This is a genomic window from Corynebacterium glaucum, assembly GCF_030408855.1.
In the GTDB taxonomy this organism is placed as follows: Bacteria; Actinomycetota; Actinomycetes; order Mycobacteriales; family Mycobacteriaceae; genus Corynebacterium; species Corynebacterium glaucum.
Genome location: NZ_CP047358.1, coordinates 1,195,687 through 1,424,885, shown reverse-complemented (window position 1 = coordinate 1,424,885; position 229,199 = coordinate 1,195,687). Strand labels below are relative to the sequence as shown.

The 229,199-nt window shown below is 63.3% G+C and carries 213 protein-coding genes, 9 tRNA genes, 3 rRNA genes and 3 pseudogenes (2 of these 228 only partly in view); 135 read left to right on the top strand and 93 right to left on the bottom strand.

Going from position 1 to position 229,199, the window contains the following annotated elements; genetic code table 11:
- From CGLAUT_RS06955 to CGLAUT_RS06920, 8 genes are all read right to left on the bottom strand, one after another.
- Positions 1-927: the 5' portion of a glycosyltransferase family 87 protein gene (locus CGLAUT_RS06955; protein WP_290184276.1), read on the bottom strand. 357 nt of this gene lie to the left of the window's left edge; the window shows 927 of its 1,284 coding nt (coding positions 1-927); its start codon is at positions 925-927; its stop codon lies off the left edge, out of view.
- Between the two features lie 19 nt (positions 928-946).
- Entirely contained in the window at positions 947-1,630 is a 684-nt protein-coding gene (locus tag CGLAUT_RS06950; RefSeq protein WP_290184274.1) for a dihydrofolate reductase family protein, read from the bottom strand.
- A gap of 15 nt (positions 1,631-1,645) precedes the next feature.
- Positions 1,646-1,721 (bottom strand) — tRNA-Gly (locus CGLAUT_RS06945).
- Between the two features lies 1 nt (position 1,722).
- Positions 1,723-1,794 (bottom strand) — tRNA-Val (locus CGLAUT_RS06940).
- A 22-nt stretch (positions 1,795-1,816) separates the two neighbouring features.
- Positions 1,817-1,890, bottom strand: a tRNA-Cys gene (locus tag CGLAUT_RS06935).
- A gap of 43 nt (positions 1,891-1,933) precedes the next feature.
- A tRNA-Gly gene (locus tag CGLAUT_RS06930) sits at positions 1,934-2,006 on the bottom strand.
- A gap of 47 nt (positions 2,007-2,053) precedes the next feature.
- Positions 2,054-2,125: transfer RNA gene (locus CGLAUT_RS06925), tRNA-Val, on the bottom strand.
- 23 nt (positions 2,126-2,148) lie between these two features.
- Positions 2,149-2,224 (bottom strand) — tRNA-Gly (locus tag CGLAUT_RS06920).
- Between the two features lie 232 nt (positions 2,225-2,456).
- Here CGLAUT_RS06920 and CGLAUT_RS06915 point away from each other — a divergent pair.
- From CGLAUT_RS06915 to CGLAUT_RS06805, 23 genes are all read left to right on the top strand, one after another.
- Positions 2,457-2,528 (top strand) — tRNA-Val (locus CGLAUT_RS06915).
- Between the two features lie 77 nt (positions 2,529-2,605).
- Positions 2,606-4,981 carry an excinuclease ABC subunit UvrA gene (locus tag CGLAUT_RS06910; RefSeq protein WP_290184272.1) on the top strand — a complete coding sequence of 792 codons (2,376 nt, stop codon included), beginning with the start codon at positions 2,606-2,608 and terminating at the stop codon, positions 4,979-4,981.
- Positions 4,982-5,038: 57 nt separating this feature from the next.
- On the top strand, positions 5,039-5,662 hold the full coding sequence (locus tag CGLAUT_RS06905) for a copper chaperone PCu(A)C (RefSeq protein ID WP_290184270.1): 624 nt from the start codon (positions 5,039-5,041) through the stop codon (positions 5,660-5,662).
- 89 nt (positions 5,663-5,751) lie between these two features.
- The gene (locus CGLAUT_RS06900) at positions 5,752-6,357 is read left to right on the top strand and encodes a copper resistance CopC family protein (RefSeq protein WP_290184268.1); all 606 of its coding nucleotides are present in this window, start codon (positions 5,752-5,754) and stop codon (positions 6,355-6,357) included.
- 67 nt (positions 6,358-6,424) lie between these two features.
- The gene (locus tag CGLAUT_RS06895; protein ID WP_290184266.1) at positions 6,425-7,600 is read left to right on the top strand and encodes a Dyp-type peroxidase; all 1,176 of its coding nucleotides are present in this window, start codon (positions 6,425-6,427) and stop codon (positions 7,598-7,600) included.
- A gap of 105 nt (positions 7,601-7,705) precedes the next feature.
- On the top strand, positions 7,706-9,772 hold the full coding sequence (gene thrS, locus CGLAUT_RS06890; protein ID WP_290184264.1) for a threonine--tRNA ligase: 2,067 nt from the start codon (positions 7,706-7,708) through the stop codon (positions 9,770-9,772).
- Positions 9,729-10,352, top strand: a complete 624-nt coding sequence (locus CGLAUT_RS06885; RefSeq protein ID WP_290184262.1) for an ATP adenylyltransferase — start codon at positions 9,729-9,731, stop codon at positions 10,350-10,352. Before thrS ends, CGLAUT_RS06885 begins: the two co-directional genes overlap by 44 nt.
- A complete protein-coding gene (gene pgsA, locus CGLAUT_RS06880) occupies positions 10,345-10,980 on the top strand; it encodes a phosphatidylinositol phosphate synthase (protein WP_290184260.1) in 636 nt (211 codons plus the stop codon). The genes CGLAUT_RS06885 and pgsA overlap by 8 nt, the downstream gene beginning before the upstream one ends.
- Positions 10,981-10,984: 4 nt before the next feature.
- Entirely contained in the window at positions 10,985-11,923 is a 939-nt protein-coding gene (locus CGLAUT_RS06875) for a phosphatidylinositol mannoside acyltransferase (RefSeq protein WP_290184258.1), read from the top strand.
- A gap of 11 nt (positions 11,924-11,934) precedes the next feature.
- Positions 11,935-13,029 (top strand): glycosyltransferase family 4 protein, encoded by a 1,095-nt coding sequence (locus CGLAUT_RS06870; RefSeq protein WP_290184256.1) that lies wholly within the window; start codon positions 11,935-11,937, stop codon positions 13,027-13,029.
- A 2-nt stretch (positions 13,030-13,031) separates the two neighbouring features.
- Complete coding sequence (locus CGLAUT_RS06865; RefSeq protein WP_290187077.1) at positions 13,032-13,523, top strand: hypothetical protein; 492 nt, start codon at positions 13,032-13,034, stop codon at positions 13,521-13,523.
- Positions 13,524-13,562: 39 nt separating this feature from the next.
- Entirely contained in the window at positions 13,563-14,423 is an 861-nt protein-coding gene (locus tag CGLAUT_RS06860; protein WP_290184254.1) for an acyl-CoA thioesterase, read from the top strand.
- A 78-nt stretch (positions 14,424-14,501) separates the two neighbouring features.
- Positions 14,502-15,254: a YebC/PmpR family DNA-binding transcriptional regulator gene (locus tag CGLAUT_RS06855; protein WP_290184252.1), complete on the top strand. Its 753-nt coding sequence runs from the start codon at positions 14,502-14,504 to the stop codon at positions 15,252-15,254.
- A 66-nt stretch (positions 15,255-15,320) separates the two neighbouring features.
- On the top strand, positions 15,321-15,863 hold the full coding sequence (ruvC, locus tag CGLAUT_RS06850; protein WP_290184250.1) for a crossover junction endodeoxyribonuclease RuvC: 543 nt from the start codon (positions 15,321-15,323) through the stop codon (positions 15,861-15,863).
- A complete protein-coding gene (ruvA, locus tag CGLAUT_RS06845) occupies positions 15,860-16,471 on the top strand; it encodes a Holliday junction branch migration protein RuvA (protein ID WP_290184248.1) in 612 nt (203 codons plus the stop codon). Before ruvC ends, ruvA begins: the two co-directional genes overlap by 4 nt.
- Before the next feature lie 10 nt (positions 16,472-16,481).
- Positions 16,482-17,564 (top strand): Holliday junction branch migration DNA helicase RuvB, encoded by a 1,083-nt coding sequence (ruvB, locus tag CGLAUT_RS06840; protein WP_290184246.1) that lies wholly within the window; start codon positions 16,482-16,484, stop codon positions 17,562-17,564.
- An 11-nt stretch (positions 17,565-17,575) separates the two neighbouring features.
- A complete protein-coding gene (yajC, locus tag CGLAUT_RS06835) occupies positions 17,576-17,833 on the top strand; it encodes a preprotein translocase subunit YajC (RefSeq protein ID WP_290184243.1) in 258 nt (85 codons plus the stop codon).
- Between the two features lie 190 nt (positions 17,834-18,023).
- Positions 18,024-20,033, top strand: a complete 2,010-nt coding sequence (gene secD / locus CGLAUT_RS06830) for a protein translocase subunit SecD (RefSeq protein WP_290184242.1) — start codon at positions 18,024-18,026, stop codon at positions 20,031-20,033.
- A 4-nt stretch (positions 20,034-20,037) separates the two neighbouring features.
- Positions 20,038-21,252: a protein translocase subunit SecF gene (gene secF, locus CGLAUT_RS06825; RefSeq protein ID WP_290184240.1), complete on the top strand. Its 1,215-nt coding sequence runs from the start codon at positions 20,038-20,040 to the stop codon at positions 21,250-21,252.
- 13 nt (positions 21,253-21,265) lie between these two features.
- Entirely contained in the window at positions 21,266-22,918 is a 1,653-nt protein-coding gene (locus CGLAUT_RS06820) for an ABC transporter substrate-binding protein (RefSeq protein ID WP_290184238.1), read from the top strand.
- 31 nt (positions 22,919-22,949) lie between these two features.
- Entirely contained in the window at positions 22,950-23,498 is a 549-nt protein-coding gene (locus CGLAUT_RS06815) for an adenine phosphoribosyltransferase (protein ID WP_290184236.1), read from the top strand.
- 67 nt (positions 23,499-23,565) lie between these two features.
- Complete coding sequence (locus CGLAUT_RS06810; RefSeq protein WP_290184234.1) at positions 23,566-25,845, top strand: RelA/SpoT family protein; 2,280 nt, start codon at positions 23,566-23,568, stop codon at positions 25,843-25,845.
- A 182-nt stretch (positions 25,846-26,027) separates the two neighbouring features.
- Positions 26,028-28,097, top strand: a complete 2,070-nt coding sequence (locus CGLAUT_RS06805) for a bifunctional metallophosphatase/5'-nucleotidase (RefSeq protein WP_290184233.1) — start codon at positions 26,028-26,030, stop codon at positions 28,095-28,097.
- A 172-nt stretch (positions 28,098-28,269) separates the two neighbouring features.
- Here the strand turns inward: CGLAUT_RS06805 and CGLAUT_RS06800 are convergent, their stop codons facing one another.
- Complete coding sequence (locus CGLAUT_RS06800) at positions 28,270-28,590, bottom strand: hypothetical protein (protein WP_290184231.1); 321 nt, start codon at positions 28,588-28,590, stop codon at positions 28,270-28,272.
- A 114-nt stretch (positions 28,591-28,704) separates the two neighbouring features.
- Positions 28,705-29,646: a peptidylprolyl isomerase gene (locus CGLAUT_RS06795; protein ID WP_290184229.1), complete on the bottom strand. Its 942-nt coding sequence runs from the start codon at positions 29,644-29,646 to the stop codon at positions 28,705-28,707.
- Positions 29,647-29,791: 145 nt separating this feature from the next.
- Between CGLAUT_RS06795 and CGLAUT_RS06790 the strand changes: the two genes are divergently transcribed.
- Positions 29,792-30,448 carry an MBL fold metallo-hydrolase gene (locus CGLAUT_RS06790; RefSeq protein ID WP_290184228.1) on the top strand — a complete coding sequence of 219 codons (657 nt, stop codon included), beginning with the start codon at positions 29,792-29,794 and terminating at the stop codon, positions 30,446-30,448.
- A 20-nt stretch (positions 30,449-30,468) separates the two neighbouring features.
- Positions 30,469-31,788, top strand: coding sequence for a histidine--tRNA ligase (gene hisS, locus CGLAUT_RS06785; RefSeq protein ID WP_425551691.1), 1,320 nt, complete (start codon positions 30,469-30,471; stop codon positions 31,786-31,788).
- A gap of 6 nt (positions 31,789-31,794) precedes the next feature.
- Here the strand turns inward: hisS and CGLAUT_RS06780 are convergent, their stop codons facing one another.
- Genes CGLAUT_RS06780 through ypfJ form a run of 3 tightly spaced genes read right to left on the bottom strand, consistent with a single transcriptional unit; the run spans position 31,795 to position 34,846 of the window.
- Entirely contained in the window at positions 31,795-33,186 is a 1,392-nt protein-coding gene (locus CGLAUT_RS06780; protein WP_290184224.1) for an L-serine ammonia-lyase, read from the bottom strand.
- On the bottom strand, positions 33,183-33,926 hold the full coding sequence (locus CGLAUT_RS06775) for a CBS domain-containing protein (RefSeq protein ID WP_290184223.1): 744 nt from the start codon (positions 33,924-33,926) through the stop codon (positions 33,183-33,185). The genes CGLAUT_RS06780 and CGLAUT_RS06775 overlap by 4 nt, the downstream gene beginning before the upstream one ends.
- Positions 33,926-34,846 carry a KPN_02809 family neutral zinc metallopeptidase gene (gene ypfJ / locus CGLAUT_RS06770; protein ID WP_290184221.1) on the bottom strand — a complete coding sequence of 307 codons (921 nt, stop codon included), beginning with the start codon at positions 34,844-34,846 and terminating at the stop codon, positions 33,926-33,928. The genes CGLAUT_RS06775 and ypfJ overlap by 1 nt, the downstream gene beginning before the upstream one ends.
- Before the next feature lie 149 nt (positions 34,847-34,995).
- Here ypfJ and aspS point away from each other — a divergent pair, with 149 nt between their 5' ends.
- From aspS to CGLAUT_RS06685, 17 genes are all read left to right on the top strand, one after another.
- Positions 34,996-36,873: an aspartate--tRNA ligase gene (gene aspS, locus CGLAUT_RS06765; RefSeq protein WP_290187075.1), complete on the top strand. Its 1,878-nt coding sequence runs from the start codon at positions 34,996-34,998 to the stop codon at positions 36,871-36,873.
- 134 nt (positions 36,874-37,007) lie between these two features.
- Positions 37,008-38,243 carry a phosphotransferase family protein gene (locus CGLAUT_RS06760; RefSeq protein WP_290184220.1) on the top strand — a complete coding sequence of 412 codons (1,236 nt, stop codon included), beginning with the start codon at positions 37,008-37,010 and terminating at the stop codon, positions 38,241-38,243.
- Positions 38,244-38,305: 62 nt separating this feature from the next.
- A complete protein-coding gene (locus CGLAUT_RS06755) occupies positions 38,306-39,625 on the top strand; it encodes a replication-associated recombination protein A (RefSeq protein WP_290187073.1) in 1,320 nt (439 codons plus the stop codon).
- Between the two features lie 86 nt (positions 39,626-39,711).
- Positions 39,712-42,375 (top strand): alanine--tRNA ligase, encoded by a 2,664-nt coding sequence (alaS, locus tag CGLAUT_RS06750; RefSeq protein WP_290184219.1) that lies wholly within the window; start codon positions 39,712-39,714, stop codon positions 42,373-42,375.
- 115 nt (positions 42,376-42,490) lie between these two features.
- Positions 42,491-42,985, top strand: a complete 495-nt coding sequence (gene ruvX / locus CGLAUT_RS06745; protein ID WP_290187072.1) for a Holliday junction resolvase RuvX — start codon at positions 42,491-42,493, stop codon at positions 42,983-42,985.
- The gene (gene mltG, locus CGLAUT_RS06740) at positions 42,982-44,133 is read left to right on the top strand and encodes an endolytic transglycosylase MltG (RefSeq protein WP_290184218.1); all 1,152 of its coding nucleotides are present in this window, start codon (positions 42,982-42,984) and stop codon (positions 44,131-44,133) included. Before ruvX ends, mltG begins: the two co-directional genes overlap by 4 nt.
- Positions 44,134-44,140: 7 nt before the next feature.
- Entirely contained in the window at positions 44,141-45,007 is an 867-nt protein-coding gene (locus tag CGLAUT_RS06735) for a shikimate dehydrogenase (RefSeq protein WP_290184216.1), read from the top strand.
- Between the two features lie 67 nt (positions 45,008-45,074).
- On the top strand, positions 45,075-45,500 hold the full coding sequence (locus CGLAUT_RS06730; protein ID WP_290184214.1) for a prepilin peptidase: 426 nt from the start codon (positions 45,075-45,077) through the stop codon (positions 45,498-45,500).
- Positions 45,501-45,538: 38 nt separating this feature from the next.
- A complete protein-coding gene (aroC, locus tag CGLAUT_RS06725; protein WP_290184212.1) occupies positions 45,539-46,747 on the top strand; it encodes a chorismate synthase in 1,209 nt (402 codons plus the stop codon).
- Between the two features lie 130 nt (positions 46,748-46,877).
- Positions 46,878-47,393, top strand: a complete 516-nt coding sequence (locus tag CGLAUT_RS06720; protein WP_290187070.1) for a shikimate kinase — start codon at positions 46,878-46,880, stop codon at positions 47,391-47,393.
- A gap of 18 nt (positions 47,394-47,411) precedes the next feature.
- Positions 47,412-48,464, top strand: coding sequence for a 3-dehydroquinate synthase (gene aroB / locus CGLAUT_RS06715; protein WP_290184210.1), 1,053 nt, complete (start codon positions 47,412-47,414; stop codon positions 48,462-48,464).
- 10 nt (positions 48,465-48,474) lie between these two features.
- Positions 48,475-48,933: a type II 3-dehydroquinate dehydratase gene (aroQ, locus tag CGLAUT_RS06710; protein ID WP_290184208.1), complete on the top strand. Its 459-nt coding sequence runs from the start codon at positions 48,475-48,477 to the stop codon at positions 48,931-48,933.
- A 5-nt stretch (positions 48,934-48,938) separates the two neighbouring features.
- The gene (locus CGLAUT_RS06705; protein ID WP_290184206.1) at positions 48,939-50,030 is read left to right on the top strand and encodes an aminopeptidase P family protein; all 1,092 of its coding nucleotides are present in this window, start codon (positions 48,939-48,941) and stop codon (positions 50,028-50,030) included.
- A gap of 72 nt (positions 50,031-50,102) precedes the next feature.
- Positions 50,103-50,666 (top strand): elongation factor P, encoded by a 564-nt coding sequence (gene efp / locus CGLAUT_RS06700; RefSeq protein ID WP_290184204.1) that lies wholly within the window; start codon positions 50,103-50,105, stop codon positions 50,664-50,666.
- The gene (nusB, locus tag CGLAUT_RS06695; RefSeq protein ID WP_290184202.1) at positions 50,666-51,235 is read left to right on the top strand and encodes a transcription antitermination factor NusB; all 570 of its coding nucleotides are present in this window, start codon (positions 50,666-50,668) and stop codon (positions 51,233-51,235) included. Before efp ends, nusB begins: the two co-directional genes overlap by 1 nt.
- Positions 51,236-52,087, top strand: coding sequence for a PPK2 family polyphosphate kinase (locus CGLAUT_RS06690; RefSeq protein ID WP_290184200.1), 852 nt, complete (start codon positions 51,236-51,238; stop codon positions 52,085-52,087). It begins immediately after the preceding gene.
- A gap of 15 nt (positions 52,088-52,102) precedes the next feature.
- The gene (locus CGLAUT_RS06685; protein WP_290184198.1) at positions 52,103-52,540 is read left to right on the top strand and encodes a hypothetical protein; all 438 of its coding nucleotides are present in this window, start codon (positions 52,103-52,105) and stop codon (positions 52,538-52,540) included.
- A gap of 10 nt (positions 52,541-52,550) precedes the next feature.
- Here CGLAUT_RS06685 and CGLAUT_RS06680 read toward each other — a convergent pair whose 3' ends face one another.
- The 3 genes from CGLAUT_RS06680 to CGLAUT_RS06670 all read right to left on the bottom strand — a co-directional run bounded on the left by CGLAUT_RS06680 (position 52,551) and on the right by CGLAUT_RS06670 (position 55,056).
- On the bottom strand, positions 52,551-52,988 hold the full coding sequence (locus tag CGLAUT_RS06680; RefSeq protein WP_290184196.1) for a YbjN domain-containing protein: 438 nt from the start codon (positions 52,986-52,988) through the stop codon (positions 52,551-52,553).
- Positions 52,978-53,451 (bottom strand): YbjN domain-containing protein, encoded by a 474-nt coding sequence (locus CGLAUT_RS06675; RefSeq protein WP_290184194.1) that lies wholly within the window; start codon positions 53,449-53,451, stop codon positions 52,978-52,980. The genes CGLAUT_RS06680 and CGLAUT_RS06675 overlap by 11 nt, the downstream gene beginning before the upstream one ends.
- A 264-nt stretch (positions 53,452-53,715) precedes the next feature.
- A complete protein-coding gene (locus CGLAUT_RS06670; RefSeq protein ID WP_290184192.1) occupies positions 53,716-55,056 on the bottom strand; it encodes a TIGR01777 family oxidoreductase in 1,341 nt (446 codons plus the stop codon).
- A 115-nt stretch (positions 55,057-55,171) separates the two neighbouring features.
- Here CGLAUT_RS06670 and pyrR point away from each other — a divergent pair, with 115 nt between their 5' ends.
- The 9 genes from pyrR (at position 55,172) to rpoZ (ending at position 64,169) form a co-directional block, all read left to right on the top strand.
- Complete coding sequence (gene pyrR / locus CGLAUT_RS06665; protein ID WP_290184190.1) at positions 55,172-55,744, top strand: bifunctional pyr operon transcriptional regulator/uracil phosphoribosyltransferase PyrR; 573 nt, start codon at positions 55,172-55,174, stop codon at positions 55,742-55,744.
- Entirely contained in the window at positions 55,745-56,704 is a 960-nt protein-coding gene (locus CGLAUT_RS06660) for an aspartate carbamoyltransferase catalytic subunit (RefSeq protein ID WP_290184189.1), read from the top strand.
- Positions 56,701-57,990 carry a dihydroorotase gene (locus tag CGLAUT_RS06655; protein ID WP_095660036.1) on the top strand — a complete coding sequence of 430 codons (1,290 nt, stop codon included), beginning with the start codon at positions 56,701-56,703 and terminating at the stop codon, positions 57,988-57,990. Before CGLAUT_RS06660 ends, CGLAUT_RS06655 begins: the two co-directional genes overlap by 4 nt.
- A gap of 7 nt (positions 57,991-57,997) precedes the next feature.
- A complete protein-coding gene (locus CGLAUT_RS06650; protein ID WP_095660035.1) occupies positions 57,998-58,450 on the top strand; it encodes a carbamoyl-phosphate synthase domain-containing protein in 453 nt (150 codons plus the stop codon).
- The gene (gene carB, locus CGLAUT_RS06645) at positions 58,451-61,804 is read left to right on the top strand and encodes a carbamoyl-phosphate synthase large subunit (protein ID WP_290184184.1); all 3,354 of its coding nucleotides are present in this window, start codon (positions 58,451-58,453) and stop codon (positions 61,802-61,804) included. It begins immediately after the preceding gene.
- On the top strand, positions 61,804-62,652 hold the full coding sequence (gene pyrF, locus CGLAUT_RS06640) for an orotidine-5'-phosphate decarboxylase (RefSeq protein ID WP_290184182.1): 849 nt from the start codon (positions 61,804-61,806) through the stop codon (positions 62,650-62,652). The genes carB and pyrF overlap by 1 nt, the downstream gene beginning before the upstream one ends.
- A gap of 239 nt (positions 62,653-62,891) precedes the next feature.
- On the top strand, positions 62,892-63,212 hold the full coding sequence (gene mihF / locus CGLAUT_RS06635; RefSeq protein WP_095660032.1) for an integration host factor, actinobacterial type: 321 nt from the start codon (positions 62,892-62,894) through the stop codon (positions 63,210-63,212).
- Between the two features lie 5 nt (positions 63,213-63,217).
- A complete protein-coding gene (gene gmk / locus CGLAUT_RS06630; RefSeq protein WP_095660031.1) occupies positions 63,218-63,838 on the top strand; it encodes a guanylate kinase in 621 nt (206 codons plus the stop codon).
- A gap of 13 nt (positions 63,839-63,851) precedes the next feature.
- Entirely contained in the window at positions 63,852-64,169 is a 318-nt protein-coding gene (rpoZ, locus tag CGLAUT_RS06625) for a DNA-directed RNA polymerase subunit omega (protein WP_415877118.1), read from the top strand.
- A 116-nt stretch (positions 64,170-64,285) separates the two neighbouring features.
- Here rpoZ and CGLAUT_RS06620 read toward each other — a convergent pair whose 3' ends face one another.
- Positions 64,286-64,939 (bottom strand): LysE family translocator, encoded by a 654-nt coding sequence (locus CGLAUT_RS06620; RefSeq protein ID WP_290184179.1) that lies wholly within the window; start codon positions 64,937-64,939, stop codon positions 64,286-64,288.
- Between the two features lie 147 nt (positions 64,940-65,086).
- On the opposite strand from CGLAUT_RS06620, the gene coaBC reads away from it, so the two are divergent.
- Positions 65,087-66,355, top strand: coding sequence for a bifunctional phosphopantothenoylcysteine decarboxylase/phosphopantothenate--cysteine ligase CoaBC (coaBC, locus tag CGLAUT_RS06615; protein ID WP_290187068.1), 1,269 nt, complete (start codon positions 65,087-65,089; stop codon positions 66,353-66,355).
- Between the two features lie 93 nt (positions 66,356-66,448).
- Positions 66,449-67,687, top strand: coding sequence for a methionine adenosyltransferase (gene metK, locus CGLAUT_RS06610; RefSeq protein WP_290184178.1), 1,239 nt, complete (start codon positions 66,449-66,451; stop codon positions 67,685-67,687).
- Between the two features lie 12 nt (positions 67,688-67,699).
- On the opposite strand, the gene CGLAUT_RS06605 is transcribed toward metK, so the two are convergent.
- From CGLAUT_RS06605 to CGLAUT_RS06590, 4 genes are all read right to left on the bottom strand, one after another.
- Entirely contained in the window at positions 67,700-68,629 is a 930-nt protein-coding gene (locus CGLAUT_RS06605; RefSeq protein WP_290184176.1) for a hypothetical protein, read from the bottom strand.
- A 5-nt stretch (positions 68,630-68,634) separates the two neighbouring features.
- A complete protein-coding gene (locus CGLAUT_RS06600; RefSeq protein ID WP_290184174.1) occupies positions 68,635-69,012 on the bottom strand; it encodes a hypothetical protein in 378 nt (125 codons plus the stop codon).
- A gap of 11 nt (positions 69,013-69,023) precedes the next feature.
- Positions 69,024-69,413 (bottom strand): polysaccharide deacetylase family protein, encoded by a 390-nt coding sequence (locus CGLAUT_RS06595; RefSeq protein ID WP_290184172.1) that lies wholly within the window; start codon positions 69,411-69,413, stop codon positions 69,024-69,026.
- Between the two features lie 155 nt (positions 69,414-69,568).
- Complete coding sequence (locus CGLAUT_RS06590) at positions 69,569-70,423, bottom strand: polysaccharide deacetylase family protein (RefSeq protein ID WP_290184171.1); 855 nt, start codon at positions 70,421-70,423, stop codon at positions 69,569-69,571.
- 167 nt (positions 70,424-70,590) lie between these two features.
- Between CGLAUT_RS06590 and CGLAUT_RS06585 the strand changes: the two genes are divergently transcribed.
- The 18 genes from CGLAUT_RS06585 to secG all read left to right on the top strand — a co-directional run bounded on the left by CGLAUT_RS06585 (position 70,591) and on the right by secG (position 89,279).
- Entirely contained in the window at positions 70,591-72,615 is a 2,025-nt protein-coding gene (locus CGLAUT_RS06585; RefSeq protein ID WP_290184169.1) for a primosomal protein N', read from the top strand.
- Positions 72,616-72,651: 36 nt separating this feature from the next.
- On the top strand, positions 72,652-73,149 hold the full coding sequence (gene def / locus CGLAUT_RS06580) for a peptide deformylase (protein WP_290184167.1): 498 nt from the start codon (positions 72,652-72,654) through the stop codon (positions 73,147-73,149).
- Between the two features lie 15 nt (positions 73,150-73,164).
- Positions 73,165-74,094, top strand: a complete 930-nt coding sequence (fmt, locus tag CGLAUT_RS06575) for a methionyl-tRNA formyltransferase (RefSeq protein WP_290184165.1) — start codon at positions 73,165-73,167, stop codon at positions 74,092-74,094.
- Complete coding sequence (locus CGLAUT_RS06570; RefSeq protein ID WP_290184164.1) at positions 74,091-75,530, top strand: RsmB/NOP family class I SAM-dependent RNA methyltransferase; 1,440 nt, start codon at positions 74,091-74,093, stop codon at positions 75,528-75,530. The genes fmt and CGLAUT_RS06570 overlap by 4 nt, the downstream gene beginning before the upstream one ends.
- A complete protein-coding gene (rpe, locus tag CGLAUT_RS06565) occupies positions 75,527-76,189 on the top strand; it encodes a ribulose-phosphate 3-epimerase (protein ID WP_095660023.1) in 663 nt (220 codons plus the stop codon). The genes CGLAUT_RS06570 and rpe overlap by 4 nt, the downstream gene beginning before the upstream one ends.
- Complete coding sequence (gene ribD, locus CGLAUT_RS06560) at positions 76,186-77,223, top strand: bifunctional diaminohydroxyphosphoribosylaminopyrimidine deaminase/5-amino-6-(5-phosphoribosylamino)uracil reductase RibD (protein ID WP_425551692.1); 1,038 nt, start codon at positions 76,186-76,188, stop codon at positions 77,221-77,223. Before rpe ends, ribD begins: the two co-directional genes overlap by 4 nt.
- The gene (locus tag CGLAUT_RS06555; protein WP_290184161.1) at positions 77,204-77,854 is read left to right on the top strand and encodes a riboflavin synthase; all 651 of its coding nucleotides are present in this window, start codon (positions 77,204-77,206) and stop codon (positions 77,852-77,854) included. Before ribD ends, CGLAUT_RS06555 begins: the two co-directional genes overlap by 20 nt.
- A gap of 11 nt (positions 77,855-77,865) precedes the next feature.
- Positions 77,866-79,197, top strand: coding sequence for a bifunctional 3,4-dihydroxy-2-butanone-4-phosphate synthase/GTP cyclohydrolase II (locus tag CGLAUT_RS06550; RefSeq protein WP_290184159.1), 1,332 nt, complete (start codon positions 77,866-77,868; stop codon positions 79,195-79,197).
- A gap of 2 nt (positions 79,198-79,199) precedes the next feature.
- Positions 79,200-79,685: a 6,7-dimethyl-8-ribityllumazine synthase gene (ribH, locus tag CGLAUT_RS06545; protein WP_290184157.1), complete on the top strand. Its 486-nt coding sequence runs from the start codon at positions 79,200-79,202 to the stop codon at positions 79,683-79,685.
- A 63-nt stretch (positions 79,686-79,748) separates the two neighbouring features.
- A complete protein-coding gene (locus CGLAUT_RS06540) occupies positions 79,749-80,282 on the top strand; it encodes a PH domain-containing protein (RefSeq protein ID WP_415877116.1) in 534 nt (177 codons plus the stop codon).
- A gap of 17 nt (positions 80,283-80,299) precedes the next feature.
- The gene (gene uvrC, locus CGLAUT_RS06535) at positions 80,300-82,375 is read left to right on the top strand and encodes an excinuclease ABC subunit UvrC (protein WP_290184155.1); all 2,076 of its coding nucleotides are present in this window, start codon (positions 80,300-80,302) and stop codon (positions 82,373-82,375) included.
- 53 nt (positions 82,376-82,428) lie between these two features.
- Positions 82,429-83,334: an RNase adapter RapZ gene (gene rapZ, locus CGLAUT_RS06530; protein ID WP_290187065.1), complete on the top strand. Its 906-nt coding sequence runs from the start codon at positions 82,429-82,431 to the stop codon at positions 83,332-83,334.
- A gap of 90 nt (positions 83,335-83,424) precedes the next feature.
- Complete coding sequence (locus tag CGLAUT_RS06525; protein WP_290184153.1) at positions 83,425-84,405, top strand: gluconeogenesis factor YvcK family protein; 981 nt, start codon at positions 83,425-83,427, stop codon at positions 84,403-84,405.
- A gap of 59 nt (positions 84,406-84,464) precedes the next feature.
- The gene (whiA, locus tag CGLAUT_RS06520) at positions 84,465-85,454 is read left to right on the top strand and encodes a DNA-binding protein WhiA (protein ID WP_290184151.1); all 990 of its coding nucleotides are present in this window, start codon (positions 84,465-84,467) and stop codon (positions 85,452-85,454) included.
- A 266-nt stretch (positions 85,455-85,720) separates the two neighbouring features.
- Positions 85,721-86,731 carry a type I glyceraldehyde-3-phosphate dehydrogenase gene (gap, locus tag CGLAUT_RS06515; protein WP_290184149.1) on the top strand — a complete coding sequence of 337 codons (1,011 nt, stop codon included), beginning with the start codon at positions 85,721-85,723 and terminating at the stop codon, positions 86,729-86,731.
- A 107-nt stretch (positions 86,732-86,838) separates the two neighbouring features.
- On the top strand, positions 86,839-88,056 hold the full coding sequence (locus CGLAUT_RS06510; RefSeq protein ID WP_290184147.1) for a phosphoglycerate kinase: 1,218 nt from the start codon (positions 86,839-86,841) through the stop codon (positions 88,054-88,056).
- Between the two features lie 31 nt (positions 88,057-88,087).
- On the top strand, positions 88,088-88,861 hold the full coding sequence (tpiA, locus tag CGLAUT_RS06505; protein ID WP_290184145.1) for a triose-phosphate isomerase: 774 nt from the start codon (positions 88,088-88,090) through the stop codon (positions 88,859-88,861).
- Positions 88,862-89,021: 160 nt separating this feature from the next.
- A complete protein-coding gene (gene secG / locus CGLAUT_RS06500) occupies positions 89,022-89,279 on the top strand; it encodes a preprotein translocase subunit SecG (RefSeq protein ID WP_290184143.1) in 258 nt (85 codons plus the stop codon).
- Between the two features lie 98 nt (positions 89,280-89,377).
- On the opposite strand, the gene pgl is transcribed toward secG, so the two are convergent.
- Genes pgl through tkt form a run of 5 tightly spaced genes read right to left on the bottom strand, consistent with a single transcriptional unit; the run spans position 89,378 to position 95,806 of the window.
- Entirely contained in the window at positions 89,378-90,094 is a 717-nt protein-coding gene (gene pgl, locus CGLAUT_RS06495; protein ID WP_290184141.1) for a 6-phosphogluconolactonase, read from the bottom strand.
- A gap of 1 nt (position 90,095) precedes the next feature.
- Positions 90,096-91,022 (bottom strand): glucose-6-phosphate dehydrogenase assembly protein OpcA, encoded by a 927-nt coding sequence (locus CGLAUT_RS06490; RefSeq protein WP_290184139.1) that lies wholly within the window; start codon positions 91,020-91,022, stop codon positions 90,096-90,098.
- Positions 91,022-92,590 (bottom strand): glucose-6-phosphate dehydrogenase, encoded by a 1,569-nt coding sequence (zwf, locus tag CGLAUT_RS06485; protein ID WP_290184138.1) that lies wholly within the window; start codon positions 92,588-92,590, stop codon positions 91,022-91,024. Before zwf ends, CGLAUT_RS06490 begins: the two co-directional genes overlap by 1 nt.
- Positions 92,548-93,633, bottom strand: a complete 1,086-nt coding sequence (gene tal / locus CGLAUT_RS06480; protein WP_290184136.1) for a transaldolase — start codon at positions 93,631-93,633, stop codon at positions 92,548-92,550. The genes zwf and tal overlap by 43 nt, the downstream gene beginning before the upstream one ends.
- A 28-nt stretch (positions 93,634-93,661) precedes the next feature.
- On the bottom strand, positions 93,662-95,806 hold the full coding sequence (gene tkt / locus CGLAUT_RS06475) for a transketolase (RefSeq protein ID WP_290184134.1): 2,145 nt from the start codon (positions 95,804-95,806) through the stop codon (positions 93,662-93,664).
- Positions 95,807-96,076: 270 nt separating this feature from the next.
- Between tkt and CGLAUT_RS06470 the strand changes: the two genes are divergently transcribed.
- On the top strand, positions 96,077-96,985 hold the full coding sequence (locus CGLAUT_RS06470) for a heme o synthase (RefSeq protein ID WP_290187063.1): 909 nt from the start codon (positions 96,077-96,079) through the stop codon (positions 96,983-96,985).
- A gap of 24 nt (positions 96,986-97,009) precedes the next feature.
- Here the strand turns inward: CGLAUT_RS06470 and CGLAUT_RS06465 are convergent, their stop codons facing one another.
- The 5 genes from CGLAUT_RS06465 to mptB all read right to left on the bottom strand — a co-directional run bounded on the left by CGLAUT_RS06465 (position 97,010) and on the right by mptB (position 102,583).
- Positions 97,010-97,975, bottom strand: coding sequence for a quinone oxidoreductase family protein (locus CGLAUT_RS06465; protein ID WP_290184132.1), 966 nt, complete (start codon positions 97,973-97,975; stop codon positions 97,010-97,012).
- A 15-nt stretch (positions 97,976-97,990) separates the two neighbouring features.
- Positions 97,991-98,971: a COX15/CtaA family protein gene (locus CGLAUT_RS06460; RefSeq protein WP_425551693.1), complete on the bottom strand. Its 981-nt coding sequence runs from the start codon at positions 98,969-98,971 to the stop codon at positions 97,991-97,993.
- 106 nt (positions 98,972-99,077) lie between these two features.
- Entirely contained in the window at positions 99,078-99,875 is a 798-nt protein-coding gene (locus CGLAUT_RS06455) for an ABC-2 transporter permease (RefSeq protein WP_290184130.1), read from the bottom strand.
- A gap of 56 nt (positions 99,876-99,931) precedes the next feature.
- Positions 99,932-100,867 (bottom strand): ABC transporter ATP-binding protein, encoded by a 936-nt coding sequence (locus tag CGLAUT_RS06450; protein WP_290184129.1) that lies wholly within the window; start codon positions 100,865-100,867, stop codon positions 99,932-99,934.
- A gap of 6 nt (positions 100,868-100,873) precedes the next feature.
- On the bottom strand, positions 100,874-102,583 hold the full coding sequence (gene mptB, locus CGLAUT_RS06445; protein WP_343898658.1) for a polyprenol phosphomannose-dependent alpha 1,6 mannosyltransferase MptB: 1,710 nt from the start codon (positions 102,581-102,583) through the stop codon (positions 100,874-100,876).
- Positions 102,584-102,757: 174 nt separating this feature from the next.
- Between mptB and CGLAUT_RS06440 the strand changes: the two genes are divergently transcribed.
- Genes CGLAUT_RS06440 through CGLAUT_RS06405 form a run of 8 tightly spaced genes read left to right on the top strand, consistent with a single transcriptional unit; the run spans position 102,758 to position 110,709 of the window.
- The gene (locus CGLAUT_RS06440) at positions 102,758-103,504 is read left to right on the top strand and encodes a helix-turn-helix transcriptional regulator (protein WP_290184128.1); all 747 of its coding nucleotides are present in this window, start codon (positions 102,758-102,760) and stop codon (positions 103,502-103,504) included.
- A complete protein-coding gene (gene sufB, locus CGLAUT_RS06435; protein WP_290184126.1) occupies positions 103,491-104,936 on the top strand; it encodes a Fe-S cluster assembly protein SufB in 1,446 nt (481 codons plus the stop codon). The genes CGLAUT_RS06440 and sufB overlap by 14 nt, the downstream gene beginning before the upstream one ends.
- Before the next feature lies 1 nt (position 104,937).
- The gene (gene sufD, locus CGLAUT_RS06430; protein WP_290184124.1) at positions 104,938-106,110 is read left to right on the top strand and encodes a Fe-S cluster assembly protein SufD; all 1,173 of its coding nucleotides are present in this window, start codon (positions 104,938-104,940) and stop codon (positions 106,108-106,110) included.
- Between the two features lie 25 nt (positions 106,111-106,135).
- Entirely contained in the window at positions 106,136-106,891 is a 756-nt protein-coding gene (sufC, locus tag CGLAUT_RS06425) for a Fe-S cluster assembly ATPase SufC (RefSeq protein WP_095660000.1), read from the top strand.
- On the top strand, positions 106,891-108,123 hold the full coding sequence (locus tag CGLAUT_RS06420) for a cysteine desulfurase (protein WP_290184122.1): 1,233 nt from the start codon (positions 106,891-106,893) through the stop codon (positions 108,121-108,123). The genes sufC and CGLAUT_RS06420 overlap by 1 nt, the downstream gene beginning before the upstream one ends.
- Positions 108,120-108,602 carry a Fe-S cluster assembly sulfur transfer protein SufU gene (gene sufU, locus CGLAUT_RS06415; protein ID WP_095659998.1) on the top strand — a complete coding sequence of 161 codons (483 nt, stop codon included), beginning with the start codon at positions 108,120-108,122 and terminating at the stop codon, positions 108,600-108,602. The genes CGLAUT_RS06420 and sufU overlap by 4 nt, the downstream gene beginning before the upstream one ends.
- A gap of 4 nt (positions 108,603-108,606) precedes the next feature.
- On the top strand, positions 108,607-109,023 hold the full coding sequence (locus CGLAUT_RS06410) for a metal-sulfur cluster assembly factor (protein WP_290184118.1): 417 nt from the start codon (positions 108,607-108,609) through the stop codon (positions 109,021-109,023).
- Positions 109,024-109,080: 57 nt separating this feature from the next.
- On the top strand, positions 109,081-110,709 hold the full coding sequence (locus CGLAUT_RS06405) for an ABC-F family ATP-binding cassette domain-containing protein (protein WP_290184117.1): 1,629 nt from the start codon (positions 109,081-109,083) through the stop codon (positions 110,707-110,709).
- Between the two features lie 55 nt (positions 110,710-110,764).
- On the opposite strand, the gene CGLAUT_RS06400 is transcribed toward CGLAUT_RS06405, so the two are convergent.
- Together CGLAUT_RS06400 and CGLAUT_RS06395 are read right to left on the bottom strand one after the other, a co-directional pair.
- Entirely contained in the window at positions 110,765-111,778 is a 1,014-nt protein-coding gene (locus CGLAUT_RS06400; protein WP_290184115.1) for a hypothetical protein, read from the bottom strand.
- Positions 111,779-111,933: 155 nt separating this feature from the next.
- Positions 111,934-112,671: a glutamine amidotransferase gene (locus CGLAUT_RS06395; RefSeq protein ID WP_290184113.1), complete on the bottom strand. Its 738-nt coding sequence runs from the start codon at positions 112,669-112,671 to the stop codon at positions 111,934-111,936.
- Between the two features lie 43 nt (positions 112,672-112,714).
- Between CGLAUT_RS06395 and CGLAUT_RS06390 the strand changes: the two genes are divergently transcribed.
- Positions 112,715-112,978: a PLDc N-terminal domain-containing protein gene (locus tag CGLAUT_RS06390; protein ID WP_290184111.1), complete on the top strand. Its 264-nt coding sequence runs from the start codon at positions 112,715-112,717 to the stop codon at positions 112,976-112,978.
- A 27-nt stretch (positions 112,979-113,005) separates the two neighbouring features.
- Here the strand turns inward: CGLAUT_RS06390 and CGLAUT_RS06385 are convergent, their stop codons facing one another.
- From CGLAUT_RS06385 to CGLAUT_RS06365, 5 genes are all read right to left on the bottom strand, one after another.
- On the bottom strand, positions 113,006-114,577 hold the full coding sequence (locus CGLAUT_RS06385) for an HNH endonuclease signature motif containing protein (protein ID WP_290184110.1): 1,572 nt from the start codon (positions 114,575-114,577) through the stop codon (positions 113,006-113,008).
- An 88-nt stretch (positions 114,578-114,665) separates the two neighbouring features.
- Positions 114,666-115,232, bottom strand: coding sequence for a hypothetical protein (locus tag CGLAUT_RS06380; RefSeq protein WP_290184108.1), 567 nt, complete (start codon positions 115,230-115,232; stop codon positions 114,666-114,668).
- Positions 115,233-115,284: 52 nt separating this feature from the next.
- A complete protein-coding gene (locus tag CGLAUT_RS06375; protein WP_290184106.1) occupies positions 115,285-115,974 on the bottom strand; it encodes a MerR family transcriptional regulator in 690 nt (229 codons plus the stop codon).
- A gap of 78 nt (positions 115,975-116,052) precedes the next feature.
- Positions 116,053-117,423 carry a PFL family protein gene (locus CGLAUT_RS06370; RefSeq protein ID WP_290184105.1) on the bottom strand — a complete coding sequence of 457 codons (1,371 nt, stop codon included), beginning with the start codon at positions 117,421-117,423 and terminating at the stop codon, positions 116,053-116,055.
- Between the two features lie 2 nt (positions 117,424-117,425).
- Positions 117,426-117,692 carry an ACT domain-containing protein gene (locus tag CGLAUT_RS06365; protein WP_290184103.1) on the bottom strand — a complete coding sequence of 89 codons (267 nt, stop codon included), beginning with the start codon at positions 117,690-117,692 and terminating at the stop codon, positions 117,426-117,428.
- A gap of 81 nt (positions 117,693-117,773) precedes the next feature.
- On the opposite strand from CGLAUT_RS06365, the gene CGLAUT_RS06360 reads away from it, so the two are divergent.
- Positions 117,774-118,460: an NAD(P)H-binding protein gene (locus tag CGLAUT_RS06360; RefSeq protein WP_290184102.1), complete on the top strand. Its 687-nt coding sequence runs from the start codon at positions 117,774-117,776 to the stop codon at positions 118,458-118,460.
- Between the two features lie 9 nt (positions 118,461-118,469).
- On the opposite strand, the gene CGLAUT_RS06355 is transcribed toward CGLAUT_RS06360, so the two are convergent.
- From CGLAUT_RS06355 to acnA, 3 genes are all read right to left on the bottom strand, one after another.
- On the bottom strand, positions 118,470-119,213 hold the full coding sequence (locus tag CGLAUT_RS06355) for a glutamine amidotransferase-related protein (RefSeq protein ID WP_290184100.1): 744 nt from the start codon (positions 119,211-119,213) through the stop codon (positions 118,470-118,472).
- A gap of 48 nt (positions 119,214-119,261) precedes the next feature.
- Positions 119,262-119,813, bottom strand: a complete 552-nt coding sequence (locus CGLAUT_RS06350; protein ID WP_290184098.1) for a TetR/AcrR family transcriptional regulator — start codon at positions 119,811-119,813, stop codon at positions 119,262-119,264.
- 73 nt (positions 119,814-119,886) lie between these two features.
- Positions 119,887-122,667 carry an aconitate hydratase AcnA gene (acnA, locus tag CGLAUT_RS06345; protein WP_290184096.1) on the bottom strand — a complete coding sequence of 927 codons (2,781 nt, stop codon included), beginning with the start codon at positions 122,665-122,667 and terminating at the stop codon, positions 119,887-119,889.
- Between the two features lie 238 nt (positions 122,668-122,905).
- Here acnA and CGLAUT_RS06340 point away from each other — a divergent pair, with 238 nt between their 5' ends.
- The 3 genes from CGLAUT_RS06340 (at position 122,906) to CGLAUT_RS06330 (ending at position 126,835) form a co-directional block, all read left to right on the top strand.
- A complete protein-coding gene (locus CGLAUT_RS06340; RefSeq protein ID WP_290184094.1) occupies positions 122,906-123,421 on the top strand; it encodes an Rv1476 family membrane protein in 516 nt (171 codons plus the stop codon).
- A gap of 505 nt (positions 123,422-123,926) precedes the next feature.
- Positions 123,927-125,747 carry a DIP1281 family NlpC/P60 protein gene (locus CGLAUT_RS06335; RefSeq protein WP_290184092.1) on the top strand — a complete coding sequence of 607 codons (1,821 nt, stop codon included), beginning with the start codon at positions 123,927-123,929 and terminating at the stop codon, positions 125,745-125,747.
- A 53-nt stretch (positions 125,748-125,800) separates the two neighbouring features.
- Positions 125,801-126,835, top strand: coding sequence for a ferrochelatase (locus CGLAUT_RS06330; RefSeq protein WP_290184090.1), 1,035 nt, complete (start codon positions 125,801-125,803; stop codon positions 126,833-126,835).
- Positions 126,836-126,847: 12 nt separating this feature from the next.
- On the opposite strand, the gene CGLAUT_RS06325 is transcribed toward CGLAUT_RS06330, so the two are convergent.
- Positions 126,848-127,615: an Rv1486c family protein gene (locus CGLAUT_RS06325; RefSeq protein WP_290184088.1), complete on the bottom strand. Its 768-nt coding sequence runs from the start codon at positions 127,613-127,615 to the stop codon at positions 126,848-126,850.
- 34 nt (positions 127,616-127,649) lie between these two features.
- On the opposite strand from CGLAUT_RS06325, the gene CGLAUT_RS06320 reads away from it, so the two are divergent.
- Genes CGLAUT_RS06320 through CGLAUT_RS06310 form a run of 3 tightly spaced genes read left to right on the top strand, consistent with a single transcriptional unit; the run spans position 127,650 to position 130,308 of the window.
- Entirely contained in the window at positions 127,650-128,504 is an 855-nt protein-coding gene (locus CGLAUT_RS06320) for a DUF3097 domain-containing protein (RefSeq protein ID WP_290184087.1), read from the top strand.
- A gap of 27 nt (positions 128,505-128,531) precedes the next feature.
- On the top strand, positions 128,532-128,957 hold the full coding sequence (locus tag CGLAUT_RS06315) for an NfeD family protein (protein ID WP_290184085.1): 426 nt from the start codon (positions 128,532-128,534) through the stop codon (positions 128,955-128,957).
- A 7-nt stretch (positions 128,958-128,964) separates the two neighbouring features.
- The gene (locus CGLAUT_RS06310) at positions 128,965-130,308 is read left to right on the top strand and encodes an SPFH domain-containing protein (protein ID WP_290184083.1); all 1,344 of its coding nucleotides are present in this window, start codon (positions 128,965-128,967) and stop codon (positions 130,306-130,308) included.
- Here CGLAUT_RS06310 and CGLAUT_RS06305 read toward each other — a convergent pair.
- The 3 genes from CGLAUT_RS06305 to CGLAUT_RS06295 form a co-directional block, all read right to left on the bottom strand.
- The gene (locus CGLAUT_RS06305) at positions 130,283-130,879 is read right to left on the bottom strand and encodes a MarR family transcriptional regulator (RefSeq protein ID WP_290184082.1); all 597 of its coding nucleotides are present in this window, start codon (positions 130,877-130,879) and stop codon (positions 130,283-130,285) included. The genes CGLAUT_RS06310 and CGLAUT_RS06305 overlap by 26 nt on opposite strands.
- A gap of 19 nt (positions 130,880-130,898) precedes the next feature.
- A complete protein-coding gene (locus tag CGLAUT_RS06300) occupies positions 130,899-131,585 on the bottom strand; it encodes a TVP38/TMEM64 family protein (protein ID WP_290184080.1) in 687 nt (228 codons plus the stop codon).
- A 75-nt stretch (positions 131,586-131,660) separates the two neighbouring features.
- Positions 131,661-131,746, bottom strand: a tRNA-Leu gene (locus CGLAUT_RS06295).
- Between the two features lie 177 nt (positions 131,747-131,923).
- Here CGLAUT_RS06295 and CGLAUT_RS06290 point away from each other — a divergent pair.
- Positions 131,924-132,457 (top strand): YbhB/YbcL family Raf kinase inhibitor-like protein, encoded by a 534-nt coding sequence (locus CGLAUT_RS06290; protein ID WP_290184078.1) that lies wholly within the window; start codon positions 131,924-131,926, stop codon positions 132,455-132,457.
- 23 nt (positions 132,458-132,480) lie between these two features.
- Complete coding sequence (locus CGLAUT_RS06285; RefSeq protein WP_290184076.1) at positions 132,481-132,828, top strand: hypothetical protein; 348 nt, start codon at positions 132,481-132,483, stop codon at positions 132,826-132,828.
- Here the strand turns inward: CGLAUT_RS06285 and CGLAUT_RS06280 are convergent.
- Both CGLAUT_RS06280 and CGLAUT_RS06275 read right to left on the bottom strand, forming a co-directional pair.
- On the bottom strand, positions 132,803-133,888 hold the full coding sequence (locus CGLAUT_RS06280) for a quinone-dependent dihydroorotate dehydrogenase (RefSeq protein ID WP_290184074.1): 1,086 nt from the start codon (positions 133,886-133,888) through the stop codon (positions 132,803-132,805). The genes CGLAUT_RS06285 and CGLAUT_RS06280 overlap by 26 nt on opposite strands.
- A gap of 23 nt (positions 133,889-133,911) precedes the next feature.
- Positions 133,912-134,970: a YncE family protein gene (locus CGLAUT_RS06275; protein ID WP_290184072.1), complete on the bottom strand. Its 1,059-nt coding sequence runs from the start codon at positions 134,968-134,970 to the stop codon at positions 133,912-133,914.
- 88 nt (positions 134,971-135,058) lie between these two features.
- On the opposite strand from CGLAUT_RS06275, the gene CGLAUT_RS06270 reads away from it, so the two are divergent.
- The 9 genes from CGLAUT_RS06270 to CGLAUT_RS06230 all read left to right on the top strand — a co-directional run bounded on the left by CGLAUT_RS06270 (position 135,059) and on the right by CGLAUT_RS06230 (position 144,012).
- Positions 135,059-135,898: an undecaprenyl-diphosphate phosphatase gene (locus CGLAUT_RS06270; RefSeq protein WP_290187059.1), complete on the top strand. Its 840-nt coding sequence runs from the start codon at positions 135,059-135,061 to the stop codon at positions 135,896-135,898.
- 52 nt (positions 135,899-135,950) lie between these two features.
- Positions 135,951-137,186 carry a cysteine--1-D-myo-inosityl 2-amino-2-deoxy-alpha-D-glucopyranoside ligase gene (mshC, locus tag CGLAUT_RS06265; RefSeq protein ID WP_290184070.1) on the top strand — a complete coding sequence of 412 codons (1,236 nt, stop codon included), beginning with the start codon at positions 135,951-135,953 and terminating at the stop codon, positions 137,184-137,186.
- Between the two features lie 9 nt (positions 137,187-137,195).
- Positions 137,196-137,600 (top strand): hypothetical protein, encoded by a 405-nt coding sequence (locus CGLAUT_RS06260; RefSeq protein WP_290184068.1) that lies wholly within the window; start codon positions 137,196-137,198, stop codon positions 137,598-137,600.
- Positions 137,593-138,264: an HAD family hydrolase gene (locus CGLAUT_RS06255; protein WP_343898659.1), complete on the top strand. Its 672-nt coding sequence runs from the start codon at positions 137,593-137,595 to the stop codon at positions 138,262-138,264. Before CGLAUT_RS06260 ends, CGLAUT_RS06255 begins: the two co-directional genes overlap by 8 nt.
- Before the next feature lie 24 nt (positions 138,265-138,288).
- Complete coding sequence (locus CGLAUT_RS06250) at positions 138,289-138,552, top strand: phosphoribosyl-ATP diphosphatase (protein WP_290184066.1); 264 nt, start codon at positions 138,289-138,291, stop codon at positions 138,550-138,552.
- Positions 138,553-138,588: 36 nt separating this feature from the next.
- On the top strand, positions 138,589-139,437 hold the full coding sequence (gene hisG, locus CGLAUT_RS06245; protein ID WP_290184064.1) for an ATP phosphoribosyltransferase: 849 nt from the start codon (positions 138,589-138,591) through the stop codon (positions 139,435-139,437).
- An 8-nt stretch (positions 139,438-139,445) separates the two neighbouring features.
- On the top strand, positions 139,446-140,870 hold the full coding sequence (gene aspA / locus CGLAUT_RS06240) for an aspartate ammonia-lyase (RefSeq protein ID WP_290184062.1): 1,425 nt from the start codon (positions 139,446-139,448) through the stop codon (positions 140,868-140,870).
- A 140-nt stretch (positions 140,871-141,010) separates the two neighbouring features.
- The gene (locus tag CGLAUT_RS06235; RefSeq protein ID WP_290184060.1) at positions 141,011-142,321 is read left to right on the top strand and encodes an anaerobic C4-dicarboxylate transporter; all 1,311 of its coding nucleotides are present in this window, start codon (positions 141,011-141,013) and stop codon (positions 142,319-142,321) included.
- A 5-nt stretch (positions 142,322-142,326) separates the two neighbouring features.
- Positions 142,327-144,012: a formate--tetrahydrofolate ligase gene (locus CGLAUT_RS06230; RefSeq protein WP_290184058.1), complete on the top strand. Its 1,686-nt coding sequence runs from the start codon at positions 142,327-142,329 to the stop codon at positions 144,010-144,012.
- On the opposite strand, the gene CGLAUT_RS06225 is transcribed toward CGLAUT_RS06230, so the two are convergent.
- Positions 144,009-144,845: a RecB family exonuclease gene (locus CGLAUT_RS06225; RefSeq protein WP_290184056.1), complete on the bottom strand. Its 837-nt coding sequence runs from the start codon at positions 144,843-144,845 to the stop codon at positions 144,009-144,011. The genes CGLAUT_RS06230 and CGLAUT_RS06225 overlap by 4 nt on opposite strands.
- 32 nt (positions 144,846-144,877) lie before the next feature.
- Here CGLAUT_RS06225 and CGLAUT_RS06220 point away from each other — a divergent pair, with 32 nt between their 5' ends.
- From CGLAUT_RS06220 to CGLAUT_RS06205, 4 genes are all read left to right on the top strand, one after another.
- Positions 144,878-146,086 (top strand): M18 family aminopeptidase, encoded by a 1,209-nt coding sequence (locus CGLAUT_RS06220; RefSeq protein ID WP_290184054.1) that lies wholly within the window; start codon positions 144,878-144,880, stop codon positions 146,084-146,086.
- A 32-nt stretch (positions 146,087-146,118) separates the two neighbouring features.
- Entirely contained in the window at positions 146,119-146,952 is an 834-nt protein-coding gene (locus CGLAUT_RS06215) for a tRNA (adenine-N1)-methyltransferase (protein ID WP_290184052.1), read from the top strand.
- 23 nt (positions 146,953-146,975) lie between these two features.
- Positions 146,976-148,514, top strand: coding sequence for a proteasome ATPase (arc, locus tag CGLAUT_RS06210; protein WP_290184050.1), 1,539 nt, complete (start codon positions 146,976-146,978; stop codon positions 148,512-148,514).
- A 104-nt stretch (positions 148,515-148,618) separates the two neighbouring features.
- Positions 148,619-149,590 carry a bile acid:sodium symporter family protein gene (locus tag CGLAUT_RS06205; RefSeq protein ID WP_290184048.1) on the top strand — a complete coding sequence of 324 codons (972 nt, stop codon included), beginning with the start codon at positions 148,619-148,621 and terminating at the stop codon, positions 149,588-149,590.
- On the opposite strand, the gene CGLAUT_RS06200 is transcribed toward CGLAUT_RS06205, so the two are convergent.
- On the bottom strand, positions 149,587-150,507 hold the full coding sequence (locus CGLAUT_RS06200; RefSeq protein WP_290184046.1) for an NAD(P)/FAD-dependent oxidoreductase: 921 nt from the start codon (positions 150,505-150,507) through the stop codon (positions 149,587-149,589). The genes CGLAUT_RS06205 and CGLAUT_RS06200 overlap by 4 nt on opposite strands.
- 19 nt (positions 150,508-150,526) lie before the next feature.
- Positions 150,527-151,897 (bottom strand): MocR-like pyridoxine biosynthesis transcription factor PdxR, encoded by a 1,371-nt coding sequence (gene pdxR / locus CGLAUT_RS06195; protein ID WP_290184044.1) that lies wholly within the window; start codon positions 151,895-151,897, stop codon positions 150,527-150,529.
- Between the two features lie 70 nt (positions 151,898-151,967).
- Between pdxR and pdxS the strand changes: the two are divergent.
- The 9 genes and pseudogenes from pdxS (at position 151,968) to CGLAUT_RS06150 (ending at position 162,131) form a co-directional block, all read left to right on the top strand.
- A pseudogene (gene pdxS, locus CGLAUT_RS06190) lies at positions 151,968-152,838 on the top strand (pyridoxal 5'-phosphate synthase lyase subunit PdxS).
- Positions 152,839-152,871: 33 nt separating this feature from the next.
- On the top strand, positions 152,872-154,383 hold the full coding sequence (dop, locus tag CGLAUT_RS06185; protein WP_290184042.1) for a depupylase/deamidase Dop: 1,512 nt from the start codon (positions 152,872-152,874) through the stop codon (positions 154,381-154,383).
- Positions 154,376-154,567, top strand: a complete 192-nt coding sequence (locus tag CGLAUT_RS06180) for a ubiquitin-like protein Pup (RefSeq protein WP_290184041.1) — start codon at positions 154,376-154,378, stop codon at positions 154,565-154,567. The genes dop and CGLAUT_RS06180 overlap by 8 nt, the downstream gene beginning before the upstream one ends.
- Before the next feature lie 5 nt (positions 154,568-154,572).
- Positions 154,573-156,018, top strand: a complete 1,446-nt coding sequence (gene pafA / locus CGLAUT_RS06175) for a Pup--protein ligase (RefSeq protein WP_290184040.1) — start codon at positions 154,573-154,575, stop codon at positions 156,016-156,018.
- Entirely contained in the window at positions 156,011-156,934 is a 924-nt protein-coding gene (locus CGLAUT_RS06170) for a helix-turn-helix transcriptional regulator (protein ID WP_290184039.1), read from the top strand. Before pafA ends, CGLAUT_RS06170 begins: the two co-directional genes overlap by 8 nt.
- On the top strand, positions 156,931-157,887 hold the full coding sequence (locus CGLAUT_RS06165; RefSeq protein ID WP_290184038.1) for a helix-turn-helix transcriptional regulator: 957 nt from the start codon (positions 156,931-156,933) through the stop codon (positions 157,885-157,887). The genes CGLAUT_RS06170 and CGLAUT_RS06165 overlap by 4 nt, the downstream gene beginning before the upstream one ends.
- 36 nt (positions 157,888-157,923) lie before the next feature.
- Entirely contained in the window at positions 157,924-158,244 is a 321-nt protein-coding gene (gene tatA / locus CGLAUT_RS06160; protein ID WP_290184037.1) for a Sec-independent protein translocase subunit TatA, read from the top strand.
- A 3-nt stretch (positions 158,245-158,247) separates the two neighbouring features.
- Positions 158,248-159,360 (top strand): twin-arginine translocase subunit TatC, encoded by a 1,113-nt coding sequence (gene tatC, locus CGLAUT_RS06155; RefSeq protein ID WP_290184036.1) that lies wholly within the window; start codon positions 158,248-158,250, stop codon positions 159,358-159,360.
- A 5-nt stretch (positions 159,361-159,365) separates the two neighbouring features.
- Complete coding sequence (locus CGLAUT_RS06150; RefSeq protein WP_290186967.1) at positions 159,366-162,131, top strand: DEAD/DEAH box helicase; 2,766 nt, start codon at positions 159,366-159,368, stop codon at positions 162,129-162,131.
- Positions 162,132-162,144: 13 nt separating this feature from the next.
- Here the strand turns inward: CGLAUT_RS06150 and CGLAUT_RS06145 are convergent, their stop codons facing one another.
- The gene (locus tag CGLAUT_RS06145) at positions 162,145-162,723 is read right to left on the bottom strand and encodes a trypsin-like serine peptidase (protein WP_290186965.1); all 579 of its coding nucleotides are present in this window, start codon (positions 162,721-162,723) and stop codon (positions 162,145-162,147) included.
- 31 nt (positions 162,724-162,754) lie between these two features.
- Here CGLAUT_RS06145 and CGLAUT_RS06140 point away from each other — a divergent pair, with 31 nt between their 5' ends.
- From CGLAUT_RS06140 to CGLAUT_RS06115, 6 genes are read left to right on the top strand one after another with little or no spacing between them, the layout of a single operon-like run.
- The gene (locus CGLAUT_RS06140; protein WP_290186963.1) at positions 162,755-163,882 is read left to right on the top strand and encodes a M24 family metallopeptidase; all 1,128 of its coding nucleotides are present in this window, start codon (positions 162,755-162,757) and stop codon (positions 163,880-163,882) included.
- The gene (locus CGLAUT_RS06135) at positions 163,875-164,630 is read left to right on the top strand and encodes an SDR family NAD(P)-dependent oxidoreductase (RefSeq protein WP_290186961.1); all 756 of its coding nucleotides are present in this window, start codon (positions 163,875-163,877) and stop codon (positions 164,628-164,630) included. The genes CGLAUT_RS06140 and CGLAUT_RS06135 overlap by 8 nt, the downstream gene beginning before the upstream one ends.
- 5 nt (positions 164,631-164,635) lie before the next feature.
- Entirely contained in the window at positions 164,636-165,838 is a 1,203-nt protein-coding gene (locus CGLAUT_RS06130; protein ID WP_290186959.1) for a lipase family protein, read from the top strand.
- A 10-nt stretch (positions 165,839-165,848) separates the two neighbouring features.
- Positions 165,849-166,424, top strand: coding sequence for an FxsA family protein (locus CGLAUT_RS06125; protein WP_290186957.1), 576 nt, complete (start codon positions 165,849-165,851; stop codon positions 166,422-166,424).
- A gap of 3 nt (positions 166,425-166,427) precedes the next feature.
- Entirely contained in the window at positions 166,428-167,969 is a 1,542-nt protein-coding gene (lnt, locus tag CGLAUT_RS06120) for an apolipoprotein N-acyltransferase (protein WP_290186955.1), read from the top strand.
- Positions 167,970-168,003: 34 nt separating this feature from the next.
- Entirely contained in the window at positions 168,004-168,900 is an 897-nt protein-coding gene (locus CGLAUT_RS06115) for a polyprenol monophosphomannose synthase (RefSeq protein ID WP_290186953.1), read from the top strand.
- Between the two features lie 69 nt (positions 168,901-168,969).
- Here CGLAUT_RS06115 and CGLAUT_RS06110 read toward each other — a convergent pair whose 3' ends face one another.
- Entirely contained in the window at positions 168,970-169,362 is a 393-nt protein-coding gene (locus CGLAUT_RS06110; RefSeq protein WP_095659944.1) for an RNA polymerase-binding protein RbpA, read from the bottom strand.
- Positions 169,363-169,484: 122 nt separating this feature from the next.
- Between CGLAUT_RS06110 and CGLAUT_RS06105 the strand changes: the two genes are divergently transcribed.
- On the top strand, positions 169,485-169,832 hold the full coding sequence (locus CGLAUT_RS06105; protein ID WP_290186951.1) for a hypothetical protein: 348 nt from the start codon (positions 169,485-169,487) through the stop codon (positions 169,830-169,832).
- Positions 169,833-169,839: 7 nt separating this feature from the next.
- Positions 169,840-170,550, top strand: coding sequence for a YceI family protein (locus CGLAUT_RS06100; RefSeq protein ID WP_095659942.1), 711 nt, complete (start codon positions 169,840-169,842; stop codon positions 170,548-170,550).
- 193 nt (positions 170,551-170,743) lie between these two features.
- On the opposite strand, the gene CGLAUT_RS06095 is transcribed toward CGLAUT_RS06100, so the two are convergent.
- Positions 170,744-172,057: a class I SAM-dependent methyltransferase gene (locus CGLAUT_RS06095; protein ID WP_095659941.1), complete on the bottom strand. Its 1,314-nt coding sequence runs from the start codon at positions 172,055-172,057 to the stop codon at positions 170,744-170,746.
- Between the two features lie 122 nt (positions 172,058-172,179).
- Between CGLAUT_RS06095 and CGLAUT_RS06090 the strand changes: the two genes are divergently transcribed.
- The 5 genes from CGLAUT_RS06090 to CGLAUT_RS06070 all read left to right on the top strand — a co-directional run bounded on the left by CGLAUT_RS06090 (position 172,180) and on the right by CGLAUT_RS06070 (position 178,242).
- Entirely contained in the window at positions 172,180-173,532 is a 1,353-nt protein-coding gene (locus CGLAUT_RS06090) for an NAD(P)/FAD-dependent oxidoreductase (RefSeq protein ID WP_290186948.1), read from the top strand.
- 211 nt (positions 173,533-173,743) lie between these two features.
- Positions 173,744-175,861: a pyruvate formate lyase family protein gene (locus CGLAUT_RS06085; RefSeq protein ID WP_343898660.1), complete on the top strand. Its 2,118-nt coding sequence runs from the start codon at positions 173,744-173,746 to the stop codon at positions 175,859-175,861.
- A gap of 48 nt (positions 175,862-175,909) precedes the next feature.
- Positions 175,910-176,161: an autonomous glycyl radical cofactor GrcA2 gene (gene grcA2, locus CGLAUT_RS06080; RefSeq protein ID WP_095659938.1), complete on the top strand. Its 252-nt coding sequence runs from the start codon at positions 175,910-175,912 to the stop codon at positions 176,159-176,161.
- A 4-nt stretch (positions 176,162-176,165) separates the two neighbouring features.
- Complete coding sequence (gene pflA / locus CGLAUT_RS06075; protein ID WP_290186946.1) at positions 176,166-177,041, top strand: pyruvate formate-lyase-activating protein; 876 nt, start codon at positions 176,166-176,168, stop codon at positions 177,039-177,041.
- 127 nt (positions 177,042-177,168) lie between these two features.
- Positions 177,169-178,242, top strand: a complete 1,074-nt coding sequence (locus CGLAUT_RS06070; protein WP_290186944.1) for a magnesium and cobalt transport protein CorA — start codon at positions 177,169-177,171, stop codon at positions 178,240-178,242.
- A gap of 9 nt (positions 178,243-178,251) precedes the next feature.
- Here the strand turns inward: CGLAUT_RS06070 and CGLAUT_RS06065 are convergent, their stop codons facing one another.
- Positions 178,252-178,686, bottom strand: coding sequence for a PaaI family thioesterase (locus tag CGLAUT_RS06065; RefSeq protein ID WP_290186943.1), 435 nt, complete (start codon positions 178,684-178,686; stop codon positions 178,252-178,254).
- A 53-nt stretch (positions 178,687-178,739) separates the two neighbouring features.
- Here CGLAUT_RS06065 and gnd point away from each other — a divergent pair, with 53 nt between their 5' ends.
- Genes gnd through CGLAUT_RS06035 form a run of 6 tightly spaced genes read left to right on the top strand, consistent with a single transcriptional unit; the run spans position 178,740 to position 186,362 of the window.
- Positions 178,740-180,236: an NADP-dependent phosphogluconate dehydrogenase gene (gnd, locus tag CGLAUT_RS06060; protein ID WP_290186941.1), complete on the top strand. Its 1,497-nt coding sequence runs from the start codon at positions 178,740-178,742 to the stop codon at positions 180,234-180,236.
- 10 nt (positions 180,237-180,246) lie between these two features.
- Positions 180,247-181,527 (top strand): DEAD/DEAH box helicase, encoded by a 1,281-nt coding sequence (locus tag CGLAUT_RS06055; protein WP_290186940.1) that lies wholly within the window; start codon positions 180,247-180,249, stop codon positions 181,525-181,527.
- A 12-nt stretch (positions 181,528-181,539) separates the two neighbouring features.
- On the top strand, positions 181,540-182,964 hold the full coding sequence (locus tag CGLAUT_RS06050) for a hemolysin family protein (RefSeq protein WP_290186939.1): 1,425 nt from the start codon (positions 181,540-181,542) through the stop codon (positions 182,962-182,964).
- Positions 182,961-184,013, top strand: coding sequence for a hemolysin family protein (locus CGLAUT_RS06045; RefSeq protein WP_095659931.1), 1,053 nt, complete (start codon positions 182,961-182,963; stop codon positions 184,011-184,013). The genes CGLAUT_RS06050 and CGLAUT_RS06045 overlap by 4 nt, the downstream gene beginning before the upstream one ends.
- Positions 184,000-184,875: a 3-methyladenine DNA glycosylase gene (locus CGLAUT_RS06040; protein WP_095659930.1), complete on the top strand. Its 876-nt coding sequence runs from the start codon at positions 184,000-184,002 to the stop codon at positions 184,873-184,875. The genes CGLAUT_RS06045 and CGLAUT_RS06040 overlap by 14 nt, the downstream gene beginning before the upstream one ends.
- Before the next feature lie 11 nt (positions 184,876-184,886).
- Positions 184,887-186,362, top strand: coding sequence for a vWA domain-containing protein (locus CGLAUT_RS06035; RefSeq protein WP_095659929.1), 1,476 nt, complete (start codon positions 184,887-184,889; stop codon positions 186,360-186,362).
- Positions 186,363-186,419: 57 nt separating this feature from the next.
- On the opposite strand, the gene CGLAUT_RS06030 is transcribed toward CGLAUT_RS06035, so the two are convergent.
- From CGLAUT_RS06030 to secA2, 5 genes are all read right to left on the bottom strand, one after another.
- Entirely contained in the window at positions 186,420-186,995 is a 576-nt protein-coding gene (locus CGLAUT_RS06030) for a MerR family transcriptional regulator (RefSeq protein WP_095659928.1), read from the bottom strand.
- A gap of 103 nt (positions 186,996-187,098) precedes the next feature.
- Positions 187,099-187,689: a bifunctional nuclease family protein gene (locus tag CGLAUT_RS06025; RefSeq protein ID WP_095659927.1), complete on the bottom strand. Its 591-nt coding sequence runs from the start codon at positions 187,687-187,689 to the stop codon at positions 187,099-187,101.
- Between the two features lie 21 nt (positions 187,690-187,710).
- Positions 187,711-188,457 carry a transcriptional regulator FtsR gene (ftsR, locus tag CGLAUT_RS06020; protein ID WP_415877154.1) on the bottom strand — a complete coding sequence of 249 codons (747 nt, stop codon included), beginning with the start codon at positions 188,455-188,457 and terminating at the stop codon, positions 187,711-187,713.
- A 76-nt stretch (positions 188,458-188,533) separates the two neighbouring features.
- Positions 188,534-188,965 (bottom strand): oxoglutarate dehydrogenase inhibitor Odhl, encoded by a 432-nt coding sequence (gene odhI, locus CGLAUT_RS06015; protein ID WP_290186937.1) that lies wholly within the window; start codon positions 188,963-188,965, stop codon positions 188,534-188,536.
- Between the two features lie 98 nt (positions 188,966-189,063).
- Positions 189,064-191,355 (bottom strand): accessory Sec system translocase SecA2, encoded by a 2,292-nt coding sequence (gene secA2 / locus CGLAUT_RS06010; RefSeq protein WP_290186936.1) that lies wholly within the window; start codon positions 191,353-191,355, stop codon positions 189,064-189,066.
- Between the two features lie 193 nt (positions 191,356-191,548).
- On the opposite strand from secA2, the gene CGLAUT_RS06005 reads away from it, so the two are divergent.
- From CGLAUT_RS06005 to CGLAUT_RS05995, 3 genes are all read left to right on the top strand, one after another.
- On the top strand, positions 191,549-192,787 hold the full coding sequence (locus CGLAUT_RS06005) for a bifunctional alpha/beta hydrolase/OsmC family protein (RefSeq protein WP_290186935.1): 1,239 nt from the start codon (positions 191,549-191,551) through the stop codon (positions 192,785-192,787).
- The gene (locus tag CGLAUT_RS06000) at positions 192,787-193,146 is read left to right on the top strand and encodes a YchJ family protein (RefSeq protein WP_301924535.1); all 360 of its coding nucleotides are present in this window, start codon (positions 192,787-192,789) and stop codon (positions 193,144-193,146) included. Before CGLAUT_RS06005 ends, CGLAUT_RS06000 begins: the two co-directional genes overlap by 1 nt.
- Positions 193,147-193,227: 81 nt before the next feature.
- A tRNA-Pro gene (locus tag CGLAUT_RS05995) sits at positions 193,228-193,304 on the top strand.
- A 25-nt stretch (positions 193,305-193,329) separates the two neighbouring features.
- Here CGLAUT_RS05995 and CGLAUT_RS05990 read toward each other — a convergent pair.
- From CGLAUT_RS05990 to CGLAUT_RS05985, 3 genes and pseudogenes are all read right to left on the bottom strand, one after another.
- A pseudogene (locus CGLAUT_RS05990) lies at positions 193,330-193,443 on the bottom strand (glutathione-dependent formaldehyde dehydrogenase); the annotation flags it as partial.
- Positions 193,442-193,516, bottom strand: a pseudogene (locus CGLAUT_RS12225) (alcohol dehydrogenase catalytic domain-containing protein); the annotation flags it as partial. The pseudogenes CGLAUT_RS12225 and CGLAUT_RS05990, both read right to left, overlap by 2 nt.
- Before the next feature lie 53 nt (positions 193,517-193,569).
- Positions 193,570-194,526, bottom strand: a complete 957-nt coding sequence (locus CGLAUT_RS05985) for a CE1 family esterase (protein ID WP_290186933.1) — start codon at positions 194,524-194,526, stop codon at positions 193,570-193,572.
- Positions 194,527-194,599: 73 nt separating this feature from the next.
- Between CGLAUT_RS05985 and CGLAUT_RS05980 the strand changes: the two genes are divergently transcribed.
- Positions 194,600-195,400, top strand: coding sequence for a class I SAM-dependent methyltransferase (locus tag CGLAUT_RS05980; protein ID WP_290186931.1), 801 nt, complete (start codon positions 194,600-194,602; stop codon positions 195,398-195,400).
- Here the strand turns inward: CGLAUT_RS05980 and CGLAUT_RS05975 are convergent.
- From CGLAUT_RS05975 to argB, 31 genes are all read right to left on the bottom strand, one after another.
- Positions 195,388-196,062, bottom strand: coding sequence for a CE1 family esterase (locus tag CGLAUT_RS05975; RefSeq protein ID WP_095659920.1), 675 nt, complete (start codon positions 196,060-196,062; stop codon positions 195,388-195,390). The two genes, CGLAUT_RS05980 and CGLAUT_RS05975, sit on opposite strands and share 13 nt — an antisense overlap.
- Positions 196,063-196,077: 15 nt before the next feature.
- A complete protein-coding gene (gene der, locus CGLAUT_RS05970; RefSeq protein ID WP_290187052.1) occupies positions 196,078-197,565 on the bottom strand; it encodes a ribosome biogenesis GTPase Der in 1,488 nt (495 codons plus the stop codon).
- Positions 197,566-197,618: 53 nt separating this feature from the next.
- On the bottom strand, positions 197,619-198,326 hold the full coding sequence (cmk, locus tag CGLAUT_RS05965) for a (d)CMP kinase (RefSeq protein WP_095659918.1): 708 nt from the start codon (positions 198,324-198,326) through the stop codon (positions 197,619-197,621).
- Positions 198,327-199,256, bottom strand: a complete 930-nt coding sequence (locus tag CGLAUT_RS05960; protein ID WP_095659917.1) for a pseudouridine synthase — start codon at positions 199,254-199,256, stop codon at positions 198,327-198,329.
- 80 nt (positions 199,257-199,336) lie between these two features.
- Positions 199,337-199,903 carry an SMC-Scp complex subunit ScpB gene (gene scpB, locus CGLAUT_RS05955; RefSeq protein ID WP_232507227.1) on the bottom strand — a complete coding sequence of 189 codons (567 nt, stop codon included), beginning with the start codon at positions 199,901-199,903 and terminating at the stop codon, positions 199,337-199,339.
- Positions 199,904-199,924: 21 nt separating this feature from the next.
- Positions 199,925-200,722 carry a segregation and condensation protein A gene (locus tag CGLAUT_RS05950; protein WP_095659916.1) on the bottom strand — a complete coding sequence of 266 codons (798 nt, stop codon included), beginning with the start codon at positions 200,720-200,722 and terminating at the stop codon, positions 199,925-199,927.
- A 1-nt stretch (position 200,723) separates the two neighbouring features.
- Positions 200,724-201,617, bottom strand: a complete 894-nt coding sequence (locus CGLAUT_RS05945; RefSeq protein ID WP_290186924.1) for a ParA family protein — start codon at positions 201,615-201,617, stop codon at positions 200,724-200,726.
- Between the two features lie 144 nt (positions 201,618-201,761).
- On the bottom strand, positions 201,762-202,763 hold the full coding sequence (locus CGLAUT_RS05940) for a hypothetical protein (RefSeq protein WP_198305047.1): 1,002 nt from the start codon (positions 202,761-202,763) through the stop codon (positions 201,762-201,764).
- Positions 202,764-202,789: 26 nt separating this feature from the next.
- On the bottom strand, positions 202,790-203,704 hold the full coding sequence (gene xerD, locus CGLAUT_RS05935; RefSeq protein WP_095659915.1) for a site-specific tyrosine recombinase XerD: 915 nt from the start codon (positions 203,702-203,704) through the stop codon (positions 202,790-202,792).
- A gap of 8 nt (positions 203,705-203,712) precedes the next feature.
- A complete protein-coding gene (locus CGLAUT_RS05930) occupies positions 203,713-204,360 on the bottom strand; it encodes an NUDIX domain-containing protein (protein WP_095661077.1) in 648 nt (215 codons plus the stop codon).
- 10 nt (positions 204,361-204,370) lie between these two features.
- On the bottom strand, positions 204,371-205,276 hold the full coding sequence (locus CGLAUT_RS05925) for a copper transporter (protein ID WP_290186920.1): 906 nt from the start codon (positions 205,274-205,276) through the stop codon (positions 204,371-204,373).
- A 31-nt stretch (positions 205,277-205,307) separates the two neighbouring features.
- The gene (gene steA, locus CGLAUT_RS05920; RefSeq protein ID WP_290186918.1) at positions 205,308-206,501 is read right to left on the bottom strand and encodes a putative cytokinetic ring protein SteA; all 1,194 of its coding nucleotides are present in this window, start codon (positions 206,499-206,501) and stop codon (positions 205,308-205,310) included.
- A gap of 65 nt (positions 206,502-206,566) precedes the next feature.
- Positions 206,567-208,297, bottom strand: coding sequence for a DNA repair protein RecN (gene recN / locus CGLAUT_RS05915; RefSeq protein WP_095659912.1), 1,731 nt, complete (start codon positions 208,295-208,297; stop codon positions 206,567-206,569).
- Positions 208,298-209,230 (bottom strand): NAD kinase, encoded by a 933-nt coding sequence (locus CGLAUT_RS05910; RefSeq protein ID WP_232507226.1) that lies wholly within the window; start codon positions 209,228-209,230, stop codon positions 208,298-208,300.
- Positions 209,231-210,055 carry a TlyA family RNA methyltransferase gene (locus tag CGLAUT_RS05905; protein ID WP_095659911.1) on the bottom strand — a complete coding sequence of 275 codons (825 nt, stop codon included), beginning with the start codon at positions 210,053-210,055 and terminating at the stop codon, positions 209,231-209,233.
- Between the two features lie 215 nt (positions 210,056-210,270).
- On the bottom strand, positions 210,271-211,254 hold the full coding sequence (locus CGLAUT_RS05900; protein ID WP_095659909.1) for an HAD-IIA family hydrolase: 984 nt from the start codon (positions 211,252-211,254) through the stop codon (positions 210,271-210,273).
- A gap of 10 nt (positions 211,255-211,264) precedes the next feature.
- Positions 211,265-211,939 (bottom strand): hypothetical protein, encoded by a 675-nt coding sequence (locus CGLAUT_RS05895; protein ID WP_232507225.1) that lies wholly within the window; start codon positions 211,937-211,939, stop codon positions 211,265-211,267.
- Positions 211,940-212,331: 392 nt separating this feature from the next.
- Positions 212,332-212,449, bottom strand: a 5S ribosomal RNA gene (rrf, locus tag CGLAUT_RS05890).
- Between the two features lie 133 nt (positions 212,450-212,582).
- Positions 212,583-215,660, bottom strand: a 23S ribosomal RNA gene (locus CGLAUT_RS05885).
- 511 nt (positions 215,661-216,171) lie between these two features.
- Positions 216,172-217,684 (bottom strand): 16S ribosomal RNA (locus CGLAUT_RS05880).
- The 16S, 23S and 5S rRNA genes sit together here, the layout of an rRNA operon.
- 610 nt (positions 217,685-218,294) lie before the next feature.
- Positions 218,295-219,575, bottom strand: coding sequence for a tyrosine--tRNA ligase (gene tyrS / locus CGLAUT_RS05875; protein ID WP_290186912.1), 1,281 nt, complete (start codon positions 219,573-219,575; stop codon positions 218,295-218,297).
- Positions 219,576-219,628: 53 nt separating this feature from the next.
- Entirely contained in the window at positions 219,629-219,811 is a 183-nt protein-coding gene (locus tag CGLAUT_RS05870) for a Trm112 family protein (protein ID WP_095659907.1), read from the bottom strand.
- Positions 219,808-220,464 carry a hypothetical protein gene (locus tag CGLAUT_RS05865; protein WP_095659906.1) on the bottom strand — a complete coding sequence of 219 codons (657 nt, stop codon included), beginning with the start codon at positions 220,462-220,464 and terminating at the stop codon, positions 219,808-219,810. Before CGLAUT_RS05865 ends, CGLAUT_RS05870 begins: the two co-directional genes overlap by 4 nt.
- Complete coding sequence (locus CGLAUT_RS05860) at positions 220,451-222,043, bottom strand: VWA domain-containing protein (RefSeq protein WP_290186911.1); 1,593 nt, start codon at positions 222,041-222,043, stop codon at positions 220,451-220,453. Before CGLAUT_RS05860 ends, CGLAUT_RS05865 begins: the two co-directional genes overlap by 14 nt.
- Positions 222,040-223,239, bottom strand: a complete 1,200-nt coding sequence (locus CGLAUT_RS05855; RefSeq protein WP_290186910.1) for a hypothetical protein — start codon at positions 223,237-223,239, stop codon at positions 222,040-222,042. The genes CGLAUT_RS05860 and CGLAUT_RS05855 overlap by 4 nt, the downstream gene beginning before the upstream one ends.
- A 49-nt stretch (positions 223,240-223,288) precedes the next feature.
- The gene (gene argH / locus CGLAUT_RS05850; RefSeq protein ID WP_290186908.1) at positions 223,289-224,734 is read right to left on the bottom strand and encodes an argininosuccinate lyase; all 1,446 of its coding nucleotides are present in this window, start codon (positions 224,732-224,734) and stop codon (positions 223,289-223,291) included.
- A complete protein-coding gene (locus CGLAUT_RS05845; RefSeq protein WP_095659902.1) occupies positions 224,735-225,940 on the bottom strand; it encodes an argininosuccinate synthase in 1,206 nt (401 codons plus the stop codon). It lies immediately after the preceding gene.
- Between the two features lie 74 nt (positions 225,941-226,014).
- Entirely contained in the window at positions 226,015-226,512 is a 498-nt protein-coding gene (locus CGLAUT_RS05840; RefSeq protein ID WP_095659901.1) for an arginine repressor, read from the bottom strand.
- Positions 226,509-227,450, bottom strand: a complete 942-nt coding sequence (gene argF, locus CGLAUT_RS05835; RefSeq protein WP_290186905.1) for an ornithine carbamoyltransferase — start codon at positions 227,448-227,450, stop codon at positions 226,509-226,511. Before argF ends, CGLAUT_RS05840 begins: the two co-directional genes overlap by 4 nt.
- Entirely contained in the window at positions 227,451-228,611 is a 1,161-nt protein-coding gene (locus CGLAUT_RS05830) for an acetylornithine transaminase (protein ID WP_290187051.1), read from the bottom strand.
- 32 nt (positions 228,612-228,643) lie between these two features.
- On the bottom strand, positions 228,644-229,199 hold the 3' portion of the coding sequence (gene argB / locus CGLAUT_RS05825) for an acetylglutamate kinase (protein ID WP_290187049.1). 392 nt of this gene lie beyond the right edge of the window; the window shows 556 of its 948 coding nt (coding positions 393-948); its start codon lies beyond the right edge, outside the window; its stop codon occupies positions 228,644-228,646.

Below are 229,199 nucleotides of genomic sequence, written 5' to 3'. Positions count from 1 at the left end.
GATCAACACCGCAGTCGTCACCGTGAGCCACAGCCACTCATCCGAATGCCGCCAGCGGGCCAACCCCAGCACCGCCACCGCAACTGCAGCGGCGAACAGCATGAACAGCGCCGCATGCAGCCACCCGGGCATGCCGAAGTACACCGCGAATCCGGCAAGCGACGAGTTCGCGTAGTCTCGCGTAATGCCAAGGTAGGGCACCAGCTTGTCCAGGTAATCGCTCGCGCCCGGAGTCAGCGGCCATGCAATCACATTCAGCAGGACCGGCACCGCCACTCCCGCAGCCAGGGTCACCCACCGCAGCTTCATCAAGGGAAGCACCAGCAGAGGAAGGAACATTGGCTTGACGACGATTGCGAGCCCGATCACCACCCCAGCCACCAGCTCGCGATGCGATCGCATGCAAGCGAGGAACGCCACGAGTGCCAGCAGCAGGATGCCGTTGATGTTTGAAAACACCAGGGTGTTGGTCGCCGCCTCGGTCGCAAAGGCGAGCGCAAGCGCGATGGGGAAGAGCGGGTGGGAAAGCGCGTAACCGGAGAGTCTGGTCAGCCACGCGATAGCGGTGATGATCGCTAGTGCGTTCAGCAGTATGAACCACGGCCGCGCGGCCTCCACGCTCGGGATGAGTCCGAGGGGGCTGAGCAGCAGCGTGGCCCCGGGGTTGTAGAGGTAGTGCGGGTTGACGTGGTGGTAGACCTCGTTGTACACCGGCACGCGTTCGACGAAGCGTCGGGTGGCGGACCACACGGTGGTGAAGTCGTCGGTGATCGAGCCGGTGCGCGCAAGCACCACAAGCCGGTGCAGGATGAGCAGCACCGCGAGGGGCCAGGCGATCGCATTGCCGGCGCGGGTGGCGCGCTGGCCGCCCGGGGCGGCGGGGGAGGTCCATGCAGCGTCGAGGCGCTGCCAGCGCGTGGAAGTCACGCGAATTACCGTACCGGGGCTAAGGGCGGTCTTGGGCCGGCACCCGCCGATAGCGGCAGAACATCATTGAATCGTCGTCCACGCCGACGTGCTCGAGCTGGAATCGGCGAACGTCATCTCCCGTGATCTGAAGGCCGTGGGTGTCGTCGCTTGCGCTCGTGGAAGGATCTACGGTCAGGTGCAATACGTCGATGAGGTCGGCTGAGATTGCGGCGGCGTAGACGCTTGGGCCGCCTTCGCACAGGATGCGGTTGAAACCGAGGTCGTGCAGCGCTTCGACAGCCTCAGTGATGGAGCCGCTGCCGGTGCTGATCAGCTCGGCGCCTTTGGCGGTGAGGGTTGATCGATGTGGTTCAAACGAGGCGTCGACAAGCGAATGCTTTGGGGTGAGAATGAGCAAACGGGGACTGTTGAAAATGCCGAGCCCTGTGTCGAGCTTGAGTGAGGTGCTGAGGACAGCCATGGGTGTGGCGGCGGGGCCATAATCCTCGGCGGTGACGGTGCCGGAGCCGACGAGGATGACATCCGACCAGTCGCGCAGGCCCGCGATGAGGGATGCGTCGGTGTCGTTGCCGAGCGGGCCGGAGGTGCCGCCGCGGCCGAAGGCGCCGAAGAGCGCGTTGATGGCTACTGCGCGGACTTCGCGCTCGTTTGGGTCGAGCGTGGGGCCGATGAGGGAGGGGATGTCGGTGGCATGCAGCATGCCGATGACGATACGTGGAGCGGATGACGAGACTCGAACTCGCGACCCTCACCTTGGCAAGGTGATGCGCTACCAACTGCGCTACATCCGCGTGCGCGATACTGGGATTGAACCAGTGACCTCTTCCGTGTCAGGGAAGCGCTCTCCCGCTGAGCTAAACGCGCGAAGGGTGGGATGGTTAAGAAGTGGAGGTGGATACGGGAATCGAACCCGTGTACACGGTTTTGCAGACCGTTGCCTAACCACTCGACCAATCCACCGTGGGTGGGGCGGGATTGCCCCGAAGTACGTGGAAAGTACTTGAGCGGATGACGAGACTCGAACTCGCGACCCTCACCTTGGCAAGGTGATGCGCTACCAACTGCGCTACATCCGCAGGTTGCAGGCTCTGAAGCTTGCAACCGGAGGCCTCTGGGGACTCCGTGCGCGATACTGGGATTGAACCAGTGACCTCTTCCGTGTCAGGGAAGCGCTCTCCCGCTGAGCTAATCGCGCGGGCAAAGCCCCGCTTGGGGGCTTGGAGCGGATGACGAGACTCGAACTCGCGACCCTCACCTTGGCAAGGTGATGCGCTACCAACTGCGCTACATCCGCAAGCTGCAAACTGTGCGCCGGTTGGGGAGCACTGCTTGCTGTTATGCGAGAAAGAACATTATCCGTTTCCCTAGCTGAGTGCCAAATCGCCAGTTAAGAGGGGGTGTGCCCAGTAGCGGCAATGCCGAGTGGCACTGGCGGATGGGTGACACCGATGTGATTCGCCAGCGTCTGCGGAGGTGAGCTGGCGATTCGGCGGAAACGGTGGGCCTGTGTAAAGTATTTCCCGTTCGGTCCTATGGCTCAGTGGAAGAGCGTTCCGTTCACACCGGAAAGGTCGCTGGTTCGATCCCAGCTAGGACCACAACACCAAGACTCCCGAAGCCAAAGCGGCCCCGCGAGTCTCTCGCTTTTCGACTGGGGTGACGTACTGTTCACCGGGTGACTACTAGCCCAGCCATTGCAGCAGATGCTCACGACTTCATCGTGGTGACCGGTGCGAACGAGAACAACCTCAAAGACGTCTCCGTGCGCGTGCCCAAGCGGCGGCTCACCGTCTTCGCTGGACTTTCGGGGTCAGGCAAGTCCTCGCTCGTCTTTGACACCATCGCTGCTGAATCGCAGCGCCTCATCAATGAGTCGTACTCGACTTTCGTGCAGGGCTTCATGCCCACCATGGCGCGCCCCGACGTGGTGGGTTTGGAGGGGATTACGGCTGCGATCGTCGTCGATCAGTCCCCGATGGGAGCGAACCCGAGATCTACAGTCGGCACGGCGACAGACGTCACCGCGCTGCTCCGCGTGCTGTACTCCAGGATCGCTGAACCAAAGGCCGGTGGTCCAGGCGCGTACTCCTTCAACGTGCCCAGCGTCTCCGGGGGTGGGGTGCTTAAAGACACCACGGGGAAGAAGAAGGTGCTGAAGAACTACACCCGCACGGGAGGGATGTGCCCGACCTGTGCCGGAACGGGTCGCGTCAGCGAGTTCGACGAGGCAGAGGTTGTCGATGACGCTTTGTCGCTTGAAGACGGCGCACTTCTCGCCCCCGGCTACAAAGCTGGGTCTTGGCAGTGGCGACAATACGCCGAATCGGGCAAGTACCCCAACGATATGCCCGTAGGAGAGTTCACGAAAGAGCAGCGGCACGAACTTCTCTATGCCGAAGCGGAACAGGTGAAGTTCGCCGGCATCAACACCACCTACCAAGGGCTTATCGTCAAGTTGAAAGCGTCGCTGCTGAGTAAGGAGAAGGAGGGACTGCAGAAGCACGTCAGGGAGTTCGTGGACCGCGCTGTCACCGCTGTGACCTGCTCAGATTGCGGAGGAACGCGTCTAGCCCCTCACGCGCTTGAATCCACCATCAACGGCAAGAACATCGCTGAGCTGTGCGCGATGGAGGTGGCTGACCTCGCCGACTGGTTCGAACAGGTGGAAGAAGTATCCGTTGCGCCGCTGGTGGCGTCGATACGCGAGGCGCTTGCGAACTTTGTCGACATCGGGTTGGGCTACCTCACGCTCAACCGCCCGAGTTCCACCCTGTCCGGTGGCGAGGCGCAGAGAGTCAAAATGATCCGCCACCTCGGATCGGCACTGAGCGATGTCACCTATGTCTTCGACGAGCCGACCGCTGGGTTGCATGCTGCCGACATCGACCGCCTCAACACGTTGCTTCTCGCGCTGCGCGACAAGGGAAACACGGTGCTTGTTGTGGAGCACCGCCCGCAAACTATTGAGATTGCCGACCATGTTGTGGAACTGGGGCCGGGTGCCGGTATCGACGGGGGCGAGGTCGTGTTCCAGGGCACGGTGGGACAGCTGCGGGAGGCGGGCACACGCACCGGAGAAAGTCTCAAGCGTGCCGTCGTGATCAAGGAGGAGCCGCGCGAACCGACCGGGTGGATCCGTGTAGAAGGTGCCACGGAGAATAACTTGAACGGCATTGATGTCGACGTTCCGACCGGTGTCCTCGCGGCAATTACCGGTGTGGCGGGCTCTGGCAAATCCTCCCTACTGCGTGAACTGCAGTACGCGGACGAACTCGCCGATGCAGTCTGGGTTGACCAGGCTGCAATTGCTGGGTCGCGGCGCTCGAACCCGGCAACCTATACAGGCGCGCTCGACTCCATCCGCAAAGCGTTCGCGAAGGCATCAGGCGAACCTGCGTCACTGTTCTCCCCGAACTCAGAAGGTGCCTGCCCCCACTGCAAGGGGGCAGGTGTGGTCTACGTCGACCTCGGTGTGGTTCAAGGTGTCGACGTTCCATGCGAGGTGTGCGAGGGCAGGCGTTTCGACGACGCCGTGCTCGTGCACACCCTCGGAGGGAAAAACATCTCCGAGGTGCTCACCATGCCTGCCAGCGAAGCGCAGCAGTACCTCAAGGACAACAAGGTCACTGCAGCCTCGAAGATCTGCGGCCACCTCGTCGATGTAGGGCTCGGGTACGTGACGCTCGGTCAATCGCTGACCACATTGTCTGGCGGGGAGCGGCAACGTCTCAAGCTTGCCGCGAACCTGAAAAAACTTGCGTCCGCCTACGTATTGGACGAGCCGACGACCGGTCTTCACCTCGCGGACACCGCGCGGCTGGTGACGCTGTTTGAGCAACTTGTGGCCAAGGGGTCGAGCGTGATCGTGGTTGAGCACAACCTGGCTGTTGTCGGCCAGGCGGATTACGTGATTGATGTCGGACCTGGGGCGGGTTCCGCTGGCGGGCGCATTGTTGCCCACGGAACGCCCGCAGACCTGATACGCACGCATGACGCGACCGGTTCCGTCACGGGACGCCACCTCGCAGCGGCGGCAGCGCAAGAGATGTAATTGGCGACGACTAAAATGGCGGGGATTAAAAACCCTAACTGCTGGAAGGAAGTCAGAGTGAAGCGAATCGAGTTGGCCGCAGCCATCGCCTGCGTCGCAGGCCTTACCTTGAATGGGTGCGGGACTGAAGAGACCGCGCCAACGGCTCCTACCTCGCCTACGTCGGTGACCGCGGCCTCGACCTCCTCCGAGTCGGCTCAGGAGAATGCCCAGGAGAACGCTCAAGAGAACGCAGAGGGACAGGTCCACTTTGCCGCTGGCACGGTGCGGGCGAAGGCAGCGGCTGACATGCCTGAGGGTTCCGACATGACTGCGATTTTTGGCACTCTTTACAACACCAGCGACGCTGAGATCACCCTGACTGGGTTCACCACTTCGCTGGGCGATGCTCGCTACGAGATCCACGAAGTGGTTGACGGTGTCATGCAGGAGAAAGAGGGTGGCGTAACCATCCCCGCCGGGCAGGATCATGAGTTCACGCCGGGCAGCGACCACCTCATGGTGATGGATTTCGCACCGGAGATCCCTGCAGGGAGCACCGTTGAGATCACCTTCGAGTTCGCAGACGGAACCACGCTTGTAGTCCCAGATGTTTCGGTGCGCACGATGGGCGCTGGCCACGAGGAGTACGGAAAAGACGGTGATCTGCAAGGCCACCAGCTCGAGCACTCTGGCCACTAGCAGCTGGCGCGCGACCCGGTGGGGTCGATGCACTTAGGGCAGCTACAGTAGATGGCGGTATTGCAAAAAGCTGCTGAGGGGAGCGGGTAGTGAGAAAACCAGTTCGAGTTCGTGCAGGCGGAGTAATCGTCTCCGCCGCATCCATCGCGCTGATGACAGCCCCGTCCGCTCTCGCCCACGACGCGGTCATTTCCGGCTCTCCGGCCAACGGTGAAGTGGTCGAGGAGTTTCCGTCGAAGCTGTCGCTGGAGTTTTCCGGGCAGCCGCAAGAAGGTTTCAGCACTCTCGCGCTGTCCCGGATTTCCGACGGGCAACCGGAGGTGCTCTACTCGGGCGAGCCACAACTTGACGGTCAGTGGGTGTCACTCGATGTGCCTAGCGGGTTGGACACGCAGCCGGGGGATTACCGCATCGGCTTCCAGATTGTCTCCTCCGACGGGCACGCAACCAAGGGCATGACCACCTTTACGTATGCTCCAGCAGGCAGCGAGGTTTCGCCGGTCGCCTCTGAGACTTCGGGGGAGAGCGGGGAGAGCACTATGCAGCCGGAGAATCTCGATGACGAAACCCGGTCCAATATGAACCTCATCCTCGCGGTGCTCGGCGTTGTGGTGGTTGCGGGTGCGGCCTTCGCGGCGCTTGCACGCCGCAAGAAGAGCGAAGACCTCGAAGGCGACATGGGGGAGGAAGAGTAAGAACACGGTGCGGGTTTCCAGGCGGGGGTTTCTTGCGGGGGCGTCCGCCATGGTGGCGTCGACAAGCATGCTTGTCTCCTGCTCGAGCGACCCAGACGCCCCTGCTGGTGTGCCGAGCAACTCCGAACCTGACAACGAGCCGCTTCAGCACTCGGTCGTGCCGTTTGACGGCGAGCACCAGGCGGGGATCGCCACCAAGACGCAGTCCAGCCTGAACCTGATCGGCTTCAACCTCAAAGACGGGGTGGATGCGGACGGGGTCACCCGCCTGATGCGGCTGTGGACCGAGGATGCCCGCGCGCTGACCGCCGGGCAGACGCCGCTGGGCAGCCTCGAGCCGGAGATGAACGAGTGGCCCGCGAACCTCACGATTACTGTCGGCTTCGGCCCGCGCATCTTCGACATCGCCGCGCCGGAGAAGAAGCCGGAGTGGCTGCACGACATCCCCGCGATGATTCGCGATGCGCTGCGCGAAGAGTGGGGCCAAACCGATCTAGCACTGCAGATTTGCGCCGACGATCCGATCATGTGCGCGTGGGCCATGCGGCACATGACGCGCGCGGGCACCGACTACGTGTCCACCGCCTGGGTGCAACAGGGGTTCATGAACGCCTACGGCGCCATCCCGCAGGGGCAAACCCCGCGCAACCTCTTCGGCCAGGTCGACGGGACCGTCAACCCGTACGAAGAGCACGAGTACGCCGAGCAGGTGTGGATCGACGGGCCGGAAGGCTTCGCCGGTTCGACTTCAATGGTGGTGCGGCGCATCGCCATGCACCTCGATGAGTGGGAGATGCTCGATCGAGCCTCGCGGGAGGAATCCGTGGGGCGCACGCTTAACGACGGCGCGCCGTTGAGCGGCGGCGGGGAGTTCACAGACCCTGACATGGAGGCAGTCGACGACTACGGCTTGCCCGTGATCGACCGCAACTCGCACATGGCCCGGGCGATGCCTCCGGTCGACCACCCCGAGCAACGGTTCAAGCGCCGGCCGTACAACTACAACCTGCCGCCTGAGCCTGGTTCGGAAGAGCTTTCCAACGCCGGCCAGATCTTCTTCGCGTACCAAAAGGACCCGGACGTGCAGTTCACCCCGGTGCTCAAGCGGCTGGATGAAGCTGACCGGTTGAACGAGTGGATCACCCACATTGGCTCTGCGGTGTACTGGCTGCCGCCGGGGACGAGCACCGACGGCAATGGCGATGCGTTCTGGGGCGAAGCGGTGCTCTCCGGCTCACGCTGAGTCGGTCTAGGCTGACGCGCCGGGGTAGACTTTGCAAACGCACTGACCCAGGGCCGCGTCCAGGTATGACGCGTGCCCATGACGCGCAAAGGAGCGCAGCTGACCATGGCAGAGACCGAAGCTTCCCAGATCCTCACCTTGGAGCCGTTCGAGGTTCCCGCCGGCACCCCAGTGGGCGCGGCGATGCGGGAACTGGACTTGCCTAACAAGGGCGAGCAGGCGATCGTGGTGGTCCAAGATGGAGAGGGCAACCTCAAAGACCTATCCCACGTGCCGGATCAGACCGCGACGTTCATGCCGATCGCTGCGAACTCGGAGCTGGGGCGCTCCGTCATCCGCCACTCCTGCGCGCACGTGCTCGCCCAGGCGGTCCAGGCGGAGTTCCCGGGCACGAAGCTTGGCATCGGTCCTGCGATTAACGACGGCTTCTACTACGACTTCGATGTCGCCGAGCCGTTCACTCCCGAAGATCTGAAGACGCTTGAAAAGCGGATGAAGAAGATCATCAAACAGGGGCAGAAGTTCTCGCGCGGCGTCTACGCCTCGGTGGAGGAAGCGGCCGAGGACCTCAAGGACGAGCCGTACAAGCTCGAACTGATCAACGACAAGGGCAACGTCGATCCGAACTCGGACGAGGCGACCGAGGTTGGCGCCGGCGAGCTGACCCACTACGACAACGTCAACCCACGCACCGACGAGGTGGAGTGGAGCGACCTGTGCCGCGGCCCGCACGTGCCGACCACCAAGTACATCCCGGCGTTTTCCTTGACCCGCTCGTCCGCCGCGTACTGGCGCGGTGACCAGGCCAACGCCGGACTGCAGCGCATCTACGGCACCGCGTGGGAGTCGAAAGAAAAGCTCGACGAGTACCTCACCATGCTCGAAGAGGCGGAGAAGCGTGACCACCGCCGCTTGGGCAACGAGATGGATCTCTTCTCCTTCCCGGAGGAGGTCGGTTCTGGCCTGCCAGTGTTCCACCCGGACGGCGGCATCGTGCGCATGGTCATGGAGCAGCACTCGCGCGAGCGCCATGTGGCAGCCGGCTACGCCTTTGTGAACACCCCGCACGTGACCAAGGGCGAGCTGTTTCAGAAGTCCGGCCACCTCGACTGGTACGCCGACGGCATGTTCCCGCCGATGAAGCTCGACGGTGAGGTGGACGACAAGGGCAACGTGACCAAGCAGGCGGTGGACTACTACGTCAAGCCGATGAACTGCCCGATGCACAACCTCATCTTCGATTCGCGCGGGCGTTCCTACCGCGAGCTGCCGCTGCGCCTGTTCGAGTTCGGAACCGTTTACCGCTACGAAAAGTCGGGCGTGGTGCACGGCCTGACTCGCGCCCGCGGCTTCACCCAGGACGACGCGCACATCTACTGCACCGAGGACCAGCTCGAAGAAGAGCTGACCAGCGTGCTCGAGTTCATCATTTCGCTGCTCCGGGACTACGGCCTCGACGACTTCTACCTCGAGCTGTCCACGAAGGACCCGGAGAAGTACATCGGCGACGATGAGATCTGGGAGCGCTCCACCAACATCCTGGAATCCGTGGCCACCAAGTCGGGCCTTGAGCTGGTGCCGGACCCGGCCGGCGCCGCGTTCTACGGCCCCAAGATTTCGGTGCAGGCCCGCGACGCTATCGGCCGTACCTGGCAGATGTCCACCGTGCAGCTCGACTTCAACCTGCCGGAGCGCTTCGACCTCCAGTACACCTCCCCGGACGGCACAAAGCAGCGCCCGGTGATGATCCACCGCGCGCTCTTCGGCTCCATCGAGCGCTTCTTCGGCGTGCTGCTCGAGCACTACGCCGGCGCCTTCCCGGCCTGGCTCGCCCCGCACCAGGTGGTGGGCATCCCCGTCGCGGACGCGTTCGCCGACCACCTCGACGGAGTAGTCGATCAGCTCCGCGCCCAGGGCATCCGCGCAGAAGTCGACCACTCCGACGACCGCATGCAGAAAAAGATCCGCACCCACACCACCTCCAAGGTGCCGTTCATGCTGCTCGCTGGCGAACGCGACGTCGAAGCAAACGCGGTAAGCTTCCGCTTCCTCGACGGCTCGCAGGTCAACGGGGTGCCGGTGGACGAGGCGGTCGCACTGATCACCACCTGGGTGGCCGAGAAGAACAATGCGCAGCCGAGCGAGGACTCCATTGCTTCCCGGCGAGCATAAGACCGACTACGTCGACACCGGTGTCGGCGATGAGGACCGTCTTGCGCGTCTCTGGGCACCGTATCGCTCCAACTACATTGCCAAGATGCCGTCGACAAGCAAAGAAAGCTCCGACCCGTTCCTTGCAATTCCTACGATGAGCGATGAGGATGGCTTGGTCATCGCGCGCGGGCAGAGCGTGTACGCGGTGCTGAACCTGTACCCGTACAACGCCGGGCACCTGATGGTGGTGCCGTACCGCAAGGTCGCCGAGCTCGAGGAGCTCACCGACGCCGAAGCCGCGGAGATGGCCGTGTTTGCCAAGCACGCGGTGCGCACGCTCAAGCACGTGTCCAGACCAGAGGCCATCAACGTCGGGTTGAACCTGGGCAAGGCTGCGGGCGGATCGGTGAGCGACCACCTGCACTTGCACGTCGTGCCGCGCTGGGCGGGGGACTCGAACTTTATGACGGTCATCGGCGGCACAAAAGTCTTGCCCCAACTGTTGCGCGAGACTCGCACGTTGCTTGCCGACGGCTGGCGCGAAGTCGACGCGGCCACCCACCAAACCCGCGACGCGAAAGGTGGCGACGATGCTTAGCGTGCACGGGCGCAAACCCGCGAAGCGAGCCGTGGAGCCGGTGGCTAGGGCGCTGCTGCGCGCTGGGCTGACTCCGAACGTGACCACGCTGATCGGCACGGCGGTCTCAATCCTGCTCGCAGTGGTGCTCATTCCGGCGGACTGGCTGGTGGCCGCGGCGATTTTGATCGGCATCTTCTCCGCGTTCGACATGGTGGATGGGACGATGGCACGCCTCCGCGGCGGCGGGACCGCGTACGGGGCGACGCTGGACGCGAGCTGCGACCGGTTGACCGACGGCGCGCTGTTCGGCGCCATCGTGATCTGGATGGTCTACGTCGACCACGCTGCTGGTGTACATGTCGCAGCGTGCCTGGTGGTGCTCGTGCTGTCGCAGGCGATTAGCTACATCAAAGCCCGCGGCGAGGCGGGTGGGCTGAAGATCGTGGGCGGTCTGGTGGAGCGCCCCGAGCGGCTCATCATCGCGCTGGTTGGACTGGGGCTGGAGGGCTTCGGGGTGCCGCACGCGGTGGAGGTGGCCATCTGGTTGCTGCTGGTGGGCTCGGTGATCACGGTGGTTCAGCGCCTGGCTTATGCGGCGCGCGACCCGCGGGCGAACGCGCAGCTCGCTCCGCCGCCGGGGGCGTAGCACAATGAAAGACACGCTTGTCGCGTTCGGCTACATCGCCGGTTGGAAGGTCATTGGGTCGCTGCCGCCCGCCGTCACCGCGCCGCTGTTTCGCCGCGCGGCGGACCGCGTGTCCGGCAATGGGACTGGTATGGAGATGCTGCGCCGCAACCTCACGCGGGTTGTGGGTGCCGAAAACGTCACGCGTGAGCTGGTGCGAGACTCGATGCGTTCCTACGCGCGCTATTGGCTCGAAGCGTTTCGGTTACCGCGTATCGCCCAGGACGAGAAGGCGCTCGCCCGCTTCACCGAAGGGGTCGAGGGCCGGGAGCACCTCGAGGCGGCCTTGGCGAAGGGCAACGGCGTCATTCTCACCCTGCCGCACACCGGAAACTGGGATTTCGCCGGCCTCTGGTTGGTGAAAAACTACGCCAGCTTCGCCACTGTAGCGGAGCGGCTCAAACCGGAGGTACTCTTCGATGCCTTCGTGGATTACCGCGAATCCCTCGGGTTTGAAGTACTGGCGCTCAGCGGAAGCGAGACACCCCCGTACGCCCGTCTCAAAGAGGTGCTGAAAAGCAACGGCATCGTGTGCCTGCTCGGTGAACGAGACTTCGGCGGCCACGGCGTGCCGGTGACGTTCTTCGGCGAAGAAACAACGTTCCCAGCTGGGCCGGCCAAACTCGCCATGGACACCGGCGCAGAACTGTTGGTGGTGCACACCTGGTTCACCGAGGATGTGCGCGGTCCAGGCTGGGGTATCACCGTCAACCCGCCCACCGAGGTGACCGACCTGGAGGAGACAACGCAGCACATTGCGGATCAGTTCGCCGTTAACATCGCGGCGCACCCCGCGGACTGGCACATGCTCCAACCCCTGTGGCCAGCCGACCGCCGGAAACGCAAACGCCGGACCGGTGGCACGGGAAATGCGGGCCCGGCCTCGGGTGACGCCGCGGGATAAGGGGCTCCTACATGCGTATCGGCATGGTGTGCCCGTACTCCTTCGACGCCCCAGGTGGAGTGCAAGCCCACATTCTTGACCTCGCGGCGGTGTTCACCGCGCGCGGCCACTCCGTGGGTGTGCTTGGGCCGGCCGATGCCAACGTGGATCTACCGGATTACGTCACCCGTGGCGGTGCGTCGCTGCCAGTGCCGTTCAACGGGTCGATCGCCCGAATTGCGGCCGGGCCGCATGTCACGCGCTACACCCGCGAATTCATCATGAGCGGCGACTTCGATGTGCTGCACGTGCACGAGCCGAACGCGACCAGCTTCTCGCTCGCTGCGTTGCGCTGCGCCCAGGGTCCGATCGTGGCCACGTACCACACCTCCGCAACCGCGTCGGTGGTGCTGCAACTCGCGCTGCCGGCGCTGCGCGGCAACTTGGAGAAGATCCAGGCCGGTATCGCGGTCTCCGAGCTTGCACGCCGCTGGCAGGTGGAACAGGTGGGCACTGACCCGATCGTGATTCCGAACGGCATCGACACCGCACGCTTCACCGCGGCGCGCGGTCCGCGTAATTACTCGACCGAAGTTGAGATCGTCTTCCTCGGGCGCAGGGATGAGCCGCGAAAAGGGCTGGGCGTGTTGCTCGAAGCCGTCGATAAGCTGTCGCGACCTGCGCGAGTGACTGTGGTTGGCGGTGGGCGGGCGCGCAGTGCGCCTGGTGTGCGTTTTGCGGGGCAGGTGAGCGAGACGGAAAAGGCGCGGATTTTGGGGCGGGCCGACATTTACGTGGCCCCGAACTTGGGCGGGGAGTCCTTCGGCATTGTCCTCGTGGAGGCCATGGCGGCGGGTTGCGCGGTGGTGGCTAGCAATATCGAAGCCTTCGCCGCGGTGTGCGACTCCGAGTCCGAAACCCCGGCGGGTGTGCTCTTTGAAGTGGGAGACAGTGATGCTCTCGCCGCCAGCTTGCAAATGCTTATCGACGACCCAGCCAAACGCAATGCCCTTATTGATGCCGGCACTGCCCGGGCGCGGGAATTCGACTGGTCGCGGGTGGCGGACCAGGTCATGGCGGTCTACGAGGCGGTTGCCACCGGTGAGAAGGTGGGGTTGGGAAGGTGAGCGTGACGACTCTGGTCCTGGTGCTGCTGGCGGTAGCGGTCACGCTGCTGGTTGCGTGGGCGATATCGACTGCAAAGCGCCTTGACCGGCTGCATATCCGCCTCGACCGTTCCCGCGACGCGCTGCAAGCCGCGCTGGATCGTCGCTGCGCGGTCATCGCCGCAACCGTGCCCGAACTTGCCGAGCAAGCTGACGCCACGGAGGAAGTGCGGTTGAGCCCGCGTGATCTGTGGTCCCGGTTGGAAAAGGAGCATCAGCTGAACGAGGCCCTGGTGGGCTGGATGGCTAGCGCGGAAGGGGTGACGGAGGGGGTGCGCCAGGCGCTCAAGGACGCCGACACCCGAGTGATGCTTGCCCTGCGGTTTTACAACGACGCGGTGGCTGATACTCGCGCACTTCGCCTCGTGCCGGCGGTGCGCACGCTGCGCCTCGGCGGCACTGCCGCGCTGCCGGAGTACGCGGCGCTCGGGCAGCTGTCGCTGGCAGGCGAATAGACGCGTGCAGTCGCTTGTCCGTTGGTAGATTGAGCATCTATGCACGAATCACTTGAGCTGCGCCGCGTGCTGGACCTGGAACCGATGGGGGAGGACACGTTTCGCGGCCCCGCCATGGACAGCGACGTGTTCGCGCGCACGTTCGGCGGACACATTGCTGGCCAGGCAATCAGCGCTGCCACCGCCACCGTCGAGGACGACAAGCAGGTGCACTCGCTGCACAGCTATTTCCTGCGCCCAGGCGTGGCGGATGAGGACACCACGTACACGGTGACGCGGCTCAAAGACGGCCGTAGCTTCAGCACGCGTCGGGTAGAGGCGTGGCAGGGAGATACGCTGTGCTATTCCATGATCGCCAGTTTTCACCACACAGGAGACTCCGGCCCGGAGCACGCCAATCCCATGCCAGATGTGCCCGCGCCGGAGACGTTGCAGGTGCCAAGCTCGATTCCGAGCGGAGTTCCCGGAGCGGAGAGGGACTACCGCGAGTGGGATATCCGTATTGCCTCTGATGGCCCGACTCCGAACGACGCGAGCACGGTCAGCGGGCGCTCACTCTGGTTCAAATACAAGTACGACCTGCCTGATCAGGATGCGTTTCACGCCTGCGCGCTTACATACATGTCCGACATGACGCTGTTGTTTTCTGCGCTGGCTGCCCATCCTGGCTACAAGGCACAGCTCGCATCCTTGGACCACGCTGTCTGGTTCTTCCGGCCTGTGCGAGTCAACGAGTGGCTGCTCTACCACCAGTCCTCGCCGTCGGCCGCGTCTGGGCGGGCGCTTGCCCAGGGGCAGATTTTCGACGCCTCGGGCAACCTCCTAGCCTTCGTAGCGCAAGAGGGCTTGACCCGCGAGTTGCAGGCGGGGGAGACCCAGGTGCCGGTTCGGCGCTCGTAGCGCCCCGCGTATACTCGCTACACAGAATTCAGAAGAATCGCACGGCGATATACGTTCAACTGGGAAGAGGGGTGCGAGATGGCTGGCCACTCAAAGTGGGCTACTACCAAGCACAAGAAGGCCGCGAACGACGCGAAGCGTTCCAAACTGTGGGCAAAGCTGATCAAGGATATTGAGGTGGCTGCCCGCACCGGTGGCGGCGATCCGGCTGGTAACCCGACCTTGGACGACATGATCAAGAAGGCCAAGAAGGCCTCGGTGCCGGGCGATAACATCGAGCGCGCCCGCAAGCGCGGCTCCGGTGAAATCGCTGGCGGCTCCAACTGGGAGACCGTGATGTATGAGGGCTACGGCACGAACGGTGTTGCCGTCCTCATCGAGTGCCTGACTGACAACCGCAACCGCGCCGCAACCGAGGTGCGCACCGCCATGACCAAGAACGGCGGCAACCTCGGCGAGTCCGGCTCCGTCGGCTACATGTTCGAGCGCACCGGCGTTGTCACGATCCAAAAGGGCGAGCTGAGCGAGGACGATGTACTGATGGCTGTGCTCGATGCCGGTGCAGAGGAGGTCAACGACCTCGGCGAAGAGTTCGAAATCATCTGCCAGCCGACTGACCTCGCTGCGGTCAAAGAGGCCCTCGCAGCAGAGAACATCGAGGTAGAGGACTCCGAGCAGGAGTTCCGCGCAGACGTAGAAGTTGAGCTCGATGTCGAGGGCGCGAAGAAGATGATGCGCCTTATCGACGCGCTTGAAGAGTCTGACGACGTGCAGAACGTCTACACCAACATGAACATCTCCGACGAGGTCGCCGACCAGCTCGACGACTAGACGCACCGCTCACCGCGCCTCCTGGCTGGCGCGCCGTCCGGGCGTGTGGGACCCCTGTGGTAGAACATGTGTGTGACTACTCTTGAAGGGCTCCGCGTCATGGGCATCGACCCGGGGCTGACTCGCTGCGGCCTGTCCGTGGTGCAGGCGGGCCGCGGCCGTCAGATCCTGCCGGTGGCTGTGGGCGTGGTGCGCACTCCCTCCACCGCGGAGCTGCCCGAGCGTCTCCTGCGGCTCTCGGCCGCCGTCGGGGATTGGATGGATGAGTACCGTCCGGATATGGTCGCCATGGAGCGCATCTTCGAACGCGGCAACGTCTCTACCGTGATGCACACCGCCCACGCCGTCGGCGTAATGGTGCTCGCCGCCGCAGAGCGCGACATCCCGGTGTACCAATACACCCCGTCCGAGGTGAAGAAGGCAATCTCCGGCAACGGGCGCGCGGACAAGAAGCAGATGACCAACATGATCACCCGCATTCTCGGTCTCAGCGAGCCGCCGAAACCGGCCGACGCTGCCGACGCCCTCGCGATTGCGGTGTGCCACTGCTGGCGCGCCCCGCTGATCGCGCGCACCAGCCGCGCTCACGAAAGGACCGCCACAGCATGATTGACTCCCTCAACGGCGAAGTGCTATCCATCGGCCTCGACCACGCGGTAATTGAATGTGCGGGTGTCGGTTATCGCTTCCTTGCCACCCCACCGACCCTGGGGCGCCTCACTCGCGGCGAAACCCGGCGGGTGCTCACTTCCATGGTGGTCAAGGATGACGGCGTGACCCTCTACGGGTTCGCCGATGCTGATGAGCGCACCATGTTCCATAAACTCCAAACCGTCACCGGGCTCGGCCCGAAGCTTGCGCTCGCCGCACTCACCGTGTTCGAGCCGGGTGAGCTCGCCGCGCGGATCTCCGCCTCGGACTCGAAGGCAGTGCAGTCGATCCCGGGTGTGGGCAAGAAGATGGCCGACCGCATCGTCCTCGAGCTCAAAGACAAACTTGAAGGCCTGTACGTAGTCTCCACCGACACAGCCGCGAATGCGCCCTCAGCTCCGTCCGGATCGTCGTACGCGGCCGAGCAGGTTGTCGAGGCGCTGGTTGGGCTCGGATTCGGTGAGAAGGTGGCGCGCCCGGTCGTCGATAAGCTTGCTGCGGAAAACCCCGACGAGGCCACCTCGACGCTGCTTCGCGCGGCGTTGACGCAGCTGGGCAAGAAGTAGGCTCGGGCTCATGTCGGATGTTGAAAAGACCGAGTTTGCGCTCCCTGAGGGCTTTTCCCTTGACGACGACTCCGTGGTCAGCGTCGAAGCGCAACCGGACGAGCGCGACGTGGAGAAGACGCTACGGCCGAAGTCGCTCACCGAGTTCATCGGGCAGCCTAAAGTACGCGAGCAGCTTGGACTGGTGCTCACAGGCGCGAAGCGTCGCGGTGTCACGCCCGATCACATCTTGCTTTCTGGCCCGCCCGGATTAGGTAAGACCACCATGGCGATGATCATTGCTCAAGAGCTTGGCACCTCGCTGCGGATGACCTCGGGTCCCGCGCTGGAGCGCGCGGGTGATCTGGCCGCGATGTTGTCGAACTTGATGGAAGGCGACGTGCTGTTCATCGATGAGATCCACCGTATCGCGCGTCCGGCCGAGGAGATGCTCTACATGGCGATGGAGGATTTCCGCATCGACGTGATTGTGGGTAAAGGCCCCGGCGCCACCTCAATCCCACTGGAGATCCCGCCGTTCACGCTTGTGGGAGCGACAACCCGTGCCGGCATGCTTACGGGCCCACTGCGCGACCGCTTCGGGTTCACCGCGCAGATGGAGTTCTACGACACCGATGACCTGACCAAGGTGGTCATGCGTGCGGCGACGATCCTCGGCGTGAATATTGACGACGACGCAGCGGTGGAGATCGCGTCGCGCTCTCGCGGCACACCGCGAATTGCCAACCGCCTGCTGCGGCGCGTGCGTGACTGGGCCGATGTGAATGGCGACGGGCACGTGGATCTGAACTCGGCCCGCGCAGCGCTTGCCGTATTTGACGTCGATGAACTGGGCCTTGACCGCTTGGACCGGGCGGTGCTGGATTCGCTGATCCGGGGGCACGGGGGCGGCCCCGTGGGCGTGAACACGTTGGCCATTGCGGTCGGGGAGGAGCCCGCCACCGTCGAGGAGGTCTGCGAGCCCTACCTCGTGCGCGCGGGGCTCATGTCGCGCACCGGGCGCGGTCGCGTCGCCACCGCCGCAGCGTGGCACCACCTGGGTATGACCCCGCCGCCGGATGCCCCTGGCCAGATCGAATTGTTCGCGAACTGAAAGGAACTGTGATGGAAGCTCTGCCGCTTCTTGTCATCCTGCTGCTCTTCCTCGTCCCGCCGATGCTGCTCATGCGCAGCCAGCGCAAGCGCGCGCAAGAGGTCAGCCAAATGCAGGCGTCGATACAAGCCGGCGATCGCATTGTTTCCGTCGCGGGGCTGCACGGCACCGTGGTGGCTAACACGGGTGAAGCGCTTGAAGTGGAGATTGCGCCCGGCGTGGTAGTCACGATGGACGCTGGCGGGGTAATGAAGAAGGTCGAGTCTTAAGCAGTAGGGGGTACGGCGCAACCGTCGATAAGCAATGGCCCGAGCTTGCCGGACACGGTGGCCGGGCTTAAGACTTTTCGGACCCATGCCGTAGCATGTTCCGATGTGCATGCCCCGATCGTGCCGCCTGCGTGTGCGGTGGGGTGCAGAGATTCAGTGATTCTGTTCGCAAGTTCAAGGAGAAAGCTCAGTGTCAAGAAGCACTCGGCGATCCAGCGAAGCGTCGCGCCGATGGCCGGTGCGGGCTATGGCGCTTTTCGCGCTCATAGTTATTGGCGTCTATTCGCTCGTATTCTTTACCGGGGACCGCACAGCGTCCCCCAAGCTGGGCATTGACCTGCAAGGTGGTACCCGCGTGACCCTGGTCCCGCAGGGGGCGGAGCCGACTCGGGAGCAGCTCGAAGACGCGCGCAACATCCTGGAGAACCGTGTGAACGGCATGGGTGTCTCCGGCGCTTCCGTGGTGGTCGACGGCAACACGCTGGTGATTACTGCTGCCGGCGACGACACCTCTGAGATCCGCAACATCGGCCAGACTTCGCAGTTGCTGTTCCGCCCCGTGCTGAACCTGCCGACGCCGGACTTCGAAAAGCTGGACGAGGTCATCCTGAACACCGCGAACTCCTGGGTGGAGCACGGCGTTTTGACGCAGGAGCAGGCGCAGACCGCGATTGACCAGGTCTTCGAGATGCAGGCCCAGCAAGAGGAAGCGCAGAAGAACGCTGAGGGTGCTGAAGGTGCCGAGGGCGAGGCTGCTGAGGGCGAGGCTGCTGAGGGAGCCGAGGCTGAAAGCGATGCGGCACCCGAGGTGGACGCGCCGAAGGTAACGGCATCGCCGCTGCCTGAACCGAACGGCCCGGTCGAGGCTTCCGAGCGCCGCAAGGACGCTACCGACATGCTGCGAGAGACCCGCCAGTCGACGGATCCCACCCAGCAATTCGCCTCCTTCGTGCTGCTCGGAGAGCGCTGCCTGGACCAGCCGACCGATCCACTCGCTGGCACCGACAACGAGGCGTTGCCGCTCGTAGCCTGCGATCCCTCCACCGGCCAGACACTGCTTCTCGACGAGGTGCCGTTGCTCGCTGGCGTCGAAGACCCGGAGGGCCCGCGCCTGACCGGCCAGCAGATTGACACGGGCCGGCCGATCACCGGTGGCCCGAACCTGCAAACCAGCCAGATGGAAATCAGCTTCGCGTTCAGCCAGAACGGCGAGCACAACGGTTCCCAGACGTGGGCTGCACTGACCAGCTCGATGATTGGCCAGCAGATCGCGATCACGCTGGACTCGCAGGTCATCTCGGCGCCTGTGATCCAGGGCGCGACCCCGGTTGGTTCGGCAACGTCCATCACCGGCCAGTTCACCCAAGAAGAGGCCGAGGCGTTGGCGAACAACCTGCGCTACGGCGCGCTGCCGCTGTCGTTCGCCGGTGAGAACGGCGAGCCGGGTGGTACCGCGATCACGGTTCCACCGTCACTGGGTCTCGCGTCGCTGCAGGCAGGCATCTATGCCGGCCTGGTCGGCCTGCTGCTCGTGGCAATCTTCGTCTTCGCCTACTACCGGCTCTTTGGCCTGATCTCGCTGTTCACCCTGTTCGCTGCGGGCCTGCTGGTCTACGGCTCCCTGGTGCTGCTCGGTCGCTGGATCGGTTACTCTCTGGATCTGTCCGGCATCGCCGGTCTGGTCATTGGTATTGGTACCACCGCCGACTCCTTCGTTGTCATCTACGAGCGCATCAAGGACGAGGTGCGCAAGGGCAAGACCTTCCGCTCCGCCACCGCATCCGGTTGGGACCGTGCGAAAGACACGATCGTGACCGGCAACATGGTGACGCTTATCGGTGCGGTGATCATTTACTTCCTCGCCGTCGGCGATGTGAAGGGCTTCGCCTTCACCATGGGCCTGACCACCGTCTTCGACCTGCTGGTGACGTTCCTGATCACAGCTCCGCTGCTGGTGCTGGCATCGCGCAACGGCATCTGGTCCAAGCCGTCGGCCAATGGCATGGCAAAGGCATTTGCTGTGGGTGACCGAAACCGACGTTCCACCCGATCTGCGGCGCCGGCGCCTGTCCGCGATGATGTTGCTACCGACTCAGGTGCCGAAGCAGGCTACACCGCCGTTTCCACTTCCGGTTCGACCAAACGCACCGTGACGTCGCCGAGCGTGCCCGCTACTGCGGACACGAAGGAGGAGAAGTAGAACCATGTCGAGCACGAAGATTTCTGCTCCAACTGCCCCGGTGACTTCCGACGACGCCGCGGGTGACGTGCGTGGTTGGGAGCGCATCTACACCCGAGAAGGCGCCATCGACTTCGTCGGACGCCGCAAGCTCTGGTACATGATCACGCTTGCGCTGATCGCAATCTCCATCGTGGCCATGCTGCTACGGGGCTTCAACCTCGGTATCGACTTCGAGGGCGGCACCAAGATGACGATGCCGGCCGGCGACCTCGTCGCCGAAGAAGTCGAAGACACCTTCGTTGACGCAACCGGGGTCACTCCCGAGCTGACCCAGATCGTGGGCGCCGGGGATTCCCGCACCCTGGAGATCAACTCTGAGCACCTCACCCAGGAGCAGATCGATCAGGCACGCCAATCGATCTTTGAAAAGCACCAGCCGCTTGACCAGGATGGCGTACCAAGCCCCGACGCCATCGGCGACTCCACCGTTTCCGAGTCGTGGGGCGACACCATTACGCAGCGCATGCTGCTTGCGATGCTCGCCTTCCTCGTAGCCGCTGCGGTGTATGTGGCCCTGCGCCTGCAGCGTGAGATGGCAGTTGCCGCGATGGTTGCGCTGTTGGTGGATGGTGTCGTAATTATGGGCATCTACGCCCTGTTCGGCCTTGAAGTCACCCCGGCGATGATCATCGGTTTGCTCACGGTGCTGACCTTCTCCATCTACGACACTGTCATTGTGTTCGACAAGGTGAAGGAGAACACGTCGGGAGTCCTAGAATCGCGCCGCTCCACCTACGCCGAGGAAGCGAACCTGGCGTTGAACCAGACGGTGATGCGTTCTATTTCGACCTCGGTGATTTCGGCGCTGCCGATCATCGCGTTGATGATCGTCGCCGTGTGGATGCTCGGTGTCGGTACGTTGCGCGACCTCGCGTTGATTCAGCTCATCGGTGTGATTGAGGGTATTTTCTCCTCGCTGTTTTTGGCGACACCGCTGCTGGTTAGCTTGGTCGAGCGTCAGAAGAAATACCGGGCGCACAATGAGCAAGTTGCCGCTTACCGGGAAGGTGAGGCAAGCGGGCTGAGCGACGCTGACGACACTGACGGCGAATACAACGCTGCGGCAACGAAGCGCACTGTCACCGCCCCGGCGGCGTACCACGTCGTTGATTCCACTGATGAGATTGCACCCCGCGAGGGCACCGGCACCGCTACGTGGAGGCCGAACGCGCGGTAAGGAGCGTGATTGCGTGACCCGTCACACCAGGTCGCTTCGCATGAAGCGAACCACTGCGGCGCTTGCCGCTGCCGCGGTCGCATTCGTGGCGTCATGCGCGCAAACTGAAAACTCGGAGAAGCCGGAAGGAACTCACCTTGCTTTCGGCTATCAGGTCGCGGACGAGCTGCGAACGACGAACGCCGGTTCGCTGGAAGGCGCCTCCACAATGGCGCAAGCCCTCTCCGGCAGCCTTTATCCCGGTGTGTACGTGCCTGGCCCACAGGGGCAGATGATCCCAAACACCGACCTGGTCCGGATGCAAGAAATCCCGGGGCCGGTTCGTCGCGTCAACTACACCTTGTCCGACAGGGCGGTGTTTTCTGACGGAACCCCTGTGACCTGCTCGGACTACCTGCTCGCGTTTACTGCAGGCACCAACCCGGAGATCTTCGGCTCCCACATGCCTCTCTTCGATGACACCGCTAAGCTCACGTGCGCTCCCGGGAGCAAGGAATTCACCCTGATCTTCAAGGAAGGAAAGGGTGCGCGGTGGCGTGGTCTGTTCGAGGCGGGCACTGTGCTACCAGCGCATGCCGTCGCTAAGCAATTGCAAGTTCCCCTTGATGACCTGCACCAAGACCTGCTTTCGGAGAATGTGTCCGACCTCCAGCCCATCGCTGAGGTCTGGAGACAAGGGTTCGACCTGCGAAACTTCAACCCTGAACTCCAGGTGTCGTTCGGACCTTACACGGTTGCGAAGGTGGGGGAGCAGGGCGAAGTTACGCTGCGTGCGAACGACTTCTACTATGGTGACGCGCCACAGGAGCCGGAGCTGGTTGTGTGGCCGGGTTCTGCGGACTCGGCCCGGCTGGCCGAAGGTGGTGGGCTCATCGTGGGCGACCTGCGCGACATCACGCCGGATTGGTACGACCCGAATGCGGAGATCAACCGCCTCACCGTGGAAACCGTCATCGGGGAACTGACGGAGACCCTCACGTTCCCCGAGGTGGGCACGTGGTCGTCTCCGGAGAACCGGGGAGCGCTGTCGAAGTGCGTGGATCCGCGCCGCGTTGCTGAGGCATCGTCGGCCGTTTCTGGCATCGAAGTTCCCGTCACGCCTCTGCACATCGTGCCGCACGGCGATCCGATGGCGAAACGTCTGATGGGTGAGGCTGAGCCGAACCTCAACTTGGACATCTCCCGCGCCAGTGCGCTTACGGGCATGGAAGTGCGCATCGCATACGCGTACCCGAATGAACGCCACGCGGCCATGGTCGAATCCATTCGGCAGTCGTGTGAGCCGGCAGGAATCACCATTATCGACGTCACTGGTGGCGGTAAGACCCTGGCTGATCTGCCCCGAATCGAGTACGGGGAATGGGGCCAGGAAGTCTGGACCGAGGGTGAAGTCGACGTGTTCCTCCACCCGATCAATCCAATGCGTGAATACCCGGCTTCCACGAACCGGAGCCAGGAGATTGGGCTGCTGCGAGAACAGGAGAAAACGCTGTGGCAGGAGCTGCCGTCGCTGCCGCTGTCGGCGCAACCGGCAACGTTCGCGATAGATCGGAACGTGAGTAACGTAGTGCCGTATACGGGCTTGTCTGGCATCGGCTGGAACATGAACCGTTGGTATCTCACCCCAAGCGCGGAAGCGCCCGAAGAATCCGCTGACTCCAAGTAATTCTCAATCTCCTGCAAAGGATGCCACTGCCATGCCACTGAACGAGCCAAAATACTCCTCTGCAAAACAGGCTTTGCAGCAAAAGATTCGGCGAGTGCCGGACTTCCCCGAAGAAGGAGTGCTGTTTGAAGACCTCACCCCGGTGCTTGCAGATCCGGACGCGCTCCACGTCGTAGTCGCCGAGATGGCTCGGGTGAGCGAGGAACTCGGTGCGGATGTGATCGGCGGCCTTGATGCACGCGGGTTCCTTCTGGGCTCCGCTGTCGCTTACGAGATGGGGCTGGGTATCTTGGCCATCCGTAAGCAGGGGAAGTTGCCGCCGCCGGTGATCACGCAGGAGTACACCACCGAATACAGCACCGCGGCGCTAGAGATTCCGGCCAATGGGATGGACCTCGCGGGCAAGCGAGTCGTGCTTGTCGATGACGTGCTTGCCACCGGTGGCACCCTCGTGGCCGCCACTGACTTGATCGAGCGTGCAGGCGGGATCGTCTCGGGTTACGTCGTGGTGCTGGAGGTCGAGGGTCTGGGAGGCCGCGAGAAGCTTGCCGACGGCAAGCTCAGGGTGCTCGACCAGTAACCCGCGGGGGCACAGTAGTATTACTGTTTCTACGCGCTGAATTATCACGCTTGATCGGAGGCCCGCGGTGACGCACGACAAACCAGCCAAACGGTCAGGGCCGAGCGTGCGCAGCGTCTCCGCACGCCTTGCCCGATCCCTGACGGGAGGCGGGCGCGCGAAAACTAATCCGGTGCTCGACCCGCTGCTGTCGATTCACCGCCGATACCACCCGAAAGCCGATGCGGAACAGCTAAACCGCGCCTATGCGACTGCGGAGCGCCTGCATGACGGCGTGTACCGCAAGTCGGGGGACCCATACATCACGCACCCGCTCGCGGTGTCGACCATTTGCGGCGAACTTGGCATGGACACAACGACGTTGGTCGCGGCGCTTTTGCACGACACTGTCGAGGATACCGAGTACAGCCTCGAGCAACTCACCGAAGAGTTCGGACCCGAGGTGGCGCGCCTAGTCGATGGCGTGACCAAGCTGGATAAGGTCGCCCTTGGCGCAGCCGCGGAGGCGGAGACCATTCGCAAGATGATCGTGGCCATGTCGGAAGACCCGCGTGTGCTGGTGATCAAGGTGGCGGACCGTCTGCACAACATGCGCACAATGCGTTTCCTTCCGCCCGAAAAGCAGGCGAAAAAGGCGCGGGAAACGCTCGATGTCATCGCGCCGCTTGCGCACCGCCTCGGCATGGCAAGTGTGAAGTGGGAGTTAGAAGACCTCGCATTCGCGATCCTCTACCCGAAGAAGTACGAGGAGATCGTCCGTCTCGTTGCAGACCGGGCCCCGTCCAGGGATCGGGCGCTCAACGAGATCACCACCCAGCTGCAAGCCGAGCTGCGCGCGAACGGCATCAATGCGGAAGTTATGGGTCGGCCGAAGCACTACTGGTCGATCTACCAGAAGATGGTGGTTCGTGGCCATGACTTCAACGAGATCTTCGACCTGGTTGGCATCCGCGTCCTCGTCGACACTGTGCACGATTGCTATGCCGCTATCGGTGTGGTGCACGCGCTCTACTCTCCGATGCCGGGGCGCTTCAAAGACTACGTGTCCAACCCGCGCTTCGGTGTGTACCAGTCGCTGCACACAACGGTGATGACGGATACCGGCCGACCCCTCGAAGTGCAGGTGCGCACGCACGAGATGCACTACAACGCTGAATACGGCGTTGCTGCCCACTGGCGTTACAAGGAGACTAAGGGTTCCCATAAGGGTGACCAGGCCGAGGTCGATCAGATGGCCTGGATGCGGCAGCTGCTTGATTGGCAAAAGGAGGCTGCGGACCCCAACGAGTTCCTCGACTCGCTGCGCTACGACCTCACGAGCCAGCAGATCTTCGTCTTCACCCCGAAGGGCGATGTTGTGAACCTGCCCGCAGGGTCCACCCCTGTGGACTTCGCCTACACGGTGCATACCGAAGTGGGGCACCGATGCATTGGTGCGAAGGTCAACGGTAGGCTCGTCGCGCTTGAATCTGAGCTCAAGTCCGGCGACCGAGTCGAAATTTTCACCTCGAAAGATCAAAATGCCGGCCCGTCTCGCGATTGGCAGGAATTCGTCGTCTCGCCTCGCGCGAAGTCCAAGATCCGTCAGTGGTTTGCCAAGGAGCGCCGCGAAGAGCATCTTGAGGCTGGTCGCGACGCACTCGCTGCTGAGGTGCAGCGCGGCGGGCTGCCGATGCACCGTCTCTTCACGGCGGAATCGATGCGCCGGGTGGCCACCCAGCTCCACTACCCGGACGTCGATGCGCTCTATACCGCGATCGGCGCCGGCAACGTCTCCGCGCAGCACGTCAGCAAGCTGCTCGTCGAAATGTTCGGCAACGAAGACGACGCGGTGGCGGCACTCGCAGCGCGCACGCCCATCGCGGATCTTGTGCACCAGGCATCGCGTCACGACGGCCCAGGCATCCTCGTCCAGGGAAGCCCCGACGTCATGGCCAAACTTGCCAAGTGCTGCCAGCCAGTGCCGGGTGATGAGATCTTTGGTTTTGTTACCCGAGGCGGGGGAGTGTCGGTGCACCGTGCGGATTGCACCAATGCGACCAAGCTCAAAGAGGAGCCCGAGAGGCTTATCGACGTCGCCTGGGCCAACGCCTCGGGTGCAGGTAGCGCCTCGATCGCAACCTTGGAGGTGGAGGCACTGGATCGAAACGGGTTGCTGGCCGAGATGACCAGCGTTCTCGCCGAACAGAAGCTTCCGATTATCTCGCTTTCGTCGCACGCAAGCGAGGACCGAATCGCCACAGTGCGCGTGACTTTGGAAGTGTCGGACACGAAGCAACTCGGCCAAATCATGAACCAAATTCGTAACGTGGAAGGCGTTTTCGATATCTACCGAGTGATGTCCTAGCTGGTGCCACCCCTTTGAGGTGAATCCCGATCAAACGCTCAGTTACGGTCAAGTGAATTCTTGGTGGATGGCAGGTTAGCGAACCAGCGTAAGCTGTGGATCGCCTAGTAATGGCCTGCGCACTGGCGTGATTGTGGATACAAAGACAGATGAACTTTCTTCCACCTCACTAGGAGCTTCACGTGTTCAACTTCCGTCGTGCGGGCAGCCTCATTGCCGCAACCGCTACCACCGCTCTGGTGCTTTCGGGCACCACTGTCGCAGCCGCCGATGAAAACGGCAATGTCGTCAACATTCGCGTTGCCAACATCACCGACTTCCATGGTCGTCTCGAGGCAAACCTCACCAAGAACAAGGAAACCAAGGCCGTCACCCCGAAGAAGGGTGATGAGATGGGCGCGGCGAACGTCGCGGGCATCATCAACTACATCCGCAAGGAGAACCCGAATACGGTTGTCACCACCTCCGGTGACAACCAGGGTGGCTCCGCATTCGTGTCTGCGATTTCTGAAGACAAGCACACGATGGAGTTCGTGAACGCCATCGGTACCCACGGCACTGCCGTCGGTAATCACGAGTTCGACGAGGGCTACAAGGACCTCATCGAACGCATTAACCCGGGCACCAATGACAAGCAGCTCGGTGCGAACATCTTCCGCAAGGACAACGGCGAGCGCGACGTCAAGCCGTACGAAATCGTTGAGGTTGAGGGAGTAAAAGTCGCGCTGATTGGCACCACCTCGAACCTGACGGTGGCCAAGTCGAACCCGGCGAACGTCGCCGATGTTGACATCAAGGATTCGGCTGAGTGGGTCAACACTGAGGCAAAGAAGCTCAAGGACAACAAGCAAGCGGACGTAGTCATCGCGCTCATCCACGACGACGCTGCAGAGCGCGCGCCGAAGCTGGACAAGCAATACGTTGACTTCCTGTTCGGCGGAGACACTCACGTGCTCGCCCTGGACACTGAAGCAGCTGTTCCTTACGCGCAGTCGTGGGAGTACGGCAAGACCGTAACCGACCTGGATTTCTCCTACAACAAGTCCACCGGCGAGTTCAGCATCAACTCCGTTGCGCAGCATGACGCGACGAGCCTGGTTGCTCTCGACATCAAGCCGGATGAGAAGGTCGCAGCGATCGTCGACGATGCGAAGAAGGAGGCTGACGTCCTCGGTGCCGCGGTGGTCGCCAAGATCGATGCCGACTTCAAGCGCGGCTCCAACCCGGGCGGCGAGCCGGGCTCGAACCGCGGCAGCGAGTCCACTGCGAACAACATGATTGCGCAGTCGGCAGTCGCAGCGCTGTCGAAGTTTCTCAACCAGGACATCGACTTTGGCATCATGAACGCTGGCGGCGTTCGCGCCGACCTGGCCGCCGGCGACGTGACCTACCAGGATGCGTTCACTGTTCAGCCGTTCGGCAACGACATTTCGTTGGCCACCCTGTCTGGTGCGACCGTCAAGGAGATGCTGGAGAACCAGTGGCAGAGCGATGAAGCTGCGGCATCCTCCGGCCGCCCGCGTCTGGATATGGGTCTGTCCGACAACGTGTCGTACACCTACAACCCCCAGGCACCGCGCGGCGAGCGCATTCTCAACATCACCATCAACGGCGAAAACCTTGATCTGGAGAAGGACTACACCGTAGCGGCATCCTCCTTCCTGCTCGAGGGCGGCGATGACTTCATCGACGAAACCAAGGTGAAGAACCGCAACGATGTCGGCTACAACGACCTGCAGGCATTCATCGACTACCTCGGCAGCGGCGAGGCGAAGGTCCGCGAGGGCCAGAAGGACGTCGGCGTGGTGCTGCCGGAGGGCGGCCTGAAACCGGGTGCGAACCAGATCCAGCTGACCTCCCTGAGCTACTCTTCCGAGGGCGAGCCGAAGGCAGAGAAAGTGACCGTGAAGATCGGTGAGGCAACTGCAACCGCGGACGTCGACAACGCCGTCACCGATGCAGACAATGGCCTCGGCGAGCAGGGGCGTGCCACCGTCACCATCGACCTGCCTGCAGGTGTGAACGGTGAGCAGACGCTGCAGATCACCACCGACGCGGGCACCGATGTATCAATGCCGGTCACAGTCGGCGGCGCGAAGCAGGACCCGCAGGGCAGCTCGCAGGGCAGCTCGGTGAACGTAGGTGGGATCCTTGCAGCACTGCTCGGAGTGCTCGGTCTCGGTAGCGTGATCTTCCTGTTCCTCGCGCCGCAGATCGACGCCCTCTTCGGTCCGATCGCGAACTTCCGCTAAACCACTCCTCGGCGAGAACACAAAATCACCGCCCACCCCGATGCATCAGGGAGTGGGCGGTGGCTTGATGTTTTCCGTCTAGTTACGCCGGGAGCAAGGGAATACCCCATGCAACGCAAAACCGCTCAACTCGTTAAGGAGCTGAGCGGCGTACGCGAATTCCGCAGAGAACCTACGGCATCAGGTACTTGTCAGCGAAGGTCGCCATGGTGCCGAACAGGCCGACGACGGCGGTGATCACCGAGATCCACTCCAGGATCTCCTTCGGCTTCACGTTCTTGATGGAGGACGGCTCGTCGTTCTTGGACGGGGTCTCCTTGACCACGGTGACCTCCTTGGTCACGGTCACCTGAGACGGCTCGGACTCGGCAGAGGCGTTCTGCACGGAGGCGTTCTGCACAGTCTGGGAGTTCTGCGCGTTAACGACGGTTGCGCCGGTGGTCATGACAGCGGCGGCAGTAGCTGCGGCGATGAGGCCCTTACGGAACTGCATGGGGTATTTCCAATCTTTAGAGGACGTCAGACGACGGTGGTCAGCATAACGTTTTGATTTCAACTATGCAAGACCAATTGAATACTCAGCTTCACAGGAAATGTCCAAGAGGGACTACCGAACGGAGGCGGATGTAATCTTCACTTCCTCCGCTGGCGCACCATCACCGCCTGCGCCCCCTGCGCTCGGATCCTCTGTCACGCCCTTATCCGCAATGGCGTCGAGAGTGGCCAGGCCTGCTTCGTCGATTTGCCCGAAGTAGGTGTACGCCGGTGGCAGGGTGCCGTCGCCGTAGTTGAGGAAGAACTGCGATCCGTTTGTGTCGATCCCGGCATTGGCCATAGCGATCGTGCCACGCTCGTATTTCGCGGGCTCCAGCATCTGGGACGCGTACATCCGCTTTTCCTCATCACTGATGTCTTCCGGCACGCCGAGTGCGGAGAGGTCCACATTCTCAAGGGCCTCGTCGGTGGGGAATTCGTTAGCGAATTGGAACCCAGGGCCACCAGCGCCGGTGCCGGTTGGGTCGCCACACTGCAGCACCTTTAGGCCCTCAGAGGTGGTCAGTCGGTGGCAGACGGTGTCGTTGTAGTAGCCCTCCGCTGCGAGGTATTCGACCGCGTTCACGGTGCAGGGGGAGACCGAGCGATCCAGCTCCATGCCGATCGGTCCCGCCGTGGTCTCGAGGTCAATGGTGACGTTGCCCTCGGTGGATACGTTGTCTTGCGGAGGCAGGCCTACGAAGTTCGAGTTGTCGCCATCCTCGTTGTAGGCGCAGCTCACAGTCGGCGGTAGCGCGACAGCGCGCTTGGTTGCGATCGGCTCGTAGTTCGCTTCTTCCGCCGTCGTCTCAGCGGCTGTGGTCTCCTCAGCCGCAAGGTCCTCGCCGCCGTCCTGGGTGGCAAAGTAGTAGATGCCGCCACCAAGGATGCCGATTACCGCGACGGACGCCAAGGCAGTGACCCATGGGCGCGTCTTCTGTTTGCGGTCGCGCGCAGCCAGCTCCTTCTCCAAGTTCGACAGGGCTTCCTTGCCGCGCTGCTCGTTGCTTGCCACCGTGACCGGACCTCACTTCTCGCGTCAGCGGTGCGCGCAAGGGCTCGCAAGGGCTTAGGCAGCCGCCTGCTGGCTGCGCACCGCAAGGGGGTGTATGAACGGTCAAAGCCTAGCAGCAGCGCACCCTGGCCCTAATATTTGTGGCATGCAGCTTGCTGGATTTGTCGTCGGGCCCTACCAGACCAACTGCTACGCAGTGATCAACCCGGAAACTCACGAAGGCTTTGTGGTCGATCCCGGCATGGGAGCAGCTCCGCAGGTTCGGGAGCTTTTCGCGCAGCATCAGGCACGCTTGAGCGCGGTGGTGCTCACCCACGGTCACCTCGACCACATTCGCGATGCCGCAGAGCTCGGGGTCGAGGTTTTCATCCACCCGGAGGATGCCTTCATGCTCAATGCAGGTGGGGGCCTTCCGGAGCACTCACGCTTGCTTTTCGACGCCTCGTCCATGGCCGCCCCGGATTCCATCACGCACCTCCGCCACGGCGAATCTATCGAGTTTGCCGGCTACGAGTTCGCTGTGCAGCACGCCCCGGGGCATTCGCCGGGCAGCGTGTTGCTGATCGCGGACGAACTCGTCTTCAGCGGCGATGTCATATTCCGCGGTTCCATCGGGCGCACCGACCTGCCGTTTTCCGACCAGGCAGCCATGACCGAGTCGCTGCGCGGCCCAGTGTGGGACCTCGACGATTCCCTGGCGGTGCTCCCCGGCCACGGGCCGACCACCACCATGCGCGTCGAGCGTGCCACCAACCCGTTCCTCCGAGAGGCAAATACCGACCGGATCCACGGCGGCGCGTAAAACACCGCGGGCTACACTCGATGAACGTGAGTGAGCAGAAGTTTCAGGCCCTGTCCGCCCCGAAAGGTGTGCCCGACTACGTGCCGCCGGCGTCGGCGACGTTCATCGCAGTGCGCGACGAGTTTGCCAACCAAGCGCGCATCGCCGGTTACCAGCACATCGAGTTACCGGTCTTCGAGGACACCACGCTGTTTGCGCGCGGTGTCGGCGAATCCACTGATGTGGTGAGCAAGGAGATGTACACCTTCGCCGACCGCGGCGACCGCTCTGTGACGCTGCGTCCCGAAGGCACCGCCGGCGTGATGCGTGCCGTCATCGAGCACAACCTCGACCGCGGTTACCTGCCGGTGAAACTCAGCTACTACGGCCCGTTCTTCCGCTACGAGCGTCCGCAGGCCGGCCGCTACCGCCAGCTCCAGCAGGTCGGTGTAGAGGCCATCGGCGTCGACGATCCGCTGCTGGATGCGGAGATCATCGCATTGGCGGATCGCTGCTACCGCTCCGTGGGACTGACCGGCTTCCGCCTCGAGCTGACCAGCCTGGGGTGCGGCGAATGCCGCCCGGCCTACCGGGAGAAATTGCAGGCGTTTCTCTTCGACCTGCCGCTGGACGAGGAAACCCGCCACCGCGCCGAGATTAACCCGCTGCGCGTTCTGGACGACAAGCGTGAGAACGTCCGCGCCATGACCGAAGACGCGCCACTGATGCTTGACCACCTCTGTGAGAACTGCCGCACCCACTTCGACACTGTCACCGGCACGCTCGAGGCAATGGGTGTGACGTACGTGATCAACCCGCGCATGGTCCGCGGCTTGGACTACTACACCAAGACCACCTTCGAATTCGTCCACGACGGCCTCGGCGCACAGTCCGGCATCGGCGGCGGCGGGCGTTACGACGGCCTCATGGCCCAGATCGGTGGCCAGGACCTCTCCGGCATCGGTTTCGGTCTCGGCGTCGACCGCACCGTGCTCGCACTCGAGGCGGAAGGCATCACGCTCGACGGTGTCGAGTCGAGGGTAGGAGTCTTCGGTGTCGCCATCGGCGATGCAGCGCAGGCACGCATGGCTTTGCTTATCGACGAACTTCGTGCCAACGGCATTTCCGCCGACATGTCGTACGGCGGCCGCGGGCTCAAGGGCGCGATGAAGGGCGCCGATCGCTCCGGCGCTCACACCGCGCTGGTGCTCGGAGACCGTGAGCTGGAGGCTGGCGAAGTGACGGTGAAGAACCTCGAAACCCAGACTCAGCGCACGGTGCCGTTGGATCTCACCGAAGTAATCGACGCGATCTTCATTCCCGAAGACGACGGTGCCGAGGAAGCTCCCGCCGGCGAGTAGGCGCCGCTAGCACTCCGTGATGTTCACGGGCAGGCCGAGCTGCACCGCGAGGCCGCCCATGGACGTTTCCTTGTATTTGGTCATCATGTCGCGGCCGGTGGACGCCATCGTCTCCACCACGTCGTCGAGCGTGACGATGTTGGTGCCGTCGCCGAACTTCGCCAGGCGCGCCGCGTTGATCGCTTTCACCGCGCCAATCGCATTTCGCTCGATGCAGGGCACCTGCACGAGGCCGCCGACCGGGTCGCAGGTAAGCCCCAGGTTGTGCTCGAGCGCGATCTCGGCGGCATTTTCAACCTGCTGCGGAGTGCCACCGAGAATGGCGCACATGCCGGCAGCGGCCATCGAGGATGCCGACCCAACTTCGCCCTGGCACCCCACCTCGGCGCCGGAGATCGACGCGTTCGTCTTGATGATGGCGCCGATCGCGGCAGCGGTGAGGAGGAACTCGCGCGCCCGCTCTGTGGTGAAGTCATCCGTGAAGTCCAAGCAGTAGTGCATCACAGCCGGGATTATGCCGGCAGCGCCATTCGTCGGAGCGGTGACCACCTGGCCATGAGCCGCATTTTCTTCGTTCACGGCGAGCGCGTAGAGGTTGACCCAGAGCATCGCATCGAGGCCGCGGGACGTCTCCGCCTCCGCTTCCGCCGTGAGCATGCGATACATGCGGTTCGCACGGCGCTTCACGTTCAGCCCGCCCGGTAGTGTGCCTTCGGTCTTCAGCCCGCGGGCAACGCACTCCTGCATGACGTCCCACACGGCGTCGAGGTGGGCGTCGAGAGCCTCGCGCCCGTGCAGCGCTTCTTCGTTTGCGCGGACGAGTTGGGAGATCGTCAGGGAGTGTTCGTCGATAAGCGAAAGGAGCTCCTGTGCAGTGCGAAACGGGAAGGGGACCGTTGTGCCGGAGTCCTCTTCCGTGCCGACGCCCTCGAAGCCGTCGAGGCCGGCGCGGTCGAGGATGAAGCCGCCGCCGACGGAGAAGTATTCGCGGCCGGTGGCGAGTGTGGTGCCGTGTTCATCCCAGGCATCGAAGATGACGCAGTTGGGGTGCTCGGGAACCGGCTGGGGGTTGTATTTGATCTGGTAGTTGACGGTGCCCGATGGACCTTCGATGGTGCCGCGGCCCGGGATGAGCTCGCCGGGCAGTGGTGCGGTGTCTGCGGTTGTTGTGGTGGGGGTGTAGCCCACGAGGCCAAGGAGGACTGCGCGGTCGGTGCCGTGCCCGATGCCGGTGGCGGCGAGGGAACCACGCAGCTCAATGGTGACGGTGTGCGGAACCTGGCCGAGAGATTCGACGAAGAGCGCCGCGGCGCGCATCGGGCCGACGGTGTGTGAAGACGAGGGGCCGATACCGATGGAGAATAGGTCGATAACGCTGACTGGGTGACTGGACGTCATGATGCCTCCGTAAGGTGCGGGATGTCGGTGGAGTTCACCACGGCGATTGGTCGTTGGTCGGCGTTGCCATGCTCGGTGACGATACCGAGACGGGGCAACGCACCGGACGCGAGCGGGGTGGTCAGCGCGTCGACGGCGGCAGCAGCGGTGGCGGTGCGGGGGAGAAAGACCGCGGTGTCGTGTTGGCCGGAGAGCTCGAGTGCATCGGCGACCGTCGTGTTCTCGATGGTGGCGGCGTCGATGCTGTCTGCGGTTTCGAGCTCCTCCGCGACCCAGCGCGCGATGGCGTTGGTGGTCAGAAGGCCAACGCAGGTGCCGTCGTGGTAAATGGGGAACTGGGTGTGGCCCGATTCGCGGATCGCGCGCAATGCGTCGCCGACAGCATCGTCTGGGCTAAGCGTGACAATGCTTTGGTCGTAGCCGACTACGTCGACTGCGAGGGTGGGTTCAAGCAGCGCGTTGCGGATGTGCTTGATCTCGTCGACGGTTTCCTGCAGCGGCTCTGCGATCGGGCGGAAGTCCCGGTACTCCCCGTGGCTGATCGCGTTGCGCAGCTCCGCGAACTCCTTCAGATCATCGGCCTGATCGCGGCTGATCACACCGCGCTTGGCAGCTTGAGTGGCCATCCATTTGAAGGAGTCCGACTTTTTCGCCTCGAGCTCGGAGCGCAGAAACGCCTCGATATCGTTGAACGCTGCGAGGAACTCGACGGCCCGGCTCGGGGCTACTTCGGCAACCATTAGCCGTTGTAGACGCCGCGGTTGAGCGTGTCGCAGGAAGACATTTTGCCGCTTTGATACCCGCTGAGGAATGCCTGGCCGCGCTGCTCGGAGGAACCGTGAGTCCAGGCATCGGGGTCGACCTCGCCGCCGGAGCGACGTTGGATGTTGTCGTCACCGATGGCCTGTGCCGTTTGAATCGCGTCGTTGAGCTGCTGGTCCGTGATCTGTTCGAGCGCACCGTCCTGCTCTGCGTAGTGTGCCCACAGGCCGGCGTAGCAGTCCGCCTGCAGCTCGATGGCCACCGCGGCGGAATCCTCGCCGGGGTTCTTGTAGTCGCTCAGGCCGAGTGTGCCTTCGAGCTGCTGGATGTGGTGGCCCATCTCGTGTGCTGTCGCGTACATCTGCGCAAGCGGACCGGAGCTGCCGCCGAGCTTGTGCAGCTCGTCGAAAAAGGTCACGTCCAAGTACGCGGTCTCATCGCGCGGGCAGTAGAACGGACCCGTCGCGGAGGTGGCGTGGCCGCAGCCGGTGGTGACATCGCCTTGGAAAATGTGCATGCCGGGTTGGCGGTAATCAATGTTGGCCTGCTCGGGTAGCACCTTCGACCACACGTCATCAACGGAAATGACGGTCGCGGCGGCGCGGCAATCAACGTGTTCGTTTGCTGCGCCTTCGGTGTCGCAGTGCTCCAAGTTGTATCCGCCCTGAGACTGGTACTGTCCCTGCGTCTGGCTCTGCTGCCCGCCGCCACCAAGGCCGCCACTGAACAGGAACCACAGCAGCAGGATCACGAGGATCGTGCCGCCGCCACCGCCGCCGAGAAGCAGAGGCAGTGCGAGCAAGCCGCCAGCACCGCCGCCTTGAGGCTGACGGCCGACGCCGGAGCTGGTTTGGACTCGCTGGTTCGCGCCCTGACTGGCGTTTCCTCTGAAGGTCATGGCAAGCATTCTGCCAAAGAACTCAAAAATGTGTTTAACGCCACGGCAGGTATCTGGGTGCGTGGGCGGGCGAAAAGTGCGCGCGGTAAACTCTTGCCCGATAGATTCAGCCCTCACTTCGCCACATAAAGAAGGACGTGGAAGACACCGTGCTGCGCACTCACCTCGCTGGGAACCTCAACAAAGACCTTGACGGTCAGACCGTCACCCTGACCGGTTGGGTGGCCAGGCGCCGCGACCACGGCGGTGTCATCTTCATTGACCTGCGCGACCGCTCTGGTCTGGCCCAGGTCGTCTTCCGCGAGTCGGAGGTGGCGGAGGCCGCCCACGATCTGCGCAGTGAGTACGTTGTCCAGGTCACTGGTGTCGTTGAACCGCGTCCGGAGGGCTCCGCGAACCCGAACCTTGCCTCGGGTGAGATCGAGGTCAACGCCACCGAGCTGACAGTGCTGAACAAGGCGGCCGCACTACCGTTCCAGATCGAGGACGCATCTTCGAGCGAAGTTGGCGAGGAGACCCGCCTGAAGTATCGCTACCTCGATCTGCGCCGCGAGCGCCAGGCCAACGCCATGCGTCTTCGTGCGCAAGCCAACCAAGCTGCCCGCCGGGTGCTGGACAACCATGACTTCGTCGAGATCGAGACTCCGACGCTCACCCGTTCCACCCCGGAGGGTGCGCGCGACTTCCTGGTTCCGGCGCGCTTGAAGCCGGGGTCTTGGTACGCGCTGCCGCAGTCACCGCAGTTGTTCAAGCAGTTGCTCATGGTCGCGGGCATGGAGCGCTACTACCAGATCGCGCGTTGCTACCGCGACGAGGACTTCCGCGCCGACCGCCAGCCGGAGTTCACTCAGCTCGACGTTGAGGCGTCGTTCGTGGACCAGGATGACGTGATCGCGCTCGCCGAAGAGATCCTGGTGGAGCTGTGGAAGCTCATCGGCTATGACATCCAGACACCGATTCCGCGCATGACCTACGCCGAAGCGATGGAGAAGTACGGTTCCGACAAGCCGGATCTGCGCTTCGATATTCCGCTGGTGGAGTGCACTGAGTTTTTTAAGGACACCCCGTTCCGCGTCTTTCAGGCCGAGTACGTCGGTGCAGTGGTCATGGCAGGTGGCGCATCTCAGCCGCGCCGCCAGCTCGACGCATGGCAGGAGTGGGCAAAGCAGCGCGGCGCCAAGGGGTTGGCGTACATCCTGGTGCAGGATGACGGCGAGCTCACCGGTCCGGTAGCCAAGAACATCACGGATGATGAGAAGGCCGGCATCGTTGCCCATGTCGGTGCACAGCCGGGCGACGCAATTTTCTTCGCCGCGGGCGACACGAAGGCATCGCGTGCGCTGCTCGGCGCAGCTCGGGGTGAGATCGCACGCAAGCTTGACCTTATCGACGACGACGCGTGGGCGTTTACCTGGGTTGTTGACGCTCCGATGTTTGAGCCTGCCGCCGACGCCACCGCCTCCGGCGATGTGGCACTGGGTAATTCGAAGTGGACCGCCGTGCACCACGCCTTCACCTCGCCGAAGCCGGAGTTCTTGGACAGCTTCGACGAGGAGCCGGGCGAGGCGCTCGCGTACGCCTACGACATTGTCTGCAACGGCAACGAGATTGGCGGTGGCTCGATCCGTATCCACCAGCGCGACGTGCAGGAGCGCGTCTTCGATGTCATGGGCATCGGTGAAGCCGAGGCGCAGGAGAAGTTCGGCTTCCTCCTCGACGCCTTCGCGTTCGGTGCTCCGCCGCACGGCGGCATTGCGTTCGGCTGGGATCGCATTGTGAGTCTGCTCGGCGGGTTCGACTCGATCCGCGACGTGATTGCGTTCCCGAAGTCCGGTGGGGGCGTCGATCCGCTCACGGATGCGCCCGCGCCGATTCCGGCTGCACAGCGCGCAGAAACCGGCGTCGACTTCAAACCCAAGAAGCAGGACGACAAGGCTGGAGCCGGAGAGCGCCACAACGAGGTCCGCCTGAGCGATGAGGCGGCGGACAACGAGGCGGAAGCCGCAGGCGCTGGGGAAACCAAGTAGGCGCTACGAGTACACGCTCAGCCTTCTCGGAACCCTGACAAATCTGGCAGTTAACGTCCAGGGGTCCGGGATGTGGCGTGTGCGAAGATAGGGCGCGATACGAATCGGCCCGCAACGCCGAGGAGAGGAACACCATGCAGCAGGATTCCATCATCGCCGCAGCCGAAGACATCCTCACCCGCCGCTACGGGGGAACGCAGAAACTAAGCGAGGTCACCCGGCTTTCCGGCTCTGGTCTCGCGGGGGTCTACCGCGTCAAAGTGGCCACCAACCCGTTCCTGCAGCACCGCTCGATAGTGGTCAAACACGCGCCGGAGACGGGTTACGCGCTTGACGACGCCGCGTTTCTCCGCGAGATCGTCTCGTACCAGTTCACCACCTCGCTCTCCAGCGAGATCCGTCCAGGTCCGGTGTTGCTGGCGTACGACACGGACGCGCGGATGCTCATCATCTCGGACGCAGGCGACGGCGACACGCTTGCCGCCATGTTGGAGCGCGCCGACGAAGAACAGCACGTGCAGATCTTGCGCAACCTGGGCAGCGCGCTCGGACGTCTGCACGCGGGTACGGCGGACAAGGAAGATTCCTTCAACGTGCTGTTCAACCGCATGACGCGGTCGCGCACCGGTGCGGAAAAGATCCAGCAGCTGCGCGATCGGCTGCTTGCGCACCGCATCCGACTCGGACTGGAGATGCTAGTCCAAGCCGGCATCGAGGTGCCCAGCGAAGTCACGGTGAGTGCTGCGAACCTGCAGTCGCGGCTGCTGCGCGGCGGCATTCGCGCGTTCACACCCTTCGATCTTTCCCCGGACAACGTCATCTACACCGCCGGCGGCACGCAGTTTCTGGATTACGAATGGGCAGGGTTTCGCGACGCAAGCTTTGACGTTGCTTTCGTCGTTGCCGGCTTCCCCCTTTACCTCTCGCCGCGGCCGTACAACGATGAAGCATCTCAGGCCTTCATCGATGCTTGGCTCCACGAGGTCCGCGGCACCTGGCCGCTGCTCAACCACGAAGACACCCTCCAGGCACGCATCACCGGGGCGATGATCGGCTGGGCGCTCTCTAGCGTCTCTGTGCTTAACCCGGTCGGCGTGGCCGATCTGGCGGCCAACGACGCGGACCTGGCAGACGAATTCGAGCGCGCCGGCATCGACCCCGAGGGCGACGTCGAGGATTTCGACCTCGACACCGGTGAGGATGTGCTGCGCCCTTCCGAGAGCGGCCCATTCGACCCGTCTGAAACCCTCGTGCGCGCGGACCTCCGCGAGACGTTTCTGGCATTGGCCAGCTATGCCGGCACAGGCCGCGACACGGCCTATCTGGTCATCGCCGACTTTGCCAACCGCGTCGCCGACCGGTTCCAGTAAAGGACGAAGCCGTGACGCAGGGAGGTCTGTTTGGGGACGGGGAGGTGGTGAAGGGGGCGTCGATAAGCGAAACTGCCCCGGCCCGCGGGGCGAGCTTTTTTGAAGCTGGCCGCGACGCGCCACTGGCTGCGCGGATGCGCCCGCGCTCGCTGGACGAGATTGCGGGGCAGCAACACCTGCTTTCTGAGGGCAAGCCCCTGCGCCGTCTGGTGGAGGGCTCGGGCGCGGCGAGTGTGATTCTGTATGGTCCGCCGGGGACGGGCAAGACGACGATTGCGTCGCTGATCGCGCAGACGATGGGGCAGAACTTCGTGGGGCTCTCGGCGCTGAGCTCGGGGGTCAAGGAGGTGCGCGCGGTGATCGATGCCGCCCGCCGCGACCTAGTCCGCGGCGGGAAGACGGTGCTGTTCATCGACGAGGTGCACCGGTTTTCCAAAACCCAGCAGGACGCGCTGCTTGCGGCGGTAGAAAACCGTACGGTTCTGCTTGTCGCCGCGACCACGGAAAACCCCAGCTTTTCAGTCGTTGCGCCGCTGCTCAGCCGCTCGTTGCTGCTCAAGCTTGAGTCTCTCTCGGACGACGACGTGCGCGAGGTGCTCACCCGTGCTGTGCACGACGAGCGGGGGCTTGGAGGGAGCATTTCGCTTGACGACGATGCGTGTGACCAGCTCATCCTCCTTGCTGGAGGCGACGCGCGACGTGCGCTGACGTATCTCGAGGCCGCGGCGGAAGCGGTGCCGGAAGGCGGCACGGTGACGCTGGAAGTGGTGCGCGACAACGTTAACCGTGCGGTGGTGCGCTACGACCGCGACGGCGACCAGCACTACGACGTGGTCAGCGCGTTCATCAAATCGATCCGCGGTTCGGACGTGGATGCGGCGCTGCACTACTTGGCGCGGATGATTGAAGCGGGAGAGGACCCGCGGTTCATCGCGCGGCGGCTGGTCATCCACGCCTCCGAGGATGTGGGAATGGCGGACCCGACCGCGCTGCAAACGGCGACGGCCGCGGCGCAGGCGGTGCAGTTCATCGGGATGCCCGAGGGGCGCCTGGCGCTTGCGCAGGCGACGATTCACCTGGCCACCGCGCCGAAGTCGGCTTCGGTGTACCAGGCAATCAGCGCCGCCCAGGCGGACATTCGCGCCGGACATGTGGGCACCGTTCCGCCGCATCTGCGCGACGGGCACTACGAAGGCGCGAAGCAGCTGGGCAACGCCGTGGGCTACATTTACCCGCACGACGATCCGCGCGGCGTGGTCGAGCAGCAATACATTCCCGACGGCCTGGAAGATCGCGAGTACTACCAGCCGACGGACCACGGCGCGGAGAAGCGAATCCGCGACTACTTCGGCCGGCTGCGCGCGATTGTGCGCGGACGGTAGGGTGCGGGGGCCCGTTGGGGCCGGGGTAACATGGTGCGGGATTGACTCAAGGCCTATTCACGCGCCAGCGAAAGGACGTACACCCCGTGCAGACACACGAAATCCGGGAGCGGTTTACCAACCATTTCGTCGAAACCGGGCACACCGAGGTGCCCAGCGCCTCGCTGATTCTCGACGACCCGACCCTGCTGTTCGTCAACGCGGGCATGGTGCCGTTCAAGCCGTACTTCTTGGGCCAGCAGACCCCACCGTTCGAGAACGGCCTCGCGACGTCCATCCAGAAGTGCGTGCGCACCCTGGATATCGAAGAGGTGGGCATTACGACCCGCCACAACACCTTCTTCCAGATGGCCGGCAACTTCTCCTTCGGCCAGTACTTCAAAGAGGGTGCGATTACGCACGCGTGGACGCTTTTGACCGGTCCGGTTGAGGAGGGCGGCCTCGGTCTCGACCCGGAGCGCCTGTGGGTCACGGTCTACACCGAGGACGACGAGGCCGCCGAGATCTGGGAGCACAAGATCGGCGTGCCGGCCGAGCGCATCCAGCGCATGGGCATGGAGGACAACTTCTGGTCCATGGGTATTCCTGGTCCGTGCGGCCCGTGCTCCGAGATTTACTACGACCGCGGATCAGAGTACGGCAAAGAGGGCGGGCCGATCGCGGACGACAACCGCTACATGGAGATCTGGAACCTCGTGTTCATGGAGTCCATTCGCGGCGCCGGCGACAAGAAGGGCGGCTTCGAGATCCTCGGCGAGCTGCCGAATAAGAACATCGATACCGGCCTTGGTGTTGAGCGCGTGGCCTGCATCCTGCAGGGCGTCGACAATGTCTATGAAACTGACCTGCTGCGCCCGGTAATCGATGTGGCGCAGGAGTTGACAGGCACCAAGTACGACGCCGGCAACCCGGCTGATGACGTGCGCTTCCGCGTGATTGCGGACCACTCGCGCACCTCCATGATGATCATCCTGGACGGCGTCACCCCGTCCAACGAGGGCCGCGGCTACATCTTGCGCCGCCTGCTGCGCCGCATCATCCGCTCCGCGCGCCTGCTCGGCGCCACCGGCGAGGTGCTTGAGCCGCTGATGAACACCATCATGGACACGATGACTCCGTCTTTCCCGGAGATCACCGACAACCGCGATCGCATCCTGCGCGTTGCGCTGGCGGAGGAACGGGCCTTCTCCAAGACGCTTGAATCCGGCACGCACCGCTTCGACGAAGCCGCTGAGGCGCTCAAGGCGTCCGGTTCGACGTTGCTCAGCGGCGAGCAGGCCTTCGAGCTGCACGACACTTACGGTTTCCCGATCGACCTGACCATGGAGATGGCGCGGGAGGCGGGCCTCGAGGTTGACATGGATGCATTCAACGCAGCTATGGAGGAGCAGCGCAACCGCGCAAAAGCCGACAACAAGGCCAAGAAGATGGGCAATCGCGACGACTCGCTCTACCGCGAGTGGGTGGATGCGCACCCGACCGAGTTCGTCGGCTACGACCAGCTTACTCACGACGCGAATGTGATCGGCCTGGTCAAAGACGGTGAGAAAGTCACCGAAGTCAACCAGGGCGACGAGGTTGAGGTCATTCTCGACGTCACCCCGATGTACGCCGAGGCCGGTGGCCAGATGGCGGACCGCGGACGCCTGGTAATGGGGGAGACGGTGCTCAACGTCGGCGACGTGCAGCGCATCGGCAAGAAGCTCTGGGTGCACAAGGCAACGGTGCAAAACGGCGGGCTTGATTTGGGCTCTACCGTCACTGCTGAGGTCGACGGCGCCTGGCGCCACGGTGCGCGCCAGGCTCACACCGCGACTCACCTCATCCACGCGGCGCTGCGCCAGGTGCTCGGCCCGACTGCGGTTCAGGCGGGTTCGTTGAATAAGCCTGGCTACCTGCGCTTCGACTTCAACTACACCGAGCAGCTCTCAGACGCGCAGTTGGAGGAGATCGCCACGATCACCAACCAAGCCGTCGACGCGGACTTCGCGGTGAACACCATCGAAACCTCCCTGGAGGAGGCGAAGGCGATGGGCGCGATGGCCCTGTTCGGCGAGAACTACGGCGACCGCGTGCGTGTCGTTGAGATCGGCGGTCCGTTCTCAATCGAGCTCTGCGGTGGCACTCACGTGGAGCACTCGTCGCAGATCGGCCCGGTGGCGGTGCTCGGCGAGTCCTCGGTGGGTTCGGGTGCGCGCCGCATCGAGGCATACTCAGGTTTGGAGTCCTTCCGCTACTTCTCCAAGGAGGCGGCACTGGCCTCCGGGTTGGCAACGGAGCTGAAAACCCCGTCGGAGCAGCTCCCGGAGCGCATCGCCCAGCTGACTGAGCGCCTGCGCGCGGCGGAGAAGGAGATTGAGAACCTTCACCGCCAACAGTTGCTCGCTGGCACGGGCGATCTCGCCGCGAAAGCGGAAACGGTCGGCGCCCACAAGCTCGTCGCCGTTCACTTGCCCGACGGGATCAACACCGGCGATCTGCGCACCATGGTCAGCGACGTGCGCGGCAAGCTCACGGGCGACGACGCGGTCGTGGTCCTGGCATCCGCGGACAACGGCAAGGCGGCTTTCGCTATCGCAGCGACACCCGCGGCAGTTGAATCCGGTGTCAAAGCTGGGGAACTGGTCAAGACGTTCGGCACCTACGTTGACGGCAAGGGCGGCGGAAAGCCGGATCTAGCACAGGGTTCCGGCGCTAACCCAGCCGGCATTGATGCCGGTCTCGCCGCGATCCGTGACGCGCTTGCTTAGGTAACGAATCGATTACGTGACACGCCGGTAGGGCGGCCTGGGAGAATCGTCGATAAGCGATAGCGTCGAACCGACGGCCGTGACTTGCGCGACCTTCGACCGAAAGACGAGCATGATGAAAGTTGAGCCAGACATCCCCGGAGTGGACGACCCGGGCCCGGGGCGGCGCTTAGGCGTTGACGTGGGCACCGTCCGCATCGGCGTCGCGATCTCCGACAGAGACGCGCGGTTGGCAACGCCAGCAGAGACCGTGGGCCGGGTCACCGGATTTAAAGACCGCGATGGAGCAGATATCGATCGGCTGGCCCAACTGGTGAAAGACAATGACGTGGTTGAAGTCGTGGTCGGCTTGCCGCGGGATCTGCAGGGCAACGGTTCTGCAAGCGTAAAGCACGCGAAAGAGATCGCCTTCCGCATCCACCGCCGCACGAACGTGCCGGTGCGGATGGCGGATGAGCGGTTGACTACCGTGGTGGCAACGAACGCGATGCGCGCTGCTGGCACCTCGGAGAAGCAAGGCCGAAAGTTCATCGACCAGGCCGCGGCAGTTGAAATTCTGCAGTCGTGGCTCGATGGCCGGAAGACCAACCTCAAGGAGAACGAATCGTGACCACCCGATCACACGCTCAGGGGCGCACGCGCAGTATTGCCGTGCTCATCGCCTCCCTTCTGCTGATCGTCGGCTTGATCGCCTGGATCGCGGTGGCGCGCAATGGTGCCGCGCCGCGGGACTTTGAGGGGTCCGGCAACGGGGTAGAGGAGATTGTGGAGATCCCGGAGGGCTCCACCATTTCCCAGCTCGGCCCAGAGTTGGAGAAGCGCGACATTGTCGCCTCCGACGGCGCGTTTCAGACTGCGGTGGCGAACCACCCGGACGCCGACAATATTCACCCGGGCTTTTACCGCCTGGAAGGCCAGATGAGCGCAAAGTCTGCAGTGGACGCCCTGCTGAGCGAGGAAAACCGGATTACCCCGGTGAAGGTCTACGGCGGTGCGACCCTGATGGACGTGAACGTGCTCGGCGGGCAGACCCGCTACGGCATTTACTCCATGATCCAAGAGGTCACCTGCCGCGGCTCGAACGAGCAGGACTGCGTGGATGCGAAGCAGCTGCAAGATGTCGCCGCGAACGCGGATCCAAAGCAACTCGGCGTGCCGGAGTGGGCCATTGAGACCGTGTCCGCCCGCGCAGGCGACCCGAAGCGCCTCGAAGGCCTGATCGCGCCTGGTGAGTACGTTATTGACCCGGATGCTTCGGCCGAGGAGATTCTCACCGACCTGGTGTCCCGCTCCGCAAAGCAGTACAACGACACCGGGATTGTGGATCGCGCCCGCGTAATCGGCTTGACCCCTTATGAGCTGCTGGTCGCGGCATCCCTGGTCGAGCGCGAGGCACCAGCGGGTGAGTTCGACAAGGTCGCCCGCGTGATCCTGAACCGTCTCGACGTCCCGATGCGCCTGGAGTTCGACTCCACCGTCAACTACGGCCTCACCGATGTCGAGGTGGCCACCACCGACGAGGATCGCGCGGCGGTCACCCCGTGGAACACCTACGCCATGGACGGCCTCCCACAGACCCCCATTGCATCCCCGTCGATGGAGGCGATTGACGCGATGGAGAACCCGGCCGACGGCGACTGGCTCTTCTTTGTCACCGTGGACCAGGACGGCACCACCGTGTTCAACAGCACCTTCGAGGATCACCTGCGCGACACCCAGCGCGCAGTTGACTCCGGCATCTTGGATTCGCAGCGCTAGGAGCTTCATGCTTAACGACGCCTCCGTCGACCCCGGCCACGCCAACCCGGGGCATCGGGCCGCGGTACTCGGGTCGCCGATTGCGCACTCGCTTTCCCCGGTGCTGCACAATTCCGGATACCTGGCGGCGGGATTGGCCGATTGGAGCTACACCCGCATCGAGTGCACGGGGGAGGATCTGGCGCGCATCGTCGGCGAGGCCGGGCCCGAGTTCCGCGGGTTCTCCGTCACCATGCCGGCGAAGTTCGCCGCGCTGGAGTTCGCCGACGAAGTCACGGAACGTGCTCGGGCGATCGGCTCCGCAAACACGTTGGTGCGCATTGACCCGGAAAAACTGGAAGCCGGTTGGCGGGCCGACAACACCGACTGCGAAGGTTTGCTCGCAGCGCTCGACGAGCTCACCCGAGGCGAGCCGATCCGCAGCGCGGTTGTGGTTGGTGCAGGCGGCACTGCGCGCCCCGCGCTGTGGGCGCTGGCCCAGCTCGGCGTAGAGCGCATCCACGTGCTAAACCGCTCCGACCGCGCCGCGGAGCTCGCTGACCTCACGGAAGGTATCGACGTCACCTTCTCCACTTTCGACACCGACATCGCCGCGGCCACCGTTGCCGCTGACGTCGTGGTGTCCACGGTGCCGTCGCAAGCCATCGAGGCTTACGTCAACGACCTGGCACATGCCCCGGTTCTCGATGTGATCTACGACCCGTGGCCCACCCCGCTCTCGGTGCGCGCCGCGTCCCACGGCTACAACACGGTCGGCGGGCTGGTCATGCTCGCTGCTCAGTCGTACTCCCAGTTCGAGCAGTTCACAGGCGTGCCTGCCCCGCGCGAAGCGATGCGCGAGGCGCTCTTTGCCCACGTCGCCTCGCAGCACTAGGTCAGCACTGGGGCAGCACTAGGGCAGCACTGGGGCAGGACCTCTACGCTCGTTACACTGCATGAGCATGGGGCTTGGGGGAGCTGTACTCGTTGCGGTTTGCGGGGTTTGGAGCATCGCGCTCGTGCTTTTCGACGTCCACCGCAGACGGCTTCCCGACGCACTGACCATCCCCGCGGGTGTGCTTGCGCTTGTGGCGTGCGTCTTTCACCCGCTTGCGTTGTGGGGGTTGGTGTGGCCAGCGGGGTATCTCCTCACGGGGCGGGGGATCGGGGGCGGTGACATTAAGCTCGCTCTCCCGCTTGGGATTGCCGTTGCCTGGGTCGCCGGGCTCGCTGGGGTCATCTGTGCTGTTGCCTTGTCGGGCCTGTTCACCGCACTTTTCGCCACGCTACTGAAGGCTCGGACGCTACCGCACGGCCCGTCAATGCTCGCCGCCGCTTGGGCAGTCGTGATCGTGGGTGTGCTGTGGCCCCACCCGTTCGGCTCCTAACGCAGCCCAGGGCAGATGCGGTGTGAGACAATGCACGCATGCTTCGTTGGACCACCTCTGGGGAATCCCATGGACAAGCGCTTGTCGCGCTCGTTGAGAACATGCCGGCCGGCGTGCCGATCACTCAAGAAGAAATCAGCGACCAGCTCGCCCGCCGCCGTCTCGGATACGGCCGCGGCGCCCGAATGAAGTTCGAGGCCGATGAACTGACTCTGCTCACCGGCATCCTGCACGGGCGCACTATCGGCAGCCCCATTGCCATCATGATCGGCAACACCGAGTGGCCGAAATGGACCACGATTATGTCGCCGGATCCGGTTGACATGGATGACCCGGAGGTAGCCAAGGCGATGGCGTCTGGCCGCGGCGCAACACTCACGCGCCCGCGCCCAGGTCATGCCGATTTCGCCGGAATGATCAAGTACGGCTTTGACTCCGCCCGTCCGGTGCTGGAGCGATCGTCTGCCCGTGAGACCGCCGCACGCGTGGCCGCGGCTTCGGTGGTACGCGCGTTCCTGCGCGAGACGCTCGGTGTGGAGGTATTCTCCCACGTCATTTCGATTGGGGAATCGGCGCCGTACGAGGGGCCGTCGCCAAGCTTTGGCGATCTTGCCGCAATCGATGCTTCCCCGGTGCGTGCCTACGATGCTGAAGCTGAGGCCGACATGGTTGCCTGCATTGAGGCGGCGAAGAAGGCCGGCGACACGCTCGGTGGTGTGGTCGAGGTGATTGTGGACGGGCTACCGATTGGTCTCGGCTCGCACATCTCCGGCGAGCACCGCCTCGATGCGCAGCTGGCCGCGGCGCTAATGGGCATTCAGTCCGTCAAGGGTGTGGAGATTGGCGACGGGTTCGCTGAGGCGCGCCGGCGCGGCTCCGAAGCTCACGACGAGATGGTGCGCGACGAAGCCGGCCTGCACCGCCTAACTAACCGCGCTGGCGGGCTTGAAGGCGGCATGACTAACGGCGAGCAATTGCGGGTGCGCGCAGCGATGAAGCCAATTTCCACTGTGCCTCGCGCGCTGCAGACGGTGGATATGGCAACCGGTGAGGCCGCGACCGGTATCCACCAGCGTTCGGATGTGTGCGCTGTGCCGGCCGGTGGTGTCGTGGCCGAGGCGATGGTCGCGCTCGTGCTGGCGCGCGCTGTGACGGAGAAATTCGGCGGCGACAGCCTCGACGAGGTCAAGCGCAACATCGAGTCCTACAACGATTACGTCCGCGAACGCCTGTCGTTCGATGCCTGAGCAACTACAGGGAAAGGTGAACTTCGTGCACGATGCAACAGATCTCGTCGGGGGCATTGTCAACGACGTGACAGACGACATCTTCGACGAAGCTGACGCTGATGCGGTAGCGCAGCCGTCGGGTTCGCAAATGGTCAACGATGCCCCCCGCGTGGTCCTCGTTGGCCCGCCCGGCGCCGGCAAGTCCACCATCGGCCGGCGCCTATCTCGAGCGCTCAGCTTGCCGATGGTGGATTCGGACAAACTCATTGAAGAAGGCGAGGGCAAGCGGTGCGGCGACCTGTTCGCGGAACTTGGCGAGGAAGAGTTCCGCAAGATTGAGGCGGGTTACGTCGCCCGCGCGCTGGCGACCGGCGGAGTCGTGAGTCTGGGTGGGGGAGCGGTGCTCACCGAATCCACCCGCAGGCTCCTGCAACACCACAACGTGGTGTGGATCGATGTCACAGCCGAGGAGGGTATCCGCCGCACCGCGGGCGATACTTCCCGCCCGGTCTTAGCCGCGGACGACCCGGCGGAGCACTACCGCACCCTGCTTTCCACTCGCGAGCCGTTCTACCGCGAGGTGGCAGACCACCGGGTACGCACCGACTCTCGCCCGCCGCAGCGCGTGGTGGCGGAAGTGCTCAACATCCTCGATTCCGAATAGGCAGGCTGGAGGTTCACCATGGCAACGATTGAGGTCACCGGGCCGTCGCCGTACGAGATCCACATCGGCTACGACATCACCAAAGAGGTCGCCGGGCTGGTCAAGCAGGCCGGCGCACGCCAAGCGGCGATCATCCACCAGCCGGCGCTGGGCGCGGTGGCGCGCGGCATCGCGGCCGACCTCGACGCCTCCGGTGTGAAACCCCTGCTGACATCGGTCCCGGACGCGGAAGACGGCAAGGATCTCGCCGTTGCCGGCCGTTTGTGGGACGAGCTTGGCCGAGCTGGTTTTGCCCGCCAGGACGCGGTGATCGGCCTCGGCGGCGGTGCGGCGACTGACCTCGCAGGCTTCGTCGCCGCGACGTGGATGCGCGGAATCAAGGTCTTCCAGGTACCTACCACGTTGCTCGCGATGGTGGACGCGGCCGTCGGCGGCAAGACCGGCATCAACACTGCGACCGGCAAGAACCTTGTCGGCGCGTTCCACGAGCCGTCCGCCGTGGTCATCGACCTCGAACGCCTCTACACCCTGCCCGGGGACGAACTCGTCTCCGGCTCCGCAGAACTGATCAAGACCGGGTTCATCGCCGATCCGCGCATCTTGGAGCTCTACCAAGACGGCGCCGACAAGCACATCGAGGAACTTGTGCAGCGCTCCGTCGCAGTCAAAGCCAAGGTGGTCAGCCAGGACCTCAAGGAATCCGGTTTGCGCGAAATCCTGAACTACGGGCACACGCTCGGTCACGCGATCGAGCTGCGCGAAGACTACCGCTGGCGCCACGGCAATGCGGTGGCAGTCGGCATGATGTTCGCGGCCCATCTCGCGCACGGGCGCAAGCTTATCGACGACTCCTTGCTAGCGCTCCACCAAGAAATCATCTCGGGAGCCGGCTTGCCGACCCGCTACGAGGCAGGCGCGTTCGATGAGCTCTACGCCGGGATGACGCGCGACAAGAAGAACCGCGACGGCCGCATTCGCTTTGTCGTGCTCGACGGTCTCGGGTCCTGCACCCGCCTCGAGGACGCGACTGTCGACGAGATGCGCGCCGCCTACGAAGCGATCTCGGAGTGAGAGGGTAGCTATGACGAATTCACCGACTTCAATCATGGTTCTCAACGGTCCCAACTTGAACCGGCTCGGCAAACGCCAACCTGAGGTGTATGGGACAACCACGTTGGCAGACGTCGAAAAGCAATTGCTCGAGCGCGCCGGTGAGTTGGGCATTGACCTGTACTTTAGGCAATCAAACCACGAGGGTGAGCTCATCGATTGGGTTCATGAAGCCGCCGACCATGGCTGGCCCGTGATCATCAACCCCGGTGGGTTTACTCACACCTCGGTGGCGCTGCGCGATGCGCTCGCTGAGGTCGCTGACGGTGCCGGCTTTATCGAGGTGCACATCTCCAACGTGCACGCCCGCGAGCCGTTCCGGGCGCACTCGTACCTCTCGCCGATCGCGCGCGGAGTCATCGCCGGGCTGGGCACCTACGGTTACGTGCTGGCGCTGGACTCTATCGTCCACAACTCGCAGGAAGGATAAGGGCCATGGGCATGGCAGACACCAGGTTTGAAACGCGGCGGCGCAAGCTTGCCTCAGAGCTTGCCGCAAAACGAATCGACGACATGCTGGTCACCAACATCCTGCATGTGCGCTACCTTTCCGGCTTCACCGGTTCCAACGGCGCGCTGCTGGTGTCGAAGGACCGCACCGCGAAGATCGCCACCGACGGCCGCTACACCACCCAACTCGCCGCCGAAGTCCCGGACATCCCGGCGACGATCACGCGCCAGCTCACCTCCGAGCTGCTCGGCGGGGTTGTCGAGGGCCGCAGGGTCGGTTTCGAGGCGGACTACGTCTCCGTTGCCCAGCTGGACAAGCTGAAAGAGGCCCTTCCGGATGGGGTCACCTTGGTGCCGGTCACCGGGGTGATCGAAAGCATCCGCCTGACCAAGGACAACCTCGAGCGCACCCGCCTCACCGAGGCCGCGGAGCTGTCGGTGCAGGCACTCACAGAGCTCATCGAAGCCGGCGGAGTGCGCGCGGGCCGTTCCGAGCGCGACATCGCAGCCGACCTCGAGCACCGCATGCGCCTGCTGGGTGCCGAGCGGCCCAGCTTCGACAGCATCGTCGCGTCCGGCCCGAACTCAGCCATGCCGCACCACGGTGCAGGGGAGCGAGTGCTTGTCGACGGCGACCTGGTGACGATCGATTTTGGCATGCACCGCCTCGGCTTCAACTCGGATATGACGCGCACCTTTGCCATCGGCGAGCCCGATGCCTTCCTCCGCGAGATCTACGAGGTCACCCTTGCCGCGCAGCTCGCGGGCGTGAAGGCTGCGACTCCGGGTACGGAGCTGGTGGACGTTGACGCTGCAGCCCGCGAGGTGATTGTTGAAGCCGGCTACGGCGACTACTTCGTGCACTCCACCGGCCACGGCATCGGGCTTGAAGTGCATGAGGCGCCTTCTGCGTCGCAGACCGGGACTGGCAAGTTGGAAGAGCACATGACGCTCACGATCGAGCCGGGCATCTACGTGCCGGGCCGTGGCGGGGTGCGCATCGAGGACACGTTGTTAATTACTTCGAGCGCGCCGCGCGTGATCACCCAGTACCCGAAAGAATTGATCGTGCTGTAGCATGAGCATGTTTGAACGCCTGTAAGCTGCGCACACGCGAGCTTTGAACGAGAGATAAGGGAAGGTATTTCCGTGGCAACTACCGCCGATTTCAAGAACGGCCTGGTGCTGAAGGTTGACGGCAAACTCCAGCAGATCATCGAGTTCCAGCACGTGAAGCCGGGCAAGGGCCCAGCATTCGTCCGCACCAAGCTCAAGGACGTCGTCTCCGGCAAGACCGTGGACAAGACCTGGAACGCTGGCGTGAAGGTGGAGACCGCGACCGTTGACCGCCGCGACATGACCTACCTCTACAACGACGGCACCAACTTCGTCGTGATGGATGACAAGACCTACGAGCAGTACGAGCTGCCCACCGAAGCCTTCGGCGATGCCGGCCGCTTCCTGCTGGAGAACATGCGCGTGCAGGTCTCTTTCCACGAGGGCGAGGCGCTCTTCGGCGAGCTGCCGATCTCCGTGGACCTGAAGGTCGAGCACACCGAGCCGGGCCTGCAGGGCGACCGCTCCACCGGCGGCACCAAGCCGGCAACCCTGGAGACCGGCGCAGAGATCCAGGTTCCACTGTTCTTGGAGACCGGCAACGTGGTCAAGGTGGATACCCGCACGGGTGAGTACCTCTCCCGCGTGAACAACTAATGCCTGACTACAAGCGTCACGGCGCCCGCTACCGTGCCCGGCGCCGTGCAGTTGACATCCTCTTCGAGGCCGAAACTCGCGATATTGACCCGGTAGCGATTCTCGACGACCGCACCGAGCTGGCCAAGGACCCGCAAAACGCGGTGGCTCCGATTGCGGACTACACCCGCGAGATCATCAACGGGGTCGCCGAGAAGCTCGACGATCTCGATGACGCGATCGAACGTTTCCTCGACCGCGATTGGGAGTTGCATCGCCTGCCTGCCGTCGATCGCCAGATTCTGCGCGTGGGCACGTGGGAGATCATGTTCAACGACGAGGTCCCCACTGCGATCGCCATCGCCAACGCGCTTGAGATGGCCACGGAGTACTCCGGCAACCAGGCACCTCCGTACATCCACGCCATGCTCGACGGCATCGCGCAATCTATTTCGCCCTATGCGCCAGCTGTGGCTGAGGGGGTCGTGACCCAGGATGTCGAGGCGGAAGCCGAGGCACCCGCTGCCGCAGAGGTAGAGGCACCCGCTGCCGCAGAACCTCTCACTGGCGAGGAAGAGAAAGAAAGCTAGATGGCGAAACTGACCGTCGAGGAAGCTTACGAGCTCAAGGTTGGCCCGAACTTTCAGCTCGCAAATGTCGACCCTTCATCTACTCCCGGGCTTTCCGGCAAGAGCAGTGTTGACGAGGCTTTCAATGATCTCGATGACGCCCTCGATGAGGAGCAGGAGAAGCTCTACGCCAACGGTCGGGCGGGCAATGAGAACGCCGGTTCGGTGCTCTTGGTGCTGCAGGGCATGGATACGGCTGGCAAGGGCGGCATCATCCGCCACGTCATCGGCAAAACCATGGACCTGCAGGGTGTGCATGTGAAGGCCTTTGGCCGGCCGACGGAAGAGGAAGCTGCGCACGACTTCCTTTGGCGCTTCGGGCCCCACCTGCCGGAGCCTGGCCAGATTTCGGTGTTCGACCGTTCCCACTACGAGGATGTACTGGTGCAGCGGGTCAAGCAGTTGGCACCGCCGGAAGAGATCGAGCGGCGCTACGGCGCGATCGTGGAGTTCGAAAACGAGCTGGCGGCGCGCGGCACGCGCATCATCAAAGTGATGCCGCATATCTCCCGCGAGTACCAAGCCGAAAACCTCAAGGAGCGCATCGAGAACCCGGAGAAGCACTGGAAGTACAACCCGGGTGATATCGATGATCGCATGCTGTGGTCGCAGTACATGGCGGCGTACCAGATCGCGATGACCCGGACATCCACCGATGTTGCACCGTGGTACTGCGTTCCGTCCGACAACAAGAAGTACTGCCGCACGGTGGTGAAGACCCTAATGCTGGAAGCGCTGCAGTCGCTGCAGCTGGAATGGCCCAAGGCAGACTTCGATCCTGAAATGGAACTGGCGCGTCTCGCGCAGTCCTAGAGCAAATTGTGCACTATGAGTAGCTTTCGCCGCAGCTGGTTCTTCTGCACCCTCGTGTCCGCCCGAGTGCTGGCCGGCTGCAACGCGTTTGAGCATGTCGAATCCCTCGATCTATGGCTTGAAGACCAGAGCGGGTCGTCGGCAAGTGTTATGGTTGCAGATTTGCTGCCTGAGTCGAAGCAAACCGCCATTGTGTGCCCGTATAGCGGGAAGTACGCTAACGAGTTCTTCGGTGAAACCGTTTTTACAGGCCATATGACCTCGTCCGACGCGGTGGATTGGCTTGCATGGAAGTCCACCGACGGCGCATTCATCGCCGAGGAACTCAGTCACACCAGGGTCGAAGTGTGCAGAGGCAGCGGTCATTCGTACGGTGTACGTGAGCTCCAACCAAGGGAAACGCTGGTGTTCACCAAAGAAGCCGGAGTTTGGAGGCTCACCGAGATCCGGTAGTCGCTTCGCCTTATTCCTCGGTTGCGGCTTGCAGGGTCTCGCTGAGCGCAACCATGGCGTCTTGCGTCTGGATGATCCCATCGAAGGCGACCTTCAAGGCGTTTTGCAGCTGCGCGTCGTTCAAACCTGCGGCGACGTTGATCTCCGCCTCGGTGCGCACGATGAGCGTCTCGGTGCGGTTGACCACCAACGCGCGGGCGTCGACAAAGGTGGAGTTGACCTGGTTAGCGGCAAAGTACAGCGTCGCGTCGGTGGAATCTGACGGGATATCCGTGGCTGCGTCGGCTCGCACGATTAACACGGTGTCGAGCAAGACGACGAGAACGTCGAACCCGCTTACGTGGGCGTGGGCTGCACGTCCCGACAGGTCGTCGTCAAGCGAAAAGCCCAACTCGGCGGCGGCGGCGATGACCCGGTCGATGGTGACCTGCTCTGGGTTAGTGTTCACTGTGCGGATCCTTCCAGGTCACGAGGGTGGGGAACGAGTTCTCGAGGAAGTTGAATGCCTGCAGGGTGGCCTCGATAGAGCTCACAATGAACGCGCCGAGCTGGTTGAATGACGCGCCGTGCTCGATGTCGAGGGTGCGGATCGCCGACACTGCGAGGCGCTCGCCCTCGCCTTCGAGCATGCGCAGGGTGGGCGCGAAGTGGGTCTGGTTGTGCTCGTTGACCGCGAGGAGCACGTGATTCGCCAACTCTTTGGGTGCCATGCCGCGCCACAGCGTCTCGAAGAGGAGAGTGCTGCCGTCAATGGCGACGACGATCGCCGCGTTGATGAATCCGGAGCGCACGACATCGCCTTCGACGCGGTGCTCGAGGTTTTCTTCGCTGAAGATCGCGGCCACCGACTGCGCCGTCACTGGCTCGACGCGGTTGCGTTCGTCGTTAGTTGGGTCTTGATTCGAACTCACCTGTCTGAGCCTACCGCGCTTCATGGGACGCACGGCCCTGTCGTCAGTCGGCTATTGATACGAGAGCACCGCAACCTCGCTGGTTCCGCCGTCGGAGAACTGGACCTCCTTGCGCTCCACGCCTTGTCGATGTCACCTGCGAGGATGTCGGCGGCCACAAAGTTGTCCGCCTGTAGCGCCGCGTCTTCGATAGGAGAGGCAGAGTGTGAGCCGCAAGCAGTCACGATCGCGGCGCAAGCCAGCAATGCGAGGAGGGCCCTCAGCTTAGCCATTCAGCAGTTCCTCTTTGCCAAGCTCGTGCGCCAGCGCAGCTTGCAGGGTCGGGTAGCGGAAGGTCATTCCAGTTTGCTTTGCGACGGCCGGGTCAACGCGCTGGTCTGCAAGCGCGAGCTCGTGTGCGCCTTCGTGGCCAAGCAGGATCTTCGGTCCGAATTCGGGGATGGGGAAGAAATCGGGGCGGTGCAACATGCGAGCCAGAGTCGCTGACATTTCCGCGTTGGTGACCGGGTTCGGCGCGGTGGCGTTGATCGGTCCGTGCAGTGAATCGTCCACCAGCGCGCGCACGTAGATGTCGGTGAGGTCGTCGAGGGCGACCCAGGACATCCAGAAGTCGCCGTCGCCGAAGCGCGCACCCAGGCCCGCGGAAACGGATGCCTTGAGCACCGGCAGCAGGCCGCCGGCGTCGGAGAGCGCGAGGCCGGTGCGGATGTTCACCGTGCGCACGCCGTCGACCTGCGCCGCATCTTCCCACTCAGCACAGACCTCTGCGAGGAATCCTTTGCCTGGGCCGTCAGCTTCGGTGTGGGGACGATCTCCGGCGTCAGTGCCGTAGTAGCCGACTGCGGACGCGCACACGAAAGTCTCCACTCCGGAATCCGCGGCGAGCTTCGCCAGCTTCCGGGTTGGCCCAATGCGCGAGTCGCGGATTTTACGCTTCTTCTCCTCGGTGAAGCGGCCCATGATCGACTCACCGGCGAGGTGCACCACCGCGTCAACGCCTTCCAACAGGTCTGCCGCCGGGTTATCGGGATCCCACTTGCGCTCGTCCTCACCCGGGTCGCTGCGGGTCAACGAGATCACCGAGTGCCCGGCAGTGGTCAGCTGTGCGCTCAGGTGCGACCCGACCAGACCGGACGCACCGGTGATGGCGACGGTGAGCGGCTTTGTCTCCGGCAGCGAGTCGATGAACTTCAAATCCTCGATCAGCTGGTGCTGCCGGTACGCAAACGCCGGGCGCAGTGCGAACTCTGGGACGTTTGCCTCAACCGTGTCGGTGATGCGGGTGGCGGGCGAGCCGTCATTAGTGGTGGCATCGGCGAACTGGTGGGTGTGGGTCCAGCCGGTGAGCGTCTTGATCGGCTGGTTCACCGCTTGGTCCGCGAACTGTTCGCCAGCGCGGTACTGCTCCACTAGGTGGCGCGCCTCCCACTGGAATCCTGCCGGGAGGGAGAAGACGGTCGTGCCGCTGCGCAGGCTTTCGGCCTGCTTCACCGGTGTCATTGGGAGGAATGGGGGAGTGAGCCTGACGACGGCACCTTTGCGCGTATGCCAGTCCCAGACTCGGTCGCGATCGGCGGGTACGAGGTGGGAAGCAGTAATGCCCATGAGAGCTCCTTGTGCGCTAAAGTTTCGTTGTGTCTCAACGTCATTTCTGACAGTAGAGAAACTTTCCGTTCGACATCCTTTAAATTCCGCACTGTGAGGCGGGGAAGGAGGTCCGATGAGTGAAAACACACGCGAAACGGTTGAGCTGCTATCAGCCCAGGACGTTTCGCGCACGATTGCACGCATCGCGCACCAAATCATTGAAAAGACTGCGCTCGATGACGCAGAGGAGGACGGCCAGCCTGGGGTGATGCTGCTCGGCATCCCATCCGGTGGAGTCCCACTGGCACAGCGCATCGCTGTGGCGGTTGAAGAATTTTCGGGGGTGGAAGTCCCCGTCGGTTCCCTCGACGTGACGCTTTACCGCGACGACTTGCGCGACAAACCGCACCGCGCGCTGCGCCCCACCCACATCCCGGCCGAGGTGGACGGATCGCTGGTCATCCTGGTCGACGACGTTCTGTATTCGGGCCGCACCATCCGCGCCGCCCTGGATTCGCTTCGCGACATCGGTCGCCCGCGAGCCATTCAACTCGCGGTGTTGGTCGATCGCGGTCACCGCGAGCTGCCGATCCGCGCCGATTACGTGGGCAAGAACATCCCTACCGCGAAGACGGAGGATGTCACCGTGAGCTTGACGCCTATCGACGGCACCGACGGCGTGACCCTGACCCGGGAGGCGAACTAGATGAAACACCTCATTGACATCAGAGACCTCACCCGCGACGAAATCATCGGGTTGATGGACGAAGCCGACCGGTTCCGCGAGGCGCTGGACGGCCGCGAGATCAAGAAGCTCCCGACCTTGCGCGGGCGCACCATCTTCACCCTGTTCTACGAGAACTCGACGCGCACCCGTTCCTCTTTCGAGACCGCGGGTAAGTGGATGAGCGCGGACGTGATCAACGTGTCGGCTTCTTCGTCGAGTGTGAAGAAGGGTGAATCGCTCAAAGACACCGCCGCGACGCTGGCGGCGGTGGGTGCCGACGCAATCATCATGCGCCACCCGGCCTCAGGCGCGGCGCAGCTTCTGACCCAGTGGTTGCCGGAGACCTCGATCATCAACGCCGGTGACGGTCAGCACCAGCACCCCACCCAGGCGCTGCTGGACGCGGTGACCATGCGCCAGCACATCGGGGATGTAGCCGGTAAGAAGGTCCTCATCGTCGGCGACATTCTGCACTCGCGCGTGGCCCGCTCCAACGTCGATCTGCTTTCCACGCTCGGCGCCGAGGTCGTGTTGGTTGCGCCACCGACGCTGCTCCCAACCGGGGTAGAGCACTGGCCTGCGACAGTGAGCTACGACTTCGACGCGGAAATCGACGGCGGCGAATCCGGTACTAAGCCAGACGTCGTCATGATGCTGCGTGTCCAGGCCGAGCGTATGCAGGGCGGGTTCTTTCCCTCGCACCGCGAATACGCGACGCTTTATGGTCTGTCGGGGCAGCGGGCGGACCGTCTTCAAGCAAATGCCCTCATCATGCACCCGGGGCCGATGCTGCGGGGCATGGAGATTAACTATGCGGTGGCGGACCGCGACAATGCCGTGGTGCTTGGCCAGGTGTCCAACGGCGTCTACACCCGCATGGCCGTCCTGTTCACCCTGTTGGCGAGTGGCCGCGACGGCCAGGAAGGAGTGCAGCTGTGAGCACGCCGAAAACGCTTGCGCTGAACAACGTCCGCCCCTACGGCGAGGATGCGACGAACCTGCTCATCGACCTTGAGTCCGGGGTTATCGAGGCGATCAACAGCGGCCCGTTCGAGGCCGACGAGGTGGTCGACTGCGAAGGTCACGTACTGCTGCCTGGATTGGTGGACATGCACGTGCACCTGCGCGAGCCGGGCCGCGAGGACACCGAGACCATCGCCACCGGCTCGGACGCCGCGGCGAAGGGCGGATTCACCGCCGTGTTCACCATGGCGAACACCCAGCCGGTGATCGACCAACCCTTCCTGGCCGAGGCGGTGTGGGAAAAGGGGCAGACGTACGGCAAGTGCGACGTCTACCCGGTCGGCTCCATCACCAAGGGGCTCGAGGGCGAGGAGCTCACTGAGATCGGGCTTCTCGCGCGCAACCACGTGCGGATGTTCTCCGACGACGGCAAGTGCGTCAACGATCCGCAGCTCATGCGCCGCGCGATCGAGTACGCGAAAGCGCACAATGTAGTACTTGCCCAGCACGCCGAGGACCACCGCATGACCGCCGGCGCAGTCGCGCACGAGGGCGAAAACGCTGCTCGTCTTGGGCTGCGTGGCTGGCCGCGCGTTGCCGAAGAGTCGATCGTCGCCCGCGACCTGATCATGACGCGCGACTACGGCGGGCGCTACCACCTCTGCCACGCCTCCACCGAGGGCACCGTCCAGCTCCTGCGCTGGGCGAAGGAGCAGGGGATTGCGGCAAGTGCCGAGGTCACCCCTCACCACTTGTTGCTTACCGACGAGAAGTTGGTCACCTACGACGGCAACTTCCGCGTGAATCCGCCGCTGCGCGAGGACCGCGACACGGTTGCGCTGCGCGAGGCGCTTCTCGACGGCACGATCGACGTCGTCGCCACCGACCACGCCCCGCACGGTTCCGAGGACAAGTGCGTGGAGTTCGAGCACGCGAAGCCCGGCATGCTGGGCCTTGAGACGTCGCTTGCGGTCGTGCACCAAGTCTTCGTCGAGCCGGGTCTTGCCGACTGGCGCTTCGTCGCAAAGGTGATGAGCGAGCGACCCGCAGAGATCATGCAGCTGGAAGACCAGGGCCGCCCGATTGCCGTCGGGGAGCCTGCCAACCTCACTCTGGTCGATCCCGAGCACGCCTGGACCGCGAGCGGCGAGGCGATGGCCTCGAAGGCGAGCAACACCCCATACGAAGGCATGGACTTCAACGCCAAAGTCGTGGCCACCTGGCTGCGCGGCACCCAAACGTACGCACTGGATAAGGAGTAACCACACAATGACTCATCGCGTTAACGCGAAGCTGGTGCTTGATGACGGCGCCACCTTCCCCGGTTTTCTCTTCGGTGATGCGCCAGATGCCGCCCAGGCAATCCAGGGCAACTGCACTTTCACCACTGACATGTTCGCCTACCAGCGCGAGCTGACGGATCCCGCCCGCAGCGGGGAGATCCTCGTTTTCGCTACCCCGCAGATCGGCAACGTGGGATGGAACAGCGAGGACGTGGCCGAGTCCGGCGACGGTTCCATCACTGCCGCGGCCGTGGTAGTTCGCGACGTCTCGCGCATCCCGTCGAACTTCCGCTCGGAGCGCTCGCTGGAAGACGAGCTGCAAAACCAGGGCGTGACTGGCATCCGCGGCGTGGACACCCGCAAGCTCGTGCGCCACCTGTCCAAGACCGGCCCGCAGCAGGCCACCATCACCGTCGAAGCCAGCGAGGAGGCCAAGTAAATGAAGCGCGAAGATCTCAACCACGTCATGGTGATCGGCTCCGGGCCGATCGTGATCGGCCAGGCCTGCGAGTTCGACTACTCCGGCACCCAGGCCTGCCGCGTGCTCAAGGACGAGGGCCTGCGCGTCACCCTGGTCAACTCCAACCCGGCAACCATCATGACAGACCCGGAGTTCGCCGACGCCACCTACGTCGAGCCAATCGAGCCCGGCTACATCGACATGATCCTGGCCAAGGAGGCAGAGCTGGGCCGCCCAGTCGACGCGATCCTGCCCACTCTCGGTGGCCAGACCGCGCTGAACGCCGCCATTCAGCTCGACCGCCTCGGCATCCTGGGTAAGCACGACGTTGAGCTCATCGGTGCGGACATCGACGCGATCGAGCGCGGCGAGGACCGCCAGAAGTTCAAGGACATCGTTGAGAAGGTCGGCGGCGAGTCCGCCCGCTCCCGGGTTTGCTACACCATGGAAGAGATCGAGGAGACCGTCGCAGAACTTGGCTTCCCGTGCGTGGTGCGCCCGTCGTTCACCATGGGTGGTCTCGGCTCCGGCCTCGCCTACAACATGGATGATCTGCACCGTATCGCCGGCGACGGCTTGGCCGCCTCGCCCGAGGCCAACGTGTTGATCGAAGAGTCCATTCTCGGCTGGAAGGAAATGGAGCTCGAGCTCATCCGCGACAAGGATGACAACTGCATCACTATCGCCACGATCGAGAACGTCGACGCAATGGGCGTGCACACTGGCGACTCCGTCACGGTCGCGCCGGCGCTCACGATGACTGAGCCAGAAGTGACCAAGATGATCGAGCTGGGCAAGGCGATCATCCGCGAGGTCGGTGTGAAGACCGGCGGCTGCAACCTGCAGTTCGCCCTGCACCCGGACAACGGCCGCATGATCGTCATCGAGATGAACCCGCGCGTCTCGCGCTCCTCGGCGCTGGCCTCCAAGGCCACCGGCTACCCGATCGCGAAGGTGGCGGTCCGCCTGGCCATCGGATACACGCTCGACGAGATTGCCAACGACATCACCGGCGGCGCCCTCACGGCACTGACCGAGCCGACGCTCGATTACGTCATCGTGAAAATGCCGCGCTTCGCCTTCGAGAAATTCCCCGGCTCCGACGAGACCCTCGGCACTTCCATGAAGGCCGTTGGCGAGGCCATGGGCATCGGCCGCAACTACATCCAGGGCCTGAACAAGGTCATGCGCTCGATGGAAGATAAGCCCAACGGCTTCTGGACCAAGCCGGACGAGTACTTCGCCGGCGAGCGCGCCACCGACAAGGCAGCGGTCCTCGAGGACCTCAAGGTGCCCACCGACAAGCGTCTCTACGACGTCGAGCTCGCCCTGCGACTCGGCGCCACCACCGAAGAACTCCACGAGGCCAGTGGCATCGATCCATGGTTCATCGCCGAGCTTGCGGCACTCGTTGAGTTTCGCCAAGTGCTTATCGACGCCCCCGTGCTCGACGCCGATCTGCTCCGAGAGGCAAAGGCGTACGGCCTTTCCGACGCGCAGATCGCCGCGCTTCGCCCGGAGCTGGCGGGCGAGGACGGCGTGCGCGCTCTGCGCTGGTCGCTCGCCATCCACCCCGTCTACAAGACGGTGGATACCTGCGCCGGCGAATACGAGGCGAAGACGCCGTACCTGTACTCCGCGTACGAGCTGGACCCGCAGGCGGAGAGCGAAGAGGGCTTGACCAGCGACGGGTCGAAGGAGAAGGTCATCATCCTCGGCTCCGGCCCGAACCGCATCGGCCAGGGCATCGAGTTCGACTACTCCTGCGTGCACGCAGCGCTCGAGCTCTCGCGCGTGGGCTACGAAACCGTGATGGTCAACTGCAACCCGGAGACGGTTTCCACCGATTACGACACCGCAGACCGCCTCTACTTCGAGCCGCTGACGTTTGAAGACGTCATGGAGATCTACCGCGCGGAGGCTGCGCTCGGCACCGTCGCCGGCGTGATCGTCCAGCTCGGCGGCCAGACCCCGCTGGGCCTGGCACAGCGCCTCGCCGATGCTGGTGTGCCGGTGGTGGGTACCACGCCCGAGGCGATTGACCTGGCCGAGGACCGCGGCGAGTTCGGCAAGGTGCTCGAAGAAGCTGGCCTGCCTGCGCCGGCGTACGGCACCGCGACCACTTTCGAAGAGGCACGCAAGGTGGCTGCCGGCATCGGCTACCCCGTGCTCGTACGCCCCTCCTACGTGCTCGGCGGGCGCGGCATGGAGATCGTCTACGACGAGGCGAGCCTGGAGGACTACATCAACCGGGCCACGGAGCTCTCGCCGGACCACCCGGTGCTGGTGGACCGCTTCCTCGACTCCGCCATCGAGATCGACGTGGACGTGCTTTGCGACGGCACCGACGTCTACCTCGGCGGCGTTATGGAGCACATCGAGGAAGCCGGCATCCACTCCGGCGACTCGGCGTGTGCGCTTCCGCCGATGACGCTCGGCCCGGACGACATCGACACCGTTCGCCGCTCCGCTGAAGCGCTCGCGCACGGCATCGGCGTCAAAGGCCTGATGAATGTGCAGTTCGCGCTCAAGGACGACATCCTCTACGTCATCGAGGCCAACCCGCGCGCCTCACGCACGGTTCCGTTCGTCTCCAAGGCGACCGGCGTGCACCTTGCCAAGGCCGCGAGCCGCATCATGATGGGTGCCTCTATCGCGCAGCTCAAGTCCGAGGGCTTGATTCCGTCGAGCTACGACGGTGGGTCGCTGCCGCTCGAGCACCCCATCGCCGTCAAGGAGGCGGTGCTCCCGTTCAGCCGCTTCCGCCGCCCGGACGGCTCGGTGCTGGACACGATTCTCGGTCCGGAGATGAAGTCCACCGGCGAGGTCATGGGGCTCGCGCCGTCCTTCGGCGTGGCTTTCGCTAAGGCAGAAGCAGCGGCGTTCGGCGAGCTGCCGACCCAGGGCACGGTGTTCGTCTCGGTGGCCAACCGCGATAAGCGCACGCTGATCTTTCCGATCCAGCGCCTGTACACCATGGGCTTCAAGGTGCTTGCCACCGCTGGCACTGCCCAGATGCTGCGCCGCAACGGCATCGAGTGCGAGACCGTGCTCAAGGCCTCCGACGTGCGCGACGGCGCGGACGGCGAGTCGATCGTCGATCGCCTGCTCGATGGTGAGATCGACCTCGTGCTCAACACCCCGGCTGGTTCGGCCGGCGCCCGCCACGACGGCTATGACATCCGCGCGGCTGCGGTGGTCGCAGGTGTGCCGATCATGACGACGGTCCAGGGCGTGACCGCCGCGGTGCAGGGCATCGAGGCGCTGCGCGGCAACGAGATCACCGTCACCAGCCTGCAGGAGCTCGACCACCTCGCCGGTGGTGAGCAGTAGTGGGGTTCGGGCAGAAGCTTGTCGACGCCGGGCGTGAACGGGGCCGACTCTGCGTCGGCATCGACCCACACGCGGCTCTCTTGGAGCAGTGGGGGTTGCCCGACTCGGCGGACGGGCTGCGCACCTTCGCGCTCACTTGCGTGGAAGCGTTTGCGGACGCTGCCGCGCTGGTGAAACCGCAGGTGGCGTTCTTCGAGCGCTTCGGCTCCCGTGGGTTCGCGGTGCTCGAAGAGGCGCTTGCGGGGCTGCGGGAGACTGGGACGTTGGTGATCGCGGACGCGAAGCGCGGCGACATTGGCTCCACGATGGCCGGCTACGCGTCCGCGTGGCTGGAACCCGGCTCGCCACTCGAGGCGGACGCGGTGACGCTCACTCCTTACCTGGGCGTGGGTTCCCTCGCGCCGGCGATCGAGCTGGCGCAGGCGCACGGCAAGGGCGTGTTTGTCATGGCGGCGAACTCCAACCCGGAGGCGGAGGCCTTTCAGGCTGCGTCACTGGGCGTCGGTGACGGCGAGGTCACGGTGGCGCAGTTCATGGTCGACGAGTGCGCGGCCTACAACCACGATGCCAACAACCCCGGCACCGAAGGTGGTGCGGATGGTGTGGGGGATGTCGGTGTTGTGGTGGGCGCAACCGTCGTCAAGCCTCCTGTCCTTGAGTACCTGAATGGGTGTGTGCTGATGCCTGGGGTGGGGGCGCAGGGTGCGACCTACGAGGATGCGGAACGAGTGGCTGGGATTGATCCGGTGCTGGTATTTCCCAGTGTTTCGCGCTCGATTCTGCGGTTTGGTCCAGATGCTGCTGAGCTGCGGAAACACGTGAAGATTGCAGGTCGGCGCGGTGATTAAAGAGGGTCTAATTTTCGTGTGGCAAAAAGCCTGGTAGTTTAGGTGCGTCGACGCGTTGACGTGCCTAAACGCAGGTGGCGGAAACGTGGTTGCACAACCGCAGTGCTACACTTGGCCGAAGCTGGCGAGTTGCAACGGTGCAATTCGGGTCCCACCGAATACAGTGCACCATGGCACTTGGCCGGGTTCGGTTGATGAGACTGGACCACAACATACTGACTACACATTTGGAGGAACCCGTGGCACTTCCACAGTTGACCGATGAGCAGCGCAAGGCAGCCCTGGAGAAGGCAGCGGAAGCTCGCAAGCAGCGCGCTGAGCTGAAGGCATCCCTGAAGCGCGGCGAGACCACGCTCAAGGACGTCCTGGACAAGGCTGACACCGACGAGATCGTGGGTAAGACCAAGGTCTCCGCACTCCTCGAGGCAATGCCGAAGGTGGGCAAGGTCAAGGCCCGCGAGATCATGGAAGAGCTCGAGATCGCTCAAACCCGCCGCCTGCGCGGCCTGGGCGAGCGCCAGCGTCGCGCCCTCCTGGAGCGCTTCGGTTACGAGGCGTAAGACCCGTGGCAGAAGGCACACCGCGTGGCAAGCTGGTCGTTCTGGCCGGCCCGTCCGCTGTTGGAAAATCCACGGTGGTCCACCGGCTGATCACCGATGTGCCGAACCTCTACTTCTCCGTGTCGATGACCACTCGGGCACCCCGCCCAGGTGAAGTCGACGGCCAAGACTACTTCTTTGTCAGCCCGGCACATTTCCAGGAGCGGATTGATTCCGGAGAGATGCTTGAGTGGGCGGACATTCACGGCGGTCTTCAGCGGTCCGGCACCCCAGCTGGTCCGGTTGAAGAGGCGCTGGCGGCGGGACGTCCCGTCCTCGCGGAAGTGGATTTGGCAGGTGCGCGTGAGATCAAGCGCTTGAAGCCGGAAGCTGCCACTGTGTTTCTCGCCCCGCCGTCGTGGGAGGTGCTTGTAGAACGCCTTACTGGCCGCGGTACGGAGACCGAGGACGTGATTCAGCGCCGTCTGCAGACTGCGCGTGAAGAACTTGGCGCCCAAGGCGAGTTCGACTCCGTCGTGGTAAACGACGACGTGGAACGCGCTGTTGCCGCGATTGCGGCAATTTTGACTGACACACACAACATCGCCGATACTGGTGTCTCTGACACCACGGATAGCGAACACTAGCGAGAAGGTTTAAGTGAGCAACGTAACCGACGATCTGTCGCAGACCTCGTCCCAGTCCGCAACCGCGGAGCAGGACCTGGTGTATGACACCCCGGAGGGCATCACCGAGCCCCCGATCGATGAGCTGCTGACTAAGGTTTCGTCCAAGTACGCACTGGTCATCTTCGCGGCCAAGCGTGCTCGCCAGATCAACAGCTTCTACCAGAACTCCGACGAGGGCGTGTTCGAGTTCATCGGCCCCCTGGTCAACCCGGAACCGGGCGAGAAGCCGCTCTCCATCGCGCTGCGTGAGATTGAAGCTGGTCTCCTCGAGCACGAAGAGGGCCAGTAAGCCCCCAGATTTTCCGCGCCGCGGAATGTGATGCGCGTAGAGCCGACCCTTTTGGGGTCGGCTCTTTGACGTTTTGCACCAAGCGGGATAGGAAGAAAGCGGTGAACGGCCAGAAGTCAGCGATTGCTCTTCACGCTCACGGCGCCTTCGGCCATCATCCAAGCGCCCAAACAGACGAAGATGGAACCGGTGACCATGTCGACGACGTGCCCGCACCGGGCGAGTAGACCTGCGAAAAGATCGACTAGCAGCGCGAACCCGACTGACATCACCAGCCCGATCACGAAAAGGGTGATGAGGATGATCGCCATCCATTCCCACCCCATGCCCGGAGTTATGAATTGAGCGAAAACCGCTCCGAAGAAGAGGACCGACTTGGGGTTAGAGAGATTCGTCGCCAAACCCACGCCGAAAGCCGTGCGGGTTACAAGCGTCTGGCTGTGGCCGTTGCCGGGGAGAGTGACCTTGGTTCCATTTCGCCAAGCCGAGTAACCGCTCCTCACCGCACTGATACCCATGTACAGCAGATACGCTCCACCGACCAGCTGCAATCCGGCCAACAGGTGAGGGGCTGCTTGCATAAGAGCGCTCAATCCCAGAAGTGAGGTTGCGATCCAGATTGCGTAGCCAACCATAATCCCAGTTGCGCAAGCGATTCCAGAGGCTCGTGATTTCACGCTGAAGCGAATGATCTGGACAACGTCGGGGCCTGGTACCGCCACCGCAGCGGCAAAGACTCCGATGAGGGCGAGGAAATCAGTGGTCGTCAACGTGTTGCTCCTGAAGCACGAAGTGTGAAGGCAGTTTGGTAGGCGAAGTTTAACGCAGCTAGAGCCGCCGCATACCCGAAATATGGCGAGTGCGTTTCAAACGGGCTGCCGGTGCGCTGCTGCGTAGACTTAGCCAGCATGAGTGAGATGAGCCAGACTAACGAGGTTGGAGATGGCGTGGCTGCCCAGCGACCCATGAACGTGGTGATCGGCGTTGCAGGCGGTATTGCCGCCTACAAGGCGTGCCACCTCGTCCGCGAGTTCACCGAATCGGGCGCGAATGTGCGGGTGGTGCCGACCGAGAACGCATTGGAATTCGTCGGTGCGGCCACATTCGAGGCGTTATCCGGCAACCCGGTCGATACCGGTGTATTCACCCGAGTTGACGAGGTGCAGCATGTGCGCGTGGGGCAAGAGGCGGATCTGATCGTCGTTGCTCCCGCGACCGCGGACTTGATGGCGCGCATCGCGGCCGGACGTGCTGACGATCTGCTCACCTCGACGATTCTGGTGGCAATGTGCCCCGTGGTCATCGCTCCGGCGATGCATACCGAGATGTGGCTCAAGCCCGCGACTCAAATGAACGTGGATACTCTCCGCACGTTCGGCTACACGGTGCTCGACCCGGCACATGGTCGACTCACCGGCAAAGATACTGGCCCGGGACGCATGCTCGAACCGGCCCAAATCGCCGAGCTCGCACGCACCGTGGCAGCCACCGGAAGGATTGCGCGCAGCCTGGCAGGGAAGCGCGTTCTCATCAGCGCCGGTGGCACGCAGGAGAACATCGACCCGGTGCGCTACATCGGCAATCGCTCGTCGGGCAAGCAGGGGTTCGCGCTTGCAGAAGTGGCCGCGCAGCGCGGCGCCGAAGTCACGATCGTCGCTGGCAACACCGCCGAGCTAAACACCCCGGCGGGAGCCGAGATCGTGCGCGTGCGCTCCACCCGCGAGATGGAGGCAGCGATGCAGGAACGCGCGGGCGACGCGGACCTGATCATCATGGCCGCAGCCGTCGCGGACTATCGCCCAGAGCACGAGGCGGATTCGAAGCTGAAGAAGGGGAGCGCTGATGATGCGCTCTCGACGATTCGGTTGGTGGAAAACCCTGACATTCTCAAAGGACTCGTCGATAAGCGAAATGCTTCTGGCGCTGACACCGTGATTGTGGGCTTTGCTGCGGAGACGGACAACCCGCTGGAGTACGGCCGTGCGAAGCTTGAGCGCAAGGGTGCGGACCTGCTGATGGTGAACTCAGTCGCCGGCGGGAAGGTGTTCGGGGAGGAGCGCAACAGTGGTTGGATCCTTGGGGCCGACGGGTCTGAGACGCCGGTCGAGGACGGGTCGAAGCAAGTCGTCGCCGTGCAAATCTTGGACGCGGTGGAGCGCTACTGGGGCCCTGCTTTGCAGAGTTAGACAGCTTGGTCTATCGTGATTGCATTCGGCCGCTTCGAGGCCGGCAACGAAACCTCTTCGTAGACCCCATCTTTGTGAAAGTGTGAGACTGCTTTGTCTGCAACCAGCGCCGCAAGCACCACGGGCGAGTTCTACCGCCTGTTCACCTCCGAATCCGTGACCGAGGGCCACCCGGACAAGATCTGCGACTCCATCTCGGACGCGATCCTCGACGACATGCTCGCCCAGGACCCGAGCTCCCGCGTCGCGGTGGAGACGCTGGTGACCACCGGCCAGGTGCACGTGGTGGGAGAGGTGCGCACTTCCGCGTACTCCAACATCGCTCGCATCGTGCGCGAGCGGCTCGTGGAGATCGGCTTCACCTCCTCCGAGGTGGGCTTCGACGGCCACACCTGCGGCGTGAACGTGGCCATCGGCGACCAGTCCGAGGAAATCGCCGCAGGCGTTACCACCTCCCAGGAGGTTCGCGAGTTCGGCGACGCCGAGGAGCTCGCCCAGTCCGGCGCCGGCGACCAGGGCCTCATGTTCGGCTACGCCACGAACGAGACGCCGGAGTACATGCCGCTGCCGATCGCCACGGCGCACCGCCTCTCGCGCCGCCTGAGCCAGGTGCGCCACGAAGGCGTCGTGAGCGGCTTGCGCCCGGACGGCAAGACTCAGGTCACCTTCGCCTACGACGGCGAGCGCCCAGTGCACCTGGACACCGTGGTCATCTCCACGCAGCACGACCCGGACTTCACCGGTGCAGCCCTTGCCGATGCGATGCGCACCCACGTGCTTGAGTGGGTGATCAAGGATGCCGGTCTCGAGCAGTATTACTCCGATGAGACGAAGCTGCTGGTCAACCCGTCCGGTTCCTTCGTGCTCGGCGGCCCAATGGGCGATGCGGGGCTCACCGGCCGCAAGATCATCGTCGACACCTACGGCGGCATGGCCCGCCACGGCGGCGGCGCGTTCTCGGGCAAGGACCCGTCAAAGGTGGACCGTTCCGCCGCCTACGCCATGCGCTGGGTGGCCAAGAACATCGTCGCCGCAGGTCTCGCGGACCGCGTCGAGGTCCAGGTCGCCTACGCCATCGGCCGCGCGAACCCGGTGGGGCTCTACGTTGAGACCTTCGGCACCGCCGCCGAGGGCCAGACCGACGAGTCCATCCAGCAAGCGGTGGACAAGGTCTTCGACCTGCGCCCGGACGCGATCATCCGCGAGCTCGACCTGCTGCGCCCCATCTACTCCCAGACCGCGACCTACGGCCACTTCGGCCGCACCGATCTGGACCTGCCTTGGGAGCAGCTCAACAAGGTAGAGGAACTCAAGGCAGCAGCAGGGGCTTAAGGGCAGTTCGCTTTACGACGGCCTGTTGACCGTCGTCCCAGGCTCCGCCGCGGCTTCGTCAGTGGCTGCTGCATCGCGTTGCGCTTCATCGCGCTCGGCCTCCCACCGCGCCTTTTCCGCCTCCGACTTGCGGTGATTGCGCAGTGCCAAGATGCCGACCACGATGCCCAGCACCACCGGCACCCAGATCTTCGAATACTCGACGAGCCACTCGACCCACATGGGCATCTCGGGGAGATCCGGTAGGTTAAGTCCCGGCCAATTCGGCGTGGGCAGGTCAAGCTGCGGCAGGTTCGGCACCGGCAGGTCAAGGTGCGGCAGCGTGATGTCCGGCATTTGCCAGTCGGGGAGGTACTGGGCCAGCCAGTCGAAGAACCGTGAGATCACCGGCGCGAGTACCAGCACTATGACCGCCCAGGCGCCCTTGCCCAGCCCCTCTAGCATCGGGATGACGGTGCGTTTAAACGAACTGGACTGCATCGCGTTGCGCCGCTTTTCGCCGCGAGTGCCTTCAGGCGGGTCAAACTCGACGACACGATCGCCCTCGCGAAACTCCACCTGCAGCAGCTCCTTGAAGGGGCTGACGACGAGCTTCAGGTGCGGTTTCGCCCGGTCGATACCAATGTGCATCATCGGCGGCAGGGTCTCACCTGGGCCTGTACCGAACAGCGGAATGCGCCCGGAGTCGAGGTCTGAGTAACGGTTCTGCACCTCACCGTTGACAAGTACCTCGACGCGGGTCGGGGGCTTGTTCTTTAGCGCGCGAACTCGCTGCCACGGTGAGCCGTATGCGGGGACTGGGGTGATCGCGTCGGGGGCCTTGGCAAAGCGCTCGGGCAGCTGCTCCGGCCAAGAGGGGTCTTCGGCCAGGAACTCGTTGTCGAAGCCGGTGCGGATCTCGATGCGGCCGTGCTCTGGGTGTTGGAGGGTCCAAGTTTCCACGTTGGTCAGCCTTTCGTCGACAAGCGATGTGCCGATACGTTCTGGCCCGCAGCTGCCGCGGCTGCCGCAACCACCGTGCACCCGAGGGCGTAGATGAAGGTGCCGTCGTTGAAGTACAACCACTTGGCGATGCCGAACCCGAAGCCCGCGAGGATGGGGAGCGACCAGGTGAAACGGTAGATTAGGCCGTCGACGAAACCCGCGATTGCCGCGGTGGCGAAAATGAGGATGAGCACCGGGACGACGGCGCCCTGCCCGCCGAACGCGGGGATGAGGATGAGGGGGCCGAGCACGTATGCCGCGAACATGACATACGGCGTGGCGTGTTGCCAGCCCCGGCGCTCAGACGGCTTGTCGATGTCAAGTGTCGAATTCTCGCTCATGCCTTGAGAGTTTACGGACGTTGCGCATACACGCGTCCGGGGTCCGCGTCCGGAATCATCTTGTCCAGGCTGACCGAGCGCAGGCCCTTCGCACACAGGCCGTCGATGACACACGGCACGGCGTCGACGGTCGGGGCGTGGATGTCGTGCATGAGGATGATTGAACCGGGGTGCGCTTGATCGACCGCGCGGCGGCAGGTCTCCTCCGGGTTGCGGTGCTTCCAATCGAGGGTGTCGTCGTCCCACATCGCGATGGCCATGCCGCGTTGCTTGGAGGCCTCGACCACGCGCGCGTCGTACTCGCCGTAGGGCGGGCGCATCCAGTGAGGGGTCTCACCGATTGTGCGCTCGATGGCGTGGTTGGTGGTGGCGAGCTGGTACGCGATGCCGGCGTTGCTCACGACTAGGCAGCAGGTTCGCCGGCTGCGCGGCGGCGGGAGAGGTAGTTATCGGGGCAGCGACGGCGAAAACCGCCGCGGCGGAGAGCGCCACGGCGGTTATTCGGTGAAGAAGATTCCGCATTCTTAGCTGGTGGAAGTCTTAGTTGCTGAAGGTGTTAGTTACCAAAAGCGTCGAAGTCCGTGCGGGTGCGGTAGACGTTGCCCGGGGTCGGGTTCGGAACCAGCTGGTCCAGGGTGACCGGCACGAGGCCCTTCTCCAGAAGGCCGTCGATGATGCACTCGGTCGACGCCACGGTTTCCTTGTGCACGTCGTGCATGACCACGATGGAGCCGCCCTTGGCCTGGTCAAGCACGGTCTGGCAGGTGCGCTCCGGGTTCTTGTGCTCCCAGTCGGCGGTGTCCACATCCCATGCGGTCACGGACAGGCCTGCGTCGCGAGACGCCTCGGTGACGCGGCCGTCGTAGTCGGTGTACGGCGGGCGCATCCACTTCGCTTCAACGCCGGTCTGCTCCTGGATCTCCCAGTTGGTGGCGAAGAGCTCGTTCCAGATCTTCTTGTCCGGGTGCTCCGGAAGGCGCAGGTGGTTGTAGCTGTGGTTGCCCACGGTGTGGCCTTCGTCCTTCACTCGGCGAGCCAGCTCCGGGTGCTCAGCCACGTTCTGGCCAATCATGAAGAAGCTTGCCTTGACACCGCGGCTGGCGTAGATGTCCAGGATTGCATCGGTGGTGCCGGGCATCGGGCCGTCGTCGTAGGTCAGGGCGACGCAGTTGCTGCAGTCGGCGGCCGGGGTGGGTGCTGGGGCTGCGGGCTCGGTCGACGGCTCCGAAGATGGCTCTGAAGACGGCTCCGTAGATGGTGCCGAGGACGGCTCCGTGGATGGCGCCGAGGTAGCAGTGGGCGTTGGCGCCGGAGCCGGTCGAGACGACGAAGACGACGAGCTTTGGCCTGGAACGCCCAGCAATAGGGCAAGGGCTGCCAGAGTGGCAAACACCGGCTGCAAGAAATTCATAGTTGTCCTTATAAATGTAGAAACTAGTCGCCGCGCGTGACGGCCAACATACAGTGCATAGGCAGCTTATCTTAAGGTCTAGTTATTCCTGCACTCAACCCAGCATTTTCTAGAGTACTCAACGCGGCACCAGGCCCAGTGTCGCCGCTGCACTAGGATCAACCACCATGTCAAATGCTCAGGCCGCTTCGTTACCCGTGGTGCGGGTACTGCCGCTGCTTGGGCTCGCGCACCTCGACCGTCACTTCGACTACCTCGTCACCGAAGCCGACTCCAGCGCGGCTCAGCCCGGGGTGAAGGTTCGCATCCGCTTCGCCGGTCGCCTCGTCGACGCGCTCGTGCTCGAACGCGCCTCAGCGACCACCCACCAGGGCAAGCTCAGGTTCATCGAGAGGGTCATCTCCCCGGAAGTCGTCGCGCCGGAGCAGCTCCGCATGCTTATCGACGACTTGGCCAACCGCTACGCCGGCACCCGATCCGACATCTACCGGGCAGCGATTCCCGCGCGCCACGCCAAGGCAGAGGAAACCGACACCAACACGCCGTGGAGCGACCTTAGCGAAACCCAAGAGCCTGATCTCTCCGCGTGGAGTGCGTACTCCTATGGGGAGTCCTTCGTGGACGCGGTGCTCGCCGGCAAGGTCGCCCGCGCCGCCTGGCAGGTCGCGCCTGGCGACGACTGGGCGGCGGCGCTATCGGCGCTGGCCGCGAAGGTAGCCATCGAGGGCGGAAGCGCCCTGATCGTTGTGCCAGACCAACGCGACGTGGATCGCGTTGCAGCAGCACTGCGAGACAGTGTCGGCGCGAAACAGATAACCACGCTCACCGCCTCCCAAGGCCCCCAAGCGCGCTACTCGCGCTACCTGTCCGTGCTGCACGGCCAAGCGCGCATCGTGGTCGGCACCCGCTCGGCCGCGTTTGCACCGCTCGTCGATCTCCGCCTCATTGCGGTGATGTTCGACGGCGACGACAACCTCGTCGACCCGCGCGAGCCCTATTTCCACGCCCGCGAGGTGGCTACTACCCGCGCCGCGCTCGAGCAGACTTCGCTGATCATTGGCGGCCACACCCGCACCGCCGAGGCGCAGCTGCTTGTCGAGTCGGGGTGGATGCACAGCCTGACCGCCCCTCGCGAGACGCTGCGTACCCGCGCGCCCCACATCCACGCCGCCGGTGACTCCGACTTCGAGCTGGAGCGCGACCCCCGCGCCCGCCAGGCCCGCCTGCCGTCGGTGGCGTTCCGGGCGGCGACGAAGGCGCTCGAGCGCGGCAAGCCCGTCCTATTTCAGGTTCCGCGCACCGGCTACATCCAAACGCTGGCCTGCGGGAACTGCCGTGCCCCGTCGCGGTGTCGCTGGTGCAATGGCCCGCTCGGCCTCCCGGAGGGCGGCGAGGCCGCCGCGCCAACCTGCCGCTGGTGTGGCCGCATGGACGCGCAGCACGTGTGCCCGGTCTGCGGCTCCCGCAAAGTCCGCGCCGTGGTGCTGGGTACCGAGCGCACCGCGGAGGAACTCGGCCGCGCGTTCCCGAAACACCGCGTGATCACGTCCTGGGGTGAAAAGGTCCGCGACACCGTTTCGCATGCGCCGGCCATCGTGGTGGCGACTCCGGGAGCGGAACCGCGGGTAGAAGGGGGCGTCGATAAGCAAAGCTACGGTGCGGCGATACTTCTGGATACCTGGGCGCTTGTGGGGCGGCCGGACCTGCGCGCAGTGGAGGATGCGTTTGCGAAATGGGCTGCTGCGGCGACCCTGGTCGAGCCCCATGCTGCGGGCGGCGAGGTGGTGATTGTCGCGGACCCTGCGGCCCCGGCCGTGCAGCACCTGATCCGCTGGGACATGCCGGGATTTGCGGAGCTTGAGCTAGCGCAGCGCCGCGACGCTCGCTTTCCTCCGGCAGTGCACATTGCGCTTATCGACGCCCCGTCCGACGCGCTTACCGACTTCTTTGCGCACGTCGATCTGCCCGAGCACGCCGAACTGCTCGGCCCGGTCGATCTGCCGGGGGGCACGCACCTGCCGGGGGAGTGGGACACGGGGGAGCATGGGCCGGCGCAACGCATGCTGGTGCGGGTGCCGCTGGCGAGCCGCACGGCGCTGGGCAAAGCGCTGCGCGCGGGTGCGGTGAACCGCGGGGCGCGCAAACAGGAGCTGCCACTGCGCATCCAGGTCAACCCGATCGACATCGGGTGAGTTGATCGACTGCGGGGGTCACTAGACTTGTCCGGCATGGCCCAACGACCCCTCCGCTACTTCGGCGACCCAGTGCTTACCACCGCAGCCTCACCTGTCGAACGGTTCGACGACGGGCTGAGGGTGCTGGTGCGGGACATGGAGGCCACCATGGACGCCGCCGGGGGCGTGGGGCTCGCTGCCAACCAAATCGGAGTGACCCAGCGGGTGTTCGTGTATGCCTGCCTGGGCATGCGCGGCCACCTGATCAACCCTGTCTGGCACCCGCTGGGAGATGCGATGCAGACCGGAGGGGAAGGGTGCTTGTCCATCCCCGGCATTCGCGCGGACGTCACCCGACACGCGGCGGTGGTGGCGACAGGGTACGACATGTATGGCAGGCCGGTGACGCTGCGGGCGAACGGGTTGCTGGCGCGCTGCATCCAGCACGAAACCGACCACCTGGACGGGGTACTGTTCCTGTCACGGATGGAACCAGCTGACCGCAAGGCCGCGATGGCGGAGATTCGCGCAGCTGACTGGTTCAACAACTAAGGAGGACACACCTTCATGCGCCTAGTGTTCGCAGGCACCCCCGAGCCGGCCGTCGAGCCGCTGCGGCAGCTCATCGCATCGCGCCACGAGGTCGTTGGCGTGCTCAGCCGCCCAGACGCCCGCAAGGGTCGTGGCCGCACGCTGCACCCCTCGCCGGTCAAGGAGCTCGCGCTCGAGCACGGCATTGAGGTGCTCACGCCGGAAACGCTGAAAAACAACGAGGAGATCCGCGCCCGGCTGCGCGAGCTGGCTCCGGACTGCATCCCGGTGGTGGCCTACGGCAACCTGATCCCGGCCGACATGTTGGATATACCCGCGCACGGTTGGGTCAACTTGCACTTCTCGTTGCTTCCGCAATGGCGCGGGGCGGCGCCGGTGCAGCACGCGATCCTCAACGGAGACACCGAGACCGCGGCCACCGTGTTCCGCATCGACGAAGGCCTGGACACCGGTGACGTGCTCAACGTCATGCCCGAGCCAATCGGCTCTGAAGACACTGCTGATGCATTGCTCGCGCGCCTTGCGTCTCAAGGTGCGGCGACCCTCGTGGAGACCATGGACGGGCTCGAAGATGGCGCCATCGTGCCCAAGCCCCAACCGGAGGATGGCACCTACGCACCGAAGATCGCCGTCGAGGACGCCCGGATCGACTGGACCCAACCGGTGGAGGTCGTCGACCGCGCGATCCGCGCCTACACCGCGGCGCCGGGTGCATGGACCACGCTGGGTGGGGAGCGCGTCAAGGTGGAGCCCGTGAAACCCACGGACACGGCTGACTTGGCCCCGGGTGAGGTCGTAGCTACCAAGAAGGAGGTGCGCGTCGGCACTGGTACAAGCGATGTGGTTCTGAGCCGCATTCAGCCGCCCGGCAAGAAGATGATGAATGCAGCCGACTGGGCGCGTGGATACTTCGCCAACGCAGAGAACAAGGTGGTGTTCGAATGAGCGGCGGATTCCGTTCCCGCGCTGCGGGTCGGCGCGAGCAGCCGAAGCAGCAGACGCAGCGGCAGCCGAAGCAAGAGCAAGGGAAGCAGCGCTACAGCGTGAAATCGCGGCCTGCCTCAATCGGCGACACCCCCCGCGAAGTCGCATTCGAGGTCATCCTGCGCGTCACCCGCGACGGGGCGTTCGCGAACCTCACGCTGCCCGGCCTGCTCAAGGAGCGCAAGATCAGGGGCCGTGACGCGGCGTTCGCCACCGAGTTGACGTACGGCACGCTGCGCACCATGGGCGTGCTCGACGCCGTCATCGCCGAAAACGCCTCGCGCCCGCTTACACAGATCGCCCCTGAGGTGCTCGCAGCCCTGCGGCTCGGCGCGTACCAGCTGCTCTACACCCGCGTCGAGGATCACGCGGCGGTGGACACGTCGGTACGCCTCGTCGAAGCGGCGAACCAGGAGAAGGCCAAGGGTTTTGCCAACGGCGTGCTGCGCTCGATCTCGCGCACTCCGGCGGAGAAGTGGCTGGCCCAGCACGACACCCACCATGCGCACCCCGAATGGATCGCCCGCAGCTTTGCGACGGCCCTCGGTGACCGCGCTGAATCCGAACTCGACGCCGCACTGGCCGCCGACTCGGAGCGCCCCATCGTGCATCTTGTGGCCCGCCCTGGCGAGATCAGCGCCGAGGAACTCGCGCTGACCACCGGCGGGGAAGAGGGCAAGTACTCGCCTTACGCCGTCTACCTGCCAGAAGGCGACCCGGGCCAGCTCCAAGAAGTCCGCGACGGACTAGCCGGGGTGCAGGACGAGGGCTCGCAGCTCATTGCCCGCGCTCTCACGGAGGTACCGGTCGACGACGATCAGGGGCGCTGGCTCGATCTCTGCGCGGGCCCCGGCGGAAAGGCCGCACTCGTCGGCTCTCTGGCAGCCATCGATGCCGCCGACGTCACCGCCATCGAAATCGCCCCGCACCGCGCCGAGCTGATCCGCAAGGCAGTCGGCGAGCTGCCGGTGACAGTCAAAGTCGCCGACGGTCGGGATCCAGATCTCGAGGCAGGCAGTTTCGATCGAGTGCTTGTCGACGCCCCGTGCTCCGGTCTCGGCGCCCTGCGCCGCCGCCCAGAGGCGCGCTGGACGAAGACCGAGGAAGACATCGCCGAGCTGAATACGCTCCAATCCGAGCTGTTGGCTTCTGCGGTCAACCTCGTGAAACCCGGCGGTGTGGTCGTGTATTCGACGTGTTCTCCTGATATGAGGGAGACCAGGGGAGTCGTCGATAAGCAAAAAGCTCTTGGGGGCATTGAGGAACTTGACGCGCGCGAGTTTTTGAATGGGATGGACGATGTGGGCGAGCATCCGAGTGCGCAGATGTGGCCGCACCGGCATGGCACCGACGCGATGTTCTTGGCTGTGCTGCGAAAGCTACCCTTGGACGCATGATTTACATTGCGCCTTCGATCTTGGCCGCTGACTACGCCGCGCTTGGCGACGACGTGCGCAAGGTCGCAAACGCCGACCTCATCCACGTCGACATCATGGACGGCCACTTCGTGCCTAATCTGTCCTTCGGCCCCGACGTGACTAAGGCTGTGGACGGGGTGACTGACCAGTTCCTCGACATGCACCTGATGATTGAGGAGCCGCAGCGGTGGTTCGAGACCTACGTCAACGCCGGCGGCGACCGGCTGGTGTTCCACGTAGAGGCGGTGGATGATCACGTGGCGGCCGCAAAGCAGTGCCGCGAGCTGGGTGTGCAATCCGGGTTTGCGATCAAACCTGGCACTCCTATCGAGCCTTACCTGGACTCTTTAGAGCACTTCGACCAGGTGATGGTGATGAGCGTTGAACCCGGTTTCGGCGGGCAGAAGTTCATGCCGGAGGTGCTGGGCAAGGTGATGACGCTGCGCGATGCGATCTCCGCGCAGGGACTGGACACTCTCATTGGCATCGATGGCGGCATCGGCGTGGAGACCATTGCGCAGGCTGCCGAGGCTGGTGTGGATGCGTTTGTAGCAGGTAGCGCCGTGTTCGGCGCCGAAAACCCGGCGGAAGCGGTGGATCGCTTGCGGGCGCTGGCAGGCGAAGCGCGGCAAGCGTGAACCAAGACCTCACTGACCTCACTGACCTCACTGACCTCACAGGCCTTACTGCTGCCATTTCAGCAGCGATCCGTGTAGGTGAGGTCGTGCGCGGCACAACATCGCCGAATCCGCCAGTGGGGTGCGCAATCGTCGGTGCCACCGGCGAGCTCATCACCACCGGCTCCACAGCGCCTGCCGGCGGCCCGCACGCAGAGATTAACGCCTTAACCTCAGCAGGAGCACGCGCCCACGGTGCGACGGCCGTGGTTACCCTGGAGCCTTGCAACCACACTGGCCGCACCGGTCCGTGCTCGCGTGCACTGGTCGAAGCAGGCATCGCGCGGGTGGTTTACCTTACCGCGGACCCGTTCGCGCCGGCCGCGGGTGGGGCGGAGCACCTGCGCGTCAACGGCATTGAAGTGGTGTTTCAGCCTATGCGGGTCGCGGCGCTCCAGCCGTGGTTGCGATCAGTGCGCCTCGGCCGGCCCAGCGTGACGCTTAAATTCGCCTCCACACTCGATGGGTTCACTGCGGCTGCGGATGGAACGAGCAAATGGATCACCGGCAGCGAGGCGCGTGAGCATGTGCACCAAGATCGCACGAAACGCGACGCCATTATCGTCGGTACCGGCACTGTAATCGCGGATAACCCATCGCTGAGTGCGCGCTACCCGGACGGCTCGTTGCGTGAGCATCAGCCGCGTCGCGTGGTCGTCGGCAAGCGATGTGTGCCCGAGGGCAACCTGACAAGGCTTGGGTTTGAGCAGTACCCCACGCCCCAGGAGGCCCTGAATGCGCTCTGGGAAGCCGGGGCACGCGACGCACTTGTCGAGGGCGGAGCGAAGCTTAATGCCAGTTTCCTCGAGCTCGACCTCGTCGATGCGGTGCAGGCGTATATTGCCCCGGCGCTTCTCGGTGCTGGCCGCGGGGTAGTGGATCGCGCAATTGCAGACACCATCACCGAAGCTCATCGTTTCCGCATTACCGACGTTCGCGGCGTGGGCGAAGATGTGCTCATTGAAATGGAGAGAGATGTTCACCGGACTCGTTGAAGAAATCGGCACGGTTGAGGAGCTTCGCAAGCTTGACGACGCAGTGCGCATCGCGGTGCGGGCGCCCAAAGCAACCTCGGACGCGACACCGGGTGACTCGATCGCAGTCGACGGCGTCTGTCTCACGGTGATCAACGTCAACGCCGGCGTTTTCACCGCCGATGTGATGCGCGAAACGCTGATCCGTTCCCGGTTAGCAACCTATAAGCCCGGGGCCAAAGTCAACCTTGAACGGTCGCTGGCGGCCGGCGCGCGCTTTGGCGGCCACATCGTCCAAGGCCATGTCGACGGTGTCGGCACGTTGCTCGCGCGCGAGCCGTCGCAGCACTGGGAGGTGTTTCGCTTCAGCGTGCCCTCAGAGCTGTCGCGCTACGTCGTGGAAAAGGGGTCGATCGCCGTCAACGGCACCTCGTTGACAGTGTCGGCAGTTTCCAGTGCGACTGTTGCGTCCAACGACTCTGGTGCGACCAACGACTCTGGCGCGTCCGACCAAACCCACCCGTGGTTCGAGGTGTCCTTGATTCCCACCACGTTGCGAGACACCACGGCCGGGGACCTCTTAGTGGGCCAACCAGTGAACCTTGAAGTGGACATTGTGGCCAAGTACGTGGAGAAAATGGTGCAGGGCTAGAGTAAGCCCACATGAATACCCCCTCAGACTCGCGCGATCACGCTGCCAGCTTGGACTCGGTGGAGGACGCCATTGCGGCAATCGCCCGCGGAGAGGCGGTAGTGGTGGTGGACAGCGAAGACCGTGAGAACGAAGGGGACCTTATCTTCGCAGCCGAGCTGGCCACCCCGGAGCTGGTGGCGTTCATGGTGCGCCACACCTCCGGCTTCATCTGCGTGTCGCTGGAGGACGCGGACGCGACAAGGCTCGGCCTACCCCCAATGGTGGCGCACAACGAGGATGCGCGCGGCACCGCCTACGCCGTGACCGTTGATGCAGCTACCGGCACCACCGGGATCTCGGCTCGATCGCGCGCCGAAACCATCACTCGGCTTGCCAGCGCAGCTGCGCAACCGGGGGATTTCACCCGGCCTGGCCACGTGGTGCCGCTGCGCGCGCGTCGCGGCGGCGTGCTGGCCCGCGACGGGCACACAGAAGCAGCGGTTGACCTCGCGCGGTTGGCGGGTCTGCGACCCGCTGGGGTGCTCTGCGAGATTGTCTCGGAAGACGATCCGAGCGAGATGGCCCGCTTCGACGAGCTGCGCCGGTTTGCCGATACTCATCACCTCAAGTTGATCTCCATTGAGCAACTCATCGCGCACGTGCGGCGTGAACAGCGTTTTGTGCACCGCGAGACCCAGACGCGCCTGCCAACGGAATTCGGCGAATTCACTGCATACGGGTATCGCAATGAGATCGACGGCTCAGAGCACATCGCGCTCGTCGCCGGGGACGTCACCGGCGGCGAAGGCGTGCTCGTGCGGGTGCACTCGGAATGCCTCACCGGCGACGTGTTCGCTTCGCGCCGTTGCGATTGCGGCCCCCAGCTGCACGAATCAATGCGGCGGGTGCAAGAAGCTGGGCGCGGGGTAGTGGTGTACGTGCGGGGGCACGAAGGGCGCGGTATCGGACTCGTCGCAAAGCTTGCGGCGTACCGGCTCCAGGACGAGGGGATGGATACTGTCGACGCGAATTTGGAGCAGGGATTACCTATCGACGCTCGTGAGTACTCTGTCGCGGGTCAGATCCTTGCGGATCTCGGCGTGAGTGCATTCACCGCCTTGTCGAATAACCCGGAAAAGGTGGAAGCGCTGAGTGGCTTTGGTCCTAAAGTGCTGGGGCGCACCAGGATTGAAATAGCCCCTTCGCATGACAACATTGACTACCTGCGCACGAAGCGTGACCGTCTCGGTCACGACCTCACCGCGATCGGGACCTGGCTGGCGGCTCATCCGGAATATGACACATCCGAATCGGACGGCCGAACAAGAGGGCCGAATGCGAACGCCGAAGGGGGCAGATAGACATGGTTGCGAAAGGGTTGCCGCAACATCAGCAGCTGCGCGCAGAGGGACTCACAGTTGCCGTGGTGGCCGCGCGTTGGAACCAGGCAATTGTCGACGACCTCTTGGAACGGGCATTGGCAACGGCGCGCGAATTGGGAATCAAAGCTGATACCTATCGGGTGGACGGCGCATTGGAGCTCCCGGTTGTGGTGCAGGCGTGCGCCAGGCGGTACGACGCAGTGGTGGCACTAGGGTGCGTGATTCGCGGCCAAACTGCCCACTTTGACTATGTTTGCGATTCCGTCACCCAAGGGCTGACTCGCATCGCACTCGATGAGGAAACTCCAGTGGGCAATGGAGTGCTGACCGTCGACAATGATGCCCAAGCGCGTGAGCGTGCCGGCGGTGAGGGGGCGGTCGAGGACAAAGGCGCTGACGCCCTGCGCGCCGCACTCAGCACCGCTGTTGAGCTGCGCAAAGTCCAATCCTTGCGGGTCAAGGGTTAGACTCAATCAAAAGATTGATCATGCATTCGACCGGAGTCTTCTGAGCGGAGTATTTTGAGCGCAGTGAGCGACCACGAGAAATCCCAACCCAGGTTGAGCGACAGCGAGCTTGCGTACCTCACCGCCACCGACCCCCACGCCGCGACCACGACAAAGCCGTGGGAGTTCGAAGTGCGCTCAGTGTACCTGCGGCGCGTGGCGGTGGTATGGATCCTTGTCGTCATGGCGGTGCACTTCTTCATGGCCGCGGTGGTTGACGTCGAGTTCACTGGCGTAGCGATTACAGGCATCGACAAGTTCGCCTTCATCGGCATTGGACTGATCATCTCGGTGCTGTCCTGGATCGCACTGAGCCGGCCGCGTGTGCGTGCGAACGAAGACGGCGTGCAGGTGACCAACATCATCGGCACCCGCTTTTACCCGTGGGCAGTCATCTACGGACTCAATTTCCCGCAGGGCTCCCGGATGGCTCGCCTCGAGCTCCCCGATTTCGAGTATGTGCCGCTGTGGGCGATTCACATTGGGGATAAGGAACGCGCACTCCAGGCCGTCGATAAGTTCCGTGTGCTTGAAGCGCAATACATGCCGGAAGATTAGGAGGCCTTCGCTTAACTGTGGCCAACCCCAAGGACTACCGCCCGGCACCGGGGACCATCCCGACCGAGCCGGGCGTGTACAAATTCCGCGACGCGAACGGGCGCGTCGTGTACGTCGGCAAGGCGAAGAACCTGCGCTCGCGGCTGAACAACTATTTCCAGCCTCCCCGAACACTGCACCCGCGCACCCGCCAGATGGTGTTCACCGCGGCATCGGTGGAGTGGACCGTGGTCGCCAGCGAAGTTGAGGCGCTGCAGCTGGAATACACCTGGATCAAGCGCTTCGATCCGTGGTTCAACGTCATGTACCGCGACGACAAGACCTACCCGCTGCTTGCCGTCAGCGTAAAAGAGAAGTATCCGCGCGCGTTCTTCTACCGTGGCCCGAAGCGAAAGGGTGTGCGCTACTTCGGACCGTTTAGCCACGCGTGGGCGGTGCGTGAGACGCTCGACCTGCTCACGCGGGTGTTTCCGATCCGCACCTGCTCGAACGGTGTGTACAACCGCCATGAGCAGCTCGGGCGGCCGTGCTTGCTCGGTTACATCGACAAGTGCTCGGCACCGTGCGTGGGTCGTGTGAACGAGGAAGAGTACGACGAAATCGTCCAAGGCTTCATGGGCTTCATGTCTGGGCGCACGGATGCGCTGGTGCGTGGCATCACCCAGCAGATGGAGGCAGCGGCCGAAAACTTGGAGTTTGAAAAGGCCGCAAGGCTTCGCGACGACCTGGGTGCCGTGAACAAGGTCATGGAACGCCAAACTGTGGTGCTCTCCACGGACACCGACGCGGATGTCATCGCGTTTGCAACCGATGAACTGGAAGCCGCGGTGCAGATCTTCACCGTGCGCGACGGTCGCATCCGTTCGCAACGGGGCTGGGTAGTGGAAAAAACCGGCGACGAACCCGGCAGCATGGAGCGCTTGGATGAGGGGCAAGCCGACCCGGCACTGCCGACGCTTGTGCAGAACTTTCTGGTGCAGTACTACTCCGACGCGGTGGAGCGGGTGCGCCAAGAAGAGGAGGAGGACAAGCGCATCGAGGCGCAGAAGGTCCGCCGTCGCGGCGTGGACCAGGAATCGCGCGCCCAGGTGAAGCCGCCGATGCCGGTGCCGCGGGAGATTCTGGTTGAGACGCTGCCGGATGAATTCGAGGATGTCACTGCGCTGCTCACGGAATTGCGCGACGGGCCGGTGGACATCCGCGTGCCGCAGCGCGGCGACAAGCGGGCATTGATGGAGACGGTGCAAAAGAATGCCGCCGACGCCTTGCACCAGCACAAGCTGAAGCGGGTCGGTGATCTCACCGCCCGATCGCAGGCACTGCAAGATATCCAGGATGCGCTGGGCATGGACGAGGCGCCGCTGCGCATCGAGTGCACTGACATCTCCCACATCCAGGGCACCGACGTGGTGGCGTCGCTCGTAGTTTTTGAAGACGGATTGCCGAAAAAGAACGATTACCGCCGCTACCGCATCAAGGAGGCGGCTGGCGACGGCCGCTCCGACGACGTCGGCTCAATCGCCGAGGTAACGCGACGCCGCTTCAAGCGCTACAACGAGGACAAGCTGGCGAATCCGGACGAGGAAGCCGCGGAGCTGATGTTTGCAGACGAAGCTGCCGACGTGGAGTCCACCGGCAACAAGCGCTTCGCCTACCCACCGCAGCTTTTCATCGTGGATGGAGGTAAGCCGCAGGTCAATGCCGCGCAGGCGGTCTTTGAGGAGCTGGGCATTGTCGATGTCCAGCTCATCGGTCTGGCAAAGCGCCTCGAAGAGGTCTGGGTGCCCGATGACGATGAGCCCGTGATCTTGCCGCGCAATTCAGAGGGCATGTACCTGCTCCAGCAAATCCGCGACGAGGCGCACCGCTTCGCTATTACCTACCACCGCCAGCAGCGTTCGAAACGGATGCGCACATCGGCGCTCGATGCGGTGCCCGGCCTCGGACCCGCGCGCCGCACCGACCTGGTGAAGCATTTCGGCAGCGTGAAGAAGATCAAAGAAGCATCGATAGAGGAAATTCAGGCAGTCAAAGGCGTTGGTCCGAAGCTCGCGCAAACGATCTTCGATCACTTGCATGCCGACGACGCGTAAAGCCTCGGGATGCGGTTCGCTTGGTTAAGATCGACCCCATGACTGAGCAGCGTATGGGCGCGCAGGACAAGACAGTAGTGGATGCAGATCGATCCGACGAGATCCGTCCCGTCATCATCACCGGATTCTCTGGCGGTGGTTTGTCCACCGCAGCGAAGATCTTTGAGGACAAGGGTTTCTTCGTTTCCCAGAACCTGCCGGCCAGGCTCATCCTTGACTTGATCGACATGGCCGCGGCGGAGGATTCCCCCGTTGATCAGATCGCCGTGGTCACCGATGTCCGCGCTCGCATGTTCAACGGCTCGTTAGAGGAGACGATCAACCAGATCAAGGAGCGTGGCATCACCCCGTTCGTCCTGTTCCTCGAATCGCGGGATGAAGTGCTGATTCGCCGCTTTGACTCGGTGCGTCGCACCCACCCGCTGCAGGAGAACGAGACGCTGCAGGACGGCATCAGCCGAGAGCGCGAGGCGCTGCGCAAGGTCCGCGCCATGGCAGATGTCATCATCGATACCTCGAACCTTTCGGTGCACGATCTGCGCCGCGCCGTCGAAGCCACGGTGGGTGAGCTCCCGAACGGCAAGCAGCACGTGACGGTCGAATCCTTCGGCTTCAAGCACGGCTCTCCCCCTGACGCTGATCTCGTGCTCGACGTTCGCTTTCTGCCCAACCCCTACTGGATCGAGGGGCTGCGAAACTTCCGTGGCGTGGACGAGCCGGTCTCGGACTACGTGCTCTCGCAACCAGGCGCGCAGGAGTTTATTGAGAACTTCCTCCAGCTCCTGAACGCGACCTTGGCAGGGTACCGCCACGAGGGCAAAGACTTCATCACCGTGGGTATCGGATGCACCGGCGGGCACCACCGTTCTGTGGCCATCTCGGAAGAAATTGGGAGACGTTTGCGTGAGGATGGCAGAGTAGACGTTAACGTCATGCATCGAGACCTCGATCGCACCTAGTGCGAGTCGCCGCGATTCATCCGCGCGCTTCAAGATTGCTGCCGCATGCGCTGCAGCAGGTACTTTGTCCGCAGTAGAAAGGCGGTTCACGTGACCCAGCACCTCGACGACGCTTCGGTGTTCACCTGTCTCGGCGGCGGTCATGGCCTTTACCAAACGCTTCGCGCGGCCCGCGCGGCTGGGGCAGGTGACATAAACGCGGTAGTCACCGTTGCTGATGACGGAGGCTCGTCCGGCCGCCTGCGCCGCGAGCTTTCCATGATTCCTCCCGGGGATCTGCGCATGGCGCTGTCCGCGCTGACGGAGGATTCCGACGAAGGAGTTTTGTGGCGCACCACGCTGCAACACCGTTTTGGCGGCAACGGCGCAATGGCCGGGCACGCGGTGGGCAACCTCATCTTGGCAGGCCTCGCCGAAGAGCTGGGGGACATGCAGCTCGCGTTGGACACCGTAGCTCGTTGGAGTGGATCGGTGGGCAGGGTTATCCCCGTGTGCCATCAGCCACTCGAAATTGAAGCCGATGTCGCAGGGCTTGACGACGACCCGCGGGTGCTGCGTTCGGTCCGCGGCCAGGTTGCGGTCGCCACCACGCCAGGCGCAGTCCGCCGCGTGCGGCTCTTGCCAACGGCACCTGACGCGACACCGCAGGCCGTCGAAGCGATTATGGCGGCAGACCTAGTCACGATCGGGCCGGGCTCGTGGTTCTCGTCGGTCATTCCGCACCTGCTCGTGCCGGACGTGGTTCAGGCGTTGAACGCGACAGAGGCGAAGGTGGTGGTGATTTTGAACCTTTCGCCCGAGGCAGGGGAGACTCATGGGTTCACCACCGAGCGGCATATCCACGTTTTCGGCCAGCACGCACCAGACCTGCGCGTCGACTACTTCCTGGCGGACAGCGTCAAGGGGCCGACGGAGGGTGAGCGCACGCACCTGCGCCGCGCCGCATCCGGGGTGGGCGCAGCGATGGAGTTCCGGGACGTGCGCGAGGCACCGCGAGGCGGCGAGGTGTCGACCCGCCACGATCCAGCCAAGCTGGCAGCCGCACTGCTCGATATTTCGCGCACCAGCTAGACTGAGCACGCTGAAAAGCAGATGTCTACAGATACGCCTCCACGAAAGGACCTACGACGGTGTCACTGACGGCGAAGGTGAAAGACGAGTTGCTCGCTGTGCACAGGTCGAGCTCCGAGGCGCGGGCCGCGGAAGCGACCGCGATGATCCGGTTTGCGGGCGCGATCACGCAGACGTCGAGGGGGCTGGCGATCGTCAGCGATTTCGCCGAGCAGCGCGTCGCGCAACGTTTGGCGGATACGCTCGAGGACATTTGCGATATTAACGTAACCGTCGACACCATCGAGCCGGGAAGCGCGAGCAAGGAGACTCGCTACCAGGTTGCCGTGGAGGACGGGGCGGAAGAAGTGATTCGCCGGCTTAAACTGGTCACCCCGTCCGGGCACCCGGTGGTCGGCATGCCCCGGCAGGTCATCTCCGGGACCATCGCAGCGGTTGAAGCCGCGTGGAGCGGAGCATTCCTCGCCCGTGGCGCGCTCACTGAACCGGGCCGGACCTCTGCACTCGAGGTCGCGTCGCCCGGGCAGGAGGCAGCGCTCGCCCTTGTCGGCCTCGCCCGCAGGTTGGGCGTTGCGGCAAAGACGCGGGAGACTCGCGGCATTGAGCGCGTCTACATTCGCGAGGGCGAAACCACTGGCATCCTGCTGAGCCGAATGGGCGCGCCGCGGACCCGTCTTGAGTGGGATGAAAAGCGTCAGTCCAAGCAGCTCGGTATGAAAACCGGGCAGCGCCTCGCCACATTCGACGACGCAAATACCCGCCGTTCCGCCCAGGCCGCGGCCACCGCCGCGCTGCGCGTTGAACGCGCGCTGGAGATCCTCGGCGATGACGTGCCCGAGCACCTCGCCGAGGCCGGGCACCTTCGCGTCGAGCATCGCCACGCCTCGCTCGAGGAGCTCGGCAGGCTCGCAGACCCGGCGATGACTAAGGATGCGGTGGCGGGCCGGATCCGCCGCCTTCTCTCGCTGGCGGACAAGCGGGCGGCGGAGCTCGGCATCGACGACACCCATGCATCGCTTGAGGTGCACGACACCATCGTGGACGAGTGACGTATTTCACGCGCCCCTAAATCGTTCCGGAATCGGGTTGAGGGGGGCGGTTCGGGGGTGCCGTCGAGAAGCAAAGGCCCTGGAATCTCTCTCAAACCAAGCAGAATCGGACATCTGGGACACACGCGATGACCGTATGTCGGGGCGGAGAAATTTGGCGTCTGCAGCGCTTTCCGCAGGTAGCTACACTGGTTTCCGACGGGCCGAAATGGTCCGGTGAGTCACAAACGAATCACTACTATCGCTACGACGAGGAGTAAAAATTCATGGCTACCCGCATCGGCATCAACGGTTTTGGCCGCATCGGCCGCTCCGCATTCCGCATCATGCTGAATGAGTACGCAGGCGAGCTCGAGGTTGTGAAGGTCAACGACCTGACCGACAACAAGACCCTGGCGCACCTGCTGAAGCACGACACCGCGTACGGCCAGCTCAGCCAAGACGTCACTTTCGACGACGAGTCCATCACTGTTGACGGCCACCGCATCGAGGTCACCGCAGAGAAGGATCCGGCCAACCTCGCATGGGGCGACGCCGGCGTAGACATCGTGCTCGACTGCACCGGCCGCTTCACCAATGGCGAGGACGCAAAGGCTCACCTCGACGCTGGCGCAAAGAAGGTCATCATCTCCGCACCGGGCAAGAACGTCGACGGCACCTACGTGTGGGGCGTGAACCACAACGACTACAGCGCTGACCAGAACGTCATTTCCGCCGCATCCTGCACCACCAACTCCCTCGCACCGGTGGCGAAGGTCCTCGACGAGGCTTTCGGTATCGAGCGCGGCCTGATGACCACTATCCACGCCTACACCGGCGACCAGCGCATCCAGGACGCACCGCACAAGGACCTGCGCCGTGCTCGTGCAGCTGCACAGAACATCGTGCCGACCACCACCGGTGCCGCTAAGGCCGTGTCTCTGGTGCTGCCGAATCTCGAGGGCAAGCTCGACGGATTTGCAATGCGCGTGCCGACGATCACCGGTTCCGCCACCGACCTGACCGTGACCGTGGGCAAGGATGTCACTGTCGAGGAGGTCAACAACGCGGTGAAGAACGCCGTGCAAGACGAGGTTCTCGGCCGTGCCCTGGAGTACACCGAGGATGAGATCGTTTCCTCCGACATCATCGGCAACACCCACGGCGCCATCTTCGACGCCGGCATGACCCGCGTGATCGACAACAACATGGTCAAGATCATCTCCTGGTACGACAACGAGTGGTCCTACACCTCCCAGTACGTGCGCATGACCAAGCACGTTGCGGACAACCTGTAACCAGTAACCGCAGGTCGAGGCCCGGCGTGTGTGCTTAGCAGCACGCTGCCGGGCCTTTCGTTACAACTAGCTAACGAAGCAGAAATTAGAGAAAAGGACACACCAAAATGGCTACAAAGAACTTGCAGCAGCTTCTCGACGAAGGTGTCGACGGCCGCCACATCCTGGTTCGCTCCGACTTCAACGTCCCGCTCGATGACGACGGCAACATCACCGATGCTGGTCGTATCGACGCTTCGCTGCCCACGCTGCAGGCACTTATCGACGGCGGCGCGAAGGTCATCGTGATGGCCCACCTCGGCCGACCGAAGGGTGAAGTGAACCCGAAGTACTCGCTCGCACCGGTGGCGGAAGCGCTCTCGGAGCGCCTCGGCCAGTTCGTTGCACTCGCGGGTGACGTTTCCGGCGAGGATGCGCACGAGCGTGCCAACGGCCTGACCGAGGGTGAGATCATGCTTGTTGAGAACGTGCGCTTTGATCCGCGTGAGACCTCCAAGGACGAGGCAGAGCGCGAAGAGTTCGCCGGCGAGCTGGCAGCGCTGGCGGCAGACAACGGCGCGTTTGTCTCCGACGGTTTCGGCGTAGTGCACCGCGCGCAGACCTCGGTCTACGACGTGGCGAAGAAGCTCCCCGCCTACGCAGGCTTCCTGGTGGAGAAGGAAGTGGAGACCCTCTCCCGCGTGAAGGATGCCCCGGAGCACCCATACGTAGTTGTGCTCGGCGGCTCGAAGGTTTCCGACAAGCTCGGCGTGATCGAGGCGTTGGCGGAGAAGGCCGACCGCGTGATCATCGGCGGCGGCATGTGCTACACCTTCCTGGCTGCGCAGGACCACAACGTGCAGAAGTCGCTGCTGCAGGAGGACATGGTTGATACCTGCAAGGAGCTAATTGAGAAGTACGGCGAGAAGCTGCTGCTTCCGGTTGACGTGGCTGCGGCTCCGGAGTTTGACAAGGATGCTGAGAAGCAGATCGTCGGCCTCGACGAGATCCCGGAGGGCTGGATGGGTCTGGATATCGGCCCGGAGACCGCAAAGAACTACGCCGAGGCAATCAAGGATTCCAAGACCGTGTTCTGGAACGGCCCGATGGGTGTCTTTGAGTTCCCGAACTTCGCCGACGGCACCAAGGCGGTCGCCGAAGCGATGATCGCAGCTACCCAAGACAACGGTTCTTTCACCGTCGTCGGCGGAGGCGACTCTGCTGCATCGGTGCGCACCCTCGGCCTCGACGAGGACGGCTTCTCCCACATCTCCACCGGCGGCGGCGCTTCCCTCGAGCTCATCGAGGGCAAGGACCTGCCGGGCGTATCGGTCCTTTCCGCTTAATAGACCGCGTAACACACAAGGAGTTATCACCATGGCACGAACCCCATTGATCGCCGGCAACTGGAAGATGAACCACGACCACCTCGAGGCCATCTCCTCGGCGCAGAAACTCGCGTTCGCGTTTCCAAAGGACGGCTACGAGTACGTCGACATCGCCCTGATGGTTCCGTTCACTGACCTGCGCTCTGTCCAGACCCTTGTCGAGGGCGACAAGCTCGAGATCACCTACGGCGCCCAGGACGTCTCCGCACACGACAACGGCGCCTACACCGGCGAGATCTCCGCGTCGATGCTGGAGAAGCTGGGTTGCACCTGGGTTGTCGTCGGCCATTCGGAGCGCCGCGAGTACCACTCTGAGTCCGACGAACTCGTCGCTCAGAAGGCCGCCAAGGCTCAGGCACACAACATGACCCCGATCGTGTGCGTCGGTGAGCCGCTCGAGGTGCGCGAGGCCGGAGACCACGTCGACTACGTGGTTAAGCAGACCCGGGCATCGCTCGAGGGCGTCGACCTCTCGAAGGCCGTGATCGCCTACGAGCCGGTGTGGGCGATTGGCACCGGCAAGGTGGCTTCCGCCGCCGACGCGCAGGAAGTCTGCCACGCGATTCGAGAGCTCATTCGAGAGCTTGCCGACGACACCGTCGCCGACTCCATCCGCATCCTCTACGGCGGATCCGTGAAGGCCGACACCATCGCAGAGATCATCGGTGAAGCGGATGTCGACGGCGGTCTTGTCGGCGGTGCTTCCTTGGACGGCCAGGACTTCGCGAAGCTCGCGGCGGCCGCCGCAAATGCGGTGCGCTAGAACAGCACCCTAAAGCAGCGCATGAGCGCAGCTATCAAAGAGCGGAACACCCCGCGGCGGTGTCCGGTTCCGGAACTGGGCACCCCATGGTGTAGGCTATGGCAGGTTAGCTCTAGCGAGCTTGTGAAACATCCTCTACAGCGGAAGGTGCGCACCCCGTATGACTCTGGCGCTTGAGATCGTGCTGGTCATCACCTCGATCCTCATGGTGATTTTCGTCTTGCTCCACAGGGGCAAGGGCGGCGGTCTGTCGAGCCTGTTCGGCGGCGGTGTCCAGGCGAACCTTTCCGGCTCCACGCAGGTGGAGAAGAACCTGGATCGCGTGACCATTCTGCTGGGCTTGATCTGGATCGCGTGCATCATCGCACTAAACCTGATCAACACCTATTCCGGTACACCGGCCCCGGCACCGGCCTAAATGCGCCGCTAGGCATCCGGAGAGGCACCGCGCTTCGGCGCGGTTTTTTCATGCGTGGCTGCAAAGCCGAGCGAAGGAGCCGAGCGAATCTGGGGCTGCTAGGGAATCAGGGATGCCGCATCCTCGGTGACGAAGAGCACGGTTTCCTCTAAGCCACGGGCACCGGACGCAGGCCAGTCCAGCGGGTCAGATCTCGCGGCTAAGTGGGCGGCAGCTTCCGCCTTTTCCGCGCCTGAAACCAGGAACCAAACACCCCGTGCGCTTCGCACCGCCGGCAGGGTTAAAGTGGCGCGCTCTGCTGGTGGTTTCGGGGAATCCGTCACTGCGACCGCCAGCTCGTTGTCCTCTCGCACCGCGACGGTGTGGGGGAACAGGGAGTTGATGTGGCCTTCGCCGCCCATGCCGAGCAGGTGGATGTCGAAACCGTTGGGGGCAAATTCGGCGATGATGCGCCGGTATGCGGCCACCGCCTCGTCCATCTCGCCGCCGGTCAAACCGTATCCGTGGATGTTCTCCTCGGGAATGGGCACATGGTCGAGCAGCGCTTCGCGTGCCTGGCCCTCGTTCGAATCTGGGTGGTCGACGGGCACGTTGCGCTCATCGCCGAAGAACACGTGCACGCGGGACCAGTCAATCCCGCTAGCGCGATCGGGCTCCGCCATGCGGCGGAGCAGCGCAATCCCGGCGGTGCCGCCGGTGAGTACTACCCGGGCGACACCCTCGGGTTCGCTCTGGATGGAGAGGAGGGTGTCGGTGAGGCGTTGGGAGGAGCCGTCGATAAGCGAATCGAGCTCCGGGAAGCGTTGGATTTCCATGTCATACCGCCTGTACGTGAGCGAGGCCTGCGAGTGCGCGGGCGTAAGTGGCATCGGCGTGAAGGTGGCGCAGCTCCTCGGCGAGGCATTCTGCATCCGAGCGAGCGGTAAGCGCCACGAAGGTGTCGGCGCGGTCGGGGACCGCGACCTTGACGGTGTGCTGGTCGACGACCTCGACAGTGATGTCGCCGATGTCTGCGTGCAGCGTGAGCAGGTCAATCGGTGCGCCGACAGCGGCGTTTTGGCTGGAAGTGTGGCGCGTGACGGTGGTGCCCAGGGCGCTTGCAAGCCAGCCGGCCGCGATATCGACGCTCGGATCCTGCGGCGCGCCGGTGATCTCCGCAGCCGTGATGGTGGCATCGGGGCAGCGGTCCAGCGCGGAGGCGACCACGCCGCGCCACGGGGTAATCCGAGACCACATCATGTCCGAGTCTCCCGGCGTGTAGCCGGTGCTAGCGCGCAGCAGGGCGTTGCCGGTGACGTTGTTGTGCGTGTTGGCGATGCGGCGCTGTGCGATGTTGCCCAGCGGGGCCTCGGCTGGACGCGCCGGCGCGTGCGTCGGCCACCAGGCCACAATCGGAGTGTCGGGCAGCAGCAGGGGAGTCACCACTGCATCCAGGTGGCGAGTCAGCTCGCCGTGCAGGTGCATGACCACCATTTCGGAGGCGCCGGCGTCGGCCGCGAGCACCAGCTCCGCGTCGAGGGAAGTCGGGTGGTTCTCGTCCCCGAGGATAAGCACCAGCACGCGTGCGGGGTGCTCGCGCGTCGCGTCGCGCAGCGTCGACAGAATCTGGTTCACGTCGTCGCGCGCCTTCAGTGCAGCAAGCAGCGTGAGCACACGCCCGGTGGCCAGCGAGTAGTTCTCGCGCGCATTAATCAGGGTGGCGGCGATCTGGCGGGTGGTGGTGTCGGGCAGGGAGATGATCATTACGGGCGCCTCCATTCGCGGCCGTCTTTCGCCAGCATGCGGTGGGCGGATTCCGGTCCCCAGGTGCCCGCCGCATACTCGTCGGGGCGGCCGTTCGCGGCCCAGTACTCAAGCACCGGGTCGAGGATCTCCCAGCTCTGCTCCACCTCGTCGTTGGTGGGGAAGAGACTCGACTCGTCCAAGAGGGCGTCGAGGATGAGGCGCTCGTAGGCCTCCGGCGACTGCTCGGTGAACGCTTCGGAGTAGGAGAAGTCCATGTTCACGTCGCGGACCTCGAAGGCGGATCCGGGCACCTTCGAACCGAAGCGCATGAGCACACCCTCGTCCGGTTGGACGCGGATCACCACTGCGTTGTTGGTCAGCAGGTTGGTTTGCCCCTCGGTGAACGGCTGGTACGGCGGGCGTTTGAACACCAAGGCAATCTCGGTGACGCGCCGCCCGAGGCGCTTACCGGTGCGCAGGTAGAACGGCACGCCCGCCCAGCGCCGCGAGTTGATCTGCAGGGTGCACGCCGCGTAGGTCTCGGTGGTCGATTCCGGGTCGAAGCCTTCCTCTTCCCGCAGCCCCACCACATGCTCGGAGCCTTGCCAGCCCTCGGTGTACTGTCCGCGTGCGGTGGTTTCGTCGAAAGGTTCGATGGCGGAGGTCGCTCGCAGGACTTTGAGCTTTTCCGCTTTGAGACGCCTCGGTGAAAACGCCGTCGGTTCCTCCATCGCCACCAGGGCGAGCAGCTGAATCAGGTGGTTCTGAATTACGTCTCGAGCGGCACCGATGCCGTCGTAGTAGCCGGCGCGTCCGCCGAGGCCGATGTCCTCGGCCATGGTGATCTGGACGTGGTCGATGTAATGCGAGTTCCACACCGGCTCAAACATCTGGTTGGAAAAGCGCAGCGCCATGATGTTCTGCACCGTTTCCTTGCCCAGGTAGTGGTCGATGCGGAACACCGCGTTCTCCGGGAAGACGGAGTTGACCACCGCGTTGAGCTCTCTGGCCGACTCGAGGTCGTGGCCGAATGGCTTCTCGATGATCACGCGACGCCAGCGATGCGTGCCGTCGTCACTGTGCTGCGCCGCCATGCCGCAGCGGTCGAGCTGGTGGATGACACCCGCGAAGTGCTCCGGCGGCACTGAGAGGTAGAACGCCCAGTTGCCGCCGGTGCCGCGGGTGGCGTCCATCTCCGCCAAAAGCGCAGCGAGACGGTCGAACGCGGCGTCGTCGTTGAACGCTCCCGTCACAAAGTGCATGCCCTCGGCGAGGCGGTTCCATACGTTCTCGTCGAACTCGGTGCGCGCGGAGGAAGTTACCGCGTCGCGGACGTAGTCCTCGAAGTCCTCCTTCGACCACTCGCGGCGTCCAAATCCGACCAGGGTGAACCCGGCGGGCAGCAACCCTCGGCTCGCAAGGTCGTAGACGGCCGGAAGGAGCTTCTTGCGGGCCAGGTCACCCGTCACACCGAAAATGACCATGCCGGACGGCCCGGCAATGCGCGGCAGGCGTGTGTCGTCGGGGGCGCGAAGCGGATTGGTCACTTGAGGTTGGCTTCCATGGAGTCGAGCAGCTCCTGCCATGCGTCCACGAACTTTTCGACGCCCTCGCGCTCGAGCACCGCGACAACATCTTCCAGATCGATGCCCACCTCGACGAGCTTGGCAAAGGTCTCCTCGGACACCGCCGCAGCGCCGGTAAGGGTGTCGCCGCGCACATTGTCGCCGGCGATCGCAGCGTCGATGGTGGCCTCCGGCATTGTGTTCACAGTGTCGGGGCCAGCGAGCTCTACCACGTACATGTCCGCTGGGTAGTCCGGGTTCTTCACGCCTGTCGACGCCCACAACGGACGCTGTTTGTTAGCGCCCGCAGGGAGATCGGACATGTCTGAAAATTCGATTTCGAAGAGCTGGTATGCAAGCCTCGCGTTGGCGATGCCCGCCTTGCCACGCAGTGCGAGTGCCTCCTCGGAGCCGATCTGCTCGAGGCGGTTATCGACCTCGGTGTCCATGCGGGAGACAAAGAACGACGCCACGGAGTGAATCTTCGATACGTCCTTGCCGTTCGCAGCGGCCTGGCGGATGCCCTCCTTGTAGGCTGCGATGACCTCGCGGTAGCGGTCCACCGAGAAGATCAGGGTGACGTTCACCGAAATGCCCTCCGCCAGCGAGGCGGTAATGGCAGGCATCGACTCATCGGTCGCGGGGATCTTGATCATGACGTTCTCGCGCCCGACCAGCTTCCACAGCTCCGCGGCCTGGGCGACCGTCTTCTCCTCATCCGCGGCATAGCGCGGATCCACCTCGATGGAGACCCGGCCGTCCTTGCCGTCGGTGGCTTCGTAAGTGTCCATGAAGAGGTCGCACGCGTCCTGGACATCTTTGACGCTCATCGCGTACACGGCGGCGTCGGCAAGCGAGCTTGCGGCTCGCAGCTCGGCAAGCTGCTCGTTGTAGGCATCCCCGACGCTCATCGCCTTGGCGAAGATTGCCGGGTTCGTGGTCACGCCCACGATGGATTTCTGCGCTTTGATCTCGTCGAGGTTGCCTGAGGTGATGCGCTCGCGCGACAGGTCGTCGAGCCAGGTTGAAGTGCCAGCGTTGAACAGGTCGTCGATTGCAGTCATTGCTTTGCGTCCTTACGTGGGGAGTGGATTACTTGCCGTCGCCGCGGGTCGGTTCAGCTTCGGTGTCGCCGACGCGCTCGCTGACGGGCACCGTACGGTTGTTTGCGACGCACTCGAGGGTTTCGCGGGCGACGCGGACCACGTTGTCCGTCGTAAAGCCGAAGCGCTCGAACAGCTCCGAACCTGGAGCCGAGGCGCCGAAGTGCTCCAGCGAAACCGCGCGGCCGTGCTCACCGAGGAAGCGGAACCAGGGCATGGACACGCCGGCCTCAACGGTGACGCGCGCCTGCACGTCGCGCGGCAGGACTTCGTCGATGTAGGCGTCGTCCTGCTCCATGAACCACTCCATGCACGGCATGGAAACCACGCGGGTAGAGACGCCGTCGGCCTCGAGCTGCTGGGCGGCCTCGACGGCGTACTGCACCTCGGAGCCGGTTGCGATGAGCACGAGGTCGGCCTTGTCGCCGGACTCCTCGACCAGGACGTAGCCGCCGCGCTTCATGCCCTCGTATGCCTTTTCCTTGGTGCCCTCGAGCACCGGCAGGTTCTGGCGCGAGAGTGCGAGCGCCTTCGGCTGCGGCTTCGCCTCGAGCGCGGCTCGCCACGCAGCGGAGGTCTCGTTCGCATCCGCTGGGCGGATCACGGCGAGGTCCGGGATGGCGCGCAGGGCAGCGAGGGTCTCCACCGGCTGGTGGGTTGGGCCGTCTTCGCCGAGGCCGATCGAGTCGTGGGTGAACACGTAGTAGCCGTCGATGCCGGAAAGCGCCGCGACGCGGATGGCGGGGTAGAGGTACTCCGAGAAGATTAGGAAGGTGCCGCCGTAGACGCGGGTCGGGCCGTGCAGGTTAATGCCGTTCATCACGGCGCCCATTGCGTGCTCGCGGATGCCAAAGTGCAGGTTGCGGCCGTACGGGTGCGCCGTGAACATCTCGGTGGAGATCTCCTCCGGGCCGAACGACGGGGCGCCCTTGATCAGGGTGTTGTTGGAGCCGGCGAGGTCAGCCGAGCCACCCCAGAGCTCAGGAAGTGCTGCAGCGGCGGCCTGAATGGCAGCCTCGGATGCCTTGCGGGTGGCCAGGCCCTTCGCGTCCGGCTCCCAAATTGGAAACTCGTTTGCCCAGTTCTCCGGCAGGCCGCGGTTCTGCATGCGGTCGAGCAGCGCCTTCGCCTCCGGGTTCGCCTCGGCCCAGGTGTTGAAACGCTCCTGCCAAGCGGCGCGCTTCTCAGCGCCGCGATCGCGCAGCTTGCGGGTGTGTTCGATGACCTCGGTTTCCTCGGGGAAGTGCACGTCGGTGTCGAAGCCGAGCGCTTCCTTGACGCGGGCGACCTCGTCTGCGCCAAGTGCCGCGCCGTGGATCGCGCCGGTGTTCATCAGCGTCGGGGCCGGGTAGCCGATCACCGTCTTGACGCGGATGATGGTCGGGCGGGCGGTTTCAGCCTTCGCCTCTGCGACGGCGGCCTCGATGGCAGCGACATCCTCGCCGGACTCGACGGTCAGCGTCTGCCAGCCGTACGCCTCGTAGCGCGCGAGCACGTCCTCGGTGAAGGCGATCTGCGTGTCGTCTTCGATGGAGATGCGGTTGTCGTCCCAGAACAGGATGAGGTTGCCCAGCTTTTGGGTGCCCGCGAGTGACGACGCCTCGGAGGTGACGCCCTCCTGGAGGCAGCCGTCGCCGGCGACCACGTAGATGAAGTGGTCGAACGGGCTCTCGCCGGGAGCAGCGTCCGGGTCGAGAAGGCCGCGTTCGTAGCGCGATGCCATCGCCATGCCCACCGCAGAGGCGAGGCCCTGACCGAGCGGACCAGTGGTGATCTCGATGTGATCGGTGTGGTTGTACTCCGGGTGGCCCGGGGTCTTCGAAGCCCAGGTGCGAAGCGACTTCAGGTCTTCCATCTCCAGACCCATGCCGCCGAGGTACAGCTGGATGTACTGGGTTAGCGAGGAGTGGCCGTTCGACAACACGAAACGGTCGCGACCGAGCCACTTCGGGTCGGCCGGATCAATGTCCATCACGCGCTGGAACAAGGTGTAGGCCAAAGGTGCCAGCGACATCGCCGTGCCCGGGTGGCCGGAACCGCAGTTCTCAACCGCGTCCGCGGCGAGGACGCGCGCGGTGTCCACTGCCCTCGTATCGGTCTCCGTCCAATCGTCCGGGTAATTCCGGACGGTCATGGCCTGAAGTTCGGGGGGCAGCGTTGACTCTGGCACAGTTTCCTCACTTTGTAGATGTGTTTGGTGCACCAGGAATCCTACCGCGCCAGGCACCGGGTGGGGGTGGGGTTGTGCAACGGTTGCACTGGGGCCGTTGAAAGGGGCGTCGATAAGCTCAAGCCCCGCGATTCGCTGAGCTTGCGACCCGGCGACTAGTATCAACCAAAGGAATGATGCCGGGGCTGACAAAGGATCGTCGAAGCCACCGGCAACTGTTGTGAAGGAGACGTGTTGGAGACCATCAAGGCGTATTTCGCGCTGACGAAGCCGAGGGTCATTGAGCTCCTCCTCGTCGCCGCAATACCCGCGATGCTCCAGGCCCACCGCGGCGAGGTGCACCTCTGGCTGATTCTGGGCACCCTTCTCGGCGGGTGGATGGGCGCGGCCGCCGCCAACACCTTCAACATGGTTGCGGACTACGACATCGACCAGCTCATGGGCCGCACCCGCGCGCGTCCGCTCGTGCGCGAGCGGGTGACCAAGCAGAAGGCGACGGTTTTCGCGTGGACGCTGCTCATCGCATCCGTGTTGTTCCTCGGCTTTGTGTGCAACTCGTGGCTTGCGGCGCTGTTCATTGTGCTGACCAACGTGTTCTACATCTTCGTGTACACGAAGTGGCTCAAGCGCCGGACCTGGCAGAACGTGATCTGGGGCGGGGCTGCCGGGTGCATGCCCGTGCTGGTCGGCTGGGCCGTGATCCGCGACAACGTCCACGACGGGTCCCAGGATCACTGGTGGCAGGCGATCGTGATGTTCATGATCATCTTCTTCTGGACGCCGCCGCACACGTGGGCGCTGGCCATGAAGTACAAAGACGACTACGCGCGCGCCAACGTGCCGATGCTGCCGGTGGTCGCCTCCCCGGCGGAGACCACCCGGCAGATCCTGCTGTACTCCTGGCTGACGGTGGCGACGTCGCTGCTGCTCGTGCCGGCGGCATCCTGGATCTACCTTCTAGTCGCGGTGGTGTCGGGCGCGGCCTTCCTCATTGTGGCTACCCGGCTGCACAACGGCATCAAGGCCGGTGCCGAGGTGAAGCCGCTGAAGCTGTTCATCCTCTCGAACAACTACCTTGCGGCGCTTTTCCTTGGGTTGTCGGTGGATGCGGTGCTGGGCCTGCCGACGGTGTTCGGCGCCTAGCGTCCGCGAGCGCTAGGCTCAGCGCTATTCGCTCACCCGCAGGACAACAGACCCAGTCGTCTTCCGAGCATGCAGATCCTCGTGCGCCTGGCGCGCGTCCTCGAGCGCGTACGGCGGGTGGATGCGGAAGGACAACGTGCCGTCCTCCACGCCGCGCGCAACGGCTTGGGCGCGGAGCCGGAACTCGTCGTCAGTCGCGGTGTAGTCCCCGAGCTTCGGGCGGGTGAGAAACAGCGAACCGCCGCGGTTGAGACGCTGGATCTCAAACGGCTCCACGTCGCCGGAAGCCGAACCGAAGGAACAGACCATCCCGCGGCGCCGGGTGACGTCGAGCGCGAAGTCGAAGGTGTCCTTGCCCACGCCGTCGTAGACCACGTCGACACCCTCGCCGCCGTTGGCCTCCTTGATGCGGTCAGCCAAGTCGTCGGAGTAGGTGAACACCTCGGTGGCACCCGCCCCGCGCGCGAGCTCCGCCTTCTCCTCGGTAGACACCACCGAGAAAATGCGCGCGCCCTTCGCGGCCGCCATCTGGGTGAGAATCAACCCCACGCCGCCAGCACCTGCGGTGACCACCAGCGACGTCTCCGCGTCCACCGGCCACACGCCCTCGGTGAGGTAATGCGCAGTCATGCCCTGCAGCAGCATCGACGCAGCCACCTCGGGGGCGACACCCTCCGGCACGGCGACAACCCGATTCCGGTCCACCACCGTCTGCTCCGCGTAGGTGCCAACCGCCTCGTTGAACGCCACGAGTGTGCCCTCGGCGATCTCGCCCTTCGGGTCGTAGGCGACGCGCCCCGACCCCTCGGTGCCCGGGATGTACGGCACCTCCTGCGGGTACGTCCCCGAGCGAAAGTAGGTGTCGATGTAGTTGACGCCGGTAAAGGAGACGTCGATAAGCAATTGCTCCTGCGATGGCTGCGGTGCGTCGACGTCGGTGTAGTGGAGGACCTCGGGCCCGCCGTGTTCTGTGACTTGGATGGCTTTCATGCCACCCCACCGTACTTAGACTTTGGTGGAGTATTCGGTGAGGAGGGGCAGGCGGCGCTTAGCGTGCGCGAAAAGGAACGCGGAGAACGCGACAACGACGGAACTCATCGCGATGTGCATCGGCACCGTCCAGCGCGGCACGCCGAGGTAGAACTGCGCAACCCCGATCGCCCATTGCACGACGATCATGCCGACGAGCACCAGCGAGGTGTTGAACGCGTCCTTCGGCGCGTGGTGGCGTCGAAGCAGATAGACGCTGACCAAGGTCGCAGCGAGGTAGACGTACATGCAGGCAGCGTGGACATAGGCGAGCATCCTCGTGTCCAGCGCGAGGCGGCCTTCCATGCCCACCCCTGAGTCGCCGGAGTGCGGGCCGGAGCCGGTCACCATTGTGCCGGTGATCAGCACGAAGCATAACGCGACGGCGGCCACAACCACCCACGTTTGCACGGCGCTGGGGTATCGGGTTGTCGGTGCGGCATCGTCCGGCTCAGCGATGCGCATGTACAGCACCGCGGCGATGAACACCAGCGCCATCGACGGCAGGAAGTGCACCGCCACAGACCACCACCGCAGGTCCAGCAGCACGGAAATGCCGCCGATGATCGCCTGCAGCGCCACGCCGGCAAGGGAGGCGATGGCCAGGTTCTTGATCTCGGAGCGGCGCGACGCACGGTACACCGCGAGCAGGACCGCGACCGCGGCCGCGGCCACCACGAAAGCGAGCAAACGGTTGCCAAATTCGATCGCCTGGTGGATCCACGGCGCGGCGCCCGCCACCGGCACCAGGGACCCTTCGTGGCACAGCGGCCAGGTGTCGCAGCCCAGCCCTGATCCGGTGACCCGCACCAGTGAGCCGGTCACGGTGATGCCGCCCTGGCACAGCAGCAGGATCATCGCCAAGGTTCGCTGAACCTTCACGCTTGGCTCGGAGCTTTTTCGCTTATCGACGCCCCCTTCAGCCGCCCCAGCCGTACTCGCGTGCGTGGTGCTCACGGACGCTCCCTTCCTCTCCAACTTTGGTATGAGTGCCTTCGAGGCTTAGTTTAACTGACAGGTGTTCAGATGCACCCATCTGCTCGAGCGTCTGTGTAAGCGGCGCTTAAGCGTCAAAGCGGAACCAGCGCGCCGCCGCCGCGGCTCCGGCGACGCCCCAGCCGAGCAGCGCGAGCCACGCAGGGGCGTTGAATGCGAGCTGGAACGCGTCGATGAGGGCGCCGGTGAGCGCGACTGAGGGCACTAAGTACCACCATCCAGCGTCGGTGATGTCGAAGGAGTAGACCACCCAGCCGAGCGTGCCCATCAGCACGATCCAAATGAGGTTAGCCACCGCGAGCACGATCTCGGGCGACCAGGAGCCGCCGAGGTAGAGCCCGAGCGCGGTGAATACGGCGACGCCGACGAGGAGCGTGGCTAGGCCGGCAAGGGCCCCGCCCACGCCCACGCGCCAGCCGAGGGCGAAGGCGAGGGCTCCGAGAATGAGGATTTGCACGGCTACCACGGCGAGGACTCCGATGATCTTGCCGCAGATGATCACCCAGGGCGGAGCGCCGGAGGCACCGGCTCGCTTGAGCGCACCGTAACGACGGTCAAAGGCGAGCGCGATTGCTTGGCCGGTGAATCCCACCGACGTCGCCGCGGCTGCGAACACCATCGGCACGATCACGCCGAAGCCGATGTCGCCGAACACAGGCATGATGACGGTGCCGACGAGGAGGGCTGCGGGGATGATGATGTTGAGCAAAAGTTGCTCGCCGTGCACCAGCATGAGGCGCGCCTCGAGGCCGCCTTGGGCTGCTGCCATGGTGCGAAGGGGCGCGGGGCGCGGGTCCGGAGTGAATGTGCCGGGGGCGAGGTCGCGGCTTGCGGGGGCGTCGGGTTGGGCATCGGCGTGCGTCATGCGGTTGCTCCTTTCAGTGGTTAGCAGGTTTTAGCTGTTTCGCTGGGCTCGTTGGGTTAGCTCCGAAGCTCTCGGCCGGTGAGGGACAAGAAGACGTCTTCGAGGCTGTGGTGGGCAACCGCGAGGTCGCGGATTAGCACGCCTTGGCGCGCCGCCTCGGCGGCGAGGGCTGCAAGGACCTCGGGAGTCCCAGCTCCCTGTATGAGGTAGCGCAGGTTCCGAGGAGCCTCCGCTGCAAGACCGAATGGGGCCAACGCTTCATTCAGCGCGGCGAGATCGAGCGCGGTGGCGGTCTCGACGCTAATCGTGGCTGCGTCAGCCTCGAACTTCTCTTGCGCGATCAGCTGCGCGGGGGTGCCCTTGGCCACCACACGCCCGCGGTCTACGATGACCACGCGGTCGGCGAGAGCCTCCGCCTCATCCATGAGGTGGGTGGTCACGACCACGGTCGTGCCGTCGCGCTTGAGGGCTTCGATGATTTCCCACACCGCGTGCCGCGATTGCGCATCAAGGCCGGCCGTCGGTTCATCGAGAAACACCAGCTCGGGCTTACCGATGATCGCCAGCGCCAGCGAGAGCCGCTGCCGCTGCCCGCCCGAGAGCCGGCGGTACGATGTCTTCGCGACACCCTCCAACCCAAGAAGCTCAAGCAACCACTGCGGGTCGTGCGGGTTGAGGTGGTACGCGGTCGCCAGCTCGAGCATCTGGGTCACGGTTGCCGCTGAGTAGCCGCCGCCCTCCTGAAGCATGATGCCGATCCGGTCGCGGACCTTTTGCGGGTGGGCGGCCGGATCGATGCCCAGCACCCGAATTGCCCCGGCGGTGGGGGAGGCGAAGCCCGTGCACATGTCGATCAGCGTCGATTTGCCCGCGCCGTTCGGCCCGAGCAGCGCAAGAATCTCTCCGCGCTCTGCTGAAAACGTCATGCCGTCGACGGCTGTAGTGTCGCCGAAGCGCTTCACCACGGAATCGACAACCAGGGCGTGCTCCATGGCTGGTTATCGTACCGCGAGGTGCCCGCGCCGCCGCCACCAGATCCAGGCGAGGAAGGCAAGCACCGCAAAGTACGCCGCGGCGGTGGTGTAGATGGTTGCCACCGCGTCTGGTGGCAGGGCGAGACCACGCGACAGCACAAAGAAGCAGAGGGTGGCGCTGATCGCCGCCACCGCGGCGCGGAAGGCGGGCCGGTTCGCCCACGCCGCGAGTGGCAGGAGCGCCCAAAGCGGGTACCACGGGTGCACAACCGGAAACAGCGCAACCAGCACGAGCAAGGAAACCCCAAGCCCGCCGATGGGGTGGATGCCCCCGGTGAACGTCGCCCACAGCATGCGCACCATGAATGCGCCGGCCACCAAGAGCCCGGCGCCGCGGGTCACCAGCAGCATCGCGTCGGAGTGGTCGCCTAAGCCCAGCCGCATACCAATCTCGTTCGCAGCGATTCCGATGTCCGTGGTCACCGACATCCAGCTGCGGATCTCGGCGGCGCCACCTTGACCAGTCACCCAACCAAAGCCAATGCCGGTAATCCAAGAAGCGACCACCGCCGTGGCCGCGAGCACCGCCGCCTGCAACCCTGCGGCACTAGCGATCGCCGCAGCCACCCGCGCGCGCTCGCGCCCGCGCGCGCCCGTACACGCGCGCCCGCGCGCGTGAAGCAACCGCGCCAGCGCCATGCCCGTGAACCCGAGCGCGACAAACCCGGTCACTTTCACCAGGCCCCCGCAGGCCAAAAGCACCCCGGAAAGCACGAACAGCGCCCACCCAGCCGCGTCGCTCAGTCCGCCACGCTCCAGCCGGTCCAGCCCGCGGAACGCTACTTCGAGGCCGACCAGCATGAACGCGGCCATGATCGCTTCGTTATGGATGCCGCCGATCAGGTGGAGGATGGTCAGCGGGTTGCACACGCCGAGCCACAGCGCGGTCGTGGCGTGGACCTGGCACCTCTTCGCCAGCGCCAGCGTCGCCCACGCCGCGATCAACACAAACACGAATGAAATGGCGCGGTGGGCGAGCACACCGGCGAAGATGTCGTCGTTCGTCAGCGCCGAAATCGCCGACGCGATGCCCAGCGCGACCGGGCCGTACGGGCTTGGGGATTCCGCCCAAATGAACGGCACTGACCTCGCGAGATGGTGCTCCGCACCGAGCAGCTCGACCGGGCCCGCGGAGTACGGGTCGATGCCCTGCCGCACGATCGACCCCTGCGCGAGATACGAATAAATATCCTGCGTGAACAGGGGAGCAGTGACCAGCAAAGGGGCGGTCCAAGCCACAAACGTCGCAACCATCACCCGCGCCGGCACCCGCGCGGGGCTGCGCCCAACCCCAATCAGCGGCGCCATTAGCAGCCAGGCGGCCACCATCAGCCCCACCCCGACCAGCACCACAGAGGACGACGCCAGCATCATTCGCCCCATCAGCGCTCCGCCGGGCAGCCCAAACCACGGGTTATCCACCACCGGCAGCGCGCCGCCACCCAAGCCACCGAACCCCATCAGCAGGGCACCCACCGCACCCAGCCACCGCAGCAAGAACAGCAGCTTCTTTTCGCTTATCGACGCCTCACCCGCGCCCGTACCCACCCCCGAACTGTCATGCAACGTGCTCGATCGAGACCCCGGGTCACCCATCCGAGGCAGCGCGCTGCGCACGGACAAGCTGGACGCACCCGCGCGGGCGGGGCGTACTGTACGGTGGCGGAGATTCACACCGGCAGATTCTATTGGGCGCGGTTGGGTGGTGGGGCGGGGGACCGTCGTCAAGCGAAAAGCCCCTATCGAGCAAGGTGACCCTTAGGGGCGAAATGAATTAACGCACACTAGTGTTGTGAAAAGGCGTAGCATTTGGTTGCGCCGGAACTCGAGGGAAGCGAGGTGGAGACGATGGCGACTACGCGCAGTGTCGGCGGTGATACGCGGCGAACGATTATGACGCAGCTGCTCAAGCGCGGTCCCGTCACCGCCACCGAGCTCGGCGCAGAGCTGGGGCTCACCCCCGCAGGCGTGCGTCGCCACCTCGATGCCCTGATCGCGGATGCGCTTGTAGAAACCTGCGAAGCGAACACCGTGGCGGGGGCGGAAGTTGGGCGCGGGCGCCCGGCGAAGTATTTCCGGCTGACTGACCAGGGGCGAAGCCACTTCGGCGATACGTACGACGAGCTCGCGCTCGACGCCGTGGATCTCATTGAATCGCTCGGGGGCGACGACGCGGTGCGCGCCTTTGCCCAGGGGCGGATCGCGAAGATTCTGCGCGGCGTGCGGGGTGAGGCGTCGAACGGTGCTGAAAGTGCCGGTGCTGCAGATGTGGAAGACGCCGATGGCGTCAAGGCGATTGTCGCCGAGGTTGCTGCCGCGCTCGAGGAGCACGGTTACGCGACTTCGGTGACCCGCGCCGGCGGCGGCATCCAAATCTGCCAGCACCACTGCCCAGTTTCCGCGGTTGCGGCCAAGCACCCGGAGCTGTGCGACGCAGAGCATGAGGCCATTTCTCAACTCGTGGGTCGGCACGTTCAGCCGCTCGCGCTTATTGCGAACGGTCACGGCATCTGCACGACCAATATCCCTCTCGCCGCACCCGCTTCTGCGGCAGGAGACAATTATGAAAGGAGCGGCAACAATGACGAAAGCTAACCCAGCACCCGGCCTTGAAACCCCGATGAACGATGACCAGATCATCGAATCCATCGGCGCCTACAACTACGGATGGCACGACTCCGACGTGGCGGGCGCTTCTGCCCGACGCGGCCTGAGCGAGGACGTTGTCCGCGACATCTCCGGCATCAAGAACGAGCCGGAGTGGATGCTCAACCAGCGTCTCAAGGCGCTCGAGATCTTCGAGAAGAAGCCGATGCCCACCTGGGGCGCCGACTTGAGCGACATCGACTTCGACAACATCAAGTACTACGTGCGCTCCACCGAGGAGCAGGCCACCACCTGGGACGACCTTCCCGAGGACATTAAGAACACCTACGACAAGCTGGGCATCCCCGAAGCTGAGAAGCAGCGCCTGGTTGCGGGTGTGGCTGCCCAGTACGAATCCGAGGTGGTTTACCACCAGATCCGCGAGGACCTCGAGGAGAAGGGCGTCATCTTCCTGGACACCGACTCGGGCCTGCGCGAGCACCCGGAGCTGTTTCAGGAGTACTTCGGCTCCGTCATTCCGGCCGGCGACAACAAGTTCTCCGCGCTGAACTCGGCGGTATGGTCTGGCGGCTCCTTCATCTATGTCCCGCCGGGGGTCCACGTGGACATTCCGCTCCAGGCCTACTTCCGCATCAACACGGAAAACATGGGCCAGTTCGAGCGCACCCTGATCATTGTCGACGAAGACGCCTACGTGCACTACGTTGAGGGCTGCACCGCACCGATCTACAAGTCCGACTCGCTGCACTCCGCCGTGGTGGAGATCATTGTGAAGAAGGGCGGTCGCTGCCGCTACACCACGATTCAGAACTGGTCGAACAACGTGTACAACCTGGTGACCAAGCGTGCGCGCGCCGAGGAAGGCGCGACCATGGAGTGGGTCGACGGCAACATCGGCTCCAAGGTGACCATGAAGTACCCGGCCGTGTGGATGACCGGCGAGCACGCCCGCGGCGAGGTGCTCTCCGTCGCCTTCGCCGGCGAGGGCCAGTTCCAGGACACCGGTGCGAAGATGGTGCACCTCGCGCCGCGTACCTCGTCCTCCGTGGTGTCGAAGTCCGTTGCGCGCGGCGGCGGCCGTTCCGCTTACCGCGGCCTGATCCACGTGAACGCGAACGCGTCTAACTCCGTGTCCAACGTCGAGTGCGACGCGCTGCTGGTGGACAACATCTCCCGCTCGGACACCTACCCGTACAACGACATCCGCAACGACCGCGTCACCCTCGGCCACGAGGCGAAGGTGTCCAAGGTCAGCGAGGAGCAGCTGTTCTACCTCATGTCGCGCGGCATTCCGGAAGAAGAGGCGATGGCGATGATCGTGCGCGGCTTCGTCGAGCCGATTGCCAAGGAGCTGCCGATGGAATACGCCCTCGAGCTCAACCGCCTCATCGAGCTGCAAATGGAAGGATCGGTGGGCTAGATTGACCACTCCCGTCACCCCAGTAACCAACGCAACCACGCACAACAACAAGGGCGATCTGTTCCAGTCCTTCGACGTCGCGGACTTCCCGGTTCCCTCCGGCCGCGACGAGGTTTGGCGCTTCGTCTCCCTGCGCAGGCTCCGCGGGTTGCACACCGGAGACTTCGCTCAGCAGGCCCCGGCACAAGTGCTTGTCGACGGCCCGTCCAACGTCATCGTCGAGCAAGTTCCCGCCTCCGATGAGCGCCTGCGGGTCGCCGGCGGCCCCGTCGACCGCGTGGCCGCCCAGGCGTGGAGCGCGGCCGAGCACGGCACCATCATCACGGTGCCGGCCGATGCAGTGCTTGAGGCGCCGATCGTGATCACCGTGACCGGTGCCGGCCTGGACGCCACCACGTTTGCCACGATCCTTGTGGAAACCGGTGCGCATTCCCAGGCCACTGTCATCGTGCGCTACGAAGGCTCCGGCACCCACGCCGACAATGTGAACTGGCACATCGGTGAAGGCTCGCACGTGAACGCGGTGGTGGACACCGAGTGGGCACGCGACGCCGTGCACGTGGGCCAGCAGTCGATCCGCGTCGAGCGCAACGCAACCCTGCGCCACACTGTTGCCGCGTTCGGCGGCGAGGTCGTGCGCCTCACCCCGCGCGTGACCTTCGCGGCCCCGGGCGGCGATGTCGAGCTCAGCGGTGTGTACTTCGCCGACGCTGGTCAGTACATCGAAAACCGCATGCTGGTGGACCACTCGGTGCCCAACTGCCGTTCCAACGTGCTGTACAAGGGCGCGCTCCAGGGCGACAAGAACTCCGGCCTGCCGGAGGCGCGTACCTGCTGGGTCGGTGACGTGCTCATCCGCGCCGCGGCGACCGGCACCGACACCTACGAGACGAACCGCAACCTCGTGCTTACCGACGGCGCCCGCGCCGACGCAGTGCCGAACCTGGAGATCGAGACCGGTGAGATCGCCGGTGCCGGCCACGCCGCGACTGTGGGCCGCTTCGACGAGGAGCAGCTGTTCTACCTGCGCTCCCGCGGTATCCCGGAGGAAGAAGCGACGCGACTGATCATCCGCGGCTTCTTCAACGAGGTGCTCAACCACATCCCGGTGGAATCGGTCCGCGACGAACTCATCGCCCGCGTTGCAGGCGAGCTCGAGCAGAACAACAACTAACGGCCCAACACGTACAAGGAACCCAATGTCAACGCTTGAAATTAAGAACCTGCACGCCAACGTCCTGCCGACGGAGGAGGGCCAGGAGCCCACTCCGATCCTCAAGGGCGTGAACCTCACCATCAACGGCGGTGAGACGCACGCGATCATGGGCCCGAACGGCTCCGGCAAGTCCACCCTTGCTTACACTCTTTCCGGCCACCCGAAGTACGAGGTCACCGAGGGCGAGGTGCTGCTCGACGGCGAGAACATCCTCGACATGGAGATCGACGAGCGCGCCCGCGCCGGCCTCTTCCTGGCCATGCAGTACCCGGTCGAGGTGCCGGGCGTGTCCTCCTCCAACTTCATGCGCTCTGCGGTGACCGCGGTGCGCGGCGAGGCGCCGAAGCTGCGCGAGTGGGTGGGTGAGCTCAACGCGGCGCGCGATGCGCTGTCGATGGATGCGTCGTTTAGCGAGCGCTCCGTGAACGAAGGCTTCTCCGGCGGCGAGAAGAAGCGCCACGAGGTGATGCAGCTGATGCTGATGAAGCCGAAGTTTGCGGTGATGGACGAGACCGACTCCGGCCTCGACGTCGACGCGCTACGCGTGGTGTCCGAGGGCATCAACCGCTACCAGGACGAGACCGGTGGCGGCGTGCTCATGATCACCCACTACAAGCGCATCCTGAACTACGTGCAGCCGGACTTCATCCACGTGTTTGCGGACGGCAAGATCGTCGAAACCGGTGGTCCGGAGCTCGCAGATCAGCTTGAGGCCGAAGGGTACGAGAAGTTCATCTAATGGCACTTGATGTCGAAGCAATCCGCGCAGAGTTCCCGATCCTGTCGCGCACGGTGCGTGACGGAAAGCCGCTGGTCTACTTGGACTCCGGCGCGACGTCGCAGCGCCCGCAGCGGGTGTGGGACGCGGAGCGCGACTTCGTAATGGGCTACAACGCCCCCGTGCACCGCGGTTCGTACCAGCTCGCGGAGGAAGCCACGGACGCCTACGAGACGGCGCGCGACCGGATCGCCCGCTTCGTGGGTGCGGAAGATCACGAGCTCGCGTTCACGAAGAATGCCACCGAGGCACTCAACCTCGTCGCGTATGTGCTCGGTGACGAGCGCGCCGGCGACCTTCGCGTCACCGAGGGCAACACCATCGTGATCACCGAGCTCGAGCACCACGCCAACCTCGTGCCGTGGCAGGAGCTGGCGCGGCGCACGGGTGCCACGCTGAAGTGGTATTCGATGACCGAAGACGGCCGCATCGACCTCGACTCGCTCGAGCTCGACGACTCCGTCAAGGTGGTGGCATTTACTCACCAGTCCAACGTCACCGGCGCGCACGCCGATGTCGAAGAGATGGTGCGTCGCGCGAAAGCCGTCGGTGCGCTCACGGTGCTCGACGCGTGCCAGTCGGTGCCGCACATGCCGGTCAACTTCCGCGAGCTCGGCGTCGACTTCGCCGCGTTCTCCGGCCACAAGATGTGCGGCCCCAACGGTGTCGGCGCGGTGTACTCGCCGCACCTCAACGACCTCCCGCCATTTCTCACCGGCGGCTCCATGATCGAGGTGGTGCGGATGGAAGGCTCCACTTACGCCCCGGCACCGCAGCGCTTCGAGGCCGGCACACAGATGACGTCGCAGGTCGTCGGGCTCGGCGCGGCGGTCGAGTTCCTCGAAGAGGTCGGCATGGAAAACATCGTCCGGCACGAGCACGAGCTCACGGCTTATGCTCTCGAGCAGATGCAGCTTATCGACGGCCTGCGCATCGCCGGTCCTTTGACAGCCGAGAAGCGCGGCGGCGCGATTGCCTTTACGGTCGAGGGCGTGCACCCGCACGACCTTGGCCAGGTGCTCGACTCCGAGGGCGTGGCAATCCGCACCGGCCACCACTGCGCGTGGCCGGCCCACCGAGGCCTCGACCTGCAGTCCACCTCCCGGGCGAGCTTCTACCTCTACAACACGCTTGATGAGGTTGACGCGTTGGTGTCGTCGATAAGCAAGGCGAAGGAGTTCTTCACACGATGAACCTGGAAGCGATGTACCAGGAAGTGATCCTGGACCACTACAAGAACCCGCAGCATGCGGGCCTGCGCGAGCCGTACGAAGCGGAGGTGCACCACGTCAACCCGTCGTGTGGCGACGAGCTGACGCTGCGGGTGCACCTGTCCGCGGACGGCGACACGGTCGAGGATGTTTCCTACGACGCGGAAGGCTGCTCGATTTCGCAGGCGTCGACCTCGGTCATGGCCGAGGAGCTCATCGGGTTGTCGGTGGGCGAGGCCTGGAAGAAGCTCGCTGCGTTCGAGGAGATGGTGACCTCGCGCGGCACGATCGAAGGCGATGCGGAGCTGATTGGGGACGGCGTCGCGTTCGCCGGAGTGGCCAAGTTCCCCGCCCGCGTGAAGTGCGCGCTGCTGGGGTGGAAGGCGTTCGAGGCGGCGACCGCTGAGGCGGTTGAGGCTGCCGGAACTGATACGGCTAACGGCAACGAGACGGAGGGATAGGGAAATGGAACAGAACGAAGAAAAGACTGCGTCCAACTTCGACGGTGCGGGCGAGCGCCCGACCCAGACCGAGGAGCAGCTCAAGCTGGTCGGCGACGTCGAAGAGTTCATGCGCGACGTGATTGACCCGGAGCTGGGCATCAACGTCATCGACCTCGGGCTGGTGTACGACATCTGGATCGAGGGTGGAACCGCCGAAGACGGCTCCACGAAACCCACGGTCGCGGTCATCAACATGACGCTGACCTCGCCAGCCTGCCCGCTCACTGACGTGATTGAGGAGCAGGCTCGCATTTCCGTGGTTGAAAACACCGCCGTGGATGAGATTGCGCTGAACTGGGTGTGGATGCCGCCGTGGGGCCCGCACATGATCACCGAAGAGGGCCGCGAACAGCTCCGCGCGCTTGGGTTCGCCGTGTAGTTTCGCTGCTTACCTTTGGTTTAGCGCTTTCGCCGCGCCAGCGTAAGGTGGTACGGCGTGATTGTCACCAATGATCTCGAGGTGCGCGTCGGTGCGCGCACGCTTCTCGACGCCCCGGGGCAACACCTCCGTGTCCAGCCCGGCGACCGCATCGGCCTGGTGGGCCGCAACGGCGCGGGCAAAACCACCACGATGCGCATCCTGTCGGGGGAGACGGAGCCGTACGGCGGTTCGGTGACTCGATCCGGCGAGATCGGATACCTCCCGCAGGACTCCAAAGAGGGCGACATCGAGCAGACCGCCCGTGACCGGGTGCTCTCGGCGCGCGGGCTGGACGAGATTCAGCGCTCGATGGCGAAGCAGCAGGCCTTGATGGAAACCGCCGACGGCGCAGAGCGCGACAAGGCGATCGCGAAATACTCGCGGCTGGAGGAGCGCTACCATGCGCTCGGCGGCTACGAGGCGAACGCCGAAGCGGCGCAGATCTGCGACAACCTGGGTCTGCCTGAGCGGATCCTTGACCAGCCGCTCAAGACCTTGTCGGGCGGCCAGCGCCGCCGCGTTGAGCTCGCACAGATCCTTTTCGCCTCCCGGTCTGGTTCGGGGAAGTCAGCCACCACATTGCTTCTCGACGAGCCCACGAACCACCTCGACGCCGACTCGATCACTTGGCTCCGCGGATTCCTGTCCAAGCACGAGGGCGGGTTGATCATGATCTCCCACGATGTCGAGCTGCTCGAGGATGTCTGCAACAAGATTTGGTTCCTCGATGCCGTCCGAGCGGAAGCTGACGTTTATAACATGGGCTTTTCCAAGTACCAGAAGGCGCGCGCCGAGGACGAGGCGCGGCGCCGCCGCGAGCGCGCAAACGCTGAGAAAAAGGCTTCGGCACTGCAGAAGCAGGCGGCGAAGCTCGGCGCGAAAGCGACCAAGGCCGCGGCGTCGAAGCAGATGCTTGCCCGCGCGGAGCGCATGATGAGCGAGCTTGACGACGTCCGCGTCGCCGACAAGTTCGCCGCCATCTCGTTCCCAGAGCCCGCCCCGTGCGGCAAAACGCCGCTGTACGGCAAGGGGTTGACCAAGATGTACGGCTCGCTCGAGGTTTTTGCGGGCGTGGATCTGGCAATTGACAAAGGCTCACGCGTAGTGGTGCTGGGCACGAACGGCGCCGGCAAGACCACCCTGCTCAAGCTGCTCGCCGGCGTTGAGCGAACCGATGGCGAAGGCGGCTTGGTCTCCGGCCACGGCCTGAAGATTGGCTACTTCGCCCAGGAGCACGACACCATCGACGGAGACAAGACCGTGTGGGAGAACACGATCGAGGCGTGCCCCGATGCCGGCCAGCAAGACCTGCGGGGTCTACTCGGCGCGTTCATGTTCTCCGGTGAGAAACTCGAACAGCCGGCCGGCACGCTCTCTGGCGGCGAGAAGACGCGCCTGGCGCTGGCAACGCTCGTCTCCTCTCGCGCGAATGTGCTGCTACTCGACGAGCCCACCAACAACCTCGACCCCCAGTCCCGCGAGCAGGTCCTCGACGCGCTTAAGACCTACACGGGGGCGGTGGTGCTGGTCACCCACGATCCTGGAGCGGTGCGCGCCCTGGAGCCGGAGCGCGTCATCATCATGCCGGAGGGTGATGAGGACCTTTGGAGCGACGAATACATGGAGATCGTCGAGCTGGCCTAGCGGCAACAGTTTCTCTGGGCAACCTCGGCGGGTCACCCCGCAACCCCGGCGAGCGCTAGAACGGGGCCGCAATGGCCAGATCGCGCTGCCACCCGTACCGGTTGTGGTAGTCGGGGGCAAGAGACACCCCGCGCTCGCGGAACTGCTGGTGCAGTGCGCGACGGATCTGTGCAGCGCCGGTCTTGTGCAGTTTCTGTTCGGCTTCGATGGTGCCATCGGCGGCGTGGAGCCGAATCATCTTCTCCACGCAATCGACGACCACGATCGGGCAGTCGTTGCTAAACGGCAAGCTGTCGTCGGAATGGGTGTCGTCCTCGAGGCGGAACGGAACCACCACCGGATCGATCCCGCGGCACGCCTGCACAATGCCGCTCGTGGCCTGCGCGGGCTCCGCCATGATGTAGCGGTCGGTGTCCTTAATCCAGCCGAGGACGCCGCTGAGCGCATCGGTTCCGTTCATCGGGATGTGCACGGTGGTTCCAGAAATCTTGTCCCCGTCACGCTCATGGATGACGCGGACGTTGCCGGACGCCGCCGTGGGCGCGAGGTGCTCGAGGGCCTCGGTGAGCTCAGTAAAAAATGTCGTGCTGAGCTGCTTCGCAATCGCGGCGTCGAACGGCCCACGCAGGACCGCCGGCCCGTCGGAGTGCTTGATCGCAATCTCCCCACCCGCGAAATCGAGCCGCAGGTACCACACGACCGGGTCGTCAAACGAATTCCCCGACCTCACCTCGGGGCCGGAACCCAAGTAATCGTCCGGTGGCGGGTCGCCGGGTCCGTGGAACAGCGCAATGTGTTCCAAGGAACTCTTGCACCGAGCAAGCACTTCCCGTGTTCCTTGGGCGGCGTCGGCGGTAGTGATGTCGTGAAGCGAGACGGCCTCGAGTACGCCGGCGATGATTTCGGGCCCATCGGCGGTGGCCTCGATCGTCAAACCGTGTTCGCAGGCATCGTCGTCACGCTCGAAAACGATGTCGATGCGATTGGTGGCCTTAATTGGGCGCCTGTAATCGCCGGGGTAATCGGGGTAGTCGGGATAGTTAGGGTAGTGGGGGTACTCGTCGTGCATTGCTGGAGCCTTTCGCTGCGCCACCCGCAGGTGGATTTGATAGATTCGTTCGTTGGTATCTTGAACGTAACTTACAAAAAGCTCTCTGAAAAGCCTCCATGGGTCAGATGTCCACTTAGATGGACATCCCAGCCCGCGCGCCTGCGCGCCGCGAACTAGAACCGACGGTAGCGCTCGGCGAAGTTCGCGAGGATCCGGTTCGAGTAGCTGTAATCGTGCGCGTACGCCGTCTCCAGAATGTCGTCAAACACGTCGAGGCGGAAATACCCGAGGTGTGCATACAGTCGTAGCCGCGCTTCGAGGGTCTCAGCGGTGAGCTCGGGATGGAACTGCGTCGCGTAGACGTTCGTCTTCACTCGAAACATTTGGGTGGGGCATTCGATACCGGTCAGCAGCAGCGTCGCAGATTCCGGGAGCTCGCTGATCGCCTCTTTATGTCCGACAAGCGTGGGGAAGGACTTCGGAAAGCCCTCCAGGAGTGGGTCGTCCACTGCGTCGTCGGTAAGCAAAAGCTCCACCATGCCGGCCTCTTCGGCATGCTCGTCGCCGAGCCGCGCCCCGATCGCGCTGCCAACAGTACCGATGCCATAGCACGCACCCATGAGCGGAAAATCGCGGTCGATGATTTCGTTTACAAGGGTGCCAATCTCGCGCTCGATGCGCAGTTGCAGTTCGCTTTTCGACGGCTCGGTGTGATTGAACGGGCTCCCTCCAAGGAGGACCCCCGAATACGTATCGAGGTCGACGTCTCCAAGCGGGCCTTGCTCCACGCGGCGCTGTTCAATCGCGTCCTCGGGGATGCGCATCTTCGTCTGGAAGGAGAGCCGCTCTTCGTTGGCGGCCGCGTCCTCCGGCCGTGTGCTGAGAAGCAGGAAGGGGCGATCGACGGTCATTTCCGTAAATCTAGTGCACGGGCAGCGGGGTAGGGTCGAGGTCATGGAAAAGGATTCGCGTGCAGAACTCTTCGCCCACCTCATAAAAACCTCACGGGAAGGCTGGAACTCCCTATCGCGCCGCCAGCGTCAGGTCCTTGGGGCTTTTCTCCTGATCGACGGCGTAGCCAAGACGCTCGCTCTTACCGATTTGGCGCGGGCGAAGAAGCGCAAAGTGCGAGGTCCGAAGTGGGTGTGGGCACCGCTGATCACCTTCGTCGACGTCGTAGGCTGGGCAAGTTACTTCGCCGCAGGCAAGAAGCGGTGACGCACGCTCTCGTCGAGACGCCTGAGTTTAGAACGGCGGGTCAGGGTCTTGGCCCTGCAGCACTAGCTGAAACTCTGATTGCCCGGGATCACGAGGCTGACCATGATTCTCTGGTCGCCCACGAGTTCGCAACCTGCGCACCGCAGAGTGCCGCGCTCCGTCTGACTGATTGAACTCGAGATTGCCTCGGCCCCGTCTACGTAAACCCGCTCGACCTTCCCCGGGTTCGTACTCCATGTGACTCTTGTTGTATCTGTGGTCCCAGTGGTCGTTGTTCTGGCGGTGATGCTCCCGACACAATGGGGTGAGGTTGGCGATGTCCGTATTCCCGCCCCGGATCCAAGCAAGCACGTGGTGCGCTTCGCACTCGCTCAACGGCACGCTGCACCCAGCCCAGGCGCAAACCCCGTCCACCGCGAGTAACGCGACCCGCTGCGCAATCGACGCGATCCTCGTGGAACGCTGCAGATTCAGCGGCACCCCAGTCGCTCCTTCAACCGTGAGCACGAAATCGGCGGTGCCGTCCATGCCGAGGCGGACGAGGTCGAAGCCATCGAGGTCGATGCCGGTGCTGGTGCTGAACCGCGTTGTTGCATCGGCATCAGCAAGATCGTCGAGAGTCACACTGACTACCACCGAAGCGCAACCGTTGGCCTCTCGCTGTTGCTTGCACGAGTCGTAGTGCTTGAAAATCTGCATCAGCTGGTCGTAGCGGCGCTGGGCAGGGGAGCGGTAGTCCTCCACGCCCTCCGGCAGGTTCGAATTCGGGGCGGCGCCCTTATCCAGCAACGCCTTTATTAGCGCTGTGTCGCCGGCGACACCGGTGATGCGGATGTCGAAGGTGCCGTCCGCCTTCCGCTGGCTGACGACCACCCCACGCTTTTCCATTCCCGCATTCGGATTGTGAGGCTGCCGGTGCTTGCGATTCTCCTCATTCACCCAGCGCCGCACGGTGGCCCGGAGATCCGCTACATCGCGGGTGAGGGCTTCACGCATGGCGTCGGCAAGCAGGCGCTGCCGCTCGCCCTGCGCAGCGTCGAGGAGGTTGTCCAGCTCCTGGCGGATAGCGGCTTGTTTCTCGCTGCTCACGCGGCTGGCCTGGCCACGGGCCTTCTTCTGGTTCTCGCGGGCCTGCTGTCTCGCCCGCTCTTGCTCCTCTCGCACTCGGCGCTCACGCTCTGCACGCTCCCGTTCCGCAGCCTCACGCTCCGCGGCATCCTGGGCCGAATCGCCGTCGTTGCCGGTTGACTGACCATCGGCATCGGATTCATGCTCACCCGTGCCCGGCGCAGGCGGCTCCGCGAACAGGTCCTTGCCCCGCGCGAGTCGGTCGTACGCCTCCTTAGGCGACAAGCCCAAACACTGCTTCAAATACGCATTCGGATGTTTCGCGCCAACGCGCCGCCCGGCCTCATCGCGTTCACAGATGTGCGCAAAAGCAGCGTCGATCAGGGCCTTGGCATTGAAGATCGCCTCGAGTTTCTCCATTGACTCGCGCACATCGTCAAACGCCACTTCGGAGGGGTCTTCAAACATGTCTCGGATCTGGAATAGAGCATTGCCGACGACGTCGACATTGCGTTCCAGCTCCGTAACCATGAACCCTCCCTTCAAACAGATGTGCGGTTGTACTCATCTCGAATATACAGAACGCCACCGACACAAGGGAAGGGTCTGAACGTACACTTCAGTGGACATCGAGCTGCGCAGCGCCCAACCGCTCCAACACCCCAGCACCACCGCCCGAGTAAAACCGCACCCGTTCCGCATCCTCCCAAATAGGCTTCTGCCAGGGATAACGGTCACGGGCGGCCGCAACAGGAGACCACAGCTCCACCACTACATCTGTCCCGACCGGCCCGCCAACCACAAGCTCGCCGCCACCAACAGCAACCTCCGCCTCAAAGGTCCGATCACTCCGCACATCCGAAATATCAGCCAACGGGACAACCGCAAACACTTTCTTCCCACGCCGCAGCACCAGCTCGCGATCATCCACGTACCCAGGACGCACACGCTCGCCGGCAATCATCGACCACACAAACACCAGCCCCCACACCGAAAGCACCAGCGCCACAACCCGCACCACCCCTGCAGGAAGCAGAAAATGCACCACTACAAGCTCGATCAGCATCACCGCGGTAAGGAACCCCACCATCTGCAGTCTCCCCGGTTGATGCGGCAGCACCGTCGCCCCATCAGGAACCACCACTCGGCCACGAACCCACCGCACGAGATCCCGGTATAACCCCATTTCATACCGCCACATCCGCACTGCCGGATGCCGCTCAATCAAACCCCACACCCTACGCATCGAACTCACCCGCCAAAGCTCGTACCGCAACCCCCTGCGCCCCCTGAACCTCCAGGTCGCCGAACTCCAGCGTCAGGTCACCCGGGATCAAAGTCGCAGCCACACCCCGCATCACAGTCAGCGGATACAGGGCCTTGAGCTTATCGACGGCCCCTTGAACCCGCCCATCCCGCTCCCGCATCCGCCCCAGCTCTTCCCAGATATCCGCGAGCTCCCGCGACGCCACAACGCAGTCATCGTCACCGAGGTTCGCACGCAGCGTCTCCCACGTTGCCGGAGTAGCAACACCAGCCACCGCCATCAAGTCGAACGCGTCGACTTCAGACTGTGCGTAGTCGGAGTCACCCAGCACCTCAAGCAGGCGTTCTCGCACATCTGCGGGCATCCCGACCGGGTTCTTTTGCAACGCGATGAGGCGCGTTCGCTGTTGGGAAAGCAGTGCTAACCGGGCGTCGATAAGCGAAATGGAGCGCTCCACCGCATCGGGTGAGTGGATGTCTGCGACCGCAACCCCCGCATCGATGAGTGCTCGAGCGCGGAGCACCGCGACCAGGTCGGGGGCCGAATAGTCGCGGTAATTGCCGCTGGTGCGGGCGGGTTCGGGGACGGCTCCGGTCTCGTGGAGGTGGCGGATAGCGCGCACGGAGCAGCCGGCGGCGCGCGCGACGTCGGAGATTCTCATGACGTCAGTGTGAACTATGACGTCGCGTGAGGGTCAAGCCCTGGTGAGAAACTAAGTAGAGAAAATAAGTCGACGAACCTAGTTCCGGAATCCGTGCACCGGTGCGGGAATGAAGCCGCCGCGGCGGATGAAGGCATCGTTGCCCACCGCAGATACCGGAATCACCGGCGCGTAGCCGAGCAAGCCGCCGAAGTTGACCTCGTCGCCAGGCTTAGTGCCCGGCACGGGAATCAATCGCGCGGCGGTGGTCTTGTGGTTCATCACGCCGATCGCGGCTTCGTCGGCAATCATGCCCGCGATGAGTTCGGCGGAGGTGTCACCCGGGATCGCGATCATGTCGAAGCCCACCGAACAGATCGACGTCATCGCCTCGAGCTTGTCCATGGTGATCGACCCGGCGCGCACTGCGTCGATCATGCCCTGGTCCTCCGAAACCGGGATGAAGGAGCCGGAGAGCCCGCCCACGCGCGAGCAGGCCATCATGCCGCCCTTTTTCACCGCGTCGTTGAGCAGCGCAAGCGCGGCCGTTGTGCCGTGCGTGCCCACCTGATCCAGCCCCATGTGCTCGAGGATGTGCGCAACCGAGTCGCCCATCTCAGCGGTCGGCGCGAGGGAGAGGTCCACGATGCCAAACGGCACGCCGAGGCGCTCCGAAGCCATGTTTCCCACCAGCTGGCCGGCGCGCGTGATCTTGAACGCGGCCTTCTTAATCTCCTCGGCCACCTCGTTCAGCGACGCGCCCTCGAGCGAACCAATCGCGTGATCCACCACGCCCGGCCCCGACACACCGACAGACACCACGGTGTCCGGCTCCTCGATGCCGTGGAACGCGCCGGCCATGAATGGGTTGTCGCCCACCGCGTTCGCGAACACAACCAGCTTCGCGCAGGCAATCGATGACTCGTCGGCAGTCAGCTCGGCGGCCTCCTTGATCACCCGGCCCATCTCAGCCACCGCATCCATGTTGATGCCCGCGCGGGAGGTCGCCACATTCACGGAGCCACAAACATTGCTTGTCGACGCCAGCGCCTCCGGAATCGACCGAATAAGCCGGGAATCCGCCTCCGTTGCACCTTTTTCAACGAGGGCCGAGTAGCCGCCCACAAAGTTGACGCCAAGCTGGGCTGCGGCGCGGTCCAACGCGCGGGCAATCTCGACCGGGTTGCCCTCCACACCCGCGGCGACGAGCGAGATGGGGGAGACCGAGATGCGCTTGTTCACAATCGGGATGCCCAGCTCGCGCTCGATGCCCTCGCACACCGGCACGAGCTGCGCGGCGCGCTCGGTCACTCGGTCGTACACCGCCTGCGCGGTCGCCTCCATTGTGGGACGCGAGCAGCCGATCAGCGAGATACCCATAGTGACGGTACGGATATCCAGGCGGTAGTCCTCGATCATGTGAATGACATCGAGGATGCGGTGCGACTTGAAATCCAGATCAATCGCCATCGTTAAATCTCATTCATTGCGGTGAAGAGGTCTTCTGCCTGAACGCGCACGACCACGCCGAGCTTGTCGCCGGCCGCAGTCAGGTGGTCTTGCAGCTCACCCATGTCGGCGCCAGCCGGCACCTCGACGCGCATGATCATGGTGAAGTAGTTCTCCATCAGCGTCTGCGACAGGTCAACAATGTTCAGGTCTCGCTCGGCGGCCGCGTGGGCCACACCGGCGATGATGCCTACCCGGTCTTGGCCAGTGGTGGTGATGATTGCGTGCATGGTGGATAAGGGTATCCCAGCAGTCACACGGCCACACCACCGCCGGCGCACTTTCACGCCTGTTTCACTACCGTGGGAGCCATGTCTGAGATCGACTCTGAAACCATGTCCGACTCCGCCTACGTCCTCGTTCTCGGCGCCGGCGGCAATGTCTCCAAGCACACCGTCCCGAAGCTTGTCGACGAGGGCCACCACGTCGCGGCGCTCGTCCGCAACCCGGATCACGCTGCAGATCTCAAGGAAGCTGGTGCAACCGTGATCGTCCAGGATCTCACTGAGCTCGACGTTGAGGCATGGGCGCGTCTGCTCACCCCGTTCGACATTGTGGTGTGGTCCGCCGGCGCCGGCGGCGGCAGCCCGGAAAAGACTTTCGCCGTCGACCGCGACGCGGCGCTGACCATGATTGACGCGCTTGAGCAGCTCGAAGATTTCGCGCCGTTCCTTATCAACGTCTCCTACGCTGGCGCGCAGGATGCCACCACCGATGACGATGGCTCATCTTGGTACGCGTATGTCGAAAGCAAGAAGGCAGTCGATCGCCGTCTGCTCGACTCGCAGCTCTCGCACCAAATCTTGGGGCCCACACTGCTTACCGACGGCCCGTCGAACGGCATCGCTGTCCTCACCAGCGCGAGGGCGGAGGGCTCCGAAACCTCGCGCGAGCTCGTCGCCGACGTGATCGTCGAGGCGGTCAACCGCGGTGAGGCGTTCGCCGACAATCCCCTCGAGTTCGAAGACGGCGACGCCACAGTCGCCGAACTCGATTAAGTAGCCCGGCTAGCGTGCCTTTGCGTCGCAGTACTGCGCGAAGGCTCGGATGAGCCCGTTTGCATACGCTACGTCGTGGTTCGGCAGGTCGGCGACGATGCGCGCGTATTCCTCGGCGGGGAAGTAGCCGTAGTCGTGGTAAAAGTCCATGCGGGTGCGCATGGCGTCCGCGTCCATCTCGGCATGGAACTGTGTTGCCCAAACGTGCTTGCCGCAGCGCACCATCTGCACTAGTCCGTCTGGACCCTCGGCGAGCAACTCCAGACCATCCGGCACACCCTGCGGGTTCTCAGTGTGCCCGGTCAGAGCGGTGAACACTTCTGGTGCCCCAGCCAGCAGTGGATCCAACCGGCCTGCCTCCGTCGGGCGCACGTCAGTTGGCCCAGAATCCTCGGGGCGGTCGCGGCCAACGGCACCACCGCAGTAGTGCACCAGCCACGACAGCCCGAAGCACACAAAGAACACCGGCAAGCCCGTTTCCACGAGATCCCCGAGCAGTGCGTGCACGTGGCGTTGGTAGTCGTCGTAGCCCGCTTCAGTCTCCGCGTTCGTCACGTTCAACGAGCTTCCGCCAACGATTACCCCGTCAATGCCGGTCAGCGGCCCCACCGCAGCATCGGTCGAGTCGATGATCCGAAGCTCCATGTCGACCTCATCCATCCCAGCTGCCTTGAGCGCGTCGTGGTATTCGGCGCGGGCCACGTCGGGGCCGATCTCACCGTTTCGCAGTGACAAGAAGAGGAGCTTAGGCATGCAGCAAGTCTATACCGCTTGGTCTATTTTCACTGAATCGTGCCAGCCTCAGCCGCGAACCGATTGTTCTACAACATCAAGCATCGCCTCGAGGCGTTCCGGCTCCTCACCTGCCGCCAGCTTCGTAATGAAGCCCTCGAGCACCGTCTCCAAGTAGGTCTGAACCACTTCAACCGGAACGTCGTCGCGCATTTGGGTATTGGCGTGAAGTCGGGCTAACACTGCGTCGTCAAGCACTTCTTGATGCTCCCTCCAGCGCAACTCGAACTCGGGATCGGTGCGGAGCTTTCGCACGATCTCGGCTCGGGTGACCATCCAGTCGTGCTCGTCGGGGTTGTGCAGCATGTCGCGCATCACCTCGACTAGGCCGCGTTGGCTCACGACTTCCGCCTGGCGCTTCACGTCCTCGCTGACGATGGCGAGGAACAGCGCCTCCTTGTCGTCGAAGTGGTGGAAGATCGCCCCGCGCGTCTTGCCGGTTGCCTCCTCCAGCCGTGCCACGGTCGCCCCCTCAAAGCCATAGCGCGCAAAGCAAGCGCGAGCAGCATCAATGATGCTCTGGCGGCGGCGGGAGAGTTCAAGCTCACTGATAATCGGCATGAGGGGGCTTTCTTGCTTGACGACGAAAGGGCCGCCCGGCAAGCAACCGAGCAGCCCCTCCGGGTGGTGCTATTTAGCTCTTGACCATCTGGCGCAGCACGTACTGCAAAATGCCGCCGTGGCGGTAGTACTCCGCCTCACCCGGCGTATCCACGCGCACCACAGCGTCGAACTCGATCGCGTCAGCGCCGTCCTTTTCGGCCTTCACGTGGACCGTCTTCGGGATCTCGTCTCCCTCGTTGAAGGCGGTGATGCCGGAGATGGTGAAGGTCTCGGTGCCGTCCAGGCCAAGCGAGCCGTGGGACTCACCCTCCGGGAACTGCAGCGGCAGCACGCCCATACCGATTAGGTTGGAGCGGTGGATGCGCTCGAAGGACTCTGCGATGACGGCACGCACGCCGAGCAGGTTGGTGCCCTTCGCGGCCCAGTCACGGGAGGAACCGGTGCCGTACTCCTTGCCTGCGAGCACGACGAGCGGGATGCCTTCCTTCTCGTAGTTCATCGCGGCGTTGTAGATGAAGTCTTGCGGCGCGTCTTCCTTGGTGAAGTCGCGGGTGTAGCCGCCCTGCTCATCCACCAGCTCGTTGCGTAGGCGGATGTTGGCGAAGGTGCCGCGAACCATGACCTCGTGGTTACCGCGGCGGGAGCCGAAGGAGTTGTAGTCCTGGCGCTGGACCCCGTGGGAGTCGAGGTAGTCCGCAGCCGGGGTGCCCGGCTTAATCGAGGAAGCGGGGGAGATGTGGTCGGTGGTCACCGAGTCGCCCAGCTTGGCCAGCACGCGAGCGCCCTCGATGTCGGTGACATCTTCCGGCTCCTCCGGCATGCCGTCGAAGTACGGTGCCTTGCGGATGTAGGTGGAGTCCTCGTTCCACTGGAAGGTCTCGTCCTCCGGGACGTCGAGACCCTGCCACTGCTCGTCGCCCTTGAACACGTCGGCGTAGTCAGCCTCGTACATCTCGCGGGAGATGGTGGAGGCGATAGTGGACTCGATCTCCTCGGTAGACGGCCATACGTCGCGCAGGAAGACGTCGTTGCCGTCCTGGTCCTGGCCCAGCGGCTGGGTCTCGAAGTCGAAGTCCATGGTGCCGACGATGGAGTAAGCGATGACCAGCAGTGGCGACGCGAGGTAGTTCATCTTCACGTCGGGGGAGATGCGGCCTTCGAAGTTCCGGTTGCCGGAGAGCACTGCGGTGGCGGTCAGGTCGTACTCGTTGATCGCCTCGGAGATCTCGTTCGGCAGCGGGCCGGAGTTACCGATGCAGGATGCGCAACCGAAGCCGGAAAGGTAGAAACCGACGGCCTCCAGGTCCTTCCACAGGTCGGCGCGCTCGTAGTAGCCGTCCACGACCTGGGAACCAGGGGCCATGATGGTCTTGACCCACGGCTTGGCCTTCAGGCCCTTCTCGGCAGCCTTGCGTGCCAGCAGCGCCGCACCGACCATCACGGACGGGTTGGAGGTGTTGGTGCAGGAGGTGATGGCGGCAATCGCAACAGCACCGTGGTCGAGGGTGTACTCGCCACCCTGCGGGGACTCTACGATCACCGGCTTGGACGCGCGGCCCTCAGCGCCCTCGGCGGCGGACTCGCCGTTACCCGGCCAGGACTCGTTGTAGGAAACGGTCTCAACCTTCTCAGCGCGCACCGGCTCGAAGGTCTCGTCGCCTGCGGTGTTGTATTCCGGCAGCTGGTTGCGGAAGGTCTGCTTGGAATCGGAGAGCAGGATGCGGTCCTGCGGGCGCTTCGGGCCAGCGATGGATGGCACGACGGTGGACAGGTCCAGCTCGAGGTACTCGGAGTACTCGGCCTCGGCAGCGTCCTGCTCCAGCCACATGCCCTGCGCCTTGGCGTACGCCTCGACGCGGTCGATGTCCTCCTGAGAGCGGCCGGTGAGGTGGAGGTAGTTAATGGTCTCCTCGTCGATCGGGAAGATCGCACAGGTGGAGCCGAACTCCGGGCTCATGTTGCCGATGGTGGCACGGTTTGCCAGCGGGATCTGCTTGACGCCGTTGCCGTAGAACTCGACGAACTTCTGCACCACACCGTGCTCGCGCAGCATCTCAGTGATGGTGAGCACGACGTCGGTCGCGGTCACGCCGGCAGGGATCTCGCCGGTGAGCTTGAAGCCAACCACGCGCGGGATGAGCATGGAGACCGGCTGGCCCAGCATCGCGGCCTCAGCCTCAATGCCGCCCACGCCCCAGCCCAGGATGCCCAGGCCGTTTTGCATGGTGGTGTGGGAGTCCGTGCCGATGCAGGTGTCCGGGTATGCAACGCCCTCGTTGTCGAACACGACGCGGGAGAGGTATTCGATGTTGACCTGGTGGACGATGCCGGTTCCCGGCGGCACAACGCGGAAGTTGGAGAAGTTCTCTGCACCCCAGCGCAGGAACTGGTAGCGCTCCTCGTTGCGCTCGTACTCGATCTCAACGTTCTTATCCAAAGCGTCGGAGGAGCCGAATGCCTCGATGATCACGGAGTGGTCGATGACCATCTCTGCCGGGTTCAGCGGGTTGACCTGCTCCGGGGAGCCGCCGAGAGCGCTCACTGCCTCACGCATGGTGGCCAGGTCAACCACACACGGAACGCCGGTGAAGTCCTGCATCAGCACGCGGGCCGGGGTGAACTGGATCTCGATCGACGGCTCAGCCGAGGGATCCCAGTTTGCGATCGCGTTGATGTGGTCTTCGGTGACGTTCTTGCCGTCCTCGGTGCGCAGCAGGTTCTCGCCAAGCACCTTCAGGGAGTAGGGAAGCTTCTCCATGCCTTCGACAGCGTCGAGTGCGAAGTAGTCATAAGACTTATCGCCGACCTCGAGCGTCTTCTTTGCGTTGAAGGAGTTCTTGCTTTCAGCCACAGTGAGCTCCATTTCTCATCGTTATTTGGGTATGTGACCCATGGCGGTCAACCCTCAATCTTAAGCGAGCCGCCACAGTTCTGAGTTGATACTAACAGTACGCCCGTAATGTTTTTGGGTTTGCCGCCCAGTTGTCGGGAGCTTTCGCTTATCGACGGTATCTTGAAAGCGCCATCCCATATCCAAACGATTCATTACCTAGTCACTAACTAGCGCGAAAGTCTGGCACCCGGCCACCATGTCATCCGCCCACATCTCTGAAGGCACCGATCTCGCTGACCTTGTTGTGCAGCTCCGCGAAGACGGCATCGCGTTTGGCTCCGATAACCCAGTGAATCCCGCGCTGGAAGCGGACCTGCAGGAGGCGCTTACCGACGTTGGTGCTTCCGGTGGGTCAGCTGCCGATCAAGTGAATATTGTCGTGCTTGAGCACACACCCCAGCACGTGCCGCAGCTTCGAGATCTCGCGCAGGATCTTCAGATCGAAACAGGGGCTGAGACTGTACTTATCCGGACTCCCCACGCGGCGGTAGGCGTAAGCGACGATTTGACTCGTGCCGAAATAGAGCAGGGGCAGCGCGCGATGGCGAGCCAACCCGATTATGCGGATGGGGTTCGCGCATTCTTTGCGGAAGCGGACGGGCTGTCAGTGCCGTGGATGGGCGTTGCGGTAGCCGCTTTTCTCGTGGTGGTTCTGGTTGTTACGGCAACCGTGTTTGGCGCCCGATCGTCGGCGACAACCGACACGGTGTAGCTACCACCCTTAGGTCAAGAGCAAGACCTTTACCTGGCCGGCTGATAAGAAGGCTATCCGTTTGCTATCCATGGTGTGACGAACATCACCATGAATTCCCGCCGCGTCATAACACCTGCTTGGAACGGGTGAGTGGTAACGGGAGGAAACTTGACCAATGTGATTATTGGTAAAGATTGTGAAACAGACTAGTTACGTGTCGTATGGTTCTCGTGTCGGCTCGTGAGTTGACAGAAGCATGAATCATTCACGTTCTCTTGCGCGGAGTTGCCAGCCCTAGTCAAGTTGGTGATGTGGACAGATCGGGCATGTGGGGAAGCACGCCAAGTTCTGGGCATGAGACCGAGTGAGGATGCATGCCACTGTTGATCCCCGCGCCGCATCAGTAGTCAATCGATATAGCCGTGCGTCAAGCCTTCAGGCTTGCCATGCCGCTAGGATCAGTGCACCAGTCATGCACGCATGATTCTGCGGCGGTGTGGTGCACGGTGTGAGGAGTACCTCCGTGGTCAACCTGTTTCGGGATGCGCGCCGCCCTCGGCTGCGCTTCACGGCCGGCGCCGTCGCCTGCTCGACAACTATTGCTCTGTCCTCGTTGCTGTTCGCGCCCGTCGCGAGCGGCGATGACGCAACCGGCGCTCCGTCTGCTGCCGCACTAGTGTCTGCCGTGGCCAAAGCTCAGGCCGATGTTGATGCCCTGCAGCTCGACATGGGTAGCCTCCAAGAGCAGGTCAATCGAGCATTCGTGGATCTGCGCGATGCTCAGGCGCGCGCGGAGCAAGCTCGCCGCGGGGCCGATGCAGCCGAAGAACGGCTGAAGGCCGCTCAAGAAGCGGTCGATGCTGCTCGTGCGGATCTCGAATCGTTCTCCCGCTCGCAGTACCGCGGGTCAGGGTCTGCGAGGATTTCTGCCCTTGCAGGTGACGCTACGCAAAAGGACGCGCTCGACCGCGCCCAGTTCATCCGCAGCGGGATGGCGGAGAAGCGCGCTGCCCTCGAAACAGTCGAGCGCGCCCGCACCGAAGCCGCCAATGAGGAATCAACTGCACGCGAGGCGCTGAAGCTCGCGGAGGCGGCTGCAGAAGCGGCAGGTCGTGCAGAGACTGAGGCACGTTCGCTGCTCGACAGCTCGTCGGCAACGCTCGAAGAGCGCTCTACTGAACTCGCGGCCGCCGAGGCCGCACTTGCGGAGGCAGAGACGAGCCTCGCAGAAGTGCGACCTGAGAGTGTTCCCCAGGAGGAGACCACCGAGAAAGAAGAGACCACCGAGGAGGAGAATGCCGAGACCGCTCCGGTGACGGTTGATCCAGCATCCGTTGATCAGGACGTCATCGAGGAAGTGACTAACCGGGTAGCGGAGCTGGCACCTGAGGCACCTCTCGCGGACGAGAACACGGTCGCGGAAGCGGTCGCCACTGCATATGCGGCAAAGGGTGCTACCGCCACCGACCAGCCCACCGGCCTCGACATCTCTGAGCATGTCATTGCTCAAGCTGCAGGTATTGTCGCCGCCACTGCGCTTGTCGGCGCGTCGCAGCTGCCGCACGCGACGTTTGAAGACCCGTATGCGAGTCCGCTGAGCGGCGCTGGCTCTTCGAACCGCGGAGGATCAGGTGCCACCTCAAGCGGTGTGTCGGAGAATTACAGTGCGAGTGAAATCGTCACCGCTTTCGCCGGCGGTCTCCAAAACGGCATGGGACTCGCGTCTGAATCGCCCTCCGACGTCGTGGCAAACGTCCAAGCACAGTTGAATGCATCACCATCGCGTGCTGATACCCCCGCTGCTTCTGCAACCACGGAGGCTGCAGAGGAATCAACCGAGGTCTCAGAAGTGTCTCCGTCGGTCGAGTCGATCCTGCCCGAGGTTGAAACTGCGGAATCGAAAACGGAGGACGTCAAAGAAGTGGTCGCTAAGGTTGCATCGACCGCTAATTCCGCTCAGGTCGAAACCGTCATCGCTCGCGCGGAAGCGATGGTCGGCACCCCCTACGTCTGGGGCGGTGGTGATGCCAACGGTCCAACCACTGGTGTTAACGGCGGTTCTGTGAAGGGCTTCGACTGTTCCGGCCTCGTGCTCTACGCTTTCGCCGCAGCCGGCATCTCGCTTCCGCACTACACCGGGTACCAGTACCAGCGCGGCACAAAGATCGACCCGAGCCAGGCGCAGCGTGGCGACCTGCTGTTCTGGGGCCCGGGTGGCAATCAGCACGTCGCCATCTACCTCGGCGACGGCATGATGATCGAGGCTCCGCAATCGGGCCAGAATGTCTCCATCGTTCCGGTGCGCTGGTCGAACATGTCGGAGTACGCGGTGCGTCTCCTCTAGGAACCAGAGCAAGATGCGCCGGTGGGTGGTCACGTGTCACTACGATGAAACTCATGGCGCTTTCTGACTACGATGCACTCTTCGTCCTTTCTTTCGGTGGTCCCGAAGGCGAGGACGAGGTCATTCCATTTCTGGAGAATGTCACGCGTGGCCGCGGCATTCCCCGCGAGCGGCTGGCTCAAGTCGGTGAGCACTACTTCCACTTTGGAGGGGTAAGCCCGATCAACGGGCAGAACCGCGAACTCATCAGCCGCATCGAGCATGCCCTAGATGAACGTGACCACGCGCTTCCCGTGTACTTCGGCAACCGCAACTGGCACCCGTTCGCAGAGGAAACGGCAAAGCAGATTGCAGAAGACGGGCACCGGAACGTGCTGGTCTTCGCCACAAGCGCATGGGGTGGCTACTCCGCCTGCCGCCAGTACGACGAGGATATCCAGCGCATCCGCGAAGTTACGCCGGAGATCAAATACACCAAGCTCTGGCAGTTTTACGGCAACCCGTCGTTTGTGGATCTCATGGCGCAGCACACCCGCGAAGCCCTCGAGCGAGCTCCGGAATCGGGTACCAAGGTGCTCTTCACCGCCCACAGTGTGCCCAACGCCGCCGACGATGCTGCCGGTGGTCCGAGCGACGCGAATCTCTACTCCCGCCAGGTGGCAGAAGCGTCGCGCTTGATCGCTGAGGCCGCAGGCGTCGATGATTACGAGGTCGTGTGGCAGTCTCGCTCGGGCAACCCTGCGACCCCGTGGCTCGAGCCGGACATCGTCGATCGTGCCGAGGAGCTCAACGAGACTGCCGGCATCACCCACATCATCGCCGTCCCGGTCGGTTTCATCACGGACCACATGGAGGTTGTCTGGGATCTGGACACCGAGCTCAAGGAGGCGTGCGAGGCCCGCGGCATGACGCTTGATCGCGTTCCCACCGTCGGCCTCGAGCAGGAGTTCGCGGACATGGTAGTTGACATCGCTGAGTGCGTCGCGCAGGGCATCGAGCCACAGACCCTCTCGACAGTCACGGTCCAGGGTTGCACAGTCAACGGTGCGCCCTGTGCGCCTGAGTGCTGCGCGCCGGTTCGTCGTTAAGAGCATTTCGCTTTACGACGCCCATTCGCGGCGATAGTCCATCACCGCATCCGCAACTCCTGCCATGCGCGCGGAGCGGATGTGTCGCCAGAGCGCGAACAGCTGCGGGTCAAAGCTGTGGTCGCCGAGCCGATCAGTCACGGTCTCGATGGTCGCCGCGACGCGATCCGCGCGGGCGAAGAGTTTCGCCGCTCTCGGGGTAACTCCGGCGGGAAGCCCTGGTGTGTCGTAGAAATCGGCCAGCGTGCCCACGGCCAACCGCGGATTCGGCAGCTCAGCGCGCGTGCCGCCGGCGGTTTCGATGAGCGCGGCTGCGTCATTCGTCGCCTGAGATAACAGCGCGTCGGCCTCGCCGGGTGAGAGCCATTCCGGTTCGGGAAGGCGCTCGTCGTCTTCGAACCAGCGCCAGGAGACGCCCGGCCGGGGGCCGCTGGAGTCGTAGGACGGTACCAGAATGTGGGAGCGGAGCCCCTCGCCGCGAATCACGATCGCGCCGGCAGGGGTCAGCGCCTGCATCGCAGGGGTTCCGGCCCTAAGACCAGGAGCCTGCCCTGGACCCCACAGCACCAAGCGGATGACGGGTTCGGGGGAATCCAAGGCGGCTTCCAACCGGGCGTCGGCAAGCAACTGCGAAAGCCCCTGACCACCGTAACTGTGGGTGCCTCCGCGGTCTGTGAGTGCATCGATGGTGTCGTCGGTGGACTCGACTCCGTAGAGCCAGGCCGCGAGCCAGACGGCGGTGTTTTGGAGCGGGGAATAGACTTCGGCGCGGGTATGCACGGCAGCGATCTTAACGGATACAATCCCTGCCACTATGAGCACTTCGAGGCACGATGACCGTTACGGGGGCGACATCCTCAAAGGCCATGCACGGACGCGGAAACCGACGTATCCGCAGGTGCCGGCCGAGCCGGGGATGGTGGTCGAGGTGGTTGGCGACGACTTCGTCGGTGCCGTGGTCGGATCCGAGCGCACCTACGACGGTGACTTTGTGCGACTGGAAGACCGCCGCGGCACGCAGCGCCTGTTCAAGCTGCTCCCTGGCGCGTTTCTGCTCGAGGGGCAGCGGGTGACGTTGACGCGCTACGTGGCGCCGCAGCAAAGCGCACCCACGCATTCGAACTCCGGCTCGCGCAAGGTGCAGGGAGTCAAGGCGAAAGTGGCCATGCCGAGCCGCATCTGGGTGGAGGGCATCCACGATGCGGCGATTGTGGAGAGGGTGTGGGGCCACGACCTGCGCGTCGAGGGCGTGGTGGTCGAATACCTCGAAGGCTTGGACAACCTGCCGGAGCGTCTCGCCGAGTTCCAGCCGGGGCCCGGTCGACGTATCGGCGTGCTCGCGGACCACTTGATCGAAGGCACGAAGGAGTCCCGCCTCGTGGAGAATGTCGGCGAACACGTGCTGGTAACCGGCCACCCCTACATCGACATCTGGGCTGCGGTGAAACCCGCCAGCGTGGGCATTCGCGCGTGGCCGGACGTCCCGCGCGGCGAGGACTGGAAGACGGGCGTGTGCCAGCGGCTCGGGTGGTCGGACCCGAAGGACGGTTGGCATCGCGTCTACGATTCGGTTTCCACATTCCGCGACCTCGACCACACGCTGATCGGCGCGGTGGAGCGTCTGGTGGATTTCGTGACCAATCCGGAGCTTTCTAAGGCCGACGTGTAGCTGTGCCTGCCGTGTAGTCTCAAGTCCATGGGTGCTTTGATCTGGTTCATAGCAGCTGGCATCCTCGCAGGACTTGAGCTTCTGGTCGGGGAAATGACGCTGCTCATGCTTGCAGCTGGAGCGTTGGCAACCGCTGGCATTTCGCTGCTCGGTGTCCCGTTGTGGGCGGAGGTGGCCATGTTCGCCGTCTCCTCCGCGGGGTTCTGGTTCTTTTTGCGCCCATACCTGCGCAAGCGCCTTGACACACCAATGCTTTACGACGAATCTCCGCGCGCCCTGGTGGGCTCACGTGCGGAAGTCGTAGAAGCGATCACTCCGACTACGGGGCAAGTGCGTTTCGATGGTTCTATCTGGTCTGCCCGGGCTCTGGATCCGGCGGAGAAGATTCCTGCCGGCCAGCTCGTGACCGTTTCCGCAATCGACGGCCCCGTGGCGGTCGTCTGGAAGGAGTAGTGCGTAAATGGGAGCGCTTATCGCTTTTACCGTCATCATTGTCCTGGTGGCGTCACTGCTGTTCGCATCTGTGAAGTTGATCCCCCAGGGTGAGGCCGCTGTGATCGAGCGCCTCGGCCGCTACACCCGCACGGTGTCCGGTGGTCTCACGCTGCTGGTTCCGTACGTAGATCGCGTCCGCGCACGCGTCGACACCCGTGAACGCGTCGTGTCGTTCCCGCCGCAGGCGGTAATTACCCAAGACAACCTGACCGTTGCGATTGACACAGTGGTGACCTTCCAGATCAACGACCCGGCGAAGGCCATCTACGGCGTGGACAACTACCTCGTTGGTGTTGAGCAAATCTCGGTGGCGACCCTGCGCGATGTTGTCGGCGGCATGACTCTGGAAGAGACGCTGACCTCCCGCGAGACCATCAACCGCCGTCTGCGTGGCGAGCTCGATGCGGCGACCGCGAAGTGGGGGCTGCGCATCAGCCGAGTTGAGCTCAAGGCAATTGATCCGCCGCCATCGATCCAGCAATCGATGGAAATGCAGATGAAGGCGGACCGCGAGAAGCGCGCGATGATCCTCACCGCGGAAGGTAAGCGCGAATCCGACATCAAGACGGCCGAGGGTGAGAAGCAGGCGCGAATCCTTTCTGCGGAAGGCGAAAAGCACGCTGCAATCTTGAACGCCGAGGCAGAACGCCAGGCGGTCATCCTGCGAGCAGAGGGTGAGCGAGCGGCCAAGTTCCTCGAGGCTCAGGGTGAGGCGCGCGCGATCCAAAAGGTTAACGCAGCCATCAAGTCGGCGGGTGTCACGCCTGAACTCCTTGCGTACCAGTACCTGGACAAGCTGCCCAAGATAGCGAATAACGAGGCGGCGACGATGTGGATGATCCCGTCGCAGTTCGGAAACTCGCTGGAGCAGTTCGCCCGTGCCTTCGCGGATAAGGACGACGACGGTGTGTTCCGCTACGAGGCGGAGCGCGTCGACGATGCGACCCGCGAGATGGCCGGCCAGGACGACACGGACAAATGGTTCGACACCTCTACCGACCCGGAGCTAGCTAAGGCACTTGCCGAAGCCCGCGCAGTGGCCAATAAGCACGTCGACGAGCCGGACCCGACGCAGCATCCGGCTCCAGCTAGCCCGCGCGAGGAAGCTCCGCGGGAGTCGTCCCAGCGGGAGATTGAATCCGGCAGTGGCATCGTGTCGCGAGTTCGTGCGGGTGAGCCAGTGAGCCCGGCGGTGGAGTCGCAGCCGCGCCAAGAGGCGCAGCGCGAGCCGGTGCAGCCCTCTGAGCTGCGGCCCGAAGATTACGGCCAGTTCCAGCGCCCGCCTATGCCCCCGCAACCGGGTCAGTAGAACCAGTAGATCCAGTGGCCTGATCAGCCTCGGCCCGGGTGATTAGGTGCAGAGCGAGCTTCCACCCGGATTGTTCCGCCTGCCACCCAGCGGCCTGCAGACGCTGGCTCATCGCCTGTTTGGAGATGCCCAGCTCGCGGGCCGCTTCGTTTTGGTTCATTCCGCTGCGCACGAGTGAGGTCGCTTCGCGGCCCTCTAAGGTTCGCTTGTGCAGTACGTGGCCGATGAGGGTGAATATCGCTGCGATATCCTCCGCTGCCGTGCCGGGGTGGCGGGTATCCACTCCGACCTTCACCTGCGCGGGGCGCGTACCAACCGCGTCGGATGCTGCGTAGACGCCGCGCCCGTTGTGCGTGATACCAAGCCCGATTGCCCAATTGCCGTCGGAGAGCAGGGCCATTACTAGGTTCAGTGCGGCTTCCGGCGAATCTACGTCGGTGCGGATGTCCTCCACGCTCACCATCTCAAACGGCGAGACTCCCGGCAGAGTCGCCAGCACCTCGGCGGATCGGGCAACCACGTCAGCGCGCCGCTTGTCGCGGCCTCGGTACCGTGCATGGACGCCAATCATGGTGGCTAAGTCTACGCGTCTACCTCTGAGGCTTTACTCCCGGCCGCGTTCTTGTCGCGTCAGGTTTGACCGAGGCGGGTAAGAGGGCGTCGGCAAGCAATCCTGCGAAACCTGCAAGACTCAGTATGACGGTGGCGACGACGACCACTGGCGAGGCTTCTCCTGTGAGGGTATCTCCGAAGAGAACCGTGACGATAGTGCCTGGCAGCGAGCCCACGAAGGTCCCGATTGCAAACGGCAGAACCGGCACACGAGTGAGTGCCGCCGTGTAGTTGAGGATGGAGAAGGGGACGAATGCGATCATGCGCAGGCTGGCGACGGCGAGCCATCCGCGGGCTTCGAGTCGCTGGTTAATGGTCTCGATTGACGGGTGCGTGAGCCGCGGCGCCACAAAGTCCCGCAGCAGAAAGCGCACGATGAGCAACGAAACCACCGCGGAGACCATGGTGGCGGTCACAGCGACGGTGATGCCCAGCGCGCTGCCGAGCAGGATGCCGGAAGACACCGTCATGATGGTGCGGGGAATCGGGAACTGGGTGACCGCAATGTAGAGCAGCCAGAACAGCACAGGGAACCACGGGCCGGTCTCATCCGCCCATTGGCGCAGCACTGCGAGCGGGGGGACATCGAGCACTGCCCACGCGGCAATGAACACGGCAGCTGCGAGGATGAGAAGGAAGATGCGGCGTGCGGAGAGCTTCGGCACGATCCCTCCCGTCGCTATCGCAAGAAAAACCGGCTCTGGACAGTGTTTCTGCTGTTCACAGGGCCGGTGTGTTTGTGCCCGAGGGGGGACTTGAACCCCCACGTCCGTTAATAGGACACTAGCACCTCAAGCTAGCGCGTCTGCCATTCCGCCACCCGGGCATAGGGTGTTTGTTCAGCCTCTCGGCTGGGCACTTCGATAACTATAGGGCGGGGGTCGGACATCGCCAAATCGCCAGCGCACTGCCGGTGTCGAACCCAGATTTGTTACCTTTGCGGGGTGTTCTTCTCGGCGAAATTGGGTAGCAGAGGTCACCGGAAGTCGGTACGAATGGAGCCATGACTGCTTCTTATATTTCTGATCGATTCCCTGGCCCAGATCCGTACGCTCCGCTGAAGGACGTGCTTAGTTTCGAACTCTCCTCGGCCGACTTCCAGGACGGCGAAGAGCTGCCCGACAAGCATGCTGGTGGCGACGCGGTTAGCCCGCAGCTCGCCTGGTCTGGTCTGCCCGAGGGCACCAAGTCCATCGCCGTGACATGCTTCGACCCAGACGCGCCGACCGCCTCCGGGTTCTGGCACTGGTCTGCATTCAACATTCCGGCCAGTGTCACCGAACTTCCCGCAGGCGCCGGTTCAGAAGCTGGGCTGGGCGTAGGAGCTACGGTGTTGACCGGCGACTCCGGCGTCCAGGGCTATTACGGCGCTAACCCGCCGCAGGGGCACGGCCCGCACCGCTACCTCTTCGCCGTCCACGCGGTGGACACGGAGTTCGACCCGGAAGAGATCGCGAATCCGACGCAGCTTGGTTTCAACCTCTTCTTTCACACCCTTGGACGCGCCATCCTCTGGGGTTGGTACGAGAACAAGTAGTCCGGCCCGGTAACATCCGGCCCATGGTCCCCATTCAACTGCGCGCCGGCGGAGCGTTCCTCGCTCTCGCCGCCGTGCTGTTTATTTTCGCTTTCCTCGCCTTCATGCGTGGTGAGCAGGTGTACGCGCTCACGCCGCAGTTTCTGCTCACGGTGGTCGCCGCGATTATCGTCGGCGCGTTCGCCACCACGGACAAGACTCAGGCAGGTTCCCGCAAACAAGTCATCTTGCTCGCGGTCGCGGTCATCTTGATCGGCGTTGGCATCATCGCGCCGAACACCGTGCTCGCCCTCACCCCGACGTTCTGGCTCGCGATGTGGGGTGTCGGCGCGCTGCTCTGCGCGCTTATTCTGCGCCGTCTTTCCATGTAAGGCCGCTGCCTACAGCCTCAGAGATATGGCTGAGGCCATGGAGCTTCAATTGCTTAACGACGCCCTGGTGCACGCCCCGGATCCACCCCGGACCGCCGTAGATGAACGGCGTGTAGCCCTGCAGCAGGCTTGCCCCCGCGGTGATTCGTTCCCACGCCTGCTCGGGCGTCATGATGCCGCCGACGCTGATGAGCACCAGCTGATCGCCCACGCGGTTGTACAGGCGGGTAAGCACCTCAAGCGCGCGGTCCGCGAGCGGCGCGCCGGAAATGCCGCCGGCTCCCATCGCCTCGACGTCTCCAGCAGGCGTGGAGAGGCCGTCGCGGGAAATGGTGGTGTTGGTTGCGACGATGCCGGCGAGTCCGAGATCTAGGGCGAGGTCTGCCACGGCATCGACATCCTCGTCGGAGAGATCTGGTGCGATTTTCACCAGTACAGGCGTGTCCGTCGCCTCAACAACAACTTGCAGAATTGGCCGCAGTTCCTCGACTGCTTGGAGGTCTCGAAGCCCCGGTGTGTTCGGGGAGGAAACGTTGACCACCAAGTAGTCAGCGAGCGGACCCAGCACCGTCGCGCCGGCGCGGTAATCGGTCACTGCGTCCTGTTGAGTCTTGTTCTTGCCGATGTTGATGCCGATGACGTCATTCGAGCGCTTGGCTTTGAGACGCTGCGCCGCATCGAGTGCGCCCTCGTTGTTGAATCCCATGCGGTTCAAGATCGCCTTGTCCTTCGGCAGGCGGAACAGGCGCGGCGCGGGGTTGCCGGGCTGCGGTTTCGGGGTTACGGTGCCCAGCTCGGCGTAGCCAAATCCGATGGCGCCCCACGCGTCAACGGCGGTGGCGTTCTTATCGAAACCAGCAGCCAAACCCAAGGGTGCCGGGAAGCGCACGCCGAAGAGTTCCTGCTCCAGTGCCGGATCGTGGACCCGCACCACGCGCTCCATGGCGCGGTTCACGGGCCGTGCGACATGCAGCAAGTGCAGCGCGGTGCTCATGACACCGTGAATGCGCTCCGGCGGAAGAAGGAACATGGCTTTGAGTGCGGCGTCGTAGAGCTTCATCAGTGCGTTCCTTTGCGTTGTGTTTAACGATCGGAGGTCGGGAGGTCCCGCAGGTCTTGTTGCGCTGGGGTGATGATTTGGATGCCGTCGCCGGTGGCGGAGGCGAGGACCAGCGTGCCGTCGTCAAGCGAAACAATGCTCCGCGCATTGGCGACGGTTCGGAGCTGTGCCCGCTCGAGCGGCACGCCGCGCGAGATGTCGTACCCGGTGACCAAGTTCGAGGAAGTGGAAGCGACCCAAGCGAGGCGATCCGCCGGATCCCACGCGACATCCCACGGGCTTTCGGGCACGGGTGCCATTTGGTGGAGGCGGATGATGTCGTCGGAGGTGTAGACCAAGAGCTGGCTGCCAGTGGTGTCCGCGGCGAGAACCAACCCATGCTGGCCACCAGCGACCTTTCCTACGCCGAGGCCGACGCGCAGCGTGCCGCCTTGGCGCCCGCCCGTCCAATCGAGGTCCTGGATGGTGGTGTCGAAGCTGTTGGTGCGCACTACCGTGTCCGGCTTCCCATCTACGGGCACTGCCTGGATGGAGTCGGTCTCGCGTGCGACGGAAATCGTCTTGATCAACTCGCCGTCGCGGTACACCCACACGTTGCGCTCTTCGTTGCTGGCAGCGAGGATCTCGCCGCTCGTGGTCACCGTTGCGGTTGTGGCCGGGTGTTCAACCGCGTGCTCATCAGCGCCGGAGGTTGTGAACGTGCGTACCGTCGTGCCGCAGCCGACTGCGAACACGCCGGCGTTGGCAGAGACGTCGCCGCACTCCGCCTCTAGCGGCCAGGATTCGGCGGTGTTGCCGAGGATCTCGTCGAGGGTGCCTACCGTGATCGCGTCGGCGGTGCGCACCGCGATGAGCCCATCGGTGGTGTCAAGATCTAGCACCGGTTCGTACTCATGAACCTCGCCCGCTGGGTCCGTTGCCGGGGGAGATTCGATAGGGGAGGCGTCGCCCATATTCACCGCGAGCTCGTCGGCGAGTTCGGTCGGGCTGCTGCACGCGGTGAGTGCCACAGTGCTAAACGCAGTGCCAAGCGCAATGCCAAGAACTGCCACGGCGGCCTCGAATGCGCGGAGTTTCTTCACAGCCCTCCACACTAGCAATCGGCCTTCATGGATCTTCAGCTGCGTTGGAGTAGGGTTGCACAGCGTGATTCAAGCCGAAGCTGCCACCATGACCGAATCAATGACTTGGCTCCAAGTTATCGTGTTGTCCGTTGTGCAGGGATTGACCGAGTTTCTCCCTGTGTCCTCATCGGGCCACCTCCGCATCGTGTCCGAGCTGTTCTGGGGCCAGGACGCGGGCGCGAGCTTCACCGCCGTGATCCAACTGGGCACCGAGCTCGCGGTGCTGGTCTTCTTTGCCAAGGACATCTGGCGCATCCTCACGGCATGGGTTGCCGGGGTGCTGGACAAGTCCAAGCGCGGATTCGACTACCGAATGGGCTGGATGGTCATCGCGGGTACGATCCCGGTCGGCCTTGCGGGTGTGCTGCTTAAGGATCTGATCCGCGAGAACTTCCGCAACCTCTGGATCACCGCCACGGTGCTGATCCTCTTCTCCTTCGTCTTCATCCTCGCCGAGCGCAAGGGACGCAAGACCCGTGGGTTCGAGGAACTGACCATGAAGGACGCGATCCTCATGGGTCTGTGGCAGTGCCTCGCGCTGATTCCGGGTGTGTCCCGTTCCGGCGGCACCATCTCTGGCGGTTTGTTCCTGAACCTCGACCGCGAGGTGGCTACCAGGTTCTCCTTCCTGCTGGCCATCCCCGCGGTGCTCGCGTCGGGCTTGTTCTCGCTTCCCGACGCCTTCGACCCGCAGGCCGGCCAATCCGCGTCCGGGCTGCAGCTTCTGGTCGGATCGGGCATCGGCTTCGTGCTCGGCTACATCTCGATTGCATGGTTGCTGAAGTTCGTTTCACACCACTCGTTCGCCTGGTTTGCGGCGTACCGCATCCCGCTTGGAATCATCGTTATGATCCTCCTGGCAACCGGAGTCATGCAGCCCTACTAGGGGATTCGTCGCGCCTGTGGGGTATGTCGCAGTCGCGAGTAGTCTGGTGCGCATGCATGCTTGGCCGACTCCGTCCGTACCCGCCGTCGCCGGCGATCCAGTCCCGTTGCAGCTACACGACACCGCTGATCAACGCGTCAAACCCGTCGATGTCACTCCGGACTCGAACGGTGAAGTGGGCATGTATGTCTGCGGCATCACCCCGTACGACTCAACCCACCTCGGCCACGCAGCTACCTACTTAACTTTCGACCTGGTTTATCGGCAGCTTCTCGCCAACGGTCATCAGGTGCGGTACGTACAAAACGTCACCGACGTGGACGACCCGCTGTTCGAGCGCGCGGAGCGCGATGGCGTCGACTGGCGCGAACTCGGCAACAGCCAGATCGACCTCTTCCGCAGCGACATGGAAGAGCTCAGTGTCATCCCGCCGCGGGACTACATCGGCGCCATGGAGGCCATCGATGAAGTCATCACGATGGTGCAGCGCCTCCTTGACAACGGCGCCGCGTATGAGCTCACCGACCCGGAGTCTGGCGTGACCGATATTTACGCTCCCATCGATGCCACAACGCAGTTCGGCTACGAATCCAACCTGGATCGCGCCACCATGGAGGCATATTTTGCAGAGCGTGGTGGCGATCCGGAACGGCCCGGCAAGCACGACCCGCTCGACGCGTTGCTGTGGCGTGGCCACCGCGACGGCGAACCAGCATGGGAGTCTCCGTTCGGCGCCGGACGGCCGGGTTGGCACATCGAATGCTCGGCAATTGCGACGAACCGCCTCGGCGCGCAGTTTGCTATCCAGGGCGGCGGCTCCGACCTCGCTTTCCCACACCACGAGTTCTCCGCGGCACATGCCGAAGCGGCTTACGGCACCCCGCGCATGGCGGGCCACTACGTGCACGCCGGCATGATTGCGCTCGACGGTGTCAAGATGTCGAAGTCGCTGGGCAACCTCGTTTTCGTGCACAAGCTCACCGAGGCGGGCCACAACCCGTCCGCGATCCGTCTCGCGGTGTTCGCCGGGCACTACCGCGAGGACCGGGATTTCTCCCAGGACATCCTCGACGACGCCGAGCGCCGACTCGAGCTTTGGCGTACGAACCTCTCACAGGAGGTGGAGGAAGAGCGGGTGCAAGGGGTCGTCGATAAGCTTCGTGAGGCTCTTGCGAACGATCTGAACACTCCTGCTGCCCTGAAGCTTCTCGACGAAGCCCCGGGCGACCATGACAGCAAGCTTGCTGCGGCAATCGAGGGTCTGCTCGGCGTGCGTGTTGGCGCATAATCCGCGAAGATGAACGCTATGACCGCTCCGGAGATGTCCATCCGCGCACAGTTCCAGGATGATGTAGACGAATTCATCGATGACCTGCGCACTTTTGCCACGGGTTCCTACCTCAACGACGATGACAAAGAGCTGTGGGACGAGCCCTTCGATCCGGAGGCATTGCCGGAGCTCAAGGCCCTGATCGAGATGTACCTCGACGCGCTCGATCTACTCGGCGACGACCCGGAAGGCCGGCAGCTCGCGCAGGCGACTAAGCCGTTCTACGAGAACCTGAACGACTTCAACACCAAATACGCCAACGCGGTGCTGGAGCCGGAGGAGAAGGCCGACATTGAGTCGCTGGTGTTCCGCGCGGCCGCAGCGACCGGAGCGACCGACGAGGCGCTGCAGGAGCTGCCCGAAATTGAGTAGTGCGCCCGCCGCAGTGTTTTGGGACATGGACGGCACCCTCATCGACACCGAACCCCTCTGGGGCATCGCCACCTACGAACTCGGCGAGCTCCTCGGCCGTCCGCTGACCGCCGAGGTGCGCGAGCGGACCGTCGGAGTCAACTTCGACACCACCTTGCGGATAGTCGCGGAGTGGGCGGGGCATTCGCTTGTCGACGGCGATGTCGAACGCTACAAGGCATGGATGTACGCCCGGATGCGGGAGCTGCTTTCCGAGGGCGTAGAGGTCAACCCTGGAGTCGGGGAGTTGCTTGTAGCGCTGAAGCAGCGTGGCACCCCGATGCTGGTGTGCACCAACACTGAACGCGAGTTGGCGGATGCCTGCATCGACGTGGTTGGGCGGGAGTTCTTCGTGGACACAATCACCGCAGATGAGGTGGCGCGTGCGAAACCGCACGCGGAGATGTACCTGGAGGCGGCCCGCCGGGTGGGCGTAGACCCCGCGGATTGCCTGGTTGTTGAGGATTCTTGGAGCGGAATGAGCGCTGGAGCCGCCGCCGGGTGTGTCGTGCTCGGCCTGGCAACTGAGGTGCCGGAAGGTGTTACCGTGTTTGACCCAGCGCAGTTTGTTGGAGCGGATGCGAGCGACGTCGATGCGTGGTTTACGCAAGCAGCGTCTGTCTGAGGACGTGGGTTAGACTTTCTCACCGTGAAAACCTTCGACGAGCTCTTCGCTGAACTGTCCGCCAAGGCCGCTGAACGCCCGTCCGGCTCGGGGACGGTGGAGGCGCTGGATAACGGCGAGCATTTCATTGGCAAGAAGATCATCGAGGAAGCCGGGGAAGTTTGGATCGCCGCCGAGTACCAGTCGGATGCTGAGCTCGCCGAGGAGATGAGCCAGCTTCTGTACTGGACCCAGGTGATGATGCTCAAGCGCGGACTCACCCCGGACGACGTGTACAAGTACCTCTAAACCGCATTCGCACCTGCACCGAAGGAAACCTAGGCCATGATCAAGATCGCTGTCCCGAACAAAGGTGCTCTCTCCGAACACGCCCTCGGTGTGCTGAAGGAGGCGGGATACAAGGGCCGTGGCATGACGAAGGCGCTCAACGTTGTCGATGAAGACAACGGCGTCGAGTTCTTCTTCCTGCGTCCAAAAGACATTGCGATCTACGTCGCGCAGGGCCACCTTGATTTGGGCATCACCGGTCGCGACCTGGCTGCGGATTCCCGTGCCGATGTCGATGAGGTGCTCCAGTTGGGTTTCGGCGCCTCGACTTTTCGCTTCGCCGCACCGCAAGGTGAAACGTGGACCGTGGACGCACTCGAGGGCAAGCGGATCGCTACCTCGTATCCGCACCTGGTGGAGGACTACCTCGCAGAGCGCGGTATCGCCCCGGGTGCGGTGATCCGCCTTGACGGTGCGGTCGAGATCTCGATCAAACTCGGCGTGGCCGATGTGATTGCAGATGTGGTTTCCACAGGCGCGACGCTGCGCCAACAGGGCCTGGCCCCGTTTGGGGACCCGATCTTGACCAGCGAGGCTGTCGTCGTGAAGCGGCAGGGCTTTGAGCTGGGCGAGGAACACACCCGCGTGCTCAACCGCATCACCGGTATTTTGACCGCCCACAACTACCTGATGATTGACTACAACGTCAGCCGCGATCACCTTGATCGGGCCGCTGCGCTCACCCCTGGCATCACCGGACCGACGGTGTCCCCGTTGTCACGCGACGGCTGGGTCGCAGTGCGTGCGATGGTGCGGAAATCGCATGCCAACCAGGTCATGGACCAGCTTGCAGAGATCGGAGCGGAGGGCATTCTAGCCACCGAGCTGCGCATTGCCCGCCTATAGTGGCGGGCATGAACCAACGCATTGAAGAAGACCTGCTCGGCACCATGGAAGTGCCGGGGGACGTGTACTACGGCATCCACACGCTGCGCGCGGTGGACAATTTCCAGATTTCTCGCACCACCATCAATGAATTCCCGGAGTTCATCCGCGGCATGGTGCAGGTGAAGAAAGCCACCGCAATTGCCAATCGCCGTCTGCACACCCTGCCGAAAGATAAGGCTGAGGCGATCGTCGCTGCGTGCGACAAGATTCTTGACGAGGGCTACTGCATGGACCAGTGGCCCTCCGATGTATTCCAGGGCGGCGCCGGCACCTCGGTGAACATGAACACCAACGAGGTTGTAGCGAACGTGGCGCTGGAGCTCATGGGGCACGACAAGGGTTCTTACGACGTGATCAACCCGAATGACGATGTCAATATGTCCCAGTCCACCAACGACGCGTACCCGACCGGGTTCCGCCTCGGCGTGTACTACGCGGTGCAGAGCCTGATCGAGGAGTTCGACCACCTGCAAAAGGCGTTTCGCGCCAAGGGCGACGAGTTCGCCGACATCTTGAAGATGGGCCGCACCCAGCTCCAGGACGCGGTCCCGATGACCCTGGGGCAGGAGTTTTCCGCTTTCGGTGCCAACTTGGCTGAGGAGCAGCGCACTCTGTGCAACTCAGCCGAGTCTCTGCTCGAGGTCAACCTGGGCGCGACCGCGATCGGCACCGGCATCAACACCCCGACCGGCTACCGCGATCAGGTCGTCGCGGCCCTGCGCGAGGTCACAGGTCTGGACATCCAGGCATCGCCGGATCTGATCGAGGCCACCTCCGATACCGGCGCCTATGTAATGATGCACTCCGCGATCAAGCGCGCCGCGATGAAGCTCTCCAAGACCTGTAACGACCTCCGTTTACTCTCCTCCGGTCCGCGCGCGGGCCTGAACGAGATCAACTTGCCCGAGCGCCAGGCCGGCTCCTCGATCATGCCGGCAAAGGTCAATCCGGTGATCCCTGAGGTGGTCAACCAGGTTTGCTTCAAGGTGTTCGGCAACGATGTCACGGTCTCCATGGCCGCTGAGGCCGGTCAGCTCCAGCTCAACGTGATGGAGCCAGTGATTGCGCAGTCCCTGTTCGAATCGATCCGCCTGCTCACCAACGCTGCCCACACCCTGCGCGAGAAGTGCGTCACCGGCATCACCGCGAACAAGGAGATCTGCGAGTCCTACGTCACCCGCTCGATCGGCATCATCACTTACCTCAACCCCGTGATCGGCCACCATGCCGGCGACGTCATCGGCCGCGAAGCAGCGGAGACCGGCCGCAGCGTGTACGACCTGGTGCTGGAGAAGGAGCTCATGACCCAAGATGAGCTGGATAAGGCACTGAGCAAAGAAAACCTTATGCACCCGGAGTACCGCGGCAAGCTCTACATCGACGAGGATTAACCCACGGGGTTAGCCCACGGGGTTAGCCCACGCACCGCGCGGGGCAGGTAGTACACATCACAGTGTTTTACACCACTTAGGTACTACCTTCAGGCAGATAATAGGGGTATCTGAACACTTGTATTGAAGGATCCCAAAAAGTGCTCCTCCTCGTGCGGCTCATTATTCTTTTCGGTGCCATCGTCCTCGGTGCGCGCATGGGCTCCGTAGCTATCGGCTTCGCCGGTGGTCTCGGAGTCCTTTTGCTTGGTCTGACCGGCGTCCCAGTCAGCGCAGACGCCATCCCGTTCGACGTAATCGGCATCATTATGTGCGTCATCGCCGCCATTGCGGCGATGCAGCTCGCCGGAGGTATGGACTACCTCGTCCAACTCGCCGAGCGGTTTCTGCGCAGCAATCCGAAGCGCATTACTCTCTACGCGCCGATCGTGACGTGGCTGATGACGGTGCTCGCCGGCACCGGACACACCGCATTCTCCACCCTTCCGGTGATCGTCGAGGTTGCCAAGGAAGGCAAAGTGCGCCCGTCGCGCCCATTGTCGGTCGCGGTCATCGCATCGCAGATGGCCATCGTCGCGTCGCCAATCTCAGCGGCCGTGGTGTTCATGGCATCCATCCTGGAGCCGCTCGGTGTGGGGTATCTGCAGCTGCTCGCGGTCATGCTTCCAGCAACATTCCTCGCAATCTTCCCCACAGCATGGGTGGCAAACAGAATGGGCAAAGAGCTTGACGACGACCTCGTTTACCAGCAGCGCCTCCGGGACGGGCTCGTCGCCCCGCCGAACCGGCGTTCGTCGGCCGTCGTCAAGCCGGGTGCGAAATCTTCCGTGGCGATCTTCCTCACCGCCATTGTGCTTGTGATGGTCTACGCGACGCTCATTTCGGACCAGATCGGTTTAATTCAGGATCCCGCAATTCCGCGGAACGAGGCCATCATGGCTATCATGCTCGCTGCCGCCGCGATCATCCTGCTCACCAGCCGGTCCCAAGCGGCCGAGGTGCTGAACACCCAAGTGTTCAAGTCCGGCATGTCCGCCAGCGTGTGCGTGTTGGGCGTCGCGTGGCTGGGCACGACGTTCATCAACCACTACCTCGAGGACATCCAGGGCATCGCCGGCGGCGTGCTGCAAGCGCAACCGTGGTTGCTCGCTGTCGTGCTGTTCTTCGCGGCATGCCTGTTGTACTCGCAAGCGGCGACCGCAAAGGCGCTCATGCCAGCTGCCCTGGCGATTGGGGTCAGCCCGCTGACCGCAGTGGCCGCCTTCCCGGCAGTATCCGCCCTGTTCGTGCTCCCGACCTATCCGACGTTGCTCGCGGCGGTGGAAATGGACGACACGGGCTCGACACGCATCGGAAAGTACGTCTTTGACCACCCATTCCTCATCCCTGGGGTGATCTGCATCGCGGTCGCTGTAGCCCTCGGGTACGCGATCGGCGCTGCGGTACTCTGAGGCCTATGACAGCCCAGCACACGCAGGAGACCCAGCCCAAGACCGACGTAGAGATCGCGCAGGCCCACGAGCTCAAGCCGATCACCGAGATCGCCGCCCGCGCCGGGGTTGCGGATGAGGCGCTGGTGCCCTACGGCAAGTACATGGCCAAGGTGGATATCACCCAGGTGCCGGATTCGGAACCGGGAAAGCTCGTGCTGGTCACCGGTGTTTCGCCGACTCCCGCAGGCGAGGGGAAATCCACCGTGCTAATCGGGCTCACAGACGCGCTGACACGCCTGGGACAGAAAGCGATGGTGGCGCTCCGGGAACCCTCGCTCGGCCCCGTCATGGGCATCAAGGGTGGAGCCGCTGGCGGTGGCTACTCCCAGGTGGTGCCGATGGAGAGCATTAACCTCCACTTCACCGGCGACTTCCACGCGATCACCAGCGCAAACAATACGCTGGCCGCGATGATTGACAACCACATCCAGCAGGGCAACGAACTGCGCATTGACCCGCGTCGCGTGACCTGGCAGCGCTGCTTGGACGTGAACGATCGCGCGCTGCGCAACGTAGTCACCGGTTTGGGTGGCCCTACCAGCGGTGTGCCTGCCCAAACCGGTTTCACTATTACCGCCGCCTCTGAGATCATGGCGATCCTCGGTCTCGCCAGCGACCTCGGCGACTTGAAGCGCCGCCTCGCGGCAATCACCATCGGGTTGGACTTTGACGGCAACCCCGTCACTTCAGGCCAGCTTCACGCGGAAGGTGCGATGGCCGCGCTGCTCAAGGAAGCGATTAGCCCGAACCTCGTGCAGACTCTGGGCGGAACCCCGGCGTTCATCCACGGCGGCCCGTTCGCCAACATCGCGCACGGCTGCAACACCTTGATCGCCACGCGAACCGCCTTGAGCTACGCCGACATCGTGCTCACCGAGGCCGGCTTCGGCTCAGATCTGGGGGCGGAGAAGTTCTTCGACATCAAGGCCCGGGCCGGTGAGTTGGATGTCGCCGCAGCGGTCATCGTGGTGACGATCCGCTCCATCAAGCACAACGCGGGCGTCGCAAAGGAAGACCTGAAGACTGAGAACCTCGACGCGCTGCGCGACGGCATCGTGAACCTCGAGCGCCACGTCGAAAACGTGCGAAAGTTCGGAGTGGCTCCCATTGTGGCGCTGAACCTCTTCGCAACGGACACCGAGGCAGAGCGCGCGTTCGTCCGCGAATGGGCGGACCTGCTCGGCGTCGCACTCGCGGAGGCCGATGTCTGGGCGCGCGGCGGCGAAGGCGCCGAGGATCTGGCGCAGCTCTTGCTGGACAGCCTCGCCGAGAACACGTCGGCACCGCTCTACGACCCAGCGGACGGAATCGAGAACGCCATTGAAACGATTGCCCGCGAGATCTACCGCGCGGACAACGTGCAGTACTCCGTGAACGCAGAGCGTGACCTGAAGATGCTCAAAGACAACAGCTTCGACAAGCTGCCCGTGTGCATCTCGAAGACGCAGTACTCGTTCTCGGACGACCCAGCGCAGCTGGGCGCACCGGCCGGCCATACCCTGCACGTGCGCAAGCTGATCCCACGCACCGGTGCCGGATTCGTTGTTGCGCTGACCGGCGACGTCATGACCATGCCTGGCCTGCCGAAAACTCCGGCCGCGAACACCATCGACATCGATGACGACGGCAGGATCACCGGCTTGTTTTAATCCGCCTGTTCCGTGGTGTCCTCTGTGGCATCCGCCGCCGAACCGGGCCACCCAGGATACGGCGGGGGAGTGCCACCGAACTCCGGGCACAGCGCCTGGTGCGGGCACCACGGGCACAGGGCTGTCTTTCGCGGGCGGAACCGCCCCTCAACACCGTCGGCGACAATCTTCGCCCAAAGGTCGCCGAGGTCCCGCTCGAAGTACTCCAGCTCCTCGCGCGACGGCGAGATCATCAGCGAATCCATCACGCCCAGATACATCAGCTTGAGCTGGGTTGGAATCACGCCGAACAAGCGCCAGTACACCAGGCCGTAGAACCGCATCTGCGCAAGCGCGCCGTCGGCAAACCGCGCAGATGGCATCTTGCCCGTCTTGTAGTCCACCACGCGGACTTCGCCGCTGGGCGCCACATCCACCCGGTCGATGAACCCGCGCACCGGCACCCCGTTCGGTAACACCGCGTCCACGAACATCTCTTGGGCCTGCGGATCAAACCCAAGCGGTGATTCCATGTGGAAGTAGCCTTTGAGCAGGGCGCGGGCGTCGATAAGCAACTGAAGCTCATCCTCGACTGCCGCGGCGCAATCAGGCTCCTTCTCCTGCATGCGCGCCCACGCCGGCTTGAGCCGCTTGACGGCGGCCGGGTAGGTGCGCTCCTCGCGCGGCCAGTCGAACATCTCCTCCAACACCGCGTGTACGAGCGTGCCGCGAACCTGTTGGATGGTCTTCGGCTCGGGCAGCCGATCGATGGTGCGCAGGCGGTACAGCAGCGGGCATTGCCGGTAGTCACTGGCGCGCGACGGGGAGAGCGCGAGCGGTTTGGGTGTAGTCATCGTTATCACAGGGTATCGCTAGGGTGGGTTGCATGACGCATCTCGCTGAGTTCATTGCTGATTCCCCTAGCGCATATCACGCAGCTGCGAACGTCCGCGACGCGCTCGTTGCTGCCGGGTTCACGGAGGACACCGCAACCACACCGGGCGGGCACGTGATGGTGCGAGGCGGGGCGGTCGTGGCCTGGTGGGTGCCCGAAAACCCGCAGCCACGCTTTCGCATCATCGGATCGCACACCGACTCGCCGGGGCTTGTGGTCAAGCCAAGCATGGACTTCGAGGGAGAAGGTTTCCGCCAGGTCGCTGTCGAGGTCTATGGAGGGGCAGTGGTCGAGACATGGTTCGATCGAGAGCTCACTTTCGCAGGACGCATCTCGCTTGACGACGGCTCGGTGCGCCTGGTTTCCACCGGCCCAGTCGCCCGCGTGCCGCATTTGGCTATTCACCTCTACCGCGGCAACCAGCCGGAGATGAACCGGCAAACGCACCTGCAGCCGGTGCTGGCTGAGGATCGGCCGCTGCGAGAGATCGTGGCGGAAGCCGCGTGTGTGGATGCGCAGCGCATCGTCGCCCACGAGCTGATTTCTGCTGACGCACAACGCCCAGAGGTATTCGGAGACTTAGTGGCGGCGGGGCGGTTGGACAATCTGTCCAGCGTGCACGCCTCGCTCAACGCGATGCTTGCGGCGGTAGACAACGGCCGGGAGTCCGGTGACGTGCTCGTACTCGCCGCGTTCAACCACGAGGAAATTGGCTCCTCGACCACCGAAGGAGCCGGCGGGCCGCTTTTGGAGCGCGTGCTTGCCAAGCTGCTTGCGGAAGTGCCTGGGATGGGCGACCCGCTGGATGTGTACGCGGCGTCGTCAATGATCTCTGCCGACGCGGCGCACGCGGTGCACCCGAACTATGCCCACAAGCACGACCCGACGCATCGTCCGATGATGAACCGCGGCCCGGTGCTGAAAATCAACGCTAACCAGCGTTACGCGTCGAACGCGGAGACGCAGGCGATCTGGCGACGTGCTGCCGACTCTGCGGGTGTGCCCGTGCAGTTTTTTGTTGGCCACAACGAGGTGCCGTGCGGCTCCACGATCGGGCCGATCGCTTCAACGCGGCTGGGCATCCCAACCGTTGATGTCGGCATCCCGCTGCTGTCCATGCACTCGGCGCGGGAGCTGGCCGGTGTTAAGGACCAGCTGTGGTTTGAGCAGGCGCTTACGGCATACTTGAGCGGCGCATAACACCCCGCTCATTGAAAAACCAGAGGAAGTCCATGTATTCAGGCCCGTTTCAGCCCGGCGACAAAGTTCAGCTCACCGACGCCAAGCGCCGGCACTTCACCATTGAGCTGGTGCCGGGCGGGCAGTTTCACTCGCACAAAGGCATTGTTGAGCACGACGACATCATCGGTGCCGACGAGGGGTCCGTGGTGGAGTCGACCCTTGGGGCGGACTACCTGTGCTTCCGCCACCTGCTGGTGGACCACGTCCTGTCGATGCCGCGCGGCGCGGCGGTGATCTACCCGAAGGACGCCGCGCAGATCCTCGTGGAAGGCGACATCTTCATGGGGGCGCGCGTGTTGGAAGCCGGCGCCGGCTCCGGCGCGCTCACCATGTCGCTGCTGCGCGCTGTCGGCCCGGAGGGTCGCGTGTTCTCCTACGAGATCCGCGACGACCACCTCGCGTTCGCGAAAGACAACGTCGCCGATTACTTCGGCTCGCACCCCGAGTGGTGGACGCCGCGTCTCGGTGATTTCGGCGAGATCACCCCCGAGGATCTCGACGGTCCCGTCGACCGCGTGATCTTGGACATGGTCGAGCCGTGGCACTTCATCGACACGGTGAAAGACGTACTCATTCCCGGCGGCGTGTTCATGACCTACGTTGCCACCGTGCCGCAGTTGATGAACATCATGGAGGCCATCCGGGAGGCGAAGTGCTTCACCGAACCTCGCGCCTGGGAAACGCTGCTGCGCGAGTGGAAGGTCGAAGGGCTTGCCACCCGTCCGGAGCACCGCATGAACGCGCACACTGCGTTTCTGGTCTGGACCCGCCGCCTCGCCGACGGGGTGGTGCCGCCGAGGCCGCAGCGCAGGGCTCGTCGTTAAGCTAGGCCGTTAAGCTAGACAGCATGATTGAAGACGATGCTTTCGGGCCCGAACTGCGAGAGCTAAAGCGCGAGAACCGCGCGATGAGCGAGCGCAACACCAAGCTTGCGGAACTGCTCAAGTCGAGCCGCGACAAGCTCAACCTGCTCTACGCCCAGGTTGAGGCGCTCGGTGAGCCCGCCTCGACCTACGGCATCTTCCTCGAGGATTCGCCGCGCGGCATGGAAGCAGAGGTCTTCACCTCCGGACGCAGGATGCGAGTCAAAGTCGCACCGACGGTCGAGCCCACAGCACTCACTCCAGGCACGCTCGTCCGGCTTGGCGACGGCACCGTGATCGTCGAGGCCTGCGGTTACGAATCCACCGGTCAGCTTGCGACGCTGGTGGAAAAGATCGGCGGCAACCGCGCTTTGGTGGCTGATCAGCAGGGCACGGAGCACCTTGTCCACCTGGCCGAACCGCTCAAGGATGCCGCTCGCGCTGGCGACACGGTCTTAATTGATCCGAAGGCCGGTTACGCCTACGAGCGCATTCCCAAGACCGAGGTCAACCAGCTTTCGCTCGAAGAAGTGCCCAACGTGACCTACGCCGACATCGGTGGTCTTTCGAGCCAGATCGAGACGATCAAGGATTCCGTCGAGCTGCCGTTCGCCTACCCGGAGCTCTACCGGCAATACCGCCTCGCACCGCCGAAGGGCCTGCTGCTGTACGGCCCTCCGGGCTGCGGCAAAACCCTGATCGCCAAGGCGGTAGCGAATTCGCTGTCGCAGCGCATCGGTGATGGGGCACAGGCGCGCTTCATCAACGTCAAGGGTCCCGAGCTGCTGAATAAGTTCGTCGGCGAGACGGAGCGCCGCATCCGCCTCATCTTCGAGCGCGCCCGCGAACTCGCCTCCGACGGCCGCCCCGTCATCGTGTTCTTCGACGAGATGGAGTCTATCTTCCGCACCCGCGGCTCCGGTGTCTCAAATGACATGGAGACCACCGTCGTGCCGCAGCTGCTCACCGAGATCGACGGTGTCGAAGACATCGCGAACGTCATCGTGATCGGCGCGACCAACCGTGAAGAGCTCATCGACCCGGCGATACTGCGCCCGGGCCGCCTGGACATCAAGATCCGCGTATCGCGGCCGAACCGCAAGGAGGCAGCGGACATCTTCGCCCGCTACATCACCGCGGACATCCCGCTCGCCGAGTCGCCGGAAGCACTCATCGAGGCAGCGGTCGAGGAGTTGTTCGCCCCTCGCCCGTTCGTGCGCTTGCAGCTTGTCGACGGCACCGTTGAAACGCTTCACTACCACGACTTTGTCTCCGGCGCGATGATCGCCAACGTGGTGGACCGGGCCAAGAAACTGGCAATTAAGGACCAGATTGCGGGTACAAACACAGGTGGCGTCACTGCAGCGCACCTGCGGGAGGCCGTGCGCACTGAGCAGGACGAGAGCGAGGACATGCCGAACACTACGAACCCGGACGAGTGGGCGCGCATCTCCGGCCGCCAAGGCAAGCGCATCGTGGCTGCCGAGGCGCTCGCCGCAGAGGCCCGCACCGCCACGGTCTAAACGGTGAGGGAGGCGTCATCGCGCCCTTCAATGTGACGTAGCGTACAGTGCCCTCTATCCTATGAAACGGAACTCACCGTTCCACGCTTTGGATAGGAAGGCTTATGAGCGCACCCATCGAACCTGAATTCACTTCAGCGAAGGATAGATCCGCCGCCTTTGCTGTCACCGCGTTTCCTATTTTCATCCTTGTCGGCTCGGCCATTGCGTTCTTCGCACCGGGCCCATTCCTTCCGCTCACGCAGTACATCACGTACTTCTTAATGATCATCATGTTCGGAATGGGTCTGACCCTGACGATCCCGGACTTCAAAGAGATCGCGCGCCGCCCGATCCCCGTCCTGATCGGTGTGATTGCCCAGTTCCTCATCATGCCGTTGGCAGCGGTGCTCGTCGCAAAGCTTTTCAACCTCAACCCGATGCTGGCGGTTGGTTTGCTCATGCTCGGCTCGGTGCCGGGCGGCACTTCCTCGAACGTCATCGCATACCTGTCTAAAGGCGACGTAGCGCTCTCCGTCGCTATGACCAGCGTTTCCACCCTGATCGCGCCGATCATGACGCCGATGCTCATGTTGCTGCTCGCCGGTGCCGAGATCCAGGTGGACGCGGCAGGCATGGCGAAATCGCTCGCGCAGACCGTCCTAATCCCGGTCATCGGTGGCATTCTCCTGCGTTACCTTCTCGATGCGTGGATGGAGAAGATCTCGCCCATCCTGCCGTGGATCTCCATCATCGGTATCGGTGGCGTGGTGTTCCCGACGGTGGCCAAGAACAAAGATGCGCTGCTGGAAGTTGGTCTCATCGTGTTCCTCGCAGTGCTCGCGCACAACGTGCTTGGATACGTCTTGGGCTACTACACCTCCAAGCTCTGCGGCCAGCCGGAGAGCTACCGCCGCACGGTGGCCATCGAGGTGGGCACCCAATCCGCGGGTCTGTCGAGCGGCATGGCCGGCAAGTTCTTCGCGCCCGAGGCTGCACTCCCGGGTGCCGTGGCGGCGGTGCTGCACAACATCACGGGTGCGGTCTACGCCTGGCTGGTCAGGCCCTCCAGCCTCTCCACCGCGATGGAGGGCTAGCATTGGTCGAAGAGATGCTGGTCGATGGCGATCGCGACGGCGGCACCCGAGCCGAGCGCTTGAGAGACCTGATCCGGTGAGCTGACAACGTTGCCAACCGCCCACAGTCCAGGCTCTGAGGTTTTGCCTCCGTCAACCTGGACCCAGCCATTTGCAACGGTACAGCCTGCCGTTCGGAGGAGCTCATCGTTCGGCTTGAATTCCGGTCCGGTGAAGCAGGCGTCATAGCGAATCGCCCCGGAGCCTGTGGTGATCTCGACGGCGTGGTCGTCGTCAGTCGCTGGCGACACCTGCACTACGTCATCGACGACGAGAGTTACTCCGTGCTGTTGAAGGCGTTCACGCTGTTCTGGGCTCAGGTTCATCCCGTTTGCGTGCAGCGTGACGCTGGCCGCCCACTTGGTCAGTAGCGTTGCGATCCTGGTGGTGAACCCCGGGTTCTTCCCGCCGACGACACCGAGGTTCGTGCCGTTGACTTCGCACCCGTGGCAGTACGGACAGTGGAAGACACGGGTGCCCCACATCTCGCTCAACCCGGGGACTTCGGGGAGCACATCCGTGATTCCGGTTGCAACGAGCACCTGCGAGGCCGTGGATGCTTCGCCCGACGCAAGCTTCACCGACCATTCACCCGCGGACGTTTGCTCCAGAGCGTCTACGCGACCGTCGATGAGGATCCCACCGTAAGACACGAACTCGGCGTGGCCGCGGGCAAGCAGCGCGGAAGGATTCACTGCGTCGAGACCAATCACGCCATGCATGTGCTCGCTGTTTCGGTTGCGTGGCGCACCCGCATCTACGAGGCACACCTTCCGGTTGGCCCGAGCGAGGTTGATCGCTGCCGCGGTTCCGGCGAATCCGCCTCCGGCGATGGCGACGTCGAAGTGCTGCCTTGCGAAGTTTGTTGTCTCGTCCATATCCGTTCCGTCCTCCGGTTCACTTCTCGGCGCGGCCCAGGGTAGCGGCTGCCTGGGCAACCGTGTCGATGGCTTGCGCGAAATCGTTCTCACTCAGGTGCGCAAAGCTCAGCACCAAACCGTCGCCGCTGTTCGTCCACAAAGTGGATTCGTGCCCCGACTCAATACCGGCCTCAAGCAGACGCGATTCGAACTCGTCCCGCTCTTCGCTTGTGTCAAAGCGCACCGTGAGGTCCGCGCCATCGCCGGGCGCGAGTCGGGCGCCTTCGAACAGCGGGGCAAGCCGCTCGTTTAGAACTTCGCGTCGCTGCGCCAATCCACGGTGGACGGCGCGGGATGAGCGGCGGGCGACGCCGTCGTTAAGCAAGTGCGCAATGGCCCGCTGTGTGACGGATGAGACCGGCATGCCCAGGACGCTGCGGACCTCGCGCAGCGCTTCGGCTGTTGCTGGTGAGGCCACGACGTAGCCGGCGGCGAGTTCGCGCGAGAGCAGCGTGGAAAACGTGCCAAGGGTGAGCACGTCCGCTCGGGTGGCCAGCGATGACAGCGCCGGTTGCGGGGAGATGCGGTAGCGCAGCTCGGTGTTGAAGTCGTCCTCGATCACCACGGTATTGGTGCGCGCAGCCCACTCGAGCAGCTCCACGCGGCGGGCGGCGGGCATGGCGCCGCCGAAGGGGTAGAGGTGCGACGGGGTGACAAGCAGCGCGTCGAGGGAGTCGGGGAGTGCGACGACCACGATGCCGTCGGCGTCCGTGGCGCACTCCACGACCTCGTGGCCACCGAGCGGGACCACGCGCCGCAGTCCCGGGTGCCCGGGGTCTTCCACGCCGACGCGCAAGCTGGGTCCGAGCGCGAACAGGACGCACATAAGCCCCTCGCGGGAGCCGCCGGTGACCACGATCTGGTCGGGGGAAACGCGCATGCTGCGAGCGAGGCGGAGGTGCTCGGCAACAGCGTGGCGCAGCTCCGGCTCACCGGACTTGTCCACGGCGTTGCCGGGCTCCGCCGCGGCTTCGCGCCACGCCTTTCGCCAGGTGGTAGGCCGGATGGTGCCCGCGCTGCCAGGCGAGGGCTTTAGCGAGATCCGGGCCTTAGGTGCTCTGCGCGGCGGCGAGCCGGTGGTGCGTTCTGGCAGGGGTGCTGCGACGGTGAGGTCGGGGTGGATCCGTGTCGGCGCGCCCTGGCTGGTCAGAAGGTAGCCTTCGCCCTCGAGCTGGTCGTAGGCGGTCACCACGCTGCCGCGGGAGACGCCAAGCTGCTCGGCGAGGACGCGGGTGGACGGGATGGCGTCGTGAGGCGAAAGCGCGCCTGTGGCAACTGCGTCGCGGATGCCCGCGGCTATCTGCGCGGGGATGGGCGTGGGGTGGTCGCGGGAGATGTGCAGCAGCATCAACTGGTCCAAAGAAACTAAATGGAACTGGCCCTTCAAATCTACCAGTTGAATAGGCAGACTAAGCGGTATGTCTGATGTAGAACAGCTGAACCAGAAATTCCTCGGCGGCGTCATCATGGACGTTGTCACCCCTGAGCAGGCGAAGATTGCTGAGGACGCAGGTGCCGTCGCGGTGATGGCGCTCGAGCGCGTGCCAGCGGACATCCGCGCACAGGGCGGCGTTGCCCGTATGAGCGACCCGGACCTGATCGAGGGCATCATCGACGCAGTCGACATCCCAGTGATGGCGAAGGCGCGCATCGGCCACACCATGGAAGCGCGCATTCTTGAGCACCTCGGGGTCGACTACATCGACGAGTCCGAGGTGCTAAGCCCAGCCGACTACGTCAACCACATCGACAAGCGCGCATTCGGCGTTCCGTTCGTTTGCGGTGCCACCAACCTCGGCGAAGCGCTGCGCCGAATCAATGAGGGTGCTGCCATGATTCGCTCCAAGGGCGAAGCCGGCACCGGCGACGTCTCTGAAGCAACCAAGCACATCCGCAAGATCACCGCGGAGATCGCCGGCCTCCAGGCGATCTACAACGGCAACCGCGATGAGCTTTACGTCGCCGCCAAGGAGCTGCAGGCGCCGTACGACCTGGTGGCGAAAGTCGCCCAAGACGGCAAGCTTCCGGTACCGCTGCTGGTCGCCGGCGGTGTCTCCACCCCGGCAGATGCCGCGCAGATGATGCTCCTCGGTGCGGACGGCGTGTTCGTCGGCTCCGGCATCTTCAAGTCCGGCAACCCAGAGGCGCGCGCCAAGGCCGTGGTCAAGGCGACCCAGAACTGGCAAGACATCGAGGCAGTCACTGACGCTTCCCGCGGTCTCGGCGAAGCGATGGTCGGCATCAACGTCGCCGACTTGCCCGCACCGCCTAGCGGAGCGCGGCTGGTAAACCGCCACACACCACCAGCTACCATCGGTGCTCATGGCACGCTTCATGGGTACAGAGACTGAGTACGGGATTACGACTCCGGAGGATCCGTCGATAAGCCCTCTGCTCACCTCCACCCATGCGGTGGTGGCGTACGCCGCGATGCACACCGCGGCTCGCTCGCGCTGGGATTACGCGGAGGAAGCGCCGCTGAACGACATTCGCGGCTTCGACCTGCAGCGCTACCGCACGGTGCCCGTGGTGGACCCGAACGCGCTCGGCGTGGCCAACGTCGTCACCGTCAACGGCGCACGCTTCTACGTCGACCACGGCCACCCGGAGTACTCCGCCCCCGAGACGTCGAACGCGCTCGACGCGATGATCTACGACGCCGCGGGCGACTACTACCTCAACCAGGCCGCCGCCGACATCCAACAGCTGTGGAACGAGCAGGTCAGCGTGCTGCGCAACCATGAGCCGTGCCCGCCGGTGAAGTTCTACAAGAACAACGTTGACGGCAAAGGGCAGTCCTACGGCAGCCACGAAAACTATCTGTACTCGCGCGAGACCGACTTTGGCCGCCTCACCCAGGCGCTCATCCCGTTCTTCGTCACCCGCCAAGTCATCATCGGCGCGGGCCGCGTGGGCATCGGACAGAAATCGGAGCGCGAGGGTTTCCAAATCTCGCAGCGCGCGGACTTCTTCGAGCAGGAAATCTCGCTGGAAACCACGCTCAATCGCGGCATCATGAACACCCGCGACGAGCCGCACGTCGACGCCGACCGCTTCCGCCGCCTCCACGTCATCGTCGGCGATGCCAACATGAGCCAGTTCTCCAACTTCCTCAAACTCGGCATGACCTCGCTGGTCATCGACGCGATCGAAGCCGGCGTCGACTTCTCCGACCTCACCCTCGCCGACCCGGTCCGGGAGATCAAGGCAGTCTCGCACGACCCCTCGTGCACCCATAAGCTTTCGCTTATCGACGGCACCTTGGCCACCGCCATCCAGATCCTGCGCGTGTATCGCGAGCGGTGTGCGGAAATCGCGGGGGAAAGGGCCGTCGATAAGCAAGTGCTCGAGCTGTGGGGCGAGATTCTTGATGACCTCGAGCGCGACCCGCTTTCGACTGCTGACCGCCTGGATTGGAGCGCGAAGTGGGCCCTGGTCAAGGGATATGTGGACCGTGGCGTGGCAATCGGGGACCCGAAGCTGCAGCTGATTGATATTCAGTATGCAGATATCGACCCGGCAAAGTCGCTGTATCACGCCCTGGTGCGCAAGGGGCGGATGCGCACGATGGTCTCCGAGGAGGAGATTCTGCGCGCGGTGCAGATCCCGCCGGAGGATTCGCGTGCGTACTTCCGCGGCAGGGTTGCGGAGAAGTTCGGCGAGGAGATCGCGGCCGCAAACTGGCAGTCGGTGCTGTTCACTGTTGATGAGCTGCCGGTGATGGTGCGGATGGACACGATCGACTCCTTCACGCGCGCGGAGGTTGGAGCCGTGATTGATGCGGCAGATAGCGCCCGCGACCTGGTTCGCGCGTTAGGCTTGCAGCATGGCTAAGCAGCAACAGTTCCAAGGCGGCGGCGCAGGCGATGGAGACAACCTGGGCGACGAGGCTTTCAACGCAGGTCAGGCGCAGATCGATGCAACAGACACCGATGGTCTGCTCGATGAGATCGATGCGCTGCTGGACTCCAACGCGGAAGAGTTCGTCCGCTCCTTCGTGCAAAAAGGCGGGCAGTAGGCGCGATGGCGGCCCCCGTGTACCCGCGCCGCATCATGGGTGTGGAGACGGAATTCGCTGTCGCTGCGTTCCGCGACGGCGAAGCGGTGCTTTCACCCGACCACATCTCGCGTTACCTGTTCCGGCCGATCGCGGCGAAGTACCGCAGCTCGAACGTGTTCACTGACAATGGGTCGCGGCTGTATTTGGACGTCGGGGCGCACCCAGAGTTCGCCACCGCGGAGTGCGACTCGGTCACCCAGCTGCTCAACTACGACAAGTCGGGCGAGGTGATTTACCAGGAGTTGGTGGAGGAGGCGAACGCTGCGTTGGCCGGCGATCGCATCGGCGGCACGGTTTACCTGTTCAAGAACAACGTAGATTCGCGTGGCAACTCCTACGGCGCTCACGAAAATTACCTGATCAGCCGCGAGCTGGTGCTCAAACCGTTTGCGAAGCAGCTCCTGCCGTTTATGGTGACGCGGCAGTTGATCTGCGGTGCCGGCCTGATTAGGGACGGGCAGTTCGTGATTTCCCAGCGCGCCGACCAAGTTTGGGAAGCGGTGTCATCAGCGACGACGCGGACGCGGCCGATTATCAACACCCGCGATGAGGCACACGCCGACTCCAACCGGTTCCGTCGCATGCACGTGATCGTGGGCGACTCGAACATGTCCGAGCCAACGTTCGCGCTAAAGATCGGCGCGACGCTGCTTGTGCTCGAGGTGCTGGAAGCGGGAATCGCTTTGCCCGACTTCGAGCTGGAGGACCCGATTGCCTCCATCCGGGATATCGCAGTGGACCCAACCGGACAGGCTGAGCTGGCACTGAAGAACGGTGGCACCACTACGGCCCTCGAGGTGCAGCGCGCCACCTTGGACGCGGCGAAACAGTGGCTGGAATCCCGGCCAGACGAGGGCACCCCGAACGAGGAGATGGCTCGCATCGTCGAACTGTGGCAGCGGGTGCTTGACGCAATCGCTGCGCAAGACTTCTCCAGCATCGACACCGAAATCGACTGGGTGATCAAGCGCAAACTGCTCGGCCAGGTCAAAGACAGGCTCGGCGCGGATTGGGACCACCCGAAGCTCGCGCAGATTGACCTGACTTACCACGACATCGACCGCAATCGCGGGCTGTTCTATTTGCTGGAGCGCAAGGGTTTGGCCGCACGCTGGACCACCGACGAGGCGATCCGCGAGGCCACGAAACTCCCGCCGCAGACTACTCGAGCTGCGCTGCGGGGCCGCTTCCTGGAACAGGCTCGCGCTGCAGGAGCTGACTTTAGCGTTACCTGGGACGGCATGCGCGTGAGCAAGCCCATCTCGGATCATCTGAAACTGCCGGATCCGTTCAGCACCGACAGCGAGGAACTCGACGCGCTCATCACCGCAATCTGGGAACACACCGAATCCGAGGATGCTTTGCAGACTGACCAGGCGAGCCCCACAGGAGACAACGACCGTGGCTGATGCTGATGCCGTGCGCCGCCAAGTCAACCTGACCTTCGCGCTGCTGGGCTCTGATACGCCCCGCAGTGCGGAATGGGTCGGCGCCAACGTGGACGGCTACGAGGGACGCTCGCCCGACGCTCTGCACTTAGCGATCAAGCGAGACGTCGATGAGCTGCGTTCGATGTGGGTCCCGATTCACTTCACCAACGGAGAAGTGCGCCTGAACAAGGAGCACTACACGCTCGAACCCGTAGAGCTCACGGAGGCGGAGGCGTCGGTCATCGGGCTTGCCGTTGACCTGACTCAGGGCGCGAACCTTGGTGCGTTGGCCCGCTCGGGGTGGACGAAACTCGCCGCCTCCGGCGCGACGCGTACGTTTGACGGCCCACCGATCGCGGCAGTGTCCAACGACATCACTCGCCTGAACCCAGAGACCCTTCGCAGGCTGCTTCTGGGAGTGCGCCAATCCGTCCGGCTCAGCTTCACCTACCAGCGCGGACCAGGCGCGGAGACGCAGCGCCGGACCATTGACCCGTGGGGGATCGTGCCACTGAACAACCGCGCCTACCTCGTTGGCTGGGATGTGGATCGAGCTGCCGAGCGCGTGTTTCGGGTCAGCCGCATTGAAGATGTGGCCAAGATCGCGGCAAGTGACTTCCATGCGCCGACCGGGGACCTGCAGGAGATCGTCGAAAAGCAATTGCGCGGTGCTGTGGTGGATGCTGAGGTCACGATGGCCAACGGTACGGGCGATGAACTCGCGGCCCGCGGGACGCGAAACGGCGACGTGATCCGCCTCGAGGGTGCGGAGCGGGACTGGCTGGTGCGCACCGTTGCGAGCCTCGCCGCGGACGTGCGCGCGATCGAACCAGAAGATGTGCGCGCAGATGTGATCGGCTTGCTCAAACGCGCCGCAGGGGAGGAAGAACGATGACGCAGACCCCACCCGCCAAGCAGCAGCGCCGCGAGCGCGTGGTTCGGCTGCTCAACCTGCTGGCCTACGTGGAAAAGCACCCCGAATCCACAATCATGGAGATGGCCGTCGACCTTGGACTTGAACCCGGCCAGATTCGCGACGACTTGAACATGCTGCACCTCTCCGGCGTGGGCAAGCACGGTGGCCAGATGATTGACCTCAACCACGACTGGACGAATGTCCAGATCATCGACAACCAGGGGTTGGACAAGCCGCTTCGCCTCACACCGACCGAGGCCAACGCGCTGCTCCTCCTGCTGGAGTCGCTGGAAACCATGCCTGGACTCGTCGACCCGGCGACCGTCGCTTCCGCCGCGCGGAAAATTCGTGCCGTGACTACCGGTGGAGCCGTCGGCGATGCCCGCCACACCGGCGATGCGGCCACCGCCGCACTGATCAAAGAAGCAATCACCAAACGCAAGCAGCTCGAGCTCACTTACTACTCGCTGACCTCCGACCAGACGCGCACGCTCGAGGTCGACCCGGTGGACACGTTCCACCACGACGGCCAGACGTATCTCCGCGCCTGGGACGACGGCACCCTCAAGAGCTACCGGTTTGATCGAATCAGGCAAGCATTGCTTATCGACGCCCCCTTGGCCACGCAGCACCCGCAGGCGCCAGCGCTCGATCAAGCTGACCCATTCGGCGGCTTCGATAGCCAGCTCGCCCAATTAAGGGTCCGGCGCGATGCAACGTGGCTGGCCGACTACTGGGACTTGGAACTCGATCCCGATGAGTTGGCTGACCCGAGTGTCCAGTGGGTAAGGGCAACTCTGCCGTACGGCAACGGGGACTGGCTAATTCGGTTCTGCTTAGGTCAAGCTGACCGGGTTGTACTAGATCAGCCGCAGGAGCTCGCGGACGCTCTTCGTCACCGAGCAGGGGCCGCTTTGCGCGTGTTAGGATAATCCGACCGGCATCCAAAGCTGAGGAAGGGAAGCCAAATGCCGAATCTCGGGCCTACTGAAATTCTCATCATTCTTGCGATTGTGCTGCTGCTTTTCGGTGCGAACAAGCTGCCGGAACTCGCGCGATCGATGGGCCGTTCCGCCCGCATCTTCAAGTCTGAAGTGAAGGAGATGCGCAAGGAAGACATGGAGGACACTGCAATGGGTGCTGACGGCGTGCGTCCGGAGCCGGTTCGCCCGTCTGAGCTGCCGCCGGCTTCGTACTCGCAGGAGACCCGCAGCACTGTGCAGAACTCCCCTCAGAACCCGGTTCAGCAGGACTTCTGGGATCGCCCTGAAAACCAGCCGCGGCGATAATTCATGGCGCGCCAGGACGCTCCCACCACAGCGCGCGCTGCCACACCTGGAAAGCCGGGCCGCATTAAAAAGCAGCGCAAGCGTAAGAAGAACCCGCAAGGGGAGATGACGCTCGTTGAGCACCTCCAAGAGTTGCGGCGGCGCGTTGTTATCTCGCTCATTGCGGTGGTCATCGGCACCATCATCGGCTTCATCTGGTACCAGACCTCCCCGCCGGGCATGATGCCGCTGGGCGAAATCATCCGCCGACCGTACTGCAACTTGCCGCAGGAGCTCCGCGCCGATTTCACTGGCGACGAGAAATGCCGCCTTCTCGCAACCGGCCCGTTCGAGATGTTCATGCTGCGCCTCAAAGTGGGCGCGTTGGCAGGCCTCGTCCTGTCGTCGCCCGTTTGGCTGCTGCAGATCTGGAACTTCATCACCCCGGGCCTGCACGAGAACGAGAAGCGCTACACATTCTCGTTCGTGTTCTTCGCCGTGTTTCTGTTTGTGGCCGGAGCGATACTGGCTTACTTCATCCTGGACCAGGGCCTATACGTCCTCATGACCATGGGTTCTGAGGTGCAGGTGAGCGCCTTGACGGGTCAGAGCTACTACAACTTCTTGTTGGGCCTGATCATCGTGTTCGGGGTGAGCTTCGAGCTGCCGCTGATCATCATCATGCTCAACATCGCGGGCCTTCTCCAATATGAGCATGTACGGGGCAAGCGCCGCCTCATCTGCGTGGGGCTCTTCGTGTTCGCAGCGTTCATGACGCCGGGCCAGGAGCCGTTCTCAATGGTGGTGCTCGGCGCGTCCATGTGCCTGCTGGTCGAGATCGCTTTCCAGTTCTGCCGTTTCAACGACAAACGCCGGAATCGTGAACGCCCGGACTGGATGGACTTGGACGACGAGGAGGCGTCCGGTCCAGTCACCGCCTCCGGACCGATCGGCGCATCCGGCTCCATTGAGCCCGCGGCGCCCATTGGGGCGTCCTCTGCGGCCGACCTTGGCCCATCGTCGAAGGTGAGCGTTGAGCCAGTGTCTGCTCCGCAGCCAGTCAGCGCATCCAAGCGTCCGGCGGATGAGTGGCGCACCGCCTCCAAGTACGGCGGCCAATTCGACGACGTACTCTAGGGAGCATGTCAGCTCCCTTCTTGGCAGAATACGCGGCGTCGAAAAGCTTTCAGCTCGATCAGTTTCAGATTGAAGCCTGCGAGGCCGTGGAGGCGGATCGGGGCGTGCTGGTGTGCGCACCGACCGGTTCCGGCAAGACCGTGGTGGGGGAGTTCGCGGTCGCACTCGCACTCTCTCGCGGCACAAAGTGCTTCTACACCACGCCGATTAAGGCGCTGAGCAACCAGAAGTACCACGACCTCGTTGCCGCGCACGGCGAGGACGCAGTTGGGCTGCTCACCGGGGATGTGAGCATCAATGGCTCCGCCGAGATCGTTGTGATGACCACCGAGGTCTTGCGCAACATGATTTACGCCGAGTCCCGCCAGCTCGACAGGCTCAGCCATGTGGTGATGGATGAGATCCACTACCTCGCGGACCTCGACCGCGGCGCGGTGTGGGAAGAGATCATCCTCAACCTGGACGACTCGGTGAACATGATCGGACTGTCCGCAACGGTGTCCAACTCGGAAGAATTCGGCGAGTGGTTGGCTACGGTGCGCGGCGACACGGCGGTGATAGTCTCCGACCACCGTCCGGTGCCTTTAAGCCAGTACATGATGGTCGGGCGCAAGGTGTTCCCGCTCTTCGAGCCGGGCACCGATGGGCGCGTCAACCGCGAACTCGAGCACGCAATCGCGCGCATCGAAGCCGGTAGCGCCGACGAGGGGCGCCGCGACTTTGAGGAAGGCAGGGGTTTCCGTTCCCGTGCCGCCGGGCGCCGCTCCGGTCACGAGCGCGGCCAGGACCGGATCCGCCCTGTCGGTCGCCCCGAGGTGGTGCAAGCCCTGCAATCGCGCGACATGCTGCCCGCCATCATCTTCATCTTTTCGCGCGCCGGCTGCGACGGAGCGCTGTTCCAATGCCTGCGCTCTCGCAAGGAGCTCACCACACCCGAAGAGCAAGAAGAGATCAAGAACATTATCGACGACGGCGTGGCCGACATCCCCGCCGAGGATCTCGATGTGCTCAACTACCGCCAGCTACGCACCGCGTGGACCCGGGGTTTTGCCGCCCACCACGCAGGTATGTTGCCAGCATTCAAGCACATCGTGGAGGAGCTGTTTGTCCGCGGCCTGGTGAAGGTGGTCTTCGCCACCGAAACGTTGGCGCTGGGCATCAACATGCCGGCACGCACCGTGGTGCTGGAGAAGTTGATCAAGTTCAACGGCGAAGCCCACGTCGACCTCACACCAGGGCAATACACCCAACTGACCGGACGCGCGGGCAGACGCGGCATCGACACCATAGGCAACGCCGTAGTGCAGTGGGCGCCAGCAATGGATCCGCGCGAAGTTGCGGGTCTTGCCTCCACCCGCACGTACCCGCTGATTTCACCGTTCACGCCGGGATACAACATGGCCATCAACATGCTGGGCATGAATGGCTTCGACGATTCAATCCGCCTCATTGAGCAGTCCTTCGCGCAGTTCCAAACCGACCGCTCTGTGGTCGGCGAGGTGCGCGACATCGAACGTCTTGAATCAAAGGTGGCAAAGCTTCGCACGCAGCTCGAGCGTGACATCGCTTCCTTCGCACCGCCTTCAAGCCCGGGCGAGAACCCCGCCGACGAGCTGGTGGAGTACCTCGAACTCCGCCGCGATCTCACCGAAGCGGAAAAGGAATCCCGGCGCGAGTCCGTCGAAGACCGCCAGGTAGAGACTCGAAAGATTCTTGCGCGCCTGCAGGTCGGCGAAGTCATCGCCATTCCGGGCAAGAAGTATCCGGAGCTCGCCGCCGTCGTCCAACCGGCGGGCAAACCCGAGGACCCGCGCCCGTGGGTGACCACGGAGCGGGGCTGGTCGGGCCGCATCAGCGCCGACGCGTTCAAGAACCCGCCGATCCCGGTCGGCCGCATCAAGGTGCCTCGACACATGCAAGACCAGCCGCGCCGCCACACCCGCAAGGTGGTCGACATGCTGCGCCGAGGCAACTTCAAAGCCCCGAAGAAAATGCGCACGCAGGCCCGCACTCGCCCGAACAAGCAGGTGCTCGCGCTGCGTGAGGCGATCCGCAACCACCCCGTGCACCACTGGCCAGCCACGGACCGCGAGATGCTCGCCCGCGTCGGCGAGGAGCTGGTGCGCGAGGAGCGCAAGCTGGCAAAGCTCTCGCGCCGCGTCGACGCGTCGACCGACACGTTGGGTCGTACCTTCGAGCGCATCATCGGCCTGCTCACCGAGATGGACTACGTCGAGGTCATCGACGGCGAGCCGCAGGTGACCGACGAGGGCGAACGCCTTGCACGCATCCACAACGTCTCCGACCTGCTCGTCGCGCAATGTCTCAAGCGGGGTATCTGGGATGATCTCGACCCCGCCGAGCTCGCCGGGGTTGCCTCCATGGTGGTGTTTGAGAACCGCAAGGCCACAGGCGGCTCCCCGGAGGTCGCTACCGAGGCGATGGCGGACGCCATGAATGAGACCATGCGCATCTACAACGAGCTGGTCTCCGACGAGCAGCGCCACCAGCTGCCGATCACCCGCATGCCGGATGCCGGATTCGCGCTCTCCATCCACCAGTGGACGGCCGGCGCGCCGCTGGGCTACGCTCTCGCAGCCGCAGCGGAGTCGGGCGCCGAACTCACCGCTGGCGACTTTGTGCGCTGGTGCCGTCAGGTCATCGACTTGCTCGAGCAGGTGCACAACACGGGCTACTCGGATGAGATCCGCCGCAACGCGAACCGCGCCATCGACGCGATTCGCCGCGGTGTCGTCGCCATCGGCAACTAGAGTTCGCTAGAGCTCAATGCTTATCGACGATCCGTTGCACCGCCTCAGCATCCACCAACGAAACCGTTGCCATCCCGAGGTTCACGCCGAAGAGTTCCAGGATGAGTGATTGGACGGCGACGACGTGGCCGTCGACAAGCACTGGGCCCCCTGAGTCTCCCTTGACTGCCCGCGGAGCGTTGAGGATGATCCCTGCCGGGCGCACGATGGTGGCGAGCGAGCGCGACGCGGCGATCGGCAGTGAGGTGATGTAGCGACCTACGCGGCCCGCGGGCTGCGCTGCGGCTCCGCCGAAACCGAGGGTGACAGTCGGGGCGAGCGGGCCCGGAGGCGGCCCGAAGGTGGGGAAGTCGTCGATGCCGCGAATAGGTTTGCTGAGCTTCACGACGGCGATGTCGGTGCCGGGAAGGCGGTCGAGCTGCGCAATTCGGCGGCGTTGGCCTGCGACGTGGCACGTGACGGACGAGAGGGTGTCTTCCCTGGACCGGAAGTAGTGTGCGCAGGTGAGCACTGATTGGGGCCCGATCAAGGTGCCAGTGCAGTATCCGCCGGAGCCGGCGAGCTTGGCGATGTGAGCGGGGGAGAGGAGCACGGAGAGCAGTCTATCCACCTACGATGAATCCATGCCGTATTTCGACAATGGCGTATATGAGACACGCCGCCGAGCGCTTGCCGAAGCAGTTGCAGCCGCAGGGATTGGCGGAGTGGTGTTGGGCACCGGCGCGGAGTTCGAGTACCTGACCGGCTCGGCGATGCACTCGCACGAGCGGCTGACCGCGTTTGTGGCGGGACCGGGCGGATTCCGGGTGGTGGCACCGATGACGGACGTGGCGACGCTGTGCCATGAGGCCGCGCTGGATGGGGTTGAAGTCGTTGGGTGGCGCGATGGGAACAACCCGTACGCCTTGGTGCAGTCGTGGGTGGGCGACGGTGTCGTCGAGCTCGGTGCGTCGCTGACTGCGGACCACGTTTTCGAACTCCAGGCGCGGGTGCCAACTCGTGCGCTTTCTCCCGGAGTGCGTTCCTGCTTCTTGGTGAAGGACGCCGGTGAGGTCGCCGAATTGACGCGTGCGGGCGAGGCAATCGACGCGGTGCACGCCCGCGTGCCAGAGCTGCTCGTGCCCGGCGCGACTGAGATCGCAGTAGCAGACCAGCTCCGTGAACTCATCAAAGCTCAGCATGTTCGCGCTGACTTCGTCATTGTGGGCTCCGGGCCCAACGGGGCGAACCCGCACCACGACTTTTCGGATCGGGTTCTAGAGCCCGGCGATCCGGTGGTGGTGGATATTGGCGGCACGCTCGATTCGGGCTATCACTCTGACTGCACCCGCACGTACGTGGTGCGTGGCACCGAGGGGACAGATGGCGATGGGGCAGGTGGCGAGGTGGATCCAGAGTTCCTCACCGCGTACGAGGTGCTGCACCGCGCCCAGCAGGCCGCGGTGGAGGCAGCCCGGCCGGGGATGACCGCCGGTGAACTCGATGCGGTTGCTCGCGACATCATCACGCAGGGTGGTTACGGCAGGTTTTTCACCCACCGTCTCGGTCACGGCATTGGGCTTGCGGTGCACGAGGCACCATTCATCATCGACGGCAGCGACGTAGTGCTCGAAGAAGGCATGGTCTTCTCGATCGAGCCGGGCATCTACGTCCCTGGTAGGTGGGGTATGCGCATCGAGGACATCGTCCAGCTTGGCGCCGCTGCAGCGGTCCCGCTGAACCACCAGCCGAGGGAGGTTGCGCATGGGTAGGGCTCGGCGCGAAATGAGCGACGGCACCATCCTGCTGCTGGGTGCGACAAGCGACATCGGCGGGGAAGTGGCCACGCGCCTGTGCGCTGGCCGGGATGTGGTCGCCGCGCTGCGGAATGTGGCGGTTCAAGGTGCCGTCGAAAAGCGATTGCTCGATGCTGGAGCCCGATCCGTGCGGGTGGTGGAGTTTGAGGCGACCGACCTCGCCTCACACCGTGCGCTCGTAGAGTCCGTAGAGTACCTGACCACTGCGATCGTGGCGTTCGGGATTTTGGGCGACCAGGCCCGTGCGGAGCAGAACGAGGGTGAGGCGGTGCGCATCGCCGAGGTGGACTACCTCGCGCAGGTCTCGATGCTCACAGTGCTTGCCGACGCCATGGAACACGGTGAGATTTTCGCCTTCTCGTCCATCGCTGGGTGGCGGGCCAGGCGCGCGAACTATGTCTACGGATCGACGAAGGCTGGCCTCGACGCGTTCTGCCAAGGGTTGGCGGATCGCTTGCACGGCAGCGCTCTGCATTTGATTACGGCTCGACCTGGGTTTGTCATTGGTTCAATGACCGCGGGCATGAAGCCGGCGGTGATGTCGGTAGCCCCTGACCAGCTCGCTGACTCGGTAGTGGAGGCCGCCGGGCGAGCCACGGCGCGCGGTCGAAGTGTAACCGTGTGGATCCCACGCCCGTTAGCAGTGCTGGCGATGGTGATGCGGCTTGTGCCGCGTCCGATCTGGCGGCACATGCCGCGGTAGTTGCGATGTTTGGACCAGTGGCGCGGACATGCGCCGGATTCGTGCTGGGGCTTGTGCATGAGCGTCCCGTAACCGATCCCGAGTTCGAGGTGGCGACGTGGCTTACTGGCCTGCGACCGGGCACGCTGCTTGATTCGACTCGGGTGGAGCCAGTTGGGTTGAGGACGCGGGTGAATCCTGCAGACGCGTGGCGGATTTCTTACGCCACTTCCGATCGGCGCAGCCGCATCCTTACCGCGACCGGTGTCGTGTTGCGGTCGCGCACGCCGTGGAAAGGGGCCGGGCCGCGGCCGACGGTGGCGTTCGCCCCCTCGACCCAAGGTGTGGCGCCGCGCTGCGATCCCTCCTACACCTGCACCGTGGGGGTTGCGGTGCGCAGCCGCCCGGTAGATCTCATCGCCGCCTACGAGCAACCGGCAATCAATCTGCTGTTGGCCTCGGGTGCCAACGTGGTCGTGAGCGATCACCCGCGCGATCCGGAGGGCAACGTGCAGATGTATTGCGACCATGTCTCCTCTGCGCGTGCGCTGGCGGACGCGGTGCTTGCGGCCCGTGAGTTGGGGATTGGCACGGACAACCTCGGCATGTGGGGCTTCTCCCAGGGTGGCGGGGCGGTCGGTGCGTGGCTGGAGGAGCCGGAGTACGCCCCCGAACTGCAGCCGCTAGCCGCGGTGGTTGGTGCCCCACCAGCCGATCTGACGGCCATGCTCAAGCACGTCGACGGCGCGTTGGCCTCTGTGGTGATCTTGTATGCGGTCGCCGGAATGATGGCTGCGGATTCTCGCATTGCGGCTGAGCTTGCGCCGCACCTGAGCGCTAAGGGCGTGGAAGCGGTGCTCGCCGAGGCGAGCATGTGCGCTGTCGGAGCGGTTCTGCACCGCCCCTGGGCGTCGACTAGCGATTGGACGACCAGCGGGGTGCCGATGGCCGAGCTTCTCGACGACCTGCCGGCCACCTCCGCCTACCTCGACGCTGCAACGCTGGGGCTGCGCGCTCCGCTGCGAATTCCGATCCGGCTGTGGGCGTCAAAGCACGACGACCTTGTGCCGTTTTCCACCGTGCAGGATTTGGCTCGCGCCTGGAATGTGCCGCTGCAGGCCAGGAACTTCCCGCGGGTGCTGGGCCGCACCGGGTTGAGCCATTTTGGGCCGTACTTCACGCACCTCGCGGGTGATGCGAAATGGCTTGTGCGTCACCTCGCCGGGTAGTCTGAGCCGCATGCCGCTGCTTCTCTTCGCGTACTTTGCCGTTGAAGTCCTAGCGTTCATCGGTGTGGCCAAACTCATCGGCGTCGGGTGGGCCTTTCTCGCGCTATTCGCCCTGATGGTGTTCGGGATCTTGGCTGCGAACCTTTCGCTGCGCTCCACGTTTGCCTCTGCGGCGCGTGGGCGGTCATCCGTCGGCAAGCTTGCGGGGGACTCAGCGATCCTGCTGGTGGGATGGGTGTTGTGTGTGCTGCCCGGTTTCGTCAGCACGGCAATTGGTCTGCTCATGATCTTCCCACCCACTCGTGCGCTGATGCGGCGCAGTTTGAACGCCAGCGTCCAGCAATCTATGGAGAACTTCAGCGTCCGTCTCTACGAATCCTCGCCAATGTCGCAGCGGCGCACGAGCTACGGGACGTTCACCCAGCCCGGCAACACCGCCGGCGAGCCGTCCGGTGCCGCACAGCGCGAATCGCAGCCCGACCACGAGGTGATCGACGCGGACGAACTCGAGCGCTGGTACCGCATGGAGAGCAACGAGCGTCCGAAGCCAAACGACGACCCACGTAATGGGCACCGCGAGGGTTAGAGCATGACCGCGTTTCTACGCTTCGGACTCGCCGCCATTTCCGGCTGGCTGGTGTACCTCTCGTACGAGCCGATTGGCTATTGGTGGGCAGCGCTGCTCGGCATCGCGCTGTTGTATCTCGTGCTCATGCCGTGGCCGCGCTCGGCGACCCGTGCGCTTGGTATGGCGGGCGAGGCCCAGGAGCGTCCCACCGACCGCTTCGGCGCGCTGCTCGGGTTCACGCACACCGTGTTTTGCTACCTGTTCCTGCTGCCGTGGATCGGTGAGTTTGTCGGGGCGATGCCCTATGTCGCGCTCTCGATCACGCTGGCGCTCTACGGGATCATCACCGGTGTCTTCGGCGTGCTGGTGGCCAGGTGGCGCTACGGATTCGTTGCGTTCTCGTTGGTGTACGTCGCAGTTGAGTTCCTCCGTTCGTCGTTCCCGTTTGGCGGATTTTCGTGGGTGCGGTTGGCGTGGGGCCAGATCAACGGCCCACTGGCCAATCTTGCGGCCTGGGGTGGGCCAGTGTTGGTTACCTTGGCGGCGGTGCTTGTCGGGGTGGGCGCGGTAGCGCTTGTCGCCACTCGCGGAGCGCAGCGCCTGACTGCCGCGGCGTGCGTTGCGCTCCCTCTGCTTCTCGGCCTTGCTGCAGGAGCCGGTGTGAACCTTGATTCGCGCACCACGGGCGAGGTTCGCGCCGCAGCGGTGCAGGGCAATGTCCCGCGAATGGGCCTGGACTTTAACGCGCAGCGCCGCGCCGTGCTGGCAAACCACGTCAATCAGACCATCCAGCTGGGCGAGGAAGCTCGCGCAGCGGGGACACCGCTAGATCTCGTGATCTGGCCGGAGAACGCCTCGGATGTCAACCCCTTCATGGATTCCGACGCCGCAGCGCTTATCGACGAAGCAGTGAGCGCTATCGACGCACCGCTGCTCGTCGGCACCCTGACCCGCGATGAGGTCGGCGCCCGCAACACTATGGTCGTTTTCGACCCGGAGACCGGGCCAGGGGACTACCACTACAAGCGCTTCTTGCAGCCGTTCGGCGAATACATGCCGATGCGCGATTTCTTCCGCAACTTCTCGGATCTCGTTGACCTTGCCGGCGATTTCAAACCTGGCGATGGTCCGGGAGTGGTGCGCATGGGCAATGTCATGGTGGGCGTTGCCACTTGCTACGAAGTTGCGGAGGACCCCGCCTACCGCCTGGCCGTGCGAAACGGTGCGCAACTGCTGGCAACCCCGACCAACAACGCCACCTTCGGGTTCACGGACATGACCTACCAACAGTTGGCGATGAGCCGGATGCGCGCGATTGAACTGGATCGCGCCGTTATCGTCGCGGCAACCTCCGGTGTCTCCGCCATCGTGCACCCAGACGGCACGGTGTCCCAACACTCGGAAATCTTTCAACCAGCGCGTCTGGTCGAGGACCTGCCACTGCGGGATCGCATCACACCCGCAGTCAAAATCGGCGCGCCCCTTGAATGGGTGCTTGTCGCGCTCGGCATTGCAACCATGGTTGGGGCGATCATTGTTTCCCGTCGCGGGTATGCTGCTTGAAGGCTAAGTCGAAGAACAATAAGGAGTCCACACCGTGTCGACGACCCTGGTAATCATTCCGACGTACAACGAGGTCGAGAACCTGCCCCTGATCGTCGGCCGTGTTCTGGATGCCACCCCCGAAGTTGACGTGCTCGTTGTGGACGACAACTCCCCGGACGGTACGGGCGAGAAGGCGGACGAGCTTGCGAACGCCCACCCGGAAGTGCACGTGCTGCACCGCGGCGGAAAGGAGGGTCTCCTGGCCGCGTACCGCGCTGGCTTCCGCTGGGGTCTGGAGCGCGAGTACGAAGTGATCTGCCAGATGGATGCGGACGGCTCGCACGCGCCAGAGGAGCTCGAGTTGCTTCTCGACGAAATCGCGGCCGGCGCCGACCTGGTCATCGGCTCCCGCTACGTCGAGGGTGGGGAAGTGAAGAACTGGCCGCAGCGCCGCCTCCTGCTGTCCAAGTTCGGCAACCGCTACATTGCTTTGGCGCTGGGTGAGGATGTGCTGGATATGACCGCCGGGTACCGCGCGATGCGCCGGGAGGTGCTTGAAGGGATTGACCTCGACGCGCTGTCATCCAAGGGCTACATCTTCCAGGCCGAACTGGCGTACCGGGCGATCAATGCGGGCTTCGATGTGCGTGAAGTTCCCGTCACTTTTGAGGATCGCAAGCTGGGCAAGTCCAAGCTGGACGCGAGCTTCGCCGTTGCCTCACTCACGGAGGTCACCAAGTGGGGCGTCGCAGACAAGGCGAGCAAGATTGCCGAGATGGCGAAGCAGATGAGCGGTCTCGCTCGGTACGAGTACGACCACTCCGGCCTGCCAAAGCTAGGACAGCGAATCAACGAGGTGCCGGAGGCTGTGGTGGGCATGGTTTCCGAGTTCTCGAAGCTGGCGAAGCACGAGATGCAGAACTCCCGACTATTCGGCAAGAGGCGCTAGCAGAACGCCGCATACAAAAAGCCAGCGCCTTTACCGGGCGCCGGCTTCTCTCGGTGCTCAGGGTGCGTACTAGGCGTTCGAACCTTCTGCAGCCTGCTGTTCTTGCTGCTCCTTGGCAATGCGCGCAGCGTTGCGGCGGCGCTTGCGAAGCTGCTCGAGGCGCTCTTCGAGAAGGACGTCGAGTTCCTCGATGGTGCGGCGCTCGCGCAACATGTCCCAGTGGGTCCGCGGCGGCTTGGCTGGTTTTGCTTCAACGCCTTCACCCTCCATGAGGGTGCCAACCTGGCCGTTCTTGCACATCCACTCCTCGGGAATCTCCGCGTCGTCTGCGAAAGGTACCTCGAACACCTCGCCGTTGGGGGTCCGGTACTTCGCCATCTGGCGCGGTGCGAGGTCGTGGTCGCGGTCCGTCTCGTAGCTCACTGCGCCCATGCGGCTTCCGCGCAAAACCCGATCAGCCATGCTGTCTGCTCTTCCTTCCCTCGGTACACGAAAAGTGCGGTCGATACAGTATAACGATGCTCGGTCCGGCTTTGTTCCCTGAGATGGGGCTTTTCTGAAACGGTGTATTAGACTTCTCGGGCATGGCGGGTTACGCGAATACTTCTGGTCGGCCCGCTCCAGTGTGCCAGTGGTGCGGCAAAGAACTTGCTGAACAGCAGGGGAGAGGTCGACGCCGAAAGTTTTGCGGGCCTTCCTGCAAGCAGCGCGCCTACGAGCAGCGCCACAACATTGCGGGTACCGGTGTTGCGGAGGGATCCGTAATCTTGCGGCCCGAGCGCGTTGCGGCACTGCGTGATGAGTTGTATGAACTCCGGTGCGCTGCAGAAGATGTCCGCACGGCAGCGGAAGAGGACGCGGATGCCGCTGAAATTCGTCACTTGTGTGACGAATTAGTCGAAATGGCACTCCAGATCGAGAAACTGAGGTAGATGGTTCATGGCAGCGAAGCCGAATGCACGGTCACGAAAAACCACGGCACTTGTGGTCGCCGGTTCAATCTTCATCGTGGTCGCCGTGCTCGTCGCAATGGTGCCATTGATGCTCAACCTGTTCGGAGGCGGCGGCGTGAAGACCGAAGGGATTGATGCCCAATCCGTGAAGCCCGCGAGCACAGACATCGACGGCGAGTGGACAGTAACCAACCGACCGGGAACGAATCACTCATCGGCTGGATTTACCTTCGACGAAGTGCTGCCCGGCGAGCGACGCACGACATCGGGGTCGACGAAGGGCGTCAGCGGCACGGTGACTATCGAGGGCGGAACGCTTACCGCAGGCGAAATCGAGGTGGACATGACGACGATCACCTCAGATAGCGATGTGCGCGATAACAACGTGCGCCGCAAGATCTTTCTTACGGACCAGTATCCGAACGCAACGTTCCAGGTGTCCGAGCCGGCGGATCTCTCGGGCGTGCCTGCGGATGGCTCAGTCGCACAGGTTGAGCTCACCGGAGATCTCACGATCATGGACGAGACGAACGAGATCACCGAGACGTTTGATGTGGCTCGTTCCGGCGATCGGTTGCTCGTAGCCGGCGACATTCACGTCAACCGCCTGGACTACGGGGTGGAAACGCCGGATTTCGTCGCGGCGACCATCGCCGAGGAAGGCGAGATCAACATCCGCATCAACATGGGTAAATAAATCTCTATTAACGTCACTTGACGTAATTACAGCCTTACTGCGGGCCATGCCGGCACATGGTTCAATACGGATATTTGTCCGATAATGTACATTATGTCAACTAACTCGGAGGGTGGCCTGCCTCCGAGTCCATCGCCGCCGTGCTCGAGCGCGCGTCGCGTCCGCAAACCTCTCTCGCCTAGCCAGCAATTGCTTATCGACGGCCCCTTCGACTCCGCGGGACCAATGTCAGCTGCGTGAGGTTGAGCATGCCAAGGCGTGCCAGCGCTTCGCGCAGCGCGAACTGCCAGGTCCACAGCCTGCGGTACACGGGGTCGAAGCCGTCGGCGGCGGCATCACGAGCTCTGCCGTCGAAGGTCGTGCGCTGCAGCGACAGCGACGCCACGAGGTGCTCGGGCGCGCGCGTCTCGGAGATCACACGCAAACCAGTATGGCGGTCGACGAGCCTCGCCAACTCCTCCGGCGTGGCGAAGCTTAAGCCGGGCCAGATGTACGCGCGCAGGCTTTCAAGGGCGGCGTTCGCCGCCGGGGTCATTGTTTCGGTGCGGACAATGGTTTGCATGGCCACTCGCCCACCGGGTGCGAGCACAGCGTCGATACCGGCCAAGTAGCTGGCCTTGCTCCGGGGCGACAACGTCTCCAGATACTCGGCCGAGATGATCGCATCGAATGCGCCAACGGTCGAGTTGAGTTCATCCGGGCTCATGACTCGCACCGCGTCGGCTGCGCCGGCAAATACGAGTAACTCCTTTAGCGTCCGTGCGTCGCCTGTCTCGGACACCACGCAATCAACGGTGGCACCGAGCCGTATTGCGGCGAGTGGTAGCGCTCCACCCGGTACAGGAGACACAAGCAGATGCGTGCCTGACTGCGTATGAGCCGCCTCCAGGAGCATTTCCGCACTTCTTGTCTGGGCGTCAGCAAGGTCCTGCCGCATCGTATTCAGCGGGGCGCCGAACTCAGTGATGTCCACGTAGTGGCGCGCGGGTTCACTCCGCTTGCCTGCCCCGCGCGCCCACGATTTCACTATGACGCGCTCAGTGGTCGGGACACCGGTGGCGAAATGCCCCTGGAACGGACTCATGCCGTCACCCGAGTAGTGCGCGACGAGCGACGCTGGAGGCTCCCCGCTACTGGCCCCACTCGACGGTTTGAGACGGATGGTTTTAGGGCGGTAGTTGGCGGTAATGAGCGCTGCCAAGACGTCGACAAGCTTATGCGAGGAGGCGGTGCGCCACTCTCCTGCCAGGTAGCCTTCCGCAAGCCCGACCCAACCGTTAACCGCAATGCGGGAGAAGAGCTCCGCATAGTCGACGATGAGATCGGCATTGTTCCCGTCGAAGGTGAGGCCCGCGGCGCTGACCGCCCGCGCGAACGTCGACTCGGCCCGCCGCGCGCGCATTGTGGTCGTCGCAACGTCCGGAAGAGTGGCAATCCCAGGCCATCGATCGGGGTCGATGGTAGCTAGATGATCTCCCGGTCGCGCTCTGCCTGTCACGCGGCTCATGCTAGCGCCCACGCACGGTGACACCGTTTAGCCACGTCGAGGGCGCCTGTGGCGAATCCCACTCAGGGGCGTACTATCGACGAGGGTATTTTGATTCGTTGTTTCCAAGGAGATCCAAAACCATGGCAGACAAGCCATTTCGCCCTGCTGGTAACCGCCACCACGTTGTGATTGTCGGTGCCGGCTTCGGCGGCCTCTACGCTGCTCGCGAGCTCGCGGACGCAGACGTGGACATCACGTTGATCAACCGCACCGACCACCACCTGTTCCCGCCTTTGCTCTACCAGGTGGCCACCGGCCTGCTTTCCTCCGGCGAGATCGGTGTGTCGCTTCGCCAGCTCACTCGCGGTCAGAAGAATTTCCGAGTGGTGCGCGGCGATGTGCAGGACATCGACTCTTCGGCACAGGTCGTCGTCGCTGTGGATGAGGATAATGAGTACCGCTACGAGTACGACTCTCTGATCATCGCCGCTGGTGCCGGGCAGTCCTACTTTGGCAACGACCACTTCGCCGAGTTCGCGCCGGGTTTGAAGACGCTCGATGACGCGTTTGAGATCCGTGCCCGCATCATGGACGCGTTAGAGCGTGCCGAGCTCACCGACTCCGCGGAAGAGCGCGAGCGGTTGCTCACCTTCGTCATCGTCGGCGCCGGCCCGACCGGTGTCGAGATGGCTGGCCAGATTGCGGAGCTTGCCCACCGCTCGTTCAAGAAGGGTGAGTACTCGTTCAGCCCCGATTCCGCGAAGATCGTCCTCATCGACGGCATGGCGCAGGTTCTGCCGCCGTTCGGCAAGCGCCTCGGCAAAAAGGCACAGCGCCAGCTCGAACGCGAGGGCGTGACCATCGTGCTCAACTCGATGGTCACCAACGTCGACGAGAAGTCCGTCACCTACAAGAACACGAAGACCGAGGAAGAGACGACTGTCGAGGCCGAGACCAAGATCTGGTCCGCCGGTGTCGAGGCCTCCCCGCTCGGCCGCGTCATCGCGGAGCAGGCTGGCGTTGAGGTGCCGCGTAACGGCAAGGTACCGGTGAACCCGGACTGCACCGTGGGCGAGCTGCGCAACGTTTTCGTTGTCGGCGACATGATGGAACTGAACAAGCTGCCGGGTGTGGCTCAGGTGGCGATCCAGTCCGGTGAGTACGCAGGGCGCATCATCAAGGAGCAGGTCGAGCACGATGTTGCTCCGGAGGATCGCGATCCGTTCTCCTACTTCGACAAGGGCTCGATGGCGATTATCTCCCGCTTCAATGCTGTGGTGAAGATGGGCAAGGTCGAGTTCACCGGCTTCATCGGTTGGCTGATGTGGCTGTTCGTCCACGTCCAGTTCCTCCAGAGCCTGCGAAACCGCGTTGTCACCTCGTTTACGTGGCTGCTCAACGCGATCAACCCGCGGCGCTACAACCTGGTCACCACCACCGGCCAGTTGGAGCAGCGCCTAGCGCGGGGCAACGCAAGCGTCGATAAGCAATAGCTCCTTTCCCCACTGACCGCCCGGTGACCGGCCCAGAGCCTGACACCGGGCGGTTTCTTGTGTGCCTAAAGTCACTTGTTAAGTAGCACCAAAGAGAATGTCACTCACCTACACTGATTCATAAGCGGCGGGCGCTTTAAAAACAGAAATGGTGAGGGTAAGCGCAGCCGCCGGAGCACACAAGATCAACAACGTGAAGGACCGTGCAACTGTGACTATCGCTACAGAGCCGCAAACTCAGAACCAGGCGTGGGAAGGCTTCACACCTGGTCCGTGGATGGAAGAGATTGACGTTCGCGATTTCATCCAACGCAACTACACCCCCTACGATGGGGATGCTTCGTTCCTCGAAGGCGCAACTGAAAAAACGCTGCGCCTCTGGGACCACCTGGACAAGAACTACCTGGCCGTCGAGCGCGAGCGACGTGTATACGACGTAGACACCGAGACCCCGGCTGACATTGACGCGTTCGAGCCCGGCTACATCTCCGAGGACGACGATGTCATCGTCGGCCTGCAGACGGACACCCCGACCAAGCGCGCCATGATGCCGAACGGTGGCTGGCGCATGGTCGAGCAGGCTATCAACGAGGCCGGCAAAGAGGTCAACCCGGATGTGAAGAAGATCTTCACCCAGTACCGCAAGACCCACAACGACGCGGTCTTCGACATTTACACTCCGCGCATCCGTGCCGCGCGTTCCTCGCACATCGTGACCGGCTTGCCGGATGCATACGGCCGCGGCCGCATCATTGGCGACTACCGACGGGTGGCGCTCTACGGCGTCGACAAGCTCATCGAGGACAAGCTCCGTGCCAAGGATGCTTCCATGCAGAACGGCTTCTCCGAGCACTGGGCGCGCTACCGCGAGGAGCACTCCGAGCAAATCAAGGCGCTAAAGAAGCTCAAGAAGATGGCCGCAGACTACGGCTTCGACATCTCGGGGCCTGCGACCAACGCCAAGGAAGCCGTCCAGTGGACCTACTTCGGCTACCTCGCGTCGGTCAAGAGCCAGGACGGCGCGGCAATGTCCATCGGCCGCCTCTCCCCTTTCCTGGACGCGTACTTCGAGCGCGACCTTGCGAACGGCACGCTCACTGAGGTTAAGGCCCAGGAGATCATCGATGCCCTGGTGATCAAGCTGCGCATAGTGCGCTTCCTGCGCACCGAAGACTACGACCAGATCTTCTCCGGCGACCCATACTGGGCAACCTGGTCCGATGCTGGCTTCTCCGAAGACGGACGCCACCAGGTGACCAAGACGTCGTTCCGCCTGCTCCAGACCCTGCGCAACCTGGGTCCGGCTCCGGAACCGAACATCACCATCTTCTGGGATCCGTCCCTTCCGGAGGGCTACAAGGAGTTCTGCGCCGCGATCTCGATTGAAACCTCGTCGCTGCAGTACGAGTCTGACAAGCAGATTCGCGACATGTGGGGCGACGATGCCGCGATCGCCTGCTGTGTCTCGCCGATGAAGGTGGGCAAGCAGATGCAGTTCTTCGGCGCTCGTGTGAACGCCGCGAAGGCGCTGCTGTACGCCATTAACGGTGGCCGCGACGAAGTCAGTGGCAAGCAGATTACCGACGGCAACCACACCCCGATCGAGGGCGACGGCCCACTGGACTTCGACGAGGTCTGGCAGAAGTATGAGGAGATGCTCGACTGGGTCGTTGGCACCTACGTTGAAGCGTTGAACATCATCCACTACTGCCACGACCGCTACGCCTACGAGTCCATCGAGATGGCGCTGCATGATTCCGACATCATCCGCACCATGGGCTGTGGCATCGCAGGTCTTTCGATCGTGGCCGACTCGCTCAGCGCCATCAAGCACGCGAAGGTCTTCCCAGTGCGCGATGAAACGGGCCTGGTGGTCGACTACGTCACCGAAGGCGACTTCCCGTTCTACGGCAACGACGACGACCGCGCGGACGACATCGCTGCAACCGTGGTGCACACGGTGATGCAGAAGATCAAGTCCATCCCGATGTACCGCGACGCGATCCCGACGCAGTCGGTGCTGACGATTACGTCCAACGTGGTCTACGGCAAGGCCACCGGCTCGTTCCCCTCTGGGCACAAGGCCGGCACCCCGTTCGCACCTGGTGCGAACCCGGAGAACGGCGCCGACAACCACGGCATGGTCGCATCGATGCTGTCTGTGGGCAAGCTCGACTACAACGACGCGCTCGACGGCATTTCGCTGACCAACACCATCACCCCGGCTGGCCTTGGCCGCAACAAGGACGAGCAGGTAGCTAACCTGGTCGGTGTCCTCGACGCGGGCTTCATCATGGAGAACGCTGACACCACCATCCAGCCGGCCTAACCCAAGTTTTCCCATCCACCTACCCACTCAAGAAGGAGTACACCCAACATGTCCACCCCTACCTTTGACCAGCGTCTCGAGAGCATGCGCGCATCCCGCGCGGCCAACAACATGGAGTCCGGCCTCTACCACGCCAACATCAACGTGCTGGATGAGTCCACGCTCGAAGACGCTATGGAGCATCCGGAAAACTACCCGAACCTGACCGTGCGCGTGTCCGGCTACGCCGTGAACTTTGTCAAGCTGACGAAGGAGCAGCAGCGCGACGTCATTTCCCGTACCTTCCACCAGGGTGCCTAAGCCTATGGCGAACGACGGAACGAGCGGCGTCGTCACGCTTCAGCCTGAACAGGGTGAACGCGTGCGCGGCGTCGCCGCCGGTTTAGGCGGACTTTCTACCGATGATCTCGAGATCACCCGTCCAGAGCTTCTCGACGCTCGGCGGACTGGCGACATTGGTCTCATCCACTCCTGGGAGCTGGTCACTGCTGTCGACGGCCCAGGCACCCGCATGACCCTCTTTCTTTCTGGTTGCCCGCTGCGGTGCAAGTTCTGCCACAACCCGGACACCATGGAAATGAAGGAAGGCACGCTCGAACACATCGACGACGTGGTGAAGCGGATCCTGCGCTACAAGCCGGTGTTCAACGCTTCAGGCGGAGGGATCACCCTGTCTGGAGGCGAGCCGCTGTTTCAGATTGCGTTCACGCGTCGGCTTCTGAAAGCTGTCCACGACGCGGGCGTGCACACCACCGTTGATACCTCAGGGTTCCTCGGATCCCGACTAACGGATGATGATCTGGACAACATCGACCTATTTCTGCTCGATGTGAAATCCGGCGACCCGGACACCTACGAGCACGTCACCGCGCGTCAGCTGCAGCCGACGATCGACTTTGGCGACCGTCTTCACGCTAAGGGCAAGAAGGTGTGGGTTCGTTTTGTCCTTGTACCGGGTTTGACCGATGCTGAGGACAACGTGCAGCGGGTAGCCGACATTGTCGCGCGGTGGAAAGACACCGTGGAACGCGTCGAGGTGCTGCCGTTCCACAACATGGGCGCGGACAAGTGGGAGAAAATCGGGCTGGACTACGAACTGAAGGACGTGACTCCCCCATCTCAGGAGTCTGTCGATCATGTGCGTTCGGTCTTTCGTTCCCGTGGCCTGACGGTTTTCTAACCCGCACCTAGCGCGTAGTATCTCCTACGTCGAGCGCGCCCCGGGTGCGCAATCTTAAGCCGCACAGGGGCCCGCGCCGTAAGGGCCACACACGCCCCTCGCACGAGTGAAAGGGGGCTGAACGCCCATGCCACCACGCATCCCACTCACCCGCCCACGGCCAAAAAAGTCTCAGCCCCCGGCCCGCAAGCCCATTCCGGTGCCGATTGAACGCTCGATCGATTTTTGCCGGGTCTTCGTCGACGGCACCCGGTTGCCGCAGAACTTCCGCGTCGCGGAAGCCATTGAATTGGTGAACCAGCGCGAGAACGCATTTGTGTGGCTGTCGCTCAAAGCCCCAAATATCGAGCAGATGGAGCGACTCGCAGGGCTTTTCGACATCCACGACCTGATCGTCGATGACATCGTGGACGCACACCAGCGTCCCAAGATCGAGCGCTACGACGAGCAGCTTTTCATGGTGGTGCGCTCCGTCCACTACCGCGACGACGAGGAAGTGGCTGACGCTCGCGAGATCATTTCCACCGGTGAGGTGCAGGTTGTCACCGGACCGAAGTTCGCGATCACGATTCGCCACAACGCACCCATGCCGGATCTCACCGCATCTCTGGAGGAGGAAGAAGAGGTCGCACAGGTTGGCCCCGTGGCTGTGTCCTGGGTCGTCGCAAACCACCTGGTGGATGCCTATCTTCGAGTCGCGGAGTATCTGAGCCAGGACGTTGATGAACTGGAAAATGAGGTCTTCACCCCGAAACGACAGATCAACATCGACAAGATCTACAACTACAAGCGAGAGATCTTGGAGATGCGCCACGCCATCGACCCGCTCAGCCCAGCACTGCGCTCAGGGATGATCAACCACAAAGATCTCCTGCGCAAACCTCTGCGGTCCTATTTCCGTGACGTGCAAGACAACGCCACGATTGCTTCGGATCGTATTTCCGGCTTCGATGAGCGCCTGTCTTCGCTGCTCGACGCATCTGTGGCCAAGGTGAGCATGCAGCAGAACGCTGACATGCGCACCATCTCGGCCGTGGTCGGCATGGCGGCCGCGCCAACCATGATCGCCGGAATCTACGGCATGAACTTTGAGTACATGCCCGAGCTGGGGTGGAAGTACGGATACCCGGTTGTCCTGCTCATCATGTTTGGGGTCACAGTGGCGATGTTCTGGTGGTTTCGCCGTAACCACTGGCTCTAAAACGCAAAGCTAGCTCAGGATCATAAGCTTGAGGTTTGTCGCGGCGACGAGCTTGTCACCGCTTCGCATCTCAATGCGCCAGAGGTGGGTGCTGCGACCGATATGCACCGGCGCGGCCACCGCCTCAATCCGCCCCTGCGTCACGCTGCCGAGCAAATCGGTGTAGTTGCTCATTCCCACCACCAGCTTCCCGCTGGTCACTATTGCAGCAGCAGAGCCGAGCGTTTCACCGATCGAGCCGTAAACGCCGCCGTTGACAATGCCTGCGGCCTGAAGGTGGTGCGGCTCAACATCTACATAACTCTCCAGCCTCTCGCTGGAGCAATACGTGATCACCATGCCGATGTGCTGCGCAAATCCGGTATTCGCCGCGTTCAAAGCCGCGAGCTCCGCTTCGCCGAGCGGCTCGGGTCCCACCGGCCGATTCAAGTAGCGCTGTACCATTGAACCCACTCTACGGCGCTCGAGCGCCACGTGTCCGGCGTAGAATTTCCACTATGACTCAACCCGCGACCTCTTCCGAAACCTCCTCCGCAGAGCACGCAGACAGCCTCGCCCAGATCGGCGTCGTCGGTATGGCGGTCATGGGCTCGAACCTCGCGCGCAACTTCGTGTCAAAGGGCCACACCGTGGCCATTTACAACCGCTCACCCGAAAAGACCCGGGCGGTCATGGAGCAGCACGGCCACGAAGGCGCGTTCATTCCATCGGAAACCATCGAAGATTTCGTGGCATCGCTGGAACGCCCCCGCAAGGCCATCATCATGGTTCAGGCGGGCCCCGCCACAGATGCGGTCATCGATCAGCTCGCGGCCGCGATGGATGAAGGGGACATTATTATCGACGGCGGCAACGCCCTGTTCAACGACACCATTCGCCGCGAGCGCGACGTGGCTGCTCGGGGACGCCACTTTGTCGGCGCAGGCATTTCCGGTGGCGAGGAAGGCGCGCTCAACGGGCCGTCGATAATGCCTGGTGGCCCCGCCGAGTCTTGGGAAACCTTGGGGCCTCTCCTGGAGGATATTTCGGCGAAGGTCGACGGGAAGCCGTGCGTGACCCACATTGGTCCTGACGGTGCCGGCCACTTTGTGAAGATGGTGCACAACGGCATCGAGTACGCCGACATGCAGGTCATCGGCGAGGCGTACCATCTGCTGCGATACGCCGCAGGGATCGAACCTGCTGAGCTTGCGGACATCTTCAGCGAGTGGAACGAAGGCGACCTGGATTCGTACCTCATCGAGATCACCGCGGATGTCCTGCGCCAGAAGGATGCGCGCACAGGGCAGCCGTTCATCGACATCATCGTGGACGCTGCTGGGCAGAAGGGCACCGGCCGTTGGACGGTGAAGGAAGCGCTCGACCTCGGCGTGCCGGTCACCGGCATTGGCGAGGCTGTTTTTGCGCGAGCGTTGTCCTCGGCGCTGGCGCAGCGCGAAGCAGCGCAAAAGATCGGTTTGCCGGCGGGCGACACCACCACACTTGAGGCTCTGGGCATCGAGCGGGACGCGTTCGTCGAAGACGTCCGCCGCGCACTCTACGCATCCAAACTGGTCGCGTACGCGCAGGGCTTCGACGAGATCAACGCAGGTTCGCAGGAGTACGGCTGGGGCGTGCAGCCGGGTGACCTCGCCCGCATCTGGCGCGGCGGCTGCATCATCCGCGCGAAGTTCCTCAATCGCATCACCGAGGCCTACGAGCGCGATCCGGAGCTGCCTTCGCTGCTCCTGGACCCGTACTTCAAGGCAGAGCTGGAAAAGGGGCTCGTGAATTCGTGGCGTCGCGTCGTGGTCACCGCAACGCAGCTGGGCCTGCCGGTGCCGGTGTTCGCTTCCTCGCTCTCCTACTACGACTCGCTACGCGCGAAGCGCCTGCCGGCAGCCCTGATTCAGGGCCAGCGCGACTTCTTCGGCGCGCACACGTACCGCCGCGTCGACATGGAGGGCACCTTCCACACCGCCTGGTCGGGCGATCGTGAGGAGCTGAGCTACTAAGATCGCACGAATGACTTCTTTCGCCGACCTAGGGCTGCCCCGCGAGATCATTTCCGTACTGAACAAGCAGGGCATCGATACACCGTTCCCCATCCAGGAGGCGGCGATTCCGGACGGACTGGCGGGTCTCGACGTCCTCGGCCGTGGACCCACCGGCTCCGGCAAGACGTTCACCTTTGGTCTTCCGATGCTCGCCCGGTTGGCAGGAGCACCGTCCAAGCCTGGTCGCCCGCGCGGTCTCGTGCTCGCCCCCACGCGCGAGCTCGCAGCGCAGATCCGCGAGCGGCTCGAGGATCCCGCGGCAGCGCTTGGGCTCCGCGTCCTCGATGTGGTCGGCGGTGTGAACATCAACCACCACATCCGGGCGCTCGCAGCTCCGGTTGACCTGCTCATTGCCACTCCAGGTCGCGCCGAGGACCTCATCAACCAGGGCAAGCTTTCGCTTGACGACGTGCGCGTTACCGCCATCGACGAGGCCGATCAGATGGCCGATATGGGTTTTTTGCCGCAGGTACGCAAACTGCTCGACCGGACGCCGCCAGACGGTCAACGGCTGCTGTTCTCTGCGACGCTTGACGGTGACGTCGAAAAGCTCATTGCTCGCTACATGCACGATCCGGTGACCCACTCGACTGCTCCTGTTGAGGCTGCGGTGGACACGATGGAGCACTACCAGCTGCTGGTGGGCGACCGCGATACCCGCAACGAGATTGTGCTGCAGATCGGTGCGCGCGACGGCAAGACGATCATGTTCATGCGCACCAAGCACGGCGTGGATCGCCAGGTGAAGAAGCTTCGTCGTGTCGGTATTGACGCGATGGGCCTGCACGGGGATAAAGGCCAGGGTGCCCGCACACGTGCAATCGAAGGGTTTGCCGACGGCTCCACTCCCGTGCTGGTGGCGACTGACATTGCGGCGCGCGGGATCGACATTCACGACGTCTCCCTCGTCGTCCACGTCGATCCTCCGGCCGAACACAAGGCGTACCTGCACCGGGCGGGGCGCACCGCACGCGCCGGAACCTCCGGCACGGTGGTGACGCTGGTGATGGATGAGCAACGCAAGGAAGTCGACCAGCTGTTGAGGAAGGCTGGCGTGGACGCGACCACGGTGCGTGTTACCCCGATGTCGGAAGAATTGGTTAACATTACTGGCGCACGAAAACCCGAGGGAGCACCGCTGCCGCCCCCGGGTCAGCAACCGGCGAAATCCTCGTCCGCTAGGGCGTCCGGAGGGCAGCAACCGCGCTCGCGCCGCCGGCGAGGCGGAGGCGGCAAGCAAAGGCACTAACGCACCACGCACATGGACATATTCATCTCCATCCTTTCGCTCCTCGGGTTCATCCTGCTCACCGCCTCGACAGGCCTGTTCGTGGCCATTGAGTTCGCGATGACGGGACTTGAACGCTCCACCATCGAGGCGCATGTCCGCGACAAAGGCGATGCTGCCGCTCGCGCAGTTGCACGCGATCACGCGAACCTCTCCTTTGTGCTCTCGGGCGCGCAACTCGGCATCACCGTGACCACCCTGGCAGCGGGCTTTTTGGCCGAGCCGGTGTTGGGCCAGTACTTCACGCCTTTGCTGGAATTGGCGGGGCTCGACGCATCGGCGTCCAGGGCTGTCGCACTGATAATCGCGCTTATCGTTGCGACGTTCCTCTCCATGGTGTTCGGCGAGCTGGTACCGAAGAACATTGCGATTACGGAGCCGTTGGCCACCGCGCGCTTCGTGGTGCCGCCGGTCAACGCGTTCAATACGGTGTTCGCCTGGTTCATCAAGTCGCTGAACCGATCCGCGAACTGGATTGTGCGGCGCATGGGCATCGAGCCGGCCGACGAGCTTGCCTCGGCGCGCTCCGGACAGGAACTCGGCGCCATGGTGCGAAACTCCGCGGAAGCTGGCGGTCTGGATGCGGAAACCGCGGCGGTGATCGATCGCTCGCTGCGCTTCGGTGAAACCACGGCAGAAGAGGTGATGACTCCGCGCTCCACCATTGACTCGCTGGATGCCGAAGACACGGTTGCGGATCTCATCTCGCTGGCTCGCGAGTCGGGCCATTCCCGCTTCCCGGTGCGGCGCGGCGACCTCGACGACACGATTGGCTTTGTGCACATCAAGGACGCATTCTCCGTTCCAAGGGAGGATCGCGCCACCACCAAGCTCGCCCCCCTCGCCCGCCCAGTGCCGTTCGTGCCGGGCACGCTCGACGGCGACGCAGTGCTCAACCGCGTGCGCTCCGCCGGCTCCCAAGTGGTGCTTATCGCAGACGAATACGGCGGCACCCAGGGCTTGGTGACTATCGAAGATGTCGTTGAGGAGATTCTCGGCGAGGTTTACGACGAGTACGACGACAGGGAGTCGATGCGCGATTTCCAACGATTCGGCACTTCCTGGGAGGTCGCCGGCCTTGTCCGCCTCGACGAGCTGGAAGAAAAGACTGGGTATACCGCCCCGGATGGGCCATATGAGACTTTAGGCGGGCTGATCATGGCCACGCTCGGACGGGTTCCGCGGGTCGGTGACCGCATCGTACTGCCACGGAACGCAGTGACCAGCTTCCAGGAGGAACTGGAGTCCGGTGCCGAGGGGCACTGGCTCGCTCGGGTGACGGTGATGGATGAGCGTCGTGTGGACCGCACAATCTTGAGTCCCATCACCCCGGAGCAAGCTGAACAGGCGAAGCAGGCGCAGGAGTCTCGACAAGCCTCGAACGGAGGTGCTCGATGAACATCTTTGCCGCCATTCTGCTCATCGCGGTGTTGCTCGCCGTCAACGCCTTTTTCGTCGCCACCGAGTTCGCGCTAGTGTCCTCGCGTCGCGACCGCCTCGAGTCGCTGCTTGCTCAGGGCAAGAGCGAAGCCAAAGGTGTTATCCACGCAATCGAGCACCTGTCGATCTACCTGGCCGGTGCTCAGTTTGGCATCACCGTGGCCTCGCTCATCCTGGGAAAGGTCGCAGAACCCGCTATCGCCCACTACATCGAAGTCCCCTTCGAGGCGTTGGGGTTGCCTGGGGAGCTGCTTCACCCGATCTCCTTCGTCATCGCGCTCATCATCATTTCCTACCTGCACATTCTGCTGGGTGAAATGGTGCCCAAGAACATCGCCATCGCGGGCCCCGAAACCACCGCGATGCTGCTCACTCCGGCGTTCACCGTCTGGATGCGGGCCACCCGCCCGATCATTGAAGGCCTAAACTGGGTCGCCCGCCGCACGCTGCGCGCCTTTGGCATAGAACAGCGCGATGAGCTCGAATCCACCGTGGACCAGGAGCAGCTGGCCACCATGATCAAGGAATCGAGCGAAGAAGGTCTGCTAGACGCAGAGGAAACTCGCCGCCTCGCCAACGCGCTGCGCACGGAGTCGCGCAGCCTCAGCGAGATCATGATCCCGCTCGGGGACCTGGTGACCCTTCCCTACCGTCCACGCGGCACCCGCCTTTCCGAGATTGAGCAGGCGGTGCGCGAAACCGGCTACTCACGCTTCCCCGTGGAGCGCGCGCCGGGCGTCCTTGTCGGCTACATCCACGTGAAGGACTGCCTCGACCTCATGGAGTCCGAGGAAGAGGACCCGGTCATGCCGGTCTCCCGCATTCGTGCACTGAGCATTGTCGACGGCGCGCAGTCCCTCGACGACGCTCTGACCGCCATGCACCGCCGTTCTGCGCACATGGCGCAGGTGCGCGACAACGGCGAGCTGGTCGGGGTGGCCGCGCTCGAAGACATCATCGAGGAGTACGTGGGCACCGTGTCGGACTGGACACATGAAGAGGAATAGCGAGAGGGTGTATACACCGACGGCGTATAAAGAGGCCGTCGATAAGCACGAGCTCCGGGCACGAGCCTTCACTGAGCCGCACCTCGAGCGGCGCACCCGCGGGATCGCGCACCCCGTGTGGGATTTCCTCTTTGACTACTACCCTTTTAGAGCAAGCCAGTTGCGCACCTGGCACCCGGGGCTTGGGGCTTTGCTTGTCGACGCCTCCGCCACACCGCACGCGCGCTATCCCCACTACGAAACGCTGGAGGATGGCACTGTGCGGTTCAACCCCGAGTCTTTCCTCGCAAAACGGCGCGCCGAAATGGTGCGCATCCGCGAGCTGCTTCGGGCCACGCAGGACCGGCCCGCCCACTTTGACTGCTTTGGCATGCATGAGTGGGCAATGGTGTATCGCACGGAGCGTCCGCGCCACGATCTGCCACTCCGCCTCGGCGCCGCCGGCACCGACGCTGTGGTGGAGTCGCACCAGCTTAAGTGCAGCCATTTCGACGCTTACCGCTTCTTCGCTCCTGCCGCGCGCCCGCTCAACCTCACCGTGCTTGAGCGCGAAGATCAGATTGCGCAGGACCAGCCCGGCTGCGTGCATGTGACGATGGACTTGTACAAGTGGGCGGCAAAGCTTGGGCCGGTGGTGCCCGGGGAGCTCTTGCTTGATGCTTTTGAGCTTGCTGCGCGGGCGCGACAACTCGATATGGAGGCTTCGCCCTACGATTGCCGCAGCCTAGGTTTCGACGTGGTTGCGGTTGAGACAAACGAGGGTAAAGCTGAATATGTCACCCGGCAGCGGCAACTCTCGGAGGAGGCAATTCCCCTGCGTTCCCAGCTTGTCGCCCTGCTGGATCAGCTGTTGAGCGACTAGACTGCGGTCGGATGGACGGCTCGCGCAACGCGAGCACAATCGGAGGCGGTAAGGCGAAGATGGGTAGGCATTCGAGCGGGCAAAACAACTACAGGCTTTCTGGCCGCGCTATCGCCGCGCTGGTTGTTGCGTTAGCGCTGGTCGCCGGCCTGATTTGGTTTGTTGTGTGGCAACGCGGGGCTTCTGAATCAACCGCAGCCCAGGGCGATGGAAGCGGCACCAACGATTCGTGCGTCTCTGGCGAAATTACGCTGCCGGTCGCGTCCTCGAACGCGGTTGTGGGCAAAGAGCTTGTCGACGCTTACGCGGCAAGCAACCCCGTGGTACGCGACTACTGCATCCGCCCGCAGCTGGTGGAGACGCTGAGCGACGCCGCGGTCTACATCGCGCCGAATACTCCGATTGCGCACCAGGAACTTGCCCGTTCTGGCCGCACCGCGGCTGTTGCAGACCCTGAGCAGGTCTTCGCGGACGTAGTGGGGTTGAGCGGCCAAGATAACCCCGGTCCCAATGTCCCGTTGCAGAAGGTGGTCTTCCCTACCCAGATGCCAGCATCCTCCGCGGTGGTCGCGTCGCTGCTCGCGGACAGCGATAGCACGGCGGTTAACGTGCTCACCGATCAACAAATCGACAGCGTCGACGGGATTACCTTGACGCCGGGGATGTGGGTGGCCACCTCGAAAGCAAACTCCCTGCCCCACGCTGGGTTCTACCCACTCGATGCTTCGGTGATCTACACCGCCATCCCACTGAATTCCGGGGCCACAGTGGATGAGAACCAAGCCCGTGCCGGCCAGGACTTCGCCCGCTTCGGTGCGCAGAGTTTCGATGCGGAAACCCCGAAGCAACCGGTCATCGCCGAGATGGTCTGGGCCGCGGCAATGCCCACCGGAGGAGCGGCGCTGACCGCCGACGGCAACTCCCCCACCAACGCCAACGATGCCGCCGTCGCCGCCGACGGGCAAGTGGGCAACACGGTGTTCCTGCTAGATACCTCCGGCGCCATGGAGCCCTATCTCGAGTCTGCGAAGCGTGGTGTGGAGCGCGCCGCCGATGAGGTCACAGCCGCTGGACACAACGTTGCACTGTGGAACTACTCCTCCCCGCTCAGCGTCGGTGTGACGAATGGGTACCGCGACAACGTGGCCATGACCTCGAGCCCGTCCGCGGTGAAGAATGCGGTTGCCCCCCTGACTACTGGCGGCGTTCCGCAAACCCGCGAGGCCGTGACTGCGGCGGTGGGCTCGTTCCCAAGCCCGGTGCGGATCGTAGTAATCACCACCGGTACTGCAGACGGCGAGGACGACGCCGTCTTCACCAAGGCGATTCAAGCCGGTGCCGACAGCGGCACCTCGATCGCGGTCGTGCATGTCGGCAGCGCGCCGCACGACAAGGCTCTCGAAGCAGTCGCCGCATCGCGTCAGCAGGTGGGTTCAGCAGCCGAACTCGAAGCGGCGATCGTCGCAGCGACCGGCACCCGCTCTTAGGACAAAAAGCTCCCGCACGAAGCAGTGCGGGAGCGGTGGGAGTAAAAGTAGTTTGCTTTACGACGTCTTGCGGCGACGGCGGGCAGCCAGCTCGTCGATCCCGACAACGTTTTCCGGCTCAGCGTCCTCAATAACGCGCTCGGACGGGAACGCAGAGATGGTCCCGGTGAGTTCCTTCATGATCTGCGGAACAGCAATGCCGAAGACACCCTGGCCGCCGTTGAGGAGGTCGATGATCTCCTCGTTGCTACGACACTCGTACACCGTGACACCATCGGAAACCAGCGTGATCTCAGCGATGTCATTGACACCGCGGTCCCGCAGCTTGTCAACTGCCAAGCGGATGTTCTGGAGCGAAATGCCGGTGTCCAAGAGACCCTTGACGATCTTCAGAACCAGGATGTCCTTGAAGGAGTACAGGCGCTGGGAGCCGGAGCCCTTTGCACCGCGGATCGACGGGCGCACCAGGTTGGTGCGAGCCCAGTAGTCGAGCTGGCGGTAGGTGATGCCGGCGACTTGGCACGCGATTGGCACACGGTAGCCGACCTCGTCGGACGGGCCGATGTCGAACAGCGACTCCTGTACCGGTGCCACGTAATCCTCGACAGGGGTGTCGGTAGTGTTCGTAGTCACGTAATTACTCCCATGGTGTTTGCCTGTAGGCCTAATGCATATTAAAAGCCAGCTTAGAGGTTCGGTCAAGCCTTACCTCAGCAACACGCCGAAAGTCTCAACCTCAACTTGAGGGTTTGGGCCCGGTATCAGGATCGTCCTCCCCCATGTCGGGAAAGTCTGCCGCATCTACACCTAACTCTCGCATGAACGCCTCAAACGCTGCGGCGTCGAGCCCGTCCGTATCGAGTGTTTCGGGCGGGATTTCGTCGACATCTGAGTTGTCCTCGATCTCAATGCCGAAGTACTCTGCAGCGTCACGTCCGTTGATGTGTATCGAGGCGTGCTGCAGCACCGTCTCATCCGCTTCGATCTGGACATCCATAACGAGTCCCAGCAGCAGTGCGTCCGAGGTGCGCATGTCAATCTCGGCGCCGTTGTCCAATGTCAGTGTCGCAACAAAGACACCTTCGTGGTAGCTAGACAACTCGATTGCGTTCACCTCGGCCGAGGTCTGGTCGATCACGTCGGCTAGCACATCGTGCACACCAGGCCTGCGCGGTGCCCAGTCTTCAAGGCGCGCCGCGAGCAGTGCTCCTTCGATTGGCGGCAACCAGACAGGCAGATACCGGCTGCTTTCCTCCCACTCGAACAGCGCGCACATGAAGTTTTCCGGTCCGATTGGAAACACTCCGAGAAGATGGATAGGAGTCATTTCGCGTGCCCTTCGCGCAGCTTACGGACGCTGGTCGCGCAGCTCTCGCTTGACCAGCGAGGCGTGCAGCGAAACTACAAGCGCGGACACCTGCTGAGCGAGTTCATCCGCCTGCTGGCGTGCAGCGGTTTTCCCAGACTTAGCCACTGGCTCCGCGACTTGCGCAATCAGGTCTGCTTGGCGCGAGGCCGCGGTGCGCAGTGTTTTGAGGTGACGCACGTCGAAGCCGAACTCGCGCAATTGCATAGCTGTCGACACAATGCGCACGTCATCTGCGCAGAACAACCCGGCAGAATCCGGGACGAGCAATCCGGCCTTTATCAGCTCAGCAACCGTGTTTTCCTCCGCGCCCGTCTGGGTCGCCAGGTCGGCATCCGTCAGGTATGCGTTCGCGTCGACTCGAAACGAATCCGGCGAGATCATCGGCTCTGAGTCTGCCGAACTCAGCACCGCAGTGACTTTGCCCGCATCCATCGCCTCGAGCTGCTCGCGGATAACTTTGAGCGGAAGGTAGTTATCTCGCTGCGTGACCAGGATGTAGCGCAGGCGCTCCACGTCCTCGTCTGTGAAGCGGCGATACCCGGATGCCGTGCGCTGCGGGGTAATCAGCCCCTCTGACTCCAGAAACCGAATCTTGGACACCGTCACGTCCGGAAACTCGCCGCGCAACTGTTCAAGTACTACTCCGATGGACATCGTTTTCGCGGACGGCCGTTTGACGGCCTGCGGCGAGGTCTTACGGATAGCGCTCACGGGTATCTGCTCAATCTTTCGTCGAGGTTGAAGGTTAGGGCCTGTTTCTTTGCACCGCCCAAAGCACAATGGCTAGGGCGCGCATTAGAAGTTACTTAGCGTTGGAGATGAAAACGAGACGGAACTTGCCGATCTGGATCTCGTCACCGTCGGAGAGCAGCTCGGAGTTACGCGGCTCGCGGTTCACATAGGTGCCGTTCAGCGAACCCACGTCAACTACCTCGTAGGAGTCATCCTTCCGGCGGAACTCGGCGTGGCGGCGTGACACGGTCACATCGTCAAGGAAGATATCTGCTTCCGGATGGCGACCGGCGGTGGTGGAGTCTTGGTCCAGGAGAAAGCGAGCACCTGAGTTCGGGCCACGCTTAACGACGAGCAGCGCCGCGCCCTCGGGGAGGTTCTCTGCGCCGGAGGTCGAATCCGGGGCAGCTGCCGCGCCAGATTCCATCTCCTTCAACAGATCAGCGCGGAAGACCGAGGTGGTTTCCACCTGGTTCTGTGGTGTGCCCGTGTTTTCGCTCATGAGACCCTCCAAGTAGCTCAACAAAACTTAATCGCTCGCTATATTACCGGCTCGTGACTGTTGCGGTGGGTTTTGCCACCCAAGTGCGGGGTTGGCCATCAGCGGAACAGATTGCCGATGCCGGAGAGCACCGAATTGCCCGAACCTGCCAACGGATTGTCCGAGACCATGTAGGTCCACGTCGAGCTGGGGCGCTTCCACCCCGCGTCGGCAAGGTGTGCGCCGCGCTCATCGATTTCGACGGTCTCGAACGTCTCAGCTGCCTTGTCCACGGCCCGATTCGCAAGATCCTTGAACTCCCGTACGGCAATGCGGTGGTACTCATCGATCGGCGTCTCCCGGGCGATCGCACGCAGGTGGATAGATTCGCGGACGTCGTCCATCATGGCGAGGTGCTCGGACCACTCGTCGTCGAGGTGGAACAGCATGATCTCCCGGGCTGCCTGCACCTTGACGCCATCAGGGAGGTGCTCCAGTTCCGCCGCCCGCTGCGGATGGCGGCTTGCAAGCTCGCGCCATGCAGCGTCGGTATCAAGCAGCGCTGTGCGGCGCTCGTCGAGGATATCGCGGTGATCCGCGAGCAGCTTGTTGTACTTCCAGGTCTGGGAATGGATCTCCAGTAGCTGACCTTCGGTAACACGCTGGCAGTGTTCAATGAACTGCTGAATGCGGTTCGAATCTATCCGGCCGGTGGCATCCGGCTGCGCGGTGACCTGTTCATCGGCACCGCCGACCTTGACGATGTCATCCTCCAGCGACACGAAGAACAGGCTCAACCCGGGGTCGCCCTGCCGGCCAGCGCGTCCGCGCAGCTGGTTGTCCAAGCGTGCGGTGCGGTGGCGGGCAGTGCCAATCACTGCGAGGCCGCCGAGCTGGGCAACTTCGTCGTGGTCGCGTTCGTCGGCCCCGCCGAGACGGATGTCGGTGCCGCGTCCGGCCATCTGGGTGGAAACCGTCACGCGCCCGGTGTCGCCCGCCTCGGCGATAATCCGGGCCTCTTCCGCGTCGTTCTTCGCGTTGAGCACGTTGACCTCAATGCCGCGCGCCTGCAGCGCGTCTGCGAGCGCCTCGGATTCTGCGACGTCGTGCGTACCGACGAGCACCGGCTGGCCGGTGGCGTTGATATGTGCGATCTCGTCGACGATGGCGGCGTTCTTCTCCTCCATAGTCGCGTAGATCCGATCCGCTTCGTCGAAACGCGCCAGCTCGTTCGCCCGGTCAATGACGGACACGTGCAAACCGTAGAACGAACGCAGCTGGTCAGTCGCTTCGACCGCGGTGCCGGTCATGCCGCACACAATTGGGTAGCGGCGCATGAGCGCCTGCAGGGTTATGGAATCCAGGATCCGCCCGCCTTCGGAGACATCGAGGCCTTCTTTCGCCTCCACGGCTGCCTGCAGACCGTCAGGCCAGCGCTGGAGTTCGGCGACGCGGCCGCGCGAGGCGTCGACAAGCGCGACCTTGCCCTCGGAGACGATGTAGTGCACGTCGCGCACCAGTAGCGCCTTGGCGTGCAGCGCGAGGTTGACGCGCACGAGCGTGGTGCCGATGTGCTCGTCCGAGTACAGAGAATCGATGCCGAGGAGGCGCTCGATCTTGGAGGCGCCGCCGTCGGTGAGGAAGACGTTGCGTCCCTCGGCGTCGATGGCGTAGTCCTCGCCCTCCTCCAGCTGCGCAACCGCCGCAGTGATCTGCCCGGTCGCCTGCTGTGAACCCTCGGAACCGGCGAGAACGAGCGGCACCAGGGCTTCGTCGACAAGCACACTGTCCGACTCGTCGACCAGCGCGACGTCCGCGGGAACCTGAACCGTTTGGTCGCGGTGGGTGATTTGATTGTCGCGCAGGTGGTCGAAGCCGATCTCCGTCACCGGCGCGTAGATCACGTCGCAGCGGTAGCCCGCGACGCGCTCCTCCCGCGAAGATGATTCAGTCACCGCAGCGACAGTGAGTCCAAAGAATTCCACGAGCGGGCGCATCCACTCCGCGTCGCGGGCGGCGAGGTAGTTGTTCACGGTGATCAGGTGCACGCGCTTGCCAGTCAAGGCGTAACCCGTAGCCGCCATCGCACCGACCAGCGTCTTCCCCTCGCCGGTGGCCATCTGGATCACATCACCTTCGAGCAATCGCAGCACTGCTTGGTTCTGCACGGTAAACGGCGTCATCCCAAGAGTTCGCTGCGAGGCGACGGAAAGCCCCGCCAGAAATCGCGGCTTATCCCCGATCGCACCTGCGGCGACGGTGCCGCGGACTTCGGCCGCCAACGCAGCGTCGTCAAGCTTTGCAAGCTCTGGGATGAGCTCCTCTGCTGCCGCCACGATGCCTTTGGACTTCTTGTTGTTGCGCTCGGCTGAAGAGCCCATGGCCTTCCAGAACCAGTCGAATGCGCCCATGTGTGCTGCCGTCCTTCCTCAATGCCCTCAATGCCCTCAACGCCCTCAGTGCCCTGTCGCGTGGATTGCTAGCAAACTTCTCCTATCGTAGGTGCGACCGGCACCGAAACCGCAATGTGCTCTAGTGTTGGTGGCGTTCCGCGCAACGCGTATGCCGCGTATGCCGCGTATGCAATGTCTAGGAGGCTTGTAGTTGCTGTCTTTGAACGTCCAGGTGCCATCGTCCACCGGCAAAATGATGGCCGGAACCATCGACCGGCCCGACGCGCCCGCGCAAGCCTATGCAATCTTCGCGCACTGCTTCGCCGGCTCCCGCCACACTCCGGGCGCATCCCGCATCTCCAAACGGCTCACGGAGCACGGCATCGCCACCCTGCGCTTCGACTTCCCCGGCCTCGGCCAGTCTGAGGGCGAGTTCGCCGAAACCAGTTTCACGCAGAATGTCGACGACATCGTCGCAGCCGCGCTGTGGATGCAGGAGAACTTCACTGCCCCGCAGCTCATCATGGGCCACTCCCTCGGCGGTGCCGCGACACTGCAGGCGGCCACGCGGCCGGAGCTGAAGAAAATGATCAAGGCGGTGGCCACCGTCGGAGCGCCCTTTGACCCGGCGCACTCGGTGCTGCACTACGCGGACAAGATCGGCGAGGCAGATGCCAACGGGTCCGTGCCGGTTGTGCTCGGCGGGCGCGAGCTCGTCATCTCGCGCGAGTTCCTCGAGGACTTAGCCGACACCAACCCGGAGACGTATTTGCCGAAGCTGCGCAAGCCGCTGCTGCTGCTCCACTCGCCTATCGATGTCACCGTGGGCATCGACAACGCGCAGACCATCTTCCAGCTCACCCGCTACCCCAAGTCGCTCATGGCCTTGGATAAAGCGGATCACTTGCTCACCCGCTCCGGTAGCGCGCAGCGCGCAGCGGACATCATCGCTTCCTGGGCCCAGCAGTACATCGAGCCGGAGTTTGCGCCCGAGGCCACCGGCGACACCAACGCGATTTCATACACCGCCCGCGGCACGAAGTACGGCGATGTCGTGCGCACCTCCGACCGGGCCATCACCACCGACCGCGCCAAAAACGCCGGCGGCAAGGGTCAGGGTGTCACCTCGACAGGTCTCTACATGTCGGCCCTCGCCGTCAGCTGCTCGCAGGCCGTCAGGGAGGCAGCCAAGGGCATGAAGCTTGACGACGTCCGCGTGGAAGTCTCCCACCGCGGAGATGGCACTTTCACCCGCGAGATCACCTTGTACGGGGATCTGACGGATGCGGAAGCCGAGCAACTGCGTGCTGCCGGCGCTGCCTCGACAGTCGACGGCTACGTGGCCAAGGGCGACATTGACACCACCGTGCGCACCGCCACAGTGGCAGAGCGCCGCGCAGCGAGCAAGGCCTCCGGCACGGCGCACATGAGCGCAGCGAAGCGACGCTGATGTGCCCCTGCGGATCGGGAATGCCGTTCGAGCAGTGCTGCCAGCCCTACCACCAGGGCAAGCCGACGCCTACCGCAGAAACGCTCATGCGCTCACGGTACAGCGCATTCGTTGTGGGTGACGCCAATTACCTCTTGCAAACGTGGGCGGAGGAGACGCGCCCGTTGGCGCTGGACCTCGACGCGAGTGGGGAACCATTCACGCGTCTCGTGATCGTCGATAAGCAGGGCGGCGGCCCCTTTGATGCCGAAGGTGTGGTGGAGTTCGAGGCCCACCACCCTGGAGGCGTGCAGCGCGAGCGCTCCCGCTTCGAGCGGCGCGCTGGGCGGTGGGTCTACGTCGACGGAACCCTCGGTTAGTTCTTAGCTAGTTCCAGCGGATTTCAGTGCCCTGGTGACAGTGGTGTAATCTGTGCAAGTTGCCGCTTCGGCGGGAACGATCGGGCTGTGGCGCAGTTTGGTAGCGCACCACACTGGGGGTGTGGGGGTCGCAGGTTCAAATCCTGTCAGTCCGACCATTTCTTGGAGAGTTTCGGCCCTCTACTACGGCTTGAGGACGACCTTGATGCAGCCGTCCTGCTTCTTCTGGAACTTCTCGCACATGGCGGGGGCTACGTCGAGCGGCGCGGTGTGGGTTTTCAGGTCGAGTACGCCCAACGACGCGGTCGCCGGGTTTGAGGTTGGTGACAGCGCTGCCAACCTCTTCGACGATGCCCATCGGCTCGTGTCCTTTCATTCTCAAGGGTGCGCCCGAGTGTAGTCCCGACTGCAGTGGCCGCGCCGCTATCGCAGCCCGATGCCGAAGAACTCAAGCAGCCGGTGCGTTGCAAAGTCCTTCGGAATGCCGGAGCGATCGGTCTCACCACCAGGCCAGACATGGTGCCCGCCTTCGATGCGGTAGTGCTCGAGCCCGGCATCGCAGTCCACCCAGCGCTCTTCCACCACGGTGTCTAAAACCTTGGTTTCTTCCGGCTCAGCCGCGCACCGGTTGCGAGCGGCGGCGCCGTCTGTGCTCTCTTCAATCGAGTCATAGGAACTGCCGTGGCGGAATCCGCCGTTGTATTGGATGACTTCATCGTCGGTACCGTGGAAGTCGATTTGCTTCATCGGAATCGAAGAACAACCTTCAAAGACCTTCTCGTACTGCGCCGCGGCCACGGTCGCCACCGCGGTGAAGTCCTGGGGTCGACGGCAACCAAGGAACGCCGCGAAGCCACCGCCGTTGGAGAATCCGGCAGCAAATACCCGCGACTGGTCAACGTCGAATTCCCCGATGAGCTGAGCACGTACCGCGTCGACATACGCGAGATCCTGGTCCGCAGTGGTCTTCGCGTAGGGAGCCGGCGACCACGCCTTCTCCACGCCCTGCATGTAAACGACTATGGCGTCTGCCGCGTCGAGGTTGGTGTGGCGCTGCATCGTCACCGCTTCTTCGCCCAAGCCGTGGAACGCGAAGATCACCGGCAACCCTTCGCGCTGACGCGCACCCGCCGGCAGAGACAAGACGTAATTGCGGTTAGTTCCCTCGACCTCCACGGTGCGACTGTGCATCATCGGGGGCGCCCACGGCTTGAGCAGGGTGGGTGCGTCCTCTCCGGCTTCCACCTCCCCCACCGCGGGCTCTGTGGGCAACGTTGTCAACGTGCCCGTGTCCGACCCCGGCTCGTCGCACGCGCTGACACAGAACGCTAGCAACGACGACACCATGGCAGCCGCGGCTGCGGGTCTAAACCGACTCATGCGATCCTGCCTACCAACACGACTGGCTAGCGTAACGCATCGCGTTCTCGGCTCAGCGGTAGATTGGCCTACCATGTCCGACCAACCCGCTGACCGTCCAGCCCCGCGCAATTTCAAGCCGAGTGCGAAGGACGCGCCGGGGTTTCGCGACGATGCCGCCCGCGCGTTCTCTGCGGGGGCGTTTGCCAGCGGAGGCCGGGAGTACAACGACGTGCGCCCCTCCTACCCCTCCCAGGTCGCCGCGATGATCAGCAGCGCACAGCGCGTCCTCGACGTTGGTGCGGGCACCGGCAAGCTCACCGCAACCCTCGTTGCTCCGGGCCGCCAGGTGGTTGCGCTCGATCCTTCGGCAGACATGGCACGCGTCTGCAGCCAGCAGGTCCCCCAGGCACAGGTCATGCTTGGCACAGCCGAAGAGCTTCCGCTTATCGACGCCTCGTTTGACGCCTACACCTGCGCCCAAACGTGGCACTGGGTCGACGTAGCAAAAGCGAGCCGTGAAGCAGACCGCGTTCTCGCCCCGGGCGGAAAACTCCTGCTGTGCTGGAACACATTAGATGTGACGCATCCGTGGGTGCTGCGCCTGTCGCGCATCAGCCACTCCGGCGACGTGCACCGCGAAGGGTTCTACCCCGAAGTCGCCTCGCCCTGGCGGCTCGCCGACGAGTTGCGTATGAAGTGGATCCAGCCCGCGACCACTGATGACCTGTTCGCGCTCGCACGCACCCGCTCCTACTGGCTGCGCGCGAGCGAGGCCACCCGCGCGAAAGTCACTGCCAATCTGCGGTGGTACCTGTTCGAGCGGCTCGGTTTCGAATCGGGCCAGCTTCTCCCCTTGCCGTATCGCACCGACGCGTTCGTCTACGAACGCTGAAGCCCGAAGAAATCGAAGATCTCTTCGGTCACGTCGATGTTGCGCGCCCAGGCACCCGTCGGCCACTCGTGCCCCATCTTCTCCACGCGGCGGTGCTCGGTGCGCGCAGCGTCGCCGTTGCGGCGCTCAAAGCCAGCGACCACATCCGAAGCCGACTGAATCACGTCGTCCTCCACACCGCTGTATGGCGAGCGCTGCTCGCCCTCGTACGGCACCACGTCGTCGTAAGTGCCGTGAATGTTCAGGTAGTCCACCGGGTTTGGAGCCTGCGCGATCTGCTCGGCGCTAGCCCGCACCGCCGCGGACACGGTGGCCACACCGGCGAAGCGATCTGAGTGCAGCGACAGCTCCACTGCCAATCCGCCACCGTTTGAGAATCCCACGGCATAGATCCGCGTGGTATCCACGTCGTGGGTAGTGATGAGGTCGTCCAAGATGCCGTCGATACGCTCCTTGTCCTCCTCGAAGCTGGTGCGAGCGTACGGTGCCGGCGCCCATGCCAAGCCGCTGCCTGTGGGGGCGGCGACGATGGCTCGAGCTCGGCCGAGCCCGGTGCCTTCGAGGAAGTCGTTGCCGTTGTCGCCTTTGCCGTGCAACGCGAGCAGGAGTGGTGCGGGGCCATTGAGGCCTTCCGGGATACTGACGTGGCAGCTCGGGTCCATGCGGGTGGTTTTCCTCTACTTCCGCTTCTTCGGTTTTCGCTCGCGCACGCGAACCGCGATGCGTATCGGGCTGCCGTGGTAGCCGAACTGCTCACGGAACTTGCGCTCCAGGTAGCGGCGGTAGCCGGCGTCGAGGAACCCGGTGGTGAACAAGATGATGGTCGGCGGGCGCGTGGTGGCCATCGTAGCGAAGAGCACCTTCGGCAGACGGTTGTTCTTCATCGGCGGCGGGTTCGCGGCGATCGCCTCGCGCAGCCAGTTGTTCAGCTGGCCAGTCGAGATGCGCTTGTCCCAGCTCTCCAATGCTTGGTCCATTGCCGGTTCAAGTCGGTGCAAGCCACGGCCGGTGTCAGCGGAAATGTTGAGCTTGGTCACCCAGTTCAGGTGGCCGATGTTTTGCTCGAATTCGCGGTCGAAGTCGTAGCGGCGATCTTCGTCCATGAGATCCCACTTGTTGAAGCAGATAACCATGGCCTTACCAGCGTCGAGCACCATCGAGATGACACGCTGGTCCTGCTCCGAGATCTCCTGGGAGGCGTCGATGACCACCACGCAAACCTCGGCAGCCTCGATCGTGCCGCGGGTGCGCAGCGAGGCGTAATACTCGTGGCCTTGCGCGTTCTTGACTTTCTTGCGCAGGCCTGCGGTGTCGATGAACTTCCAGATCTTCTCGTCCAGTTCGATGAGTTCGTCGACCGGGTCGACGGTCGTGCCGGCGACGTTGTCCACCACCGAGCGGTCCTTCTTGCTCAGCTTGTTCAGCAGACTGGACTTGCCGACGTTCGGCCGCCCGACGAGTGCGACGCGGCGCGGTCCCTCGGTGATGGAGTTCGCTGCGCGGGGAACCTCCGGGAAGAGACGCAGGATCTCATCAAGCACGTCGGCGCCACCGCGGCCGTGCAGCGCGGAGACCGGCCACGGGTCATCCAGGCCCAGGGAGTAGAACTCCGCGACATCGCCCCACTGGGACTCGGATTCGAACTTGTTGGCCACCAGGATCACGGGGACTTCGGAGCGTTGGAGGTTGCGCGCCATCACCGCGTCCGTCTCTGTGATGCCGGTGTGCGAATCCACCACCATGACGATTACGTCGGCGGTTTCCATTGCCACCTCGGACTGCCGAGCGATTGCGGCATGGATGCCCTTGGCGTCCGGATCCCAACCGCCGGTGTCTTGCACCCAGAAGCGTCGTCCGCCCCAGTCAGCCAGGTAGCTCACACGGTCGCGCGTGACACCCGGGTGGTCCTCCACCACAGCCTCGCGGCGGCCAAGGAAGCGGTTCACTAGCGACGACTTGCCCACGTTCGGGCGGCCGACAATCGCCACGGTCGGCAGCGCTTCCTCAACCACATCGGGGCGCAGGATGCCGTACTCGCGCTCGAGCGCCTCCCAGTCCTCGTCGGTGTACTCCTTATCGCCGTAGTCGGCCTCTGCGAAGTCCGCGTCGTCGAAATCGTCTTCGTCGAGGTAGTACTCGACGTCATCGAGCCCAGAAGCGTCGATACCCGGCTGGAAGAACTGCGTCTCTTCCGCTTCGTTCGGATCAAACTTGTTGCTCACTTCGCGCTCCTTTCGATCACCTGAATCAGGGAGGCCAGAACCTCGTCTCGCGTCATGTCGGAGGTGTCAATGATCTCGGCATCATCTGCGGGCCGCAGTGGGCTGGTCGCGCGCGACGAATCCAGCTCGTCGCGGCGCTGCACATCTGCAAGCACGGTGTCGAAATCGGCATCGCGGCCGGCTGCGATGTCTTGTTCGTAGCGGCGCTGCGCACGTACGTTGGCGGACGCAGTCATGAACGCCTTCGCGGGGGCGTCGACAAGCACGACCGTGCCGATGTCGCGACCTTCCACGATCGCGCGGTGCGCATCCATCGTGAGTTTGCGCTGTAGCGCAACGAGGTTTTCGCGCACCTCGGGGATAGCTGACACCGCAGAGACGTTGCGGGTGACTTCCGCGCCGCGGATCTCACCGGAGACATCCTCGCCGCCGAGCAGCACTTCCGTGGAATCAGGGTCGTCCGACACTGTCAGGGGCAACTCCGCCGTCGTCTCGATCACGGCCGGAGTGTCTCGCGGATCCACCCCAGCACGCAAGACCGCGAGGGTGGCCACGCGATACATCGCACCGGTGTCGATGTATTTTGCGTCAAGCTGCTTCGCCAGCGCGCGGCAGGTCGTGGATTTTCCGGTGCCACTGGGACCGTCCACAGCAAGGATCAACCCGCCGTCGGGCATATTTGCTAAGTGGTTGTAGGTAGCCATTTACATCTCCACCGCCTTGTACAGTGAGGCGAGCTCCGCCGAGTTCAGCGCCCGCATTGAGCCAGGTTTCATGTCTCCGAGCTGGACCGTGTGCACCTTGGTGCGCACGAGGCGCTGCACAGGGAAACCGGCGGCCTTGAGCATCCGTCGGACGATGTGCTTGCGTCCCTCGTGAAGCTCGACGCGCACCAATGACTGACCGTTGTGCACATCGACAATCTGCGCGAAGTCCGCCTTGGCCACCCCGTCGTCAAGCTCAATGCCCTGCTTGAGCTGCTTGACCAGCTCTGGCTTGGCTTCCCCGAGCACCGTGGCCAGGTAGGTCTTGGGCACCTCGTACTTTGGGTGCGTGAGGCGGTTGGCCAACTCGCCGTCGTTGGTGAGGATGAGTAGGCCCTCGGTGTCGGCGTCGAGGCGGCCGACGTGGAAGAGCCGCTGGCCAGAGGCTGTGCGCTCGGAGAGCACGTCGCCCACCGACGCGCGGTCAAACTCGTCGCTCATCGTGGTCTGCATGCCGCGCGGTTTGTTGAACGCGAAGTACTCCAGCTCTTCGTTCACGTTGATGCGCGCGCCGTCGACACGGATGACATCCACGTTCGGGTTGACGCGCACGCCCTGCTGGGTGACCTTTTCCCCGTTGACCGTCACGCGGCCCTGGTCGATCATGACCTCGGCGTGGCGGCGCGAAGCTACGCCCGCCTGCGCGAGCACCTTCTGCAAGCGCACGCCTTCAGCACCGCCCTTCGAGCGATTGTTCTCATCCGCATCCCACCAGTTGTCCGCCAACGGGTGGGGCTCTTCGTAGTCGGGGTTATCGCGGCGCTTTTCGGGCCGTACGTGCTGCTTTCTCGCTGGCTTCGCGTTGGAGATGTAGAACTTGTCGTCCTTTTCTCTGTCCGGTGTGCCGTCTCGGCGAGCGGGTGGAGTCATCGGAGTGCATCCTTTGCTTGAGGTTGTCTGTAGTTATTCAATCGTCTTGGGACGCGGCCAGTCTAGCAGCTTGAATGCGGTTACCAGGCATCCTCAATTGCGTCGACCTCAGGCAGCAGCGGCGCCAAATCTGGCAGCCGATCTAGCGAATCAATGCCCAGCAACTCTAAGAACAGCTCGGTGGTGACGTAGCGGTGCGCACCAGTCGCCTCATCCGGGTCGACCTCCGCGATCAGACCTCGCAGCGTCAGCGTCCGCATCACGCCGTCGACGTTTACACCACGCACCCCAGCCACCTGCGCGCGCGTCACCGGCTGGCGGTACGCAATCACCGCCAAAGTCTCCATCGCCGCTCGCGAAAGCTTTGTTTGCGCCCCATCAAGTACGAACGACTCCACTGCCTCCGCGTTCTCCGGCCGCGTGTACAGCCGCCACCCCTCCGCAGTCTCGCGCAGCTCGATGCCGCTTCCTCGCGCATCAAGCTCATTCGCCCATTCGAGCAATTGCTTATCGACGTCACTTGGCGACGCGCCCAGCACCTCCGCCAACTCTGCCACCATCACCGGCGTTTCAACCACGAGCAGGATTGACTCGATCCGCGATCGCAGCTGCGACACCATCGGCAGCGAATGGTCCGGCAAACTCATCCGACATCTCCTCTTCGCACGCTATTCCCAGTTCCCCGCAGCAACCACGGCCGGGTCGACCTCAACACCGGTCCACGCAATATCCAACGGACCCAGTGCTTCTTCCTGCCGCGTGTCAACAGCACGAGCTTTGTACAACTCCAGCAGCGCAAGGAAACGCCCGACCACTTCCATCGAGCGGGTGCAGTCACGGGTCAATGCGACAAACGACATCCACTCCTCCGGCCCCCGATGCCGCAGGGTGTCCAGGATGCGGCCGGCCTGCTCGGGGACAGACACTTGTACTTCGTGCAGGTGATCCACACGAACTTCCTCCGGCGGCTTCGGCCGAAACACACTGGCGGCCAGTTGCGCGAAGCTCGCAGGAGTGTGCCCCAGTTCCACTGGCGGCAGCAGATCGGCGAATCGCTCCTCCATCGCCACCGCCCGCGGGTAACGACGCTTCGCATCCAGCTGCCACTGCGCGAACTCGTCGGCTACCTGCTGGTAGGCCCGGTACTGAAGCAAGCGCGCAAAAAGGAGATCCCGCGATTCCAACAGCTCCAGATCTTCGATCTCGTCGGACTCACCGCGCGGTAGAAGGCGAGCTGCTTTCAAGTCCAACAGCGTTGCGGCGATGAGCAGAAACTCAGTCACCTCATCGAGCTCCGCGGTCTCTCCAAGCGCCCGGGTGTAGGCGATGAACTCGTCGGTGACCTCGGCCAGCGCCACCTCAGTGACATCCAGCTTCTTCGAGTTGATGAGGTTCAGGAGAAGGTCGAAGGGTCCCTCAAAATTGTTGAGCACCAGCGTGAAGCCGGTGATTTCCGGCTGCACCACGTTAGCGCTCGGTCCTCTCCATCACCTCGAGCGCGAGATTTCGGTACTGCTCGGCCCCCTGGGAGTTCGGTGCCCACGTCGTAATCGGCTCGCCCGCCACCGACGTTTCCGGGAACCGGACAGTACGGGTGATGACCGTGTCAAAGACGCGGTCACCGAAGACCTCAACGACCCGCTCCATCACCTCGCGTGCGTGGGTTGTACGCCGGTCAAACATGGTCACCAAAATGCCCACGATGTCGAGGTCGAAATTGATGCGGTCCCGAACCTTCTCCACGGTATCGGTGAGAAGCGCAAGGCCACGCAGCGAGTAATACTCGCCTTCCATCGGGATGATCACGCCGTGCGACGCGGCGAGCGCGTTGACCGTGAGCAACCCCAGTGATGGGCCGCAGTCGATGAAGATGAAGTCGTATTCGTTGCGCACCGGCCGCAGGGCGCGGGCCAGCGTCTGCTCGCGGCCGACCTCGTTGACCAGCTGAATCTCCGCGGCAGAGAGGTCGATGTTGGCGGGCACGAGGTCGAGGCCCGAGACCTTGGAATGCCGAATCGCTGCGTGCACGCTCGCAGTGTTGTCGAAGAGCAGGTCGTAGACGGTGAGCTGATCGTCGTCGTGTGCGGTGCCCAGGCCAGCGGACAACGCGCCCTGGGGGTCAAGATCGACGAGGAGCACTTTCCTACCCTGCTCAACCAGCGAGGCACCAAGGTTGATCGTGGAGGTGGTCTTTCCGACCCCGCCCTTTTGGTTCACCATAGAGATGATCGTCGCCGGACCGTGGCGGTCAAGCGGCTTCGGCGTGGCGAACTCCCGCTGCGGGCGCCCGGTGAGGAACGTCTTCTCCTCCTCCGCATCGAACAGCGCGTCGCCACCAGTCGTGTCAGTCGAGCTAGCCATGTCCGCCATCGCCAGTCCTTTCTCACGGTGTTTCACGGTGTTTTTCGCGTTGTCTTCTCGCGGTTCATTCGCGCCGACGCAGAATCATGCCGACGTCCTTGACGTTCCTCATCTTACAACGGTGGCATTTCGGCAGGGGCGAACCTACTGGGTGCGCCGCCGGCGTGTTTCCGCAGGAAATTCTAAGCGACGCTTTTTCCGGCCCCGCCTAATCAAGAGCATGCCAATAATGGCTGCAACGCATCCCGCAGAGATCAAGACGACGGGCCAGCCGGTGAATGAGTCAGGGTTATTCCCTTGACCTTCAGAAGCGGCCGCGGAGTATGGGCCGGATTCGCCGGCCATTGCTTGCGCGACGGGCGCGTTGGTCGCCGTGAGGACAGCGATGAATTCAGCGCGCGCATCGTCGCGCACCACTTCGATAATGAACGGGTTGTCCGGTGTTTCACCTTCTGGGTATGTCAACGTCAGGGTGCGCCCAGCAACGTCAATATCTCGGCTCACCCCTTCGATAACCTGCCCGTTGATGTCGAGGTACCGAACTTTCGCGTTGCTTTGATCTGTGTTGGCATACGGGAGCAGATCGCCGGCCCGGGAAAGCGGCACCTTCACCACGATCTGGTTCCCGTGAATCTCGGCATCGAATGAGAAACGCTTCGCTTGTGAGGTGTCCACTGGGGACGCAGCCGACCTGGGTTGCGTCGCTGCACCCTCAACGGCAGTTCCCGCCGACTCTTCCGGCCCTTCCGCAGATTCCGCGGGTTCCGCAGTTTTCGCGGGTTCGGGCGCGGCGGGAGCCGGCGACGGCACATCTCCCACCGCGACTAGCGTCACGGTCGCGGAGTAGCCTGCGGCACTCGCGGTGACTGGTGCTGTCGCGCCCGGCGTATCTGGGGCGGTGACAGTGATTACCGTCCCGCTTGATGACACCGCCCACCCATCCGCTTCGTAGCTCGCGCTCACCGGCACGCCCACATCGACGGTGGTCGTTTGCCCGGCAGGCACAGTGATTTCAGCAGGAAGCATTTGCTGGACGACGGCCGGGTCGAGCCCATTGGGCATCTGTGCCGCCGCCGGTGCCGGTACGAGACTCAGCACGCCTATGGCGGCTGCCGCGCAGGCCGATACAACGGTTGTATATCTCATAATTAAGCCAACTCTACAGACCGCGGTCACGCGCGCGGGTGCGCCCCTGCCCACACCTCGCGCAGACTTTCCGCAGTGATGTGCGTGTAGATCTGGGTGGTGGTCACCGAGGCGTGCCCAAGGAGTTCCTGGACGGTTCGCACATCGGCACCGCCCTCCAGCAAGTGAGTCGCAAACGAGTGCCGCAGGGTATGCGGCGAGATGTCCTTGTCCAACCCAGCGCGCTGTGCCGCTTGCTTGATGACGGTCCACGCGCTCTGGCGCGACAAAGCGGTTCCGCGGGCGTTAAGGAAGAGCGCGTGAGACTTGCCTGTCGCGAGCGACGGGCGGGCACGGATCAAGTACGCGTTCAGCGCCTCCTGCGCGTGGGAACCAATGGGTACTAGACGCTGCTTATTCCCCTTGCCGGTAACTGCCACTACCCCGTCACTGGCGGTGATGTCGTCGAGGGCGAGCGCGAGCACCTCCGACACGCGCGCACCGGTTGCGTATAGGGTCTCCAACAGCGCCTTATCGCGCAACCCGGTCGCGGTGTCTGTCGGGCAGGCATCGAGCAGGGCGGCGACCTCATCGATTGAAAGCGTGTCCGGAAGCTTTTCGCCGGCTGCTGGCGGAGACACGTCAGCCGAGACGTCGGCAAGCAAAAGCCCCTCTGCAACTCCGAACTTGTGCAAGCCACGCGCTACCACCAGCGCCCGGGCGGCGGACGAGGCGGCCAACGGCTTTGTAGTCTCGCTGCCGCGGCGCAGATCCGCCACATAGGACTCGAGGTGGTTGGCGGTCACCGTGGTCAGATCATTGATGCCGGCGGCCTCCAGCCATGCCACATAGCGGTTGAGGTCGCGGTCATAGTTGCTGATCGTATGGTCTGAAAGCCCACGTTCGACCACTAAGTGCACGTGCCACTTGTGGGCGAGCTGCGCAGGCGAAACGGTCGGCATGGAGGGGTTTAGATGCGCTTCATGTCGGGCAGGATGCCCGCTGCGGCACGACGCGTGGCCATGGATGTCGGCCGGATCTCGAACGGCTCGGCAACGTCGCGCAGCTCAGCGCGACCGGAGTGGACTTCACTGGCTGCGAGGATGCCGGTGATGGCGATGGAGTTCAAGAACTCTCCACGCATGACTGCTGCCCGGGCCTCTTCCAGAGAGAGCCAGGAGAAGCCCATATCCGCCTCCTCATCTTCAGCTTCGGGCTTCTCGACCTCGTTGAGACCGCGTGCGAGGTAGATTCGCACGGCCTCCTCAGCGAATCCGGGAGAGGTGACTACGTCAATGAGCACTCCCCAATCGGAAGCGGCAAGGCCGGCTTCCTCCTGGAGTTCGCGCTTTGCTGCAGTTAGCTCGTCTTCTTCGTGGAAATCAAGGATGCCTGCTGGCAGTTCACGGAGACGGCGACGCACGCTGGGGCGGTACTGCTCCACGAGCGCGACGCGATTGTCGGCGTCCAACGCAACCACAGCCACGGCACCGAAATGCTCGACCACCTCGCGATCTGCTGCGCCGCCGCCCGGCATGACCAACGTGTCTCGGCGGAGGGCAATCACCGGAGCGTCGACAAGCAGTTCTGACTGCGTGACCTCGAAATTATGGCTCATGCCCACTACCCTACTGCTGACCGGCTACCAGGTCACCGGCTGCTAAGACCGCACCAATGCGACCCGCGTCAGTGTCGACGTGGCCGACCGGATGGGCATGCTTTGCGTCTTGCTCGCCCCCAGGTGTGGCCAGCACTACGCGAGATTTCGACCCAAGCGCATCCGCAAAATCGTTGAGCAACTGGTGAGCGAAGTTCGCGCCGCTCTCGTTTGGCGCCAGCTCGCCGGTAACCACCAGCAGGACACCGGCGGGGACAATCCCGTCGGAGCGCTCAATGAATCCAGCTTCGGAAAGGGCATCAAGCACCAGTGCCCGGTCATCATCGGTGGCGTAAGCCTCGCCCGTGTCAGGGTTCACGGCGAGGGCGGCGGCCAGAGACTCGCCAGCGTGGGTGCCAGGCGAGCGATTATCTACGGAGAGCTGAGCTCCAGAGGGCAACGTGTTCACGATGATGTTGGACAACTCGTCCGCTGCGTCGCGCTGGAAGAATTTGTCTGTGAGGACTACCTCGCCGGCGTCTGTGGCACCCGCTGTCTCCGCGAATCCTCGCAGTGCCGCGATGTCTTCGTCGTGCGCGCCCGCGGTGCGGATAATCGTTACCGGAACGTCAACCAACTTTTCCGCGAGAATCGTCTCTGCTTCTGCGGCGAGCAGCGCGTTTGCCGCATCAGCTTGGCCCTCGGCACGGAATGCGTCTCCGCTGTCACCGCTGCCGGCACTGTCTGTGCTATTCGCGCCGATATCGCCGCCAGCGCTTTCCGGTCCGGTGCCAGCGCTGCTCGCCGACGCTTTAGCGGGACCCAGGGTGCCGTTCATCGCTGGAGCGATGAGCAGCATGCCGATTGCGACCCCGATCGCAGCTCCCCAACCGAGGCCCGCTGCGAGGAGTCCCGAAGTGCGAGTTCCATTCGACATGATGCGTTACCTCCTTGACGTCGCGTGCGTGTTACTGAATCCAGTCTTGAACGGCCACAGCGATCGCGTTCCAAGTGTTGATCAGGTTTTCGGTGAACTCCCCATCTCCACCGAGTCCAACGATCAGGACAACGGTGGCCGCCGCGACGAGCAAGCCCAGGATCGCCCACGCCCAGGCGACGCCTCCACCGCCGGTATTCGATGTGTACAGATTCTCAATCACGCTGGAGTCCACCAGCTTGCGGCCGGCCTTCAGGCGCGTGAGTAGCGCGGCTGGTTCCGAAGTCTCGGCTTGCGCAAAAATGCGGTCAAGCTCAACCGGCTGGCTTACCGTCACAATGGTCTCTGCATCGTGGAACACCGCGAGCAAAATCGCCAGATCCAGCGCAGAGTCAGTCGCGGCCGGGAAGGTCATAGCGCCGACACCAAGATCCTGAATGCGCTCAAGTCCAGGCGCGTAGCCGTCCGTCTCGGCCGGCAAAATCACCTTGGCGTCGCTGCGCAGGTTCTCAGCAGCAACCTCGGTCGGGTCGGCCACGATGAAGTCCGGGTCGTAGCCCATGTCCGCCAGCGTGTTCGCAGCCTGGCCCACACCGACGATCACCGGTGAAAACTCGCGAATAAAGTTCCGCAGACCCTGCAGCCGCTCGCGGGTGTCCGGCGTCGGGGCAACAATCAGCACCTTGCGGCCCGTCATGGCGTCGCCGACTTCGGGCGCGCCGATGCCGTCGATAAGCATTGGTGCTTCTGAGTGGATGAACTGGATGGTGTTACCGAAGTAGGCTTCCATGTTCTCCACGAGGCTGCGTTGAGAGTCGTCGAACGTCGCGTCGACCGCCTCGCGCGTGACCGGCGACGCGTGGCCGACAAGCTTCTTGCCCACCATGATCTCGCCGTCAGCGTCGACGCTGCCCTTCTTGCCGTCCCGGATTGCCGAACGCACCTCCGCGCCCGCCGCCTCGTACAACGGAATCCCGGCATCGAGCAGCAAGTGGGGACCGTAGTTCGGGATCGCGCCGGTGGAAAAGTGCGCGAGGTTCACCACCGCAGACGGGCGCGCTGCCACAAGCGATTCCGCGAGGCGACGGGTCATGTCCGGCGCATCCACGATCACGATGTCGCCGGCGCTCATCCGGCCCAAGCCCTTGCCCTGCGGGGTGCAGTCGCGTACGGTGCCCTGGATCGTCGGTGCTGCGGATCCGGTGCGAGAGGTAGAGACAGTCATACCCCGTATTGTGCACACTGACCTGCGCCTACCAGGGAGGCGCGCGGGAGAATCCTGTGATGTGTTTAGGCCCGAAGTTTGGCGACTTCCCGCTGCGCCTGCGCGAGCAGCTCGGCCGCGTGCGCGCGCCCAGTGTCCGAATCGTCCAGGCCCGCCATCATCCGCGCCAGCTCCTCCACCCGGTCGTCCTCACTCAAGCTGCCTACGCCGGAGGTCACGGCCTCGTCGCCGACGTGCTTGGACACGTGCAGATGCGTATCGGCGTACGCCGCCACCTGCGGCAGGTGTGTCACCACGATGACCTGGTTGTTTGTGGCCAACCGCGCAAGCCGGCGCCCGATCTCCACCGCCGCGCGCCCGCCCACACCAGCGTCAACCTCGTCGAACACCAGCGTCGCGCCGCTCGAAGAACCAGCCAGCACCACCTCCAACGCCAGCATCACACGCGACAACTCACCGCCCGAGGCACTCGTCGCCAACGGCTTCGGATCCTGCGCCGCGTTCGGTGCAAGCCGAAACTCCACCGAGTCTGCGCCGTCGCGCCCGTACGGCGCTCGCTCAACATGCACGTGCAGCCGCGCCTTCGGCATCGCCAGGCCCTGCAGCTCCGCCGTCACTTGTTCCCCGAGCCGCGCTGCCGCCGCCTCACGCGCCGCGCTCAGTTTCCCAGCCCGCGTCGCAAGCTCACTCTCAAGTTCGGTTACAAGCTTTTGCAGCTTATCGACGGCCTCTTCAGACGTATCGATTTTCCCCAACCGTTTCGCCGCCTTCGCGCGCCACGCGAGCACACCGGCAATATCTGGCGCGTACTTCCGGGTCAGGCCTTTGAGCTCCTGCTGGCGCTGCAAGAGACGCTCCAGCTCTCCGGGGTCGCTTGGAAGGTCCGCAATGTAGCTGCCCAGTTCTACGGAGACGTCGGCAAGCACACTGCTCACTTCGCGCAACCGGGTGCCGAGCTCCTTGAGCGCAGTGTCTGAGGCGCCGTCGAGCGCGCTCGCGGCTTGACCGACCAGGGTGGAGGCGGCGGCGTCCTCCCCACCGCCATATCCGCCAGCCGCCTCCGGCCCGTCGATGGCTGCCAGGGCTTCGGTAGCTGCTTCGCGCAGCGCGTCGACATCTTGGAGCCGGTTAATCGCCTCAACCAGCTCATCGTCTTCCGATTCTTGCGGCGCGATCGCGTCAATCTCGTCGATGGCAAAGCGCAGACGATCGACTTCTTGCGCGAGCTCGAGCTTTTTCTCGGTGCGCTCCTTGAGGTCCTTCGCCGCGGCCCGCCATGCGTTGTAAGTCTCGCGGTATGCGGCAAGCAGCGGCGCGATCCCCGGATCGACCCGATCGAGGGCGACAAGCTGCTTTTCGGGTGCCATCAGTCGAAGCTGATCGTTTTGCCCATGGATAGTGAGCAGATGCGAGGTGAACTCACTGAGCGTAGCCGCGGGCACCGTGCGGCCGCCGAGATGCGCCTTCGACCGACCGCTTGCCTTGACCGAACGAGACACCACGAACTCGCCGTTCTCATCCGCGGTCGAACCTGCCTCGTTGGCAATCGCCTCAACGGCGGTCTGGTCGCCCTCCGGAAGACCGTTAAGAGCAAACGCGCCCTCCACCACTGCTTCCTCGGAACCGGTTCGCACGCGCGACGCGTCCGCGCGCCCACCGGTGAGGAGCCGTAGCCCGGTCACCACCATGGTTTTACCGGCGCCGGTTTCGCCGGTAAGCACAGTCAGCCCCGGCGAAAGCTCCGCCGACGCAGCCGGGATGACTCCGAGGTTGCGAATTGAAATTTCTGCGAGCATCTACTTGTACCTAGGTCCGCGCCAACCCGAGACCGGCAGCTGGAACTTCCGCACCAGCCGGTCGGTGAACGGACGCTTGTCCAGGCGCACCCACTTCACCGGGCGATGGCCACGAATCACCTCGACTCGGGACCCCGGCGGCATCTCAATGCGGCGGAACCCGTCCATTACTGCAACAGCGCGCCCGGTAGTCGGTTCGGACTCCACCGCCACGGTCGAGCGTGGCGAGACAACCATAGGCTTGGCAAACAGCGCGTGCGCGTTGTTTGGCACCACCAGAATCGCGTCGAGCGCAGGCCACATCACCGGCCCCCCAGCGGAGAATGCATACGCGGTGGAACCCGTTGGTGTCGAAATCAGCACACCGTCGCACCCGAACGAGGACACCGGCCGGAAGTCGACCTCCAGAATTGCATCGAGCACCCTCGTGCGGTCAGTGTTTTCCACGCTGCATTCGTTCAGCGCCCAGCTGGTTTCAATTGGTTTGCCTTCGGCGTCGAGCACTTGGACGTCGATAGTCATCCTGTCCTCAACAAAATAAGTCCGGTCGATGACATGGGCAATCGCGGTTTCCAAGCTTTCGGCTTCACCCTCCGCAAGGAAGCCCACATGCCCCAGGTTGATACCGAGCACCGGCAGATCCTGCTCGCGGGCCACCGCAGCCGCCCGCAGGAACGTCCCGTCGCCGCCAAGCACCAGCACCAGCTCGCACCCTGCCGCTGCCTGCGAATCTGGTGCCACGCGCTCAAGCTGGTTCAGCACCGGATCCTTGTCAATCGGCTGCTCCGAGCCCGGCTCCCCTTGGTCCAGCAAGCGCACGCGGATGCCGGCATCTTCCAGCAAGCTCGCTGCCTTTGAGGCGCTTGCAATGTTGTCCGGACGATAGAAATGCGGAACGAGCAGGATTTCGCGGTCCGTCATCGCGTCAGCCATCTACTGCGGTCCTTCCTTCACTGCAGCAGCAACCATCTCGGCCACCGCTTCCGGCGAAAGCGCGGTCACACCCGCATCTTTCACCAACCACAGGAAGTATTCTACGTTGCCGCTCGGCCCCGGAAGTGGCGAGGCCGTCACCGCCCTCAGACTCAGCCCCAGCGTTTGTGCGAACAACGCAACGTCGGCAGTCACCTCAGCTCGCAGGTCAGGAGAGCGCACCACACCCCCGCTGCCAAGTCGGTCCTTGCCAACCTCAAATTGCGGCTTCACCATCGGTAGCAGGTCGGCACCGTCCGCCAGGCACTCCACAATCGCGGGTAGGACCAGCTTCAGCGAGATGAACGAGAGGTCCCCCACCATCACATCGGCCGGCCCGCCCATCATCTCAGGGGTGAGGTTGCGAATATTCGTCCTGTCCAGCACCCGGACACGTTCGTCATTCTGCAGCCGCCACACAAGCTGGCCGTAGCCCACGTCGACCGCCACCACTTCACTCGCACCCCGCGACAGCAGTACGTCGGTAAACCCACCAGTTGAGGCTCCAGCATCAAGAGCTTTTCGCTTATCGACGCCTAACCCCATCCGCTCAAACACCTCAAGCGCTCCCAGGAGCTTGTGCGCTCCGCGTGACGCCCAATCGTCTTCCTCGGTGAGCGCGACCTTGATCGAGTCCTCTGCTTCAACCACGGTTGCCGGCTTCGTGGCGATGAAACCGGCAACCTCGACGCGGCCTTCCTTGATCCAGGTCTGCGCCTGTTCCCGAGAACGCGCGATCTTGCGCCGCACCAACTCTGCATCGAGGCGGCGTCGTCCTGGAGCCATGCTTGGCCCTCCAATCCTGTCGAGTGCTTGGGGGTTGCGACCTTAGTCATTCTGCAAGGCGTTGTGCAGCAGCGCATGTGTCTTAGAAAGTTGCTCTAACTCTGCGGCAAGGTCCTCTGTAGGTTCCGACAGGACTTCGCGTACTTGCTCTCTGAGATCCTCGACGGAGACGCGGGGAGCACGTGGATCGTGGGGCTTGGGTGCGGTCACGGTGGTCACCACCAGTTGGCCGTCGCTGCTTCAGCAGCCTCGGAGTTTGGGCGGACGAGTTCAGGAGGAGTCTCCATCAACCAAGCGACTTCGAGGACGGTGCGCAGCGCCTGCATACCGGTCGCGCCTTCCTTGCCGTGGCTCAGAATGATGTCATTGCCATCAACTCGGGCACTGAACCCGCCCTGCCGTCCCGGTCGTAGATCCTCAGCCTCAGCGTGCAACGAGCGGAGATCCTCTGCGACGTACGTAGGACGCAATTCTTTTGGCGCCTCCAGAAGAGCGATGGGCCCGGAGACTCCCGTGGCTACATGCAACACCGGGATGCCCGCAGCCACGGCTCCGGCGATGTCTGTATCCAGCCGGTCACCGACTGCAAGCGGGCGCGTGGCACCGACCGAGTTGGCTGCCTGCAGGAACATAGCTGGTTCTGGCTTCCCAGCAGCTTGTGGGACCACACCGGTCGCGGAGGTGACGGCCGCGACCATCGAGCCGTTACCCACCATCAGCCCGCGCTCTGAGGGCAGCGAAGTATCCAAGTTCGACGCAAGGTAAGTCGCACCGTTTCGGATCGCGAGTGCTGCTTCGGACAGCTGCCGCCAGCCCGTGTCTGGGTTGTGTCCTTGAAGAACGACCTTCGGCTCTTCATCCGCCGAATCCACAGCGTGGTAGCCTGCGGCAACCACGAGATCCCGGAAAGATTCCGCCCCCAAGACAAGGACACTATCGCCGGGATCGAGGTGGGATGCCGCCAACTGCAACGCCGCCTGAGCTGAGGTAAGCACGTCGGCAGACTCTGCACGAAGCCCAATCTCGCGAAGCATCACCGCAACTTGCTCTGCGCTCCGCGAAGCGTTGTTGGTGATGTAGAGAGCAGGTGCCGAAACAGCGTTGATTGCCTCAACGGCATGGGGCAGCGCGTTCCCGCCTTCCCACACCGTCCCATCGAGGTCAAGGAAGATCGCGTCATGGTTATCAACCAAAGCCATGATCTTGACCCTAGCTTAGTTCAGCAACGCGCTCGTCGGCATCGGTTAGCCCTTCTTCATCGATGCGGGCAACGTGCTCGAACCACGTTTTCGCCTCTGATTTCCGATCGAGCGCCAGGAGCGCCTCCGCGTACGCATACGAAAGACGGGCTTGCGTTTCACCCTCAGAATCAAGCGAAGGTCGGAAACGTTCCAGTGTTGCTAGTGCCGACTCGTGCTGACCGAGATCATGGCGGGCGCCCGCAAGCACGATGGCAAGCTCAATTCGATCCTCAACTCCCAGTTCGGAAGCCTCAGGGGATCGGCCGAGTTCCAACGCCTTCTCCGGGCGTCCGAGACCACGCTCGGCATCCGCCATCACTGCAAGCAATCCGGGGCCACCGGACATACGCCGCGCTGCTCTCAGCTCGGAAAGCGCTTCCTTCCACTCACCGGCGTGGTACGCAACCACTCCGTTTGTCTCGCGGACGACGCCCACGCGCCCAGCACGATTCTTGGCGGCCCTTGCGTGTCGCAGCGCGAGCTGAGGCTCATCCTCAAGCAGCTCCGCCGCCATCAGCATGTGCTTTGCCACGCGATCCGCATTGTCCTTCGACAGAACACGCAAGTCCTGGATTACCGATGGATCGAGCTCGCTGATATCAAGGCCTTCAGGGAGATCAGGTTCGGATAGCCGCTGCGCCATGCGGTCTTCCCGATAGCCCTGTCTGACGGGGTTAGAGCGGTTGTGCCGAACCCGGTCGTCGCGACCTCGGTTCTTGCCACTCCGATTCGGCCGGCGGTTCTCACGCCCACCGCCACCCTGGCCCTCGCGATTGCGACGCTGTCCTTCACCCCGCTGGGGTCGGCCACCTCCGTTATCCGACTGGCCCGCGGGACGGCTATCCGGTTCCGACATTGAGAGACCTTTCCGTAGATTTCAACTCATTATAGAAGTGCAGGCGACATCTACTGTGAAGAGGGCGCGCAAGGAGTCAGCTCCCCACGGGCAGCCTCGGCGTTAGAAATGCCTGCGACCGGTCGCTCGCCGTGGTGTTGGCGGGTGACCGGTCGCAGGTGGTTGTTGTGAAGTTGTTGGGTCGGCGGTAACCTACTCTCCCACACCCTCCCGGGTGCAGTACCATCGGCGCGGGCGGGCTTAGCTTCCGGGTTCGGAATGGGTCCGGGCGTTTCCCCGCCGCTATCAACTACCGACACATTTTTTGGTTGTTGGCCACACCGTGCGTGTCCCCGTGGTTGGGGTCCCCCGTGGTGGTTGGGGTGGTGTGGTGTGTCAGATACCGGAGAATGGACGCGGTGCGGTGCAGGTTTGTTCTGCTGGTTTGTGTTGGTGTTTTGGTTTTGGTGTATTAGTACCGGTCGCCTGACCACATTACTGTGGGTACAGTTCCGGCCTATCAACCCCATCGTCTTTGGGGAACCTGTGAAACCTCATCTTAAAACAGGCTTCCCGCTTAGATGCTTTCAGCGGTTATCCTTTCCGTACGTAGCTAACCAGCGCTGCTCCTGGCGGAACAACTGGCACACCAGAGGTACGTCCGTCCCGGTCCTCTCGTACTAGGGACAGCCTTTTTCAAGTTTCAACGCGCGCGGCGGATAGAGACCGAACTGTCTCACGACGTTCTGAACCCAGCTCGCGTGCCGCTTTAATGGGCGAACAGCCCAACCCTTGGGACCTACTCCAGCCCCAGGATGCGACGAGCCGACATCGAGGTGCCAAACCATCCCGTCGATATGGACTCTTGGGGAAGATCAGCCTGTTATCCCCGGGGTACCTTTTATCCGTTGAGCGACACCACATCCACAAGTAGGTGCCGGATCACTAGTCCCGACTTTCGTCCCTGCTCGACTGGTAAGTCTCGCAGTCAAGCTCCCTTGTGCACTTACACTCTTGCACCTGATTGCCAACCAGGCTGAGGGAACCTTTGGGCGCCTCCGTTACATTTTGGGAGGCAACCGCCCCAGTTAAACTACCCACCAGGCACTGTCCCCAACCCAGATCATGGGCCAAGGTTGAGGTATCCACTACGGTCAGAGTGGTATTTCAACAACGACTCCACAACCACTGGCGTGGCCGTTTCACAGTCTCCCACCTATCCTACACAAACCGCACCGAACACCAATACCAAGCTGTAGTGAAGGTCCCGGGGTCTTTTCGTCCTGCCGCGCGTAACGAGCATCTTTACTCGTAGTGCAATTTCACCGGGCCTGTGGTTGAGACAGCAGGGGAGTCGTTACGCCATTCGTGCAGGTCGGAACTTACCCGACAAGGAATTTCGCTACCTTAGGATGGTTATAGTTACCACCGCCGTTTACTGGGGCTTAAATTCTCCGCTTCGGACAAAAGTCCTAACAGGTCCTCTTAACCTTCCAGCACCGGGCAGGCGTCAGTCCGTATACATCAACTTCTTCGTCTTCGCACGGACCTGTGTTTTTGATAAACAGTCGCTCCCCTCTCTTCTCTGCGACCACCACCAGCTTGAAACCGCATGTGTTTCGCACCAGGTGTGGTCCCCCTTCTCCCGAAGTTACGGGGGCATTTTGCCGAGTTCCTTAACCACAGTTCACCCGCTCGCCTGAGTATGCTCTACCTGACAACCTGTGTCGGTTTCGGGTACGGGCCGTCTATCCACATCGCTAGAGGCTTTTCTCGGCAGCACAGGATCACCAACATCACCCCACTAGGGCTACGCATCACGCCTCACACCTTCTAACGGCCGCATTTGACAAGCCGTCGTGCTGCACGCTTGCACCACAATCCAAATACGTGGCTTGGCTACCACTCTGCGTCACCCCATCACTGACCTACCACGGATCAGGCCCCACGCATCACCACACCACAGGCACCCAAAAGGATGCTGTCAGTACGGCTCTGGGTGGTTAGTCTCACCGCTTCGATACTGGGCGCGGATACACGGGTACGGGAATATCAACCCGTTGACCATCGACTACGCCTGTCGGCCTCGCCTTAGGACCCGACTCACCCTGGGAAGACGAACTTGACCCAGGAACCCTTCGTCATTCGGCGGGCAAGATTCTCACTTGCCATTCGTTACTCATGCCTGCATTCTCACTCGCACACAGTCCACTGCCCCTTCCAGTACAGCTTCACCCCATGCACGACGCTCCCCTACCCAACGCAAAAACGTTGCCGCGGCTTCGGCGGTGTACTTGAGCCCCACTGAATTGTCGGCGCAAAACCACTCGACCAGTGAGCTATTACGCACTCTTTCAAGGATGGCTGCTTCTAAGCCAACCTCCTGGCTGTCTTCGCGATCCCACATCCTTTTCCACTTAGTACACCCTTAGGGGCCTTAACCGGCGATCTGGGCTGTTTCCCTCTCGACTATGAAGCTTATCCCCCACAGTCTCACTGCCGTGCTCAATTTTCACCGGCATTCGGAGTTTGGCTGACATTGCTAAGATGATAGTCCCGCTCAACCAACCAGTAGCTCTACCTCCGGCAAACACACACAACGCTGCACCTAAATGCATTTCGGGGAGAACCAGCTATCACGGAGTTTGATTGGCCTTTCACCCCTACCCACAACTCATCCCCTCAGTTTTCAACCTAAGTGGGTTCGCGCCTCCACAACCTCTTACAGCTGCTTCACACTGGCCATGGGTAGATCACCCCGCTTCGGGTCTAGGACATGCCACTAAAAGGCACCCATTTCGGATTCGCTTTCGCTACGACTCCCCAACCAACTGGTTAATCTCGCGACATGCCGCTAACTCGCAGGCTCATTCTTCAAAAGGCACGCCATCACACACAAGAGGTGCTCTGACGGATTGTCAGCGCACGGTTTCAGGAACTCTTTCACTCCCCTCCCGGGGTACTTTTCACCATTCCCTCACGGTACTTCATCCGCTATCGGTCACACTGAGTATTTAGGCTTACCGGGTGGTCCCGGTAGATTCACAGCAGATTCCACGAGCCCGCTGCTACTCGGGGCGACAACCACACCACGCATGTGCACCTTCACGTACAGGACTCATCACCTACTCCGGTGTGCCATCCCAGACACTTCCGCTAACACACAACACCATGATGCGACAGTTGACAGCCTGCCACGGTCATACCCCACAACCCCACGCATGCAACCCCTGCCAGGTCTCACACACACATGGTTTAGCCTCATCCGCTATCGCTCGCCACTACACACGGAATCACACTTGTTTTCTTCTCCTACGGGTACTGAGATGTTTCACTTCCCCGCGTCAACCCCCACACAGGCTATGCATTCACCTGCAGGTAACCGCCCACAACGACGGCTGGGTTTCCCCATTCGGACATCCTCGGATCAACGCTTAGTTGGCAACTCCCCGAGGCATAACGCAGCCTCACACGTCCTTCATCGGCCCAGCATGCCAAGGCATCCACCGTACGCCCTTGAACAAAACACACTAAACAACACCCACACACACCCCACCACCACAACAAAAGGTGACAGCAGGATATGCGCGGGCAACACACAAAAAAGAAAGAAAAAACACTACCCAACCAACCCCAACCCCACACAAGGAGCCAGGCAATTGATTGGTTCATGCTCGCGTCCACTCTCCAGTTCTCACACACCACACCCACACACCCCACACACAACCACCGGCTGCGTCCAGGACTATGCAGGCCACAAGAACACCACACCATGCACACACAGTGCACACAAACGGTGTGCTGTTCCAGACACCCAACAGCATGCCAATACATCCGCACACAAACGCGCGTGTTCATGAACATTGCATTCATACAGGGTGTATTCGGGTTGCTTACAACGCGGGCGACGTTTCTGAAGCCACCCGCCGGTATGTGACCACCCGGACATTTTGCAAATATATTTAGTGGCAGGCGCACCCACGGCAACCTCAACCACCACACACCCCACAACTGCAGGGCTTATGAGTACTGCTCCTTAGAAAGGAGGTGATCCAGCCGCACCTTCCGGTACGGCTACCTTGTTACGACTTCGTCCCAATCGCCGATCCCACCTTCGACAGCTCCTTTTGACAGGCCACTGGCTTCGGGTGTTACCAACTTTCATGACGTGACGGGCGGTGTGTACAAGGCCCGGGAACGTATTCACCGCAGCGTTGCTGATCTGCGATTACTAGCGACTCCGACTTCATGGGGTCGAGTTGCAGACCCCAATCCGAACTACGACCGGCTTTAGAGCGATTCGCTCACCCTCACAGGCTCGCAAGCGCGTTGTACCGACCATTGTAGCATGTGTGAAGCCCTGGACATAAGGGGCATGATGATTTGACGTCATCCCCACCTTCCTCCGAGTTAACCCCGGCAGTCTCTCATGAGTCCCCACCACAACATGCTGGCAACATAAGACAAGGGTTGCGCTCGTTGCGGGACTTAACCCAACATCTCACGACACGAGCTGACGACAACCATGCACCACCTGTACACCAACCACAAGGGAAACCACATCTCTGCGGCGATCTGGTGTATGTCAAGCCCAGGTAAGGTTCTTCGCGTTGCATCGAATTAATCCACATGCTCCGCCGCTTGTGCGGGCCCCCGTCAATTCCTTTGAGTTTTAGCCTTGCGGCCGTACTCCCCAGGCGGGGCGCTTAATGCGTTAGCTACGGCACGAACCCCGTGGAAGGGACTCACACCTAGCGCCCACCGTTTACGGCATGGACTACCAGGGTATCTAATCCTGTTCGCTCCCCATGCTTTCGCTCCTCAGCGTCAGTTACTGCCCAGAGACCTGCCTTCGCCATCGGTGTTCCTCCTGATATCTGCGCATTTCACCGCTACACCAGGAATTCCAGTCTCCCCTACAGCACTCAAGTTATGCCCGTATCGTATGCAACCCCGAAGTTAAGCCCCGGTATTCCACAAACGACGCGACAAACCACCTACGAGCTCTTTACGCCCAGTAATTCCGGACAACGCTCGCACCCTACGTATTACCGCGGCTGCTGGCACGTAGTTAGCCGGTGCTTCTTCTCCAAATACCGTCAAAATTCGTCTTTGGCGAAAGGAGTTTACAACCCGAAGGCCGTCATCCCCCACGCGGCGTCGCTGCATCAGGCTTGCGCCCATTGTGCAATATTCCCCACTGCTGCCTCCCGTAGGAGTCTGGGCCGTATCTCAGTCCCAATGTGGCCGTACACCCTCTCAGGCCGGCTACCCGTCGACGCCTTGGTAGGCCATTACCCCACCAACAAGCTGATAGGCCGCGAGCTCATCCCACACCGAAAAAACTTTCCACCACGATCACCACACCGTGGTCCTATCCGGTATTAGACCCAGTTTCCCAGGCTTATCCCAAAGTGCAGGGCAGATCACCCACGTGTTACTCACCCGTTCGCCACTCGAGTACCAAAGCAAGCTTCGGCCTTTCCGTTCGACTTGCATGTGTTAAGCACGCCGCCAGCGTTCATCCTGAGCCAGGATCAAACTCTCCACAAAAACACCAAACAATAACTGCCCAGTGCGTGCTTCAGAAGAAACAGGCCGTGAAAAGCCCAATACCCAACCAAAACAAACCACCCAACACAAAACCGTGCTGGACTGGCTATCCAAAAATTACTCCGTGTCTGCTTGTTGTATCCGACGAGGAAAAACCAACAAACAACACAGTTTTAAAAAAATACTCGTGAAACCATCACACGCATGATGCTGTGCAGCGTCTCACCAGCACACCACAAGCCCCAATCATTGGTTCAAGGCCATGATGACCGGCACACACCAACCACCCCACACAAACAGCTAAGGGCAGCAAGCACCAACCACAAACACACCACACAACGCAAAAGTTCACAAACAAAAATGCATTGGCACACTATCGAGTTCTCAAACAACACACGCACACCCCGCCGACTAGATCATTCGATCTGCCTGCGGAAGCGACTTATACGACATTACTTATGGAATCTATTCAAGTCAACTCTTCGTTGTTCGAATTTCTTCCCTTATGTCGACCACCAAGCTTTGCATCGCTATGCTTTGCTCCTTGGCGGCGAGAAGAAACAATAGCCAGGTGCGGCTAGAAAGCACAAACCCGCAGCACAACGCTCATTTATGCCGTTTCAACGAGTTTGACACCCGCGAAGTTCTTCTTTCCGCGACGCAGAACCAGCCACGAACCATGCAGAAAGTCACTGACCTGCGGTGTCCATTCCTCGGCTTCAACTCGCTGGTTATTCACGTAGACGCCACCCTCCTTGATGGAACGACGCGCCGCCCCCTTCGAATCAGCGAGTCCGGTGCCCACTAGCAAGTCAACAATGTTTTCGCTCTCCGCTGCCCGGGTTTCGTAAACGCCAGTCTCGGAGACCGCGGCTGCGAGAGTGCTCTCGTCCAGATCGGCCAGCTCCGCCTTCCCGAACAACGCCTGTGCAGCGAGTTCGGCGCCACGGCGTGCCTGCTCCCCATGCACCAGGTCTGTCATCTCCTGGGCGAGGCGCCGCTGCGCTTCCCGCTTGAACGGGCGTTCGGTGACCTCATCCTCGAGACGGCTCAGCTCCTCCTGATCAACGAAGGTGAACCAGCGCAAGTAACGAATCACATCCGCGTCCGCGGTGTTCAAGAAGTACTGGTACCAGGTGTACGGGCTCGTCATCTCTGGATCGAGCCACAGCGAACCACCGCCGGTGGACTTGCCAAACTTCTTGCCCTCCGAGTCAGTGACCAGCGGAACGGTCAGCGCGTGCACAGACTCGCCATCCATCCTTCGGTTCAAGTCGACGCCGGCGACGAGGTTGCCCCACTGATCTCCGCCACCGACCTGCAGCACACAGTCGTACTCGCGACGCAGCTGCACGAAGTCATTCGCCTGCAGCAGCATGTACGAGAACTCGGTGTAGGAGATGCCATCAGACTCAAGGCGGCGCTTCACCGTCTCGCGACCAAGCATGGTGGAGAGGGAAAAGTGCTTTCCAATGTCACGCAGGAACTCAATCGCTGACAGGTCCTGCGTCCAGTCGTTGTTGTTGACCAACAACGCTGCGTTCTCTCCCTCGAAAGAGACAAAACGGGAAAGCTGGCCGGCAATGCGGTCAGCCCACTCTTTCACAGTGTCCTCGGAGTTCAGCGTCCGCTCCCCCACGTCACGAGGGTCGCCGATCATGCCTGTCGCACCGCCCGCGAGAACGACCGGGCGGTGCCCCGCCATCTGGAAGCGCCGAAGCATCAGAAGCGGAACCAAGTGCCCGGCGTGGAGTGAGGGCCCTGTCGGGTCGAAGCCGCAGTACAACGTGATTGAGTTCTTCGTCGTCTCCCGCAGCGCATCCAGGTCGGTTGACTGGTTAATCAGGCCGCGCCATTCGATCTCATCGACGATGTTGGCGGGAGTTGTCATGAACAGATCACACTCTTTCGTTGCATATTCGTTGGCGGAAATGCGGCAAGGGGTTAGTTCGACGCGGCTGGATGGGGCTGCGCTTCGTCGATAAGCAAAACGGGAATGCCCTCGTCGATGCGGTACGCGATTCCGAGCCGCTCGTTGATAAGCAACTGTTCCTCTTCGCTGTATCTCAGTGGCCCCTTGTCTTGGGGGCACACAAGAATGTCTAACAGCTGGGGGTCGAGGCTCATGGCTGTTTATCGTACCCGGCTGACCCAGACAGGTCGTCGTCCAACCCCGGCAGTGCGCCGAATTCACCGCGAAGGAACTGGGCCTGCGAATCCATGGCCCGCAGGTTGTCGTCCAGGATGCCCTTCTTGATCCGAGCGACCGCATTGGTAAGTGTGGTCAGCGAATCCACCACGACGCTGACTGCTGCCTCATCACGGAACTGTGGCACGTCGAGGTAGGTGCTGATCACCTCCGGGTAGTAGACCTTGACCACGTTCCACATCGTCTGTCGGTGCTCAGGTGTGGGTTGCAGATGGTCCCATTCCTTGAGCACAAAGCGGATGTTCGCCTCGAGCTCCTTGACCTGGTTCACGACCGCGCTCGGTGGACCTGCCTTAAAGAGCCGGCCGGAAGTTTCGCGCATTGCATCCTCGAGCACGATCGGGGTCGGCGTGATCGGTGGAGGCGGCAGCTCCTTCGGTTTCGCAGGCGGGGTCAGAGCCACTCCTGCACCGTAGGCCGCAGCAGCGGCAACCGGCCACAGGAAGCCTAGGCCGAGTGCAATGTGCAGGGTTACCACCAAAATGGCCAAAAGCAGGCCAACCTGGTTCCTCCTCGAGACGAGGAAGCTTTGAAAGCCACCTGGGGTACCGCTCGAACTACTGGAAACCACGAATCTCCTTAAATGCTGCCTCGAGGTCGCCGTTCAACGCGTCGAACACCGCCCCTCCCGTCAGTTCTGCCAGTTGATTCATCTCCGCGACGTTCGCCTCGCCGTACAAGATGATGAAAATCGGCACGCTGCGCTTGTCCTCCGGGAGCCCGTTGTAGATTTCGGTGAACCCGCGGAAGTCGGGGCCGAAGTTGGCCTCGCCGTCGCTGAGCAGGACTATCGACGGAATGCCGTTCGAGGTATCGATCCCATTCAGGGCTTCCAGCAACGCCGGGTACATTGCAGTGCCACCGCTTGCCACGATTCCGTCGACGTACGCACTGAGTTGATCCACCGATGCCTCGTTGTCGCGGTTGTACTCGACCGTCACCGGCGGGTTCGGCTGATCGTCGAAGGACAGCAGGGTCACAGTTTCGCGGTCGCGAAGGGACACATCGCCGACTAGATTCGCGGCGGAGCCGTCGATAAGCGAATTCATGGTGTCCTTGAGTGCCTGGATGCGATCGCCCTCCATAGATCCGGAGGCATCCAGGATGAACATGGTGGTTCCGGGCTGACGATACTGGTTGTTGTAGGCGAAGAGCAGCTCGTCGACCACGCTTTGGTTCGCCGGGAACGGCAGCTCAATCGCCTGCTGGCTAGCCAGCTCGGCAGGCATATTCGAGACTTGCTCCACCGGTCGGCGGAAGGTCTGCGCGATGTCTTCCTGGTGTTCGAGCAGCCAGTCGGCCAACTGACGCACTTGTTCAGACGCATTCGGGTTCGCCGGTTGCGCGAGGGTCGACAGCGGGTAATCGGCGGAGACGACACCGTCACGCGGCACGATCACCTGGATCGGCAGACCCTCGGCGCGCAGCTGATGCAGCGTGGACTCGTAGTTCACGATCGCGTCGGCCTTTTCTGGGTCGGCGACGAACGCGTCGGCGAGCCAGCCGGAGGAACCGGACACCAGCGTTTGCGCCTGGAAGAGCTCTTCCAGAGTCGGTGCCACGCGATCGAGGTCCTGGGGGGTGATCGCCGCACCGGTGTCTGCGAGGGCGGTGGACACCGACACCAACGCCGAAAAACCGGAGTTGGACGCTGCCGGGTTGGTCATACCGAAGGTGAAATCCCCGGCTTGCGCCGCTTTGACAAAGTCGGTCCAGGTCGGCTGATCCGTGTCCCAGCCGAGGCGCTTCGCCGCTTCGTCCCACACGCCGAACGCCACTGGGCTCGTTGCAATCTTGGTCTCATCCGCCAGCTTGTCGGACGCGCCGATGAGGTTGACGTAACGGTTGGTGGCAAACCAGGTCGCGTCGACCGTGCTGTCGAAGTTACCCAGCTTCAGGTTCTCGGAATTCTCGAGAGTGCCGGCTGGGAACTGGAGCTCAATGTCGAACCCGAGGTCGTCCGACGCTCGCTGCACAACGGGCTCCAGGTCCATAAGTTCGGTAGCCGCCACGATCGTGAGGGCATCCTGCGAGCCGGTGCGCTGCCCACCGCTAGAACCCCCGCCGCCTTCGCTCGCACCGTCATCGGCACACGCGGCCAGCGCCATTGAGCTCAGCAGCACGAGGATCAAAATCCAGAGCTTTTTCATTGCTGTTCGTCTCCATCTTCCGGCGGCGGAGGGGAAAGGGTGCCATAGCGGGTGCCCACACCGTCGATAAGCTGTTCCAGGCGATCATACTGTGGCGGGTCCACCGAATTGACGTAATCCGATGGCGGATTCAAACCCTGCTTGGACATCTCATCAGCGAGCGAACCGTGGTTAGCCGGGCGGAACCCGTGCCGCGCAGCGAGCTGCTGTAGCTCCGGGTCGTTAGCCAAGAGACGTGCCAGCTCCTGGCCCTCCGGGGTGATGCCAACCACGCCGTGGTTCGCCAGCACCGTCGGGCTGAGGTGGAACAGCACCATATCGTCGCGGATGCGCGAGTTTGGACGCATTTGCTCACCGATGAACTGCGCCTCGTAAATCATCACCATTGGTGCCGCGCCCATTCCTTGGCTCAAATATTCGGCAAACGGGCCGGCAGACGACGACTCCGAGTAACCCTGCCCCGTAAAGAACGGCGTGATCTTGTCCACCAGGTAGCCGATGTCGTTGCCGCGGTTCGGCTCCCGCTCCGCGAACTCCCACGCAAGCACCGAGAGATACATCGCGGCCGAATTCGAGGTGCGGATGTCGGTGGTGCGGATCTGCACGGTGCGTGGCGAAGGGAACGTGTCGCCGAAATCGCGCCAACGTTTACCCGACTGCGCCAAGTCGACGTACTTGGCAATGTCGAGGACGTACCCGCCGTTTTCCTTGCGCACCACGCCTTCAGCTTCAAGAATGTCCGCAATCGGCTGCCAGCTCGCCACCGCCATCGGCGTGAAGAACGGGTACTCCACCGTGTAGCCGTTGTTTTGCTCGCGCACCTTCTGCGTCGCGGGCGCCGACGACGGGGACACGAAGTCCAGCGAAGACAGATCGGTCCGCGTCGCAATGGTTCGCGAGCCCGCCGTCGAGAAACTCACTTCGTAGCCGAGCTCACGCAACCGATCGACCACATCCGGGTCTTCAAAGTACAAGCGTTTTTCAGAACCCACCACGCCATGCACCTGGGTCACGCCGCCGCGGTCCCCAAAGCCGGAGCTTCCGGTGTCCTTGTTTCCCCTTCCAAGCAGTCCCCCGCCACGGCCAAGAATGATCGCCGCTGCCACCACAACAACGAGAAGGACACCAAGTACGACGGTAAGAACGCGTCCGCCGCGCTTGGTGTCCGCACTACCCGCACTGCTCGGAACACTCATGGCTTTATCGTAGAGTGCACGTCACACGTGCGCTGTATTTCTTGGGCAGTTACTGGGGCTTCTCTCCCCGCACCGGCCGTGTGGCCCACGCACGGAACTGCGCGTTCGCTTCTACCACGCGGTCCCGCTGTTCCTCCACGCGCACCTTCGCGGTCCCACCGCGAGTCGCGCGCGAAGCAACCGCACCATCGACAGTCAGCACCTCACGGACCTCAGGGAGCAGTCGCTTGTCGACGCTTGCGAGCTCCTCATCACTGAGCTCGTCAAGGCCAACGCCTCGGCTCTCAGCAATCCGCACGCACGCCCCGGAAGCCTCGTGCGCCTCGCGGAACGGCACGCCTTGGCGCACCATCCACTCCGCGAGGTCAGTCGCCAGCGTGTAGCCCGCAGGTGCAAGTTCGCGCATCCGATCCTCGTGGAACGTCAGAGTGCCAACGAGACCGGTGAACGCCGGCAGCAGCACGCGCAGCTGCGTCACCGAATCGATAACCGGTTCCTTGTCTTCCTGCAGGTCGCGGTTGTACGCCAGCGGTTGTGCCTTCAGCGTCGCCATAAGACCGGCGAGGTTGCCAATGAGCCGGCCAGACTTGCCACGCGCAAGCTCGGCGACATCCGGGTTCTTCTTCTGCGGCATGATCGATGAGCCGGTCGACCAGGCGTCGTCCAACGTGACGTAGCCGAACTCCGGGGTGCACCAGGCGATAATCTCCTCGGCGAAACGCGAGAGGTCAACCGCGATCTGGGCAAGCACGTACGCCGCTTCTGCTGCGAAATCGCGTGAGGCCGTGCCGTCGAGCGAGTTGTCGGCGGAGGATGCGAAACCAAGTTCTTCCGCAATGGCCTCCGGGTCGAGCTGCAGCGACGACCCTGCGAGCGCGCCAGATCCGTACGGCGAAACGGCGAGGCGTTTGTCCAAATCCTGGATGCGCTCCAAATCCCTCAACAGCGGCTGCGCGTGAGCGAGCAGGGAGTGCGCCAGCAGAATCGGCTGCGCGGCCTGGAAGTGGGTCTTGCCCGGCATGATTGCATCCGGGTGCGCCTTCGCCTGAGCGATGATGGCGTCGATCAGGTCCGACACATCTTGCGCGACACCGCGGATGGCATCGCGCAGCCACATGCGGAACATCGCAGCGACCTGATCGTTGCGGGAGCGTCCGGCACGTAGCCGGCCGCCGATTTCGGGGCCGACGCGGTCGATAAGGCCGCGCTCCATGGCGCCGTGGACGTCTTCGTCCGTCGGGAGCGGCCCGAAGGAGCCGTTGGCAACGTCCTCGCCCAGTTGGTCCAGGCCCGCGAGCATGGTGGACAACGCATCGTCGTCAAGCAAACCTGCCCTGTTGAGCACCTTTGCGTGAGCCTTTGATGCAAGCACATCGTATGGTGCGAGGACCCAGTCGAAGTGGGTAGAGACGGACAGCGCGAACATGGCTTCGCTGGGGCCGCCGGAAAAGCGGCCGCCCCACAGCGCGCCCTCGTTGGTCTTGTGCTGCTCCATTTACTTCCCAGCCGCCTCGCGGTCGCGCTTGTTGGCGATCTGGGAGCTCAGGCCGTGCAGGCGCACGAAGCCCTTCGCCAGGGTCTGGTCAAAGGTATCGCCGGTGTCGTAGGTGGCCAGGTTGAAGTCGTAGAGAGAGTGGTTCGAGCGGCGGCCGTTGACCGTGGCCTTGCCCGCGTGGAGCTCCATCCGGATGTCACCCGTGACGTACTGCTGGGTGGAATCGATGAAAGCGTCGAGGGAGCGCTTCAGCGGGCCGAACCAGAGACCGTCGTACACCTCCTCGGACCAGCGGGCATCCACCAGACGCTTGTAGCGGGCGAGCTCGCGCTCGACGGTGACGTCCTCAAGCGCTTTGTGCGCGGTGATGAGTGCGACTGCGCCCGGGGCCTCGTAGATCTCGCGGGACTTGATGCCCACCAGGCGATCCTCCACCATGTCCAAGCGGCCGATGCCCTGCGCTCCGGCACGGCGGTTGAGCTCCTCGATTGCCTCGAGCACGGAGACGCTGCGGCCGTCGATTGCCACCGGCTTACCGCCCTCGAAAGAGATGATGACCTCATCCGGAGCGTTGCCCATTGCCGGGTCCTCGGTGTAGGCGTAGAGGTCCTTCGTCGGCGCGTTCCACAAATCCTCAAGGAAGCCGGTCTCAACCGCGCGGCCCCAGACATTCTGGTCGATGGAGAACGGGGATGCGGCGGACTGCTCAATCGGCAGGTTCTTGCCCTCTGCGTACTCGATCGCCTTGTCGCGGGTCCAAGCGTAGTCGCGTGCCGGGGCGATAATCTCCAGGTTGGGGTCCTGGTTGAGGAATCCGACCTCGAAGCGAACCTGGTCGTTGCCCTTGCCGGTGCAGCCGTGGGCCACGTGGGTGCCGCCGAACTGGTGGCCTGCCTCAACGAGGTGCTTCACAATCAGCGGGCGCGAGATCGCGGAGACCAGAGGGTACTGCCCCATGTACATGCCGTTCGCCTTGATGGTGGGCAGGCAGTACTCCTCGGCGAACTCGTCCTTGGCGTCGACCACGATGGATTCGACGGCACCGCAGTCCAGCGCGCGCTGGCGCACGGACTCCATGTCCTCACCGCCCTGGCCGAGGTCGAGCGAGACGGCGATAACCTCGCCGCCGGTCATCTCGGCGAGGTACGGGATGGCGACGGAGGTGTCCAGGCCGCCGGAGTACGCGAGAACGACGCGGTTGGTCATGAATATGGGCTCCTTTTGAGTTCTATTCTGAGATTCACAGAAAGTGTTTTACAGAAACGTGTCGAATTGCTAGGTTACTCGTGCTTACGGGGCGCACCGGCAAAGAGCTGCTCCGCAAGATCGCGGCCGCTCAGCGGTTCGCGGGCCAGCACGAAGATGGTGTCGTCGCCGGCGATGCAGCCGACCACTTGGTCGAGGCCGACGCGGTCGATGTAGCTGGCGAGGTACTGCGCCGCGCCGGGCGGGGTGCGCAGCACCGCGGTTGAGTGAGAGTAGTCCACCGAGACCACCAGCTCATCGATCATGCGGTTGAGCTTGTCGCGCGGGCCGGTGGCTACGTCCTCGAGTGCGTCGGCCTCATCCCCGACCGCGTAGAACGCGCGGCCACCTGCGAGCGGGCGGATCTTCTTCGCCCCCAGCTCGTCGAGATCGCGCGACAGTGTCGCCTGAGTGATATCGATGCCGTCGTCGAAGAGCAGCTGCGACAGCTGGCCTTGCGAGTACACGCGTGTGTTGGAGAGCAGCTCCAGGATGCGGGCCTGGCGCGCCGTGCGGGAAACTGGCTGAGTCACGGCTGGTGCTCCAGGAGCCAGGTCAGCAGCGCCTTCTGTGCGTGCAGGCGATTTTCGGCCTCGTCAAACACGCGCGAGGCGGGGCCATCGATTACCTCTGCAGTGACTTCGCTACCGCGGTACGCCGGCAGACAGTGCAAAAAGATCGCGCCCTCGCCTGCCGCGTCCATCACGTCCTGGGTGACTTGGTACGGCATAAACGGAGTGCGGCGGTCCTTGCCGTCGTCCTCCATGCCCATGGACACCCAAGTATCGGTAATCACCACACCGGCGCCCTCGACAGCAGACAGGTCAGAGGTCACCGCCACCGCTGCACCCGTCTCCGCCGCGCGCGCTTGAGCACGCTCAACGAATTCCTGGCGCGGCAGGAACCCCTCCGGGCCGATGACGGTGATGTCCATACCGGCGGTGGCAAAGCCCAGCAGGTAGCTGTTGGCCATGTTGTTGTCGCCGTCACCGAGGTAGACGGCCTTCTTGCCCTTCAGCCCCGCGGCCCCCTCATCCGGGCACAGGTTCTCTACCACGGTCTGCAGGTCGGCGAGGATCTGGCATGGGTGCAGGTCGTCGGACAGCGCGTTCACCAGCGGCACCGTCGCAGTCTCCGCCATGTCCAGCAAGTTCTGATGCGCGTAGGTACGCCACACAATCGCCGAAACGTAACGCGACAGCACCGCACCGGTGTCCTGGTAGGTCTCTCCCTTGCCCATCTGCGAGTTGCCGGTCTCCGCGACAATCGCGTGCCCACCGAGCTGCGCGATGCCCGCGGCGAAGGAGAACCTCGTGCGCGTCGACGTCTTGTCAAACAGCACCGCCACCGACTGCGGCCCCTCAAGCGGGCGGTACTTGTACGGCTCGCGCTTCATCTCCGCGGCAAGCGCAAGCACCTCGGCCTGCTCTGCTGGGGTCAGATCGTCATCGGCCAAGAAATGTCGTGGCATCTAATTCTCCCCCTCGGAGTTGTTCAACTCATTCAGCAGCGCGTCGAGGCGCTGGACAGCGTCAGCAAGCTCATCATCAGAAATCACCAGCGGCGGGGTGAATCGCACCACCGCATCGCTCGGAGCATTCAGCACCAGCCCGTGCTTCAGGCCTGCAGGAACCGCTTGCTTTGCGACGGGACGTTTGAGCACCGCACCGAGCATCAGCCCCCGGCCGCGCACTTCCTCCACCCCGTCAAGATCGCGGAGTTCTTCGGCGAAAATTTTGCCCTTTCGAACGACCTCGCTGAGAAACGCGTCGTCGACGGTATCGAGGACTGCGGACGCTGCCGCACACGCAATCGGGTTGCCGCCGAATGTCGTGCCGTGCGAACCCGGCGTAAAGGTCCTGGCTACCTCTTCAGTCGCGATGACTGCGCCAATCGGCAGCCCTCCGCCGAGGCCCTTCGCCATGGTGACCACATCGGGGCGCACACCGGCCGGCAGGTCGTGCTCAAAGGCAAAGAAATCGCCGGTGCGGCCGACGCCGGTTTGCACTTCATCGGCGACCATGAGGATGGCGTGGTCGTCGCAAAGCTTTCGAATGCCCTCCATGAATCCTTCCGGAGCTGGGATGACTCCGGTTTCCCCCTGGATGGGTTCGAGGAAGATCGCGGCGACGTCGGTGGGGTTGACCTCGACGAGCTTGCGCAGGTAATCGAGGTCGCCGTATGGGTAGTACTCGACGCCAGACGGCACTGGCTCGAAGGCCTTGCGCTTGTCTGGCTGGCCGGTCAGCGCGAGCGCACCCATGGTGCGGCCGTGGAAACCGTGCTGGGCGGCAAGGATACGGCGCTTGCCGGTCAACCGTGCGAGCTTGAATGCGGCCTCGTTCGCCTCCGCACCGGAGTTGCAAAAGAACACCCGCGCATCCGGATCGCCGAAGCGGCGCACGAGCTCGCCCGCGACCTTCACCGCCGGTTCAGAGGCAAAGAGGTTGGAAACGTGGCCGAGGGTGTTGATCTGCTCGGTGACCGCGTGCACCACTGCAGGGTGGGCGTGGCCGAGCGCGTTGACCGCAATCCCGGCGAGAAGGTCGATGTAGGTGTTGCCCGAGTCGTCGATAAGCGTGGCACCCTCGCCCTTGACCAGGGCGATCGGCGGGGTTCCGTAGTTGTTCATCAGGCCGGTTTGCCAGCCGGTGAGGATTTCGCTCACTTTGCCTCGTCCTTCCTGAACACCTTGGACACGGTTGCCTCCGGGTAGTGCGCCTCGTCGTATGTGTCCGGCAGCACCATGGTGCCGATGCCGCCGCTGGTGAGCAGCTCGAGCAGCACGGAGTGCGCAATGCGGCCGTCGATGACGTGAGCCGCGCGCACCCCGCCGCGCACGGCGGTCAGGCATGCCTCCATCTTCGGGATCATGCCCGAATCCAGCGACGGCATCATCTGCTCGAGGTCGCCCACGTTGATCTTTGACAGCAGCGAGTCTTTGTTCGGCCAGTCGGTGTAGAGGCCCTCGACGTTGGTGAGCACTACGAGTCGCTCAGCCCCGATGGCCGCAGCAAGCGCGCCGGCAGCTTCGTCGGCGTTGATGTTGTACACATCGCCGTCTTCGCCTGGCGCGATGCCGGAGACCACCGGGATGCGCCCAGCCTCGATGATGTCCATGAGCGCAGACGGGTTGACGCTGGTGATAGTGCCGACCAGGCCGATGTCGGCCGGTTCGCCGTCGACATCCACATAGCGCTTCTCCGCCGTGAACAGCCCA

Coding starts and splice junctions, on each gene's coding strand:
- pdxR (WP_290184044.1), bottom strand. CDS start 151,897: ATGCTGCTGCACATCTCCCGCGACCACCCCACGCCCATCCCCGCGCAG.
- CGLAUT_RS06390 (WP_290184111.1), top strand. CDS start 112,715: ATGGAAAAGGATTCGCGTGCAGAACTCTTCGCCCACCTCATAAAAACC.
- CGLAUT_RS05975 (WP_095659920.1), bottom strand. CDS start 196,062: ATGGACCCGAGCTGCCACGTCAGTATCCCGGAAGGCCTCAATGGCCCC.
- CGLAUT_RS05895 (WP_232507225.1), bottom strand. CDS start 211,939: ATGGCGCAGCGGCTATCCGAACCTGATCTCCCTGAAGGCCTTGATATC.
- CGLAUT_RS06280 (WP_290184074.1), bottom strand. CDS start 133,888: ATGAAGCTCTACGACGCCGCACTCAAAGCCATGTTCCTTCTTCCGCCG.
- secG (WP_290184143.1), top strand. CDS start 89,022: ATGACTCTGGCGCTTGAGATCGTGCTGGTCATCACCTCGATCCTCATG.
- CGLAUT_RS06465 (WP_290184132.1), bottom strand. CDS start 97,975: ATGAAAGCCATCCAAGTCACAGAACACGGCGGGCCCGAGGTCCTCCAC.
- coaBC (WP_290187068.1), top strand. CDS start 65,087: ATGAGCCAGACTAACGAGGTTGGAGATGGCGTGGCTGCCCAGCGACCC.
- CGLAUT_RS06110 (WP_095659944.1), bottom strand. CDS start 169,362: ATGGCTGATCGGGTTTTGCGCGGAAGCCGCATGGGCGCAGTGAGCTAC.
- dop (WP_290184042.1), top strand. CDS start 152,872: ATGGCACGCTTCATGGGTACAGAGACTGAGTACGGGATTACGACTCCG.
- aspA (WP_290184062.1), top strand. CDS start 139,446: ATGAACCAACGCATTGAAGAAGACCTGCTCGGCACCATGGAAGTGCCG.
- carB (WP_290184184.1), top strand. CDS start 58,451: ATGAAGCGCGAAGATCTCAACCACGTCATGGTGATCGGCTCCGGGCCG.
- nusB (WP_290184202.1), top strand. CDS start 50,666: ATGCCTGACTACAAGCGTCACGGCGCCCGCTACCGTGCCCGGCGCCGT.
- aroB (WP_290184210.1), top strand. CDS start 47,412: ATGGCAACGATTGAGGTCACCGGGCCGTCGCCGTACGAGATCCACATC.
- ribH (WP_290184157.1), top strand. CDS start 79,200: ATGGTTGCGAAAGGGTTGCCGCAACATCAGCAGCTGCGCGCAGAGGGA.
- CGLAUT_RS06320 (WP_290184087.1), top strand. CDS start 127,650: ATGAGCACTTCGAGGCACGATGACCGTTACGGGGGCGACATCCTCAAA.
- CGLAUT_RS06400 (WP_290184115.1), bottom strand. CDS start 111,778: ATGCACGACGAGTACCCCCACTACCCTAACTATCCCGACTACCCCGAT.
- tkt (WP_290184134.1), bottom strand. CDS start 95,806: ATGACCGTCCGGAATTACCCGGACGATTGGACGGAGACCGATACGAGG.
- CGLAUT_RS06125 (WP_290186957.1), top strand. CDS start 165,849: ATGCCGCTGCTTCTCTTCGCGTACTTTGCCGTTGAAGTCCTAGCGTTC.
- CGLAUT_RS06035 (WP_095659929.1), top strand. CDS start 184,887: ATGGACGGCTCGCGCAACGCGAGCACAATCGGAGGCGGTAAGGCGAAG.
- cmk (WP_095659918.1), bottom strand. CDS start 198,326: ATGGCTACCTACAACCACTTAGCAAATATGCCCGACGGCGGGTTGATC.
- CGLAUT_RS06855 (WP_290184252.1), top strand. CDS start 14,502: ATGGCTGGCCACTCAAAGTGGGCTACTACCAAGCACAAGAAGGCCGCG.
- CGLAUT_RS06150 (WP_290186967.1), top strand. CDS start 159,366: ATGTCAGCTCCCTTCTTGGCAGAATACGCGGCGTCGAAAAGCTTTCAG.
- CGLAUT_RS06600 (WP_290184174.1), bottom strand. CDS start 69,012: ATGAGCGAGAATTCGACACTTGACATCGACAAGCCGTCTGAGCGCCGG.
- CGLAUT_RS06590 (WP_290184171.1), bottom strand. CDS start 70,423: ATGAATTTCTTGCAGCCGGTGTTTGCCACTCTGGCAGCCCTTGCCCTA.
- CGLAUT_RS06200 (WP_290184046.1), bottom strand. CDS start 150,507: ATGGACGAGACAACAAACTTCGCAAGGCAGCACTTCGACGTCGCCATC.
- CGLAUT_RS06165 (WP_290184038.1), top strand. CDS start 156,931: ATGACGCAGACCCCACCCGCCAAGCAGCAGCGCCGCGAGCGCGTGGTT.
- CGLAUT_RS06440 (WP_290184128.1), top strand. CDS start 102,758: ATGGCGACTACGCGCAGTGTCGGCGGTGATACGCGGCGAACGATTATG.
- CGLAUT_RS06450 (WP_290184129.1), bottom strand. CDS start 100,867: ATGGAGCACGCCCTGGTTGTCGATTCCGTGGTGAAGCGCTTCGGCGAC.
- pgsA (WP_290184260.1), top strand. CDS start 10,345: ATGCTTAGCGTGCACGGGCGCAAACCCGCGAAGCGAGCCGTGGAGCCG.
- CGLAUT_RS06095 (WP_095659941.1), bottom strand. CDS start 172,057: ATGAGCCGCGTGACAGGCAGAGCGCGACCGGGAGATCATCTAGCTACC.
- hisG (WP_290184064.1), top strand. CDS start 138,589: ATGATCAAGATCGCTGTCCCGAACAAAGGTGCTCTCTCCGAACACGCC.
- yajC (WP_290184243.1), top strand. CDS start 17,576: ATGGAAGCTCTGCCGCTTCTTGTCATCCTGCTGCTCTTCCTCGTCCCG.
- CGLAUT_RS06225 (WP_290184056.1), bottom strand. CDS start 144,845: ATGACTACACCCAAACCGCTCGCGCTCTCCCCGTCGCGCGCCAGTGAC.
- CGLAUT_RS06330 (WP_290184090.1), top strand. CDS start 125,801: ATGGCGCTTTCTGACTACGATGCACTCTTCGTCCTTTCTTTCGGTGGT.
- CGLAUT_RS06800 (WP_290184231.1), bottom strand. CDS start 28,590: ATGCAGTTCCGTAAGGGCCTCATCGCCGCAGCTACTGCCGCCGCTGTC.
- CGLAUT_RS06260 (WP_290184068.1), top strand. CDS start 137,196: ATGAACGCTATGACCGCTCCGGAGATGTCCATCCGCGCACAGTTCCAG.
- CGLAUT_RS06585 (WP_290184169.1), top strand. CDS start 70,591: ATGTCAAATGCTCAGGCCGCTTCGTTACCCGTGGTGCGGGTACTGCCG.
- CGLAUT_RS06875 (WP_290184258.1), top strand. CDS start 10,985: ATGAAAGACACGCTTGTCGCGTTCGGCTACATCGCCGGTTGGAAGGTC.
- CGLAUT_RS05830 (WP_290187051.1), bottom strand. CDS start 228,611: ATGAACAACTACGGAACCCCGCCGATCGCCCTGGTCAAGGGCGAGGGT.
- CGLAUT_RS06720 (WP_290187070.1), top strand. CDS start 46,878: ATGGTCAACGATGCCCCCCGCGTGGTCCTCGTTGGCCCGCCCGGCGCC.
- CGLAUT_RS06870 (WP_290184256.1), top strand. CDS start 11,935: ATGCGTATCGGCATGGTGTGCCCGTACTCCTTCGACGCCCCAGGTGGA.
- hisS (WP_425551691.1), top strand. CDS start 30,469: ATGAACGTGAGTGAGCAGAAGTTTCAGGCCCTGTCCGCCCCGAAAGGT.
- mshC (WP_290184070.1), top strand. CDS start 135,951: ATGCATGCTTGGCCGACTCCGTCCGTACCCGCCGTCGCCGGCGATCCA.
- CGLAUT_RS06340 (WP_290184094.1), top strand. CDS start 122,906: ATGTCATCCGCCCACATCTCTGAAGGCACCGATCTCGCTGACCTTGTT.
- steA (WP_290186918.1), bottom strand. CDS start 206,501: ATGACTGTCTCTACCTCTCGCACCGGATCCGCAGCACCGACGATCCAG.
- CGLAUT_RS06350 (WP_290184098.1), bottom strand. CDS start 119,813: ATGCCGATTATCAGTGAGCTTGAACTCTCCCGCCGCCGCCAGAGCATC.
- CGLAUT_RS05945 (WP_290186924.1), bottom strand. CDS start 201,617: ATGGCTAGCTCGACTGACACGACTGGTGGCGACGCGCTGTTCGATGCG.
- CGLAUT_RS06315 (WP_290184085.1), top strand. CDS start 128,532: ATGGGTGCTTTGATCTGGTTCATAGCAGCTGGCATCCTCGCAGGACTT.
- CGLAUT_RS06410 (WP_290184118.1), top strand. CDS start 108,607: ATGGAACAGAACGAAGAAAAGACTGCGTCCAACTTCGACGGTGCGGGC.
- CGLAUT_RS06090 (WP_290186948.1), top strand. CDS start 172,180: ATGGCAGACAAGCCATTTCGCCCTGCTGGTAACCGCCACCACGTTGTG.
- secA2 (WP_290186936.1), bottom strand. CDS start 191,355: ATGGGCGCATTCGACTGGTTCTGGAAGGCCATGGGCTCTTCAGCCGAG.
- CGLAUT_RS05925 (WP_290186920.1), bottom strand. CDS start 205,276: ATGTCGAATGGAACTCGCACTTCGGGACTCCTCGCAGCGGGCCTCGGT.
- CGLAUT_RS06050 (WP_290186939.1), top strand. CDS start 181,540: ATGGACATATTCATCTCCATCCTTTCGCTCCTCGGGTTCATCCTGCTC.
- ruvB (WP_290184246.1), top strand. CDS start 16,482: ATGTCGGATGTTGAAAAGACCGAGTTTGCGCTCCCTGAGGGCTTTTCC.
- CGLAUT_RS06420 (WP_290184122.1), top strand. CDS start 106,891: ATGGCACTTGATGTCGAAGCAATCCGCGCAGAGTTCCCGATCCTGTCG.
- CGLAUT_RS06215 (WP_290184052.1), top strand. CDS start 146,119: ATGTATTCAGGCCCGTTTCAGCCCGGCGACAAAGTTCAGCTCACCGAC.
- CGLAUT_RS06040 (WP_095659930.1), top strand. CDS start 184,000: ATGAAGAGGAATAGCGAGAGGGTGTATACACCGACGGCGTATAAAGAG.
- CGLAUT_RS06550 (WP_290184159.1), top strand. CDS start 77,866: ATGAATACCCCCTCAGACTCGCGCGATCACGCTGCCAGCTTGGACTCG.
- CGLAUT_RS06355 (WP_290184100.1), bottom strand. CDS start 119,213: ATGCCTAAGCTCCTCTTCTTGTCACTGCGAAACGGTGAGATCGGCCCC.
- pyrR (WP_290184190.1), top strand. CDS start 55,172: ATGAGTGAAAACACACGCGAAACGGTTGAGCTGCTATCAGCCCAGGAC.
- tyrS (WP_290186912.1), bottom strand. CDS start 219,575: ATGACAACTCCCGCCAACATCGTCGATGAGATCGAATGGCGCGGCCTG.
- CGLAUT_RS06370 (WP_290184105.1), bottom strand. CDS start 117,423: ATGGCGATTGATCTGGATTTCAAGTCGCACCGCATCCTCGATGTCATT.
- CGLAUT_RS05960 (WP_095659917.1), bottom strand. CDS start 199,256: ATGACTCCACCCGCTCGCCGAGACGGCACACCGGACAGAGAAAAGGAC.
- CGLAUT_RS05910 (WP_232507226.1), bottom strand. CDS start 209,230: ATGGCTGACGCGATGACGGACCGCGAAATCCTGCTCGTTCCGCATTTC.
- CGLAUT_RS05845 (WP_095659902.1), bottom strand. CDS start 225,940: ATGACCAACCGCGTCGTTCTCGCGTACTCCGGCGGCCTGGACACCTCC.
- argH (WP_290186908.1), bottom strand. CDS start 224,734: ATGGAGCAGCACAAGACCAACGAGGGCGCGCTGTGGGGCGGCCGCTTT.
- CGLAUT_RS06000 (WP_301924535.1), top strand. CDS start 192,787: ATGTGCCCCTGCGGATCGGGAATGCCGTTCGAGCAGTGCTGCCAGCCC.
- CGLAUT_RS05905 (WP_095659911.1), bottom strand. CDS start 210,055: ATGGCTCCAGGACGACGCCGCCTCGATGCAGAGTTGGTGCGGCGCAAG.
- CGLAUT_RS06510 (WP_290184147.1), top strand. CDS start 86,839: ATGGCTACAAAGAACTTGCAGCAGCTTCTCGACGAAGGTGTCGACGGC.
- CGLAUT_RS06230 (WP_290184058.1), top strand. CDS start 142,327: ATGACAGCCCAGCACACGCAGGAGACCCAGCCCAAGACCGACGTAGAG.
- tpiA (WP_290184145.1), top strand. CDS start 88,088: ATGGCACGAACCCCATTGATCGCCGGCAACTGGAAGATGAACCACGAC.
- CGLAUT_RS05930 (WP_095661077.1), bottom strand. CDS start 204,360: ATGAGCCATAATTTCGAGGTCACGCAGTCAGAACTGCTTGTCGACGCT.
- gap (WP_290184149.1), top strand. CDS start 85,721: ATGGCTACCCGCATCGGCATCAACGGTTTTGGCCGCATCGGCCGCTCC.
- ypfJ (WP_290184221.1), bottom strand. CDS start 34,846: ATGACCTTCAGAGGAAACGCCAGTCAGGGCGCGAACCAGCGAGTCCAA.
- CGLAUT_RS06860 (WP_290184254.1), top strand. CDS start 13,563: ATGCACGAATCACTTGAGCTGCGCCGCGTGCTGGACCTGGAACCGATG.
- CGLAUT_RS06705 (WP_290184206.1), top strand. CDS start 48,939: ATGGGCATGGCAGACACCAGGTTTGAAACGCGGCGGCGCAAGCTTGCC.
- arc (WP_290184050.1), top strand. CDS start 146,976: ATGATTGAAGACGATGCTTTCGGGCCCGAACTGCGAGAGCTAAAGCGC.
- ruvA (WP_290184248.1), top strand. CDS start 15,860: ATGATTGACTCCCTCAACGGCGAAGTGCTATCCATCGGCCTCGACCAC.
- CGLAUT_RS06305 (WP_290184082.1), bottom strand. CDS start 130,879: ATGATTGGCGTCCATGCACGGTACCGAGGCCGCGACAAGCGGCGCGCT.
- CGLAUT_RS06360 (WP_290184102.1), top strand. CDS start 117,774: ATGTCTGAGATCGACTCTGAAACCATGTCCGACTCCGCCTACGTCCTC.
- sufC (WP_095660000.1), top strand. CDS start 106,136: ATGTCAACGCTTGAAATTAAGAACCTGCACGCCAACGTCCTGCCGACG.
- CGLAUT_RS06885 (WP_290184262.1), top strand. CDS start 9,729: ATGCGCAGCCGAGCGAGGACTCCATTGCTTCCCGGCGAGCATAAGACC.
- CGLAUT_RS05985 (WP_290186933.1), bottom strand. CDS start 194,526: ATGAGTCGGTTTAGACCCGCAGCCGCGGCTGCCATGGTGTCGTCGTTG.
- fmt (WP_290184165.1), top strand. CDS start 73,165: ATGCGCCTAGTGTTCGCAGGCACCCCCGAGCCGGCCGTCGAGCCGCTG.
- aroQ (WP_290184208.1), top strand. CDS start 48,475: ATGACGAATTCACCGACTTCAATCATGGTTCTCAACGGTCCCAACTTG.
- CGLAUT_RS06670 (WP_290184192.1), bottom strand. CDS start 55,056: ATGGGCATTACTGCTTCCCACCTCGTACCCGCCGATCGCGACCGAGTC.
- ruvX (WP_290187072.1), top strand. CDS start 42,491: ATGAAAGTTGAGCCAGACATCCCCGGAGTGGACGACCCGGGCCCGGGG.
- pgl (WP_290184141.1), bottom strand. CDS start 90,094: ATGGAAATCCAACGCTTCCCGGAGCTCGATTCGCTTATCGACGGCTCC.
- CGLAUT_RS06490 (WP_290184139.1), bottom strand. CDS start 91,022: ATGATCATCTCCCTGCCCGACACCACCACCCGCCAGATCGCCGCCACC.
- pafA (WP_290184040.1), top strand. CDS start 154,573: ATGGCGGCCCCCGTGTACCCGCGCCGCATCATGGGTGTGGAGACGGAA.
- CGLAUT_RS06455 (WP_290184130.1), bottom strand. CDS start 99,875: ATGACGCACGCCGATGCCCAACCCGACGCCCCCGCAAGCCGCGACCTC.
- CGLAUT_RS06365 (WP_290184103.1), bottom strand. CDS start 117,692: ATGCACGCAATCATCACCACCACTGGCCAAGACCGGGTAGGCATCATC.
- odhI (WP_290186937.1), bottom strand. CDS start 188,965: ATGAGCGAAAACACGGGCACACCACAGAACCAGGTGGAAACCACCTCG.
- CGLAUT_RS06570 (WP_290184164.1), top strand. CDS start 74,091: ATGAGCGGCGGATTCCGTTCCCGCGCTGCGGGTCGGCGCGAGCAGCCG.
- def (WP_290184167.1), top strand. CDS start 72,652: ATGGCCCAACGACCCCTCCGCTACTTCGGCGACCCAGTGCTTACCACC.
- tal (WP_290184136.1), bottom strand. CDS start 93,633: ATGACTGCAATCGACGACCTGTTCAACGCTGGCACTTCAACCTGGCTC.
- CGLAUT_RS06285 (WP_290184076.1), top strand. CDS start 132,481: ATGGTCCCCATTCAACTGCGCGCCGGCGGAGCGTTCCTCGCTCTCGCC.
- CGLAUT_RS06100 (WP_095659942.1), top strand. CDS start 169,840: ATGGCAGCGAAGCCGAATGCACGGTCACGAAAAACCACGGCACTTGTG.
- CGLAUT_RS06310 (WP_290184083.1), top strand. CDS start 128,965: ATGGGAGCGCTTATCGCTTTTACCGTCATCATTGTCCTGGTGGCGTCA.
- CGLAUT_RS06025 (WP_095659927.1), bottom strand. CDS start 187,689: ATGACTCCTATCCATCTTCTCGGAGTGTTTCCAATCGGACCGGAAAAC.
- CGLAUT_RS06650 (WP_095660035.1), top strand. CDS start 57,998: ATGACTCATCGCGTTAACGCGAAGCTGGTGCTTGATGACGGCGCCACC.
- aroC (WP_290184212.1), top strand. CDS start 45,539: ATGCTTCGTTGGACCACCTCTGGGGAATCCCATGGACAAGCGCTTGTC.
- CGLAUT_RS06055 (WP_290186940.1), top strand. CDS start 180,247: ATGACTTCTTTCGCCGACCTAGGGCTGCCCCGCGAGATCATTTCCGTA.
- CGLAUT_RS06290 (WP_290184078.1), top strand. CDS start 131,924: ATGACTGCTTCTTATATTTCTGATCGATTCCCTGGCCCAGATCCGTAC.
- CGLAUT_RS06070 (WP_290186944.1), top strand. CDS start 177,169: ATGCCACCACGCATCCCACTCACCCGCCCACGGCCAAAAAAGTCTCAG.
- lnt (WP_290186955.1), top strand. CDS start 166,428: ATGACCGCGTTTCTACGCTTCGGACTCGCCGCCATTTCCGGCTGGCTG.
- tatC (WP_290184036.1), top strand. CDS start 158,248: ATGGCGCGCCAGGACGCTCCCACCACAGCGCGCGCTGCCACACCTGGA.
- CGLAUT_RS06395 (WP_290184113.1), bottom strand. CDS start 112,671: ATGACCGTCGATCGCCCCTTCCTGCTTCTCAGCACACGGCCGGAGGAC.
- CGLAUT_RS06140 (WP_290186963.1), top strand. CDS start 162,755: ATGCCGTATTTCGACAATGGCGTATATGAGACACGCCGCCGAGCGCTT.
- CGLAUT_RS06380 (WP_290184108.1), bottom strand. CDS start 115,232: ATGGGGTTATACCGGGATCTCGTGCGGTGGGTTCGTGGCCGAGTGGTG.
- CGLAUT_RS06205 (WP_290184048.1), top strand. CDS start 148,619: ATGAGCGCACCCATCGAACCTGAATTCACTTCAGCGAAGGATAGATCC.
- CGLAUT_RS06690 (WP_290184200.1), top strand. CDS start 51,236: ATGGCGAAACTGACCGTCGAGGAAGCTTACGAGCTCAAGGTTGGCCCG.
- CGLAUT_RS06950 (WP_290184274.1), bottom strand. CDS start 1,630: ATGCTGCATGCCACCGACATCCCCTCCCTCATCGGCCCCACGCTCGAC.
- CGLAUT_RS06130 (WP_290186959.1), top strand. CDS start 164,636: ATGTTTGGACCAGTGGCGCGGACATGCGCCGGATTCGTGCTGGGGCTT.
- CGLAUT_RS05870 (WP_095659907.1), bottom strand. CDS start 219,811: ATGAGCCTCGACCCCCAGCTGTTAGACATTCTTGTGTGCCCCCAAGAC.
- sufB (WP_290184126.1), top strand. CDS start 103,491: ATGACGAAAGCTAACCCAGCACCCGGCCTTGAAACCCCGATGAACGAT.
- CGLAUT_RS06730 (WP_290184214.1), top strand. CDS start 45,075: ATGGGGCTTGGGGGAGCTGTACTCGTTGCGGTTTGCGGGGTTTGGAGC.
- CGLAUT_RS06735 (WP_290184216.1), top strand. CDS start 44,141: ATGCTTAACGACGCCTCCGTCGACCCCGGCCACGCCAACCCGGGGCAT.
- CGLAUT_RS06685 (WP_290184198.1), top strand. CDS start 52,103: ATGAGTAGCTTTCGCCGCAGCTGGTTCTTCTGCACCCTCGTGTCCGCC.
- scpB (WP_232507227.1), bottom strand. CDS start 199,903: ATGAGTTTGCCGGACCATTCGCTGCCGATGGTGTCGCAGCTGCGATCG.
- CGLAUT_RS05900 (WP_095659909.1), bottom strand. CDS start 211,254: ATGGCTTTGGTTGATAACCATGACGCGATCTTCCTTGACCTCGATGGG.
- CGLAUT_RS06220 (WP_290184054.1), top strand. CDS start 144,878: ATGACGCATCTCGCTGAGTTCATTGCTGATTCCCCTAGCGCATATCAC.
- CGLAUT_RS06385 (WP_290184110.1), bottom strand. CDS start 114,577: ATGGTTACGGAGCTGGAACGCAATGTCGACGTCGTCGGCAATGCTCTA.
- CGLAUT_RS06105 (WP_290186951.1), top strand. CDS start 169,485: ATGGCGGGTTACGCGAATACTTCTGGTCGGCCCGCTCCAGTGTGCCAG.
- CGLAUT_RS06780 (WP_290184224.1), bottom strand. CDS start 33,186: ATGACGTCCAGTCACCCAGTCAGCGTTATCGACCTATTCTCCATCGGT.
- gnd (WP_290186941.1), top strand. CDS start 178,740: ATGACTCAACCCGCGACCTCTTCCGAAACCTCCTCCGCAGAGCACGCA.
- CGLAUT_RS06135 (WP_290186961.1), top strand. CDS start 163,875: ATGGGTAGGGCTCGGCGCGAAATGAGCGACGGCACCATCCTGCTGCTG.
- CGLAUT_RS05980 (WP_290186931.1), top strand. CDS start 194,600: ATGTCCGACCAACCCGCTGACCGTCCAGCCCCGCGCAATTTCAAGCCG.
- CGLAUT_RS06815 (WP_290184236.1), top strand. CDS start 22,950: ATGCCACTGAACGAGCCAAAATACTCCTCTGCAAAACAGGCTTTGCAG.
- rpe (WP_095660023.1), top strand. CDS start 75,527: ATGATTTACATTGCGCCTTCGATCTTGGCCGCTGACTACGCCGCGCTT.
- ruvC (WP_290184250.1), top strand. CDS start 15,321: ATGTGTGTGACTACTCTTGAAGGGCTCCGCGTCATGGGCATCGACCCG.
- CGLAUT_RS06775 (WP_290184223.1), bottom strand. CDS start 33,926: ATGGTTGCCGAAGTAGCCCCGAGCCGGGCCGTCGAGTTCCTCGCAGCG.
- secF (WP_290184240.1), top strand. CDS start 20,038: ATGTCGAGCACGAAGATTTCTGCTCCAACTGCCCCGGTGACTTCCGAC.
- CGLAUT_RS06045 (WP_095659931.1), top strand. CDS start 182,961: ATGAACATCTTTGCCGCCATTCTGCTCATCGCGGTGTTGCTCGCCGTC.
- CGLAUT_RS05940 (WP_198305047.1), bottom strand. CDS start 202,763: ATGAGATATACAACCGTTGTATCGGCCTGCGCGGCAGCCGCCATAGGC.
- thrS (WP_290184264.1), top strand. CDS start 7,706: ATGGCAGAGACCGAAGCTTCCCAGATCCTCACCTTGGAGCCGTTCGAG.
- argF (WP_290186905.1), bottom strand. CDS start 227,450: ATGCCACGACATTTCTTGGCCGATGACGATCTGACCCCAGCAGAGCAG.
- CGLAUT_RS06270 (WP_290187059.1), top strand. CDS start 135,059: ATGACCGAATCAATGACTTGGCTCCAAGTTATCGTGTTGTCCGTTGTG.
- sufU (WP_095659998.1), top strand. CDS start 108,120: ATGAACCTGGAAGCGATGTACCAGGAAGTGATCCTGGACCACTACAAG.
- rapZ (WP_290187065.1), top strand. CDS start 82,429: ATGGGCGCGCAGGACAAGACAGTAGTGGATGCAGATCGATCCGACGAG.
- CGLAUT_RS06065 (WP_290186943.1), bottom strand. CDS start 178,686: ATGGTACAGCGCTACTTGAATCGGCCGGTGGGACCCGAGCCGCTCGGC.
- grcA2 (WP_095659938.1), top strand. CDS start 175,910: ATGTCCACCCCTACCTTTGACCAGCGTCTCGAGAGCATGCGCGCATCC.
- CGLAUT_RS06895 (WP_290184266.1), top strand. CDS start 6,425: ATGCTTGTCTCCTGCTCGAGCGACCCAGACGCCCCTGCTGGTGTGCCG.
- CGLAUT_RS06790 (WP_290184228.1), top strand. CDS start 29,792: ATGCAGCTTGCTGGATTTGTCGTCGGGCCCTACCAGACCAACTGCTAC.
- tatA (WP_290184037.1), top strand. CDS start 157,924: ATGCCGAATCTCGGGCCTACTGAAATTCTCATCATTCTTGCGATTGTG.
- CGLAUT_RS05860 (WP_290186911.1), bottom strand. CDS start 222,043: ATGAAAAAGCTCTGGATTTTGATCCTCGTGCTGCTGAGCTCAATGGCG.
- CGLAUT_RS06375 (WP_290184106.1), bottom strand. CDS start 115,974: ATGAGAATCTCCGACGTCGCGCGCGCCGCCGGCTGCTCCGTGCGCGCT.
- xerD (WP_095659915.1), bottom strand. CDS start 203,704: ATGCCGACCGTTTCGCCTGCGCAGCTCGCCCACAAGTGGCACGTGCAC.
- pflA (WP_290186946.1), top strand. CDS start 176,166: ATGGCGAACGACGGAACGAGCGGCGTCGTCACGCTTCAGCCTGAACAG.
- CGLAUT_RS06555 (WP_290184161.1), top strand. CDS start 77,204: ATGTTCACCGGACTCGTTGAAGAAATCGGCACGGTTGAGGAGCTTCGC.
- CGLAUT_RS06760 (WP_290184220.1), top strand. CDS start 37,008: ATGCAGCAGGATTCCATCATCGCCGCAGCCGAAGACATCCTCACCCGC.
- zwf (WP_290184138.1), bottom strand. CDS start 92,590: ATGGCAGGAGCTGCTCGACTCCATGGAAGCCAACCTCAAGTGACCAAT.
- CGLAUT_RS06660 (WP_290184189.1), top strand. CDS start 55,745: ATGAAACACCTCATTGACATCAGAGACCTCACCCGCGACGAAATCATC.
- recN (WP_095659912.1), bottom strand. CDS start 208,297: ATGCTCGCAGAAATTTCAATTCGCAACCTCGGAGTCATCCCGGCTGCG.
- CGLAUT_RS05855 (WP_290186910.1), bottom strand. CDS start 223,239: ATGAGTGTTCCGAGCAGTGCGGGTAGTGCGGACACCAAGCGCGGCGGA.
- CGLAUT_RS06180 (WP_290184041.1), top strand. CDS start 154,376: ATGGCTAAGCAGCAACAGTTCCAAGGCGGCGGCGCAGGCGATGGAGAC.